This window comes from Methylocaldum sp. MU1018 (assembly GCF_053646775.1).
This window is the reverse complement of sequence record NZ_CM132195.1, coordinates 954,971-1,185,133: the sequence shown is the minus strand read 5'-3', so window position 1 is coordinate 1,185,133 and position 230,163 is coordinate 954,971. Positions and strand designations below refer to the sequence as shown.

Genomic DNA, 230,163 nt, shown 5'->3' with positions numbered 1-230,163 from the left:
GCCGACCGCGGCCTCCAATGCATCATCGCCGGCGCCGGCGGCGCGGCGCATCTGCCCGGCATGATGGCGGCCAAAACCCACTTGCCGGTGCTGGGCGTTCCGGTCCCCTCGAAATACCTGAAAGGCCAGGATTCCCTATACTCCATCGTTCAGATGCCGAAAGGCGTGCCGGTCGCGACCTTCGCCATCGGCGAAGCGGGTGCCGTGAACGCCGGTTTGTTCGCGGTCGCGCTGCTCGCCGTCCACGATTCCGACTTGGCCGCCAAGCTTCAGGCCTATCGCCTTCGGCAGACGGAAACCGTGCTGGCGCTGACGCTGCCGGAAATTCAGTGATGCCGCCAGCGAATCGCCGATTTTCCGAAAAGACCGATCATCGGGCCGACCTGAAAAACGCAAGCTTCTCGTCCATCATTCTGCTTCCGTAAATTCCACATCAACCTATCGACGATGAAACACATTCTACCGAATGCCATGCTCGGCATCTTGGGCGGCGGCCAGTTGGGCCGCATGTTCACCATGGCGGCGCGGGCCACGGGTTATCGCGTGACCGTGCTGGATCCCGATGCCGACAGCCCGGCCGGCGGATTGGCCGACGTGCACATCCGGGCCGCCTACGACGATCGGGCGGCGCTCGACCGGCTGGCGGAGACCTGCGCCGCGGTCACCACCGAATTCGAGAACGTTCCGGCCGACAGCCTCGGCTACCTGGCACAGCGCGTGCGGGTCAGCCCTTCGGCCGAATGCGTTTCGATCGCCCAGGACCGGATCGCGGAGAAGCGTTACATTTCCGGCGCAGGACTTCAGGTAGCCCCGTTTCTTGCGATCGAGAGCGCCGCCGACCTGGACCGGGATCTGGAAGGCCATTTGCCCGGAATTCTGAAGCTGGCGCGGCTCGGCTACGACGGCAAGGGACAGGCTCGAGTGAAAACCGCCGATGAAGCGAGAGCCGCATTCGACCGGTTGGGCGGAAAGTCTTGCGTATTGGAACGGCAACTGCATCTCAAGGCCGAGATTTCGGTCATCATCGCCCGCTCTTCGCCGACCGAAGTGGCCTGTTTCCCGGCGGCGGAAAATCAGCACGAATCGGGCATTCTCGATGTCAGCATCGTGCCGGCGCGGGTGGCGCCGGCCGTCGCGGCGAAGGCGCAAGACATGGCGCTCCGGCTCGCGCAAGCGATGGACTACATCGGCGTCCTGGCGGTGGAATTCTTCGTGCTGGACGACGACGATCTGGTCATCAACGAGATCGCCCCGCGCCCTCACAACAGCGGGCACTATACGCTGGATGCCTGCGCCGCCAGCCAGTTCGAGCAACAGGTCCGCACCCTGTGCGGATTGCCGCCCACGGATACCCGCCTGCTGAGCCCGGTAGTGATGGTCAACCTTCTGGGCGATATCTGGCGCGACGACGAGCCGGCCTGGGACAAGCTGTTGAGCCAGCCCAACGTCAAGCTCCATCTCTACGGCAAGAAGGCCGCCCGCATCGGCCGCAAGATGGGGCATTTCAACGTGCTGGCCGAAAACCTGGACGCCGCCCTGGCCCAGGCGCTGGACCTGAAACAGATGCTTCGCGCTTGACCGAAACGGCGGCGTCTCAGGCCAACTGACGGATCATGCCGAAAGACCCCCTCCAGGTCTTGCGCAGCGTTTTCGGCTACGAGCGATTTCGCGGCCAGCAGCGCGCCGTCATCGATCACCTGACCGCCGGGGGCGACGCGCTGGTGCTGATGCCCACCGGCGGCGGCAAGTCGCTCTGCTATCAGATTCCGGCGCTGATCCGCCCGGGTACGGGCGTGGTCGTCTCGCCCCTGATCGCGCTGATGCAGGATCAGGTCGAAACCTTGCTGCAACTGGGCGTTCGAGCCGCGTTTCTGAATTCCACTCTGCCTTATGACGTTCAGCGCCAGGTCGAACAGAAACTTCTGGACGGCCAACTGGACTTACTCTACATCGCCCCCGAACGTCTATTGACCGAGCGCGTGCAGGCGCTCATCGAGCGAGCCCAGGTCAGCCTTTTCGCGATAGACGAGGCGCACTGCGTGTCTCAATGGGGCCACGACTTCCGGGCGGATTACTGGCAGCTTTCCTTGCTGCACGAACGTTTTCCCGGCATTCCCCGGATCGGCTTGACCGCGACCGCCGACGAAAGAACCCGGCAGGAGATCGTCGAACGGCTCGGGCTTCAGGACGCCAAAGTCTTCTGCAGCGGCTTCGACCGGCCCAACATACGCTACCGGATATCGCTCAAACAGGACGCGCGCCGGCAACTGGTTCAGTTTCTCCGAAACGAACATCCCGGAGATGCCGGCATCGTTTACTGCCTGTCACGAAAAAAGGTGGAATCGACCGCGGATTGGCTCCGCGCGCAAGGGTTTTCCGCCCTGCCCTATCATGCCGGGCTTTCCGCCGAGGAACGCCAGAAAAACCAGCGCCGCTTCCTGATGGAGGAAGGCATCGTCGTGGTGGCGACGATCGCCTTCGGCATGGGCATCGACAAGCCCAACGTTCGTTTCGTCGCTCACCTCGACTTGCCCAAGAGCCTGGAAGCTTATTATCAGGAAACCGGACGCGCGGGGCGCGACGGCTTATCGGCCGATGCCTGGATGGTCTACGGCCTGCAGGACGTGATCACCTTGCGGCAAATGGTGGAAGCCTCGGAGGCCGATGAATTGCACAAGCGGGTCGAGCGCCACAAACTCGATTCGATGCTCGGATTCTGCGAGCTGACCGGATGCCGGAGACAAGCCTTGCTCCGCTATTTCGGCGAAATCTCCGACAAGCCCTGCGGCAACTGCGACAATTGCCTCGACCCGCCGGACACCTGGGACGGCACCGACGCTGCCCGCAAGGCGCTATCCTGTGTCTACCGCACCGGCCAGCGTTTCGGCGCGCACCACATCATCGACGTGCTGCGCGGCAAGCTCAACGAGCGAACACAGCGACTGGGCCATGACAGACTCAGCACCTTCGGCATCGGCCAGGATCTGGACGAAAAGCAGTGGCTCTCGGTATTCCGCCAGATCATCGCCCAAGGCTATTTGACGGTGGATTGGGAAGCCCACGGCGCACTGCGCCTGACCGAGGAATGCCGGCCGGTGCTGCGCGGTGAAGCCGCTCTTCGGCTGAGAAAGGACAGCTACAAGGAAGTTGCGGGCGGCCGCCGCCAGACTGCCGCGCACTTCTCCAACCCGGACAACGAACGCCTGTGGCAGGCATTGCGCGCCTTGCGGCGCTCTCTGGCCGAGCAGCAGGACGTGCCCGCCTACGTGATTTTTCAGGACGCCGTCCTGATGGAAATGGTCCAGTCGAGACCCGCCAATCGAACCGAACTGAGCCGCCTGGCGGGCATCGGCGAGCGCAAGCTGGATCTTTACGGTGACGAATTTCTGTCCGTCATTCTGGAACACGGGAGCGGCGGCTCGGGCTCGACCGCCAGCGCGACGGCGAACGAGAGCCTGGCGCTGTTCCGGCTCGGCATGAATGCCGAACAGATCGCTTATCAGCGCGGATTGACGGTTTCCACCGTCTACGGCCATCTGGCCCGAGCGATCGAAAGCGGGGCCGCGGAACTCGGCGAGGTGGTGGGCTTGAGCGATGCCGAGACAGCCGAAATAGAAGCGGCCTGGCAAGCCCTGCCGGAAGACCGGCGGCGCGCCCTCAAGCCGCTGCATCAGGCCCTGGGCGGAAAATACAGCTATGAAGTGCTCCGTTGCGTGCGCGCCCATTACGACAGGCCGCGGAATTCACCGGAGTCCGGAACTTAGAGGGCGCGCAAATCGCGAGCGCCGTGGACGGTGCGAGTCAGCGGCCCCCGGCGAGTGCCCCGGTGCCGGGCTGCAATGCTCGGGAGCGCTCGAACGGGCGCTACACCAAATCAGAAAATGCTCTAGAATGCTCGCGGCGTCGCCATCGGAGGAAAGCGCTGATCGCCTTGTTCCGCCCGGTTCCTCAGAACATCCGCCCATCGGAGGAACAGGCATTCGTTTCGTAGGGCCGGGACAAATGTCCGCTCACCGCGCAGGAAATGATCGATAGCGGAAAATCATTAAAACGACCCCTCAAGCAACCGGCTTATCCCTGTGCATCTTTGCCCTCCGCAACAAAAGTCCTTCTCTCACCAGCGCCGACTCGAATTCCGGAAAATCCCGCAGTTCCCTCCTGGTTCCCGTCCAGATCGCCTGTAATCGAGCCAGCGCCGGCGCGTTTTCGATGGGCTCATCGGGCAGAAAATTCAGCGATTTGGCCGCGCCTATGGCCAGTTCGGACAGGTTCGGCGCCGCCCTGGACCAGACCCCGCGCAATTCCCGTAAAAAGATGTTGACCGTCGTAGGTCCTATACCTTTCGCCAGCGCGGTTAATTTTTGTTCGAGATCCTCGGCGGATTCGGCTTCTGCATACAGCCTGTCGAGGCTTCCCCGATAGCGCTCAAGCAAGGATCTGGACATGTCCAACAGCTTGGTGGCGGTCTTGAAGTCATAACGGACATAGCCGCCCGCATCCAGCACCGTCACCAGTCCGTTCCACCCGCACGCGACAATGGCTTCGGGTGTTGTCAGATCGTTTTCGGCAAAAATCCGGTAAGTGCGCGCCGCCAACCGTTCGGAGATGCGCGCTCCGAATAAAACGGCCGCGAGAAGCCATTTGAACCGTTCGCGATCATCGGTTCCGGCGACGTCGATACTCAATTCGCGCGAAAACCGGCCGCCGCGAGCGGCGATCAGTTCGGCGGGCGATGAATATCCGGTTTCCGTCCGGGCCATTAGGCCGCTCCTTGTAACTTCAGGATTCGCCGTTCGCGCAATCCAGCAACGCCGAATACAAACCCTGAACGACCGCGGCAAAGGCGCCGTAATGAAGCTTGTCGGGCAAATCGCCCGCCGTGTGATACCAGGGATTTCGATAAAACGCGGTATCCGTTGCCATGATGGCCGGATAGCCCTGCCGCCAGAAGGAAAAGTGATCGCTGAGCGCGACACCCGGCACGAAGAATGGCGCGGCGAGATGCTCGAGCGGAAATTTCGAGTGTCGGCGGAAGGCTCGCACGAGGCGTTGCAGGCTGGTCCGGGAAGATCGGTTGGACACCAATGCGATGAAATTGCCGCGGTCTGGATAGATGTATTTGAGCAGGATCGGGTATCGCTGACTGTTGGGCGTGTCGTAATAGCAGCCCAGCATTTCCAGCGAAACCATGAAACGGATCGGGTCGCCGCGCCGCTTGGCGGCTTTGGCGTAAATCAAACTGCCCATGTACCGTCCGCCGAAGAACGGCGGCTCCTCGTTCACGAATGCCACGAAACGGAGGGTCCTTTCCGGTTCGGCTTCGATGAATAAACGCGACAACTCCAGTAGCGCCGCCACGCCGCTGGCGTTATCGTCCGCGCCGGGGCTTCCGAATACGGTATCGTAGTGCGCGCCGATCAGAATAATGTCGTTCGGAAAGCGGCTTCCGGAGCGGGTTGCCTCAAGATTGGCGCACTCTATTCCTTTCACGCCGTACGGCAGCCGGTTTACCGAATAACCCTGATCTTCCCATTGCCGCGCAATATACCGTTCCGCTGTGTGCAAGGCCTCCGGCAACATCACGTTCCGCTCACCTACGCGATCGGCAAGGGCGTAAACGTGCCTTTTCAATCCATCGGACACATTTTCCATCGCTTGCGCTCTCGATCCGGACAGAAATCCCTTCGAATGCTTCTCCAATTTCGATCGGAAAGGCTCCAGGAAAGTTGCCGGACGACTTTCACATCGGGTTCGCCTACCGGCTTCCGCTCAAGGCGTGCGGAACGGCTTCCCGATCCATGCCCCGCGCGGTCAAAGTCCGAAACCGGGGAACACGGCCGGCATCTCGAAAAAAATAAGGCCGCTCACGCGGCCTTATTTCGAGTTGGGTGAGATCTTTTCAAGGCCGATCGTCAAGGGCGCCTTCTTTTTCCGGCAGAAGCAAATCCGCGCGGCTCACACCCAACGCCATCACTACAGGGCATGCCACCAATACGGAGGAATAGATGCCGAAAACGATGCCGATGGTCAAAGCCAAGGCAAAATTGTGCAGTACTTCGCCGCCGAAGAAAAACATCGCCAACACCATCAATTGGGTCATCGAATGGGTGATGACGGTGCGGGACATGGTGGTGGTGATAGCGTTGTCGATGACTTCCGGCACGCTCGCCCGACGCATTTTGCGGAAATTCTCCCGCACTCGGTCGAACACCACCACCGATTCGTTTACCGAATATCCCAGAATGGCCAGGACGCCGGCGAGAACGCTGAGGGTGAACTCCCATTGAAAAAAAGCAAACATGCCCAGAATGATGACGATGTCGTGCATGTTGGCGACGATCGCGGCCGCCGCAAAACGCCAGGTAAAACGCATGGCCAAGTAGAGCATGATGCCGGCAATCACCAGCATGAGCGCTAGTCCGCCGCTCTCATACAACTCCTTGCCCACCTGCGGTCCGACGAATTCGACTCGCCGTAACTCGGCCGTGCTGTCCTGCGCTTTCAGGGACGAAAATACCTGTTCGCTCAACTTGGTGCTGTTGGTTTCTCCTTTGAGCGGCACGCGGATCAAAACATCCCTGGAGGTGCCGAAACTTTGCACCGCGACCTCGGCCATTTCTTGCGTTTCCAGCGTTTTGCGTATCGCATCGAGGTTGGCTGGCTGCGGATAACTAACCTCTATCAGCATTCCGCCGGTGAAATCGATGCCCAGATTGAGCCCCTTGAACCCAAGGGAGAGAACGGCAAAGATGAACGTGATCAGGGAAATGGTAGTCGTCAACCTCCCGTATTTCATGAACGGGATGTCGCGCTTAATCTTGAAAAATTCCATGAATACTGCCCTCAGACTGCAAGCTTGGTCAGCTTCCGCCGCCGACCGTAAGTGAGGTTGACGAGCGCCCGCGATACCACGACGGCGCTGAACATAGACGTCAGAATGCCGATGCACAACACGGCCGCGAAACCGCGCACCGGCCCCGCGCCCAATATGAATAGCGAGATGCCGGCGACAAAGGTGGTGACGTTGGAATCGAGAATGGTGGCGAAAGCCCGGTCATAGCCGGCGTGGATGGCCGCTTGCGGCGTGACGCCAGCCCTGAGTTCTTCGCGGATGCGTTCATTGATAAGCACGTTGGCGTCGATGGCCATGCCCACCGTGAGGGCGATACCCGCCAACCCGGGAAGGGTCAGAGTTGCCTGCATGAGGGACAATACAGCCACCAGCAGCAGCACGTTGACGCTCAGGGCTATGATCGAAAAAAGCCCGAATACGCGATAATACACGACCATAAACAAGGCGATGGCGATAAATCCGTAAATGTTGGATTTGACGCCTCTCTCGATGTTCTGCTGGCCCAGGCTGGGACCGACGGTGCGTTCTTCAACGATGTCGACAGGCGCGGCCAAAGCGCCCGCGCGCAACAGCAAAGCCAGATTACGCGCTTCCTCGGTGCTGTCCAGGCCGGTAATCTGAAAGCGCTTGCTGAAACGGTCCCGGATGGTCGCGACATTGATGACTTCCTCGACCGTTTTCTTGCTGACCACTTTCCGGCCTTCGACTTCCTTGGTTTCCGTCTTGTTTTCGATATATACGACCGCCATCGGCTTGCCGATATTCTCGCGCGTGACGTCGGCCATTTTGCGCGCGCCTATGCCATTCAACGTCACGAATACGGCCGCCGAGCCGGACTGGGGATCGAGTCCCGAAGAAGCGTCCACGATTTGGTCGCCGGTTACGATGATCTTGCGCTGCAACAGGATGGGCCTGCCGCTTCGATCCTGGTAGAGCTTCGCGCCCAACGGCGTTTTGCCCTGTTCCAGGCCCTGGACGCTATGCTCGGTATCCACCAACCGGAATTCCAGCGTGGCCGTGGCACCAAGAATTTCCTTGGCGCGAGCGGTATCCTGAACGCCGGGAAGCTGCACCACGATGCGGTCTTCGCCCTGCTGCTGAATGACCGGTTCCGCAACGCCCAGTTCGTTGATGCGGTTATGCAAGGTCGTGATGTTCTGCGCCACCGCCAGACGGCGAATCTCCCTGCGTTCGGGCTCCGACAGCTTGGCCCGCACCACGCTTCCCTCCCGATTGAGTTCCAGGCCGCGCAGTTCTCGCCGCATGACCTCCATTGCCTGGGACAGCGTGTTCTCGTCCTGGAACTTCACTTCGATGACCTGATTGTTCTTATCGACGGACAGATAACGAATCTTGCTTTCCCGCAGCAGCGATCGGATATCCTCGGCATAACGCTCTTCCGCCTGACGGACGGCCGCGTCCATATCCACCTGCATCAAAAAGTGCACGCCGCCCCGAAGGTCCAATCCCAGATACATGGGTTGCGCATTGATCGCTCTCAGCCAGGCTGGCGTGGAAGGCGCCAGATTGAGCGCCACCGTGTAATTATTTCCCAAAGACCCGGTGAGCAGGTCGGCCGCTTTGAGTTGAGTCTCGGTTTCGGTGAAACGCACCAGAAGCCGCTTTTCCGACAATTCCAACGACTTCGGTTTCATCTCTGCATCGGCCAACAGTTTTTCGACCTGAACGCGAGTGGCTTCGTCCAGCTTGCTGCTTCGCAAAGGCGAAAGCTGCACGGATGGATCCTCGCCGAAAAAGTTGGGTAGCGAGTAAATCGTCGCCAGCACCAATACGGCGATAATCAGAAGGTTTTTCCAAAGTGGAAAGCGGTTTCGCATGATAGCTGCCTATGAGTCGCGATGCTCGATATATCGCATCCGGCGGTAAATGTATTGGGCACCTCGAAAAACCTGCCCCGTTCAGGCTTCGACAGGTTCGGCACGAACGGAACCGATATCCGGATTGGAACCGCTCGCACCGAACGGGTCGAATTGCACGGTTTTTCGAGGCGCCCTATTACTTAGCTTTTTATTTCTCGGCTCTTTTCTTAGCCTTATAGGTGCCTTTCGGCATCAGTGATGCAACGGCGTGGCGCTGAACGTAGACGTAAACATTGTCGGCGACTTCCAACTGAACGAAGCTATCGTCCAAGTCGGCTACCCTGCCCAGCAGTCCGCCATTGGTCACGACTTCGCTTCCCTTGGTCAACGACTGGATCATTTTTTTTTGCTCTTTAGCCCGGCGCTGCTGCGGGAGAACAAACAAGAAAAAGAAAATCACCAGAATGGCCAGCGGCAAGATGAGACCCGCCAGTCCCGGTTCTTGCTGGGCCGGCGCGGCTTGAGCGTACGCATCGGAAATAAAGAAATTCATATTTGGTCCTTGCTTATCTTTTTTTAAAACGCGGCATTATTACACAAAACATCGTCTTTTCGCCGCTGCTCATAAAAGCGGGCAACGAATTCATTCAGCGCCTTGTTCCTGATCGCCTCCCGAAGACCAGCCATAAGCTCCTGATAATAATGAAGATTATGGATCGTATTTAAGCGAGAGCCGAGAATTTCGCCGCACTTGTCCAGGTGCCGCAGATAGGACCGGCTGAAATTCCGACAGGTATAGCACCGGCATTCGTCATCGAGCGGACGGGTATCGTTCCGATAGCCGCTATTGCGGATACGAATCGCGCCGTGGCGCGTAAACAGATGGCCATTGCGGGCATTCCGCGTCGGCAGAACGCAGTCGAACATGTCGATGCCGAGCCGCACCGCTTCGACGATGTCTTCCGGCGTACCGACGCCCATCAGATAGCGGGGCTTGTCGAAAGGCATGTTCGGCAGCAGTGAGCCCAAGATGCGTGCCCGATCTTCTTTCGGCTCGCCCACGGAAAGGCCGCCGATGGCATATCCGTCGAACCCGATGCGTCTCAGTCCTTCCATCGATTCGAGCCGGAGTTCTTCGTAAACGCCGCCTTGCACGATGCCGAACAAAGCGGATGGATTATCGCCATGCGCTCGCTTGCTCCGTTCGGCCCAGCGCAGCGACAGGCGCATAGAATCGGCGGCTTGCCCGTAACTGACGGGATATGGCGTACACTCGTCGAAGATCATCACGATATCCGACCCCAAATCCCGTTGAACCGCCATCGATTCCTCGGGACCCAAAAACGTGACGCTACCGTCCACCGGGGAACGAAACTGCACCCCGGCCTCGGTGATCTTGCGCATGGCGCCCAGGCTGAACACCTGAAAACCGCCGGAATCGGTCAGAATCGGACGATTCCAATGCATGAAATCATGCAAATCGCCGTGACTGCGAATGACTTCGGTCCCGGGACGGAGCATCAAGTGAAATGTATTCCCCAGAATGATCTCTGCGCCGAGTTCCTCAAGTTCCTCGGGCGTCATCGTCTTGACCGTTCCGTAGGTGCCGACGGGCATGAATGCCGGGGTCTGTACCTTCCCACGCGAAAAGATAAGCTCGCCCCTTCGCGCCACGCCGTCGGTTCCGCTTACATTAAACTCCATCGGATTTTGGTGTGTCCAAAAACAAAAGCGGCCTGGCTATGTAACATAGGCAGGCCGTGTCGAATCAACATAATTGGTGCCGATGGTCGGACTTGAACCGACACGACTTGCGTCACCACCCCCTCAAGATGGCGTGTCTACCAATTCCACCACATCGGCTAAACAGGGTCTGACAAGGCTGGCTATTTCGTTTGCTCTGCAGGCCGAGACGTATCGGCATTCTCCGGCAAATCGGCCATGTCGTTTGCGGGCGCCTCTTCCACTACCGGAGGAAGGTCGCGTTTAGACTGGTCCACGCTTGGACCATCCATGATGTCAACCGGCTTATTATCCTGCTTATCTGCGAAGTATGCAAGACTCAAACTGGTCACAAAAAACAAAGTAGCGAGCACCGCGGTCGTGCGAGACAAGAACGAAGCCGCACCCCGCGCACCGAACAAGCTGTTCGACGCACCGCCAAAGCCGGCTCCGGCATCTGCGCCGCGGCCTTGTTGAAGAAGCACCAATCCGATGACCGCCAAGGCGACCACGACGTGAATAATTGTCAATGCCTGATACATAAAACTTCACCTAAACCGAATGGCATATCGAGAGAAAGGACTCGGCATCCAAGGACGCTTCACCGATTAACCCACCGTCCACGTCGGGCATGCCGAACAAAGTACGGGCATTTTCGGGCTTGACGCTGCCGCCATAGATAATCCGAACTGAAGCGGATATTTCCGGCGCCCGCTCCGAGATCTTTCGCCGCAGATACTCGTGTATCTCTTGTATTTGCTCAGTCGTCGCGGTTCGCCCGGTGCCCACGGCCCAAACCGGCTCGTACGCGATCACCGCGTTCGCCAGCGATTCGACGCCGGCCAAGTCGAACACCGCCGCCAACTGCTCGTCGATTACAGCAAACGTATCGCCCTGCTCGCGCTGCTCCAAAGTTTCACCTACGCACAAGATCGGCGTTAGACCATGATCGAGAGCTTTTTTGTAGCGCGCCGCCACCAACTGATTGGACTCTCCATATAACAACCGTCGCTCCGAATGCCCGACGATGGCCAGGTCACACCCGAACTCGCGCAACATCGGCGCGGAGACTTCCCCCGTGAAAGCACCTTCGTCCTCGTCCGCGACGTTCTGTGCGCCCAGCAGAACCGATCTATTTTCCAGCAATTCGGCTGCCTCGGGTATAAATACGAAAGGTGCGCATATTCCCACCTCCGCCGGGTCGGTTTCCGAGACGCCGGAAAGAATGTCCGCCAGCAATGATTTTCTACTGTCTCGTGTACCGTTCATCTTCCAGTTTCCGACGACCAGAGGACGACGAACCATTTAGCGCTCCTGATTGTAAAGCCATAGAAGCTTAATGATTCAGCGCCCTCTTTTCAAGCAGAAAGGAGCCTCAATACACCGCAATTCATCACTTCCGGATCGGAAGGCAGTTTGTCTGTCCGGCGAGAATTCTCGGAGCAAAACCCGGCCCGGATATTTCACCAGCCTCTTACCCGAATGACGAATGGGCGAAAGAGCTCGTTAGGGCGCTCGAACAGAGTCGGGCACCGTGGAAAGACCTGGCGTAAAGGATAGTGGTGCTGTCACAAGCGCGCGGAAAGCCATGAAGATCCCGAGATTCAGAAACCGGGGCAGAATTTCCTTTATAGAAAATCGTTATTCACTCGATAAAGCCTTCCGCCAGTTCTGTAAACCGAAAGCCTCAGGTAACATGCCGCGTATCTTGTCGCCCCATGGACATGACAAGAAATCCTCCTCCTTTTCTTTGAAATGCTTTCAGGCACGGTGTTGTAGCCTTTACCCCGCAAGGTGCGATCTTATGCTCAAGAATGCGACTGGATGGGAGCCGAGGCATGATCAATCCCGTTGGGCTACGTTACGATAGCGCGCCCGCCATCCTCATACGCGCCTGACTTGAACCACTGCTCAGTTGTATTCCAAAAGCAGAAGCAACCGGGAAACGTGCCGTGTCCAATTTGGGAAAACGTTTCTTCCGAATGACCGAAATTACCTTTCTTTTATTCGGCGCGTCAGATTACAGATGCCAAACCTGAGCCAATCCGCCAGAGCGCGCTCGCCGATGCGCTTCCCCGCCCCGAAAACCCAGCCACCTGCCGGCGGTGCGTCTAAAAACAAGCGTCTTCGCTTCGGCCACGAAAGAAGAGTCGTCAGAGGCCGCTCCAATCCAAGCACATCTTCCTTTCGCGTCGGCGACGGAGAAAATTCATGAATTCCGCAACCCTGGCCCCTTCTCAGTCGCGAGAGCACAAAAGCCTGGTGCTTGCCGCCCTGGGCGTCGTGTTCGGCGATATCGGCACCAGCCCGCTTTATACACTGAAAGAATGCTTTGGCGGAATTCATGCGGTGGAACCCACGCCGGAAAATATCTTGGGCGTCTTATCGCTCGTCTTCTGGGCTATCCTGATCATCATTTCGCTGAAGTACGTCATCTTCATCATGCGTGCGGACAACAGAGGCGAAGGCGGCATCATGGCGCTGATCTCTCTGATCCAGCAAAAGGCGGAAATCAGTACCCGGCTCCGATTTCTGCTGATCGGATTAGGATTGATCGGCGCCTCGCTATTTTATGGCGACGGCATGATCACGCCGGCCATCTCGGTCCTGAGCGCGGTCGAAGGGCTCAAAGTCCTGCGGCCGGAACTTCAGCCCTACGTCGTTCCTATCGCCCTTGCCGTACTCATGGCGCTTTTTGCTTTTCAGCGAAGAGGAACGGCCAACGTCGGCGCGTTGTTCGGGCCGATCATGGCAGTCTGGTTCGGCAGTCTCGCGGTCTTCGGTACGCTTAGCCTGATAAAGACGCCGGCGGTGCTGGCAGCGGTCAATCCGGCGCACGCCGTGCATTTCTTCGCAACCTACGGCTGGCCTTCCGTCCTGATCTTGGGGGCCGTGGTACTGGCCGTAACCGGCGGCGAGGCTTTGTATGCCGATATGGGCCATTTCGGCCGGGAACCCATCCGCAAAGCATGGTTTCTTTTCGTCCTGCCGTCGTTGATACTCAATTACTTCGGCCAGGGCGCCCTTCTCATCCAAAATCCGACAGCGGTTCAAAATCCGTTCTATCTCCTGGTTCCCGACGGCGCGCTGGCTTTCATGATCGGGTTAGCCACTCTAGCCACCGTTATCGCTTCCCAAGCGGTCATTTCAGGAGCCTTTTCCCTGACCTCCCAGGCCATTCAATTGAGTTTTTGCCCGAGGCTCGGCATCCAATATACCTCCGAAGAGGAAATGGGCCAGATTTACGTTCCTTGGGTCAATTGGACTTTAATGGTCGCCATCGTCGGGTTGATCCTCGGGTTTCAGTCTTCATCCAATTTGGCGGCCGCTTACGGCATTGCCGTTACCGGCACGATGGCCATCGACACGATTCTAGCCTTCGTAGTCGTGTACAGTTTATGGAAGTGGAATCCGATCGTGAGCGGTTTGGTCGCTCTCGTTTTCCTGACCATCGATTTGGCATTCTTAATCGCCAATGCGACCAAAATCTTTGAAGGCGGGTGGTTTCCACTGGTCATCGGGCTCATGGCCTTCACCCTTCTGACGACGTGGAAGCGCGGCCGCGACCTGCTTCTGGAGAGTCTGCGCGAGGACTCTGCACGGGTCGACCAATTTCTGGCTGAAATAACCGACAATCCGCCGCTGCGCGTAGCGGGAACCGCCGTGTTCATGACCAGCAGCCGGGAAGGTATTCCTCCGGCATTACTGCATAATCTGAAACACAATAAGGTATTGCACGAAACGGTCGTGTTGATGACGGTTACCACGGAAAACGTCCCCCGGGTAACTCCCGATAAACGCCGGGAAATCCGACGCCTCGGTGCCGGTTTCTTCAGAATCAATCTACACTATGGTTTTATGGAAGCCGCAAACATTCCCCGAGTCCTTAAATCGAGCAGTCGCGATTTTGAAATCGACATTTCCGACACCACGTTTTTCCTCAGCCGTGAAACCATCATTCCCAGCCCAACCCCGAAAATGCCCCTTTGGCGCCTGAAGTTATTCATCGGCATGGCCCGCAATACCAGTAGCGCCGTGGGTTTTTTCCGGATTCCGCCTGATCGCGTCGTTGAGCTGGGCGTGCAGCGCATGCTGTAATTGCCCTTTTAAACATCTTTCCCATTTTAGGATGCTTATGGACCTTCCCCTTTATTTGAAAGTCATCGTGCTCGGCATTTTGGAAGGAGCTACCGAATTTCTTCCGGTATCGAGCACCGGCCACTTGATCATTGCCAACGATTTGCTGTCTTTCACCGGGGAACGGGCCAAGACGTTCGACATCTTCATTCAACTCGGGGCCATTTGCGCGATCGTTTGGCATTACCGGCGACGTATCGGCCGGGTGTCCGGGTCGCTGCTTTCGGATCCCGCCGCTTTTCGTTTTGCGATCAATGTCTTGATCGGCTTCCTGCCGGCTGCTTTACTCGGTCTTCTCTTTCACAAAACCATCAAGACGCAACTCTTCAACCCGATCACCGTGGCCGGGGCGCTGATCGTGGGCGGTTTCATCATCCTGTTGATCGAGCGTCGGCGCAGAACTCATCGTGTCGAGAACGTCGATGATCTCACATGGCATCTGGCACTCAAAGTAGGTTTTGCCCAAAGTCTCGCCCTATTTCCCGGCGTATCCCGAGCGGGCGCGACGATCATGGGAGGATTGCTGAGCGGCATGTCCCGATCGGTTGCGACGGAATTCTCTTTCTTCCTCGCCATTCCGACGATGTTCGCCGCGACGTTCTACGATCTGTACAAAAATCTCGAGATCATGAGACCCGAGGACTTCGAGATACTGGCAATCGGCTTCGTTGCCGCTTTTTTCAGCGCCTGGCTGGTTATTCGAGCGCTCCTCGCCTTTGTCGCCCGGCACAGCTTCAAGGCGTTCGCCTGGTACCGAATCGTGCTCGGCTCCTTCGTATTGATCTATTTCCTGTCCAGTGCCGGGCTTACCGTCCCGCTCTAATCAAGGGCTTCTATAGAGGACCGCGCTACCGCATGCACCCCGAATTTCCCTTATCCGCGGACTTGATCTATTTGAACCATGCGGCCGTCGCGCCTTGGCCCTTGCGGACGGCCCGCGCGGTAAGACGGTTTGCCGAGGAAAACGTCCGATATGGCGCGTCTCGTTATTTGGAGTGGGCGAAGCAAGAAAATTTATTGCGGGAACAGTTACGAGAGCTGCTCGATGCGCCGTCCACGGATGACATCGCTTTAGTCAAGAACACGTCCGAAGCAATCTCATTCGTGGCTTTCGGTCTCGATTGGCAATCGGGCGACAATATCGTTTCCAGCCATGAGGAATTCCCGTCCAATCGAATTCCCTGGCAGGCATTGAGCGATCGTGGAGTCGAATTCAGAGAAGCCGACCTTAACGCGGCCGCCACACCCGAAGACGCCTTGTTCGGATTGGTCGACGCACGCACCAAGCTTATTGCCGTCAGCTCTGTCCAATTCGCTTCGGGTTTACGCCTGGATCTCGACACAATCGGCCTATTCTGCCGCAACCGAGGCATCTTATTTTGCGTCGACGCCATTCAGAGCTTGGGGGCGCTACGCTTCGACGTAAGAAAGTGCCAGCCCGATTTCGTCATGGCGGATGGACACAAATGGATGCTGGGGCCGGAAGGACTCGGGGTGTTCTACGCCTCGCCGCACGCAAGAGATTTATTGAAACTCACGCAGTACGGCTGGCGCATGGTCGAAAATGCCGGAGATTACGACGACAGGTCCTGGATGCCGGCCCGTACCGCCCGCCGCTTCGAATGCGGCAGCCCCAATATGCTGGGAATACACGCGCTTTCAGCCAGTCTCTCGCTCATACTCGAAACCGGTATAGAAACGATTGAAACTTTGCTGCTGGAACGGACCGCCCACTTGATCGAGGCCATTGCAAACCAGCCCGAACTGGAACTGCTCTCATCCAGCGTAGCGGAACGTCGTTCGGGCATCGTGTTGTTCCGCCACCGGTCCATCGAAAACGAGCGGCTTTATCGGCACCTGAAAAACAATGGCGTCGTCTGTGCATTACGAGGGGGAGGCATCCGTTTCTCGCCTCATTTCTACACTCATTCGGACTTGCTCGAACGAGCCGTCGATATTGCTTCGCGTGCTTAGGGCTAAGCGATCGAAAACAGTTCATGGAAATTGCCTGAACTAAGCTCTGCAACGCGCTCGAGAGAACCCCCCCGCAGATCTGCGATGCACTGAGCCACATGCCTCACGTAAAACGGATAATTGGACTTTCCGCGAAATGGAATCGGCGCCAAATAAGGCGAATCCGTTTCGATCAGAAAACGGTTTTCCGGAATCATTCTGGCGACCTCCCGTATCGATTCGGCATTCCGAAAAGTAACGATCCCCGAAAACGAGATGAAAAAACCCAAGTCCAAAACCCGCCGCGCTGTCTCCCAATCTTCGGTAAAGCAATGAAACACACCGCCGACTCGGTCCGCGCCCTCCTCCATAAGTATTTCGATTGTGTCGTCTTTTGCTTCACGAGTATGAATAATCAAAGGCTTGCCGGCGATCTTAGCGGCGCGGATATGCTTCCGTAAGCGCTCCCTCTGCCAATCCAGACTCCCCGAACTCCGGTAGTAATCCAATCCGGTCTCGCCGATAGCGACCACCTTATCGTTTCCTGCCAGTGCGACCAGTTCTTCGACGCTCGGCTCTCTTGAAGTTTGTTCGTTAGGATGAACGCCAACCGATACGGAAACGTTATCGTACCCTTCTACCAACCGGTACATTGCAGGGTAGCTTTCGAGATCAATGGAAACGCACAGCATGCGTTGAACCTGCTGCACTTCCGCTTCCCTCATGAATGAAGCGAATTCATTTCCGAACAGGGTTAAATCAAGGCGGTCAAGATGGCAATGGGAATCTATAAACATATGAAAAACTGTGCCCTTATAACACAAGTCGAGCGTTGCATCGCTGGAATTTAACTGTTTTCGACAGTTCCATACATCGAAAGCTCACCCAGACCACGCCCGCTTACACTCGGAACAAGGCGATTATCCGATTTCAGATGGGCACGATGGGGTCGTTCATCTCGCACCAGCCTGTCGATATTCGAAATTCCGAAAAACCTTGGGCTCATGGATTAGCAACCGATATGACATTAGAGTGCATGACCTTTGAGTAACCGAGCTTCAGATCCAATCGCACCGGTCATCTCCTGGCCTTTGGTTTATTTAAAACTTAACGGCTGCCATTTCGCGCCGGGGGATGTCAATGAAAAAGCCCTCCTTCGGTAGAAGGAGGGCTTTCGAGGCCGACCGTCGGTCGTGCATCCTCGGGGCGTCTAGCCGACGCCCCCACGGATTACATGAAGGACGGGATCAGCGGTGCGTCGATCTGAACGATCTGACGGGTGCCGGCATCGTCGAAGAAGAACAACAGACCGGCGAAACGGCTGTCCGGATCGTAGATGATGTCGGACAGACGATACACTTCCCACGCCGCGTCGCTGGCGGTGACGTCGACCGTGCGGGTCTCGCCCGGCTGCAGCGGGCTGTTGTCGCTCACTTCCAGACCGTCGTCAGCCAACAGATCTTCCGGATAGCCGGTGGTGTCTTTGTAGACGTCGGAATCCAGGAAGCGGACCGATGCAGTGTAGAACTCACCCAAACGCACGGCCTTGTCGCCATTGTTGGTGATGGTGAGCTTCATGCGCATCGCGCGGCCCGGCACCCGGTAGGTGGCGTCGTTCACTTTCACCGTGATCGTGGGCTTCGCCATATCGATCGGCTGCATGCCTCTCATGGTACCAGCCTGCAACGGAATGGTGATCGGGTACTTGCTGTTGGCGCTCGACATCGCGAAGATCACGATGAGGATGGTCGCCGCCGCGAAGCCCATGGCCACTTTCTTGTCGCCAGCCGAGACCAGCTCGTCCGCACGGCCGGCTTCCACCATCAGGTAGCGCGGCAGGAAGGCCGGACGGCGCACCCAGTATACGATCCAGGCCAAGCCGATGGCATACCAGAAGAAGTGCCAGAAGTAGGTGTTGCCCTCGTTGTAGGTCTCGAGGTCGATGGTCTGCCCGGTCAGGGTGGTGATCGGGTTCTTGAAGTCGCTCATCGAGCCGTCGATGGTGATCCATTTGCCGGGACCGATGATCGGACCGCCGCCTTCGACGTTCATCATGGTGTGGACGTGCCAGTCACCCGGACGGCGCGCCTTCAACACCACTCTGAACTCGTAGGTCTTGCCGATTTCCAGACGGACGGAACGCGGTACCAGTTGTCCCCCGATGTAGGATTCCTTGCGGATGAACACGGGGCCCGGAATACCGATGTTCAGGAACGCGGTATCCGGCTCGGCAACGGTCTCCGGCCAGCCTTCGAACACGTGGAATTTACCGGTGATCTCGACGGTGTCGTTGACTTTCACCTTCTCCTTCGACCAGTTCAGATCGTACCAGTGAATGGTACGCATACGCATGAACGCCGCCTGGGATTTCTCACCGTGGGCCGATGCGCTCGGCGCGTAGAAGCTGGTCGCGGCAAACGTGGCCAGCAAGCCGACCATGGACCATTTGGCGATCCTGTCTTTGAGTAGTTTCATAGGGTTCTTCCTCTCTCGAGTCTATTCTGTTGTACCCGCTCTCCAAGGCCTCCCCGAGGGAGCCGCTCAAAGAGCGCGGTGCGTTTTGCTTGTACTTCCGAAATGCCCGGTCCGATTAGGTCTGCTTCAAGAACCGTACGGTCGAGAACCAACGGCCGACGAAGTGCCACATGAAGTAGATCAGGATGGACATGAAGGCCGAGAAGAACGCCGACACCGGCGCTACGTCCTTACCGAAAGTTCTCAGGGTGCCTTTTTCAACCATGCGGATGTACTCGGGGGTACCGGTACGGACATAGTGGTAGCCCTGCAAGTCGGCAATCGACATGAGCATGCCGTTGTATTCCACCGGCACGTGCAGCGGTGCGATCATCGGCCAGTTGCCCGGATAGAAAATCAGGCCCCAAGCCATGCCGCCCACGATCGCCGTGAACAGGTAGCTGCCCGAAAGCATCAGGAAGGTGTCGAGCAAGATCGCACCCGGAACCAGAATGGCCGGGAATACGAAGTTGATCGGGAAGTAGGTCCAGCCCCAGAAGTTGAAGTAGCGGTTGACCCATTCGCCGAAGAGCAGCGCCAGAACGGCCATGGTTGCGCCCCACGGGTTGCGGAACCGTTCCCAGGTCCACGCCTGGATCGCCGCCGGGAACGTCACCAACACGATCGGGGTGACCGTGACCCACAGACGACGGTCTTTCCAGTCGGACCAGAAGTCCCAGTCACCCATGGTCAACATGCCATGGATGTGATACGAACCGGTCACCACCATAAAGAAGATGAAGAGTCCCAGGTAGTCGATGGTCCTGGAGACTTGCACTGCTTCGGCATGAGACCGAACCGCAGATTGAAGTGCGCTCATGAGTTACCTCCAAAAGTTCATTTATTGTCGTTCTGGATGACGTCCCTATCGGGCCGTCATCGTCACGTCCAAGCCGGTGCAGCGGCTGACTTCGTCCGGCTCGCCGTCGCTGCCGGCCGCCGCACCTCTTCCAATCGCAAACGTCGCTTTGGTCGCGACCTTCCAATCGCCAGACGGGCCTTACAGCGCCCCGCCCAAGCTTATTTCGCGATCAGACCTTGATCGACCGCTTCGCAAACCTGCTGGCCGATCAGGTTCGACACGCTCCCCATCACCTGCAGCAAGACGCCCATGATGGCCAGAGCCAGCCAGCCGAAGATCACGAAGCCGTAGTGCAGCGGTGCTACGAACAGCTCTTCCATGAACCAGAAGGTGTGACCCCACTCGTTCAAGCCGACGTTCGGCAGAATCATGAACGGACCGGTCCACAGGATCAGGTACGCCAGCGACAGGCCTTTCGTCGTCGTCTGGAAGTACGGCAGGCGGGTGTGTGCGTACAGGAACGCCGCGCCGCCGCTGATGATGTAGATCGGGTAGCTCAGGTAGAACTCGATGATGTGCGACGGCGTGAAGTCGGTGTCGCGCACGATCGTCTGGTGCCAGGTGCCGTCCTGCTCGGTGAAGAAGCTCGCGCCCCAGTAGATGGCCCACGCATAGGCGAACAGCCAGATCAGGTGGGTCAGGTTGCGGCGCAGTTCTTCGCGCGGGGTCAGAGCCGCCATGTTGCGGTCACGGGTCTTCCACAGGTAGCCCCACAGAACCGAGGCGGTGACCACTTCCAGTACGATTTCGGTGTACAGGAAGTTCATCCAGTACGTCTCGAATTCCGGTGCGAACGAGTCCAGACCGGCCGACCAGCCGTACAGACCTTCGTACCACCGAACCCACACGTAAAACACCAAGTAGATCATGAACGCGAAGGTCAGCCATTTCACGTCCAAAAGCGGCTTTTCTTGCGCTTCTACGCCACCAACCGTTGTTGCAGCCATAGTTACCTCCAAAGTTTAGTATCACTCGCGATGCGTCGCCGCATTGCAGCCTCGCCTCCCTGCCGTTTTCATCCTTGCCGCCCGGACCTGCGCCCCTGCGACAAAATGTCCCACTCCCAGGGTGCGTTGCAGTCTATCACTCATTCATGCCTTGTCAAGGAATAGTCTGTCTACGAAAAAGCACATATTCAATGTTCGCAAAAAATCTGATTTAGACTTCAACCCATTGTTATTAAATGAGTTTCATCACATCGCCACCCGACAGGGTGGACGCGCCCCTTCCCCCCTCGCGACGGCCCGAGCCGCACTCAAGAGGTCCGCTTTCGCTCATTGCAAAAGACGCCGGCCGATATCGTTCGAACACGATAAAAGTTAAGCCGCCCGTTTCAAAATGATTCGCAAACATGCTTCGGCAAGGTAGGCTAGCCTAACGTCACCGAAAAAAGAGACCAGACATGCGACTCGTTCGGATTCTACAAGCGTCGGCATGTGCCGCCGCTCTCGCAATTTCGATTCCGCAGGCTGCGTTCGGCGACGATCTCAAGCGCCCGGATGCCGCCAATATCGCTCTTGCTTGCGGCGGCTGCCATGGCGCATCCGGCCAAGGCATGGGATCGATTCCGGCCATCGCCGGGATCCCCGAATCCGAGTTCGTCCGCGCCATGCAAGAATTTCAATCCGGCTCCCGTTCGGCCACGGTCATGGACCGCATTGCCCGCGGCTATCGATATCAGGATTTTGTGGCGCTGGCTCGATTTTTCGAAAATCGCCGGGAGAAGCCATGACGCAAATCTCCCGGAGAAGCTTTATAAAGTGGGTTTCGGCGGTCGGGGCCGGCGGGGTCTTCGGCTGCTCAAGGCGCCCGAATTCCGGACCGTCGGGCGGAAACGCCAGGGTGGTGGTGATCGGCGGCGGATTTGCCGGGGCTTCCGCCGCGAAGTACCTCAAGCTGCTCGACCGGGAACTCGAAGTCACCTTAATCGAACGGCATGATTATTACTTGTCCTGCCCCGGATCGAACGAAGTCATCGCCGGTCTGAGACAACCCGACGAACTGCGTCGAGAATACGACATTCTCAAGAAAAATCAGGGAATTCAGATGGTGAAAGCCGAGGCTCGAGCCATTGATGCCGACCGGCGCATAGTGCGGTTGGCGGATGGTTCGACCGTATCTTACGATCGGCTGATCGTCGCACCGGGCGTCGATTTTCGCTGGGATGCCATCGAAGGATACGACGAGACCGCCAGCTTATCGGTGCCGCACGCCTGGAAAGCGGGCACGCAAACAACGCTTCTGTATCGGCAGTTGCGGGCCATGCCCGACGGCGGCGTGGTTCTGATCACAGCGCCCGCCAATCCTTATCGCTGCCCGCCGGGGCCGTACGAGCGCGCATCGCTCATCGCCCATTATCTAAAGCACCACAAACCGCGTTCCAAAGTACTCATTTTGGATGCGAAAACCCAATTCTCCAAACAATCGCTGTTCCTGCAAGGCTGGCGCGAGCTTTATCCGGGGATGGTGGAATGGATTTCGGCAGAAAAGGAAGGGCAGATCGAACGAGTGGATGCGGGGTCGCGTGTCGTCTACACCGAGTTCGACACGCATCGCGCGGATGTGCTGAACGTGATTCCGCCGCAAAAAGCCGGCAAGCTCGCGCATTTGGCAGGGCTGACCGACCCGTCGGGCTGGTGTCCGGTCGATCCCAAAACGTTCGCATCGACACGGGTCCCTAACGTGCACATCATCGGCGATGCGTGCACGGCAACGCCCATGCCCAAATCGGCGTTTGCCGCCAACTCCCAGGCCAAAGTCTGCGCTGCGGCCATAGTTGATCTGCTGCACGGCCGCGAGCCTGGTTTTCCAAGCCTCATCAATCACTGCTACAGTCTCTTGCAGCCGGATTACGCGATTTCGATTACCGGCGTGTACGAATATGCACAAGTCGAAAAACAGCTCAAGGCCGTGTCGACGGGGGAAACTCCCGCGAATGGCGACCGCCGGAAAGAAGCCGAGCATGCCAGAAACTGGCAAAAAGTGATCGCCGTTGACGCTTTCGGATAATCGCCGCCTGTCGCAATACGCGAACGGTGCGCCGCGTTCCGGCCTCGCGTCATGTCGCGTCCGAAGCCTTTGCGAGCAGCGCGCGGAGCGAGTCCGGAAATGCCAGATCCAAGGCCCGACTTCTTGCGGACCCGGACATCTTTTTCCAGGTTTTGCGGACGATTCCGATCAGCTTTTCTTCATGATGAGCCGTCGCGAATGCGGCAAAGTAATAATCGAGAAACACCAGGCAAGCGACATCCTCGATCATCTGAACATCGGGATCGTTTTTCAAGCCGCGCTTTTGAAGGATTTTTCTGACCCGCTCGATGTCGGCCGCATCATATCCTGCTTGCATCATCAACCGCGCAACATGATCGGCATGAAATCCATACATATAGCTGCGCCATTGCAAATAGCCCTCTCGCGTGTCGGGATAACTTTGCCGGGGCACTTCCCAGCGCCGGATATGCTGTCCGCGCGCGGCGATGCGCAGCACATCCGGCGCGTTCGGACAGAGACGGTCGAGCCACTCGCTCATGCGCATCCCGTAAAGCAATTCCCTGGGATAGGAAATACCCTGCCAGATTTCGCTGTCGGGGTCCTGCGCATTGACTTCGTCTATCGAGCCGATCACTCGATCCAGCCGTTCTTCGATCATCGAAATGGTCAATCCAAGTTGAAATGTCGTCGTGATTTCTTATCAAATCCTCATTTTATCGGCAATGCGCCTTTCAACTGCGGAGCATTGACCGAAAATAGGTCTAAAGAGCTATTATCAGCGGCATAACCGATTCGTTGGGAGAGAACCATGCTTGACGCGTGCGCCTTTACGATTTTTGGAGCTACCGGCCATCTTTCCCGCACCAAACTGCTACCCGCCTTATATCAACTGGACAAGGCCGGCCGCTTGCCCGAGGCGGCGGTCATACTGGGTATCGGCCGGCGCGACTGGGATAACGCCCACTGGCGAGCCGAGGTATCCAAATGGCTGGAAGACCGACTGGGCGGCGCACTCGATCGAGATGCGCTCGGCCGCTTCAACGATCGTCTGCACTTCTTCTCCGGGGACCTGCGCGATCCGGGCTCATCGCTACGGCTCAGGCAAATGCTGGACACCACGCCCGAATTTCCGGCCAATCATGTATATTACCTTTCGCTTCCGCCTTCGGAATATAAAGAGGCGGCAGACTATTTGGCCGTTAGCGGACTCAATCAGGAAATCTCCGGCTGGCGCCGCCTCGTGGTGGAAAAGCCGTTCGGCTATCACCTGGAGGACGCGCAAATTCTCGATCACTGCCTGCACCGCAATTTTGCCGAGCACCAGATTTTTCGGATCGATCACTATCTGGGCAAGGAAACGGTACAGAACATCTTCGTTTTCCGCTTCGCGAATCTCATGTGGGAGCCGCTCTGGAACCGCAACTTCATCGACCATGTGCAAATCACCCACAGCGAAACGATGGGAATCGAAGACCGGGCGACTTATTACGAAACCGCCGGCGCGTTGCGCGACATGATCCAGAGCCATCTGATGCAAATGTTGACCTTGGTGGCCATGGAACCTCCGGCGACCATGGATGCCGAATCCATACGGGACGAAAAGGTCAAGGTGCTGAAATCCATTCGCCCCATCCCTAAGGCCGCCGTCCATGCTCACGCCTTCCGCGCCCAATACGCTCGCGGCCACATCGCGGACCGGGAGGTGCCCGGATATCTGGACGAAAAGCTGGTGGACAAGCAAAGCACCACCGAAACCTACGCCGCTCTGAAGCTTTACATCGACAACTGGCGCTGGCGCAATGTATCGTTCTATTTGCGGACCGGAAAACGACTGGCGCGAAACAGTTCCCTCATCGCCATCCGCTTCAAACATCCCCCGCAGCAATTGTTCCGCGAGACCCAAATCGAGGCGCTTCGCCCGAATTGGCTGTTGATGGGCATACAGCCGGAGCAATGTATTCGCGCCGAAGTTCAAGTCCGAGAACCCGGCCTCGGCATGCGCGCGAGGACCACACAATTGGATGCCAGCACCTGTTACCAGTCCGGCTACCAACTGGACGCCTACGAGACCCTTCTGCTCGACGTGATCGGCGGCGACCACTCGCAGTTCTTGCGCTCGGATGAAGTGGAATGGGCCTGGCGGGTCGTTGATCCCATCACGAGGGCATGGTCGGCGGAGCGGGAATTCATCCATACTTATCCCGCCGGCTCGTGGGGCCCCGAGGAGGCCGACCGCATCTTCGAGCGGGAGGATCAGGAGTGGCGGCATTCTTTCTCGCCTCCGAATTCGACTCGCTAAGCCCGGATCATCCCGTAAACCGCTTACCCCATCGTCGTTCGATACTTTCGGAAGAGACCGACTCGAGGCCCGTTTGCAATTGGAGACTCCTCAATGACCATTACCACCCGGACCATCGACTACAACCATAACGGCGTTCAGCTCGAGGGCTTTTTCGCCTACGACGATCGGCGTCCCCAGCCCCTGCCGGTCGTGCTGATCTCTCACGCATGGGCAGGTCGGGATGAATTCGTCTGCAACAAAGCCCGCAAGCTAGCCGAACTGGGTTATGCCGCCTTTGCGCTCGACATGTACGGCAAGGGCGTCATCGGCGGCGGTCCCGAAGAGAACACGCGCTTGATGAATCCGTTCATGAACGACCGCCGCCTGCTCCAGGACCGGATCACCGCTGCCCTGGAAACCGTCCGCAAGCTCCCTCAGGTCGATCCCGAACGGATCGCGGCGATGGGTTTTTGTTTCGGCGGCTTGTGCGTGCTGGATCTCGCCCGGACCGGCGCCGACCTCCGGGGCGTCGTCAGCTTCCACGGCTTGTTCGTGCCTCCGGGCAATACCCAGGGCAACAAAATCAAGGCCAAAGTGCTTGTGCTGCACGGCCACGACGACCCGATGGCGCCACCCGAACAGATGCTGAGCCTGGCCAAGGAACTGACCGAGGCCGAAGCCGATTGGCAAATCCACGTCTACGGAAATACCTTGCACGCCTTCACCAATCCGCTGGCAAACGACCACTCGTTCGGCACGGTTTACGATGAGACCGCAGACCGGCGCTCCTGGGAGAGTCTGCGGAATTTCCTTGCCGAGGTGTTAAACTAGGCATCTTCCGTACCCCTAAAATAACCGCAAATGGACCTGAAATTCCTAGACTTCGAACAACCCATTGCCGAACTCGAAGCTAAGATCGAAGAACTTAAACGAGTCGGATTCGACAATGAAATCAATATCAGCGAGGAGATCGCGAGGCTTGAGGAAAAAAACCGCAAGCTGACCGAATCGGTATTCTCCTCGCTGACGGCATGGCAGATATCGCAGATTTCCCGCCATCCCCAGCGGCCGTATACGCTGGACTACCTCGACCTGATGTTCGAGGAGTTCCACGAGCTTCACGGGGACCGAGGATTCGCCGACGATCCGGCGATCGTGGGCGGGCTCGCCAAACTCGACGACCAGCCGGTTTTGATCATCGGCCATCAAAAAGGCCGCGACACCAAGGAGAAAATCTACCGCAATTTCGGCATGCCGCGGCCCGAGGGCTACCGCAAGGCGCTACGGCTGATGCATCTCGCCGAGAGATTCCGCCTGCCCATCCTCTGCTTTATCGACACGCCCGGCGCCTATCCCGGCATCGGGGCAGAGGAACGGGGGCAAAGCGAAGCCATTGCCCGCAACCTGTTCGAAATGTCCAAGCTGCGCACGCCGATCATTTGCACCATCATCGGCGAAGGCGGCTCGGGAGGCGCATTGGCCGTCGGAGTGGGCGACCGCCTGCTGATGCTCCAATACAGCACGTATTCCGTCATTTCCCCGGAAGGCTGCGCCTCCATTCTCTGGAAAAGCGCGGACAAGGCCGAGCTTGCGGCCGAGGCCATGGGCATCACCTCGGACCGGCTGCAGGAATTGGATCTGATCGACGAGATCGTTCCCGAACCGCTGGGCGGCGCCCATCGCGATCGCAAGCAGACCGGCGACAATTTGAAAGCCGCTCTGAAACGGCATCTCGAAGAACTGCGCCGCGTGCCCGTCGAAGCTCTGTTGCAACAGCGTTACGAGCGATTGATGAGCTACGGCCTTTTCGAGGAATCCGCCGCCTAGCCCGGCTTCAACGAGGGGCGGACGACGGCCGCCCCTTTCATCGCGGCCTAGATGAATCTTTCCGCCGAAACGCTCGACCGAATTCTGGCCCGCCAATCGCCGGCACTCCGCTACTGGATCGGGTATAGCGGCGGACTCGATTCCCAGGTTCTGCTCCATCTCTGCGCCGGATTAAAAGCCCGGCATCCGGACTTCGAGTTTACCGCCGCGCACGTCCATCACGGTTTGCAAGCCTCCGCCGACGAATGGGCCGAGTTTTGCGAAGCGACTTGCAGAACGCTCGGGATACCGTTCCGCCTCTTATCCGTCGACGCCGCCGCGAAACCCGGCGAAAGCCCCGAGGAAGCCGCCCGAAACGCCCGCTACGATGCCTTGCGCGCACTCCTCTCCGAAAGCGAAGTGTTGTTGACCGCGCAGCACCGGGACGACCAGGCGGAAACGGTGCTGCTTCAACTGCTTCGCGGAGCCGGCATCGCCGGACTTGCCGCCATGCCGGAGCGCACCGCTCTGGGGCCGGGATTCCTGCTGCGGCCGCTGCTGTCTTTTTCCCGCCGCCAACTCCGCGAGTACGCGCAAGCGCACGGATTGACCTGGATCGAAGATCCCAGCAACCGCGATTTGAGCTACGACCGCAACTTCATTCGCCACGAAGTCCTTCCGCTGCTCGAAAAACGGTGGCCGGCAAGCCGGGACTCCCTGGCCCGAACCGCCCGGCATTGCGCCGAAGCGCAAGCCTTGCTGAACTCGCTTGCCGAGGACTTGCTGAAGTCAGTCATCCATCCCGAGCGAAACACTCTCATTCTGGATCGCCTGAGAGATTGTGCTGAGCCGGATCGCCGCCTGATTCTGCGCGAGTGGCTGCGAAGCGGCGGCTTCCGTATGCCGTCGACCCGCATTCTCGAACGCGCATCGAAAGAAACGCTGAACGCCCGGCCGGACCGGAATCCGACGATTCGGTGGAGCGAAGGCGAGATTCGGCGCTATCGCGGAGAACTCTTCCTGATGCCGGCCGCCCCGCCGTTCCATCCGCACGAAATCATTCCATGGGACGGCGCCGCGACGCTCCATCTGCCGGACGGAAACGGCGAACTCGGCGCCACGCCCGAAAAACGACAGGGAATCTCGCTCGCGGCGTGGCGGTCGGGGAAAATCACCGTCCGCTACCGACAAGGCGGCGAATCGCTCCGCCTGCCCGGACGCGAAGGTTCTCACGATCTCAAAAAACTGTTCCAGGAAGCCGGGATTCCGCCCTGGATTCGAGAGCGGACGCCGCTGATCTACATCGACGACGAGCTTGCGACCGTGGCGGGATGGTGGGTATCCGATGCTTGCGCCGGAAAACCGAAGGATTGCAACATGGTGATCCGGTGGCGCGCGCCGGAAGGCTTTTCCGGCGCGATGCTTTCGATCAAGGATTGATGCAGCGGTAAACGTTGAAGGACTGCTCGCCGTCGATCAAGGGACCGGTCGGCACGACGGTGTCGCCTCCCATATCCGCCGCGTTGTTGCGGGCGAGACGATAGACCTCCTCCTGCACGGTATCCTTGCTGCGGGCGAAGATGCCGATGGTCGCCGCCGTATTCGACGTGATACGCCCCAGATACTTGCAGCGCCCCACTTCGGGCGGGGTGAGCATGCGAATCTTTTCGCCCTGAGGCTTGAGCTCGACCCAAGTGCATCCCGAAACCATGGTCACTATCGCCACTCCAAAAACAACCGTGAACAGTCTCGCCCGGCTCATTTAGGATCTCCGTTCTTTAGTAATCGTTGCATTTTCGTCATGTCAGCGTGGTTCAATGTTCGATTGTAACCAACCCGGGCGGTGACTCCGATCTTCAGGTTGAGTAGAATATGCCGATATCCGTTGACATCAGACGCGACGACCGCCGGTTTCGGCGAGCGTTGCGCGGCCTAATCATCCCCATCGTCGAATGACCAAATATATCTTTATTACCGGCGGAGTCGTCTCGTCCCTGGGCAAAGGCATTGCCGCATCGTCGCTTGCCGCAATCCTGGAAGCCCGCGGGCTCAAGGTGACGCTCACCAAACTCGATCCGTATATCAACGTCGATCCGGGCACCATGAGCCCGTTTCAGCACGGCGAAGTTTTCGTTACCGAAGATGGCGCCGAAACCGATCTGGACCTCGGCCATTACGAGCGCTTCCTGAGCACTACGATGGGCAAGGTCAACAATTGTACCACCGGGCAGATTTACGAAAATGTCATCCGCAAGGAGCGGAAAGGCGAGTACCTCGGAGCGACGGTGCAGGTTATCCCTCATATCACGGACGAGATCAAGCGGGTGATCCGGCTCAGCGCGGAAGGATACGATGTGGCCCTGATCGAAATCGGAGGAACGGTCGGCGACATCGAATCCCTGCCCTTCCTGGAAGCCACCCGACAGATGCGGGTGGAACTGGGCGATGACAAGTGCCTGTTCATTCACCTCACCCTAGTCCCTTATATTGCGAGCGCCGGCGAACTCAAGACCAAGCCGACCCAACACTCGGTCAAAGAGCTCAGAACCATCGGCATACAGCCCGACATCCTAATTTGCCGCTCGGACCGGATGATTCCCAAATCCGAGAGAACCAAAATCGCCCTCTTCACCAACGTCGGGGAAAACGCCGTCATCTCCGCCGTCGACGCCGACACCATTTACCGAATTCCGCTGCTGCTGCACGAGCAGGGGCTGGACGACATCGTGGTGAAGAAACTCAAACTCGACGCCGGCGCCGTCGATCTCTCCGAATGGCAGAGAGTGATCGATGCCCTGGAACATCCCGAACGCGAAGTGACGATCGCCATGGTGGGCAAATACGTCAACCATTCCGATGCCTACAAATCCCTGACCGAAGCGCTCATCCACGCCGGCATTCAAACCAGGACCAGGGTCAACATCTGGTTCATCGAATCCGAGGAAATCGAGGACAAGGGTCCCGGTTCGCTGGAAGGCGTGGACGCCATTCTGGTGCCCGGCGGCTTCGGCGAGCGGGGTGTCGAAGGCAAGATCGCCACGGTCAAGTACGCCCGCGAGAAAAGGGTCCCCTATCTCGGCATTTGCCTCGGCATGCAGGTGGCGGTCATCGAATTCGCGCGCGACGTGGCAGGACTGGAGGGCGCTCACAGCACGGAGTTTTTGCCGAAAACGCCGCATCCGGTCATCGCCCTCATCACGGAATGGCAAGACGACTCCGGCACGATCGAGCATCGGGATGAACAGTCCGACCTCGGCGGCACCATGCGGCTCGGCGGACAAAAATGCCAACTGGTCAGCGGCAGCTTAGGTCACAGAGTCTACGGCAAGGACGTCATCAACGAGCGCCACCGCCACCGCTACGAGTTCAACAACCGCTATCTCAAGCCTCTTGAAGACGCCGGACTCAGGGTGTGCGGCAAGTCCCTGGACGGCCGCCTGGTGGAAATGATCGAGATTCCCGATCATCCGTGGTTCCTCGCCTGCCAGTTCCATCCGGAATTCACATCCACGCCGCGCGGCGGCCACCCTCTTTTCACGGGCTTCGTACGCGCCGCCGCCGAACATCATCAAAACAAGAAGGCGAACTGATGCAACTGTGCGGATTCGAAGCCGGCCTGGACCGGCCCTTTTTCCTCATTGCCGGCACCTGTGTCATCGAAGGCGAGCAACTCGCCTTGGATACCGCCGGAACGCTCAAGGAAATCACCTCGAGCCTGGACATCCCTTTCATCTACAAATCCTCGTTCGACAAAGCGAACCGCTCGTCGCACGAAAGCTTCCGCGGTCCCGGCCTCGAAGAAGGTCTCCGGGTTCTTGAAAAGGTCAGAAAAACCATCGGCGTCCCGGTATTGACCGACGTACACGAGGATACCCCCCTGAGCGAAGTCGCCGCCGTCGTGGACGTATTGCAGACGCCGGCGTTTCTCTGTCGGCAGACCAATTTCATTCGGGAGGTCTGCGCGCAAGGCAAGCCGGTCAATATCAAGAAAGGCCAGTTCATGGCCCCCTGGGACATGAAAAACGTGGCCAACAAGGCGAGAGCCGCCGGCAACGAACAGATCCTCGTCTGCGAGCGCGGCGTCTCGTTCGGTTACAACAATCTGGTATCCGACATGCGCTCTCTCGTCATCATGCGCGAGACCGGCTGCCCCGTGGTGTTCGACGCCACCCACTCGGTACAGTTGCCGGGCGGCCAGGGCACGGCCTCCGGAGGACAGCGCGAGTTCATACCGCCCCTGGCCAAGGCGGCCGTGGCGGTCGGCATCGCTGGCCTGTTCATGGAAACCCATCCCGAGCCGGACAAGGCGAAAAGCGACGGCCCCAATTCATGGCCCCTGGCTCGCATCAAGGAGCTTTTGGAGGTGCTTGTCGAAATAGACCGCATCGTCAAACAACGCGGAATGGTCTAGACGGATTATTACAACGACACCCCGATACCAGAGGAACGGAACCTATGAGCAAAATCACCGAAGTCCGGGCGCACGAGGTGCTCGACTCCCGAGGCAATCCCACCGTCGCCGTAGAGGTCGCGCTTGAATCGAGAGCGATCGGCTCCGCCATGGTGCCTTCCGGCGCGTCCACCGGTACGCGCGAAGCCATCGAACTCCGGGACGGCGATAAAACCCGCTATTCGGGCAAAGGCGTTCTGAAAGCCGTCGAGAACGTCAAAACAGCGATCCGGTCCGCCGTTTTGGGCCTGGACGCCGGCGATCAGGCAGCCGTCGACCGGAAAATGATCGAACTGGACGGCACCCCCAACAAGGCCCGCCTGGGAGCCAACGCCATTTTGGGCGTCTCCCTGGCCACCGCCCGCGCCGCGGCGAACGACGCCCGCAAGCCGCTCTATGCGTACCTCAACCTAAGCGGCGATTTCCTGTTGCCGGTGCCCATGATGAACATCATCAACGGCGGCGCCCATGCCGACAACAGCGTGGACATGCAGGAATTCATGATCCTTCCCGTCGGCGCGCCCAGTTTCCGGGAAGCCCTCCGCTATGGCGCGGAAGTCTTCCACGCGCTGAAAAAAGTTTTGGCCGAGCAGGGCTTGAGCACCGGCGTGGGCGACGAAGGCGGCTTCGCACCGAATCTTCCGTCCAACGAATCCGCCATCGGCGTCATTCTCGAAGCGATCGAGCGCGCGGGCTACAAAGCCGGAAAAGACATCTATCTCGGCCTGGACGTCGCCAGCTCCGAGTTTTATCGGGACGGCGTCTATACCTTGGAATCCGAAGGCAAACGCTTCAACTCGGACGAATTCGCCGACTACCTGGCGGCCTGGGTCGACAAATATCCCCTCATCACCATCGAAGACGGCATGGCCGAAAACGACTGGGACGGCTGGAGAGTGTTGACCGATCGGCTGGGCAAACGCATTCAATTGGTGGGCGACGATCTTTTCGTCACCAACCCGGCCATCCTGAAGCAGGGCATCGAAGCCGGGGTCGCCAACTCCGTCCTGATCAAGGTCAATCAGATCGGCACTTTGACGGAAACCCTGGAAGCCATAGCCATCGCACATCAGGCCGGTTATACGGCTGTCGTTTCGCACCGCTCCGGCGAAACCGAGGACACCACGATCGCGGATCTCGCCGTGGCCACCTGCGCGGGACAAATCAAGACCGGCTCTCTTAGCCGATCCGATAGAATCGCCAAATACAATCGGCTTCTCAAGATCGAGGAACAATTGGGCGACAAAGCCCGGTACGCCGGCCGCAACGCGTTCCGTCAAGCTCTCTGAGAAGCGAGACTTCGCCCGGCGACAGCGTGAAAAAGCTGACTGTCTTTCTGCTGGTGCTGATCGTCCTGCTCCAGTACCGGCTGTGGCTGGGCGACGGCGGCATCGCCGAATTGCAGGAGTTGCAGGATCGTATCGACACGCTCACCGAGGAGGGCGAAAAGCGGCGCGAGCGTAACGCGGCCCTGGAAGCCGATGTGAAGGACCTGAAAGAAGGCACGGATGCCATCGAAGAGCGGGCCCGACAAGAACTCGGCATGATCAAGCAGGGTGAGACCTTCGTCCAAGTTATCGAAATGCCCAAAAACAAAGCGCACGAACCCGGCCGACCGCCGCGGCCGACACCTTCGGCGGGCAAGGCCGCACCGCAAAAATCCGAAATATCCCGATAGCATCCGTCCATGGCCGACTCCTGCAAAAACGAGCGATTCTGGGCCGTCATCCCCGCGGCCGGGGTGGGCAAGCGCATGGGAGCCGACGTACCGAAGCAGTACCTTCAGGTTTCGGGCAAGCCGGTGTTACAGCATACTCTCGAGCGATTGCTCGCGGTCGACGTCTTCGCCGGCGTCGTCGTGGCGCTCGGGAGCGAGGACGCTTATTGGCCCGATCTGCCCTGCTCCCGCCACCCGAAAATCCGTACTGCGCCGGGCGGCAAGGAACGCGCCGATTCCGTCCTTTCCGCCTTGCTGAGCCTCGAAGGCACGGCCGAACCGGACGACTGGGTGCTGGTGCACGATGCCGCGCGACTCTGCATCACCCACGGCGATATCCGGAAACTGATCGATCGACTCGGGAACGACCCGGTCGGCGGCATACTGGCGCTGCCGATCACGGACACATTGAAGGGCGCGGAAACGGGCGAAATCGTCGAAACCATCGACCGAAGCCGGATTTGGCGCGCCTTGACGCCGCAAATGTTCCGCTACGGCAAGCTCAAGCACGCCCTGATCGACGCCGCCGAACGAAAACTGATCGTGACGGACGAAGCCAGCGCCCTCGAACTTCAAGGATTGCGTCCCAAGATCGTGGAAGGACGCCCGGACAATATCAAAATCACGCGGCCGGAGGACTTGCCTCTGGCGGCTTTTTACCTGGAGCGACAATGTTACGAATAGGTCAAGGTTACGATGCGCACCGCTTCAAAGAAGGCGGCCTGCTGGTCTTGGGCGGCGTGCCCGTCGATTATGAAAAAAGCCTCGCCGCCCACTCGGACGGCGACGTGGCCTTGCATGCCCTGTGCGATGCGCTGTTGGGCGCGGCGGCGCTGGGCGATATCGGCCGGCATTTTCCGGATTCCGACCCGAGCTTCAAAGGCATAGACAGCCGCGTCCTGCTCCGCGAGGTTCACGCCAAAATTGCGGAACGCGGCTATACCGTCGTCAACATCGATCTGACCATCGTCGCGCAAAAGCCGCGGCTCGCGCCCTATATCGAAAAAATGCGCGAAACCGTCGCGGACGATCTCGATATTTCGCACGAAGCCGTCAACGTCAAGGCGACCACGACCGAAGGCATGGGCTTCGAAGGCCGGGGCGAAGGCATCTCCGCCTACGCGGTAGCGCTCATCCGGAAAACATAACGCCATGGGGGATTCGACCGCCGCCCTGCCCTACGCCTTCGGCGGCCCGGCCGGGACCGGCATCATCAAAACCTCGCCGGAAGATTTCGTCGTCGAAGAATTGCTGGGTTTCGAACCATCGGACCAGGGCGAACACGTTTTTCTGCGTATCGAAAAGTGCGGCGAAAACACGGAATACGTCGCCCGCCAACTAGCCCGGTTTGCCGGCATCCCGGCACGGGACATCGGCTACGCCGGTCTCAAGGACCGCCACGGCAGAACCATTCAATGGTTCAGCGTATGGCTGCCGGGCAAGATCGAACCGGACTGGCGCCAACTCGAGTCGCCGTCGCTCAGCCTGCTCGAAGTCCGGCGCAATAACCGCAAACTGAAGAAAGGCACGGCGACTGGCAACCGGTTCGAGATTACCGTTCGCGAATTGCGGAGCGAGCCCGCACTATTGGAACAACGCCTGAAGCAGGTCGCCGAGAGAGGCGTTCCGAATTACTTCGGAACCCAGCGTTTCGGTCACGACGGGCAGAATCTCGCCAAAGCATCGGCTCTTTTCGCGGGAACCCTGGAGCGTACGGACGCGCACCGCCGCGGCCTCTACTTGTCGGCTGCCCGTTCCTATCTGTTCAACCGCATTCTCGCCAACCGGGTGGCCCAAAATATTTGGGACCGGGCTATCAGCGGCGATGCCTTCATGTTTCCGGATTCGCACAGCTTTTTTAAGCCCGAAACCATCAGCCCGGACATCGCGCAGCGGCTCGAGGCCAAGGAAATCCATCCGAGCGGCGCGCTTTGGGGCAAAGGAGCGCCTGTCGTCACCGATCGGGCATTGGCCATAGAAACGGCCGTAGCCGAGGAAGAGGCCGTGCTCTGCCGCGGGCTCGAACACTTCGGCGTCGACATGGCCCGCCGGCCGCTGCGGCTTTGTCCGAAAGACTTGCGCCGGGAATCTTGCGACCCGACCCGTTTGCGCTTGCGATTCGAGCTGCCCGCCGGGGCCTACGCGACTGCGGTTTTGCGGGAGTTGATCGACACTGATCGTTCGAACGATTAAAGAATCACCATGAACTGCCACCACGTTTATTATCTGGCTCTGCTGCAAGGGTTGACCGAGTTTTTGCCGATTTCGAGCGCGGCTCACCTGATCCTGATGCCGGTCATTTTCGGATGGCACGACCAGGGCCTGGCCTTCGACGTCGCCGTCCACCTCGGGACGCTCGCGGCGGTCGTCATCTATTACGCGGGCGCTCTGCGCGACATGGCGGGAGCCTGGTTTCGCTCGCTGTCCGGAAAGGGCATGAGCACCGATGCAAAACTGGCCTGGTACGTGATTTGGGGAACGATTCCGGCGGGTATCGCCGGACTGGCGGCCCACGATTACGTCGAGACCGTGTTACGGAGCCCTTTGATCATCGCGGCCAGCACGATCGTATTTGCCTTGGTGCTCTGGCTGGCGCAAAAAGTGAGCGCCGAACGGCGTACCGATGCCGACCTGACCTGGAAAGACGCTTTGATAGTCGGTCTTTTTCAAGCCGTGGCGCTGATTCCCGGCACATCCCGATCCGGTATCACGATAACCGGCGGCCTGTTCCTCGGCCTGGAGCGCAAAGCCGCCGCCCGCTTCTCCTTTCTGCTGTCGATACCGGTAACGGCGCTGGCGGGATTGCTCAAAATCTACGCATTATTCGAGTCGGACCAAGCCGTATCGTGGTGGAATCTGTTCCTCGGCGCGCTTCTGTCCGGCATCGTCGCCTACGTTACCATCGGCTGGTTCCTGAAGCTCCTCGACCGCATCGGTATGTTGCCTTTCGTCATCTACAGGCTGATTCTCGGCGGCGTACTGCTTTACGTCTTCCTGCCCCGCTAGAGCAATGCGCGGTTTTTCCTGCATCCGGCGGCACAAACGGGTAAAATGCGGATACTCCATCCATCAACAGCGTAAAGGACCACCATGTCTGTTGGACAATTTTGTAACCGCGATACGGTCATCGTGAGAAAAGAAGACTCGATCATCGACACGGCCAAGCTGATGCGCGAGTTTCACGTGGGCAGCGCCGTGGTCGTCGAGGATTCCGCAGGCGGAACGAAACCCGTCGGCATCATCACCGACCGCGATTTGGTGATTGAAATCGTCGCCACGGAACTCGATCCGAATTCGGTCGCCGTCGGCGATATCATGAGCTATGAGCTGATAACCGCCCGTGAAGACGACGGACTATGGGAAACCTTGCAGCGGATGCGCGTCAAGGGCGTGCGCCGCATCCCCGTCGTCGACCGGCAGGGCTTGTTGGCCGGCATTTTGACTTGCGACGATCTCCTCGAAATCCTCGCCGGCGAACTTGCCGAACTGGCGAAGATCATCGGCAAAGAGCAGGAACGGGAACAAAAAACCCGCGGAGGTCTCGGCTAAAGTGCCCGGCTTTTCGGATTCGGCAGACGGGCTTGGGCACATCGTGCCCGTCCGGCCCCTCTGCTTTACGGATACGATCGATATCGCCGGGCGGCGATAAAAGCGATCGTCCCGACGCGCCACAATCGACTTCGAGGGCTAAGACCATGACCATCACGATTTACCACAACCCCCGCTGCAGTAAATCCCGCGCGACGATTGAGCTTCTCAAAAGCAAAGATATCGAGCCCACGGTGATCGAATATCTGAAAACGCCGCCCAGCGCTTCCGAGCTGGAATCCATTCTGGCCAAGCTCGACATGGAGCCGCGCGATTTGATGCGCAAAGGCGAAGCGGTCTACAAGGAAGCCGGCTTGGATAATCCTGACCTGGACAGAAAAGCATTGATCGCCGCGATGGTGGAAAATCCGATCCTCATCGAGCGCCCCATCGTACTGGCGAACGGCAAGGCCGCCATCGGGCGTCCGCCGGAGAACGTATTGCAAATTCTTTGATGTCCGGTTTTGGCCGAATCTCGAATCTTTTGGCCGGGCCGCCTTATCCCCTATCCTTTACTTGAGCGCTTTTCTCCCTTTTGTTTTTTCATGGTTGAAGTTCTAATCGTCTACTATAGCCGCTGGGGTTCCACAGCCGAAATGGCCAATCTGATCGCCAGAGGCGTCGAAGAAGTCGCCGGCGCCGTCGCCAAGATCCGTACCGTCCCTGAAGTATCGCCGGTCTGCCAGGCCACCGAGGACACCATTCCCGAATCCGGTCCGCCTTTTGCAACGCTCGACGATCTGAAAAACTGCGACGCCTTGGCTCTGGGGAGTCCCACGCACTTCGGCAACATGGCAGCGCCCCTCAAATATTTCATCGACAGCACCAGCGCCTTGTGGTTTTCGGGCGCGCTGTCCGGAAAACCGGCCGGCGTCTTCACCGCCACCTCGTCCATGCATGCCGGCCAAGAGGCCACCCTAATCACCATGCTGCTGCCCTTGCTGCACCACGGCATGGTTCTGGTCGGCATTCCCAGCAGCGAAAGCGCGCTCCTCGAAACCACCAGCGGCGGCACGCCTTACGGCCCCAGCCGGCACACCGGCGGCGACAACGCCGTCAGCGACGAAGAACGGAGACTGTGCCGCGCGTTCGGATCCCGCCTGGCCCGCACGGCGCTGGCGCTAAAGAACGCCCAAGTCAAATAGCTCTCTTCCGGCGCGACCCTGATGGATTCTTGCAGCCTGTCGCTTCCCGGCGTGCCGCGAAACGTTGCGGCGGCCGCTTCTTCAGTCGAACATGACTAAGATCATGGCGGAGCAACTTCCCCTGCGCTTCGCCTTCAATCCCGAGCTGGGTTTTCGGCAATACCACGCGGGCGCCAACGCCGAAATCGTCGATCATCTGAAGCATGCCGCCGGCGGTCGCGGCGACACGTTGATCTTTTTATGGGGTGAACCTGGAACCGGCAAGAGCCACTTGCTCAATGCCTGCTGTCGGGAGTCCTGCCAAAACGACTTGTCGGTTTCCTACCTGCCGCTGGCGAGCCTCCGGGAGCACGGCCCCGGCGTACTCGACGGGCTGGAGCATCAGGACGTCGTTTGCCTCGACGATTTGGATGCGGTTGCCGGCGACGATATGTGGGAGCGGGCTTTGTTCAATCTGTTCAATCGATTGCGCGAGCTGGGCAACCGGTTGATCGTCTCGGCCCAGTCACCGCCCGCCGAGCTTCCCATCCGTCTTCCGGATCTCAAAACCCGCTTGGGCTGGGGCTTGACCTTGCGCCTACAACCCTTGAACGACGAGGATAAGCTGATCGTCCTCGGCGCCTACGCCCGTTCGCTCGGCCTGGATCTGCCACCGCAGGTCGGCCGCTTCCTGCTTTCTCATCACCGCCGGGATCTTTCCTCATTGAGACGCTTGCTGGACGAGCTGGATCACGCGACTCTGGCCGCGAAACGCAAGCTTACGATTCCTTTTCTCAAGAACTATTTGGGAGAAACGACATGAAGGTATTGGTCATAGGCTCCGGTGCCGTCGGCAGCTTTTACGGTTCGCTGCTCGCCAAGCTGGGCGCGGAAGTCTCGATGGCAGCCCGTTCCGATTATGCGCACGTGAAAGCCCACGGCATAGACATTACGAGCGACACCAATCTGGGCAACTATCATTTCCGGCCTCGACACGTCGTGCGTAGCGCAGCGGAACTGACTGAAAAGCCCGATTATGTTCTTCTGTGCATCAAAGTGGTCGAACATGCCGACCGGGTCGGGCTGCTGAAAGACGCCGTGGGCCCCGATACGTCCATCGCGCTCATTTCAAACGGCATCGGCATCGAAGACGAAATCGCGCAGGCCTTTCCCGACAACGAACTGATCAGCGGCCTGGCGTTTATCTGCGTCACCCGCACCGCGCCCGGCAAAATCTGGCATCAGGCCTACGGCCGGTTGGCCTTGGGCAATTATCCGCAAGGGCTTTCCGAAAAAAACCGGGCATTGTGCGGCGCGTTCGGACAGGCGGGCATCACTTGCGTCGCCTCCGAGGATATCGTCGCGGCCCGCTGGCAGAAATGCGTCTGGAACGCCCCCTTCAACCCGCTCTCGGTACTCTCCGCGGGTCTCAGCACGAACGACATACTTTCGACCCAGGAACCGTTCGTACGCGCCATCATGGAGGAGATTTGCCTGATCGCCAGCGCCGCGGGGCATCCTTTGCCTGCCGATATCGTCGACAAAAATATCGAGAGCACGTACAACATGCCGCCCTACAAGACCAGCATGCTGCTGGATTTCGAAGCCGGTCGGCCGATGGAGACGGAAGCCATACTGGGCAACGCCGTGCGGGCGGGACGGAACATGGGCGTGCCGATTCCCCATCTGGAATCGGTTTACGCCCTGATGAAGCTGAGAGAGTTAAAGCGCGCGAAAGAATGACAAAACCATCTGGCGCATTGTTTTGGGCGCGCTTTAACCTGCGCCTCGCGCCGTCGTTCAATACCGGTAACGGTCTTCCTCTTCATAATACCCGGGGAAGCCGACGGCCGACTTCAACGTCTCGAAATCCATGATATTCTCCGGCGTCCGACCCTGCTTGATGCGGCCCAAAGCTTCGCGCATGGCACGGATGCCGGCGTTCAGCAAGGTCAGAGGATATACGGCGATTTTATAGCCGATCGCCTCCAGTTGCTCTGGCGGCAGTACGGGAGTTTTGCCGTATTCGATCATATTAACCATCTTCGGCCCATCCACTTCGGCGCAGTAGCGGCGCATCTCCTCGATGCTTTCCGGCGCTTCCAGAAAAGTGATATCGGCTCCCAGTTCGCGGAATGATTTGCAGCGCGCGACAGCTTCCTCGATGCCCAGCGCCGCCCGCGCATCGGTTCGCGCCATGATGAGTATGTCGTCGCCGTCATTGCGCACGTCGACGGCCGCGCGAATCCGCATCGCGGCTTCGTCCCGGCTCACCACCGCCTTGCCCTGGGTGTGGCCGCAACGCTTGGGCGCCTGCTGATCTTCGATCATGATGCAGGCGAACCCGGCGCGGGCGTAACCCTGCACGGTGCGTTTCACGTTGAGCGCGTTGCCGAACCCCGTATCGCCGTCGCCGAACATGGGAATGGAAACGGCGGTGCAAATATTGCGCCCCTGCTCCAGCAGTTCTCCATAGGAAATCAACCCCATATCAGGCAGACCCAGGCGCGCCGCGGAGACCGCAAAACCGCTCATGAAGCCCATTTCGAAACCGGCTTCCTGGATCAACTTGGCGGACATGGCGTCGTGACAGCCCGGCATAAGGCGAATACCGGGACTGGCAAGAAGCTCTCTCAAACGATTGGCAGGGGAACTCATACGTTTTCTCCTCGGTGTTTAATCCATGACCGGAACGCCGGCCCGACCGAAAACCAAGATCATTGCGCCACCTTATCGGCACCCGGCTTAAGCCGCTGAGCTTCGTCCGGTTTCGGAAAATCCACGCCGAGGCTGATGACGAAACTCGAAGCTTCCTCGATGCTCATATCGGATGTCTTGACCCTCGATTCATGGACGATCACGGTGAAGCCGGAGGTCGGATTCGGCGATGTCGGAATATACAGCACCAGTTGATCATCGACCCGGTTGGTGACATAGGCCGGCACCCAGAGGCCGTCTTTGGGGTACTCGATGTAAACCACATCGCGGAGTTTCTGTTCCTCATCGCCCCGGAACAGATTCAGTATCTTCTTGGTAACTCGATATATCGTGCCCAGCAGAGGAATGCGGTTAAGGAGACCTTCCAGGTAATACCAGACATGAGCCTTGTCCTGCTTGAGCAAATAACCGAAATACGTCAGGACCAAAATAGCCGCCGTGAACAAGCCGATGGGAATGAAAAAATTCTCGTAGCGTCCGAAAATTCTCAATACAAAATCCCGAAGCAGCCCTTCGACGGAGATGACGATCTGAAAGATGATGACGATGGGCAACAAGCCCAATACGCCGATGAGGAAATAGCCAAAGAATTTCTGTAATGTTTTTTTCATTTTATTACCGGCAACTTTGGTGATTTGTCCGAAATCGAAAAAATCGGAATTACCGAGCGGTATCTCTGCCGGCCCGCCCCGACACATGATAAGCGCTGTCCGGGAGATAGGCCCCACGGGGTACAGTGTAATTGGGATCACGCCGGTTTTGGAACCTCGAAAACCGCAACGCGACTTCGAGTCCTGGATACCGGAAGCTTAGCAGAATCGTCGCACCGGAATATGACATGGTGTCCCGGCTCAAGCGCCGGTCGCCGCGATCCGACTTAAATTGGCAATCCACGCGGGGAAACGCCGGATTGATCGCTTTTTCCGAGGCCTATGAAAATCAGCCGGGAGATTTCCGGTGCCAAGATGATTCGGACCTTTCGGGCTGCGCGCATCAAATAAACGCGGAGAACCATTTCAAGACTTACTTTTCGACAGGCTCCACGGTTATGGCCACCGCCTCGGTGTAGGTCAGTTCGACTTCATCCCCCGCGCCCAGGGTTTCGATATATTTTTGAAGCTGGGGATTTCTCACTTCGACGGTGTGCACATGACCGCTCGGGCTCGAAATCGTTACTCTGTTCGCATGAGGGTCGACCGATATAATTTTCACCGTGGCTCTGACCGAACGCCCCACGGAGCCGGCCGGCCGCTCTCCGGATTGCGCGATCGAGCTCCCTTCTCCAACCTTGACGTCCTTGACGCCCTCGCCGGGATCCTTGATCTCCGCCGCAAGGGCCTCGTAATAACCTATGCTTACCTGATCGCCGACCTGCACTTTGGCGAGGTTTTCGACTTTCGGATCGATGTGCACGGAGAATCCCTCGCCGTTCGAACCCGTCAAAAAGACCCGACGATTCCACAAATCGACCTCTTTGACCCTGGCCGTGGTTTGTTTGGCGTTGGCATAAAGCTGTCTCGGTTCCTGGGTGGCGCATGCCGCAAAAGCGGCCAAAACGATACTGCCAAGTCCTCCCCGAGCAATCGAATACCAGATACTGTCCATAGCGAAGCTCCGTCCATGGTGATTCGACAAACTCCAACCTGAAGTCACGGCTTATTGACCCGGCCTATATATTTATAGGCCGGATTGATTCGGAGCGGGCGGCGAGCCGCGTCAGCCAAGGTCGGGCGTGTATCGACCTCGGCGTCGGCCCGAAATACCGGGGGGTATTTCGGGCGTGATTAATGATTAGACGTCAACGCTCCGATGCTCGATGACACCGGGCGCATCTCCCGTGCAAAGCCCATATCCAAGGTCATCGACTTCGCCCGTAACCCAGCGAAGCTTACTCATCTTGAAGAGCTTTCCCGCGTCATGGCAAATGATTAGACAGTACGATCAGCCGAAGCGGTTCCCCGTCAGCAAGACTCTTTAAACCCCAGCTTTTTTAATACGGCCTCCAAAGGGCAAATTTGGGTAAACCCGCTCTGAAGCAGGTTGGCTCCCACAAACGCCGTAAACCAGAGCCAGTTCTGGCTTACGAACAACGGGCTGGCTTCTACCCCAAGTGCCAGAGACAACAAAATGAAAAAACCGGCAAAAATACGAACCAGACGATGTGTGGTCATAACGGTCCTCGCATTAGATTTCTCTAATATATCAGAATCAATCTTGCGATGAAGCGTGAATTCCTTCATGGCCCATACCGGACGCATGACCGGAAACGATTTGTCGCGCCCGTTCGGAAAAAAACCATATTCATGAAAAAATTCGTCTTCTCCTTGGACTTTTTCAACGCGCGTTTATAGTGAACTCCGTTCCACAACATCAGGCGAAATACACTTCTATGGCTAAAGTGATCATGTACTGCACCGCTCTCTGCCCTTATTGCGTCATGGCGGAGCGCTTACTTTTGAAAAAAGGCGTCCAGCGTATCGATAAAATCAGAATCGATCTGGATTCGGAACGCCGCCAGGAAATGATGGAAAAGACGGGGCGCCGAACGGTACCCCAGATCTATATCGGGGAAATCCATGTCGGCGGCTTCGACGAACTCGCGGCCCTGGAACGCGCCGGTCAGTTGGATCGCCTGCTGGCCGAGGATTGAGCATCGGCATGGCTTGCCAGAACTGAATCTCCCGCACGAGGTCTAACTAAGGATCACAGTCGTCGAGCAGCGGTCGCGAGGCTCTCCGGTTGCAGGCTTCATCGGTTTGCGTTCAACACAAAACCCCGTGGATGTCGGTTCTACTGCCAGCCGGCAAATTCATGCGCATAAAAAGCAAATGCCGAACCACGCTTCAACCGAAACATTGTACATAACAGCCCGCTTATGTATATTTGCTTATTCCTTTAGCTCTTTCGCAGGCAAAAGGAAGTCGACAAGCTACGAGCCTTTTAGCAGGCTCGCCTCAACGATTTAAATACAAAAATCCGATAATCCACAAGTGAGGGAAGAGATATGCGTAAACTAATCTGCTTAAAAGAGTGCTTGCTCGCTCTGGGCCTGCTCGTTTCCGCCATGATCCCCGTATCGAGCTGGGCGCACGGAGGAGCTTCGGGCGTCGATTTGGATGCTTGCCGCATTCCGGTCGGTCCCCACTGGGTGCATTTTACCGCCTACCAACCGCAGCTAACTGGAACGACGGAATACTGCAATGCCATTCCTGAGGTCGGCTCAGCCACCTTGGTGTTCGACTACGAAGGAAAAGCATTGCGCAACATGACGGTCGAGTTCGAGATCACCAAAGAACCTCAAGGAACCCGCGTGTTCTATAAAGAGCCGTCAACCTATCCGACCGGAACGGCCAACACCACGATCAACTTCACCGAAGCGGGCGATTATCTGGCGCACGTGACGCTGGTCAATGAAGGGCAAAAGGTCGATGCCCACGTACCTTTTAGCGTCGGAAGCGCGGCCGGCGGACCTTCGACCAGCACCTTCGTTGTAATCGCAGTCATTTTGATTGCGGGCGGCTATATCTTTTATCTGTCCAATGCGTCTTTCAAAGGCGCGGTAGACCGGATGCTGAAGAAAAAATCTTAGGAACTTTCAAACGGGATTGCTTGACTAAGCGCCAGGCCAATCGCAAGCCTTGGTCAAGCCTTCGAAGATCTGTTCCCAACGGTACTCACAATGCAGACACGTTCCCTCGTATTCTTGTTTGGTTCCGCCTTGTCGGCCTTATCCACCGTCGCCGGGGCGGTTACTTCTCCGCCGTCCAGCGTCAAGGTTCCAGTCGGTGAAGCCGAGCCTTTCTGCAATAGCGGAGCCCCCAATGAATGGCGTAAAGCGCAAGTCGTAGAAGGGGTCGCCATTCAAGAATCGAGGGTCTGCAATCCGGACAATCCGGCCGATATCGCGGCGTTCGTAAAAGGAACCAACAACATATCCATGCAGACGCTCATGGATACGTCCAACCTAGCCGCGGACGCGATCACGAAAACCAACGACATGGACGGCGACGGCGACCCCGACCATATCATCATCAAGCTCGAAATCATGGAAGTGAACGGGCATTCGCCCGATTTCGCCGGCGTAGTGCCCACCTTCGACATCGCGCCCGGCATACAGCCCAGCTTCTGGGTCTTCGCGCCGAAAACCCGCGACATGTCGACACGGAGCTTTGCCAGCGTGGAAGCCAATCCCATGCTGCGCATGCCCTCCGCACCGATACGCGTCGAGCAGGGCGATGTAATCTGGCTGGTGGTTGAAAACACCCACTATTTCCCTCACTCGATACACCTTCACGGCGTCGATCATCCCTTCATGGATCATGGCGGCGAGGGCAACGACGGCGTCGGCCAAACCAGCCAAATGGATATCATGCCGGGCCAAAGCAAGACTTACGTGATTCGGCCACGACAGCCCGGCACCATGTATTACCACTGCCATGTCCAGCCCCATACCCATATTCCGATGGGGCTTGCGGGCATGTTTATCGTGGAAGAGAACAGACCGAACAACTGGGTTCAAACCTTCAACGTGGGTGCCGGCCAAGTCCGCCATCCTTCCGTAGCCGTACTGGAAAAATTCAATCAGGAATACGACCTGCATTACCAGTCCATCGACAAAGAACTGCACAGGCTGCCGCAGGAAGCCAACGATCCCCGCCTGATCGCGCGGGCGATGAACCAGGAATACGACATCACCGATGCAAAGGACGACTATTTCATCCTGAACGGCCGCTCTTTCCCCTACACGCTCCGGGAATCCCTGGTTACGGTCGATCCCAATGAGAAGATCAAGTTGCGCATTCTCAACGGTCATACCGAAACGCTTGCGCTTCATACGCACGGGCACAAGGCCACGGAAACCCACTACGATGGGGTCGAACAGAACCCCAGCGCCCAGATCACGCGCGACGTCTACATGATGGCTCCGGCGCAACGACTGGACCTGTCGATCGATACGACGGATGACGGCTTGCACAGCTTTGGGTCGGGCGTGTGGATGTTCCACGACCATGTCGAAAAGGCCTTTACCACCGACGGCATGGGCGAGGGCGGCAGCATAAGCCTCATCGTGTACAAATCCTATCTCGATGAGAACGGCACACCGAAGACCCACGGCATGGATCTGGCGCCGTATTTCACCAAGGAATACTGGCAGAGAAAAATACCGATATGGCAAGACTGGGCGGACGACTGGGGCAGCCTGGCCGAACCCGCGGGTACTCAAACAGCGGTTGCCGCAAACGTAACCGGAGTTAAATCCACACCAGACGCGACTGCGACCGATACGTCATCCAATCCGCTGGGCAGCCTTTTCAATGGACTGCTGTTCGGTATTGCTGGTTATCTGCTCTATCTGTACCGGGAACGCATGCTGTCCGTAATCAGCCAACTCACGTCCCAAGCCAAAGGCAAGCATTGAGGCAGTCGATCGTCATGTCAAAGTTTACGCATCTGGTTATTTTCAGCGCTTTTCTGGGCGCTTCGTCGGCCTATGCCGCGGAACAGCAGGAGATCGTAGAACATAAATTGCTGATGGATCACGGTGATGGCCACCTCATGGACATGGATGGCGGCATGGTGATGGGCCAAAACAAGGACAAACTGCCCGGAGGCTGCGATAAGATCAGCGAGGACGCGGAAATCACCGTACGAGCCGGGCACAAGTATTCAAAAACATTCCCCGGCACCATGTTCGCTTTCGACAAGCAGGAATGGCGCGTCAAACCCTGCACGCGCCTTACGGTGCACTTCATCAACGAGGACAATATTCGCCATCAATGGATGATGCATGGGCTGCCGAAGTACCTGTACGAGAAAGGCATGTTCCACTTGGAGGTGACCGGCCCCGGTAAAATTAGCGGCACCCTGATCCTGCCCAAGGAAGACAAGACCTACCTGGTACACTGCGATATCGCCCAGCACATGGAGAAGGGAATGAAAGGACAGTTGGTTGTGGGTAAAGGCGGCGGCACGTTCCCCAGCATTCCCGGCCTGACGGACTTCGCCATACCGGATAATTACGGCCCAACGCAGACGACGGTCGCTACGTCGCCACAACCGCTGGCTGCCGCCCAACCGGCGCCGGCATCACAGCCCACATCCCATACCGGCACATTTATCATCGGGATAGTCCTCGGCTTGTTCGCAACGCCGTTTTTGGTCGGCAATTTCAGGCAACGCTTCAAGGGCATGAGTTCCAAGGATGTCGTCATCTATGGGGCAAACCTCAGCAAGAGCCTGTTTGACCAAGTCGTCCTTTTAGTGACTTCCTTGTACCGAAATCTAAAGAAATAACTCGGCTCATTTCTTCCCGCCGATGTCCGTTGTGCGGCGCCGCCGGCCGACAGTGCGCCGCGCAAACGGAACTCTCTTCGTACGTTTCGTAGACTGAAACATCCGTTTCAGCTTTCCCCAGTCGATCCCGGCCTAAAAGCCGCCCGATATTATCGCCCCTTCCGGTATTTGCTTTTCGCACGATCTTTATACACCGGCTTGCAACATCGTAGAGTCGCGTACCGCGCTTGATCGCTACAACCTCGGAATATCTCCCGGCAAGCTTCCGAAGAATGGCTTGGGCCGCGCTCCCAAGCTGCCCGGCATCGATACCGCCGGCTGTCGACCGGTGACACGCAACGATCCGGCGTTTTTCACGCGACAAATTAGCGATACCGCCCGCCTATTCCGCCGATACACTTACGGGATTGGCTGCGCTACAGCGCCTTGGGCGGATGTCTTTTGTACGCTACAAAAAATTGTCAATTCGGCGGTTAATAAATAGCGGATTGCGTCTCGTATCTGTAAACTTCAAAAAACTGGGCCGGCGCGCTGTTCAGTACCTGAAATACACCAAAGCATCAAGACAGGCGATGAGATAGTCTTGATGAGCCCTAATTTTCGGCAGGCGTTTTTGTGCGACAGCCCGAAAACCGGCGCGCAAAAGACACGGTAAGGAGGTTTGGTTATGAAAAAGGCCGTAGTGGTTGGAGCAGGATTACTCGTACTCATCCTCTGGGGCGACGTGCTGCTGCATCTACTCATCACGGCAATCGAACTCGTGCTCGAAACCATAGAGCTCGTGACAGAGCATGTGCTGGAGGCGCTCCTGGAGGTCACCCCCTATGAGGCCCAGGCGATTACGGCATGGCTGGGTTTCGGACTGTTGATACTGTTTCTGGTTTTGGGGTTCAAAAAGCTGAACAAGATTGTTCAGCAGGCAAAATCGACCGTTCCCACCTGGTGGCAAGGGCAAAAAGAGCGCGTCCATTTGAACAGGACCGCTTTGGGATGGCAGATCGCACTAACGGGAATGGTACTGATGCTCCTGCTCCTCTATCTCTAATTGAAAACGCCCATCGGGCGGCATGCCTTCAGCGTCTCCGGCCGTCGGCGGAGATTTCGGATATTCCGCAAACGGCCGGGGCAGACATCATTAATCCCGGGCATCGCTTATCGCGAAATCAGGCTCCCGCTGCACGATTGGCTTTTTTGCGTTCGTGCTCCAAAAGCAGCTTTTTTCTAAGCCGAATGGACTTCGGCGTCACTTCCACCAACTCGTCATCATCGATGAACTCCAGAGCCTGCTCCAGGCTGAGCTTGATGGGCGGCGTCAGGAGGATGTTCTCGTCGCTGCCGGCGGCCCGGATATTGGTCAACTGCTTGGCCTTGGTCGGATTCACCACCAGATCGTTATCTCGGGAATGGATGCCGATGATCATGCCTTCGTAAACTTCCGTGCCATGCTCGATGAACAGGCGTCCGCGCTCCTGCAGGTTGAACAGCGCATAACCTAGAGCCTTGCCCTCCACCATGGAGATCATCACACCATTGATCCGCTGACCGATGTCGCCTTTTTTGACCGCGCCATAATGATCGAACACATGGTACAAAAGACCGGTGCCCGAGGTGGCGGTCATGAATTCGGTCTGGAATCCGATCAAACCGCGCGACGGTATCATATATTCCAAGCGTACGCGGCCCTGGCCATCCGGCATCATGTTCAGCAGGTCGCCCTTGCGCTCGCCCAGCTTCTCCATCACCGCCCCTTGATTCTCCTCCTCGACTTCGATGGTGACGAATTCGTAGGGCTCGCAGAGCTCGCCGTCGATTTCCTTGATGATGACCTCCGGACGCGACACGCCAAGCTCGTAGCCTTCGCGGCGCATGTTCTCGATCAGAATGGACAGATGCAGCTCGCCGCGTCCCGAGACCGTGAATTTGTCAGGATCGGCTGTGTCTTCCACGCGCAGGGCGACATTGTGCAGCAATTCCCGCTGCAGCCGTTCGCGAATTTGGCGCGAGGTGACGAACTTGCCTTCTCTGCCGGCAAAGGGCGAATTATTGACCTGGAAGGTCATGCTCACGGTGGGTTCGTCCACGGTCAAAGGCGGAAGCACCTCGACGCAGTCGGTCGCGCAAATGGTATCGGAAATTTCCAGAGTATCGATGCCGGTGAAGGCGATGATGTCGCCGGCGTTGGCCTCGGGCACTTCGACCCGCTCCAGCCCCTTGAATCCGAAAACCTGGAGGATGCGGGCGTTGCGCTGTTTGCCGTCGCGGCTCACCACTACCACGGGGGTATTGGTCTTGATACTGCCGCGCTGGATGCGGCCGATGCCGATGACACCTACGTAAGAGTTGTAATCCAGCTGACTGATCTGCATCTGGAAACCGCCCTCCTCGTCGACCTGGGGCGGATGCACCTTGTCGATGATGGTCTGGAACAGCGGGTCCATGCTGCCCTCGCGGATATCCGGATTGTCTCCGGCATAGCCGTTCAGGGCCGAAGCGTAAATGACCGGGAAGTCCAACTGCTCCTCGGTCGCTCCCAGCCGGTCGAACAAATCGAAAGTCTGATCCAATACCCAATGCGCGCGCGCTCCAGGGCGATCGATCTTGTTGATGACCACGATGGGCTTCAGCCCCAGGGCAAACGCCTTCTGGGTCACGAACCGGGTCTGCGGCATCGGACCGTCCACCGCATCCACCAGCAGCAGCACCGAATCCACCATCGACAGGACGCGCTCCACCTCGCCGCCGAAGTCGGCATGCCCGGGCGTATCGACGATGTTGATATGGTAGCCGTTCCAGTCGATGGCCGTGTTCTTGGCCAGGATGGTGATGCCCCGTTCTTTTTCCAGAGCGTTCGAGTCCATGACCCGTTCTTCCAGTTTTTCGTGGGCGGCGAAGGTGCCGGATTGCTGGAGCAGCTTGTCGACCAGAGTGGTTTTGCCGTGGTCTACGTGGGCGATGATGGCGATATTACGGAGTTTTTCGATCATAAATCGGGAAACGAATAGGTGATGGAGGCTCGAAACTGGGAAAACCGGCTATTCTACCAGATTCGAAAGCTTACTCGGACTTCGCCGGGCGGGCTGCTCTCGCCCTGATGGGAAGCGACCAGTAACCCCAGTCCAGCCTGCGCCGGCGGGGGCGGGAATCTGATCGCAATGAAGCAAACAGCGGACGACGGAGTGGAATGTCTTGCGGAACGCGCCTCGTTCCAAGCGCCGATGATCCGTTGCGCACACCGGCAAATCAGGCGCCCATGCGATCCGGTAGCCGGCGCGGCGCCCGGCACTACGTCTTTTGGCCTACGAAAAAAGCCTCGTTGCGGCAGCCCCGGGCCAAATCTCCGATTCGCCCCTCTTCGCGATAAAACACGAGCCTGAAACGGCTGCCGAATAGGCGCAGCAACTCGTTCGCACTGAGAAGATAAGCAGGATTCGTCGGCCCGGTCCCGGCCGCTTTTTCCCGCGTGTAGGTCTGATAGAACAGCAAGCCGTCCGGTTTCAGGGCATTGATGATGGCCGGGCCCAGGGAGCGCTCCAAAAAGCGGCTGACGACGACGACGTCGAACGATTCCGCCATCGGAGGAGCATCGACAACATCTCTGACCTCGGCGCGGAGGCTCAGACCGAGCCGTCGCGCGTAAACGTTAACCCGGCTGATCGCTTCCGGAGAAATGTCCCACGCATGGGTATCAAACCCGCGTTGCGCCAGATATAAAGCGTTTCCCCCGAGTCCGCAGGCCAAATCCAAGGCGATGCCCGAAGCCGGCAGGAGATGCGCATTATCCGCCAGAACCCTGGCGGGCTCCGGAATCGCGTCGCCGGCTTCGCGGTAGATCCGGTCCCACTTGTCTCGAATTTCGCCCTCGCCTTCCGTCATGCAACGCTTCCTCCGTCAGACCGCCGCCTCGGTAGCCTGAAAGATCTGTTCCACCATAGGGATGAGTTTCTTGTCGAGCAGGAACATGATGACGTGATCTCCCTCCTCGATTACCGTATCGTGGTGAACCTGAATCACTTCCTCGCCCCGCACCAGGGCTCCCATGACCACGCCCGGCGGAATTTCGATCTGGTCGATGGGTATCCCGACCACTTTCGAGCTGCCGCGCCGCCCGTGCGCGACCGCTTCGATCGCTTCCGAAGCGCCATGCCGAAGGGAGTGAACCTGAACGATGTCGCCGCGCCGCACGTAGCGCAGCAAGGCGCTGATGGTCGCCTGCTGCGGAGAGAGGACGAGATCCACCAGCGAGGTGCCGACGAGATCCGCATAGGCACTTTTGTTCACCAGGCTGATCACCCGGCGGGCTCCCAGGCGCTTCGCCAACATGGCGGACAAGATGTTGGCTTCGTCGTCATTGGTGATGGCGCAGAAAATATCGGTATTTTCGATGTTTTCGCTCAACAGGAGTTCTTTGTCCGAAGCATCGCCCGCCAGCACCACGGTATTGCTCAGATCGGCAGCGATTTTTTGGGCGCGCTTATAATCCTTTTCGATGAGCTTTACCTGATAGCGTCCCTCCAGCGCCTGGGCCACGCGCTTGCCGATATGCCCGCCGCCGGCGAACATCAGCCGCTTATAAGGCCGTTCGAGTTCTCTGAGTTCGCTCATGACCGCTTTGATTTCTTCGGATGATGCGACGAAAAACACCTCGTCGTCCGCCTGAATGATGGTTTTTCCGTTGGGAATGACTGGCTGACCGTTCCGAAAGATGGCCGTGATGCGCGCATGGACGTTGGGCATGTGCTGATGAAGCTCGCGGATTTCCCGCCCGACGAGCGGCCCGCCCTGATGAGCCTTGACCGATACCAGGCGAACGCGGCCTTCCGCAAAATCCAAAACCTGCGATGCGCCGGGATATTTGAGCAGCCGCTCGATGAATTGAGTGATGATCTGCTCCGGACTGATGACCACGTCGATCGGAATGGTTTCCGGCGAAAATATCCCCGGATAGCTGAAATATTCGATGGCGCGGACTCGGGCGATCTTTCGCGGAACCTTGAACAGGATGTCCGCCATCTGACAGGCCAGCATGTTGGTTTCGTCGTCGCTGGTCACGGCGATGAGCATATCGGCCTCATCCGCCCCGGCTCGCTTCAAGACCGTGGGATGCGCCGCATTGCCCTGAACCGTGCCGATATCGAACCGGTCCTGCAAATCCTTCAATAAGGCCGGCTGCGTATCGACCATGACGATATCGTTAGTCTCGCTCGCCAAGCTGGCGAGCACGCTACTTCCGACCTGTCCGGCGCCTAGGATGATTATTTTCATTATTGAAAGCTGAAGTTGAACGGACGAAGCTGGAGGATGGCAAAACCCGAAAGAGCCGAGCCGACGGCGCTAGCGCTTTTCTCTGAATTTTATCCCCAGCGAATTGAGCTTGCGGTACAGATGAGTACGTTCCAGGCCAATGGCATGCGAAAGACGGGCGACGCTGCCGCTGTACTTTTCCAGGTGATATTCGAGATAAGCTTTCTCGAATCGCTCGCGCGCCTCTTTGAGCGGCAGATCGTAAAAATCGGGCTGCCCCACGGCTACGCCGACCTCCCCCAAAGACTCGCCGAGCGCGGCCTTGACTTCATCCAGTTCCACCTCTTCCCCGCTGCCGAGGATCAACAGGCGCTGCACCAGATTTTTCAGTTCGCGAACATTGCCATGCCACGGATAATGCCGCAAAAAGTTCTGAACCGGCACGGGAAATTTGCGGAAGGGCAATTTCTCTCGGCTCACGAAATAATCGACGTAAAAACGGAGGAGTTCCGGCACGTCTTCGTTGTGCTCGCGCAACGCCGGAACCTTGAGCATGACGACATTCAGCAGATAATACAGCTCGCGCCGAAAACGGCCGGATCGGACTTCTTCCTCCAGCGATTTCCGGGTCGATGCGACGATACGCACATCCACGTTGATCAATTCGCTGCCGCCTACCCGCGAGAACGAGCTCGACTCCAGCGCGCTGAGAAGGCGCAACTGCGTTTCCTCTTCCATGTCGGCCACTTCGTCGAGAAACAGCGTTCCGCCGTGCGCCTGCTCCAGCAATCCGTAGTGAACCCGGCTGTCTTCGACCCGGCCGAAAAACTCCACCGCCGAGTACTGCGGCGCGATCGTGCCGACGCCCACGTCCACGAAAGGACCGTCGCGCCGCGCGCTGCTGGCGTGGAGATAACGCGCCAGGGTTTCTTTCCCTGAGCCGGGCTCGCCCACGAACAATACGCGGGCGTCGTGCTGCGCCAGGCGCTTGATCTGGTCGCGCAAACGCTCGATCGCGGCGCTCTTGCCGATAGGCTCCACCGGGATATCGACCCGTCGCTTCAAGCCGATGTTTTCCCGCTTGAGTCGGGCGTTTTCCAAGGCCCGCTCGACGGTGACCAGCAGTTTGGCCAGGGACAGGGGTTTTTCGAGAAAATCGTAAGCGCCCAGCCGCGTGGCCTCGACCGCGGTCTCGACCGTCGCGTGGCCGGACATCATGATCACGGGGCAAAGCTGATCGTCCCGGAGCCACTCTTTCAGCAAAGTGATGCCGTCCTCGTCCGGCATCCAGATATCCAGCAATATCAGGTCCGGCATCCGTTCCGTCCTGAGCTTGCGGGCTACGCTCGCGTTCTCGGCGACGGCAACCTGATATCCCTCGTCTTCAAGAATTTCCTGAAGCAAACGGCGGATGTCCGGTTCGTCGTCGACCACCAGAATATTCGCTTTGACCACTGTTTATACCTCCACCGCCAGCCCGCGCATCACAGTCGTTTCGGCTGCGGTCGGCACTCGTATGATAAAGCGCGCGCCTTCGCCGCGCCCCGAAACCAGCCGGATGCTTCCGCCGTGTTCCTCGACAATCTTCTTCACGATCGCCAGCCCCAATCCGGTACCTTTGGATTTAGTCGTCACGTAAGGCTCGAAAATTCGGTCGGCCTGTTCGGGAGGAATGCCAGGACCCGAATCGTGCAATTCGATCTCGACGTACTGGTGGCGATTTTCCTCGATCGACCGCGTTTTGATGTCCATTTTACCCGACATACCGGGCGCCATGGCTTCCTGAGCGTTCTTGATCATATTGTGCAAAACCTGCCGAATCCTGACCGGATCGGCGTAGATCGGAGGCAAGGCCGGCGCCAGATCGAGCGCGAACTCCAGGCCGGACTGAGGCGGATAAAGCGCCACCACTTCCTCGATCAGAACGTCGATGTCGATCCGCTGTAACTGAATGATGGACGGTTTGGCGTATTCCGAAAAGGCATTGACCATCGTCTTCATGGCCTCGACCTGCTGCACGATGGTTCGGGTGGCGCGATCCAGCACCTCGGCTTCGGCGGTCTCCAGACTCCTGGACAGTTTGTGCTTGAGGCGCTCGGCCGAAAGCTGGATCGGCGTGAGCGGATTCTTGATCTCGTGCGCCAGACGCTGAGCCACCTCGCTCCAAGCCGCCTGGCGCTGAGCCTGGATCAGCGCGGTCACGTCGTCGAATACCACGACGGCACCCTGCGATTCGCCGTCCGAGCCGAACAGCGGCGTCCCTCGGCACAGCAATTCCTGGCGTCCTTTAGGTCCGAGAAAGGGGATTTCTTCGCGCCAAACACTTTTCTCCTTTTCCAGCCGGCTTCCGACGATCTCCATCAAATCGGCCAAATGCGGCTGCGCTTCCGTCAGCTCGCCGATGGTGGCGCCGACGTTCCTGTCGAATTCGGCATGGAGAATGGCGTTCGCCGCCTGATTGGCGGTCAACAGACGCATCGATTCGTCGAAGCTCAACACGCCGGATGACAGGTTCGACAAAACGGTTTCGAGATAAGCGCGCTGGCGCTCGACTTCCTGCCGGGAGTGCTGCGCCTCGTCTCTGGCCTGGGCGATTTTCTGGGTCATGGCGTTGAACGATTCGACCAGAAAGCCCAGTTCGTCCTTGCGTTTCACCGGCAGGCGCTTCTCATAATTTCCTTCAGCCACGGCTCTCGTGCCGTGGGCCAGATACCGGACCGGCGCAACGATGCGGCGAATGCTCAAAAACGCGGACCACATGGCGGCCAACAAGCTCAGCAGGAGCACCAGGGACAGAGTCAGCGAAAACGTCAGCTTCAAAGAGCCGCGCAGAAAGGTAAGCTCCTTGTAGTGTACGTAAGCCGACTCGACGGTTTTCGCGAGATCGGCCAGGCGCAACGGAACCGGATAAATGCCTTGAAGATACTGCGCGTCATCGCCCGCGACGGAGACCACGGCTCTGATCTGCAAGCTATTCGCGCTATCGGAGTCGAGCCCCACGTACGATTTGCCCTGCTTGACCTGCAACAAAATTCCCGTCTCCGGAAAGTCCGGGATGATTCGCCCGGTTTGGCTCCCGATAAACGCGATGATGCGCCCCTGCTTCGAAAAAACCGTCAATTCGCCGTCTTCGGCATGTTCCCGCAGCTCTCCCAGGCGCATGGGAGCCATGGCTTCCGGCGAATCCGCCAGGCCCTCCGCGATTTGCTCGGTCTGCTTCAAAACGGCGCGCATGCGTTCGTCCAAAGCGGCCTGCCCCAGTTGCAGAGCGTCCTCCATGGCCTGGTCGATGCGAACGTCGAACCAGCTGTCGATGCTCTGCTGAAGGAACTGCATCGAGTAGTAAAACACGATGGACGCCGGAGCCAGGCTCAGCAGGGTGAACAGGAACACCATGCGAAGCGTAAGGTTGGAACCGGCCGCTTTCCGCTTCAACTGCCTGAACAGCCAGTAGACATTGACGCCGACCAACCCCAACAGCAATACCGATCCCAGCGAGTTGATCAACACCAGCCACGAATACATCTTTCCGAGCTGGGATGCATCCTGGGTCGCCGAGCTCATCAAATGAAGCGACGCCAAGAGCGCCGAAAACAGCGCCAGGATGGTCAGACTGAGTGGCGGTTTTAATCTGCGACGCGCCATCGGTACCAGGAACTCCCGAGATACCAGCCGGGAGAGACGTAGGCGATCGGACGCAAGGGAAGCGGCAGCGACTCGATGTCCAAGTCCACCGACAGACTCGCTTCGTAGCGGCCGCCCTTGACGATACGGTCGGTCGGCAATGCCGTCCAGCCCCGGATCGCGCCCATGGCATCCAGCAAGGCCGTCAAGCTGGCGAAGTTCTCCGTGCCTCCGCCCTCGCGGATGATCTGGAACGATCGGCCCAAAGGATGATAAAGAATCCGGAACTTGCGAAATTCGCTCGATATCGTCTCATCCAGCCAATAATTGCGCTGGCGCTTGACCTTGAAGCGGACGACCAAAGTCAGGGGAACCCCGTGTTTTAGAGCGTCGATGGCGGACTCGCTGAAGCGGTAATCGACATCCGCATTCAATACGTAACGGCTCCCGGAAGGCACGAGCTCGGCGCGCACGATCCGGAATCCGTAATCGGCACAAGCGGCATCGAAGGCCAGCAAAAGGCCGACGAGAAAACTCCATTGACGCGGACGGCGGAGCACTAGCAGGATTTCGCTATGAGGGCGTAATAAAACCCATCCATCCCCTGATCGCCGGTCAGTATTTGCCGGCCATGACTGACGGCTATCCCCCAAGTCGCCTCAATGGGTATTTCTCGCGCGTCGGGATGGTTCCCAAGGAATTCGGCGATGCTCGCTTCGTTTTCTTGCCGCAGGATCGAGCAGGTAGCGTAAAGCAGCAACCCGCCGGGCGTCAGCATGGGCCAGGCCGCATCCAAAATTCGCCGCTGCAACGCCAGCAATGCGGCGAGATCGCCGGGCTTGCGCAAGACCTTGATGTCCGGATGACGCCGTATAACCCCGGTAGCCGAACACGGCGCGTCCAGCAAAATTCGGTCGAAAGCCTGCCCGTCCCACCAGCTTTTCGGATCGGCGGCGTCGGCGGCCAATACTTTGGCATTCAGGCCGGCGCGCGCCAGATTTTCGTGAATCCTGGCGACCCGCTCGGGAGCAATATCGATCGCGACCACATCCTTCAACGCGGGACAGGTTTCAAGAATGTGTATCAGCTTGCCACCCGGAGCCGCGCACACGTCGAGTACCCGCAGGCCGGGCTTCAGCGCCAGAAGCGGCGCGGCCAGTTGCGCCGCGCCGTCCTGCACCGATATCCAGCCTTTCGCGAACCCTGGCAAGTTCTCCACCGGCATGGGATTTTCCAGGATGACGGCGCTATCGGAGACCGGGGAAGCATGGGCCGGGATGCCCGCTTGCGCCAGTTGCTCCAAATAGGCTACCGGCGAAATCGCCAGACGGTTGACCCGCAAAACCAGGGGGGGCGCGAGGTTGTTTTGCCGCAGAATCTCGGCATGACGATCCGGCCAGTCTCGCCTTATCTCCGAAGCCAGCCACTCCGGATGAGCTTCCGCGGCGGTCTCGTTCTCCTCGATCCGGGCCTCCAGCTCCGGCTGCTCCCGAAGATAGGTGCGCAAAATCCCGTTCAGGAGCGGCTTCGCCCAGGCTTTCCGCCGCGCCGCCGATACCGTCTCGGCCACGGCCGCATGCGGTTTGACCCGCATGTATTTGAGCTGATACAAGCCGAGCAGGGCCAGCATCCGGAGATCGAGATCCTTGATCGGTTTGCGCGTCAGCAATCCGAGCAGATAGTCCAGCCGCCAGTACCGGCGCATGACGCCGTAGCACAGGGCCTGCACGAAAGCACGGTCGTTTTCCCGGGGAATTTTCGGCAGCACGGATTCCAGCGCTTGCGTAAGCGTTTTCTGTTGCCCCACCACTTGAACGAGCACGTCCGCCGCCAGCGCGCGTGAATTCGACGCCATCAGGCAAAACGTTCCGATTTGACCGGATGAGCGTTCAAAAACGCCTGGGCCGGCATCCGCTTCCCGCCCGGAAGCTGAACTTCCAGCACGCGGAGCACTCCGCTGCCGGTAGCGACATCCAGGGTCTTTCCGCGCTCCAGGACCGTTCCCGGCTCGGCCGTGGCCGGCTCGTCCAAGCTTTCGGCCAGCCAAATTCGCAATATCTCCCCGCGGTAAAGCGTTTCGGCCACCGGCCAGGGATTGAACGCTCTCACCCGGCGCTCCAAATCGATGGCCGCCGAGGTCCAGTCCAAGCGCGCCTCGTGCTTTTCGAGCTTCGCCGCATAGGTAACCCGGGTTTCGTCCTGAATCTCGGGCCGCACCGTCCCGGCCTCGATTTCGGGCAATGCTTCCGCGAGCGCTTCCGCGCCGAACCGGGCCAGCCGGTCGTGCAGATCTCCGGCCGTTTCCAGGGGCGCGATCCTACAGATCTTCTTGTGCAGCATCGGGCCGGCATCCAGCCGCGGCTCCACCATCATGATGGTAATGCCGGTGACCTCGTCGCCGGCCAAAATGGCCCTTTGAATGGGCGCCGCGCCCCGCCACCGCGGCAGCAACGAAGCGTGAACGTTGATGCAACCGAGCCGGGGAATCTCCAGAACGCTTTTCGGCAGGATGAGCCCGTAAGCCACCACCACCATCAAGTCGGCCTCATGGGAGCGAAGCCGCTCCTGTTCTTCGGAATCTTTCAGCGTCGCCGGCTGAAAGACCGGAACGCCGCAAGTCTGCGCCAGTTGCTTCACCGGGCTGGGTTTGAGCTTCTGTCCACGCCCCGCCGGGCGATCGGGCTGGGTATAGACCGCGCAGACTTCATGCGGTCCATCCAAGAGCATTTGCAGGGTGGGAACGGCAAACTCCGGCGTACCGGCGAAAACGATCTTCATAAGCGAAAACGGCGAATGGCCACGGCGCAGCGGCGCGAGCACGCGCCGCCGCATAAACTAAAAGAAGGATTCGCTCCGCCCGGAGCGAATCCTTCTCCCTGAAATATCGGACGATTCGAAATCAGACGGCCGCCCGCGCCTTCTGCGGCTGTTGCGAGGACCGCTGCCGCTGATCCTTTTTCAGTTTCTTGCGGATCAGCTGGCGCTTCAACGGCGAGAGATAATCGACGAACAATTTCCCATCCAAATGATCCATCTCGTGCTGGATACAGACCGCGAGAAGGCCGCCGACTTCAAGCTCGAAAGGATCGCCATTGCGGTCCAGCGCGCGCACCTTGACCGTTTCGGCGCGGCTTACCTTTTCGAAAATGCCGGGAACGGACAGGCAGCCCTCATCCATTTCTTCGCTCCCGTTTTTCTCGACGATTTCCGGATTGATCAGGCAAACCGGGGCATTCTTTTCCTCGGACACATCGATGACCACGATGCGTTTTTGGACGTTGACCTGCGTTGCGGCCAGCCCTACGCCAGGAGCGGCGTACATCGTTTCGAACATATCGTCCACCAGGCGCTTGATCGATTCGTCAACCACGGGCACGGGAACCGCCTTTTTGCGAAGCCGGTCATCGGGAAATTCAAGAATGGTTAAGATGGCCATAACTTATATCGGGGACGCTAAATACCTGAGCCAATGGAATTCTAACGAAATTCAACTAGACTTTGAACGCCGATCATTAGGACCCGATTCCTTTTTGAAAGTTGCGCATGCGTTATCGCAAATACAGCCTTATACCGGGTCCGGCACACCCCCCCGACCGAACGGCGGCACCATGCGCGATGAGCAGGAGACAAGATGACGCTTCGAATTCTTATCGGCATTGGTGCGTGCTTGCTCGGCAGCGCCGCGTCGGCCGGCCACATCCAGTTGAATCCGGCTCATCCGGATCGGTACACCGTGGTCAAGGGGGATACCTTATGGGACATTTCCGGAAAATTTTTGAGCAAGCCCTGGCAGTGGCCGGAAATCTGGCAAAACAACCCCCAAATCCGCAATCCGCACCTTATTTATCCGGGTGATGTCATTGCCCTGAGCTACGCGGACGGCGAACCGCGCTTGCACCTCGAAACCGAGTCGGATATCCGCCTTAGCCCGGAAGTCAGGGTCAGCCCGCTGGCCCGCGCCATCCCGCTCATTCCGATGGACGCGATTCGCCAGTTCTTGACCAGACCGCGAGTCGTCAACGATCGCGAATTGCAGGAAGCGCCTTATGTCGTCGACTTTGCCGGCGAACATATCGTCGGCGGAATCGGCGATCGGGTTTATGTGCGCGCCATCGAGGACGGCACCGACCGGGCCTTTACCCTATTCCGGCCGGGACAGGCCTACAAGGATTTCGTCACCGACGGCGTTCTCGGCTACGAAGCGATTTATGTCGCCGACAGCCAGTTGGAACGCACCGGCGATCCGGCGACGCTGCTCTTGACCCGCGCCGAGCGCGAAGTCATCATCGGCGACCGGCTCCTGCCGGTCGAGCAAGAGAAAATCGAAATCCATTTCCAGCCGCACGCGCCCGCACAGAACATCGAAGGGCACATCATCAGCGTCCTGGACGGGGTTTCCCAGATCGGTCAATATCAGGTGGTGGCGATTGACAAAGGAACTGCCGACGGCATCGAAACCGGGCATGTTCTGGACATCTATCAGAGCGGACGCCCCACGCGCGACATCGTGAATCCAAGACCCGGCGAAACCGTGACCTTGCCCAGCGAACAGGCCGGCCTGCTGATGGTCTTCCGCCCCTTCGAACGCGTCAGTTACGCGGTGGTCATGAGCGCGACCCGCGCCATACACGTATCCGATACCGTTAAAACCCCTTGACGGCAGCCTCCTCGGAACATTCTGAAGAGCTGCGCTACTGGCTGGCTCTGCACCGGGCGCCGCTGATCGGAAGCCGGCGGTTCTGCGCCGTTCTCGCCCATTTCCGCAGTCCACGAGTACTTTTCGAAGCCAAGGCGGTCGACCTGGTCGCCTTGGGCCTTAAAGAAAAGACCATCGCTTATCTTCGCCGGCCGGACTGGCAAACGGTGGAAAGCGATTTGCGCTGGCTGAGCGCCGCAGGCCACGATTGCCTGACGCTGCACGATCCGCGATATCCGGCGCTATTGCGCGAAATACCCGATCCGCCGCCGCTGATCTTCGTCAAAGGGGACGTGAGCGCCCTTTCGTCCCGCCAGATCGCCATCGTCGGAAGCCGAAATCCCTCGCCATCGGGCCGGCGGATTGCGCGCGAGATCGCATCGGCCTTGGTTTCCGCCGGCTTTGCCGTCACTAGCGGGCTGGCTCTGGGAATCGATGCCGCCGGGCATTCCGGAGCGCTCGAACGGGGCGGCGTTACCGTGGCCGTTGCCGCCACGGGCCTGGATCGAGTGTATCCGCGCCAACATCAAAATTTGGCGGACGACATCGTCGCCCGAAACGGCGCCTTGGTCTCCGAATTTCCGCCCGGCACCGGCCCCAAGGCCGATCATTTCCCGCGCCGGAACCGCATCATCAGCGGCCTCTCCCTGGGCACACTGATAGTCGAAGCCGCGCCACGCTCGGGCTCTTTGATCACCGCACGGCTGGCGGCCGAACAGGGACGCGAAGTGTTCGCCGTTCCCGGCTCGATTTACAATCCGCTTTCCCGAGGATGCAACGAATTGATAAAAAACGGGGCAAAGCTGGTCCAAACGGTTGACGATATCGTCGAGGAATTCGAGACGCAGTTGCCCGTCCAATCCTACGAACCTTTGATTCAAACCATCCCGGAAGACGATCAACCTCATAAGGGCCTCTTGAAATATATTGCGTACGACCCGACCTCTGTGGATACTCTAGTAGCAGCCACAGGAAACACGCCGGAAGCCATCGCTTCGATGCTCTTGTTGTTGGAACTGCAAGGCCACGTTGCCTCTACACCCGGAGGATGCTACTTCCGGACCCGATGAATTTCCTAGCCGTTGCACCATCCCTTAGTTGAGACCGCTCAATGAAAGAAAATGTATTCGATGTCCTGATCTATCTTTTTGAAAACTATATGGATGATGATGTCGAGCTAACACCCGATCCCGACATGATTCGCGTCGAGCTCTTGGAGGCGGGATTTCCGCAAACCGAAGTCAACAAAGCCTTTGAATGGCTCGAATCATTGGCCGAACACAATGCGATCAAACCCGTTTCCTCACCGGCCTTCCGCATCTTTTCCGCCCAAGAAACCGCAAAGCTCGACGCCGAGTGCCGCGGCCTCCTGTTGTTTCTCGAGCAAAGCGGAATTCTCACACCGGCCAGCCGCGAACTGGTCATCGACCGTATCATGGCCTTCAACGAAGAAAGCATCTCCCTGGAAAACCTCAAATGGGTTGTGTTGATGGTGCTTTTCAGCCAACCTAATGAAGAAGTCGCCTTCGCGCGCATGGAAAATCTCGTTTACGAGAGTCTGCCCAACTATCTGCACTGATTTCATCCGTTTCTCCGGTTTCTTGCCGAAGAAACCGGAGAACCTTTCCTAAACGCAAACAGCTTGTCCCCCAGTAGAATCGATGAGTCAAAACCTGGTCATTGTTGAGTCACCGGCAAAAGCCAAAACTATTGAAAAATATCTCGGACGAGATTTTCAGGTTTATGCGTCTTATGGCCATGTCCGTGACCTCGTTCCCAAAGAAGGAGCCGTCGACCCCGATCACGATTTCGCGATGAAGTATGAGCTCATCGAGAAAAACGAGAGACACGTACAGACCATTGCCAAAGCCGCCCAGAAGGCGAACGCCTTGTTTCTCGCGACCGACCCGGACCGCGAAGGCGAAGCGATTTCCTGGCACATCTACGAAATCCTGAAAGCCCGCAAGGTACTCGACAACAAACCGGTGCACCGCGTCGTTTTTCATGAGATCACCAAACGCGCCATTACCGAGGCGATCCAAAACCCCAAAGCGCTCTCCACCGATCTGATCAACGCGCAGCAGGCGCGCCGCGCGCTGGACTATCTGGTCGGCTTCAAGCTGTCGCCCTTGCTGTGGAAGAAAATTCGGCGCGGCCTCTCCGCAGGGCGAGTGCAAAGCCCGGCCCTTAGAATGATCGTCGAGCGCGAGATCGAAATCGAAAAATTCGAGATTCGGGAATACTGGACTCTCGACGCCGACCTCAATGCGGACAGCCAAAAATTCCGCGCCCGGCTCATCAGCCTGAACGGCGCCAAGCTGGAACAATTCAGCCTCGTTACCGAGGAACAGGCGGACCAGACCAGGAGCGCGCTGCTTGCGGAAGCCGACGGTAAGCTGCAAGTCGTGAAGATCGAGGAAAAGGAGCGCAAAAGAAATCCCGCGGCACCTTTCACCACCTCCACATTGCAGCAGGAAGCGGCGCGCAAGCTGGGTTTCACCACCAAGCGCACCATGGCCATCGCCCAGCAGCTTTATGAAGGCATCGACCTGGGCGGCGAGACCACCGGGTTGATCACGTACATGCGTACCGATTCGGTCAATCTGGCCAATGAAGCGGTGCAGGAAATTCGCGAGCTGATCGGGTCCCGGTTCGGCAAAGAAAACCTGCCCAAGCAGCCGCCTCTTTACAAAACCAAGAGCAAAAACGCGCAGGAAGCCCACGAGGCCGTCCGGCCCACTTCGGCTTTTCGGCTGCCGGAACAGGTCAAACCCTTTCTCAGCCCCGATCAATATAAGCTTTACAACCTGATCTGGAAGCGGACCGTCGCCTGCCAGATGATCCACGCCACCATCAAAACCGTCTCCATCGACCTGTCCTGCGGCACGAAAGGAGTTTTTCGCGCGACCGGCTCGACCGTGGTGAATCCCGGCTTCATGAGCGTGTATCTCGAAGGCAAGGACGATGTGCCCAAGGAAGACGACGAAAGCTTCTTGCCGGCGCTCAAAGAAGGCCAATGGGTCGATTTGCTCGACATCGTTACCGCTCAGCACTTCACCGAACCGCCGCCGCGTTACACGGAAGCGAGCCTGGTCAAGGCCCTGGAGGAATACGGCATCGGCCGCCCTTCGACCTACGCGGCGATTATTTCGACCCTACAGCAGCGCCATTACGTCGTGCTGGAAAACAAGCGATTTCACCCCACGGACGTGGGGCGAATCGTCAATAAATTCTTGACGGAACATTTCACCCAATACGTCGATTACAACTTCACCGCCAATTTGGAGGACGATCTGGACGCCGTTTCGCGCGGCGAAAGAAATTGGATTCCTCTGATGCGGGACTTTTGGTATCCGTTCAAATCGCTGATCGACACCAAAGACGAAAGCTTGAAGCGCGCGGACGTCACTCACGAATCGCTCGACGAAGCCTGCCCCGAATGCGGCGGGCAGCTTTCCATACGTCTGGGGCGTAACGGCCGCTTCATCGGCTGCACCAATTATCCCGAGTGCAAATACACCCGCAACATCAACGGAGAGGCTGCGCCTGCCGCACCGGAAGTGGTGGAAGGAAAGCTCTGCCCGGCCTGCTCGTCGCCGCTGGTCATCAAGACCGGCCGATTCGGGAAATTCATCGGCTGCAGCAACTATCCCAAATGCAAGCATATCGAACCGCTCGAAAAACCCGAAGACACCGGAGTACGCTGCCCTGAATGCAACAAGGGACAGTTGATCAAGCGCAAGTCGCGCTTCGGAAAATTGTTCTTCTCCTGCAACACCTATCCGAGTTGCAGCTATGCGGTCTGGAATCCGCCCATCGCCGAACCCTGCCCCAACTGCGCCTGGCCGATCCTGACGCTGAAAGTGACCAAACGGCGGGGCACGGAAAAAGTCTGCCCCCGCAAGGAATGCGGCTATGCAGCGCCCTACGAAGGCGAACCGCTGGCCGAATCCGCGACATGACGCCGCCGGCGGGCCGGGGAACGCATGCTGTCGAAGTTTCGTCTGAGGCTCGCCGCATCCCGCCTGCGAGACGGAGGGATCATCGCTTACCCGACCGAGGGCGTGTACGGTCTCGGCTGCAACCCCCTAAACCGGCGGGCGGTGCTGCGCTTGCTGGCGCTCAAAGAACGACCTGCCGCGAAAGGGCTGGTTCTCATCGCGGCCAAATTCGACCAAATCGAACCGTATCTCGATATACCGACCGAATTCATGCGGAATAGAATCCTATCGACCTGGCCGGGACCGGTCACCTGGATCATTCCCGCAGCCGGCTGGGTGCCGGCCTGGCTGAGAGGGGCGCACGCGAGCGTGGCCGCCCGCGTCACGGCCCACCCGGAAGCGGCAGCGCTGTGCCGCGCATTCGGCGGCCCCATCGTTTCGACGAGCGCCAACAAAAGCGGTCAACCGCCAGCCCGTACGCCCGTCGCCGTTCGGAAGCATTTCTCGACCAACCACGTATTGCTCATCCCCGGTCGCCTCGGCGGGAGGCGCGGCCCGACCGCAATTTACGATGCCTCGACCGGCGCCCGACTGCGTTGAGCGGCACATTGAAACCTTTTTAGCTTGACACGCCGACCTCTCATCCATAGCATTCCAGCGTTTTGCAGGACACGGCCGCAGCGGGAGCGATTTCATCCTTAATGACCATATCGACTTCGTCACAGATCAACTCGACAGCTTCGCAAAATCCGAAAACGGATTTTACGGGTATTCGCCGTTTGGTAGAGGAAGAGACCTCGGCTGTCGACCGGCTCATTCTTCGCGAACTCAGTTCCGATGTGTTGCTCATCAATCAGATCGGTCAATACATCGTAAACAGCGGCGGCAAACGCCTGCGCCCGATGCTGTTGCTACTGGCCTCCAAAGCTCTTCGATATCACGGGCAGCAACACATCACCCTCGCGGCAGTCATCGAATTCATCCACACCGCTACCCTGCTCCACGACGACGTGGTCGACGAATCGACCCTGCGGCGCGGGCAGAATACCGTCAATGCGCTTTGGGGTAACTCGGCCAGCGTTCTGGTCGGCGATTATCTGTACTCGCGCTCGTTCGAATTGATGGTGAGCGTGCAGAACATCCGCGTCATGGAGATTCTCTCGCGGACGACCACCGCCATAGCCGAGGGCGAGGTGTTGCAGCTCCTCAACTGCAACAATCCCGCCACAACCGAACACAAGTACCTCGAAGTCATCTCTCGCAAGACAGCGATCCTGTTCAGCGCGGCAGCACAACTGGCCGCCGTTCTAGCGGGCGCTCCCGAATCGACCGAACTCGCGCTGAAGGATTACGGCCTCCACCTCGGCATTGCCTTTCAGTTGATCGACGATGCCCTGGACTACATGGCGAACCCCGCGGAACTCGGAAAAAATCTCGGCGACGACCTGGCGGAAGGCAAGCCGACGCTGCCCCTGATCTATGCCATCGAGCACGGTGACGCAGCGCAGGCCGCGGTGCTCCGGGGCGCCATCGAGAACGGCGACCGCGACGCGTTTCGCGAAGTTTACGAAATTGTTGAATCTACCGACGCAATCGCGTACACTGCGCGGCGCGCTAGGGAAGAAGCCACGAAAGCAGTTGAACTGCTCGAAGTACTGCCCGCATCGGAATATAAGGATGCCCTCATTCGATTAGCCCATCTATCGGTCGATCGAAGCTATTAAAAAATCACCATTCGGGGTGTAGCTCAGCCTGGTAGAGCACTGCTTTCGGGAGGCAGTGGCCGGAGGTTCGAATCCTCTCACCCCGACCAATTCAATCCCTAATATTCAACACGTTACAAAGTTGGATTTCGACAGCTTCACGGTCGATTTTCACAACGTGAACCCGTAACGTGAAACTCGTATCACTTTTCCTTTTCACGCCTCATCCAGCGGGGTTTAGTCGCGCCACGTTCGTGCGCTTTTCCGACCGCGAGGACAGCGAAGCCTGGTTGACCGGGCTGCGCGAGGCCTTCCGCTACTTCGGCGGCGTGCCGGCGGACGTGTCGTTCGACAATGCCGGCGCCATCATCACCGAGCGGGATGCCTACGGTGAAGGTCGGCACCGCCGGTGTTCAGCCGGCGGTGCGACGGGCCGTGGAACGGCTCGTCCTGCGGCCGCTGCCGGTTCAGGCGGTCAAAGGCACCCCCGCCCCCAGGCTGCGTCCCGGTCGCGTCCTGCCTCATGACAGCCTGCAGCATCCCCTGTCGGTGTACGACCAGTGGCTGGAGGTGACGGCATGACTCTGCAGCATGCCCGGATTACCGAACTCAGCCAGAGCTTGAAGCTCGAGCGGATCGGGTCGGACTGGCCCCATCTGGCCCAGCAGGCCGCCGATCGCGAGGAGAGCTTTGCCGATTTCCTCGAGAAACGGCTCATCGCCGAGGCCAAGGCTCGCGTTGAACGCACCCGGCAGACCTTGCTCCAGATGGCCACCTTGCCGGTGGTGAAGACCTTGGAGCAGTACGACTTTACTTTTTCCTCGGGAGCGCCCCGCGCCCAACTGCAGGAACTGGCGACCTTGAGCTTTATCGAGCGCACCGAGAACATCGTTCTGCTCGGCCCCAGCGGCGGGGTCGGTAAAACTCACCGCGCGATCGCCCTGGCCTACCGCGCGGTGATGGCCAGCCTCAAAACTCGCTTCGTCGCCGCTGCCGACCTGATGCTGCAACTCACCGCCGCACACCGCCCGGAACGGCTCAAGGACTACTTCAATCGGGTCGTGATCGCGCCGAGGCTGTTGGTCATCGACGAGATCGGCTGTCTGCCGCTCGGACGCGACGAGGCGAATCTCTTTGTCAACATCGTCGCCAAGCGCTACGAGCGCGGCAGCCTGATGCTCACCAGCAACCTGCCGTTCACCCAGCGGGCGGGCACCTTTGCCGATGATCAGACCCTGACGGCCGCGATGCTGGACCGGCTTCTGCATCACGCCCACATCGTGCAAATCACCGGTGAGAGTTACCGCTTGAAGGACAGGCGCAAGGCCGGAACAACCCCGCCGCTACTCCGGAACCAGGCCGATCACGGCACGGCTCTGACCCAGCCGTTGGCGGCGTGAGGTTGTCTGTCACGCTGGAAACTCGCTTTTCTGCCCTTATCAAATTTTCTCAGACAATGCCCGTGCAGTTCGGAGGAGTAGCCGATCGATCAGTTCGGAAATCAAGATTTCATCCTCCGGCGTTCCTTTGCGGGCTTCCTTCAATGCAAAGCATTCCTTCTTGAGAGTATTGACCAGGAAAGGCTGATAGAACTTGGGGATGGTGATCGAGGAGTCTTCCGCCTTGAGCAACCCATGAAGTCGCTCGGCCTGCACCTCGGATGTTCCCAGCTTCCCTGATTTCAAAAGCCTGGAGCCGTCAGGGAGATAGCTGTTGAGGTCTGCCAAAGAAGCGGTTTTCGGAGCAAGGGCCAGGAGACTTGCCGCTAGAGCCAAGTGAGTCCGCCTGTGGATGGCGCCCGCGAAAACCGATGCTTTTTCGACACTATTGAGGCGTTCGATAGTTTGAACAAGCTGACGAGCGTGCAATGTTGCCGTGTCACATTTGGGTTCCTCGTCCGCTAGCTTCGTCCCGAGGCGGACCGTAGCCAACTGCTCGAATTGCATAACCAACATGGAGGCCCCATCGGCTGTCGCGACTTTTTTTTCTCTCTCCCATGGTAGAGTCCACCCAAGTGGTGTAAATCCGGGAGGCTGCTGAGGCGGCCATCGGTGTATTCCGGTAAGGTTGTGTTTGCAAACGACATGACCAAGACGGAGGCAACACCGATGACCAAAGGCAGTATGAACTTGATCGATGCGGTCCGCCAATGCGGGGACCGGGATTTGTTGCGCCAGTTGATGGAAACGACGCTGGCGCAGTTGATGGAATTCGAGGTGGCGCAGCGGATCGGTGCCGAGCGGCACGAGCGCAGCGGCGAGCGGGCGGCTTACCGCAACGGCTACCGGGACAGGGCATTGGAGACCCGCCTGGGCACGCTCGAACTGGCCATTCCGAAGCTTCGGAGCGGCAGTTATTTCCCGTCATTTTTGGAACCCCGGCGATTGTCGGAGCGGGACTTGGCGGCGGTGATCCAGCAGGCCTGGGTGGCGGGGTGTCCACCCGCAAGATGGACGAACGGGTCAAGGCGATGGGCTGTGAGGGCGTCTCCAAGAGTCAGGTCTCCGAGCTGTGTCAGGCGTTGGACGAGCGGGTGGAGGACTTCCTCAACCGGCCCTTGGACGGGAACTGGCCGTACCTGTGGCTGGGCGCGACCTACCTCAAGGTACGTCAGGGTGGGCGAGTAATCTCGGTGGCGGCCATAATCGCTACGGGCGTTCATCCGGAGGGCAAACGCGAGATCCTGGGATTGGGCATCGGCCTATCGGAAGCCAAGGAATTCTGGATCGAGTTCTTGCGGTCTTTGGTGACGCGCGGCTTATCGGGTGTGCAGCTGGTCATCTCCGACAGTCATGTGGGCCTAAAGGCGGCGATTGCCCAAGTGCTCGGCGCCACCTGGCAGCGCTGTCGGGTGCATTTCACCCGTAACCTGCAAGCCTGTGTGCCGCGTACGTGTGCCGGCATGGTCACCGCCTGGCTGCGTCAGGTGTTCACCCAGCCCGACCTGGCGAGCGCCCGGGCTCACTGGCAGCAGGTGGCCGATCAACTGCGGTGCAAGTTTCCCAAAGCGGCGGCGCTGATGGACGAGGCCGAGGACGATGTCCTGGCGCATATGAGCTTCCCCATCGCGCACCGCACCAAGCTGCACTCCACCAACCCGTTGGAGCGCTTGAACAAAGAGCTGAAGCGACGCGCCGACGTGGTCGGCATCTTCCCCAACGAGGGCAGCATCCGGCGTTTGGTGGGGGCGTGCTGTTGGAACAGCACGATGAATGGATCCAAGGCAAACGTTACATGACGCTGGAGACTATGGCTGAAGTCAACGGGATATCCGAACTCACACCGCCAGCCTTACCCGCTTAACACGAACAACCCGACCGGAGTACGCTCGGCTATTTACACCATCTTGACGGACTCTATCCCGCCCCCCTCTCTCCTCCTCCCCCGTCCAAGAGCGGATTTTGTCTGTGTGCAGCGCATAAACATATCTGTTGCGTAATTAAGGAAGCTCTGAATAAGCCCTCTCCCGCTGGGAGAGGGTTGGGCGAGGGCCTGTTGGATCAATCAGTTGCACAGGTCGCTTCTCCCAATTTGGAAACTTAATCAGAGCTTCCTTAAACGAATACGTTATGGCTTCAGCGTGTTCAGCGGGGGATCATGAAATACAGCGAGCCTCGGCGGTGGTTGCAGAGGCAGGGTGCTGTGTCGCGCCAGCTAAAGGCAGCCACTGGAAAGTGACGCTGAACGGCAAGATGACGATATTCCCCGATCATGGGCCCAAGGAAATCCCTAAGCCCTTGATGGAGGCGATCAAGCGAGACCTTGGACTCAAGTAAGAGATGTCATGCCCAAGCGTTGCATTCGCTTCGACCGGATGCGCCAACCTCTTTCGCGGCGCCGGCCGTAGCGTACGCGCGAAGTGAAAATGCTACGGCGCGGTTCAGCTATGCCAAAATAGCCGTTGTACCGCAGAATGTTTGGAACCACGCAGACGCTAAGACCGATGAAGCATCTTTACGAAACGGTGGCGGCGGATATCGCCGCTCGTATCGAACAAGGCGTTTACCGTCCGGGCGACCGGCTGCCCGGCGTGCGTCGCTTGAGTCGACAGCTAAATGTGAGCGTATCGACGGCCCTGGAAGCCTACCGGCTGCTGGAGGATCAGGGGCGGATTCAGGCCCGGCTGCGTTCGGGCTACTATGTCAGCCGCTTCCATCGGCAAGCCGTCACCGAACCCGGCCTCTCCGATCCGCCGGCGATTCCTTCCCGGGTGACGGGGCAATCGCTGACTCGGCAAATACTCCGCGCCGCCAAGGATCCTCATCAGATCAACCTGGGCTCTTCGGTACCCCACGCCGACTTCCTGCCGACGCGGGCCTTGCAGCAAGCGACCAACACCGTCGTCCGCCTTTATGGCAAGCGCTGCTTCGACACCGACGAATTGCCGGGCAATCCGGAATTGCGCCGCCAGATCCTCAAGCGCATGGTGGAGCTGAACGGCGCCGCATCTCCGGACGACATCGTCATCACCTTCGGCGCGAGAGATGCCGTACGGCTGGCGCTGGAGGCGGTTTGCCAGCCGGGCGACATCGTCGCCATCGAATCGCCGACCTTCTACGGATTGCTGCAAGTGATCGAATCCTGCGGGATGCAAGCGCTGGAAATCCCCACGCTCCCGCGCGACGGCATTTCCCTGGAAGCCCTGCAACTGGCCATCGAGCAGTGGCCGATCAAAGCCTGCTTGCTCATCGCCAACTACAACAATCCGCTCGGCTCCTGCATGCCGGACGAACGCAAGCAAGCCCTGGTGGCGTTGCTGGAAAAACACGGCATTCCCCTGATCGAGGACGACGTTTACGGCGATCTGAGCTTCGGTTCGAAGCGCCCGTCCATCGCCAAATCCTGGAGCCGGCTGGGCGAGGTGCTGTATTGCTCGTCCTTCGCCAAAACCCTGTCGCCGGGACTGCGCGTCGGCTGGCTGGTGCCCGGCCGATACATGGAAAAGGTGGAAAATCTCAAATACATGCAGCATCAGGCCGCGCCCACGCTGAACCAGCTCATCGTGGCGCACCTGCTCGAACAGGGCGGTTACGACCGCTATCTGCGGCAAGCCCGGCAGGAATATGCCCGCAACGTCGCCCGCACGGCGAAGGCGGTGAGTCTGCTGTTTCCCGACGGAACTCGGGTAACCCAGCCGGAAGGCGGCTTCGCCTTGTGGATCGAACTGCCGGAGAACGTCGATGCTGTGGCCTTGCATCGGCGCGCCAGCCTGGAAAACATCATCATCGCCCCCGGCCCGCTGTTCTCCGTCACGCAAAAGAAATACGGCAATTTCATCCGGCTCAGTTGCGCCGTGCCCTGGTCCGACCGCCTGGAACGGGCGCTGAAAAAGCTGGGGGATATGGCCGGAGATTTGATGACGGAGCGGCCTAAGGTTCCCGGATAAACGATCCGGGATGACGAACGTTTGCCGGAAACCCGCCCGAATCGCCGCCCGACCGGAACGCGCCGCCTTGCGCCGGATCAGGCCGCGGCGCGCTTGGTTTTCAATCGATCGGCCACGACCCCGGCCAGGTACTCCGCGTCTTCCGAGACGCCCAAAAAGCGCCCCGAGCCCCAGGTATTGAGCCAGGGCAAGCCGATGAAATAAAGCCCTTCGACGCCGGTGACGCCGCGCCGGAATTGGGGATGGCCCCGGCCGTCGAAAGCCGGCAGTTCGATCCAACTGTAGTCCGGGCGGAAACCGATGGCCCACACGATGGCGGTAATGCCCGCCGCGTCGACATCCAAGCTCGCGGGGTCGCGCTCCGGCGCCCAGACTTTGCGGAACGGCGGCTCCACCGGCGCATCGATGCCGTTTTCGGCGATGTATCGATCGATGTCGTTGCGGATGCTCACGTAGACCTCGTCGGCGGCGTCGAGGTTTTGGGTCAGATCGGGCTTGAATTCGAGGACGGCGCCGCGGATATCGGCCAGGCTGCCGTAGAGGCGAACGCCCTCCAGGGCGAATTTGCGCAGGTCGATTTCGTGACCCCCATCGCGTCCGGTCATGTAGTGATTGGTCTTGTGACGAACGGCGTCGCCCAGCGGGTGCCGATCCACCGTCAGTCGGTAAAACCCCATATCGTACAGCCATTCGGTCGCCTCCCTGCCCCGATACATCCGCGGAGCGCGAGGCGCGGTGCCGACCGCCAGGTGCACTTTGCGTCCTGCCAGATGCAAATCTTCCATGATCTGTACGCCGGACTGGCCCGAGCCCACCACCAGCACCTCGCCGGGCGGCAGGGATTGCGGATTGCGGTAGTGCGCGGAATGAATCTGATCGATGTCGGCGGGCAGGCTTCTGGCATAGTCCGGAACGATGGGAATGTCGTAGCCGCCCGTCGCCACCACCAGATGATCGGCGGTGAATTCGCCGTCGCTGGTCGTCACTTCCAGCCGGCCCTGCCTGCCCCGACGCACGCGGGTCACGGCCACGCCTTCGCGCAGCGGAGCGTCGACTTTACGGGCGAAGGCCTCCACGTATTCGACAATCTCGTCCTTGAGCATGAAGCCTTGAGGATCGTCGCCCGAATACGGGAAATCCGGCAGCCGGCATTGCCAGTTCGGCGTCACCAGGCAAAAGCTGTCCCAGCGCTCGGTTCGCCAGGAATGACCCACCCGATTCTTTTCGAAAACGATGTGCTCGATATCCTGCTTTTTCAGGTAATGGCTCATCGACAATCCCGCCTGGCCGCCGCCGACGACGATGACGTCGTAGTGCGGACACTGATGGTTTTCTTGATGCAGGTTCATGCGGTCCTCCTTTTGGAACGTGTGGCGGTTGATCGGCCTGTGTCTACTCGATGAACGCTTCCACCAGAACCCTGGGGTTTTCGCTGTCCGCAAACCGCGAAGCGACGGCTTCGATTTCGGCCAGTTGCGCCGCGGCGGCGGTGCAGTAAAACCCGTATTTCTGACGCACCCGCTCGCTGGCGATGTTCAGAGCTTCGCGGCTGCGGGCGACAAAATCGGTCAGCTCGTAGCTCGCTCCGGGCGCGAAGAAATCCTTGACGACCAGCGACGGCGAATAACAAAGGGTTTCCGATTGATCGGGCCAGCGGACGCGAAAACGCATTTCAGGCATGGGCTAGAGCTCCTGTAGTGGTGAGCGAACGATAAATGTCCAGATGGGTGCGGGCCGAGTTTTCCCAGGAATATTCGGCGCTCAACCGCCGGGCGACGGTCGCAAGGCGATCCGTCGGAAAGGCGGTGACCGCTTGCAGCATGGCGGCGGCGATGGACGCGCAGTCTTCCGGGTCGACCCAGAGGCAGTCCCGCTCGCGCAGATATTCGGTAAACGGCGGCCGGCGGGAAACGATGGCCGGAGTTCCCGAGGCGAGGGCTTCCAGCACCACCAGGCCGAAACCTTCGGTCAAGGACGGAAACACCAGGGCGTCGGCCAGCCGAAACAGCCCCGGCATGGCATCGTCGGGCAAGGGTCCGGCGACGAACACGGGTTGGCCGAGGCCCCGGGCGAGGCCGCTGTCCGCCACGGCGGCGTCGAAGCGTTGCCGATAGCGGCCGTGATCCAGCAGGCTGGCGCCGCCGACGATGAGCAATTGCGCCTGGGGCAGCCGTTTCAGCACGTCGGCGAAGGCCGTGAAGATGCGCAAGGTGTTCTTGCGCGCCTCGACGCCGCCCACCGCCAGAAACACCGGGCCGCCGCGATCCAGGCCGAAGCGCCGGCGCAATGCGGCGTCGCCCGGCTGCGGCATGGGATCGAAGCGCCGGGTGTCGACGCCGTTGCCCACCTCGATGGCGGCAATCCCGTAATCCTCGGCCAGTTTTTCCCGCCAGCCGCGGCTGACGCACAACACCTGCCGCGCCGCCTGAAACGAGCGGGCTTGCCAGGCCGTCAGCGCGGGAGCGTCGAAGCGGTCGAGATGGTGAACGGTACGCACGAAGCCGTCGAGGATGCCGCGCTCCGTCAAGGCGGCCAGAGCGCAGCCGCTGATCGAATCCTGGGCGTGGTAAATGTCATAGCGCGGAGCGTGGCGCCGGGAAAAATGATCGATGTAGGCCCGGATGCGCCGCCCTACCCGCGCCGTCAAATCGCCGGACAGGGACGGCACTGGCACCAGCTCCGCCGGGCATCGGGTATCGCGGAAGAACGGCTTGCCGTCTTCGGCCGCCGCCGTCAGCGTGACGGACTGGCCCAAGGCGTGCAGGGCTTCGGCCAGCTCCAGGGCGTGCACCACGCCGCCGCGCGGGTTGGTGGAATGGGTCAGCAGGGCGATGCGCACGGGCCGCACGGCTAGGCGCCCGCCCTGAAATCCGCGCCGCAGCCGGTCAGCGGGGCGGCGCGCAAATCCCACAGCAGTTCCTCGCCGCCGCCGTCGGCCAGCCGCAGACGGCCGGAGTCGTCGGTTTCGCCGATGACCGCGCAGGCGATGCCGCGGCGGGAGAATCGTTCGACGATGGCGCCGGCTTGCGCATCCGCTGCGCTCAGCACGAAGCCATAGCTGGGAAAGCAGCAGAGCCAGCGTTCCAGTGGAACCTCGGGCGGACGCGGTATGGCCCCGACCTCGATCACTCCGCCCAGTCCGGAACACTCCAGCAGCATCAGCGCCGTGCCGGCCACGCCCGCCATGCTGATGTCCTTCGCGGCGGCGCACAGTTCGGCTTCGGCAAGCTGCGGCAACAATTCGAGATCCGCCCGCAAGCGCTCGGGCGGCGCCGTGGTGCTGGCGTCCCACCAGGCGTAAGGCTCGCGAAAACGGCCGCGCAGATCGATCGCCGCCAGCAGCTTTTGTCCGGGCCGAGCCGCGAAGCTGCTCAAGAGTTTCCCGGCCCGGCCCAGGATCGCCGCCGACAATTGCGCGCGGTCGCTGCGGAGGTTGCTATGCCCGCCGACGACGGGCACGCCATAAACCTCGGCGGCGGCGGCCAGCCCTTCCAGCACCGGGCCGGCCTGATCCTCGCCTGCGCTCCAAACCGCATCGACCACGGCCAGAGGACGCCCTCCCATCGCGTAGATGTCGCTGACGTTCACCATGACTCCGCAATAACCGGCGAACCACGGCTGCGCGGCGACGAATTCGTTCAGGAAGCCTTCCATCGCCAGCAGCAAAAATCCGTCGCCGTCCGGGATGGCGGCGCAGTCGTCGCCCAGAGCGACGGCGCCGCCCCGAAACGGGGCGCGCCCGGACAGGCGCTCGACCACGGCGGCGATGTCGCGCTTGTGCGCCAGGCCGATGCTATGCGCGACGGTTCGCGTCAGCCGGCTCAAATCGTTCATACCGCGATCCGGCTGGTGACGATAAAACCCGTCTTGCCGTCGGCATACGGCGGATACCGGTCCAGGTCGGCCTGCATCAGATGGTGGGGCCGGCCGTGCAGTTCGATTTCTTTCAGAGAGCGCCAGTGCAAACGGCGAAACAAAGGCACGTTGCGGCTTTGCACCTGGGCCAGGAAAGTCCGGCAGCCCTGCGCGTGGGCGGTGGTGACCGCCAGCCGGATCAGGGCCGCGCCCAGATGGCCCTGCCTGCGGTACTCCGCCGCGACTGCCAGCCTCGAGCCCCACCAGACGCCCGGCTCGGGCTGGTGTATGCGCACCGTGCCCACCACTTGATCGGGCAGCCCGCCGACGCAGGCGATGGCGACGATGGGCGTGGCGACGGAGTCGATCCGGTCCCGGTCGTCGCCCCGGAAAACGCCTTGTTCCTCGCAAAACACCGCCTGCCGCAACTGCCGCAACTGCCGCCGTTCCCAGTCTTCGGTCGCCCATTTGACGAGATATTCGACCGGGGAAAACGGCTTGACGGGAAGGTTCAGCATGTCATGCCTCGTAGCTGGAAAGAGCCGAACACGCGCCGCATTTGGCGCAGCCCGCCTTGAGGTCGGCCGAGCGCAACCCCGCCTGTTTCAGCATCGCGCCCAAAGGTTGCAGGATGTCCCGCATGAAGCCCGGATCGGGCGCCGGATGACGTTCGAGCGGCGTGCCGCCGATCGGGGTGAAGGGCGCGACGAAGGGATACACTCCCTTGCCGATCAGCCGTTCGCACATGGCCAGAATCACCTCGGGCGTATCGCCCAGGCCGGCCAGGATGTAAGTGCTGACCTCGCCGCGCCCGAACACCGCGACCGCCGCGTCGAACGCCTCCATGTAGCGCTCCAGCGGCACGCCGGCCTTGCCGGGCATGATGCGGGCGCGCACTTCCGGGGTGACGGCCTCCAGGTGCATCCCCAGGCTATCGATGCCGGCGGCCTTCATGCGCTCGAACCAAAGGTTTTCGTCCGGCGGTTCGCATTGCCCTTGAATCGGCAAATCGACGGCGGCTTTCACCGCCCGGGCGCTTTCGCACAGAATCGCCGCGCCCCGGTCGGTCAGATTGGGCGTGCCGGTAGTCATCACCATATGCTTGACGCCATCCAGCAGCACGGCGGCGCGGGCCACCTCGGCCAACTGCTGCGGGGTTTTACGCAGGATGGTGCGCCCCGCCGCCAGAGACTGCCCGATGGCGCAAAACTGGCAAGATTTTTTGCGGTTGGCGTAGCGGATGCAGGATTGCAGGACCGTGGTGGCCAGCACGTCCGCGCCGTGCAGCGTGGCGATATGGGAATACGGCACGCCGTCCAGGGTCTGCATGGCATAAAAGCGGGGCTGGCGCGGAAACGTGACGGTCGCGACGGGAATGCCTTCGCGGCGGACGACGCTGAAGCCCCGCGCATCGGGCGGGCCGGCGACGAAGGGCGAAACGGCCGCCGGGGCCGTGTCGACCGGCGCCATGATCGTCTTGCCCGCAAGCGTGACCGCCTTGTGATCGGAAGGGCCGGCGCCGCCGCGGCGGCCCGCGACGCCGTGCGCGGCGTCCTCCAGGCGTAGGCCCAGCGACAGCAATTCGGTAACGAGCCGTGGCGAAACGGGATCAGCGGGATTCATGGGCGGTTTGCTCGCTGGCTGGAGCGGCAGGGAAAAACTCCGTCGCCGGCCGTTCGGAAAAGGTCGGGGCGTCGATGAACATCGGCGCGGCCGGCCTGTCGTTCACCCTCAGGCTCAACAGTTCGGGCCGGGCGTAATGGCCGACGGAATCCATCATGCGTTTGCGCTTGGTGATGAGGGACAGATCGAGATCGGCGATCACCATGCCTTCGCCGGCGCGCAAGGGCTCCGCCAGATGCTGGCCTTCGGGGGACACAATCGCCGTGCAACAGCCGCCGCGCAGGGCTTTTTGCAAGCCGGGATCGGGCGTTATCGACTCGATCTGCTCGTCGCTCAACCAGCCGGTGGCGTTGACGACGAAACAGCCGGACTCCAGGGCGTGGTGCCGAATGGTGACCTCGATCTGATCGGCAAAAATCGGCCCGACCAGGGAGCCGGGAAACTGACTGCAATGGATTTCCTCGTGCTGCGCCATCAGCGCATAGCGGGCCAGCGGATTGTAGTGCTCCCAGCAAGCCAGGGCGCCGATGCGTCCGACGCCGGTTTCGACCACCTTGAGTCCGGCGGCGTCGCCCTGGCCCCAGATCATGCGCTCATGGAAGGTCGGGGTGATCTTGCGCCGTTTCAGCGCCAGCCGGCCCGCTTCGTCGAAAATCAACTGGGTGTTGTAGAGACTGCCGTGGTCGCGTTCGTTGACGCCCAGCACCACGACCACGCCCAGCGTGCGGGCCTGGGCGGCGACGGCCTCGGTGACCGATCCCGGCACGACCACGGCATGCTCGTACAGCTTCAGGTGCTCGCGGCCCGACGCGGCCGGGGGCAGCACGAAAGAAAAATAAGGGTAGTACGGCACGAAGGTTTCAGGGAACACCACCAGTTGCGCGCCTCGCGCGGCCGCATCGACGATGGCTTGACAAACCTTGGCGACGGTGCCGTCGGCGGAGTCGAATACCGGCGCGATCTGTACCGCGGCCGCCCTGACGATTTTCTGCGATGTCACGATCTGATCTCCTGTCGCGGGCCGCCGCGCACCCGACTGCAAGTCGCGGGCGACGGCCGGAAGAGTTTGTCACAAGGTCCAGGTATCCAGGATGAAGGCGTTCTCGCGGCGATGGATCAGCATCAGGTCGAGCACGTCGAGAGGGTTGATCGGACGGACGCCTTCGATGAGACTGGGCTCGCCGTGCCCGTACAGGGCTTGCAGCGCGAACCGGCAGGCATAAACCTTGCCGCCTTCCTCGATGAATTTGGCGATTTGATTGGCGTAGTTCTGGTGCCCGGGAAAAGCCTCGTCGCCCAACCGCGGAAAGCCGCGCTGTATGCCCAGGGTCACGCCCGGCCCGTACAACAGGATCGAGGTCTCGAAGCCCTTGCGCTGCAAGCGGGTCGCCTGCAACAGATTCACCAAGCCGACGGAACCCTCGAAAGCGACGGTGTGAAACTTCACCAAAGCCTTTTCGCCCGGTTGGGCCTTGACGTCCTCGAATACCTTTTCTTCGTAATCGACGAAAAAATCGCCCTTGGCGTGAGCCGGTTTTTGCACTGCTGGCATGGAGCACTCCTCGCTATGAGTGGAAAAAATCCCGCGTCCGCGCGAGCGATGCGGGAAAGCATCATCGTGGCCGATCGGAGATTCGACCGGCCGGGAATACTCTAAGGGCGAGGTAAATTCGATGACAGATTCAGAGCAGATAGAATTCATCGGATACAGAATCCGGTAAATCCCATCTGTTCCGCTCGATACACCGCATAACTGTTATGGACAAGGCGTGGACAAAATGTTTACGGCATTCCGTGCGGAAGGCTTGTGCCGTATGTCGTGGGGGGCGCCCCTACATCGCCCTTGCGTCCGTATCGAACGCGCTCCAGGATCATCCGGTCACGGCTTCCGGCCGGCGCAGTCGTTCTCCACAAGCCTCCAAAATCCCGGTATCCTCCTCCGCCGCTCGAAGAGCGTTTTATCAAGTTTGCGTCCGGCGTCATGCGGCCGTCGCTTACAATCCATTCTTCGGCGCGAGCCGCACTGACCCCAAACGATGTGGAAAACATGGAATCGAACGATTTGATCGGCCTGGCCGCGGGAACGTTGACGACGCTATCGTTTGTTCCCCAAGTCCTCAAAACCTGGAAATCCCGTTCCGCGAAAGACATTTCATTCGGGATGTTCCTGTTGTTCAGCCTGGGCGTCGGGCTCTGGCTGCTCTATGGGTTGGCGCTCCACTCCACCCCGATCATCGTGTCCAATCTGGTGACGCTGGTCCTGTCGCTGAGCATCATCCTGATGAAGCTCGCGTACAAGTAATCGGAAGGCGCCCGGAACCTCGCCTCCGGCGCTGCCGGGCAGGCGGCATGGACGCCGTTGAAATCCCTGGAACTTGCGGAGGCGCACGCCGTCCAATTGATGCCGCGCGGTTTGGCGCGGCGGCTATGCTCCCTGGGCTTTGCCCTTGGGCGAACTTCGTTCGTCCCCTTCGACAAGCTCAGGGCGAACGTTATTTTTGGCCAGCTAACAATCCTGCGCGTCGCCGCGCAGCGATTCGATTGCGAACAGACGCCACACCACTACCATGATCCATCCGTCTTTTTCGTCACGATTATCGCGATGGGCCCGAACGGCCGCGCGCCTTTATGTCGTCGGACAGTTTCTTAAAACCGTCTCCCGGCTGAGCGTCGGAACTCCGGTAGCGCGGGCTTTGGCGCTCGCGGAGATCGTCCGGATGCTCCGGAACAGGCGCCGCGGCTTGCCTTCCTCTTCCCTAAGAGCGACTGGAGAGAGGGATTGAATTCCTGTCGAGCTGAACCAGGCACCGGCCTTTTCAATGGGTTTTCCATGGAACGGCACCTCGCGCTCGATGAATGGGTGAGGATCGAAGAAACGCCATAACGGCTCGGCTTTGTCGCGCCTATCACGAATCGGACTGGCCGTTACAGGCGCGCAACGGTTTGTCCTTGCCGGAGTCCGGAGCAAGGGAAGGGCCGGCTCGGTATCCTAATCAGCCCTTCCATTCGAAACCTGTCAGGTCAGGGAGGCGGCCGCTTTGCGACGAGATTTCCCGATCAGGACAGCGAAACCTGAGGCCATTAGTGCGAGAGTCGCGGGCTCGGGCACGGGATTTGCGGCTGGGGTCGGTTGCGCGAAGATCTGCGCTTGGGCGTGGGAGATGATGATATCCCCGGTGAGGGAAAAGAATCCGGCCAGGAAACCGTTGAACGAGAGATGGATAGCGTTCACGGCCAAACCGAGGCTGCCGATGCCGTCCCCGGCAAGAATCTGTTCGTTGAGAATCAGGCTGACCCCGGCCAGGCCGAGCAGCGACAAGTCCACAGTGGTGTTAGGGGTCGGCAAAGCGTCGAGCGCGATGGAGATACCGGCGATACTGATGAATGCATTCGTCAGCGACGCGCCGCCGAAACCTCCTAATGCGCCGTAATCTCCGGAAACGCTGGCGGTGGATTGCAACACGCCAACGTTTAGGCTGACCCATCCAGCCAAGATATTGGCCGCCAAGCCTGTAATGGACGCGCTGGCGGATGCGAATTTGTCGCCATCCGAGCCATCGATGTCGGAAACGGCGTTGGCATTCAACACCGAGGCGCCGAGGCTCAAGGTGCGTTTTACCCCAGCCTGGAGGTTAAGGATTTGTTGCGAGTCATTATACGGCGTAGGCGCAGAACCGGCTGAAACCGGAGCGGGGCCGATGCCGGCCTGCAAAAGCGGAGTGCCAAGCAGAGTGGCGGTGATGTTGGCGCTGACATCGTAGGAAGAACTGCTGCCGCTGATGACCGTCGCGTGACCCGCGCCGGAAAACGCGAGCAAGGACAACCCCAAAATAAACGGAAAGCGCCGGCGCCAAACATCCGGCGAATGAGCGCATTGAATCAAAATGGCTGAAATTATCTTATACACAACAATGGTTCCGATCATGTTAGAGCGTGCGCGGGTGACCGTCACATTACGGAACACAGGCACGCCTGTTGGTTAACAACCTCTTGGTTCCCCACTGCTGACTAAGCATAATTAGTGCCACACTTATAAATTATTGATAGTGATGTATTAAATGCTACCAATGGGCGGGAGGGTGTAAAAAAACTTGACGATGCCTCTGATTCTTCACCCTCGGCTTCAGGACGCTACTTCCATTGACGAGGCATTCGACCCAAGCCGCCCGACGCTTCCCACGCACCCTCTAGAGCATTTTCGAACCCGGTGTACGGTGTTTCCGGATGGTCCCGATAATGGCGCGCTTCCGCGCGTCCAAATCGGCTCCCTGCCGATTGGTCTAGGGTTACTTTTCTTTGGACAAGCAAAGACAACCGTCGGGAACAAATTTGGACGGCGGAACGCTGGCCCGGAGGGCAAAACCCAGGGGCCGGTCTCGGCGCTCCCGAGTCCGGCGGGTGTCCACGGAAGGGCACCCCGGACTTGCGGGCGAAGCAGGAAGCGCAGCCTCGCCAGGGTTTTGCAGCGTAACTCGCGGCGGGGCGAGACCCGCTTCAAACGCGCCTGCCCTCGAAGGCAGCTTCCTTTCCGACTATAAAGCCGCGATGAAAACGCTCTAACCGGATCGCTTCACCGATCGGGTCGATTTTCGGCGACGGCCGCGCGCGCTTCGCGCAGCGTTCTCGCCGCTTCGACCATATGAGCCAGGGCTTGCTCCACTTCCGGCCATCCCCGCGTCTTGAGCCCGCAATCGGGATTGACCCAGAGCCGTTCCGGCGCGATGGCCTCGCAGGCTTTTTCGAGAAGGCGCAGCATCTCTGCTTTGTCCGGCACGCGGGGAGAATGGATGTCGTAGATGCCTGGACCGATATCGTTGGGATAGCGGAATTCGCGGAAGGCGGCCAGCAAATCCATGTCGGAACGGGAGGTTTCGATGGTGATCGCGTCCGCGTCCAGAGCGGCGATGGCCGGCAGAATGTCGCCGAACTCCGAGTAGCACATGTGGGTATGGATCTGGGTATCGTCCGCCGCGCCGGACGAGGCCAGACGAAAGGCTTTCACCGCCCAGTCGAGATACTCGTCCCAGTTCCGCCGCTTGAGCGGCAAGCCTTCCCGGATGGCCGGCTCGTCGATCTGTATGGCGGCGATGCCGGCTTGCTCCAGGTCGCCGACTTCGTCGCGGATGGCCAGGGCGATCTGCAAAGCGGTGATCGCCCGGGGCTGGTCGTCGCGCACGAAGGACCATTGCAACAGGGTCACGGGGCCGGTCAGCATGCCCTTGACCGGTTTCCGGGTCTGCCTTTGGGCGTAGGCGATCCATTCCACGGTCATGGGCTTGGGCCTCGATACGTCGCCGGCGATGATCGGCGGCTTGACGCAGCGGGAGCCGTAACTCTGCACCCAGCCGTGCCGGGTGAAGACGAAGCCCTCCAGTTGCTCGCCGAAATATTCCACCATGTCGTTGCGCTCGGCTTCGCCATGCACCAGGAGATCCAGACCGAGCGCTTCCTGTTTGCGGACAGCCTCGCGTATGGCTTTCCGCATGGCTTCCCGATAGAGCGCCTCGTTCAGATCTCCTTTGCGGTAATCGGCGCGGACTTTGCGGATTTCCGGCGTCTGCGGGAAAGAACCGATCGTGGTGGTGGGAAAGAGAGGCAGCCGCAGCCTTTCCCGTTGCAATGAGATCCGCTCGGGAAACGGCGAATGACGCCGGAAATCCGCTTCGGTCAGTTTTTCGAGGCGGGCCGCCACCGCCGGATCGTGAATCCGCGGCGACGTCGCCCGGCTTTGCAACGCCCGATCCTGGATTTCCAGCTCGCTCCGGATCGCCTCCGCGCCCAGCCGCAAGCCTTTGTCGACGACCGCCAGTTCCTCCAGCTTCTGCACGGCGAAGGCCAGCCAGCGCCTGATCTCGGGATCCAGTTCGGACTCCGGCTCCAGATCCACCGGCACGTGGAGCAGCGAACAGCTCGGCGCCAGCCACAGCCGCTCGCCCAGGCCGGCGCGGGCGGTCTCGGCCAGCGCCAGCGCGTGCCGCAGATCTGTGCGCCAGACGTTGCGGCCGTCGACGAGTCCCAGCGACAGAACCTTGTCCGAAGGATATCCGTCCAGAAAGACCGGCACCTGCTCCGGCGCTCTGACGGCATCGATGTGCAAGCCGGCCACCGGCAGGGCTTTCAGCAAATCCGCTTGATCCGCCGCCGAATCGAAATAGGTCGCGAGAAGAATTTTCGGCCCCGCCGCCGCCAGCGCCCGGTACGCTTCCCGATAACCCACGAGCCAATCCGCCGGCAGATCGAGCACCAGGGCCGGCTCGTCCATCTGCACCCAAGCGACGCCCTGATCCTCGAGCCTTCGAAGGATTTCCGCATAGACCGGAATCAGGCGGGGCAACAGTTCCAGCCGGTCGAATCCGTCCTTCTTCGTCTTGCCCAGAAACAGATAAGTCAGGGGGCCGATCAGCACGGGCTTGACGTTGAGCCCAAATGCCTTGGCCTCCCCCACTTCATCGAACAGCCATTCCGCGCCCGGCCGGAACACCGTGTCGCGATGGAATTCCGGAACGATGTAGTGATAGTTGGTATCGAACCATTTGGTCATTTCCATGGCCGGCTGATCCCTGTTGCCCCGGGCCAATTCGAAATAGTGGTCGAGATTCGGGGGCTCGCCGCCGAAACCGAAGCGCTCGGGAACGGCGCCGAGCAACGCCGTCATGCTCAGCATCTGATCGTAGTAAGCGAAATCGCCTACCGGCACCAGATCGATTCCGGCCCGGGCCTGGAGTTGCCAATGCCGTCGGCGCAACTGCCGGCCGGTTTCGTGCAAGTCCGAAAGGCCGGTCTTGCCGGTCCAGTAGGCTTCCAGAGCCGTCTTCAATTCGCGCTTGATCCCGATGCGGGGAAATCCCAGAGAATGCGTTACCGCCATGATATCTACTCCTCATTTTTATGAATCGATTCGGAACTGGCATGATCGGTTCCCGGAGATTATTATTCAAACTCAAGTTTTTAATGATATTCATCGATTTAATTCATGATTCAGTCGATTTTGGAACTGCGCCATCTGCAAACCCTGCTGGCCCTGGCGGAAACCGGCACCTTGTCCCGCGCCGCGACCCGGATCTATCTCACCCAGTCGGCGATCTCGCATCAGATCAAGCAGTTGGAGGATCACTACGGCGTCAGCCTGTTCGAGCGCAAAAGCCGGCCGCTGCGGCTATCGCCGGCGGGCCGGCGTCTGCATACGCTGGCGGAAACGGTCATGAAACTGGTCGGGGAGGCGGAACGGGACGTCGCGCGCATCGCCCAGGGCGAGGCCGGACAACTCCGCATCGCGGTGGAGTGCCACACCTGCTTCGATTGGCTGATGCCGGCCATGGATCGATTCCGCGAACACTGGCCGGAAATCGAGCTGGATCTGGTCTCGGGCTTCCACGCCGACCCGTTGGCCCTGCTGCTGGAAAATCGCGCGGAACTGGTGGTGGTTTCGGAGCCGCAGCCGCGCTCCGGCGTCGTTTTCCACCCGCTGTTCGGTTTCGAAATCGTCGGCCTGGTGTCGCGGCAGCATCCCTTCGCCGCCAACTCTTTCCTGAAGCCCGAGGATTTCGCCGAGGAAACGCTGATCAGCTACCCGGTGCCGGACGACATGCTGGACATCGTGCGCAAGGTGTTGAAGCCGGTCGGGATAGAACCCAAGCGGCGCACCGCCGAACTGACCGTGGCCATACTCCAGTTGGTGGCCAGCCGGCGGGGTATCGCGGCCCTGCCTAGCTGGACGGTGCAGAGCTATCTGGAACGGGATTACGTGCTGGCGAAACCGATCGGCAAGAAAGGACTGTGGAGCGCCCTGTACGCGGCGACCGCCGAATCGGCGACGGCATCGGCCTTCATCCCGGACTTTCTCGATACCGTGCGATCCAGCAGCTTCCGGAATTTGCGCGGTCTCCGGCCGCTCTCGTAATCCGGCGGAGGCGTATCGCGATCGATACGTAATTCTACGAGCTTACACGGCATGCCAAGAACGATTGAATAGAGCTTCCTTATTCTTTCGTCGAGTCTTATGTCCGATCCCGCCGATCACGATTCAGGCCCATCGCGCCATCGACCGCACCGGCCGGCCGCTCCGTTCCGCTCGATCGAATTCCCGGATCGATTCGCGTTTTAAGGGTATAATGGATACATCTTTAACAACCATGAATCCCCGATTGTCTCAATCCAGCGCCAAAATCCCCCTCGGTACGACGGTACTGTACAAACCCAAGAGGCCGGATTTTTTTAAGGACCCCTACCCCGGTCAGCTCGCCAAGATCACGCGCTATTCGCGCTTCAACAGCGGCGACTGTTTCATCGAACTTCCCTCCGGCGGCATCCTGCGGGTGCCGGAAAGCGACATCGAGCCCGTCATCGCATGACGACGCTTCGGCGGATTCCCTAGAAATCGAAGCCCGTGCCTGTCCCGATGGCATGACCGCGGGCTTCGGATTCGCCCGCGCGATGTGCCGTTCCTCCGCGAAAATCCGGAACCATCGTTTTCAGCGCGGCGACCGCAAGATAGACCCGAGCGCGTCCGCCAAAGCCCGGCACTGAGCGTCGGTGCCTATGGTGATGCGCATGAATTGCTCTATCCGAGGCTGCCTGAAATGGCGCACGACGATATGCCGCTCCCGCAGCGCCGCCGTCAGTTCCGCCGCGTCCCGAAAGGGATGCCGGACGAACACGAAGTTCGCGGCGGACGGCAAGACCTCGAAACCCAATCCGGACAGTTCCCGGACGAGCCGGTTCCGGCTGCGGACGACGGCTTGCCGGGTGCTCTCGAAATAATCTCGGTCCTCGAACGCCGCCACCGCGCCGGCGATGGCCAGGCGGTCCAGCGGATAGGAATTGAAGCTGCCTTTCACGCGCTCCAAAGCCTCGATCAAGCCGCCGCCGCCGACGGCGAAACCCACCCGCAGGCCCGCCAGCGACCGTGACTTGGACAAGGTTTGGATCACCAGCAGATTGGGGAAGCGTTCGACCAGCGCCACGGCGGTTTCGCCCCCGAAATCGATATAGGCTTCGTCGATCACGACGACCGATTCGGTGTTGTATTCGAGCAGCGCTTCGATCTCGGCGAGCGGCAGCAGGCAACCCGTAGGTGCGTTCGGATTCGGGAAGATGATTCCGCCGTTCGGGCGGCGATAATCGTCGATCCGGATCTCGAAGCTTTCGGTCAGCGGAACGCAGGCGTGTTCGATGCCGTAAAGTCCGCAGTAGACCGGATAGAAGCTGTAGGTGATATCGGGGAACAAAATGGGCGAGCCGTGCTTCAGCAGCGCTTGAAATGTGTGGGCCAGCACCTCGTCCGATCCGTTGCCGACGAAGACCTGTTTCTTCTCGACGCCGTAAAATCGGCCGATGGCTTCTTTCAAGCGATTGGCCTCGGGATCGGGATAAAGCCGGAGCGTTTCGCCCGTCTCGCCGCGCAAGGCTTCCAACACCCTGGGCGAAGGCGGATACGGGTTTTCGTTGGTGTTGAGCTTGATCAGATGGCTCAACTTGGGCTGTTCGCCGGGGGTGTAAGGGGTCAAATCCCGGACGGCCGGGCTCCAAAATTTATTCACGAATGGCCGACTCCAGCTTCATGGGTATACAGATCACGCCCGAAACGTCGATCGCTTCGGATTGCCTGACGAACCCGAATTTCTCGTATACGCCGACGGCATAGCGAGACGAATTCACGGTAAACACACCCGGATTCCCGGCACGGAGACGCGCGGCCTTGGCGACTTCCCAGAGCCTTCTCGCCAAGCCCCGGCCCTGGAAACGTTCGGACACGAACAGATGATACAGATGGCGATTGTCCCTGATCGCGATCACGCCGGCCAACTCGCCGTTTTCCTCGCGGGCATGATACCGATAACCCGACTCCAGATAACCCTCGATCGTCGCTTCGCTCATCGATTCGAGCAAGCGGCGGGCTCCCTGTTCGGAAAATTCGTGCGCGATGTACTTGCAGGTAAGACCGCGGACGAGAGCGCCGATGCGCGGCGCATCATCCGGCGTTGCGGTTCGAATGTCCATAGGCCGTTATCGTTCGCCGAAAACCTCGGAATCAAGGCATCAGTTCCAAGCGAAGTCAAGAGACGTGCTCCGAGGCTCGCTTCTCGCCGATCCTGCTAGGGCCTTGCGGCAAATCCGGCTTAGCCTTGCTTTTCGTTCTTTTTCCGGAATCTTTTCTTTCGAGCCGGCGGCTGGCGCGCAGATCGCCCGGCAAAGGCTGCAAAATCCGCGAGAAACGGCCGCACATTTTACCCGGAAGCGCCTTTTTGTCCTCGCTCTGCCGGGGACGAGCCGGCCTCAGTAGCGGTAGATCGCGGCCACCCCGGTTTCGGTGGGCATCCGTTCAGAGGGGACGACGACGACCTGGCCGCCGGTCTTCATGACCCACTCCGCCAGATCGTCGAGCAGATCGTCGACCTCGGGGTGCACCAGATCGTCGAAGCTGACCCGGCCGGTGACGGAATCGATTCGGCCGGGAATCTCGCTATCGGCATCGATCAGCAAGGTCGCAACCTGCCCGGCCACAGCCGCCTCGGCGACCCGGACCGGATCGTCGGCGCCCATCCCCTTGGCTCTGGCCGCACCGAATGCCTCCACCAGTTCGGCCAGCCGCGCCAGATAATAAGGTTCGACCGTCCGCCAGGCGCGCTCGCGCAGTTCGTCGGCGGACACCGCGTCGGGATGGACATCGATGCCTTGCGCCAGCAGGAACGGGTTGTGGCTCACCTGGCGAAAAAGGTGATGGTGTTCCGGCAGCGCCGCCAGCAGCAGGGGCAGGCCCGAAGGCCGCGAATGGTGCTCCAGCACGGCGCGATCGACGACGCGAAAGAACCGCTCCGCGTCGATATCCAGTTCGTCCTTTTTGCCGCCCAGGCCGTGATATGTCGCCGGACCCGCGGGACCGGAGCCGGAGACGCCCAGATGCGGCTCGGTCAGTTCCTCGCCCAGCGCCTCGGTGATGGTTCGCGGAACCTCCTCGGCCAGTTCGATTGGGTCCAAGGCGTCTCGGTTTCCTTCGAACAGCTTGATTTCCTTCCGGCTCAGGCCGAGAACCTGGTAGCGGTCGGCCGACTGGAGAATGCGCAGCAGAGGTTTGGTGTGAAAGCTGTCGGCCGCCACCGCCAATTCGGGGACCGGCCGCAAGAGCCGGTAGACTTGAAACAGGCCGGGCGCGGCCAGCACGGCCAGTCCGTCCAGCGTGCGGTTCCAGAAATCGCGATCGGCGGCCAGGGCCAGAAACGGCTCGATGAGCGGTCGAATCTTCTCTTCCGGATAGGTCTGCCGCAGCGAGTCTTCCAGCGTTTTCACGAGATTCCGAAACCGGATCGGGTCCTGCCGGTTATCCGGGTGAGACCGGTGAGTCGGCTGGTACAGCGAGAGGCACGGGGGCTCTTGAACGCGAAAGAAGAGCCCGACGGGATAATAATCATTGGCCGTTGAATCCATAAAGCCTCCGGAGCCGGGCCGGCTCCCGATAAATACGCCACATCCGTAAATATCTAAGGACCAGGAACGTTCGCCGTTCGTTCCCTCCGGCGCGCCCATCGTTGCGGTTTCGGCTCGACCTCTACAAAGACCGCCAGACCAGCCAGAGTCCCAAGCCGAACGAGCCGAGGACGAGCCCGGCGGCAGCGAGCCGGCGGCCGTGCAGCCGGGTCCACAGGAGCACGCCGGTCAGGCTGAGCAAGACGATTCCGCCGGCCAGCGTATCCGCCAACAATATCCAGCCGGCGCCCAAACCGACGCCCCGGTGCACGTTGTTGAGCAGGGCGAAGAAATTCGTTTCGCCGCGCTTGACAGTGACGAAGGCGTTGCCTTCCCAATATTCCGCTTGCACGAAGCGTTGCGGCGTGCGCGCGGACACCTGCCAGCGCGCCGGCTGGCGTACTTCCGCGCCGTTCCAGGCGACGGTCTTGGCGGGCTCCTGCGTAATCTTCGTTTTTCCGGACGTAAATTTCAGCGTCTGCCCGAGCCATTCGGCCAGCGCCTCGGCATCGGCGGGGCGCGGTTCGGGCAGCGGCAGTTGAATCTCCTTCTGCTCCAGCCGGGCGGCCGGAATTTTCATGATTTCGCGGTGATTGAGCAGGATCCCCGTGGTCCCGAACAAGAATCCCAGCACCGCGCCCCATAAACCGATCCAGGCGTGGGTGCGGCGCAGCCACTTGAGGAACGCCCCGCGCGCCAGCCGTTTGGGCAGGAACAAATATCCTCCCGAAGGTTTGGCGCGCGGCGGAGGAACCGGAAGGGCGGACCGGGCGGGCGTCATCAGAATCTCACCTGCAATGAGGCGATGGCGGCAATCGGCGAGCCCGGCGTGATGTTGTTGTTGTTGTGCGCCGTGGAGATATATTCCTTGTCGAACAGGTTTTCGACGTTCACTTGCACCTGGACGTTGTCGTTGAGCGTGTAGTACACCGCCCCGTCGAAACGGAGGAATCCCGGCAGAGTGACGAGATTGTCGGTGGCCGCGTACATTTCGCTCCGGTATACCGCGCCGAGACCCACGCCCCAATGCGAGGTAAAGTCGTAGCGGTTCCACAGCGAGAACGTGTGTTCCGGTACCAGCGCCGCCCTGTTGCCTTTCGGAGCGCTGGCCGACAGGCTCTCGGTGATCTTGGCATCCTGGTAGGCGTAGCCGCCGATGATGCGCCACTGGTCGGTGATGTTGCCGCTCAGTCCCAGCTCAATGCCCCGGGTGCGCTGGCCGTCGACCAGGAACGACACCGCCGAGTTGTTGGGATCGGTGGCGAGAGCATTGAGCCGATCGAGCTGGTAGAAGGCCAGAGTCGCCGACAGATCGGGACGGATGTCCCACTTGGCGCCTACTTCGTAGTTCTTGTACTCCTCCGGTTGCAGCGATTCATTGGTCAGAGTCAGCGAGGCCAACTGGTCGCCCGCTCGCGGCACATAGGCAATGCTGTAGCTGGCGTATAGAGAGAGCTCGTCGATCGGCTTGAAGATCAGGCCCCCGCGCGGCGATAACAGATCGTCGTTGGTGTAAAAGGTCTGGCCGTTGCGGTTGTTGCGAAAATCGACCTTGAAGCTGTCGTAGCGTACTCCCGCGACGAGCTGCCAATGCTTGGTGAGCTCGATCTGATCCTGAAAATAGCCCGCGGCGATGGTCGCCAACCCGTGATTGTCCGCATCCGTGGCGCTCTGGCGGAAAGTCACCGGGCCGGTATATCTCGGGTCCGCCAGAGAAACCTTGACCGATGTCGCATTGGGGCCGACCGCCGTGAAATAGCCGGTGTTGCGGAAGTTGTCGGTTTCCTGGTGGCCGAACTCGGCGCCGGTCAACAGGGTGTGTTTGAACGGCCCGGTTTCCAGCTTGAACGTCAGATCGGTCTGGTTGAAGAAATTCTCGCGATGGGTCGCGTTATTGTAAGCCGAAATCGACACCTGATCGCCGGCGGCATTGACCGCGCCCGGGTAGATGTTCTGGTAGAACTTGTCGTAGATGGCGTAGCGGGTACGGTTGCGGAACGTGATGCCGTTCCCGAAATCGTGATCGATCAGGGCGTTGAAGGCGTCGACTTTCGAACCGTTAGGGCTGCGCCTGGGGTCGCCGAAGAACGTGGACACGTCGGTATCGACCGGGCGGCCCGAGAACGAAGGTATGCCGCGGTCGCTGATGCCGTCGTCCTCGTAATGCTCGTAGCCGAGAGTCACATGGGTCCGATCGTCCAGACGCCAGGATACGGTCGGGTTGACGCCCCAACGCTCGTCGTGGACGCCCTCGCGATAGCTGCGGGAGCTCTCCCATAGACTGGTGAGACGAACCGCGAAGTTTTCGTTGATGGCTTGATCGAAGTCTCCGGTCAGGCGGAACTTGTCCCAGGAGCCGATCTGAAAGTTCGCCTCGCGCCGGCTGTCCCAGTCCGCCTGCTTGGTCACCCGATTGATCAGGCCGCCGGCGCCGCCGCGGCCGAAAATCATCGCGTTCGGACCTTTCACAACCTCCACCCGGTCGACGTTGTAAAGATCGCGGTAATACTGGACGTCGTCGCGTATGCCGTCGACGTACATGTCGCCGGTCGAATTGTTGCCGCGGAAAATCACCTGGTCCCGGTTTCCTTCGCCTTGCGACATGCCGACGCCGGGCACGTAGCGGACCGAGTCGGCGATGCTCTTCATACTCTGGTCCTTGATCAGATCCTGTGTGATCACGGTGATCGACTGCGGGACGTCGATCAGGGGCGTGTCGGTCTTGGTCGCCGTCGAGGTGCGCTTGGCGACATAACCCCTAGTATCGCCGCCCGAGTCTGCGGCCTCGCCGATCACTTTGACCTGATCGAGCGTGACGACGCCCTCATCGGCGGCGACGGCGGCATCGCACGCGCACGCCAAGGCCAGCGCGAGCGGCGTTCCGGCGACCGGAATCAGCTTGCGGCCGTATTTGTTCTTTTCAGTCACGAATATCTCCCCGTATGTCACTGGAAAGGGACCAAAACGGCTGGCTGCCGGCCGGGAAGCTCTCGAAAAACGACCGCATTCGCCCTGTTCCGAAAATTCGAACGCAACTGCGCACCCTGTCGGCGCGAGCCGGCCGAAGGCCGGCATCAATCGCCGGGTTCTTCTCTTTCCGTCCTTGTTCACGCAGCAGCGGAGCCAGCCCCCTTTCTTTAAAATGATAGTCGTTCTCATTTCCATTGGCAACCGTTAATCCCTCCCGAGAACGGCCATCAGCCTTGACCGAGGCCGCGGAGAAAAGCCCGGCGTCTTTTCGGGCAGGCACCGCGCGGCCGGGTCGTCGGAGCGCGGGAATCTTTGCGCGGCAAAACCGGTCTTATCAGGAAAGAAGCCAAGAAGATCCGCCGCCGCTGGGGTATCCAACATGACGACCGAAAATGTCGGCCCCATAAGGACCGATGGATTCGAATTCATCGAATACGCCGCCGAGGACACGCGATCCCTGGCCGGACTTTTCGAGCAGATGGGATTCAGGGCCGTGGCCCGCCACCGGTCCAAGGACGTGGTGCTGTATCGTCAGGGCGAAATCAATTTCGTCGTCAACCACGAACCGGGGAGTTTCGCGCAACGCTTCGCCGAGCGGCACGGACCCTCGATCTGCGCCTTCGCGATCCGGGTCGAAAATGCCGCCTGGGCCTTCCGGCGTGCGCTCGAACTGGGCGCCAGGCCGTCCGCCAGCGAAGCCGGTCCCATGGAACTCAATATCCCGGCCATCCGCGGCATCGGCGGGAGTCTGATTTACCTCGTCGACCGTTACGGAGACCGCTCGATCTACGATGTGGACTTCGTCCCCATCGAGACCGAACCGGCGGAGCCTTTCGGGGTCGGCCTCACTCGCGTCGACCATTTGACCCACAACGTGCGTAGGGGCCACATGGACGAATGGGCCGATTTCTACGAGCGCATCTTCGGTTTCCGGGAAATCCGCTATTTCGACATTCACGGCAAGGCGACCGGGCTGAAATCGCGCGCGATGGCGAGCCCGTGCGGCAAGATCCGCATTCCCATCAACGAGCCTTCCGATCCCAAGTCGCAGATTCAGGAATACCTCGATCTTTATCGCGGCGAGGGCATCCAGCACATTGCTCTGGCCGCGGACGACATCTACGCCACCGTCGAACGGCTCCGCGCAAACGGCGTCCGCTTCATGGACGTGCCCGACAGCTATTACGCGCGGGTGGACTCCCGCGTTCCGGACCACGGAGAGAACATCGAACGGCTGCGGCGCAATCGAATCCTCATCGACGGACTGCCGGGCAAGGCCGTGGGGCTGCTCCTGCAAATCTTCACCGAGACCGTGATCGGGCCGATCTTCTTCGAGATCATCCAGCGCAAGGGCAACGAGGGCTTCGGCGAGGGCAATTTCCAGGCGCTGTTCGAGGCGATCGAAGACGATCAGATGAAACGGGGGGTCATCTGATGTTCCGCTGGATTGCACTGCCGAGGGTGGAGGGCGTCGCCGCCCGCCAGGCTCACGCCGATCTGCCCGAGGGCACTTTCGAACGGGAATTGGGACGGGAAGGTTTTTACGGCCCGTCCACGCAAATGCTCCATCGCCATCCGCCGACCGGATGGGTCAGCGTGGAAGGTTATCTGAGGCCGCGCGCCTTCGACACCAACCAACTCACCGGAACCAGCGTTTCGCCGTGGGACGCCACGCCGATGCTGGGCAATCTGAGCGTCAAGATCCGGATCTGGCATACCTATTCCGCCATGGATCATCTGGTTAGGAACGGCGACGGCGACGAATTGCTGTTCGTCCACGAGGGTGCCGGGCATCTTTATTGCGACTACGGCCATCTCACTTTTTCCGAAGGCGATTATCTGGTGATTCCGCGGGGTACCCTGTGGCGTATCGAAACCTCCGGAATGGGCGTGTTTCTGCTGATCGAGGCGACCAACGGCGCCTATCGGCTCCCCGACAAAGGCCTCGTCGGGGCTCACGCGGTGTTCGATCCGGCGATATTGGACACGCCCAAGATCGACGATGCGTTTCTCGCCCAGCAGTCGGAGCGGACCTGGCGAGTGCTGGTCAAACGCCGGGATCGGCTCAGCGCCGTGACCTACCCATTCAATCCGCTCGACGCCGTCGGCTGGCAGGGTACGCTGATGCCGGTCCGGCTCAACTGGCGCGACATCCGGCCGCTGATGAGCCACCGCTATCATCTTCCGCCCTCCGCCCATACCACTTTCGCCAGCGAACGCTTCGTCGTGTGTACGTTCTGCCCGCGCCCGCTGGAGAGCGATCCGGGCGTGCTCCGGGTGCCCTTCTATCACAACAACGACGACTACGACGAAGTGATTTTCTATCACCGCGGCCATTTCTTCTCTCGCGACAACATCCATCCGGGCATGATGACCCTACACCCCAGCGGGATCACCCACGGCCCCCACCCCAAGGCTTTGGCGGCGGCGAAGACCCGGTCGCGCACCGAAACCGACGAGGTGGCGGTGATGATCGACGCCCGCGACGCGCTCGAAGTGGCCGACCTGCCGCGCGGGGTCGAGTGGGAAGGCTACGTGGATTCCTGGAAATCGATATGAAACTCGTCTCGCTGAAATCCGGAAGCCGCGACGGAACCCTGGCGATCGTCGACCGGGTGCTGAAAACGGCGTTCCCCGCCTTGGAATCCGGTTTCGCCACACTGCAATCGGTGCTGGAAAACTGGGCCGACGCCGCTCCCGCGCTGGAAACCGCCTACCGCGCCCTCAATCAGCGCGAGCTCGATGCTTTTCCCCTGAAACCCGACGAGCTGGCAGCGCCCCTGCCCCGCGCCTATCAGTGGCTGGACGGCAGCGCCTATCTGTCCCACGTCGAACGGGTGCGGAAGGCGCGCGGCGCGCCGATGCCGCCGAGCCTGTACACCGATCCCCTGATGTATCAGGGCGGATCGGCGGCTTTCCTCGGACCGAGAGACCCGATCCGGCTCGCCGACGAAAGCTGGGGACTCGATTTCGAGGCGGAAGTCGCGGCGATCACCGATGACGTGCCCATGGGAACAACGGCCGAGGAAGCGGCGTCGCACATCAAGCTGCTGATGCTGGTCAACGACATTTCGCTGCGCAACCTGATCCCCCAGGAACTCGCCAAAGGCTTCGGGTTTCTGCACGGCAAGCCGGGCCCGGCCTTCTCCCCGGCCGCGGTGACGCCGGACGAACTGGGAGACGCCTGGGACGGCGGCAAAATCCGCCTTCCGCTGCTGACTTATCGAAACGGAACCCTAGTCGGCAAGCCCGACGCCGGCCAGGGCATGCAATTCGACTTCCCCGCGCTGATCGCGCACGCCGCCAAGACCCGCCCCCTCCCCGCCGGCACCATCATCGGTTCGGGCACGGTCAGTAACGCGGACGCGAGCCGGGGTTATTCCTGCATCGCCGAAAAACGCGTCCTCGAACAGATCGAATCCGGCGCAACCCGGACGCCCTATCTCCGGCATGGCGAAACGGTACGGATCGAAATGCTCGACCGGGACGGACGCTCCGTCTTCGGCGCCATCGAACAGGACGTAATACCGTGATGGGCCTGGAGCTGTATACCTACTTCCGCAGCTCCGCCGCCTACCGCGTCCGCATCGCCCTGAATCTCAAGAAGCTGTCTTACCGACCCCGGTTCGTGCATCTCGCGAAGGGCGAGCAGCACCAGCGCGAATATCGCGAGATCAATCCGCAGGGACTGGTGCCGGCGCTGGCCGACAGGGGATCGGTGTTCACCCAGTCCCTGGCGATCATAGAATATCTGAACGACACCTATCCCGAGCCGCCGCTGCTGCCGCGGCGCCGCGACGAGCGGGCTCATGTCCGCGCTCTCGCCCATATCATCGCCTGCGACATTCATCCCCTGAACAATCTCAGGGTTCTTCGCTACCTCGCGGACGCGCTGAGCCAGGACGAACCGGCCCGGATCGCCTGGATCCGACACTGGACCGAGGCGGGCTTCGAAGCTTTCGAGGCGCAACTTGCCCGCCACGGGAGCAGCGGCCGATTCTGCTTCGGCGATGCGCCGACCCTCGCGGATATCTGCCTGGCGCCGCAGGTGTTCAACGCCCGGCGCTTCGGTTGCGACTTGAGCGGATTTCCCAGGATTCGCGCGATCGACGAAAACTGCCTGGCGCTCCCCGCATTCCGCGACGCGGCGCCGGAGCAGCAGCCGGATACCTCTTGAACCCGAGAGAATGAAGGAACGAATCCGCGAGTCCAAAAAGCGATTTTCCCTTTTGCGCTACAGGAGGTTTCATGATGGCCGCCGCCAATTCCACATTCGAGCGTTACGCCGAGGAACATCATCTCTCGGGCCTGACCGCCCCGACGCTGGAAGCGCTCGCGACGAACCGGACCGGCTATTCGGTCGACAAAGCGCAACGCTTTCTCGCCTTTCAGCGGCGCATCGACACCGAAATGCTGAAACACCGGATCATCACCGACAACCGCTATACCGCCTGGTTCGAACAGGGCGAGCAGAGTTTCGAGCAGGTACGGGCGTTCGTCGTCCAGTTCTCGGTGTTCTCGAACCAGTTCCTGGTGGCCCAACTGCAAAAGATGATCAATGCCGATTCGCTCGAAGGCATGCGGGCTTCCAAGGAAATTCTCGCCAACGAAATCGGCGTCGTCTTCAATCCCGGGCGGAAAAAATCCGCCACGCCCGATCCCGGCCGCGAGGTCGATCCCGAACTGGTCTCCACCGAGGGCACGGTGGAAGGCGGCGTCTTCCATTTCCGCGCGGCGCATTTCGAGTGGCTGCTGCGGATCGCCGGCGAACTCGGTCTCGGATTTCAGGATCTCGGCCACCGCAGGCACGGCACCCCATCCACCTTCCATTTTTGCGACGAACTGATCCGGCTCTACGGCAATGAGAACTACGCCATTACCCAGGCCGCGAGCTATGCCGTGGAAAACTGGGCGGCGGCCGGCTTCTGGCGGGAGCTGATCGACGGCTTGATCCGCTACAACGCGCGCACCGGCTCGAATCTGCCGCTCGCCTTCTTCACCTGGCACGACCGGCTCGAAGCCCAGCACGCCCAGCATACCCAGGAAGAGCTGGAAGAACTCTATTTCACCCGAGATATCGACGAGGACGACTTCATCCGCTACGGCAACGAGATGCTTGACGGCGTGGCGGTCTTCTGGGACGGCCTGGACGAACAACGACGGGAATTGGCGTAGGCCGAATCCTACGGCGACGGGAATGCAATCATTCGGAGCTCCCCCTTTTGAACCAAACGCTTTGGCAGCCGGACCGTTCGCGCATCGAGAGCACGAATCTCTTCCGATTCATGCACCTGCTGCGCGAGCGATGGGATGTCGACGTGGAGGGCTACGCCGCGCTTCACCGATTCTCGGTGGAGGACATGGAGAAGTTCTGGCTGAGCCTGTGGGAGTACGCCGGCGTCGTCGCGGAAACCCGCGGCGAACGGATCCTGATCGGCGGCGGCCGGATGCCCGGCGCGCGGTTCTTTCCCGATGCGCGGCTCAATTTCGCCGAGAATTTGCTCAAACGCCGGGATGACGGAGACGCCATCGTTTTCTGGGGCGAAACCCGGGTCCGCCGGCGGCTGAGCTGGCGCGAGCTTTACGAACGAGTCAGCCGTCTGGCGCAGGCTCTTAAGGCCGACGGTATCGCGCCGGGCGATCGCATCGCCGCCTTCATGCCGAATCTCCCGGAAACCGTGATCGCCATGCTCGCCGCCGCGTCGGTCGGAGCGATATTCACCTCCTGCTCGCCGGATTTCGGTGTGCAGGGCGTATTGGACCGGTTCGGGCAAGTGAGCCCCAAGGCGCTGATCGCCGCCGACGGGTGCTTCTACAACGGCAAGGTCCATTCCGCGTTCGACAAGCTCCGCCCGATCGCGGCCGAACTGCCCGGACTCGAACGCATCGTCGTCATTCCCCATATTGCCGAGCGGCTTGACGTCGAAGCGCTGGACGCGCGGGCGATCCCGTTCGACGATTACCTCGCGCCGTTCCCGGCCCGCGACATTCCTTTCGTCCGGCTGCCGTTCAACGCGCCGCTCTATATCCTCTATTCCTCCGGCACCACCGGCATCCCGAAGTGCATCGTGCACGGCGCCGGCGGCACGCTGCTCAAGCACTTGGAGGAGCACTCGCTCCAATGCGACGTGCGGCCGAACGATCGGGTGTTCTACTTCACCACCTGCGGTTGGATGATGTGGAATTGGCTGGCATCAAGCCTCGCCTGCGGCGCCACGCTGCTCCTTTACGACGGTTCGCCCTTTCACCCCTCGGGCAACGTACTGTTCGATCTGGCCGATGCCGAAGGCATGACTCATTTCGGCACCTCGGCCAAATACATCGACGCTTTGGCCAAGGCCGGGCTGGAACCGAAACGCACACACCGGCTGACGGCGCTCAGGACGGTTCTTTCGACCGGTTCGCCCTTGGCGCCGAGCCGCTTCGATTACGTTTATGAAAAACTGAAATCCGACGTCTGCCTGTCCTCGATCTCGGGCGGGGCCGATCTGATCGGCTGCTTCGTGGGCGGCAATCCGACGGGGCCGGTCCGACGGGGCGAGATCCAGGCCAAGGTCCTCGGCATGGCAGTCGAAATCTTCGACGAAAACGGCCGGCCCATCGTAGGCCGCAAAGGCGAACTGGTCTGCACCAAACCCTTCCCGTCGATGCCGCTAGGCTTCTGGAACGATCCGGACGGAACCAAGTACCGTGCGACGTATTTCTCCAGATATCCCGGCGTCTGGCGGCACGGCGACTGGGCCGAGATCGCGCCGCACGGCGGCATCGTCATTCACGGCCGCTCCGACGCGGTATTGAATCCCGGCGGCGTCCGCATCGGCACGGCCGAAATCTACCGGCAGGTCGAGCGGCTCGACGAGATCGTCGAAAGCCTGGTGGTCGGGCAGGACTGGGACGACGACGTTCGTATCGTGTTGTTCGTGCGCTTACGACAAGGATCGACGCTGGACCAGACGCTGACCGAGAAAATCCGGAAACAGATCCGGGACAACGCGAGCCCGCGCCATGTTCCGGCGAAGATCGTGCAGGTCGCCGACCTTCCCCGCACGTTCTCCGGCAAGATCGTCGAACTCGCGGTACGCGAGATCATTCACGGCCGCCCGGTGAAGAACCGCGACGCGCTCGCCAACCCCGAGGCGCTGGAACTCTTCAGGAATTTGCCGGAGCTCGCGAGCTGAGGCGGCCGCGCCCGATGCCCCGCCCGAACGGTGTCGGCTTCCGTTTCACGCGAGGGCGGTATGTTCGAGTCGTTTTTCGTAACGATAATTCGGTAACATCGGGCTGGCCGTGACGCACGCCCTGTGGGAGAAAGCCCGCTCCCGCAAGCATCTATCCATCGAGTCATGCACCGCACGCGCGTAGCGGCGACACGACCGTCTGAATCGAGCCGTACATCCATGACCGATTTCTCCGCCAGCGAACCCACACCATTCAAGCCCCGGCAGGGAGCTCTCACCCGTCCGCTGATGCGCGCCCTCCCCGAACTGCGCGAACTCCTGATGCTTGCGGAGCACGTGGTGAATGCGGACTGGGACTGGGCACGGGTCGACGTTTTGACAGAACTGCATCACGGCCGCGAATCGTTTCCGCTGCTGGCTTTTCGCTTCGGTCCGTCCGATCCGGCCTCGCCTGCGCTGGCGCTGGTCGGCGGGGTCCACGGACTCGAACGCATCGGCACGCAGGTCGTGACTTCGTACCTCCGGACCCTGGTGGAAATGGCGCGCTGGGACCGCGTGACCCGAGACATGCTCTCCACGACTCGCCTGCTGATCATGCCGCTGGTCAATCCGGTCGGCATGTATCTCAAACGGCGATCCAACGGCAACCGGGTCGATCTCATGCGAAACGCGCCGGTGCGGGCGGAGGGCTTGCCCCGCTGGCATTTGTTCGGCGGCCACCGGATTTCTCCGCGGTTGCCCTGGTATCAAGGGAAAGAAGACGCCGCCCTGGAAACCGAGGCGCAAGCTCTTTGCGACTGGGTGCGCCGCGAGATATTCCCCGCTCGAACGGCGCTTAGCATCGATGTGCATTCCGGCTACGGCAAGGTCGACCGCCTGTGGTTTCCTTTCGCCAGAACCCGCGAGCCTTTCCCGGCGCTGGCGGAAGCCGTTGCCCTGAAACACCTGCTCGACCGGACTCATCCCAATCACGTCTATTGCATCGAACCGCAATCGCGCCAGTACCTCGCCCACGGGGACTTATGGGATTACCTCTACGACGAATACAGAACCGTCCGGCCCGACGGCCGCTACATTCCCTTCACCCTGGAACTGGGTTCGTGGCTTTGGGTGAAGAAGAACTGGTCGCAGGCCTTCTCGGCCTTAGGCGTCTTCAACCCACGACTTCCCCATCGTGTGCGGCGAACCCTGAGGCGCCATCTGTTGCTGTTCGATCTGTTCTACCGCGCCGTCCGGTCGCCCGAGCCCTGGACCGAGCTCGACGAAGCCGAGCGAGAGCGGTTGAGGCGGCAGGGATTAGCGTGGTGGTATGCGAATGGCTGAATAAGGAGCCGCTGGCGCGGCGGGTTAGTTTGGCTGCGGGTTTCGCCCCGCTGGCGAGTTTCGCTGCAAACTCCATCCCTGGAGTTTGCCCTTCGGGCCAGCGTTCCGCTGTTCAAATTCGCTCCCGTCGAAAGCTCCGGTGCTCGGCGCGGCAAACGGGAAAAATCACTCGCCGTTTCTTCGTGAATATCGGATATTCCCCCGTATGGCGACCCCGAGCATCGGAGCCTCGGACCGGAACAGCCCGAAGGGGCACGCAATGGATTGCGTGCGGCGACAGAGGGCCAAGGACGGCCCTTCTGTCGCCCCCGGTCCGAGGCGAGAAGCGCAGGATTAGAGCGGTTCTCAGGTCAGTGTAGGGCATAACCACAATGGGTGAACCAGTTTCGAGCCTCGAGAGGGGTAATGGTTGCCAGAGCGACGGCGAGAGCCTCATCCAAGGCTTCGCGGGTGCGGGCCTTGGCGGCGCGCAAGGCGGTCTTGATTTTCGACCAACAGGGCTCGATCGGCGAGAAATCGGGCGAGTAGGGCGAGAGGTAGAAGACCTTGGCCCCCTTCGCTTCGATGGCCTCGCGGACCCCCGCCACCTTGTGGGCGCTGAGATTGTCCATGACCACGACATCCCCCTCGGCCAAGGTCGGGGCCAGCACCTGCCGGACATAGGCGAGGAACACGGGCCCGTCGGTCGCGCCTTCAATGCTCATGACGGCCCCGATGCCCCGGCAGGACAAGGCACCGATGACACTCACATTAGGGCCGGGGTTGAACGGCACCGCATCTTCCACCCGGATCCCGGGAGCAGCTCGGCCGTAGCGCCGGGTCAGCCCGAGGTTAATGCCGGATTCGTCGATGAAATGCAGGCAGCCCACGGGCAACGCGGCGACTTCGGCGCGGTAGTCCTGGCGGGCCTGCTTCACCCGGTCCGTCTCACGCTCAGTCGCGTGGAGAGTCTTTTTTTTCGAGGCAGATTCAGGCGTTGCACCCCCCGGCCCAGCGTTGCCCGGCTGACCGATTTGCCGTTCTGCCGGGCCAAGGCCTCGCGGAGTTCGTCCAAGGTAAGGTCGGGCTGTTGTCCCAGGCACTGGCGAATCAGTCGCTCGTCGGCCTCGTCCAGGCGGCGCGGAGGCCCGCCGGCATGGGGCCGTGGCGCCAGCGTCCCGGTCGTACGCTGCCGCTGCAACAGGCGTTCGACAAAGGAGAGGCTGACACCGAACAAGTCGGCTACGGTGCGTTGGGAGCCCACGCCCCGCTCGAGGGCGGCGATGATTTTCTGCCGCAAATCTAAGGAATAGGGAGTCATCTCCTTCTGATTCCACCCATCTGGGCAAGTTCCCGCTACCCATCCGAGAATTGCTCTAAGGGCGCCATCCGGGCGTCCTTTCTTTTGGTTCCTTTGGATTTGCGCCTGTCCTGGCGCAAACCCTTCGGGCACTCTTCGCGCGTCCAAATTTGTTCCCGACAAATTTGTCTTTGGGCAAGCAAAGACAAACCCGCCGGGAGCGAGTTTGGACCGCCAAAGGCGGGTCCGAAGGACAAAACCCAGGGACGGGTTTTGCAAAAGGAACTCGTCTGCGGGGCGAAACCCGCAGCCAAACCCGCCGCGTCAGCGGCTCCTTTCATGCTTCCGAGCGTCGACCACTGCGCCCCAAAAAAGACTCCGAGCCAAAACGGACCGCCTGCGGCGCTTGTCATCATTTCGTCACCCAACCGCAATATTTGCGTCATACCGCCTCCGTAAAGTGCCTTTCCATCGAAGCACAGACGGAAGGCTTACATGTCAGCACAAGACGCCCTCTCTCTCTCGTCCCGCCCTCGCCGTTACGCCGCCGAAGTCGCCCGCGACCCGGCGACCGTCCGCGCCACTCAGGCTCTGCGCTACCGCGTCTTCGCCGAAGAGATGGGCGCGCGCCTGCATTCCCGGATCGAAGGTCTCGATTACGACGAAATCGACGACTACTGCGATCATCTCCTGGTGCGCGATACCCAAACCGGCCGGATCGTCGCCTGCACCCGGTTGTTGAGCGACGTCCAGGCGGCGCGCCTGGGGCGGTTCTATTCCGAAGGCGAGTTCCACCTCGACGAGGTTCTGGCCTTGCCCGGACGGTTCCTGGAGATCGGGCGTACCTGCGTCGATCCGGCTCACCGCGGCAGCGTGGTTCTCGGAACCTTGTGGAACGGACTGGCGGAATACGTCTACAACGGCCGCTTCAACTATTTGATGGGCTGCGCCAGCATTCCGCCGGGACCTAGCGGCTTCGCGGTCGACGCGGTCTACAGCCGGATCGAGCCGCACCAGTTCGGCCCTCCGGAACTCTCCGTGAATCCCAAAATTCCGGTTCCCGCGCAGAAACGCTGCGTTCGGGACGAGAGCGGCATCCCGCCTTTATTGCAGGCGTATCTGCGGCTGGGCTGCTGGGTTTGCGGCGATCCTTTCTGGGATGAGGACTTCGACGTGATGGACGTCTTCATTCTGCTGGATCTTTCCCGCATGCAGTCCCGCTACGAGAAGCGCTTCATCGCCGGCAAACAGGGAGACCCGCGTGCGGCGCTGCCGGCAATGGTTTAAGGCTCTGTCGGTCGCCGGCATGTTTCTGATCGGCCTCGTCGCCGTGAGCGCGGTGATGCCGCCGCTGCGGCGGCTGCTCGGAAGACGGTCGACGGCCTTGAACGACGCCATCGTAGTGAGCTGGAACCGTGCCGTGTGCCGGATTCTCGATCTGCACCTCCACATCCACGGCCGGCCGGACCCGAACGCCCGGTTGATCGTCGCCAACCACATTTCCTGGCTGGACATCATCGCTCTCGGCTCGCAAGGCCCGTGCCTGTTCGTCGCCAAACGGGAAGTCGCCGACTGGCCGGTCATGGGCTATCTGGCCAGAGGGATAGGCACGCTTTTCATCGAGCGGGGCGATGCCGCGCAAACCGCCGCCGTGGCCGAATCGATGGCCTGGCAACTGCGCCAGGGCAAACGCCTCGCGCTGTTTCCGGAAGGCACCACGACCGCCGGCGACCGGGTGCTGCGCTTTCACGGCAGACTGTTTCACCCGGCGCAACGGGCGGGAGCGCGCGTCCAGGCGGTCGCCCTGCGTTATCGGGGCGCGGCGAAGCGGTACGCTCCGTTCGTCGGCGAGGACGAATTTCTGCCGCACCTGATCGGGATTCTCGGACTCGAACGGATCGATCTGCACCTGCACTATTGCCCGGCCGTCCCCCCGGGAGCGAGCCGGGACGAACTGGCCCAGACCACCCGCAAGCAGATCGTGGCCGCGCTCGATCCGGCGGTCTCCTCGCGCCGCCGGCTTGCCGGCGACAGGGCCGTCATGAATTCGTAACCGATTCGTCACGGCGCTTTAAGAATCGGCCCTTAACGTCTTTATCGGTTTCAACCGTACCCAGGACCCATCCATGAAACTGAACTACCGTACCGTCTGGATTTCCGACGTGCATCTCGGAACGAGAGGTTGCAAGGACGAGTACCTGCTCGATTTTCTGCGGCACATCGAATGCGAACGCCTTTATCTGGTAGGCGACATCGTCGATTTCTGGAAGCTCAAAGGCGGGCTTTACTGGCCGCGCCTGCACAACGAAATCGTGCGCGCAGTCATGGCGATGGCGGCCCGGGGCACCCGGGTGATCTACATTCCGGGCAATCACGACGAAATCTTCCGGGGCTATATCGGGACAGTGTTCAACGGCATCGAGATCCAGTCCCGGGCGATCCACGAGGCGCCCGGCGGGCGCCGGTTCCTGGTGCTGCACGGCGACGAGTTCGACGGCGTGGTCTGCTCCAGCCGCTGGCTGGCGGTCCTAGGCAGCGGCGCTTACGACTTCCTGATCGAGGTCAACCGCTGGTTCAATCATGTCCGCCGCATCCTCGGCTTTCCCTATTGGTCGATGTCGGCCTACATCAAGCACAGGGTGAAGAACGCCGTGAACTTCATCTTCGATTTCGAGCGGGCGCTGATTCACGAAGCTCGCGAGCAGAAACTGGACGGCGTGGTGTGCGGCCATATTCACCATGCGACCATCCGAACGGCCGATCACGGCATTCTGTACGCCAATTGCGGCGATTGGGTGGAAAGCTGCACCGCCCTGGCGGAAAGCCACGCCGGCGCCCTTTCGGTCATCCGCTGGCTGGAACAGAGCGCCCAACTTCTGGAGGACTCCACGCTTGAAACTCGCGCTGATCACGGACGCCTGGCACCCACAAATTAACGGCGTCGTCACCACGCTTCGCACCATCTGCGAGCAGCTTCGCGCCCTCGGACACACGGTCGAAACCTTCACGCCGGACCGGTTTCGCAACTGGCCCTGTCCGAGCTATCCCGAAATCCGGCTGGCGCTGGGCTGCGGGCCGAAGCTCCGCGCTCGGCTGGACGAATTTCGGCCCGACGCGATCCACATCGCGACCGAAGGTCCGCTCGGGCTGGCCGCCCGGCGTTATTGCAAGCGCCGCGGGCTGCCGTACACGAGTTCGTTCCACACCCGCTTCGCCGAATACGTTCATCTCCGCACCGGTCTCCCGCTCGCCGTGGGCTATGCCTTTCTGCGCTGGTTTCACGACGGGAGCGAGCGGCTGATGACCGCAACGCCCGCGCTGCTGGAAGAACTCAAGGCGCGGGGCTTCAAAAATCCGGTACTGTGGTCGCGCGGGGTGGACACGGAGCTGTTCCGCCCCCGAAGCAAGGATTTTCTGCCGGGGTCCCGCCCCGTGCTGCTCTACGCCGGCCGGGTGGCGATCGAGAAAAACATCGAAGCCTTCCTCGAGCTCGACCTGCCGGGCGCCAAGTACGTGGTCGGCGACGGCCCGCAAAGGGAGGAACTGGAAAGCAAGTATCCCGACACCCGCTTCGTCGGCTACAAAAAGGGCGAGGAACTGGCCCGATATCTTGCCGCCGCCGACGTGTTCGTGTTTCCCAGCCGGACCGACACCTTCGGCCTGGTGATGCTGGAAGCGCTGGCCGCGGGCGTTCCGGTCGCGGCGTTTCCGGTGGAAGGCCCCAAGGACGTGATTCTGAGCGACCGGGTCGGCTGCCTGGACGCAGACCTCAAAAAGGCCGTCACGGAGGCGCTGAAACTCGATCCCGGCGACTGCCGCGCGTACGCCCTCGGCTATTCCTGGCGCGATTGCGCCCTTCTCTTCGAAAGCTATCTGGCGCCGATTTCGAAAACCGATCCGCGACCGGCGGCCTGGTGGCAGCGGTATTCGTGATTTCCGCGCCCGCCCCATAGGTGTCTGCACCAGTCGTCGCCCTGGCAGAGTTCGCGAACGATGTGCTTCACTTCGTTCGGCACATCCTACGAGATGGACCGGCCAGAGCCTTATCGGCAAAGGATCGCCGACCTATTGCCGGCGCCCATTCACAAAAAACCGCCGTGTCCGGCGGCCTGGCGGCAGCGGTATTCGTGATTTCCGAGCGCCGTCATCATTTCTTCATTTTTCCGCCACGGAGCCGTCATCTGTCCCGGTTAAGGTTTACCCATGACCATAGGAAATCAGCGTGCCATGAAATTCATGCAGACGATCCAAACCTACGACATCAATCTGTTTCTCTGGGTGACGCAGCGGAAATCCCGGGACGCGCTGGCTCGCGGCGCGCGATTCGTCTCCAAGACCGGCGACGGGCACTTGTATCTGATCCTCGGCCTGGCGCTGGCCTGGTTCCGGCAACCCTCGGAATCGGCCCTGCTGACTTGCCTGCTATCGGGTTTCGCGGTCGAGCGCCCGGCCTATTTCATCCTCAAGAATCTGTGCCGGCGCGACCGGCCCCAGGCCGCGCTGAACATTCCGAGCTTCATCATCCCGTCCGACCGCTTCAGCTTCCCGTCCGGGCATACCTCCGCGGCGTTCCTGGTGGCCACGCTGCTGAGCTTCTTTCACCCCGCCCTCGCTCCCCTGCTGATCGCCTGGGCGGTACTGGTCGGAATGGCGCGGGTGGTGCTCGGCGTTCACTTCCCCACCGATACCTTGATCGGCGCGCTGATGGGAACCCTTTCGGCCCTTCTGAGTTTGGAGATCCGGTTGACGTGAAAGTATTTTACGGCGTCCAGGCGACCGGCAACGGTCACATCACCCGGGCCCGCGCCATCGCGCCCAAGCTCAAGCGGGCCGGAGCCGAGGTCACGTACCTGTTCACCGGCCGCCCTTGGGAAAAGCTGTTCGAAATGGATGTTTTCGGCGACTACCAATGGCGCGCCGGCCTCACCTTCGAAACCCGGGCCGGCAAGGTGCGTTATCTCAAGACCGCATTCCGCAACAACCTTGCGGCCTTCTTCCGCGACGTCAAAACCCTGGACTTGAGCCAATACGACATCGTCATCAGCGATTTCGAACCGGTCACCGCCTGGGCGGCGCGGCTGCAAGGCATCAAAACGGTCGGCATCGGCCATCAGTACGCCTTCGGCTACGACATCCCCAAGGCGAAAGCCGATGTCATGGGAAGCCGGGTGCTCAAGTATTTCGCGCCGGTCGCGGTGGGGCTGGGCGTGCATTGGCACCATTTCCACCACCCGATCCTCCCGCCGATCATCGAAACCGACCTCGCGCCGGCGGCGGTCCAGCAGGATAAAGTTATCGTCTACCTGCCCTTCGAGGACGTGAACCACGTCATTCACCTGCTCAAACAGTTTCGGCATCATCAATTCCACATCTACAGCGCGACCCTGCCGGATGACGGGCACCCGCGGCCCGAGCACATCCATGTCAAACAACTTTCCAGAAAGGGATTTCAGCGGGATTTCGCCGATTCCGCCGGCGTGATTTGCAACTCCGGATTCGAACTGACCAGCGAAGCGCTTCATCTCGGCAAGAAACTCCTGGTCAAGCCGCTGCACGGGCAGATCGAGCAACTCTCCAACGCGCTCGCCCTGGAAGTCTTGCAACTCGGTCAAGTGATGCAAAGCCTGGACGGCCCCACCGTCGATGCCTGGCTCCGGCAGAGCCGGGCCTGCCGGGTCAGTTACCCCGACGTCGCCCAGGCCGTCGCCGACTGGCTGATGCAAGGCGATCTGACGCTGGACAAATCTTGGGTGGACGGTCTCTGGAGCCGGGTTCGCCGGATCGATGCGTGACGTCGGGACGGCCTTCCGCCCTAAATCGGGTGAAAACGAAAAATGCGCCGGGGTTTCCCGATGCCGGCCACCGCTCTACCGAAACGAAAACGCTTCAATCATCCCCTGAAACTTAGCTTCAACTCGCTTATGGCAGGTCAAAATCTCACCGGCTGGGCCCGCATTCGTGCGGCTTTTTTCAATTCCGTGAAGGGCTTCGAGGCCGTTTGGCTGAGCGAGGAGGCTTTTCGCCAGGAAGTGTATCTGCTGGCGGTGACCGGCCCCCTGGGATTCTGGCTCGGACAAACCGGTTTCGAAAAGGCGTTGCTGGTGGGCAGCATTGTCCTGGTCATGATCGTGGAATTGCTCAACACCGGCATCGAAATCGTGGTCGACCGGATCAGCTTCGAGCGCCACGAGCTATCCGGCCGCGCGAAGGATGTGGGTTCCGCGGCGGTATTCTTGTCGCTGGCGTTGGCCGGGATCGTTTGGTTGTTCGTGCTGCTGCCGAGAATCGGCTGATGGCGAAGCCTCCTAAAACGCCTTGATCCCCGCGATCACGAAGGCCGCCACGGCGGCGATCGATATGGCCCGGCCGGCGGCGCTTTGCCGTCTCAGCACGAATTCCGCGCCATAGAGCACCACCGCCGACTGAATCGCCAGCTTGGCGTAATTCACGTCGCCGAAGACCGGCAGGTTGGCGGCGGCCAGCAGGATGAACGCGACCAGATAGTCGGACGGGGTGACGGCAAAATGACGGCGTTCCGAAAAACGCACGCCCACGGCGATGACGACCGCCAGGATCACGAAAAAATATTGCAGCGCGGCTTGCCATAGGGGCCGCCCGATCGCGCCGGAAATCTCGATCGAATAAATCACCAGGATGACGCCGGAATAAATCACGAACCGCTCGATCCATTTGGCGGCGGGCAGCCGAAACAAACGGAAGATCAGCCACGCCGTCAGGCTCGCCGCCACGAAATAGCGGATGTCGGGCGTCGGCTTCCGGGCCGCCGCGCTTCCCGCGACCAGAAATCCGCTGATCAGCAGGCCGAGGAGCCGGTTCGGAGTTCGATCCAGCCTGGCCCGGTCGCGTACCTGCTTGAGAAAGCCGGTTATCGGCGAAGCGCCGCCGTGCAGCCGCCAACCGAAAGCGCGGGCGAGCGGATAAAACAGGGCGACCGCCGCGCTCAAGACCAGATAAAAGATCGCGATCAGCCAATACGACTCGTACCGGAGCAGATAGGCGGACGCCACGAACAAGGATTGCACGGCGTAAATCGCCAGCACCGCCTCGTACTGGTCGAACCCCAGGGTCAGAAGCTTGTGGTGGCAATGCTTTTTGTCCGGTTTGAACGGAGACCGGCCCTCGGCCATCCGCTGCCCCATTACCACCAGGGTATCGATGACCGGCAGCCCCATGATGGGCAGCGCGAGTCCCGGCGTCACCGCCGTATTCACCCGCTCGGTCAGCATCAGCGTCAGCACGCCCAGGCTGAACCCGAGGAACTGGCTGCCGGTATCGCCCATGAACACCACGGCCGGATGGGTATTGTAGCGGAGAAAGCCCAGCGTCGCGCCGATGATGGCGAGGGCCGTGAAGACCAGTTCGTCGCCTTCCGCGAGATCGGCCAGGGACGCGATGCAAACCAGGCTCAGAAGGCTCAAGCCGGCGGCCAGCCCGTCGAGACCGTCCGACAGATTGGTGGCGTTGGTGGTCCCGAGGAGAAAAAAGACGGTCAAGGGATACGAAACGAACCACGGAATGTCCCTGCTCTCGAATCCGGGCAGCCTTTCGATCAATACGCCCCCGAACCAGACCACCACCGAAACCGCCAAGACCTGTCCGGCGAATTTGATCCGGTAATCGAGGTCGGCGCGGTCGTCCCACAAGCCGAAGACCGTGATCACGCCGATGCCGGCGAGAAACATCTCGCCGCTTCGGCTCAAATCGACCCAGGCCAGAACCGATACGACCACGCCCAAGACCATCCCGATTCCGCCGGTCCGCGGGATTGCCGTTCCGTGGATCTTGCGGCCGTCCGGCACATCGACGAACTTCAGGCGGGGCGCCAGCCGCATGAATGCCGCGACCAACACCATCGCGACGAACAAGGCGGTGAGAAAAACGCAGAAGTGAACCATAAATCGAGGTGGCCCCAGGCATCCTTTGCGGTGATATCGGCGGCGTTCGGCCGGAATCAGTCGGCGATGTAACGATTCAGGCGCGGTATCAGCGAAGCGAGAAACCCGCCGAGGCGTCCCTCCGCCCGGGCGAGATTCTCGCCCTCCGGCGCCGGCGTCGTAAGGCGCACCAGGGCGCCGTCGCTACGGTTTCGCGTCAGCGCATCCCAGAACAGATACCATTTGACCAGATACTCGTTCGTCAGCGCCCTGCCGCGCTGCTGAAACCAGTAATAGACCAACTGCCGCTCGTCGCCTCTCTGGATCAGAACCCGATTGACCCTGAGTTCGCCGCCGTACAGCCGGACGCCGGGAACCGGCACCGTTTGCAAGGACTTGATCTGCCATCCGCCGCCCGGGATGCAGGAACGCGGCGAATGCACCGACTCGCCCTTGCGCTGCGACGCGTAATAGGCCGAATAGAAATTCACCGGCGGCGCTCCGTCCCGGCTGAAATCGGCCAGAATGTAATCGTCGAACTTGAGCACGTCGACATACTGCCGCTCCATGATCTCGCGCCGCCCCCGCCAGGCGTCGATCATCATCGGAAACTCCGCGAACGCCGCGCGCGGCGGAATCAATTCCTGCCGTTTTCCGGCGGACGACGACAACACGGCCGCCGCCATCAACAGCCCTCCGACGACCCAAAATTGCCGCGGCAAGCGCCGCTCCCAAAACGGCGTGTCCGCCGGCAGCGGCTCCGGGAACGCGATGCCGAACACTTCGCGCAACGGCCGATCGTCCTTGCCGATCCGGGCCAGCAGCCAAATCTCGCCGATCAAAATGGCGGTGCACGCCATGAAAACGGCCCAGCCCTCGAAATCGTGCAGAAAGCCCTCCGCCATCGACGGCCCGCGATATTCCACGAGAACGCCGATCACGCCCACGCGGACGCTGTTCATGAATACGGCGACGGGAAGGCTCGACAGGAACACGACCGCCCGCTTCCAAAACGCCGCCTTGAAGAAAAAAGCGCAGATGAACGCCAGACTCATGAGCGGAAACAGATATCGAAGCCCGCTGCACGCTTCCACGACCTGTAGCTTGTACGCGCCGAGGTCGATCACGTTTCCCTCGAGATAGACGCTGATATCGCAGAGACGGATCAGGGAAACGCCGAGCTGCGACGAAATCAGTTGCAATTTCGTGGAGAGCCCTTGATATAAAAAATTCGGCAACGGAATCGCGAAAGCCAGCAGAAACAGGGCGGTCCCGATTTCCCTGAACGCCCGCGGCCCCGTCGTCGCCAGAGCCGCTCCGCACAGCACCGTCAGAAAGGCGTATTCGGTGATGACGTAAAGCGTGGCCAATTCGCCGGCGAAATAAAGCGCCAGCCCCAGCGCCGCGACGGCGACCCCGGCCCACGATCCGGTAAAGGGCATTTCGGCGATCGCGTTCTTTTTCTGCCAAATCAGAAAAGCGGTGACGAAAGGGATCAGGATGCCATGACTATATTCCTCGCTGCCGATCCAGGTTCCGATCAGCATTCCGATTTCCTCGAAAAAAACGAGGATCAAAAGGCCGGCCAAACCGGCAAGTCCGATCCGAAATCCCGGAGCGGTTTTCCAGGCCGGCGCCGCCGCATTCGCCGCAACCATGCGTTTCATCCTTTCGGCAGACATTCGCTATCCGTCGACTCGTTCCAATGGATGACGCTTGCGCATGGCGATCGGGCCGGCATTCAAATCCGCTCTTCGGCTGAAGCAGCGGCGCGGTTCTCGGCTTCGTCCGGCGCCAGGGAGCCGAGCAGGGCGCGCCATGCCTGCATCGCGTGGCGCTTGTCGAAGCTCCGCTCGAACGCGGCCCGGGCTCGCTGGCCCATCGCGCGGACGCCGTCCGGATCCTTCGACCACTCGTCGACGGCCGTCGCGAGGCTCGCACCGTCGCCCGGCTCGATCGCGCGGCCGCACCCGATGCCGCGGATGATGCGCGGGATGTCGCCTTCCGGATCGCCCACGTAAAGCGTGGCCCGTCCCGCGGCGCAGACGCCGTAAAACTTGCTGGGGACGATCAGGCCCTCGAGTTCCGGCCGAAGAGAAACCAGGTGGATATCCGCGGCGCTCAGACTGTAGGCCAACCGCTCCGCCGGCTGATACGGGCGGAACGACACGTTGGACAGATTCCGCTCGCGCACGAATCGCTCGATTTCGGCCCGCTGCGCCCCGCCGCCGATGAAAAGAAAGCGTATCCCGGGTCGATCGCGCAAGCGCCCGATCGCGTCGAGAACGGTCCCGAACTCGTGCGCGCGTCCCAGATTGCCCGAATATCCGACCACGAACGCATCCCCGAGCCCCCATTCCGCGCGCAGCGGATTGTTCTCCGGCGCGATCGGCCTCAGCGACTCGCCGTCGGCCCAGTTGGCGATCGGACGGATGCGCGAAGGCGCCACACCCTCGGCCTGCAAGCGTTCCCGCATGCGTTCGCCCAGCACGACGTTCGCCGCGGCCCGCCGCAGCGACCAGTTCCTGAGCCGCCGCAGCAACGGGGCGCTCCGCTTCATTCCCCGAATCTCGAGCGCCCGGGCGGCTTCCGGAAACAAATCTTGAATCCAATTGACGACGGCACACCCGCGCAGCGCCGCGACGGCGGCCGCCACCACCGAAATCAGGGGAGGATCGGTCTTGGCGACGATGAGATCGCCCGGACGGGCGATGCGAACCAGGGCGGCCGCCGCCCCGAGATGGAAGGTGAAATAATCCAGCGCCCGCCCGGCCAGGCGATGGCGTCCGAATGCCGAGGCGCGGACTCTCCGCACGGTGACGCCCGAGACCGTTTCCCGGAGCGGCAAGGCCGCTTTCGGATTCTCGTAAAGCTGCCGGCCGGCGACGACCCAGACCGAGCGATCCTTCGCCAGATCGAAAACCAGCCCGGACAACATCTGGCTGGTGGCCGAATGATCCGGATAAAAAAACCGATTGACGAAGACGATCCGGCGTTTTTCATTCCCGGACGATCCGGCGCCTGATCCGCTTCGCGGGATTTCCGCCATAGATTCCATCAGCTTCCGCCTCCTTGCTCAAAACGCTGCCGGCCGTCAGTACGGAATTGCGCCGGCACCTGGCCCCGGGAGCTACGAGACAGCGTGCCCCGATCCATACGCCGTCATCAATATGTATTTCCCCCAGCATCAGCCCGAACCTTCTGTCCTTATAGTCATGATTGCCGGTCAGCAGCAGGGCGCCCTGGGAAATGCAGACGTTCGATCCGATGCGGACCGGCGCGAGATTGTCGATCCAGACGCCCTCGCCGATCCAGACATGGTCGCCGACCGCGAGATTCCAGGGATACTTGATGTTGACCCGCGGCTTGACCACCAATCCGGTCCCGATTTCGGCGCCGAAACATCTCAGCATGAAGGCTTTCGGCGAAGAAAACGGACACAGCCAGGAATCGAACAGAACGGCGTTCAAGACATACCAGGCGGCGCGCTTGCCGAACCCGGCAGAAGAAACATACTGCCCCGGCCGATAATCGGCCAATGACGGCGCCTGCGGCGAAGCATCCGTTTTCATCGGAACACCTTGTTGGTTTGAAACCTTCCCCTTCAGGGAAACAAGTTCGAAGGGAGCGAACTCGGGCCGCCGGCAGGCGGGTCCCGAAGGGACGGACGCCAGGGAGGAAGCCCGCAAGGGCCGAATCCGGACGGCGCTGCGGCGCAGCGTTATCCTTCCGGTCACCGTCCCGTTCGCGAGGAGGGCCGACCCGCCGGCGGGTTCTCGTCCGGCGAATGAGGCCGGGCGCGTAAAGCCGCGATGAAAACGCCCTAGCGCCGATGCCTCGCAAAATTCTTGGTCGTCTGCCACCAGCCCGCGGATTCGGCCCAGGGCGTCTGCCACCCCCCCCAGAGCACGGCCCCGTCGGCCAGCCGCTCCACCGTTTCCAGTTCCAGGCGCCAATAGTTCCCCGGAACGAATCGTCCCTTCAGCTTGGCATTGGAGTCATGGAACTGCGGCCAAAGAAAGGCATAAACGGGTTTGCCCCTGGCCAGGCGGCGGGCCTCCCTGATGTTCGCCTCCGCGTATTTCTGCCAGCCGTTTCGGTCCTCATAGAACGTATAAAGGGACGGAAACAGGATATCCACCTCGTTTGCCAGTGCCTGGTAGCGATCGTTGTCGGCCTGCCATTTCCGATAGGCCGGGTCGTTTTCGCCCTTGATGGCGCGCCAATAATCGCGGATCGGCGGAATGCCGTAATATCCGACTTTGAGCGAGGGCGCGCATTTGCGAAACATTCTCAACACGGTCATCAGCTTTTGCCGCGTGTCGTTCATGACCTCATCGCTTCCCGTGGTCGGCCAAAGCTCGACGTCGAGCACCGTGACCAGGTTTTTCTTTCGAGCCTCGGCGGCCACCGAACAAATCTGGTCCGCGACCTGTTTCGAACGAAGATCCTTGCCCTTGGTCCACAGATCGCCTCCGATGAGATAAATGGGGTCTATGCCGTAAGGCTTCAGATCGGGCCTGTTCTTGAACAGCAGCCAGTCGTACAGCTTGAACTCCTTGTGCGCAGGCGCGCAGGATGCGATGGCGAACAGGACGCTCACGCAAATTCCCGAGATCAGGGTCCGCAAACGCTTCCGACCGCTCATGAAAAGCCTCCGAATCGCCGATAGGCGTCCACCGCTTTGTCCGCCGCCGCCGGCCAGGTGTAGCACCGCTCGACCAGTCGCCGGCCGGCGCTGCCCGCGGAACGGCGCTTTTCGGCGTCGCTCAGCAAGGCGGCCAGTCCGTCGGCCAGAGCGCCGCCGTCCAGCGGCACGACGATGCCGGCCCCGGCGCTCGCGACTTCCGGAAAATAGCACTGTTCGCTGATCACCGCCGGAACCCGGCAGGCCAGCGCCTCGATCACCGCAACGCTGAAACCTTCGCTGCGGCTCGGAAGACAGAAGCACTCGGCGTTTTTCAAGACCGCCAGTTTCCGGGAGCCGTACAGCGGGCCCGGCAGGTGAACCCGCTCCTTCAGCCGGAGTTCGCCGATCATCCGTTCGATCCCGGCTCGCTCTCCGAAATCGGGGCCGGCGATCACCAGGTCGACGGCGTCGTGCCGTTCCGCCAGGCGGCGGAAGGCGGAAACCAGCAAGTCCAAACCTTTTTTACGGTGCAGACGCCCGAGAAAAAGGATGTAGCGATGTCCCCGGAGCGTCGGCAATATTTCTCGGATGTCGGGCGTCTCCCGATGATCCATCTCGTCCGGATCGACCCCGTTCGGGATCGTCGCAAGCCGGACATCGCGGACGATTTTCCCGACCTGGCGGCCTTCGTTCTCGGTCAATACGTGGACGAAGGCGGCACGATTCAAGACATCTCCGATCCCCAGACGCAAGGCGATCGCTTTCTTGAGGCGTTTCTGCCCAAGGCACCAGGGGTCCAGCATGCCGTGCGGGGCGATGCCGTAGGCTCCGCCCAGCCCGAGCACGACCTGCGCGGCGGATTTGATCAGGGGATCCCATACGCCGTGCAAGTGAACGAAGGCCTGCCGGTCCAACAGTTTTTTCAGCAGGGCCGCGCCCGGCCCCCATCCGGCGAATTCCTTCAAGGGCAGATTCGGACAACCGAACAGGCCGACCCGATCGAAGCCCGGTATCCGTTCCCGCAGGGTTTCGATTCGGCCCCGCGCCGGCTCGGTGGCGACGATACCGACCTGGTGCCCGCACCGGGCCTGCTCCGCCGCAAGGCGGGTCGCCACCACCGGCGGACCGCCCGAATCGAGGTCGAGGCTGTGAATGACGTGCAGAATCCTCATGACTTCCCTGTTTGCCGCCCATCCGCCGCGCGCCGTCCCGATTGCGGCAGTTCGCGAACGCCGCTCTCGGAGCGGAGCATGGACTCGAATTTGGCGAGGAGTATCGAATAAAGGAAAAATTCGTTCGATCCCAGCAAGTTGCCCTGCTTGAAGGTCAGAAAGAACGAGAACAGCCACAACGCCGTCAGGCAGCCGAACAGACTCCTGAGCCGGTCGTCGTCCCTCACCATCCGGTAAGATCTGAAACCCGAGCGAATGGTGCCGGAGAGAATCAGGACGTACAGAACGAATCCTACGATACCCTCCTCGCCCAAAATCTCCATCGGCACGATATGGATATAGCCTCCGAGAATTTTCGGATCGTAGCTGGCCGAATTGCCCAATCCGAACAGCACGGTTTCGGGCGAGGAAAACCAATGCCTCAACAAGGCTCCGGCCATTTCCAGCCGTCCCAGGGCGGCGGCGGCGATCGCCTGCTGCTTGAACCGGATGTCTTCCGCCCAGTACCAGTCCATGCTCCATTTGACCAGTATCAGGATCAGGCCGAGACCGAACAGGAGGGCGAAGGCCCTGGGAACGCTTCGTACCCGGCGGGCGATGCCCCAGCAGATGGCGATGACGCCCAAGGTGCCCAGCAATTGGCCGCGGGAGCCGGAGCGAACGATGAGCACGATCGCGATCGCCAAAACGCCCCACTTGGCGCAATGCCATAGCATCGCCCTCTTGCGGAAGCGCAGGAACAGTACCAGAAAAGCCACGTAGCCCGCTATTTGGGCCACCGCCAGCGGATTTCCCCCCATCACGTCCCCATACGCGTCGGAGGCGATGATCACCTGCCGCAGTCCCCAGCGCACGGTAAACAGCAGCAGAATGCAAAGAGGCGTGCCCAACACGATCATGCCCGTGCAGAAGGTTTCGACATCCTTGGTTTTCCACACCAACAGCGGCGCCAGGAAAATGATGGTGCCGATGTAGGGGAACGCGATTTGCCAAGCTTCGGCGCTGGTTTCGAACGACGGCGCCCACAGGGCCGAGCCAAAGGCGTACAGGAAGAGCAGCAAGGTCAGCCATCCGACTTTCGGATAGATATCCGGCCTGATCGATCCCCGCAGCAAGGCGCAGACGACCCCCAGCACCACCAGCGCTCCCGCCACCATATTGGTGAGCGTGCCGTGTTTCGCGAAAAAGGCGCTCGAGGCCTGGGTCCACTGCTCCAGGGCGAACATGCAGGCCGCCAACACCAAAGCGATGACCGGATTCCTGAGCGTTCCGATCAGTACCGCGGCGATAATTCCGAAGTAAACGGCGAAGATCATTTCTCCAGGCGCTCCATGCCCAGCTTGGGTTTAAAACCCGGCCACGACTGCCGTACCAAACCGCCCACGGTTTCCCGAAACGATCCGGGCAGGCACAGATAAATCATGGCCAGATAAGTCGCGGCAAAGACGCCGCCCGTCAAAACGATTTCCGCCCATTCCGGAAGACCGGCCGCCGCTCCGGTCAGGCTCGCGGCCATGACGGCGACGCCGCCGGACAAGGCCGAAGGAATGTAAAACGTCGCGACGTCCTTCACGCCCAGTCCGATGTCCATTCCGGCGTTCCATAAATAAAGGGGCGAGGCCAAGACATAGAACGCGGCGACGGCCGAGGCGACCGTAAGCGCATCGCCGTACTTCGCGGCGAACCCGACCGCCGTCAGGAAGGCGGCCGTCCAGACGACGGCGTTCCGCAGCAACTTTCCGAACAGCCCGAGAGACTGCAACAAGGGCACCGCCGGCTCGGCGACGGCATGCCACGCCATGGCAAAACTCAGCACCTGGATCAGGGGGATCGCGGCCAGCCACTTGTCCGCGAAGAACAGCCTCACCAGGGGACCGGCCAGCACGATTTGCAGCATGCCGAGCGGCACGGCGATCATGGAAACCGCGGCCAGCGTCCGGCGAAAGGCCCGTCCGAGACGCGCCTTGTCCTGTCTGATCGAACTGAAGGTCGGAAACAGGATGTTCGCCACGGTCCCCCACAGAAGCTTCGAAGTCTGGGTCGAAAAACCGAAGGCGAAAAAATAAATGCCGACCACTTCGGTGGCATGGAAATAGCCGAGCAGCATATAGTCGCCCTGGCTGACCAGGGTAAAACACAAGCCGGTCGCCACGACCTTGAGACTCGTCCCGGCAAAAAACCGCCAGGTGCGGCATTTGAGATGCCAGCGCACCCGGGGCCGGACCGCCAAGACGAGAAAGATCGCGATCAGCGTCTCGACGATCAGCGAAGGCAGCACGAAGGAATAGGCCTCGAATCCCGTCAGCGCGAACGCAATCGACAGCAGGGCGCCGGCCACCGACGAAAACAGACCGATTCCCGACAAGGCCCGGAAATTCATGCGCCGCTGCAAATCCGCCAGCAACACGGCGTTGAGCGCGGAGACCGGCTGAACCGGCGCGATCACCAGCAACAGGCCGGCGATCCGGGGTTCTTCGTACAACGCCGCCGCGACGGGCGCCGCTGCGGCCAGCAGCACGCCGCCCAGCGTCCCCAGACCGAGGGAGAACCACAAGGTCTGCTCCAGCCACAGATCGCCCCGCCGGCGCCGCACCAGAAACTCGCGGACGCCGAACTGGCGCAGCAGAGACACCAAGGCGCTGACGCTGTAGGCCAGGCCGACCGCTCCGAAATCCTCGGGTCGAAGAAGCCAGGACAGCACGAATTGCAACAGGGCGGACGACAGCTTGGTCGCGGCGGCCTGGCTGCCGAGATAGGCGAATCCTTTCAGCGCTATGGCGCTCAATCCCTGTTCCATGACCAACGATGAATGCTCAGTGATCCGTTATCGACCATTTGCATTTCATATAAGCCGCCAGTACCGGAAAACCGATCAGATATTTCATGCGCCTCCCTGCGAGTTGCTGTCCGAAAACTTTGCGGTAAACGGCGAAAGCCAGATCCGGACGGCCCTGTCGAGCCAGCTTTACGCTAAAAGCCCGAGCCACGTACGCAATCAGCCGCCATCGCGCGATTCTCCCTTCGGAGCCGCCGGGATATTCCCCCCTCGCCTCCCGGTCGATGACGGAAGCGATACCCCTGAAATTGCTTTCGCTATCGGCCGACAGGGAATCGCGGGTTTTGCGGACGAAAACGGCGGGCGGCGCGCGCATGAAAACGAATCCGGCCGCGGCCGACAATCGCAGAACGATGTCGGTATCTTCGCAGTTGACCCGCCGCTCCGTGAAACCGCCCGCCGCCAGCAAGGCTTCCCTGCGCGCCACCAGGGTTCCGGCGCCGTGCATCATCGGTTCGTTTTCCGTCAGAAAGGCTTGCAGGCTGCGGCCGACCGCCGCCTCCAGCGGCGCTCCCGCGGGCAAAACGGGAATCTCGTCGACGAACGGAAGAGGTCGGCCGATCAGCAGCGACGGTCGGCCGAAGCGCTCGATGCAGGCCGCGTAATTTTCGAGGGTATGGGGAAACCAGAGATCGTCGCTATCTAAGAAGGCGACATATTCCCCGCTTGCCACCCGGATCCCCGCGTTGCGCGCCGCCCCGGCTCCCCGGTTCCGCTGCCGGATCAGACGCAGCCCGGCGCCGTAGCCTTCCGCGATCTCGGCCGTACCGTCCTCGGAGCCGTCGTCCACCACGACAATCTCGAAATCCCGGCAGCGCTGCGCCAGCACCGAATCGAGACAAGCCCGGATGGTCGCGGCGCGGTTATGAGCGGGTATGACGATCGAAAAAAGCGTGTTCATGGCCGTTTCCCTTCCATCAGCCGCCTTCCCTGATTGCGATTTCTTTCGCTTCGCCCCCGGTTGCCGGCCGGCGATGCCGGGGCGCCCGAAGGGACGAGAACGTGCAGCGGACGCTACACCCAATCAAACGCTAACCCGGCGACCGCTTGCCCAATCCCATCAACAACAGGACCGGCAATCCCAAAACATATTTCCATCGCCCGGCCCGGATCTGGCGCAAAACCAGCCGCCGGTAAATATTCCAGGCAAACCGCAAATACCGTTTCTCCGCGTATTTTCGGCTTAACGCTCTGGCCAGGAAAAGAATGAGCGCCCAGCGGGCTCCCTCTCCCTGTTTGCCGCCCGGATAGGCTCCGCCGAGTTCGCTGTCGACGATGTCCATGATGCCTTTGTAGCCTTCTTCCAGATCCCTGACAAAAGTCCCCGCGCGGCGGTTGACCGCCAATGCGGGAGGCGAATCGAGCGTGGCGAAACCCGGCGATACCGCCAGCCGCAGAACCAGATCGTTGTCTTCGCAAAACACTTTCTTTTCGGTAAACCCGGAAACCCGCTTCAACGCCTCGGTTTTCGCCACGAAAGTCCCGGCAAAGAAACAGGTCGCTCCGTTTTTTCCGATGAAAGACAGCACGTCCCGGTAATACCCGGATTTGATCGGCTCGCGGTTGTCGGTCAAGGCCGGCATGTCGCCGGTAAAACGGATGAAGCTGCCGATGATGAACGAGGGACGGCCATAATTCCGTATCACCTCCGCATAGTTTTCCAGCGTATGCGGAAACCACAGATCGTCGCTGTCCAGAAATGCCACATACTCCCCGTTCGCGGCTCGGATTCCGGTATTTCTCGCCGCTCCGGGTCCCCGGTTTTCCTGCCGAATGAGCCGTACCCTGTTACCGTAAGACTTCACCACCCGCGCCGTGTCGTCGATCGAACCGTCGTCCACCACGATGATCTCGAAATCCTGCCGGCGCTGAGCCAATACCGAGTCGAGACAGCCCGGAATCTCGCGGGCGCGGTTGAATGCCGGTATGACTACGGAAAAAAGCGGTTTCATGGCCGTGACGACGATTCCTTTCAATCTAAATCCGGCGGTTGGAAACGACCTGAAAAAGCCCTAAGCCCTCTCCCCGGCTCTCTCTCAAAGGGAGAGGGCGTTTTGAAGGCCGGGCGAAGGACGTTTGGCCCCTCGCCCTCCGGGAGCGGGGTTGGGGCGAGGGCATGCGATCGAGGGCGATCCGGCCGGGTTCAACGGAACGGCGCCATGTCGTCCAAAACCTCGCCCACCAGTTTTCTGACGGCCGACCGGAAAGCTTCCCGGGAAAAACGAGCGCGTACGACGGCCCTGCCGTTTTGCGCCATCCGCGCCGCCAGCGCCGGATTTTTGAGCAGCCGGCAACAGGCCTCCGCCATGTCGCGCTCGTTCTTCGCCAGGCTGACGCTGATTCCGTTTTCGAGGGCGTTTTCGAACCCGCGCAGACTGAAGGCCGTTCCGACACAGGTCCTGTTATATGAAAGAGATTCCAGGATCTTGATGTTGGTTCCCCCGCCGGACAAGATCGGGGCTACCGAAAACGCGGCATCCCGATAGACGTCCCCGACGTTTTCCACCTCTCCGCGGACCTCCACGCCCTGGTTCCGGTTCCAGCGCCGCCGGTCGACATCCCGGAGTCCCGCGCCCACGATCCGGAAAACGGCCTCGGGCACTTCCCGCCGTATCTCCGGCCATACCTTGTCGATGAAGAAATCGACCGCTTCGATGTTGCAGGCCCAGCGCAAGCCGCCGACGAAAACCATCGTCTTGCCGGCCGCGGGCGGCAAGGGATCGCCCGGGCATTCGCCTTCCGCGTACGGAATATTGGCAAGCAGCGCCGACCGGGTCCCGCGAACCCTGTCCAGATCGGCTTCCTTGGTCACGAAAACGCCGCCGCATTGACCCAACAATCGGGTTTCGACCTTTTTATAGGCCTCGGCATAGTGCCCAAGAACCGCGCGTTTCCAGGGGGACAGGCCGGGCGCCCGGCTTTTCGACTCGCGCAATTCCGAATCGAAATCGTCCACGTCCACGATGCTCGATGCAAAATCCAGGACTCCCGAAATCGCGGCGTTTCTCAGATATCGGGCAACGATCAAGTCGTACCGGCGCTTCCCGGTGATGGCGTGCAACACCGCCGACAGCCTGGCGTCGGCGCGGAACAGGGATGCCCGGGTACGCAGGCCGTGGGCGAGTTTCTGAACGAATGGCGGATTCATGGGCGATAAATGCCGCCATATTCCGGTTTGGCCGGCCGGCGGAGGCGGCTCCAGCGCCGCGATCAGGCGGTAGGACGCCGGCGCCCGGGCCAAGTCGCCGGAAATATCCCGCGGCTGGGTAAACACGATCAGGGTGTCCACCTCGCCGCAGAAGGTCAACGCCTCGTGCAGCAAGGCGCTGCGCTGGCGCGCCCCGGTGACGGGAGGAACGAAAAGATCGAAATCGACGAACAATATTCGTGTCACGCTGCCTTCCTGTTTTCTGCCGGGCTTACGAAAACCCGGAGCCGATCGTCCCGCGGAAAGGCCGGCGCACGGGCTTTCACGGCCTTCCGCTCCGCTTTCTTTCGAGGCATCTCGCGTACGCTTCGGCCAGCGCTTGCGCCGACCGTTCCCAAGTCAGATTGGCGGACAAAAATTCGCGGAATTGCGCGTTCCTGGGTTTTTCCCAGGCGGTCCGCACGGCGTTGCGGATTTGTTCGACGCTGCCGGGATCGACATATTCCGCGTGCGGGCCGAAATAATCCGGAGGACCGCCGTTTCGGGTGATGACCACGTTCGCACCGTGGGCCGCCGCCTCCAGCGCGACCAATCCGGTGCCTTCGTGCCGGCTGGGCAGGCAGAACACGCGGCAGCCGGCATAAAGCCCGTGGAGGCTGTCGCGATCCAGAAAGCCCAACACGCGAATGTTGCCGAACTTCCGGGCCAGCGCCAGCAAGGATTCGAGCGTCCGCCCCGGCTGGGCGAAACCGGCGATGACCAGCGGATAGCCCAGCGGACCGACCGCCTCGGCCAGACGAACCGCGTTCTTGCGCTCCTGGGTGTAGGCGCCGACGTGCAAGACGTATTCTTCCGGAAGGTTCAGGCGGCGGCGCACCGCCTCGGCCTGCCGCCGGTCGGAACGCTCCGGCTCGGCGCCGTTCAACACCACTTCGACCTTGCCGGCGGAAACGCCCAGGCCCTTGATCACGCGCTCGCGCTCGAAGGTCGAACGGCAAATCACGACATCGCTGCTCAGGGCCTGCCGGCGCAGTTCGCCCGGAATGCTGAAGATCTTGGGATGGAGATTTCCCGCCGCGGCGGCGAGCCGATAGAGCAAGTTGGGCGCGTTCGAATCGATGATGGGCGCGAACGCCAAGATTCCCCCGGCCACGGAGCGGCTCAGATTCTCCACCGTGTACAGTCCGAATCCGCCGATGAAGAACTGCACCACGTCGAACCCGGCGGGATCTTGCCATTCCCAGGGATTGAGCCTCGCCACTTCATGGCCGAGAGCCTCCAGCGCCTCGGCTTGAAATCTCGCCTGGGCCGCCACGCCGTTCGCCGGGTTGCCGACCGCGAACATCGATGGGACCAGAAATCCGATCTTCATGATTTGCCTTCCCTATGGCCGCTTGCCTCGCCGCACTATCGCGTCCGCGCCCGGCATGGAGCCTTTTGACCGCCGCCGCGAAACGTTCCGCCATGCGATCGATGGCGTAATCGTCCTCCACTCTCCGTACCGCCGCCCGCGACAGTTCGCGGCGCAACGCCGGGTCGTCCAGAATCCGGGACACTTTCGCCACGAAATCGTCGATGTCTCCCGCCCGGTAGGTCAGGCCGTTGACGCCGTTCTGCAAAATCTCGAATTCCGCCGTCTGGGTCAGAGGATCGTCGTCGGTGACGACCGGGACGCCGTAAGCCATGGCATGATGGATGCTCAAGCCGACGCAGGTCGCCATCGCGAAAACGTCGGCGCTTTTGTACCAGAGGGACAACGCCGCCTCGTCGTACAGCGGCCCGACGAACCGCACCCGGTCACGAATGCCGAGATCCTCCGCCAGGCGGCGCATTTCGCCTTCCAGCGGGCCTCCGCCGATCAGAACCAGAAGCGTGTCCGGACGGCGCGCCGCCAGAACGGCATAAGCCCTGAGCAGAAAGTCCGTGCGCTTGATGGCCGTCATCCGCACCACTTGCAGCAACAGACGTTTTCCGTCCAGGTTCTCGGCGCTTTTGAAGGCGGCAAGGTCGGCATCCCGAATCCGGTCCCGTCCCGCCTTGATCGGCCCTTCGTCGATGCAGTTGTGCAGCACGGTTATTTTTTCCGCGGCGACGCCCAGTTCCCGCAACTCCCGGAAGCCTCGCTCCCCGTAGCTCAACAGCAGGTCGGCGCTGCGCCCCATGTACCGGGTCAGCAGCGTCGTTATCCGGCGCCGCCGGCCGATCCGGTAAAACATGGACCAGACTGCGAACGGGATGCCGGCTTTCCGGCAATACGACATCGCCGACAACTGGCTTAAATCCCTGGGATTGCCCTTGAGGACGACCACGTCCGGCTGTAGCCGGCGCAAAAATCCGAACAAGCCCGGCCTGAACCTGAAAGCGCCGATTTTTTTCTCGGCGAGGTGCGCGGCGCGAAACCGCTGGACGCGCGCGTCATACTGGTTGAGCTGATCCTTCGTTTCCAGGTCGGCCAGAACGGTGAGATCGAATTCCGGCACGGCGGCCAGCCGCTCGAACAGCGGCGCCCGGTATTTCGGAATGACGGGTTCGACGATGACCAGCCTCAGCTTTTCCATGACGTTTCCGGAGCGGCGACGTGCCGGCGGAACCAGCCGTAGGTCCTGACGATGCCCTCGCGGAGCGGCATCCGCGCCTGCCAGCCCAAGGCCTCAAGCCGGGATACGTCGAGCAGCTTCCTGGGCGTTCCGTCCGGCTTGCGGCTGTCGAACGCCAGATCTCCCCCGAAACCGACGATGTCTTTCACCAGTTCCGCCAGCTCCCGAATGCTGATGTCCCGGCCCGCGCCCACGTTGATGATCCGCTCGTCCGAGTAGCGCTCCAGCAGGAACACGACGGCTTCCGCCAGATCGTCGACGTACAGGAATTCCCGCCGCGGCGTGCCGGTGCCCCAAACCGTGACCGACGGCGAACCTTGCGCCTTGGCTTGGTGAAACTTGCGGATCAGGGCCGGCAGCACATGGGAGCCGTCCGGATCGAAGTTGTCGCCCGGTCCGTAAAGATTGGTCGGCATCAGCGAAATGGCGTCGAATCCGTATTGCCGGCGGTAGGCCCGGCACATCTCGATGCCGGCGATCTTGGCCACCGCGTACGCCTCGTTGGTCGGTTCCAGAGAGCCCTTGAGCAGGCAGTCCTCCTTGATGGGCTGCGGCGCGTATTTGGGGTAGATGCAGGAAGAGCCCAGAAAAACGAACTTGCGCGCGCCGTGGCGCCAGGCGCCGTCGATCAGATGGGTCTGGATCAGCAGATTGTCGCGTATGAAATCCGCCGGATAAGTGTCATTGGCATGAATGCCGCCGACCCGCGCCGCGGCGTCGATGACGATATCCGGCCGCTCGGCCTCGAACCAGGCTTCGACCTCCGGCCTCTCGGTAAGATCGAGTTCCGCGCGGGAACGGGTGACGATGCGGCGATAGCCGTGGCGTTCCAGGCACCGGACGACGGCGGACCCGACCAGCCCGCGATGGCCCGCGACGAAAATCTTGGCCGATTTAGTCATGGCGATCGGATACTCTGTAGCCTTCCCGCCGGCAGAGCGCGTCGCGCTCGGCCGCCCTGAGATCCTCGCGCACCATCTCCGCGACCAGCCGCTCGAACGGAATCTTCGGGGCCCACCCGAGTTTATCCCGGGCCTTGGCGGGATCGCCGAGCAAGGTGTCGACCTCGGCGGGACGGAAATAACGGGGATCGACTTCCACCACGGCGCGCCCGGTCCTCAGATCGATGCCCCGCTCCTCGATGCCTTCGCCCTGCCAGCGGATGGCCATGCCCAGTTCCTTGGCCGCCGCCTCGACGAACTGCCGCACCGTGTATTGAACGCCGGTGGCGATGACGTAATCGTCGGGCTCGTCCTGTTGCAGCATCAGCCACTGCATTTCCACGTAATCCCTGGCGTGCCCCCAGTCGCGCCCGGCGTCGAGATTGCCGAGGTACAACCTGTCCTGCAAGCCGAGCTTGATTCGCGTCAGCGCGCGGGTGATCTTCCGGGAAACGAAGGTCTCGCCGCGAAGCGGCGACTCGTGGTTGAACAGGATGCCGTTGCAGGCGTACATGCCGTACGCCTCGCGATAGTTCACCGCAATCCAGTAGGCGTAGAGCTTGGCCACGGCGTAGGGCGAACGCGGGTAAAACGGGGTGGTTTCCTTTTGCGGCGTTTCGGCGGCTTTGCCGAACAGTTCCGAGGTCGACGCCTGATAGAACCGGGTCTTTCCCTGCAAGCCGAGAATACGGATCGCCTCCAGCAAGCGGAGGGTGCCGAGCGCGTCGGTATCGGCCGTGTATTCGGGCGTCTCGAACGACACCTGAACATGGCTTTGCGCGGCCAGGTTGTAGACCTCGTCCGGCCGGACCTGCTGCATGACGCGGATGAGGTTGGTCGCATCGGTCAGATCGCCGTAATGAAGAATGAAACGGCGATCCGCGCTGTGCGGGTCTTGATAGAGATGATCGATACGGTCGGTATTGAACTGGGAAGCCCGTCGTTTGATGCCGTGAACGACGTACCCCTTGGCCAGCAGGAACTCCGCCAGATAGGCGCCGTCCTGCCCGGTGATGCCGGTGATCAAAGCGACTTTCCGGCGCGCTTGCCCGCGCCTCCATTTCTCGCGCATCCTGCGTCCCTCTCGTTCCTTCGACGGGATCCGGGGCATGCCGGCACGCCCCGCCGATACCGCCCTATGCCGTCATGGGCTCACCCCTCGCGAAGCATGGCGTCGGCCAATACCTTCAAAATCCTTTCCGAGGCGTTTCCGTCCCAAAGCTCCGGCTTCCTGTAAGCCGCACCGGCTCCGTTCAGCACCTTTTGCGCTTCCGCCACGATCCGGGCCGGATCGGAACCGACGATCACGTTCGTGCCCTCTTCCACCGTGATCGGCCGTTCCGTGTTCTCGCGCAGGGTGATGCAGGGGACGCCGAGCGCCGTAGTTTCCTCCTGAATGCCGCCGCTGTCCGTCAGCACCATCGCGGCGTCCTTGAACAGGTTCAGAAACGCCATGTACGACAACGGCTTGGTCGTCACGATGGAATCGGGAACGGCGAGCCCGAATCGCTCGATATTCGCCTGCGTCCGCGGATGGATCGGAAACAGCAAGGGCAGGCGCGCGCTCACTTCCGTCAAGGCTTCGAGGATACCGGACAAGACTTCCGGATCGTCCACGTTCGAAGGCCGATGCAGCGTGACCACGCCGTACGACGGATAGCGTTGCTTGAAGATCGTGGTCTCGAACGAAGTCTCCGGCAGCCGTTTCAGCTTTTCCACCTGATGGAACAGGTTGTCGATCATCACGTGGCCGACGAAGTGGATGCTGTCCCTGGACTTGCCTTCTCGCAACAAGTGGCTTACGCCGCTTTTCTCGGTCACGAAAAAATAGTCGGAGATCGAATCGGTCACGATGCGGTTGACCTCCTCCGGCATCGTCATGTCTCCGCTCCGAAGTCCCGCCTCGACGTGAGCCACCGCGATGCCCAGCTTCTTGGCCACGATCGAGCAGGCCAGCGTCGAATTCACATCGCCCACGACCAGCACCAGGTCGGGCCGGTCCTTCAGGCAGATGTCCTCGAAACGGACCATCACTTTCGCGGTCTGCTCGGCATGAGAGCCGCTGCCCACGTCCAGATGGTGATCCGGCGCCGGGATCTCCAATTCTTCGAAGAACACGTCGCTCATCTCTTTATCGTAGTGCTGCCCGGTATGGACGAGCCTGTATTCGAACGGATACGAACCGCGCCGAAGCTCCCGAATGATCGGGGCGATTTTCATGAAATTGGGCCGGGCGCCGGCGACGATGAACATTTTCCAAGTCTGGGCGATCGTATTCAAAGCATCGTCTCTCTTCGGTTTTTCAGGTGGGCAACGGCATCGAACGGTCGCTCGCATCAAACCGATTTCGCGCCGCTTGCCTCGATAACCGAGCAATCGCCGGGCGACACGGAAAGTTTACGAGCGGGGAGGCCGGGAAGTTTATACGTAAGACCGCTTAACGCGCACCCCGGCATTCCGCCGGGACGGAATCCCGAAATCGAGCGGGAGGGGTTCGCTCCTCGCGCTCGATCGGCCGTTACGGCCGCGGCGACTCAACATCTAAAACAACCCGGTAATCCGGCCTTTTTCATCGATATCGATGACCTCGGCCGCCGGCGCCTTGGGCAGTCCCGGCATGGTCATCATGCTGCCGCAGACGGCCACCACGAACTCGGCGCCGTGGGCGGGCCGCACCTCGCGGATGGAGAGCACATGCCCGGACGGCGCGCCCTTGAGATTCGGATCGTTGGAGAACGAGTACTGGGTCTTGGCGATGCACACCGGGAAATGGCTGTATTCCTCGCTCAGCCGCTGAAGCTGCTGGCGAGCCTTGATGTCCGCGGCAATGTCGGCGGCGCCGTACAGCCTGGTGGCGATCGCTTTGATCTTGTCCCAGAGCGGCGCATGCTCGTCGTAAAGGAATTTGAAATTCGATGAGTCGGAATCAATCATTTGGACGACTTCCCGCGCCAGGTCTTCCGCGCCCTTACCGCCCTCGGCCCAGTGCCGGCAGACGATGACCTTGGAGCCCATGTCCTCGACCTTGCGCTTGAGCAGCGCGATTTCGGCGTCGGTATCCGAGGTGAAATGGTTGATGGCGACGATGCAGGGTAGGCCGAACTGCTGCTGCACGTTGTCGAGATGCCGCGCCAGATTGACGAATCCGGCGTCCAGGGCTTCCAGGTTCTCCTTTTGCAGTTCCTTGACCGGCACGCCGCCGTGCGATTTGAGCGCCCGCACGGTCGCCACCAGCACCACGCCATCCGGCCGTATGCCGGCCTTGCGGCATTTGATGTCGATGAATTTCTCCGCGCCTAGGTCGGCGCCGAAGCCCGCCTCGGTCACCACGTAATCGGCCAGCTTCAAGGCCGTCTTGGTGGCGATCGCCGAGTTGCAGCCGTGGGCGATGTTGGCGAAGGGGCCGCCGTGGACGAATACCGGGTTGTTTTCCAGAGTCTGGACCAGATTCGGCCGCAGCGCCTCCTTCAGCAGCGCGGCCATCGCGCCGTGGGCGTTGAGGTCGCGGGCGAAAACCGGCTTGTTGTCGAAGCGGGTATACCCTACCAGGATATTCCCGAGCCGCTCTTTCAGCTCCTTGAGCGAGCCGGACAGGCACAGAATGGCCATCACCTCGGAAGCGGCGATGATGTCGAAGCCGTCTTCGCGCGGGAAACCGTTGGCCGTCCCGCCCAGGCCGACGACGATGTCGCGCAGGGCGCGGTCGTTCATGTCGATGACGCGCTTCCAGCCGATCTGGCGCGGATCGAGATTCAGCCGGTTGTCGTGGTGAATATGGTTGTCGATCATCGCCGACAGCAGGTTGTGGGCGACGCCGATGGCGTGGAAATCGCCCGTGAAATGGAGGTTGATGTCCTCCATCGGCACGACCTGCGCGTGACCGCCGCCGGCCGCTCCGCCCTTGACGCCGAAGCACGGTCCGAGCGCCGGCTCCCTGAGACAGATCATGGTTTTTTTGCCGAGCCGGTTCAGCGCGTCGCCGAGGCCCACCGTGGTGGTGGTTTTTCCTTCCCCCGCCGGCGTCGGACTGATGGCCGTGACCAGGATCAGCTTGCCGTCGGGGCGGTCTTTGAGACTATCGATATAGTCCAGCGACAGCTTGGCCTTGTAATGGCCGTAAGGGTCGAGATGTTCGGGAGCGATGCCCAGCCGGTCTTGGGCCAGATCGACGATCGGCCGCATTGTGGCTTTTTGAGCGATTTCGATGTCGGACATGAATACACCTTAAATTTCTGTCTCGGTCGTAAATAGGGAATCGGCCATAAAACTAAAAACCGCCGTCGAATCGCCGAAATGGCCGCAAAGCCACGTCAGCCGCCGCAGGCCCTCCTCCCCCCGCCCTTCGCCCTCCGGGAGAAGGGCGGGAGGAGGGTTTAGGGCGTTTCAGGTCGTTTCCAACGGCCGGATTCAGGATAAAACAGGGCATCGAGCACAAGCCGTCAAACGCCGTAACCGAACCCTCGAAGCCGGCAGATATTAACAAGTTGCCGGAAGCAACGCAGCAAGGAGGCCGAATTCTTGGCTACACTATCGCTGCAGGTTTTGTCTCGGGGCGGCGACACATCCTCATTTCACAGTGGTTTAGCGGCGAGCATTGGAAATGCGTAGGACGCTGGCCTGGCTCGAGAATTGCTTCAAAGCTCAAGCGCATAACAATTATTTTGATCAACGAGAGGCATCCATGTCGGCGACGAAAACGTCACCTGAATTCGACCCGTCCAGTCCATCCTTTTTCATCGCCGCTTTTTTGCTGGCGTTCGCTCTGGCCTTTCCGCAGGGTGCGTACAGCGATCCGCCCGACTGGGCTCCGGCCCACGGCTATCGGAACAAACACAAACATTACGACGATCGCTATCACGAACGCCGCGAGATCCATGACCATTACTACGACGCGGATCGCGATTACGGCGTGAGGTCGGGACGCTGCGACCGGACCACGGTCGGCAAGGTGTTGGGCGGGGTGGCGGGCGGCGCCCTCGGCGGCGTCATCGGATCCAGGGTCGGAGAAGGCGGCGCTACGCCGACGATCATAGGCGCCGTCGCCGGAACCGTGATCGGCGCGATCATCGGCGACCAGATCGCCCGCCGCATGGATGAAAGCGACATGTTCTGCACCGGACGGGCGCTCGATTTCGCCGGCGACCGCCGCAGCGTTCATTGGATGAATCCCCAAAACCAGGTGGACTATCTGGTCACGCCGTTGCGGACCTTCAACGACAACGGAAAGCGTTGCCGCGAGTTTTCCACGCGCATGACCTACGGCAAGCAGCGCGACTCGGTCAACAACATCGCCTGCCGCCAGCCGGACGGGAACTGGCTGATCCGCGATTGAGAACGCCTGGAGCGGTCCGGGCCGGCTGCGGGGGGCGCTCTCCCGCGCGCTATGGGTTGTCGCCGTCGGTCTGCGCCGCCAATAAACGCTCCACGGCCTCCAACTGCTCCGGATTTCCGAGCAGGCCGATGCGGTCTCCGGGAAGAAATACGGTCTCGGTGGACGGGTTCACCAGCAGTTCGTTCTTGCGCTTGATGGCCACCAGGGTGGCGCCGGTCCGGGTGCGCAAGGCCGCCTCGCCCAGCATTTTGCCGGCCAGGGGACTATTGGCGGACACTTTTCGCCAGGCGATATCGATCAACTCGGAGGCGTCGAGCAGTTCCCGGAGCAAGGCGTGCTCGCCCTGCGCCTTGACCAGGGCATTGTAGTTCTCGCGGCGCACGGTGTCCGCGTAATGCCGGACTTCTTGCAGGGGAAAGCCCAGTTGTAGCAGCGTGTGCCGGAGCACCTGCAGGCCGCCTTCCAATTCCGGATGAATCACCAGTTGCGCGCCCAGATCCGATAGCCGCTTGACCCCGTCCCGGGTGGCGGCCCGCGCGATGATGGGAAGGTTCGGAGCGATGTCCCGGGCCGCCGCGACGGTGAGTTCGGTGGCGGCCTCCTCGGGCAGGGTGACCACGAGCAGACGGGCGCGATGCAGGGCGGCGTGGGTCAGGATGTCGGAATTGGCCGTGTCGCCCAAAAGGGTGGGGACGCCCTGTTTCGCCAGCCTTTCGATGCGGCTGATGCGGAAATCGATGACCAGATAGGGAATGCCCAGCCCGCCCATCACGTCGACGATGTGCGAACCGACTCGCCCGTAGCCGACCACCACCACATGATCGGTCACGGAGTCCTCCACCGGGATCTGCGTCGAGCCGTGCCGGTCCAGCCATCGCCACAGCGGCCGGATCGTCCGCAGGCCGCGCCGCAGCGGATCGACCGCGTGCAGCATGAACGGATTCAGGACGATGGACAGCATGGCGGCCGCCAATATCAGCGAGTGTTGCCCTTTGTCCAAAAGTCCGAGATTCAATCCGGCCTGATCCAGAATGAATGAGAACTCGCCGATTTGGCAGGAGCCGGCCGCCACCACCAGGGCGGTGCTGGCCGGACGCGGAAACGGCAGGACCCAGAGGCCGGAGACGATGAACTTCCCGAGCACCACCAGACTGGTGAGGATCAGGACCGGTTCGATGTACTCCAGCAAAAAGGCCGGGTCCAGCATCATGCCGACCGAGACGAAAAACAGCACGGAAAAGGCTTCCCGGAACGGCAGCAGGTCGGAGCCGATGCGGTGGCTGAGGGGCGACTCGCTGACCACCGCACCGGCGACGAAAGCGCCCAGCGCCAGGGAAACGCCGAACAATTGCGACGCGCCCAGGGCGATGCCCAGCGAGATCGCCAGGATGGCCAGAATGAACAGCTCGCGCGAGCGGGTATGGGCCACCCGCAGCAGCAGCCAGGGAATGAATCGCTTGCCGGCGAACAGCATGAACACGAGAAAGCCCAGCGCGGACAGCAGAGCCAGGCCGAGAGCGCGCCAGTCCATGGGTTTTCCGGTATCGGCCAGATTGGGCATGATCATGATCATCAGGACGGTGGCGATGTCTTCCATGACGCGCCAACCGACCGCGACTTGTCCGTCCGGGGTATTGAGCCAGCCGCGATCCATGAAGCCGCGCAGCATGACGATGGTGCTGGCGATCGACAGCACCAGCCCCAGCACCAGCCCGGACCTGGGCGCCCAGCCCCAGTATTGGCTCAGCCCGAAACCCAGGGCCAGCATGGTCAGCATTTGCCCGAGGGTGCCGATGATGGCGACATCGCGCACCTTCCACAGGTCCGAGAAGGAAAAATGCAGCCCGACGCCGAACATCAGGAAGATGATGCCCAGTTCGGCCAGTTGGTTGATGGTTCCGGCATCGGCCAAATAGCCGGGCGTAAAAGGGCCGATGACGACGCCCGCCAGCAAATAGCCCACGATGGTCGGCAAGCCTATGCGCTGAACGATCAGCCCTCCCACAAACGCTATGCTCAGCGTAACGGCGATGTTTTGCAGTAAACCCAGATTGTGCATACGGTGTATAAAAATCGTCATGCCGGCAGTTCGCCCGCCGGTTTGTTATTAGAGTGCGTCAAGGAATATCCGAAGAAATTCGCCTTCCTTTGGAAGACGCCGGCCGGAGCCTTTTCGATCAATCGGTTACCCGAGCGAATTCCCCGAATTCGAGACTTGATCAAAGCGTTCTTAGGACCGATCCGCTCGATGGCTCCCCGACCGGCCCGTCCTTATTCATCAGGTCCGTCAATACCCGCCCGGCATTTCGGGCCGGCCTTGGCCGACGCGGCTCGTCGCCGCGCCGGCGACCCGAAAAGCTTAGCCCGCCTTGCGATCGGCCACCAGCAGATCGCAACCGGACAGCGCAAGCACCTGCTTGGTCACGCTGCCCAGAAGCGACTCCTCCACCATGCCATAGCCGTGCTTGCCGATGACGATGAGATCGCAGCCCTGCTCCTGCGCCTGTTCCAGAATACGGTTTGTCGGCTGGCCGTGCAGCACGATGCGCTGCGCCGCTTCGCCGGAAAGGCCGGTTTGCACGATCAGTTCGTTCATTCGGTTCATGGCGTCCTGTTTGACGGCCGCAAGCAACTCGGTCATTTCGAGATCGTCTATCCCCGCATACTTCAATTTGCCTTCGAAGGGCGCTTCGAAGGCGTTGAGCAACATCAGGTCGGCGCCGGACGCGAACCTGCGGGCGAGTTCGAGGGCGTTTACGGAACGGGCGGAAAAGTCCACCGGCACCAATACCCGGCGGTAGGTTTCGTCGGACATTCGCTTGACCACCAGCAGCGGGCGAGCGGTCCGTCTCAGAACGCGCTCGGTCGTGGATCCAAGAAGCACTTCCCGCACGAAACCGGCTCCGCGGGCTCCCATGACCAGCAGGTCGGCATCGAGACTATCGGCATGGCCGAGGATTTCCTGCAACACCGAACCCGTGACCACGCGCACGTCGGCCGTCACGCCGTAGCGCGCTTCGATCTCCGCCGCAAGCCGCTCCAGTTCGTCCACGGCATCGTCCACGAGCCGCTTTTCCATTTCCCCGCCGGATTGGCCGAGGAATCGAAGCAGGGCCTCCATCAAACTCACATTCACGACGTGGATCAGGGCCAAACGCGCGCCGGTTTCGGAAGCGAGCATCGCGGCCCGCATTACGGCATGGCGGGCGGGCGTGGACAAGTCGGTGGCGGCTAGAAGGGTTTGCGTTCGACTCATGACGTCTTCTCCTCTCTTTGGAACTTCGCGGCGAATGAGCCGCGGCACGATCGGCAATGCCGAATAGATAGATCATATCCCGAACTTTCGGTAGTCGCGGGCGCCGCAGCGGATCGGAAAACGCTCTAAATGCACCCCGGCGGCTTGGGCAGCCCGGCGATCAGGCAGGCATATTTGAGAGGACTTTCCGGAAACAGCCGATGCAGATAGCGGGAATTGCCTTTTTCTTCGCCGAGTTCCTTCTGCACCGCCTTGACGAACATGCGGGTGTTGGGAAGGTGATGGAACTTGAGATAGTAGCTTCGGATGAAGCGCACGATCTCCCAGTGCGCTTCGGTCAACTCGATCGATACGCTCGCCGCCAGAACGGCGGCGACGCGCTCGTTCCAGGCGTTCGCATCGGTCAGGAAGCCGCTTTCGGTCGTTTCCGGAATTTCGCCGTTCACTTCGATCATGTCTCAAAACCACGACTGGACGAGCCGGTATTCGACGGTCAACTCGACGAACCCGCCGTAATCGACGATGCGAACAGGCTCGGCGATTTCGGAGAATTCCACCCCGCGGGCTTCGAGGTCCGGACCCAGGACATAAAACGCCGCCCCCTGCCCGGACGGCGCCGTGGCCGCGCCTTTCCGCGCGGCATAAACCGCGTCTTCGATCAGCAATACCGCGTCGCCCTTGCCCACCCGGGCGAGGCAGCATTCCAGGGCACGGCTTTCCGCCGGCGAGCGGTTGACCAGATGCAGCGTGGCCATCAGCACGAGATCACGACATCGTGATCCGCCGTCAGCCCGGCGATATTCGCCCGCTCCACGACGCGCACCGGGACGACGAGATCTTCGGCCGCCAAATGCCGCTCCCGTAACGACTCTCGCTCAACCCAAACATCCTCCACGTCGTACAGCGCCAGAGCCTCGAACAGCGGCGCAACGGGTTTCAGCCCGCCCGCATCGGGCCTTTGGCCGCGCTTGAGCAGGAACACGCCATCGTCCAGCATCAGGAGCCGCACGGCTTGATCGAAGGCGGCGGCGGTCATGATCATGTCCAGGGACTCCCCTATCCTCGCGCCGGCACGAGGGATGCGGCGCATCACGAATAAAAACCGCTTTTGCATCGGATCAGTCGCCGAACACCAGAACGCGGTCGGCCTTCAAGCAGGCATCCATCCATTGCCCCAAACCGCCGATGCGGAAGCCGTCCGTTCCGGACGTCGGCATACCGCGCCGCTGCGCGGCCGAAACGCACAACACCAGTTCGATCCCGTGCCGGCCGGCGAGTTCGGACCAGGGCGGGACCGACCGCCGGTCTTCGGCGGATAGACCGGATTGCAAACCGTTATAAACGCCGTCGTGATAAAAAAATACGCTCACGATTTCATAGCCTTTATCCAGCGCGGCTTTGATAAACTGATACGCCGTATGTGCCGCTTGAGAGCCAAAAGGCCCGGCATTGATCTGGATGGCATATTTCATTGCCGCAACACGCTTCCGGAAAAACGGTTCGAGTAACCGCATCTCATGGACTTATCCGCCATCGCGCCGGATATGGCGCAGAAAACATCATGAAATTCAACAAACTGCTCGCATCTCTGCTGATTTTCGGCCAGGCCTCGCTGGTGCCGCACCCTGCCCGCGCGCAGAGCAACATCGAGTTGCCCGAAATCGGCGACCCGACCGGCACGCTGATGACGCCGCAGCAGGAAAAGGAGCTCGGCGAAGCGTTCTACCGCAAACTGCACGCTCAACTCGAGATCAGCCAGGACCCGGAAGTCAACGATTACATCCAATCCATCGGACAGAAACTGGCCGGATCGAGCGACAACCCGGCACAGAGCTTTCATTTCTTCGTGGTCAGAGAACCCTCGATCAACGCTTTCGCCGGACCCGGCGGGTACATCGGCGTTCACTCCGGGCTGATCCTGACCTCCGAAGCCGAAAGCGAACTCGCTTCGGTGCTGGCCCACGAAATCGCGCACGTTACCCAGCGGCACCTCTATCAGACGTTTCAGGCCGCCGGCCGCCTGGCGTTGCCCACCGCCGCCGCCATGCTCGCCGCCGTTCTGCTGGGCGCGAAATCCCCGCAACTGGGGCAAGCCGCCCTGATGGCCGCGCAAGCCGCCAATCTTCAGTACCAAATCAATTTTACCCGCGACAACGAAGCGGAAGCCGACCGCGTCGGCATGCAGATTTTATCCAAGTCCGACTTCGACCCGCGCGCGATGCCGACGTTCTTCGAACGGATGCAGCAATCCACCCGCTTTGCCGGCCGCGAATTGCCGGAGTTCCTGCTGACTCACCCGGTAACGGTATCCCGTATTTCGGATACGCGGGGACGCGCGGAACAGTTTCCGTATCGGCAATATCCCGATTCTTTGACCTATCAGCTCGTTCGCGCCAAGCTGCGGGTGCAGACCGCCGCCAATCCGCGCGACGCGCTGGGTTATTTCAAGGCGGTCAGCGGCCAGGGCACCAAGCTGCAACAGGACGTCTCCGCCTACGGCTTGGCTCTGGCTCTCATCGCCGACGCGCGCGCCGGGGAGGCCAAACCGATCCTGCAACGGCTCATAGCGCTCTATCCCGATCAATCCCATTTCGTCAACGCGCTGGCCGGCGCCGAGCTGGAAACCAAGGACTATCCCCGCGCAATCCGGATTTACGAATCGGCACTGCAACGCTTTCCGGAAAACCGGGCACTGACGCTCAACTATGCCCGCGCCCTGCTCACCACCGGCAAGGCGCAACAGGCGCGCAAACTGCTTCACGACTACACCCGTATTCACCTTCCCACACCGGAAGTCCATGAGCTCATGGCGCAAGCCTATAGCCAGCTCGGCAACGACGCCGAATCGCATCGCTATGTCGCCGAAGCCTATTACGCCGCGGGACAGAACCGCGCCGCCATCCTGCAACTTCGGCTGGCCAAGAAAATGGCCGGCGATAATTTTTACCTCAACTCCGTCATCGACGAACGCTTGAAACAGTTGCGCGCGGAGGAGGAAGAGCGGCGCAAACAATGAGGCTATAAAGACCGCCGCTATCGGAGGATTCGGTGGGTTTCAGCCGAGATCCCGCACCCCGCGCTCGATTTCGCCGTGTTTCCGAAGCTGGCGCTTGAGGATCTTGCCCGCGCCGTTTTTCGGCAGCTCCGGGAGAAAGAGGATTTTACGGGGAACCTGATGGCGTCCGAGGCGCTCCCGGCAAAAAGCACGGATTTCGGCTTCGGCGACGGGCTTCGATTCATCGATCGCGACATACGCGACCGGGATTTCGCCGTGCAGGTCGTGCGGCTCTCCGACTACCGCCGCTTCGCGGATCGACGGAAAACGGTAAAGCACTTCTTCGATCATGCGCGGGTAAACGTTCATGCCGTTGACGATGATCAGATCCTTCTTGCGGTCGACGATGCTGAAATAGCCGTCTTCGTCCCTCGTACCGAGATCGCCAGTCAGAAACCATTCCCCGCGGAACACCTCGGAAGTCGCTTCGGGTTGCTTCCAGTATCCCTTCATCACGCTGGCGGCGCGCACGGCAATTTCGCCGACCTCGCCGCGCGGCAATTCGCGCCCGTCCTCATCGACGATTTTCATGTCCACGCCCGGCACCGGCAGTCCCACCGTTCCCGGCTTGATGAGGCCGTCGATCGGGTTGACGCAGGTGACCGGCGAGCATTCGGTGGGCCCGTCGCCCTCGTAGATCCGGATGGCGAACTTTTCCTCGAAGCGCCGCATCACCTCGACCGGGAGTGCGGCGCCGCCGGAAACGCAATAGCGTATCGAGGAAAAGAGCGCCGCGCGCTCGTCCTTGAGACGCAACAAAACGGAGTACATGCTGGGCACGCCCAGAAAAATCGTGGCTCGACTGGCGTGGACGGCGTCGACGACCTGATCGGGCTCGAATCGCGGCAGCGGAACGAAGGCGCAGCCGTTGGTCAGAGGCGTCAGCATGCCGACCGTGGCCGCGAACGCGTGGAACATCGGCAGGACCAGCAGCACGACATCCCGGCCCGGGCGCCAATGCATGGCCTCGCGGACGCTTCGGGTGTTGGCGACCAGGTTGGCATGGGTCAGCATGGCGCCCTTGGGATGCCCTGTGGTGCCGGAAGTATAGAGAATGACGACCAGGTCCTCTTGCGGATCGCAGTCGATCTCGGGCGTCGGGGCGTCCGAATCCAGGAAAGCCTCCCAAGTCGCGGCGCCCTCGAACTCGCCGCCGACGGATACGAGAAATTCCATTTCCGGCGCCGCCCGACGCACGGATTCCACCTGTTTCGAAAAGGCTTGATGAAAGATCAACCCCTTGGCCCCGGAGTCTTTCAGAATGTAGCCGATTTCTTCCGTATTCAGCAGCAGATTGATCGGAACGACGGTCGCTCCGGCTTTTACGATGCCGGTGTAGGCGATAGCGAATTCCGCCGAATTGGGGCAATAAAGAGCGATCCGGTCCCCTTTGGTCACGCCTCGGGCCGCCAGGGCCGCCGCCACGCGGTCCGACCGCAGGCCCACGGTGGCATGATCGATGACCTGAGAACCCAGAATTACGGCTGGCCGGTCGGGATATAGTCGGGCGCTTTCCCGGAGAGCATGGATCAATGACGTCATCGCGGCACCTTCTCGGATGGAGTCACGCCTTTATCCTAAAAACCGCCGTCGAATCGCCGAAATGACCGCAAGGCCACGTCAGCCGCCGCAGGCTCTCACCCCCAACTCTTCTCCCGGAGGGCGAGGGACCAAGCTCCCTTCTCCCGACCTTCAAAACGCCCTCTCCTTTTGGGAGAGGGCCGGGAGAGGGTTTAGGGCTTTTCAGGTCGTTTCCAACGGCCGGATTTAGGTTGATCGGCAAACGCAAAAAACAATCCCGCCGGCGCCAAGCATAACGGCGGGATGCATTTAGACCGTGGGCTTGCTAATTGACGACTCTGTGCCCCCGATTGCGAAGGCAGTTGATGTAAGCCCGTTTGTATTGATCGTCGCCCGAAACGCCGCTGTAGCCCGCTCCGCCGAGGCCGCCCGCGGCCGCACCGATCGCCGCGCCGCCGCCGGGATTGCCGGCCACCGCGCCGACCGCGGCACCCGTCGCGGCGCCGAGCAAGGCGCCCGCCGCAGTGCCCTTCGCCGTTTCCGTCCCGGTACTGCCCGCCTGGCGCGCGAGCATCTTGCACTCCGCCAAATCCTGCTGTAGCCGGTAGGCGTTCGGATCGTTATAGGTGTCCACCACCGGCTCCCATCCGGTGTAGGTCGCGCAGCCGCTCAAAGCCAGTGCGGCGCCAAGAGATACGGATAACTTTTTGAGCATAAGTCGTTTCACTCGCATAGGGAGGTTGATCGATATGTCGGCGATGAAGTCAGAGACATGGGCACCGAGCATCGCCGCCGCTACTATAGCAAATCCGTTGCGCCCGAATCGAAGGAATGGGGTCGCGAGCCATTCCGGATCTCCCCCGTTCAACCTAGGATCGCCTCTCCGCGCGCCAGATTCGGAAGCTCGCCGCCCAAACCCATCGCATATCGCATGGCCAGCTTTTTGGCCGGCGTCACCCGCTCCGCCAGGCCCAGCCCCAGATTCCGGATGAATCGCAGCGGACGGTTCGCGTTTCCGAATACGCGATAGAACAGGTCCATCGTCGTCATCATCACCAGGTTATTGCCGCGGCGCATACTTTCGTAGGCTTGCAGCACGCGGGCCGCGCCGATGTCCCGGCCGTTTTTATGGGCGCCGACCAGAACCTCCGCCAGCGCAGCGGCGTCCAGAAGACCGATGTTGACGCCCTGCCCCGCCAGAGGATGAATCATATGGGCCGCATCGCCGATCAGCGCCACGCCTTCTTTGATGTAGCTCAGGGCATGCTGGCGCTTGAGCGGGAAACTGCCTTTCGCCGCGATCCGCTCGATTTCGCCCAGAACCGGCGGAAATGCGGCGACGAGCTCCCGCAGAAGCGTCTCGTCCGGCAAGGCTTTCAGTCGTTTGATTTCCTCCGGCGTCTCGTACCAGACCAGCGACGCGTGAGGCCCGTCCAGCGGCAAGAAAGCCTGGGGTCCCTTCGGGGTGAAGCGCTGCCAGGTGATGTCCTGCTGGCCGTACGCGGTTTCCACCGTCAGCACCAGAGCGTGCTGCTCGTAATCCCAGCCGCTCACGCCCATGCCCGCCACTTGCCGCACCCGGGAATAACCGCCGTCCGCGGCAACCAAGAGACGCGCCGATAAGGTACGGCCGTCCTCCAATTCGACGGCCGAACCTTGCGGTCCGTAATCGATCCTTTTGGTTTTGGCGGGACAAAGGAAATCGATGTTGGGAAACTCGACCAGGCGGTCGAGCAAGGCCAATTGGGTCACCCGATTCTCGACGATATAGCCCAGAACCGGCTCGTCGATGTCCTCGCTGCGAAATTCGACATCGCCCGACGACTCCCACACCCGCATCCTCCGGAACGGACAGAAGCGGCGCGAAGCGATGCCCTTCCAGGCTCCCACCGTTTTGAGAATGCTGGCGGATGCGATGCTGATTGCGGACACTCGCAGATCGTGAGGCTGCTCCGGCGCGAAAGCCGGCGGCAGGGCGTCCTCGATCACGGCCACGCGTAGACGGCTTCCTCCGAGGCCGCAGCCCAAAGCGGCTCCGACCATGCCGCCGCCCACGATGATCACGTCATATTTTTCGGTCATTGCTCATTCCCCATGCTTGGCGCGCACGCTTCACCGCATGCGAAACCGCCGTAATTTAACGGCATAAAGTAAAGGCAACCGGGTTCGGCAAGCAATACCGACCTTTTCCGGCCGCCTCCGGGGGCGGGACGGTTGCGCGGCGAGCCGATTCATTCTCCATCGGAACCATTCGTTTCGCCCCATTCGAAATGAAGCGCGGGCGGACCCGTTGCAAAGAAAAACCTGATTCTGTATATTTCCTGCCCCATTTTTATAAATGGACGGCCTCGCAGGCCAATCCGGGTACTTCAAAACCCGACTGCGAACACGGATTCTTGGCTGTCGCGGCATCCCTCCCGGAGCCGCAATATTCTCTGTAAGCCGCGAACAGGCAAGCGACGGACCACACCCCCTGACAGAGGTACACCATGAGTTTCAACGCCATGCCCGCCAAGCAGGGTCTATACGACCCGCGCCATGAACATGACGCTTGCGGCGTAGGTTTCATCGCTCACATCAAAGGTCACAAGAGCCGCGACATCGTCCGCAACGGACTGGAAATTCTCAAAAACCTGACTCACCGCGGAGCGGTCGGCGCCGACCCGCTGGCAGGCGACGGTGCCGGCATTCTCATCCAAATGCCGGATGCCTTTCTCCGCGACAAATGCGCCGCGCTCGGGACCGCGCTTCCGGATTACGGCCGCTACGGCGTCGGCATGCTGTTTTTGCCGCGCAATCCGGAACACCGCGCGGTCTGCGAAAAGATCGTCGAAGACGTCGTCCGCGCCGAAGGCCAGAGCGTTCTCGGCTGGCGCGACGTTCCGGTCGACGATTCGACGCTCGGCGAATCGGTCAGGGCGATCGAACCCGTGATCCGTCAGGTTTTCGTCGGAAAGGCGGAAAGCTGCAAAGATCAGGACGCCTTCGAGCGCAAGCTGTTCGTCGTCCGCAAGCAGATCGACAAGAAGATTCGCGCGTTGAACCTCGAGCAAGGCAAGATGTTCTACATTCCTTCCTTCTCGTCCCGCACCCTGGTTTACAAGGGCATGCTGCTGGCCGATCAGGTCGGCGTGTTTTACCGCGACCTCGGCGACGAGAAGATGGTGTCGGCGCTCGCCCTGGTGCATCAACGCTTCTCCACCAACACCTTCCCGACCTGGGACCTGGCTCATCCCTTCCGCATGATCGCCCACAACGGCGAAATCAACACTTTGCGCGGCAACGTCAACTGGATGGCCGCCCGGCGCCATTCGATGTCGTCCGAAATCCTGGGCGAGGATCTCGACAAGATCTGGCCGCTGATCGCCGAAGGCAAATCCGACTCGGCCAGCTTCGACAACGCGCTGGAGCTTCTGGTCATGGGCGGCTATTCGCTGGTCCACGCCATGATGCTGCTGATTCCGGAAGCCTGGGCGGGCCATCGCCTGATGGACGAGAAACTCCGCGCCTTCTACGAATATCATTCCGCCCTGATGGAACCGTGGGACGGCCCGGCCGCCGTGGCCTTCACCGACGGACGGCAAATCGGCGCCACCCTCGACCGCAACGGACTGCGTCCGGCGCGCTATCTCGTCACCGACGACGACATCGTGGTAATGGCCTCGGAAATGGGGGTACTGACCATTCCGGAGCACAAGATCGTCAGGAAATGGCGCCTGCAGCCCGGAAAAATGCTCCTGATCGACCTCGAACAAGGCCGCATCATCGACGACGCCGAGATCAAATCGGAACTGGCCGGTCGCGAGCCCTATCAACAGTGGCTCAACGATACCCAGATTCAACTGGAGAAGTTGCCGGCCGAAATCGCCGCCATGCCGCCCGATCCGCAGACCCTGCTCGACCGCCAGCAGGCGTTCGGCTACACCCAGGAGGACATCAAGTTTTCCTTGACGCCCATCGCCTTGAGCGGCCAGGAACCGGTCGGATCGATGGGCACCGACGCGGCGCTCGCGGTTCTGTCCAAGCGTTCGCGATTGCTCTACGACTACTTCAAGCAGGGCTTCGCCCAAGTCACCAATCCCGCCATCGACCCGATCCGCGAGGAACTGGTCATGTCGCTGGTATCCCACATCGGCCCGCGGCCGAATTTGTTGGAGCTTCACAATGGCGGCAGCCATAAGCGGCTGGAGGTGCATCAACCGATCCTGACCAATCAGGACCTGGAGAAAATCCGCCGCATCGAAGCCCGCACCGGCGGCGCCTTCAAGACCAAGACCGTAAGCTTCTGCTACCCGGCCGACACCGGCGCCGGCGGCATGGAGCCGGCACTGAAAGCCCTGCGCGCGCGGGCCGAACAGGCCGTGCACGAAGGCAACAACATCCTGGTGCTGTCCGATCGGGATATCGATGCGGAGCACATCGCCATCCCAGCCCTCCTAGCCACCTCGGCGGTTCATTACCACCTGATCCGTACCGGCCTCCGCACCAAGGTCGGCCTGGTCGTGGAAACCGGCGAAGCGCGCGAAGTGCACCATATCGCGCTGCTGGCGGGCTACGGCGCCGAGGCGATCAATCCGTATCTGGCTTTCGACACGCTGTCCGACCTGCGCGCGAAGCTGCCGGAACGGCTGTCCGAAGACGAGGTGCACAAACGCTATATCAAGGCTATCGGGAAAGCCCTGCTCAAGATCATGTCGAAAATGGGCATATCGACCTACCAGTCGTATTGCGGCGCCCAAATCTTCAACGCGGTCGGGCTGAGCGACGAATTCCTGAACGAATATTTCGCCGGCACCGCCTGCACCATCGGCGGCGCGGGACTTCGAGAGATCGCCGAGGAAACCGTGCGCCGGCATCGCCTGGCTTTCGGCGACGCCCCCTTGTATCGGAATGCCCTGGACGTGGGCGGCGAATACGCCTACCGCGTCCGCGGCGAAGATCATGCGTGGACTCCGGAAACCATTTCCAAGCTGCAACACGCCACCCGCACCAACAGTTGGGAAACCTATCTGGACTACACCCGATCGATCAACGAGCAGAACGAGCGTTTGCTCACGCTGCGCGGCTTGATGGATTTCAAGTTCGGCGAGCGCGACCCCGTGCCGCTGGACGAAGTGGAACCGGCCACCGAAATCGTCAAGCGTTTCGCCACCGGCGCCATGTCGTTCGGTTCGATTTCCTACGAAGCGCACACCACGCTGGCGATCGCCATGAACCGCATCGGCGGCAAGTCCAATACCGGCGAGGGCGGCGAATTGCCGGAACGCTTCAAGCCACTGCCCAACGGCGATTCCATGCGCTCGGCCATCAAACAGGTGGCGTCGGGCCGCTTCGGCGTGACCACCGAATACCTGGTCAATGCCGACGACCTGCAAATCAAGATTTCGCAGGGTGCCAAGCCCGGCGAAGGCGGCCAGCTGCCCGGCCACAAGGTGGACGCCGTCATCGCCAAGGTACGCCACTCCACACCGGGGGTCGGTCTCATTTCGCCTCCGCCGCACCACGACATCTATTCCATCGAGGATTTGGCGCAGCTCATTCACGATCTCAAGAACGTCAATCCAACTGCGCGCATCAGCGTCAAGCTGGTATCCGAAGTGGGGGTCGGCACGGTTGCCGCGGGTGTCGCCAAAGCGCATGCCGACCATGTCACCATCGCCGGCTACGACGGCGGCACCGGCGCCAGTCCGATCACCTCGATCAAGCACGCGGGTCTGCCTTGGGAAATCGGCTTGGCCGAGACCCACCAAACGCTGGTCCTGAACAAGCTGCGCGGGCGTATCTGCGTACAGGCGGACGGCGGCATACGCACCGGGCGCGACGTCGTGATCGCCGCGCTCCTGGGTGCGGACGAGTTCGGCTTCGCCACGGCGCCCTTGATCGTCGAAGGCTGCATCATGATGCGCAAATGCCATCTGAACACCTGTCCCGTCGGCGTCGCGACTCAAGATCCGGAGCTTCGCAAACGCTTTACCGGGCAACCGGAACATGTCGTCAATTTCTTCTTCTTCATCGCCGAGGAAACGCGCCGGCTGATGGCCAAGCTCGGCTTCCGCCGGTTCGAGGAGATGACCGGGCGTTCCGAGATGCTCGACATGCGCAAGGCCATAGCCCACTGGAAGGCCGCCAAGGTCGACCTGTCCAGGATTCTGTATCGGCCGGAGACGAGTCCGGACGTCGCCATCTCCCATTGCGAGCCGCAGGATCACGGACTGGACAAGGCGCTGGATCGCAAGCTGATCGAATTGGCCCGCCCCGCCCTCGACGAACGCAAGCCGGTCCGCATCGAAACGGGCGTCCGCAACTACAACCGCACGGTCGGCGCCATGCTGTCCGGCGAACTGGCCAAGCGTTACGGTCATGCCGGCCTGCCCGAGGACACCGTCTACATCCGGATGAAAGGCACGGCCGGGCAGAGCTTCGGCGCCTTCCTTGCAGCCGGCGTCACGCTGGAGCTCGAGGGTGAAGCCAACGACTACGTCGGGAAAGGGCTGTCGGGCGGCCGCATCGCCATCTATCCCTCTCCGGAATCGCGGGTCGTGCCCGAGGAAAACATCATCGTCGGCAATACCGTGCTGTACGGCGCCATCAGCGGCGAATGCTATATCCGCGGCGTCGCGGGCGAGCGCTTCGCGGTACGGAATTCCGGAGCCATCGCCGTCGTCGAAGGCGTCGGCTGTCACGGCTGCGAATACATGACCGGCGGCATCGTCGTGGTGCTTGGCTCGACCGGGCGCAACTTCGCCGCGGGGATGTCGGGCGGCGTCGCCTACGTGCTCGACGAGACCGGCGATTTCGAGCAAAGGTGCAACTTGGCCATGGTCGAACTGGAACCGATTTTGGCCGAGGACATTGCCCTCGAAAATCTGGATCACCAGGGCGGCGATCTGGAAACCCACGGCATGGTGGACATCATGCACGACATGACCCGCCACGACGTTCAGCGCCTCCGCGCCCTGATCGAAAAGCACCGCCGTTACACCGGCAGCGGACGAGCGAAGCAGATTCTCGACAACTGGTCCGCTTACGCGCCGCGTTTCGTCAAGGTCATGCCGGTCGATTACCGCCAGGCGCTCGAAAAAATGCAGAAGACCAAAACCCAAACCGAAGTTCACCACTAGATGTAGCGGGCGCGGCATGGACGCGCCCCTCGCCGACCGGGAACTCACGATCGAAAAGATGGAAAGCATTTCCGTGACCAGACTCGAGGTCCGGGGCTTTCTCGTGCAACAAGGCACAGCAACGAGGTAGAAACAGAATGGGAAAGCCCACGGGATTCATGGAAATCTCACGTCAAGACAGACGCTACAAGCTGGTCGCGGACCGGCTTCAGCATTATCAGGAATTCGTCGTCCCGCTGACCGAAGAGGAAGTCAGCCGCCAAGGGGCGCGCTGCATGGACTGCGGCATCCCCTATTGTCACCAGGGCTGCCCGGTCAACAACATCATCCCGGACTGGAACGACCTCGTTTACCAGGGGAACTGGCGCGAAGCCGTCGAGGTGCTGCACAGCACCAACAACTTTCCCGAGTTCACCGGCCGCATCTGCCCGGCGCCGTGCGAAGCGGCCTGTACCCTGAACCTGAACGACGAACCGGTCACAATCAAGACCATCGAGTGCTCGATCGTCGACAAGGCTTGGGAAATGGGCTGGATCAAACCGCAGATCCCCCTGCATCGCACCGGCAAAAAGGTGGCGGTGGTGGGATCGGGACCGGCGGGACTGGCCTGCGCGCAACAACTGGCCCGCGCCGGCCACGGCGTCGTGGTCTACGAAAAGGCCGACCGCATCGGCGGACTGCTGCGTTACGGCATTCCCGATTTCAAGATGGAAAAACACCTGATCGACCGCCGCATCGCCCAGATGCAGGCCGAAGGCGTGGTGTTCCGCCCCAATAGCCATATCGGCCGGGACATTCCGGTGAAAAAACTGCTCGACGACTACGACGCCGTGGTATTGGCCGGCGGTGCGGAAAAGCCGCGCGATCTGAACGTGCCGGGCCGCGAGCTCGAGGGTGTTCACTTCGCGATGGAATTTCTGCCGCAGCAGAACCGCCGCGTGGCCGGCGACACGCTTCCCGAGGACGCCGGCATCTGGGCGACGGACAAGCACGTCGTCGTCATCGGCGGCGGCGATACCGGTTCCGACTGCATCGGCACCTCGGCCCGGCACGGCGCGGCGTCCATTACCCAGTTGGAAATCCTGCCGAAACCTCCGGAAAAAGAGAAAAAAGAGATCACCTGGCCCGACTGGCCCAACAAGCTGCGCACCTCCAGTTCGCACGAAGAAGGCTGCGAACGCTTTTGGAGCGTCGCCACCAAATCGATCGAAGGGGAAGACGGTCGCGTTACCCACATCCGTTGCGTCAAACTCGACTGGAAACAGGAAGGCGGACGCTGGGTCATGAACGAAATCCCCGGCAGCGAATTCACCTTGAAAGCCGACCTGGTGCTCCTGGCCATGGGTTTCGTCCATCCGGTGCGCGAAGGCATGCTCGAAGACCTCGGCGTGAGCCTCGACGAACGCGGCAACGTGAAAGCCAATACTTGGGACTATCGCAGCTCGATCGATAAAGTGTTCACCGCCGGCGACATGCGCCGCGGCCAATCGCTGGTGGTCTGGGCCATCCGCGAAGGGCGCCAGTGCGCAAGAGCCGTCGACGAATACCTGATGGGACACTCGGAACTCCCGCGCTGATCCGTCCTGGCGCCGGCCCGCCGTGAGAGGGCCGGCCGCCCATGTTCCCGCGAGGACTCCGCCATGCAAGACGCTCTGCCGCAAACGCCGGCTCCGCAAGACGGATCGAGCGGAACCGGTCCGAACCGGCGGCCGTCCAATCTACCGAGGACTGCTCTCATAGCCGACGCCTACCGCTCAAAACGCTTCGGGTGCATGTGTTGCTTAAAGCGATGTCCGCCCCGGACCGCGAAGCCCGAGCGTGAAACCCGGCCGCCCCGAACGCTCCGGTCCGCAACACGCCTGTCCGGGACCGGAATTGTCCTGGCACTCATCGGAAGCGACCGGATAAACCCAAAACCTGGAGCGCGTCATGGCAAAAGCATCGTTAACGGCGGCGGAACTGGAACAGCTTCGCCGGGCCTATCGATACCTCGAACACCCCTCCTTTGCCGCCCGGCTGAGCAATGTCATCGGCACTCCGATCGAACAAACGCTCAAGCTGCTCCCCAGGCGCTGGCATCGGCACTTGAACAAAGCCGCCGAATTCAGCATCCGTCAGGCCATGCATGCGGCCGTAAAGACGCTGGATACGCACGCCGCGCCGGCCGCGCATGATGCCCACCACAAGCTTGCAGCCTTTGCGGTCGGGGCGGTCGGCGGCTTCTTCGGTCCGATCGCTCTGGCGGCCGAATTGCCGGTCATCACGTTGCTGATGCTGCGTTCGATTGCCGATATCGCCCGCAGCGAAGGCGAGGATCTGGCCACGTTCAATGCCCGCCTGGCTTGCGTGGCGGTATTCGCCCTGGGCGGGCGCTCGAATGACGACGACGCCACCGACATCGGCTACTACGGATTACGCTCGACGCTGAGCTTCCATTTTGCCAGCATCGCCGATTACGGCGGGGCGTCGAGCCTGAGCGTTCCGGCCGGCGTCGAATTGATTCGCGGAATCGCCGCGCGTTTCGGCGTCGTCGTTTCCGACGAGGCCGCCGTGCAGATGGTGCCGGTGGCGGGCGCCGTCAGCGGCGCCTTGATCAACCTCGTGTTCATGCAACATTTTCAGGATGTGGCGCGCGGCCATTTCACCCTGCGCCGCCTGGAACGGAAATACGACCCCGATACCGTGCGCAAGGAATATCAGCGGATCCAAAAAGAAGAAATCAAATCGATAAAAGGGTTCAGCCCCCTGGAAGGATGGTGACTCCCATCGGGTGGGGCCGCGCCCCGGGCATCGCACGGCGCGCATGCCGGGTCCGCCCCGAAAGCCGTCGGGCAAAACCGGTTCCGGATCCGGATCGGACGAAGCCGTCCGGCGGCAAAAATACGCGCGGTTCTTCGAGGCGCTGCAAGCGTCGGACATCGGTTTTACCGAAAAAAAACACTTCGGCGCCGGCCGGAAACGACCGCTCGATTGCGAAGATCGCGACAAACGATCGCCCGAAAACGCCCTGTGTGACATTCCCTGAGTATTTGTGACAGAATTGCAAGTTTAATTCACCACGGAGCCCTGACATGCGCGTGATCCTTCTCGGAAGCCCCGGATCCGGAAAAGGCACTCAAGCCAAATCCATAACGGAAAAATTCGATATCCCGCAAATTTCGACGGGCGACATGCTGCGCGCCGCCGTGCGGGAAGGCACGCCCCTGGGCATCGAGGCGAAGAAGGTCATGGATTCCGGCGCCTTGGTTTCGGATGAAATCATCCTCGGATTGATCAAAGAGCGCATCGCCCGAGAAGACTGCAAAAACGGCTTTTTGCTCGACGGATTTCCGCGAACCATCGCCCAGGCGGAAGGACTTGCGGAAATGGGCGTCTCCATCGATCACGTCATCGAAATCGCGGTGGACGACGAGGAGATCGTCAAACGCCTGAGCGGCCGGCGCGTACATCCCGCTTCCGGGCGCACCTATCATGTCGTCTTCAACCCGCCCAAGATCGAAGGTCGGGACGACGTGACCGGCGAACCCTTGATCCAACGGGATGACGACAAGGAAGACACCGTACGCAAGCGTTTGCAGGTTTATCACGAACAAACCAAGCCCTTGGTAGGCTATTACCAGCAAAAAGCCGAACGGGGCACCGTCAAATTCGCCAGCATCGACGGCGTCGGCAACGTTGAAACCATTCGCGACAAACTTTTTTCGCTGCTGCAATGACTTCGGTTCGTCGAAAAGAACCGACCGAAGCTTCCCGGGAAGCTGCCCGAGCATTCAGCGGGAGCGCAGCCTTCCTCGTATAAAACTCGCCATCCATAAGAGCCCATGCCCGCCAAAACCCTTTACGACAAACTGTGGGACGATCACGTGGTTTACGCCGAACCGGACGGATCGACCCTCATCTACATCGATCGCCATTTGATTCACGAGGTAACCTCGCCGCAAGCCTTCGAGGGACTGAGACTGGCGGGCCGGAAACCCTGGCGCGTCGCCGCCAATTTGGCGACCGCCGACCACAACGTGCCGACGGCGGGGCGCGAGCACGGCATCAGCGACCCGGTGTCGCGGCTGCAGGTCGAAACGCTGGATCGGAACTGCGCCAACTTCGGCATTACCGAATTCGGCATGAACGACGACCGCCAAGGCATCGTTCACGTGATCGGCCCCGAACAGGGCGCGACCCTGCCCGGCACGACCATCGTCTGCGGCGACTCCCACACCTCGACGCACGGCGCTTTCGGCGCCCTCGCCTTCGGCATCGGCACGTCCGAAGTGGAGCACGTTCTGGCCACCCAATGCCTGGTCCAGAAAAAAGCCAGGAACATGCTGATCGAGGTCGACGGAAAACTCGGCCGAGGCGTCACCGCCAAGGACATCGTCCTGGCCGTGATCGGCCGGATCGGCACCGCCGGCGGCACCGGCTACACCATCGAATTCGCCGGATCGGCGATCCGCGGCTTGTCGATGGAAGGCCGCATGACCCTGTGCAACATGGCGATCGAGGCCGGAGCCCGAGCCGGACTGGTGGCCGTCGACGAGGTGACGATCGATTATCTGAAAGACCGGCCCTATGCCCCGAAGGGAGAACTGTGGGACAAGGCCGCGGCGACCTGGCGGCAACTGCGCAGCGACCCGGACGCCGTCTTCGACAAGACGCTCGAGATCGACGCCGCCGACATCAAACCTCAGGTCACCTGGGGCACTTCGCCGGAATTGGTGGCGCCGATCGATGCCGCGATTCCCGATCCCGAAAAGGAAACGGATCCGGTGAAACGCGAAAGCATGAAACGCGCGCTGCAATACATGGATTTAAAACCCGGCACGCCCGTCACCGACATTCGCGTGGACAAAATCTTCATCGGTTCGTGCACCAATGCCCGCATCGAGGACTTGCGCGCCGCCGCCGAAGTGGTCCGGGGCCGCAAGCTCGCGGGCACCGTCAAGCAGGCCCTGGTGGTTCCGGGATCGGGACTGGTGAAACGCCAGGCCGAACAAGAAGGCCTGGATCGAATTTTCCGGGAAGCCGGCTTCGAATGGCGCGATCCCGGATGCTCCATGTGCCTCGCGATGAATGCCGATCGCCTGGAACCGGGCGAACGCTGCGCATCCACGTCGAACCGCAACTTCGAGGGACGCCAAGGCTATGGCGGCCGCACCCATCTGGTGAGTCCGGCCATGGCGGCGGCGGCGGGTATCTACGGCCATTTCGTCGACATCCGCCAACTATCGGCGATGCCGTCTCCGGTAAGCGAGCCGGAAAAAGCGCCGGTCCCCAAAGCGCCAGCCCAAAAAGTGCCGTCGAAATCGGCCGCCGCACCGAAGACGAAACCCGCGGCCGCTCCGAAAAAACCCACATCCGCGCCTGCCAAAAACCAATCCGTGCGCAAGAGGAAATCCGAGCAATGAAACCGTTTCGCCGTGTTACGTCCAGAGTCGTGCCACTGGACCGCGCCAACGTCGATACCGACGCGATCATCCCCAAGCAGTTCCTGAAATCCATTCGCCGCAGCGGTTTCGGCCCCTATCTGTTCGACGAATGGCGCTACCTGGACCGGGGCGAGCCCGACATGGATTGCTCGCACCGACCCTTGAATCCGGATTTCGTGCTCAACCGGCCGTGCTACTACGGCGCGCGCATTCTGCTGGCGCGCGAAAATTTCGGCTGCGGTTCGTCCCGCGAGCATGCGCCCTGGGCTTTGGAAGATTATGGTTTCCGCGTCATCATCGCGCCGAGCTTCGCCGATATTTTCTACAACAACTGCTTCAAGAACGGCCTTCTGCCCATCGTGCTCGATACCGAAGCCGTCGACGGACTGTTCGGCCAGACGGGTCCCGGCTTCGATCTCACCGTCGATCTGCAAGCCCAAACGATCACCACACCGTATGGCGACAAAATCCGCTTCGAAATCGATCCCTCCCGGAAACACCGCCTGCTCAACGGTCTGGACGACATCGGCCTGACCCTCCAGCACACCGACAAGATTCGGGCTTACGAAACGAGCCGGCGCCAGAGCGCGCCCTGGCTGTTCCCGGAATACGCCTAGCTTTCAAAAATAAAGAGAGAACCATCAATCGCATGACCAAGAAGATCGCAGTACTGCCGGGCGACGGCATTGGCCCCGAAATCGTCGCCGAGGCATTGAAAGTTCTCGACTGCCTGAGACAGGAATTCGGACTCGAAGTCGAAACGGAAGAAGCGCTGATCGGCGGCGCCGCCTACGACGCCAAAGGTACGCCGCTTCCGGAAGAAACGCTGACCTTGGCGAAGGCGGCCGACTCCGTGCTCCTGGGCGCCGTCGGCGGCCCGAAATGGGAACCGCTGGATTATTCGGTGCGGCCGGAACGCGGCCTGTTGGGAATTCGCGCCGAGCTAGAACTGTTCGCGAATCTCCGCCCGGCGATTCTCTATCCGCAATTGGTCGCGGCTTCGACCCTGAAACCGGAAGTGGTCTCGGGACTCGACATCATGATCATCCGCGAGCTGACCGGCGGCATCTATTTCGGCAAGCCGCGGGGCCGCCGCATCAACGAGAAAGGCGAGCGCGAAGGCTTCAACACCTTGATTTACAGCGAGTCGGAAATCCGCCGCATCGCCCACATCGCGTTCCAGATCGCGCAAAAGCGCAACAAGAAGCTGTGCTCCGTCGACAAAGCCAACGTGCTGGAGTGCACAGAACTGTGGCGCGAGATCGTGATCGAAGTCGGCCGCGAGTACCCCGACATCCAGCTCAGCCACATGTACGTCGACAATGCCTCGATGCAGTTGGTGCGCGCGCCCAAGCAGTTCGACGTGATGCTGACCGACAATATGTTCGGCGACATTCTTTCGGACTGCGCCGCCATGCTGACCGGCTCCATCGGCATGCTGCCCTCGGCCTCGCTCGACAAAAACGGCAAGGGCATGTACGAACCCATTCACGGTTCGGCGCCCGACATCGCCGGCAAGGGCATCGCGAACCCGATCGCCACGGTACTGTCGCTGGCCATGATGCTGCGCTACAGTTTCAGCGATGCCGCCTCCGCCGACCGGATCGAAAAAGCAGTGACGGCCGCCTTGGACGCCGGTTACCGGACTGCCGACATCCATTCGGACGGCATGAAGAAAGTCGGGACCGCCGAAATGGGCGACGCCATCGTATCCGCTCTGCGATCATTCAACCGCTAATCCCGAACGAGTTTCCCCATGAGCAAGACATACGACATTGCAGTATTAGGGGCCACCGGCGCGGTGGGCGAGACCATGCTGTCTATCCTGGAGGAGCGCGACTTCCCGGTCGGGGAAGTGTACGCCCTGGCCAGCGCCCGCTCCGCCGGCCAGCGCGTGGCCTTCAAAGGCAGCTATCTCACCGTGCAGGACGTGGCCGAGTTCGATTTTTCCAAGGCGCAGATCGGCCTGTTTTCGGCAGGAGCATCGGTTTCCGCCGTCTACGCCCCGAAAGCCGCGGCAGCCGGCTGCGTGGTGGTGGACAACACCTCCTGCTTCCGCTATGAGGCCGATATCCCCTTGGTCGTGCCGGAAGTCAATCCGGAAGCCATCGCGCAATACACGACGCGGGGCATCATCGCCAATCCGAACTGCTCCACGATCCAGATGCTGGTCGCCTTGAAGCCGATCCACGACGCCGTCGGCATCGAGCGTATCAATGTCTGCACCTATCAGGCGGTATCCGGAACCGGAAAAAAGGCGATCGAGGAACTCGGCCATCAGACCGCTCTATTGCTCAACGGCAAGCCGATCAAACCCGAAGTCTATCCGAAGCAGATCGCGTTCAACGCCCTCCCCCAGATCGACGTCTTCATGGACAACGGCTACACCAAGGAAGAAATGAAGATGGTCTGGGAAACCCGCAAAATCATGGGCGACGACAGCATTCGGGTAAACCCGACCACGGTGCGGGTGCCCGTGTTCTACGGCCATTCCGAAGCGGTCCATATCGAAACGCGGGAAAAAATCACCGCCGAGCATGCCCGCGAACTGCTCGGCCGCGCGCCGGGAGTGACGGTGATCGACGAGCGCAAGCCCGGCGGCTATCCGACCGCGGTCACCGAAGCGGCCGGACACGATGCCGTTTACGTCGGACGCATCCGCGAAGACATCTCTCATCCGCGGGGTCTGGACCTTTGGGTCGTGGCCGACAACGTGCGAAAGGGGGCCGCGCTCAACAGCGTCCAAATCGCGGAAGTTCTGGCAAAAACATACATCTAGGCTAAGCTTTCCTTCAACAATCTCGGCAGTTCCCGCCATGCGATCCTTGGCGGGAACGATTGGACAAAGGAGCGGCAATCAGTGCGTAAGCTATCTAGAACCTTGGCGATGATGAGTCTGTTGGCCCCGATGGGCGCAAGCGCGCTGGGCATCGGAGACATCAAGCTACGTTCCGCCCTGAACCAGTCGCTCGACGCCGAGATCCCGCTCGTCCTCTCCGGCGGAGATTCCCTGGCGGATGTCAAAATCGCTTTGGCTTCCCCCGAAGCCTTTGTCAAGGCGGGCCTGGAGCGGCATTTTTTTCTCACCAAATTGCGGTTTGCCGCGGTTCAGAAACCTGACGGCAATTACGCCATCGAGGTCAGTTCGAACGACGTCATTCGTGAGCCGTTCGTGAGTTTTTTGATGGAAGTCAACTGGCCTCACGGCCGCGTAATCCGCGAATACACCGTATTGCTGGATCCGCCGCCCACATTCTCCGATCGAGCGCTTGCCGAAACCGACTCGCCATCGATATCCGGACAATCGAAATCCCGCCGCTCCGAGCAAGCTTTCGAGCAAACTCCGGGCAAGCCGTCAGTGGCGGGCGAATTCCGTGTCCGACATTCGACCGAAAGCGCTCTGGCCGAATCCGGAAGCCTCTTTAACGGTTCCGAATACGGCCCGGTCAAAAAAGATAGTACGCTGTGGGAAGTCGCCAGGCTCGTGAACCGCGACCCCGACGTCACCCAGGAACAAATGGTGATAGCCCTCTACCGGCACAACCCGCAGGCGTTTTATGGAAATAGCCCGGATACCCTGAAAGCCGGGGAAACTCTGAAGATTCCCGATCGCGAATTCATTCTCCAATTCACGAGAGCGCAGGCTCGAAACGAGCTTAACAAACAGAGCGGCCGCCAAACCGGGAAACTCGCAAGCCGCAACACCAAGAAACAGAATTCGGAAATCCCGGCGCAGTCGGCGCAAAGTCAGCTCAAACTGTTGGCCCCGTCCGATACCAAGGCCAAGGACGAGGAAGCGGTGGCAGGGAGCACCGACGGCGCCGGAAAATCCAAGGGTGAAATAGCCCTGGAGGTGGCGGAGACCCTCAAGCAGGAAAACGAGGACCTCCGTTCCCGTCTGACGCAGCTCGAGCAACAGTTGAACGAGATGCACCGCCTCCTGACGCTCAAGAGCGAACAAATCGCGACGCTTCAAGCCGTTCAGACACAACAGCCTTCGCCAGCCTCCCCGGAGAAAGCGCCGCCTCCTCCCGATCAGGAGCCGTTGGCCGCTCAAACGGCGCCAGTTCAGGAAGCGCAAAAGCCGGCGGAGACGCCCGCCCACCCCGAAAGCGCTGAGCCCTCCCAGGAGGCAGCCGGTCCAGAAACGGCTCAAACGCCCCAGGCCGCCGTTACCCCAGAAGAGAAACCGGCGGCGGTCGCGCCGCCCAAGCCCGTCCCGGCGCCTCTGCCGCCCGAGGGACCCGGTTTCTTGAACCAACTGTTCGAGCAACCGTCGTATCTCAGCGCCGCCGGAGGTCTGCTGCTACTGCTGGCGCTTACGCCGTGGCTGATCGCCCGGCGCCGTGCGGCCATGATAGAAGAAACCGAGAGCATCCTGCTTGCGACCGAAAAGGAGAATCTACAAAAGTCGAAAGCCGCGGAATCCAGCTTCGACTCCACCCTCTCGGAACCGGCGGCCGCTGCAAAAAGCTCTTTTTTGAGCGAATTCACGCCGAGCGATTTCGATGCCTTGGGCGCCGAGGCCGATGAAGTCGATCCCATTTCGGAAGCCGACGTTTATCTCGCTTATGGCCGCTACAAGCAAGCGGAGGATTTGATCCGGAGCGCCATAGAACAGCACCCCGAGCGAGACGAGTGCAAGCTCAAGCTGCTGGAAATCCATTACGCGACCGAAAATCGAGAGGCTTTCCTGCGCTTTGCCCAGGAACTCAAAGCGCAAAGCAAGGACAGCAATCCAGATTTCTGGGAAAACGTGGTCGAAATGGGCAAGGAGTTGTGCCCCGGCAATTCGCTGTTCGCCGTGCCGTCTTCCGGTTCGGCGCCGGATTTTGACTCGAATCCCGCAAATATGCTGAGCTCCCTCGATCTCACCGATGAATTGATCGAGGATTTGAAGCGCTTCGACAACGAGATGGCGGAAACCTCCTCATCCGTCGAGGAAAAGCTCGTACCGTTGGATTTCAATCTCGATGCGAAACAATCGAGCGAACCGCTGACGACGGCTGCCGACCACCCGGCAGTGGAGTTTGCTATCGATTCCGTACGGAGTGAGGACACCCTCGCCGCCGAAGCCGAAACCGAGCAACCGGAACTCGATAATCTCATCGCCTTTGATGTCGGTGAATCGGACGATCATTCTCGCGGCGAACGCCTGCCGCAAGGCTCTGACAGCCGCATAGACGATATTTTGCGCGAGCTGGCGGAAAATGCGCAGAACAACCGGCAGGGTACGGCATCCGACGACGCTGCATCGTCCAGCAACCAGGTATTCGATTTCGATCTCGAATCTTTCTCGCTTGATGATGTCCGGCCGAATGCAGCGGAACCCGAAAGCGAATTGCCGGATCTCGGAAATCTGATTGCTTTCGATACGAACAAGGCAAACTCTCTCGCCGAACCCGAACATCAGGAAAAAGCCGCTCAATCGATAGACGATATTTTGCGCGAGCTGAGCAGAAGCAATGTACAACAGGACGGGGATTCGGACCCAGGTCGAATCGCGTCGGCTCCGAACATCGAACATCCGGATTTCGAATTCGACTTGGCTTCGCTTGCCGAAAACGAAGCATTGAACGCGGATCTTTCGGATGAAGACGAGAACGATGAGCAGTACGCCCCGCTAACCGATATGGACGAGTTCGAAACCAAGCTGGATTTGGCCAAAGCTTACGCGGACATGGGGGATGAACATTCGGCGCTGGAGATGCTCAAGGAAGTTCTGGAAATGGGCAATGAGCAACAAAAAGCAGAGGCAAAGGCCCTGACGGACACATTGAGCGTACAAGACGTGCAGCCGGAGCCGCCCGTCATTATCAGACGGCGGCCGAATCTAAAATAAACGTCGAAACCAGGTGTCGGCGCCGTCCGCCGGAATCGGCTGCTGACCGCATGAAGAGAATTCGGCCGGTGCCGAACCTGCGATAAACGGATAGCGGACGGCGCCGGGGCAATTCTCGTCCGAACGCAAGCCGGTCATACGATCGATCCAAACCCATTCGATGTTTTCCGGCGGCTCCAATTCAAGCGGCTCCCTGCTTACTTTTTGCATGGTAGACGCCCAAACCGGCAACGCTCCCTGAGCGCCGGTCAGCTTGGCCGGCTTGTTATCGTCCCGTCCGACCCACACCACGCCTAAATAGTCTCCGGTGAATCCTGCGAACCAGCTATCTCTAAGGTCGTTCGTCGTTCCCGTTTTCCCCGCGGTATCGAAATGAGCGGGCAAATAGGCATAAGCGGGTTTCCCGGTACCTTCCCGCATGACCTCCTGTAAGATCGTATCGACCAAATAAACCGCGGCCGAATCTATCGATTGTTTGACGCTGAGGCCGTAGCGCTGCAAGGTTTTTCCCTCCTGAGAAACAACCGCCTGAATGGCCCGCAGCGGGACGACAAAGCCGTCGCCGGCAAGGGTTTGGTACATTTGGGCCACTTCGATCGGCGTTAACGCAGCGGTTCCCAACAGAAGCGACGGAACCAGTTCCACCGGCTTTTCAACCCCCAGTTTGCGCAAAGTTTCCGCGGTACTGGGCACTCCTACATCCATGCCTAAATTAACCGTCGCCAGGTTGAAGGAATGAGCCAGCGCCTTATGCAAAGGAACTATACCGTGCTCCCGATTATCGTAATTTTTCGGTGCCCAAGGCCCTCCCCCCGGATTTTTGATGCGCACCTCGCTGTCCTGCAGCGGCGATATCAGCGTATATCGCTGCGGATTGGCCAACGCCGTCAGATAAACCACCGGTTTGTACAGCGAGCCTATCTGTCGCCCCGCATCCAGCGCGCGATTAAACCCCGAATCCTGCGGATCTCTAGACCCCATCAGCGCGGCGACTTCCCCGGTAGCCCGGCGGGTAATCACGGCGGCGGTTTCCAACTGGGTCGTCCGGGTCTGCTTATCGAGCTTCCTCAGCGTCGCCTCGACCGCGGATTCAAGGGAATGTTGCGCAAAAACGTCCAGCGTCGTGAAGAGCTGGAGTCCTTCCGAAGTCAGGTCCTCGGGACGATATTCCTGCTGCAACTGACGTTTGACCAAATCCAGGAACGCAGGGTAACGGCTGATCGCTTGATGCGGATTTTTGACGACGTCCAGAGGCTTGGCTTTAGATCTGTCGGCCTGATCCCTCGGAATTTGTCCTTGCTCGACCATTTCGTCCAACACCAGATCGCGGCGCTTTTTTGCCTTGGCCGGCCATCTGAACGGATCGTAATAAGAAGGCCCTCGTACCAGAGAAACCAAGAGAGCCACGTGATGCAACTCCAGTTCTTCCAGGGATCGGCTGAAATAATACTGGCTGGCCAGGCCGAACCCGTGTATCGCCCGGGCTCCGTCCTGGCCGAGGTAAATTTCGTTCAGATAGGCTTCGAGAATCTCGTCCTTCGAATAGCGCGCCTCCAGCACCAGCGCCATGACCAGTTCGTTGAGCTTGCGCCACAACGTACGTTCGGAACTTAGAAAAAAATTTTTCACGAGCTGCTGCGTCAAGGTACTGCCGCCTTGCACGATTGCCCCGGCGCGAAGGTTTACCCACATGGCGCGAACGATACCCCGGACCGATACGCCGAAATGCTCGTAAAAATCCCTGTCCTCCACAGAAAATAAAGCCTTTAAGAGAAGCTCGGGCGCTTGATTGAGCTTGATCAGAATACGATCTTCTTTCAGGGCGGGGTAAAAAGTGCCGATCTGGACCGGATCCAGCCGAAGCAGCGCCAGAGGCTTCGCATCCTCGGAGTCGCTGACCGAACTTATCTGCCTGCCATCGAATCGCACCCGTATGCGACGCGCGCTTTCCAACTTATCCCAAAATCGAAAATCGCGAGTCTTCAGAACAAATTCGTTACCGCTCCTGATATACGTCCCTTGCGATGACAAGCCCGGGTCGTTTCTGTATTTCAACTGTTCCAGCAACCATTCGAGCCGGTCGGCGCCCAATTCGTAGCCGGCGAACAATTCGACCGGACTGGCGTAGACGCGGGCCGGCAACGACCAGCGCTTTCCTTCGAATTGCTGGCGGACAATGTGGTCTTCATAAGCCAGATAGCCGACGACGGCAGCGATGAAGAACGGAGACAGATACAGCACGATGCGCCGGACCGACGCGCCGAGGAAAGACAAAACGGAGGGGCGTTTTTTGCGTGGCGTCTTGCCGCGTCTGATGTTTTGCATGGGATAAAGGAATAATGCCCGTCGGGGCTTGAGCAACAGACCGGAAATTGAAATGGCGGATTCGACTAGGCGACTTGGGTCGGCTGTGCAGAACTGGCGATATCGTCGATGGAGATCGCTGTTTTATCGAGCAGATGGGATTCCGGCTTGCCGATCAGATAGCCTTGGGCATAATCAACACCGAGCGTTTTCAAAAGAGAAAGAACCTTGGGACTTTCGACGTATTCGGCGATGGTCTTTTTCCCTAGCTTGCGGGCAATGTCGATCATCGCCTTGACAAGCACCTGGTCCGTTTCGTCGTGAAGTAGATTTTTTATGAATTGTCCGTCGATCTTCAAATAATCCACCGGAAATTTCTTGATGTAATCGAACGAACTAAAGCCCGCACCGAAATCATCCAGGGCAAAATGGCACCCCAACGCTCTGATGCGCGCGATCATTTCCCGCGTCTGCTGATAGTTCGCGACGGTTGCGGTCTCGGTAATCTCGAAAGCGAGCCGCGACGCGGATATCCATGTCATTTCCAGTTTTTGCTTGATCAGCGGCAATAGAGATTGATCTTGAAATGCTACGCCCGACAAATTTATGGTCAGGCTGATATGTGACTGATGTTCCGGCAGAGAAGCCAGGAAATCTATCGATTTATCGACCACCCAAAGATCGATATGGTGGATCAGCCCCATCCGTTCGGCGACCGGAATGAATTCTCCCGGCGAGAATATGTCCGAACGCTTGCCCCTCATTCGGATCAAGACTTCGTAGTGCGTGATGGCACCGTCCTTAACCCTGACGACCGGCTGAAAAACCAGAAAAAACCGGTTCTCCGTCAGAGCCTCCCGAATCAGCGGAATCCATAAGATGTCGCTCCGTCGCGTACAGGCTTCCGTATCTTTGCCGTCGTACAATTGCACCATATTGCGCCCGGCCGCTTTCGCGGCATAACAAGCCTGATGCGCTTCGGCAATCAACACGCTCGGATGGCTGGCCAGCCGTCGCGATTCCAATAGAGCGACGCCGATACTGGCCGAGATATGATAACTGTCCTGCCCGGTGACGAAGTGGAAGCCATCCAAGGCCCGGCGGAGCCTTTCGGCAATGGACAACGCCTCCTGCCGTTTTACGTTTTCCAAAAAAATACAAAACTCGTCGGCCCCAATCCGGGCAGCGATGTGGTCCACATCGAGCGTGCCGTGCAATAGACTGACTGCGGCCACTAACAGACGATCGCCGGTCTCGTGCCCCTCGAGGTCGTTGATCATATTGAACCGATCCAGATCCAGATACAGCAGCGCGCCTCCCTGATCGAAGCTGCGGCATCGGTGTATGGCCAATTGAAGCTTCTTTTCCAAGCTGCGGCGGTTCGCGAGGCCGGTCAGCTCATCATGAGCCACGAGGTATTTCAATCGGGCTTCCATGACTTTGCGTTCAGCGAGTTCGTTTAATAACTGCTCCTCTTGGCTGCGCCTCAGATAACGCTCGTTTCTAAGCGTCAGACTCATGTTGACCAGGGGAATGAAATCACGTCCGCGGATAGGCTTGGCAATCAGGCTGACGCCTTGCCGGCCCAATTGAGCCAGACGGAACATCTGCTTATCGTCCAATTCGGCCGATACTTCGGTAAAAACGATGACGGGGATGCCGGCTCCCTCGTCCGTCGAGGAAAAAGACAAACAAAATTCGTCGACCTGGCATTCGGGCAAGTGGCCATTCAGGATGATGAGACCGATGTCCTCCGGGCTTCGCTGGAGTCTTCTCAACTGATCGAGGAGTTCTATTCCGCTAGAGGCGGCCAGGAAATTCGCGAAGCCGGCTTCGGACAGAATCAATTCGATTTGAGCACGATGAGATTCGTTATGCTCACCGATGATAATTAGCTTTTCACCGAACTGATTGGCTGGCGTCATAGCATCCGATACAAGCCCGAAGCTTAGTTATGATGAAAGATTCAAGTGGAGTTCACGCCTCATATAAAGTCTTCCTTGAACTAAGATAAACATAGATGCCACTTATCCACGTAACAGTCAAATTAAATTAGGGCCGAATGGCGTTTGGTATATACACCGACGGCTAAAACCATGTCATACGAATCCAACGCACTCAGCATCCAGGTAATCCTGACCGGGAACGTGCAGTTAGCCTCCCCTCCCGAATTGTTCTTGAAACTCAGCAACGTGCTTGAGAATCCGAGAACGAATTTGCGCGAAGCCGGAGCGCTGATTGAAAACGATCCAGGCCTCTCCGCAAGACTGCTGCGCATCGTCAACAGCGCCTTTTATGGCATTCCGGACAAGATCGCATCCATTCACGATGCCTTGCACATCATCGGCATCCAGGAAATTCGGGGGCTGGTGTTGAGTACCCTGGTCATCGATAAGTTTTCGGCCTTGACCAATAGCTTAATGACCATGAGGGAATTTTGGACCATGAGCGTGCGCTGCGCGCTCATGGCCAGATGCCTTGCAAATCGGCATCCGTGCGGTGAACATCTGCAAGCCATATTCTTGTGCGGGCTATTACATGAAATCGGGCGACTGGTCGTTTATCACCGGCTTCCGGAATTAGCCCATGCCGCATCGATCCTGGCACAATCCGAGAATATCGCTTATCACGAAGGAGAACGGCGAATCATAGGCTTCGACCATTATCAGGTCGGAGCCGAACTGGCTCGGTTATGGCGATTGCCGGAGATCGTCGTCTCGACGATCGAACACCATGACACTCCGGAAAACGCGGCCATATTCAGCCGCGAAGCCACGCTGGTCGCCCGGGTGCAATCCTTTGTCTATTCACATTACTCCGGCAGCCGTATATCAGATCATGCGACAGTAAACGACAGCGACATTGTCGTATTGGACGAACTCGTCCCGAAAGTCGACGAACAATTCGACGAAATTTTCAAGCTCGTTTATATGAATTGAGCAACCGTCTTTACTCAAGATGTCTGGTTATCAAATCGGCCAGAACGCGAGCATGCTCCGGGCTATCGTTGAGCGCGGGGATCAACCGATACTCGCTGCCCCCCGCGGCCTTAAAGATCTCCTTGTTGGCAATCCCGATCTCTTCCAGGGTTTCCAGGCAATCGACGGCAAATCCCGGGCAAACCACGTCAAGCTTTCGAACGCCCCTTTGCGGCAACGCCTTTAGGACATCGACGCAATAGGGCTGCAACCAGCGCCCCGGACCAAAACGGGATTGGAAAACTAATTGCCAGGCGCTCTCCGGAAGGTCCAACTCATTCGCAATCAGTTTGGCGGTGGTATGGCACTGTTCATAGTAGGGATCGCCCAGGGAGCGGCTGCGCTCCGGTAAACCGTGGAATGAAAACAGCAGAAATTCAGTTCGCCCATTTTCGCGCCAGAAACGTTCGATTCGTTTCGCCACAGCCCGAATGTAGGCCGGATAGTCATGATAATCGCTAACGAATCGTATCTCCGGGACGTATCGCCAATCCTTCAAAGTCGAGGCTACCGCATCGAATACGGTCCCTGTGCTCGGCGACGAATACTGGGGATACAGCGGCAAAATCAGAATTCCATCGACTCCGGCGCTCTTCAACGCCTCCAATTTCTCACGAATTCCGGGCTTTCCGTAACGCATCGCGAGTTCGACGACCGCCGGCCCTCCCGGTCTCGCCGAAACCTCGGCTTGCACGGCACGGGTCAAATCCGTGCTGAATACCAATAACGGGGAACCTCTGTCGGTCCAAATCGAGCGATAGGCGCGCGCCGATTTCGGTGGACGCACCCACAGGATCACGCCGTGAAGGATCATCCACCAAATCGGCCTCGGTATTTCCACTACCCGAGAATCCTGGAGAAACTCTCTCAAATAACGCCTGACCGCAGCCGTAGTCGGAGCTTCGGGCGTACCGAGATTTACCAGAAGCACGCCCCAGCGGCGGGGTTTTCCCGTTTCTGCCACAACAGAAAATCCCTGCTTTATTTCCGATTAATGAGATCCAGAAATTCCGAGCGCGTACTGATTTGTTTACGGAACAAACCCAGCATCGACGAGGTGGTCATGACCGAGTTTTGCTTCTCCACGCCTCTCATCATCATGCACAGATGCTTGGCCTCGATCACCACGGCAACTCCCGCTGGATTAATCGCCGTTTGAAGGGCGTCCGCGATTTGCTTGGTCAAGCGCTCCTGGATCTGAAGTCGGCGGGCATACATCTCTACGATGCGCGCGATCTTGGAAAGCCCGATGACTTTTCCTTTGGGCAGATAGGCTACATGGCACTTGCCGATGAAAGGCAGCAGATGGTGTTCGCACAGCGAATACAATTCGATATCTTTCACGATCACCATGTCCTCGGTATCCGCCTCGAAAATGGCGTTATTGAGAACGCGTTCGAGACGCTGGCTGTAGCCGCTATTGAGAAAACGGAAAGCCGCCGCCGCCCGCTTGGGCGTATCCACCAAGCCCTCCCGGGTAACGTCTTCGCCCACGGACTGGATGATTTGGGAAAAATAATGCTCCATTACGTTTTGCATGATTAATGTCACCAATAGTAATCGGTAAGTATATCCCGCAGGGACACGCCATGTCTTTTTCGATTAGGCGCGTATCGAGGGCTCGCAATAGCGGACGGCATCCAGAAGTACATCGGCTCCGGCAGCCGATTTTCCCGCATGTTCACTAAGATGCCTACGCCAGGCCCGCCCGCCCGGCATGCCGTGATACAAACCCAAAATATGCCGGGTGATGGCATGCAAGCGCACGCCCTGCGCTAATTCCGCCTCCAGATACGGCAATAGCGCCTCGACGACCTGACGCCGAGAGCGAACGGGGCGGTCATCGCCGAAAAATCGCCGGTCGGCTTCCGCCAGCAGATACGGCCGATGATAGGCCGCTCGCCCGATCATCACGCCGTCCAGTCGATCAAGGTGCAACTCCGCCTGGTCCAAATCGAGAATGCCGCCGTTTACGATAATTTCAAGCGCCGGGTAATCCTTTTTGATGCGATCGACCACATCGTATCTCAACGGCGGGATTTCCCGGTTTTCCTTGGGCGACAGGCCTTTAAGCCAGGCTTTTCTGGCGTGGATGATAAAGGTGCGGCAACCGCTTGACGACACAACCTCGATGAAGCGCGCAAGATCTTCGTAAGAGTCTTTCTCGTCGATACCGATCCGGGTTTTGATCGTTACCGGAAGCGACGTGGCGCCGGCCATAGCCGCCACACATCCGGAAACCAGTTCGGGCTCGGCCATCAAGCAAGCCCCGAATCGGCCATTCTGAACCCGGTCGCTCGGGCATCCCACATTGAGATTGACCTCGTTAAACCCATAAGCCTCGGCAATCCGCGCACACTCCGCAAGAGCGGCGGGATCGCTGCCGCCCAGTTGGAGAGCCAAGGGCTTTTCATCAGGGTGAAATTTCAGCAAATGGTCGCGATTTCCGTGCAAAATCGCAGCGGTCGTAACCATTTCGGTATAGAGCAGCACCTGCCGGGAAATCAGACGCGCAAAATAACGGAAATGACGGTCCGTCCAATCCATCATGGGAGCAATGCTCAAAATTCTTTGCATACGGATAATCGTCTTGGCTGGCGGGAGTTGCGTTATTGCCGAAAACCGCAGTTGCCGGCCATGAAGCTTGGGACTGGCGCAAACCTGGTCCCGCCCTCGTTTATCGATAGCGCTGCGCCTCGATACCGACAGCGTTTTGGGAGCGCTTTAGAAAATTCGATACGAAAAGCTTCGAAAAAAGCAGGATCGAAGCAGAAAACCTTGAACGAAGGAACCCCGGAAAGCCTTGGCGCCTCGTGCGATTAATATTTTGGAAGCGGCATCAATCGCCGGAGTCTCTGCCCGGCATCTTTGCCAGCATGGGAACGGCGGCAATTTCCGAATGAAGGCGGAATGTGCGACTCCTCTGCCGCAACCAGTAACCGCTGATCAGTACGGTAGTCGCGGCGAGACTGGCGGCGCAAAAATAGAGCAGATTCTTTACCCGCAAAACCTCGTCCATAAGCGCTTCGTTACGGACCATCCCCGAACCGGGCGTTTGTTGGAAGCGGGCATGCTCGAGCAGAGCGCCATCGAGCCCGTTAGCGCCGCTACGCTCGGCATAGTCCTCCAAGAGCGTCAGATCGTTTTTCAACTGCTCAAAGGCCGCGATATCCGACGCGCTGACTTTTCCCATCTCGATGCTTCTCTGAAGGGTCTTGAGTCTCATTTCGACCGACTCCGCCAGCAAAACGCCGAATTTGCCTTGCAGCGCTTCCATTTGTTGATTGATTGCCATGATTCTGGCGCGCCCTTCCGGTGGGACTGTCATGGCGGCTTCGAGACGATCCGAAGCATTGAACAGAACGAAAGCAAACGAAAGGAGACATACCGCGCACGACATGATGAGTATTCGCATCCCCCACTGTCGAGCGACGGGCATCGGATACCGGGCCGTCGTTCCGGCACTCAATGCAGGCACAGTCGTTGATTCGCTCTGATACCTCTCGTACACGCCCCATCTCCTCCGCTACGATGCCCAGCCGTCGCAAACTGTCGTTACGTCAGGCCCCCAGCCATTCGATTCAATAGCTTTTCAACTATGGCAGAATAAACCTCAAGGGTCAATTGATAAGCGAGCGGCCGCCATCAGCCGCTTCATGTCGCTCACGGCTTGCGCCAAACCGGCGAAAAGCGCCCGGGCCACGATGGAATGGCCGATATTCAGTTCCTCGACCTGAGGAATACGGCATATTTCCGCGACATTGTGATAATGCAACCCGTGCCCGGCATTGACTTTAAGACCGCTCAAGGCGGCGTGCTCCGCCGCTCGCTCCAGGCGGCGAAGCTCATTTTTCCTATCTTCGTCCGAGACCGCGTCGGCATAGTGGCCGGTATGCAATTCGATCACCGGAGCACCGGTTTTCGCAGCCGCTTCGATCTGTCGCACATCGGCATCGATGAATAAGGAGACCTCCACGCCGGCTTCTCCCAATATCTCGCAGGCGCTACGAATCCGTTCGAAATTCGCGGTCACGTCAAGACCGCCTTCCGTCGTCAATTCTTCGCGTCTTTCGGGAACCAGGCAGCACGCTTGAGGCCGCACCGTTTTTGCGATCCCGACCATCTCATCGGTCACCGCCATTTCCAAATTGAGGCGAGTCTCGATGATCTCTCGCAGCAGTCTGATGTCGCGGTCCTGTATATGTCTGCGATCCTCGCGAAGATGGGCGGTGATGCCGTCAGCGCCCGCCTGCTCCGCGACCAGGGCCGCCTGGATCACTTCCGGATATCGGGTATGCCTGGCCTCGCGGATGGTGGCGATATGATCGATGTTCACGCCGAGCAAGACGGGACAAGAAGTCTTCATGATGGTCTGTTTTTTGTGATTTGTTTGAAAAAATCGCGGCTTTTAAGCGCTTTTCCATCGAGATGATAGTTGATGATTCGCCGCATCAGATGCTTCGCCTCCTGGAGTTCGTCCGGATCGTTCAGCGTCTTTCGCTGCAATGCAAGCAAGGTGGCGCCTCTGATCGAGTCCGCAACGCCGACGTCCGTCTCCACCGGGCCTTGTTCGATCTCGTAGACATACGTTTTAGCCGGATCGACCGGTTGCCCGAACGAGGTTTCGCGGTCAAACGACAGGCCGTATCCCATCTCGTCCAACAGAGAAATTTCAAACAGCCGCAGAATCCGTTCCACACCGTCATCCGAGGCGAGTTGGTCCAGGGCGTTTCGATACAGACGGAATACTTCCGGATGAGGGTCGCGGGAAGGAAGAAAATTGAGAAGCAGTTCGTTCATGTAGAATCCGCAGAACAGCTTGACCCCGCCCAACTCGGTGCTCGCCGTCATGGATTCGGCGGCCGTCAAGACCGGCAGTTCTCCCCTTCCCGCCCAAGAAAGGCGCAACTGAACGAACGGTTGCAATAACGAATGCAATCCCTTCTTGCTTTTGCGCGCTCCCTTCGCCAACAGGCGGAGGCGGCCGAAATCCGCCGTGAATACGTCGAGCAGAAGGCTTGATTCGCGATAGGCTCTGCGGTGGAGAATAAAACCGTTCTGTAACGAGACGCGGCCATGGAAATCGGACGATGCGTTCTCGCTCGGATCATTCGACATAGCCGAGGCTGTGCAAAGCACGCTCGTCATCCGACCAGCCTTTTTTGACCTTGACCCAAAGTTCCAGGTAAACCTTGCACTCGAGCAGGCGCTCCAGTTCGTGGCGGGCCCGCTCGCCGACCTTTTTGAGCACTTCCCCGCTACGGCCGATGATGATCGCCTTCTGCCCTTCGCGCTCGACCCAGATCACCGCGCTGATTCGCGTCAGCCCTCCCTCGAGCTTGAATTGCTCGATCTCCACCGTCAGCGCATGAGGCACCTCCTGCGACAGAGAGCGAAGCAACTTTTCCCGAATGACCTCAGCGGCAAAAAAGCGCTCCGGCTTGTCGGTGATTTGATCTTCGGGATAGATCGGCTCGCCTTCCGGCAAGAGTTCGATGATTTTCCGCTCCAGAACGTCCAGATTGATGCCCTTCAAGGCGGATACCGGAACCAAATCGGCAAACGCGTGGCGAGCCGCCGCTTCTTCCAGAAAAGGCAGCAGAACGGCCTTGTCCTCGAATCTGTCGACCTTGTTGATCGCCAAGATCACGGGCACCGCCGCAGACTTGATTCTTTCCAGCACCACCTCATCTTCGGGAAGCCACGCCGGTTTGTCGATGAGCCAGACAATCACATCCACGTCGAGCAGAGCCGAAATCGCCGCGCGGTTGAGGTAGCGGTTCATCGCCCGCTTTTGGCTGGCATGGATTCCGGGAGTATCGACAAAGACAATCTGACCATCCTCGGTGGTTTTGATGCCGCAAATACGATGGCGCGTCGTCTGCGGCCGCCGGGAGGTAATACTGATCTTCTGACCGACCAGATGATTGAGGAGTGTGGATTTACCCACGTTGGGGCGCCCCACCAGCGCGACAAAACCCGCTTTCATGGTTTAAGCCTCAATTCTTCGGCCAGCACGGCCAGCATCTTTTCCGCGGCCTGCTGTTCGGCCTTCTTCCGGGACGAACCCACGCCCTCGCAAGATCCCGGAATCAGGGAAACGCGGCACTCCACGCAAAAGCTCTGGTCGTGCGGCTGACCGCTGACCGTTTTAAGCGTATAAGTAGGCAATTCGAGTCCTCGCGCCTGCATCAATTCCTGCAAGCGTGTCTTGGGATCTTTTTTCCAATCCCGCAATGAAAGACGATCTATCGGCTCGGCAAAGAGCTGTAAAATCCATGCCCGGCAGGCGTCCATGCCTTGGTCGATAAGCAAAGCGCCGATCACGGCCTCCAACGCATCGGACAGGATCGAGTCGCGCCGATAGCCGCCGCTTTTCAGCTCGCCCGACCCCAATACCAGATAATCCCCCAGGTTTAATTTACGCGCCAACTCCGCCAAGGACGTTTGGTTCACCAGCGTGGCGCGAAGCCGGCTGAGCACGCCTTCGTCGGCCTCCGTGAATTTGTCATAAAGCCTCTCCGCGATCACAAACCCGAGCACGGAGTCGCCCAAAAATTCGAGCCGCTCATTGTTCTCGCTCTCGGCGCTCCGATGGGTCAGGGCTCTTCTGACCAAAGCCGGATTCTTGAAGTTCAAGCCCAACTTTTTTGCAATTTTTTCTGGTTCTGATATCACAAATTCACCGGAATACGAGTTGAGCGCACGGCGCCGCATCCCGCCCCATGACTGCTCGGGGAAACGGCCGATCGATACGGATTCGTCTCGCATGGAGCATACGATAAGGGCGCGGCAAGCAAACCATCGGCATGTCTCTCGATCAATTCGATCCGATCTCGAGCAGATCGTTGAAATGCAGCAAAGCATCCACGTTTCCAAAAAGATGCTCGGCTACGTCATAGGCGATTTGAACTTTGAGGTAAGACCCCTGCTTGGTAATCGTCACATCTTTGGTCGTTACCCGTTCGACCATATTGATCTCCCAGCGTTTCTGCAGGAGGCTCAAAATTTCTTCTCTGGATTTCAAGGCGATATCGCTATCTTTCTTGAGCGATTCGAGCGATGACGCAACCTTGTAATGCTCCAGATAAACGGGCCCGATTTTCAGAACGAGTAACGAGAAGAAACCGATCAAAAATAGATTGAATAGAAAGCCGGTCGCCGTCAGACCTTTCTGCCGGGAAGGGAAATCAGCCATTTTCGCGTACTCCAGGAGTTTTCGACAGTTTCGGAACTAAATCGCTAATTCAATATAGTACCGAGACGATCAAATGCGATGCCGCCGTTCTCCCAGTCCCAGCTCATCCAGATGAAAAAAGCTTTTCCGACCAAATGGCTTTCCGGCACGGTCCCCCAGTAACGGCTGTCGTTGCTGTTGTCCCGATTGTCGCCCATGACGAAATACTGCCCCTCGGGCACCGTAAATTCGCCCTGCACCGAAGGCTGCCCATCCCGAATCAGAATGTCATGGCTGACCCCTTTCAAGTCCTCGCTCAAAAGGCGTGCGCCGGTCATGACGCTACCCTGTCCCACGCCTTGATACTCGGCGATATCGGTTTGCCTGATGGCCTCGCCGTTCACGTAAATCTGCTTGTTGTAATAGGCGATGCGATCGCCCGGCAAGCCGATGACGCGCTTGATGTAATCCACCGTCGGGTCTTTTGGAAATCGAAAAACCACGATATCGCCCCGTTTGGGCTCACCGATATCGATGATTTTTTTATTCAGAACGGGAAGACGGATACCGTAGGTGTACTTGTTGACGAGAATGAAATCGCCGATAAGAAGCGTCGGCATCATGGAACCCGAGGGGATGCGGAACGGCTCCACCAAAAACGACCGCAGCAAGAGCACGATGAGCACGATCGGGAAGAACGAGCGAGCATATTCCACGATGGCCGGCTCTTTCGCCGTCGCCACGGCCTCGGAGGGCCGTAAGCGCCGTTGTAACAGGTAGCCGCCCCAAACGATCCCGGTCGCAGCGGTTGCCATGACCAAAAAAAACGAAAAATCGAAATCCATAAGCTGGGTCTTTTGTTGTTTTTCCGCACTAGGAATCTTTGTTCACGCGCAAGACCGCCAAAAATGCCTCCTGCGGAATATCGATCTTGCCCACCTGCTTCATCCTTTTCTTGCCGGCTTTCTGCTTTTCCAACAGTTTCTTCTTGCGCGTGATATCGCCGCCGTAACACTTGGCCAGGACGTTTTTGCGCATCGCTTTTACCGAAGATCGAGCGATGATCTTCGAGCCGATCGCGGCCTGGATGGCCACTTCGAACATTTGCCTCGGAATCAGATCCTTCATTCGCTCGACGAGATCCCGGCCGCGGGTTTGACTGATATCCCGATGCACGATCAGGGACAGCGCATCCACCCGTTCGCCGTTGATGAGGATATCCAGTTTGACCAGCGGCGCCGCCTGGAAGCGTCTGAACTCGTAATCGAACGAAGCGAAACCGCGGCTGACCGATTTAAGCCGGTCGAAAAAGTCCAATACGATCTCGCTCAAAGGCAGTTCGAAACTGAGCGATACTTGTCCGCCCATGTACTGCATCTTTTTTTGTATGCCGCGCTTTTCGACGCAAAGCGTCATCACCGCGCCCAAATAATCCTGCGGCACCAGAATATTGGCTTCGATGATCGGTTCGCGGATTTCGACGATCTCGTTGGGCGGAGGCAGCTTGGACGGATTGTCGATCAGAATCGTCTCGTCGTCCGTTTTGAGCACCTCATACACGACGGTGGGCGCGGTCGTGATCAGATCGAGATCGTATTCCCGCTCCAGCCGCTCCTGGATGATTTCCATGTGCAGCATGCCGAGAAACCCGCACCGGAAACCGAAGCCCAAAGCCTGCGACGTTTCCGGCTCGTACTGGAGCGCGGCATCGTTGAGATGCAGTTTGTTCAAGGCTTCCCGGAGATTCTCGTAATCGTCGGATTCGACGGGATACAGCCCGGCGAACACCCGCGGCTGAACTTGTTGAAACCCCGGCAGCGGCGCCTGGCAAGGGCGGTCGGCCGCCGTGATCGTGTCGCCCACCGGCGCGCCGAAAATATCCTTGATGCCGGCCACGACAAAACCCACTTCTCCGGTCCGGAGAGTTTCTTTGTCCAAGGATTTCGGCGTGAAAACGCCCAGTTTTTCCACCAGATGGCTTTTCCCGGTGGACATGATGACGATCTTCTGCTTGCGGGAGATGGAACCGTTGACCACTCGCACCAGCGAAACGACTCCCAGATAGTTGTCGAACCAGGAGTCGATGATCAGCGCTTGCAAAGGCGCATCGGGATCGCCCTTTGGGGGCGGCACCTTGCTCACCAACTGTTCGAGAAGATCGTTGACGCCGAGACCGGTTTTGGCGCTGATTTTCAGGGACTCGTCGGCCGGCACCCCGATGATCTCCTCGATCTCTTTGCAAACCCGATCCGGTTCCGCCGACGGCAGGTCGATCTTATTCAGCACCGGAATCACTTCCAAGCCCTGCTCGATCGCCGTATAGCAGTTCGCCACGCTTTGCGCCTCCACGCCCTGCGCCGCATCGACCACCAGCAAAGCGCCTTCGCAGGCCGCCAGCGATCTCGATACTTCATAGGAGAAATCCACGTGGCCGGGCGTGTCGATCAGATTGAGCTGATAGGTCTCGCCGTTTTTAGCCGCATAGTTGAGCGTTACGCTTTGAGCCTTGATGGTGATGCCGCGCTCACGCTCGATATCCATCGAGTCAAGCACTTGGTTCAGCATCTCGCGATCGCTCAGCCCGCCGCAAATTTGAATGAAGCGGTCCGCCAGGGTCGATTTGCCATGATCGATATGAGCGATGATGGAAAAATTACGAATGTGTTGCTGATCGGTCACGGTCTCAATCCTTGAGCTTCATGGCCAGGAACAGCGAACCGCCGCGCCGCTGCACCAATATCGCAATCGACTTGTTTTTCGGCAATCCTCTTACAACCTCGTTGAAATGGTTCACGTCTTTAATGATTTGATCCTGAATACGAAGAATCACGTCGCCGCGGCGTATGCCCGAATCGTAGGCGGGGCCGGGATTGACCGCCTGCACCAGCACGCCATGATGCGGGACTTCCAACTGCTCCCGTTGCTCCACCGTCAAATTGGATACGCTAAGCCCTATACGGTCGAACGTCTGAGCCCCGGGAACTTCTTCGGCGCCCAAGAGAGTGCCTTCGTCCTCCGGCAATGAGCCTATCTTGATCTTTACATCGCGAGCGGAACCTTGACGGATAATCTTGACCGATGCCGTTTCGCCCACCTTGGTCATGCCCACCATGGGCGGCAGCGAAGACGAGCCAACCACTTCCTGCCCGTTGAATTCGGTAATGACGTCGCCGACCTGAATGCCTCCGGCCTCCGCAGGGCTCTTGGGCAAAACTCTCGATACCAGGGCGCCTTGCGGCTTTTTCATCCCGAAGGATTCGGCCAGTTCGCGCGTGACGTCCTGCACTTGCACGCCCAGCCAGCCTCGCGACACATGGCCCTGCGATTTCAACTGATCGACCACCTGCATGGCGACTTCGATCGGAATGGCGAATGACAGCCCCATGAAGCCTCCGGTGCGGCTGTAAATCTGAGAGTTCACCCCGACCACTTCGCCGTCCAGATTGAACAAGGGTCCCCCGGAATTGCCCGGATTGATCGCCACGTCGGTTTGAATGAAAGGTACGTAATTATCGCTCGGCAGGCTGCGGCCTTTGGCGCTGACGATGCCTGCCGTCACCGAATGATCGAAACCGAAAGGCGAGCCGATGGCCAATACCCATTCGCCGACCTTGAGCTTGTCGGCCGAGCCCATTTTCACGACCGGCAAATGATCCGCCTCTATCTTCAGTAGCGCGATATCGCTGCGCTTATCCGACCCCACCACTTTGGCCACCAGTTCCCGGCGGTCCTGGAGTCGTACGACGATCTCGTCGGCGTCCTTGACCACGTGATGGTTGGTCATGACATACCCGTCCTGAGAGACGACGAATCCTGACCCCAGGGATTTTACCTCGCTCGGCTGGCCGCCTCCCTCCCCGAAGAAGTGCCGAAAGAAATCGTCGAACGGAGTCCCTTCCGGGATTTCGATGCCCTCCGGCAACTGAGGTTCGGTAGCAGTCACCTTTTGCGAGGTACTGATGTTGACAACCGCCGCGCTGTTTTTCTCGACCAAGCCCGTGAAGTCGGGAAGCTGCGCGAGAGCCCCCCGCGACGAAAGCCCCATGAGGGAAAAACAAAGCACGAGGGCTAACCACCTGGTCTTAAGCATAAGAAACTCCCAAGTCTTCACGGACCTAAGCACGAATATAAAAGCGGATTTGACGTCAGCTAAGTTTACGGAGAACCACGGGGTGCAATTTGTCGCGGGACAGTACCCCGGTGGATTTCAAAAAGACAAAGGACAAAATCAGGCCCGTCGCGCCTCCGAACGCGCTGGCTCCATCACTCGAGATGGCGGATATCAGCGATGATGCGACGATGTCTCCCAATACCGCACCGAAAAACAAACCCAACAACGGGATCACGTACACCCGGAAGGATCCCTTTACGACCGCGTCAGCCTGAATTCCAAGCATAACGCGATCGCCGACACGAACTTCAATCGGCGAAAATACCTGCAAGCGAATTATCGGCGTTCCAAGATACCGGTCCACCGCAGCGGAGGCGCATGGCCGGGAACATCCCCCACAGGCGGATTTCCTCGGTTTTTCGACCCAAACTTTCCCGGCCTCCGTACGCGAGACGACAGCCTCTTCCTCAATCATGGAATGCGCTTGCCTGGAGATGTACGCCGCCAGCAATGGCCTGTACGGTTCTGACCGGCACTTCGCCCATTACCGTAACCAGATAGCGATCGATCTTGCGAGACTGAGCGTTTATGGCGCCTACCTTCCTCTGGTAATCCCCGATCGCATCACCGCCCGATTCATCGATGTAAATTGAAACAGAAGAAAAACCGTCGCTCAATAAGATATGCTCTATCGGGGATTCCGTCGGCGCACGAATCAGTCGCGTATAAGAAATCATCTGGAATCCATCGGGCACGCTTTTAAGCGCCCACTTCAACGACTCGAGCGGCATCGCCTCGCGTTGCTTGATTTGCCAGGTAAAAGCATCCACCCTGGTGGACACGTCCAGATCGGATTGCGGAATCAACTCTTCTATGCTCAGCGACGTGAACATCATCTGCTCGACGACCTGACCGTTCTCGCTTATAAGCTCGAATTTGAGCGGTAATTTGGATTCCAGATCCACCCAAATCCGGCGTGCGTATCGAAACTCGTCGCGAGGCTCAATACTGATCATCTGCGCCAACCGCTGGGCGACATATTCTTGCTCTCGAAGCTTGAAACCGTACTGCTTCGAGAGTTGTTTCAAATCCTCCGGCAATTCCAGCAAAACCGAGCGTCTTGACGGTTTGTTTTCGACAAAGACCGTTTTGGTATCGGGAAAATAGCAAGCCACTTTCTCCGCATTCCGCACGACTTCGCGGAGCGGACTGTTCATCGATACCAAACGCTCTTGCTCCGCGCCCCCGGCAAAGGCATGAAACAACTGAAAGCTCTCGACGTGCTCGTCTTTGAGATAAGCCACTATCCCCCGGTAATTCAAATGAATCACCGCTTGGCGCATGTCCGCCAGCCACCGAACGGCATCGCTCCGGGAAGGCTCCGCGCTTCCGCCAAAAGCCTCGGCAGCAAACACTATCAGGCAAAATTGCCATGCCAAAACGCGGCGTATGCGGAGCATATCCACAGAGAGATTGAAAAACGAGACCATTAATCCGAACTTAGCGTGAAGAGTCGTAGGCCACTAGGCGAGCATAAGGCAACATACCGGGAGCCCCTGCCAAATAAGCCGTTTCGTTGTGCGTAACGAGATAATCCTGGAATCGCGGATCGATCGACGGACGGGCGACGCCGGGGCCGACCAGCTCGGTTTGAGCCAACAATTCCGAACCTCGCACCGGAGAATATTCGGATATGGATTTTCCGACCAAAACCGCCACGACCGCCAAAGAAGCCGCCAATGCCGCCGTAACCGCGTTTTCGCGATAACGACGTTTTTCCGGTCTTGGGGCAAGAATCGCGGGTTCGCTGGCGAGCGCATCCCGGACCCGATCCACAAAATAGCCGTCGACGGGCACGATTTTCGCCGACCGCATCGCCTCGCTCACCAACCGGTAGCGATGCCACCGGTTGCGCAGATCGGCATCCTTCTCGATACAAGACAGCAAGGCCAACGAGTCGCTCTTGCTCAATTCTCCGTCAAGCAACAATGACAGCTGTTGTTTCAGATCATCATCCGACATGAACGCGCCCCCTATCCGAGTATAAATTTTAATTTCTTATCGATGGCTTCGCGCGCGCGAAAAATACGCGAACGCACGGTTCCCACCGGACAATTCATCACCTGAGCGATTTCGTCATAACTCAAACCGTCGAACTCTCGCAAACTTATCGCGGTGCGGAGTTCTTCGGGTAGTTCGTCCAGCGCAAACTGAATAACCTGAGCAAGTTCCTCGCTTAATACTACACCCTCAGGCGTTTCCTGGTCTTTTAGACGTACGGCGGACTCGAATTGTTCCGCCTCCTCGATCTCGATTTCGTCTTCGGAGGGGCGGCGTGCCCGCATCGCGATATGATTCTTCGCGGTATTGATCGCGATCCGGTACAACCACGTATAGAAAGCGCTTTCGCCGCGAAAGCTCGGCAACGCCCGATATGCTTTTATGAAGGATTCCTGAGCGACGTCCAAGGCTTCATGGGGATCCTTGATGTAGCGGTTGATCAGTTGCGCGATTTTGTACTGGTACTTTCGGACGAGAATGTCGAACGCCGTTTTATCGCCTCGCTGCACCCTCCGGACCAGTTCCTCGTCGAGTTGCTCTCCCATCGCGGGAACCCTTTCCCTATTTAACAGGGCACACGCGCAACCCAAAGGCCGCTTTTGTTCGAATACAACGAGCGGATGAAAAACACGGCTTATTAAAGAGTTTCATTAAGAGTGAGACGCGTGGCTTTGACGGAAAATGCTGCCAGGGACTGATGCACAACTGCATTGGCTTGATTCTGCAAGGAGAATTATCGTAGTTTCACAAGCACCGTTCAATGCGTATTTCGCCGTATCCTTCGAGAACTCCGCTTTCGGCCTCCATCGATATTCGGCTCATTATACGCCGCGAGCGTCGGAGTTTTCTCGCTGTTCGATTTATCATGCCGCCTGTTTTAGACGGCACGGTTTTACAGTACGATGACGGACCTGTCACAATGTCCTTCATTCATGTCATTCTCCACTCATGATGTTTTGATCGTCGGCAGCGGCGCGGCCGGTTTAAGCCTGGCGCTACGCATTGCGGACCATGCGCGCGTCGCGGTTTTGTCCAAGACGGCCCTGACCGAAACCAACACGCTTTATGCCCAGGGCGGCATATCCGCAGTGCTGGATGCCGATGACTCGATCGAATCGCACATACAAGACACGCTGAATGCCGGAGCCGGCCTTTGCGATCCGGACATCGTCCGATTGGTCGTTTCGCAGGGCCGGGAATGTATCGATTGGCTGCTGGCGCGAGGCGTTCCGTTCACCGAAGTGGACGCGGAAAACGGTCTTCACCAGCTTCACCTCACCCGGGAAGGCGGCCACACCCATCGCCGCGTCGTCCATGCGGCCGATGCCACCGGACGGGCCGTAGAAACCTCGCTGGCGCAACATGTCCGCGCCCATCCCAATATCGACTTGTTCGAGTTCCACAATGCGATCGATCTGATAACCGCCCCAAAGATCGGCTGCGGCGAGAATCGCGTATTGGGCGCCTATGTCCTCGACACCCACGCCAATGCCGTAAAGACATTCCGGGCGCGAGTCGTCGTTCTGGCCACCGGCGGCGCCAGCAAAGTCTATCTGTATACCAGCAACCCCGACATCGCGACCGGAGACGGCATCGCCATGGCCTGGCGGGCCGGCGCCCCCATTGCCAACATGGAATTCATTCAATTCCACCCGACCTGCCTCTATCATCCGCACGCCCGCTCGTTCTTGATTTCGGAAGCCGTGCGCGGGGAAGGCGGAAAACTGCTGTTGCCGGACGGCTCGCCCTTCATGCATCGGTTCGATCCCCGCGAGGAACTGGCTCCGCGCGATATCGTGGCGCGCGCCATCGATCACGAAATGAAGCGCCTGGGCATCGACTGCGTCTATCTGGACATCAGCCACAAACCCGCCGATTTCATCACAAGCCACTTTCCGACCATTTACGCGCGATGTCTGGAACTCAACATCGACATGACATCGCAACCGATACCGGTTGTACCGGCCGCTCACTACACCTGCGGCGGCGTTCGGACCGACCGCCGCGCGCGTACCGACGTACCGGGGCTTTACGCCATCGGAGAAACGGCCTGCACCGGTCTTCACGGCGCCAACCGCATGGCCAGCAATTCGCTGCTGGAGTGCCTGGCGTTTGCCAAACAGGCCGCCGAAGACATCATCGAGACGCTACCCGAAATCCCTCCCCCGCCCTACTTGCCGGGATGGGATGAATCCAAGGTGACCGACTCCGACGAAGAGGTCGTCGTCGCCCATAACTGGGATGAGATCCGGCGGTTCATGTGGGATTACGTGGGCATCGTCAGGACCGACAAGCGTTTGCAGCGGGCGCTGCGCCGCGTCGAACTGTTAAAGCAGGAAATCGCCGAGTACTACGGCAATTTTCGGGTCACCAGCGATTTGCTGGAACTGCGGAACCTGGTCATCGTGGCCGAACTGATCATCCGCTCGGCCCTGTTGCGCAAGGAGAGCCGAGGGCTTCATTTCACGCTGGATTATCCGGGCCCGAACGATCGGGAGCCGCCCCGGAACACCGTCATCTACCCTTGATCCGCCGGACGCGAGAGGCGGTCTCGCTTGCGGCGATGTGCAGCCCTCCAGGACCGGCACCGCATCGGGCGATCCCGCTTCAACGATGCGCGCCCGCCCGCCGGTACATGCTGACCGGAACGCGCCGGGCGCCCCAATCTCCGGGCTTTTCCTCGAATACCCCGGCGCAAGGCGTATGGCATGCGTTGCAAGCGCCTTGCGGCGTCAAATTCCATTCCGACAGTTCATACCAATCCCGCCCGATGAGCAATTGCCCGCACTGGTGGCAATAAGTGCTGTTGCCGGATTTGCTGTGAACGTTTCCCACATAGACGTACCTGAGACCGTTCTTCATGGCGATACGCCGGGCCCGAACCAGGGTATCCGGCGGGGTGGATGGCTTGTCCATCATCTTCCAGTCGGGATGAAAGGCGGAAAAATGGAGAGGGACCTCCGGCCCCAGTTTCTCGATCACCCATTGCGTCAAGATCTCCAACTCTTGATCCGAGTCGTTTTCGCCGGGAATCAGCAAGGTCGTCATTTCCAGCCACACGGACGTTTCATGCTTGATGTATTGCAAGGTTTCCAACACCGGCTGCAAACGGCCGCCGCAAATCTTGCGGTAAAACTCGTCGGTGAACGCTTTCAGGTCGATGTTCGCGGCGTCCATCGCATCATAAAACTCGACCCGCGGTTCGGCGCACAAATAACCGGCCGAGACGGCGACCGATTTGATGCCGCGTTTTCGGCATTCCTTGGCAACGTCCACGGCATATTCATGAAAAACCACCGGGTCGTTGTAGGTGTAAGCCACGCTACGGCAGCCCAGGTCTTTCGCCGCCAGGGCAATGGCCTCGGGGGAAGCCCGATCCATCAGGGAATCCATCTCCCGCGACTTGCTGATGTCCCAGTTTTGGCAGAACTTGCACGCCAGGTTGCATCCGGCCGTGCCGAACGAGAGCACCGGCGTACCGGGAAGAAAGTGATTCAGCGGCTTTTTTTCGATCGGATCGATACAGAACCCGCTCGACCGTCCGTAAGACAACAAAACAATCTTGCCGCCGACATTGCCGCGGACGAAACACAGCCCTCGCTGTCCGGCGTGCAGCTTGCAAAATCGGGGACACATCGTGCATTCCACACGGCCGTCGTCCAGCGTACGCCAGTAGCGAGTAGGAAAGCCCGCTTCCGTTTCGATGATCCGGTTCATGACTCCCACCACACTCGTCGAATAAACCCGATTTGTAAAATGTGGCCCACTCGGTGCCGGTCGATAGTGAGCGGTTGGCCGGCGTCTCTCCATCCATAGAGAACATTGCGATGAAGAACATGCGCCACCCCGCCGTCGCCGGACTTTATCCACCCGGCCGACGAACATCGGCTTCGCGCTATGGTTCGGAATTTTCTACGGGATGCGAACACGGCCGGGCAACCGCCGAAGGCCATCGTCCCGAACCGGTCGCCGCCAACGCCCATGCCCTGCCGGAACAAGACCGGAATGCCGCTCGCCGCGTGCTTTTGATGGGCCATTCTCGCACGCTCGGCTTTCGGAGGCATCGCGGACGGTTACGCCGCTCCTCTGGGCAATACCCCTATAGACTGCGCCGCTATCGAAAAGATTCTCGATTTGCCGTTCGTCAAAAACTTGGATGAGGCGCGTCCGTCCCAACATAGCCTCGAAGTTCGCCCGACTTTCCTGCAGGCGGTTCAGAACAGGATTCCCTTGGCCGCGGAGTTTGCCGCACCATTCGGGATCGGCGCGATGCTCGAACGGCTTGGGGACGGCCCGATATTGAAAGATGGGCTCAGGCGGGAGACTTTTCTGCCGGCAGTCCGGGAATCGCTGCCCGATCCCAAGACGTTTTTGCGGCATCCGAAATTGAAAGCCGGTCTCTCCGAGGATTGCCGGTCCGAATCGAAATCACCGATCGGATTCGACATGGAATTTTTCGCCCCAGCCAAGCCGTCGAGCCATAGACCCGGAGAGTGAAATCGCGGGTTACGTATTTTGGAGGCCGGGCGGCGTCCGGCCTCCAAAAACAAGATCAATAACCTTCTTTTTCAATAAGGTATCGTTGTACCGCCGATTCGTACACTTCGGTCGAGATTTTCGGCCCGTACACCACCGTCTGACAATGCTCCTCGACGATGATGCTCAGCAATCTAAAGGCATTCCGCGGCGTCAACTGGCGCACGATGAATTGGGCCTTGCTTTCTCCCTCGTCCTCGAAAAGGTCCGCCAGCTTGATCGGCGCGCTTCCCGGTTTCCGGGAAACGTTCATGCGCTTTTCGATCAGCCGAATCATATTGTCGGCGGACCAGTTGATGGAGGAGATCGTCTTGATGCGATCGCTTCGATAATACTTCTTGAGGTCGTGCAATTCGTACGGCAGGAACAGGATGATGCCGAGGTGATCGATCTGGAACAGCTGATCGTCCAGAATGGGCGTCACCAGCTCGCGCATCTTTTCCGGATCGCCCTTGATGCTGGTGGGCTCGTCCACTCGATCGACCAGTAGATAAACGCCGGACAGTCCGAAATACCTGACCAGGTCCATGTAGCTTTTGAGCAGCGTGAACCGGTTCTCCGTCATCCTTGGAATGCCGTGGAACTCGAACAGTCCCGGCCCGATTTCCTGGATGATTTTGAACATGTTTTCGACCGAAACCGGAACACCGCGGATATTCCGATAAATCTCTCCGGCCAGGAGCTTCGCCTGCTTGTTGGAGAAAAAGCTGTTCCGCTTCTTGTAACCCGCGATGCCGATCAGCTTTCGAAGCGCGGTGATCTTGCTCGAAAGATCGTTGGGAGAAAAATAAAGCGCCGTAAGCAATATGAATTTCTCGGCGAACTCCCGATCGTCCTTGAGCATGTCCTCCTTTTGAGCTTCGGTGATGTTGCGGTACAACTCCTCGATGCCCAGCTTGAGGATATAATCCAGATGGTCGTCCAGGGTGATTTTGCTCTCCCGGATGAGCACCTCCTCCTTTCTTCGCCGAAACATCTTCGCCAGCCCGGGCCTTCTTGGAGAATATTCGGCCGGAAGCTTCCTGACCTTGGTGACTTCGCTGAGCAGTTCGTTGAATTCCACGTACTTGACGACGAGCACCCTGTCCTGAAACTGGCTGAGATAGCGCTCGGTATCGATCCGCATGGAGGATTTTCCGGCTCCGCGGATAGCGAAAATAACGTATGGGCTGGGCTTGTCCAAATGGAGCAAAGCCGATCGCAGCGACGTGTTTTCCACCATCGCCGCCTGCAGATAGGGATCGCGGTCTGCGTCGAAGATTACGAAGGGATGATGCTCAAACTGCCATACATGCAGCCATTCTTTAATTTCCATCAGGCTCTCGATGAGTTCTTATTCGTCGGATTCTGTCGGATAGTCCGCTATCGCCCCGATGCATGCCCCGAAATCAGGAAGGCTCTGAGCTCCGCTATTCCAGGCTAACCGCACCCTGTGGCTGCCGAACTATAGCACAGTTCAGATCGATTCCGGTCGCCTCATGTACTCGGAGCGGCCGCTTTACACTCGACCGCCGGGCGCCCTCGGCAAGCGGAGCATCAAGCCGCGGGCCGCATCCTTCTCCGCCCGACGGGCCTCCCCCCACGCTTGAACGGCAGGTGAAACGAAGCTACCCTTGGGCGCATCTTCACGACTACCCGTAAAACATGAGTGACGCAACAGACAAACCAAACTCGGGCTTAGAAAATTCCGAGACCGACACCGAACTCAAGCCCGGCTGGAAACCCCTGCTCTGGTTCGGAATCAGCCTGGTCATAGCGGTCGTCGCCGCGGAATTGATACTGGAATTCTCATTCCAAATCCTCGAACTGCTCGGAAGCGCCATCTTCTTCATCGTGGAGGGCAGCGAAGAGATCTTCATCGAAGACAAGCTGGAGGACTGGTTCGACCTTTCGCCACGCCATGCGGAACTCATTACCGCCTGGACAATGACTCCGCTCAAAATATTGCTCGGCATCCTCGTTTTAAGATGGTTCTGGCGGTATAGCCGAACCAGGCTCGTTCCGGCCCTCGCGAGATGGATAAAAAAACAGCTCAGGATTCTGAACCTGTCCTGGTCTGCTCTTTGGTGGCCGTGGAAAGGTCTGATCGTAAGCATGCTGATAGGCAGTCTATTTGTCTTGATCTAACCCGGCGCGGGCCGAACCGGCCGCATCCGCGATCGAGCTCCCGCCGAACTCCAACACAGAAAAAACGAAAGTGCTTTTCCCGGAGCGGCGGATTCGCGCCCCGGGAAGAAGCGCTTGAAGGAACCGAAGCGACTTATGCGGTCTTACGGCCCGGAAAAGCGCCGCGATCATTTCCCGTCGGCGTGCCTCCAGCCCATGCGCGGCGCCGGCGTACGCCAAAGGCGCTCCGCATCGCTCGGGCGCTGCCATTAACACAACCGCTCGGATAAGATACGATTAACTTGAAGCCGAACGCTCAAGCGCCCGTAGCTGATCGTTTTCGGAGTGTTTGAAAGTATTCTTGGTAGCGAGCGACTCAGAGATTTGTTATGTCCGATAATTTACAGCCCATCACAGTCCTGGCCAGCCGAAGCGAGCTCGGCGTGCAAGAGCCGTCCGCTTTCTTCCTCGGTGACCGGCGCATAGAAGTCGTGGAGGTGATAGATCGTTGGCTCGCCTCCGATTATGGATATTTCAAACTGCTGACCACGGACGGCATTTACATTCTCCGCCACGACAGCGATCAGAACCGCTGGGCACTCACCCTGTACAAACAGTCTGAATTCCTGCCGGTCTTGGACGTCGGCAAAAAACCGAGAATTCACTGACGTTTTTCCCGGTCACGAACTGCGGCGGGCATGGGAATCCGAAATTCGTTCATCGAGATGTTGCCCGCCGACATTCTTAAAGCCCAACTCGCCCCCCCCTCGAGACTCTTCGACAGGCTCGACAAACCCCGGATAGACTCCGCCGCCGTCGCGTCTCGATAAAAATCCGGCGCACGGCGCGACACCGGCAGAGGCCATAGAGAAACAACCGCCCGGGCGGTTCAACGGAATCTCATTTCCGCCGGTTTCGGAAACCTTTGTCGCCCGTACGCCGACGCCCGGCGCGCCGGTCCGCAGCCGGCTTTTCCGTTTCCAACTCCACGGAGCGCATCAACCCGGCGACATCTTCGGGGGGAAGCTCGTACGACGCCCCCGCCCTCAACCGGGGCGGCAGGGCGATTCCGGCAAACCGCGTGCGAATCAATCGGCTTACCGTGATCCCCTGGGATTCCCAAAGTCTCCGGACGATACGATTGCGCCCTTCTCTCAAGGTGACATGAAACCATCGGTTGGCGCCCTCGCCGCCCGCCGGCTCGATCGTCTCGAACCGGGCCGGCCCGTCTTCCAGGGCGATGCCGTTCGACAGCCGGGTCAACATCTCGTCGCTGATCGGCCCGAGGACCCGAACCGCATATTCCCGCTCGATCTCCCGCGACGGGTGCATGAGGCGGTTGGCCAGTTCGCCGTTATTGGTGACCAGCAGCAGGCCCTGCGTATTGATGTCGAGACGTCCGACGGCAATCCAGCGGCCGGTCGACGGTTTGGGCAAGCGGGTAAAGATCACCGGCCGCCCTTCGGGATCGCGGCGGCTGACCACTTCTCCGGTCGGCTTGTGATAGATGAGCACCCGGGTCGGCACTTCGGATCTTCTTGGCGATATCGACCGGGCGGCCGTTGATCGTGACGTGATCGCCGCTACGGTATCGATCTCCCAGTTCGGCCGGCTTGCCGTTGATCGATATCCGGCCGGCCCTGATCCATTCCTCGATTTCCCGGCGCGAGCCCAGCCCGACCTGAGCGAGAACTTTCTGAATCCGCTCGCCGGCTCGGTCCGACGGCGGGCGTGTGCTCAAGGGCGCTTTGATCTTACTCGGTCGATTCGGCATTCGCATTTTCGGTCACTGGATTGTCTGGCGGCGCCGCTTGCAGCGCCAAGTCGTCTATGAATTCCTGGAGCGGCGGCAGCTCGCCGAGGTTCTTCAGATTGAAATAGTCCAGGAACTCCTTGGTCGTGGCGAGCAGCGCCGGTCGTCCCGGAACCTCTTTGTGCCCGACCACCTGTATCCACCCCCGCTCCTGAAGCGTCCGAACGATGCCCGAGCTGACGGCGACGCCGCGAATATCCTCGATTTCGCCGCGGGTAACCGGCTGGCGGTAAGCAATGATGGCAAGGGTTTCCAGGAAGGCGCGCGAATATCGGCCGGGCCGCTCCTCGAACAGCCGCGAAACCCAGGGGGAAAACGACTCCCGCACCTGGAGCCGATATCCGCTCGCCACCTGTCTCAATTCGACCGGCCGGCTGCGGCAATCTTCGGCCAACGCCGCCAAGGCGGCTTGCAGTTCCGCGGGCTCGGGCCGCTCGTTTTCGGCGAACAGATTTTCCAGCGCGGCAAAGGATAAAGGCCGGCCCGCGGCCAGCAGCGCTGCCTCGAGGATTTGCTTCAGTTCCACGTCAATCGACATCGGACGCCACCAGCGGCTTGACTCGCAATTCGCCCAGCGGTTCTTCCTGAATGATCTCGATCAAGCGTTCCTTGCTCAGTTCGAGGATGGCCAGCAACGATACGACCGCGCCGTGCCGCCCTTCCCTGCGTTCGAACAGGCTGGAGAACGGGATCAGCAACTGGGTCTGCAGTCGGGCCAGTATGCTCGACATGCGCTCGCGCACCGACAGCGGCTCGCGCCGGATATGATGGTGCGTCAACCGCTCGGCGCGCCGCAGCACCTCTTGGAAAGCCAGGAGCACTTCTTTCAAGTCCACTTCGGGATAAACCTTTTTGACCTTGATCGCGCCGGTGTCCGTCGACGTTTCGAAAACGTCGCGCTCGCACCGCGGCAAGGCATCGAGTCGTTGGGCCGCGTACTTGTAGCGTTCGTATTCCTGAAGACGGCGCGCCAGTTCGGCGCGCGGGTCTTCCTCTTCCTGCTCCGGGCCCGCCGGCCGCGGCAGCAGCATGCGCGATTTGATCTCGGCGAGAATCGCCGCCATCAGCAAATACTCGGCGGCAAGCTCGATGCGAAGCTCGCTCATCATCTCGATGTAAGCGATGTACTGGCGCGTGATGTCGGCGATCGGGATATCCACCACGGACAGATTCTGCCGGCGAATCAAATAGAGCAGAAGATCGAGCGGGCCTTCAAAGGTTTCCAGGAATACTTCCAGCGCATCCGGAGGAATGTAGAGGTCTTCCGGCAATTCGGTGAGCGGCGTACCGTTGACGAGAGCCAGCGGCGCGACGCCTGCCGTGCCCTCGCCGGCAGGCTGTAAATCGGCCTGCCGCATTTCCCGCTCCTGCCCCGATCCGCTCGCAACGGTTTTGTCACGATTCGCCGGCTCGATCATCTACAGGCCGGCAAACCCGAAAAGCAACCGTTGCATAAAATGAATCGGGAAACCCAGAATCATGGACAATCCTCCGGTAGCGATCAGCGCCAGCAGGATAAAGAAGCCGTAGGGCTCGATCTGGCTGAACTTGATGGCGAGCCTGGGCGGCAGAAGGCTCGCCGCAATGCGCCCTCCGTCGAGCGGCGGAATCGGCAGCAGGTTCAAAAGCATCAGGATGATATTGATCACGATGCCGGCGATGGCCATGAGTCCCAGCGGCACCGATACGTAATCGAAGTCCATCGCGCTGGACAAGCGGGCAATGAGCGCCCAGGCGATCGCCATCAACAAATTCGCGGCGGGCCCGGCCACCGCGACCAGCGCCATGTCCCGCTTGGGGTTGCGCAGCTTGCCGAAATCCACCGGCACGGGCTTGGCCCAGCCGAAGATGAAACCGCCCAGCGCCAGCAGCACGCCGGGGACCAGCAAGGTGCCCACCGGATCGATATGGTGCAGCGGATTCAAGGAAAGCCGGCCGAGCCGTGCCGCCGTGTTGTCGCCCAGCATCCTGGCGACCCAGCCGTGGGCCACCTCGTGCAAGGTGATGGCGAACAGAAGCGGGAGAATCCAGACGGCGAAACGTTGAGCGAAAGTAAGTTCTTCCATTGGTGCAATCTTTGAAGGAATGAACGGGGTTATTGAAGCGAACCGACGACACCCGATCCTTGCCGGATGATTTCCGGCGTATCTTCGATAAAGCCGATGATGGTGGTCGGCGCGTAAGCGACATTTCCCGCGTCGATGATCAAATCCGCCTCTTTCCCGAGGCGGTCGCGAATATCTTCAGGGTCGGTCATGGCGTCATCTTCGCCCGGCAGAATCAGCGTCGAACTGAACAAAGGCTCGTTCAACTCCGCCACCAGCGCCAGGGTGATCGGGTTGTCCGGCAAGCGGATGCCGATGGTCTTGCGCTTCGCGTGTTGCAGGCGCCGCGGCGTTTCGCGGGTCGCTTTGAGAATGAAGGTGAACGGACCCGGCGTCAGCGATTTGATCAGCCGGAACGCTTCGTTATTGATCTTCGCGAAAGTCGAAATCTGCGACAGATCCCGGCATACCAAGGTGAAGTTGTGATCTTCTGACAACTGCCGAATGCGCCGAATGCGCTCCAGCCCGGTTTTGTTGTCCATTCGGCAACCGAGCGCATAGGACGAATCGGTCGGAAAAACGATCACGCCCCCTTCGCGAACGATCTCGATGCTCCGGCGCACGAGCCGGAGCTGCGGATTCTCCGGGTGAATCTGAAAATATTGAGCCATTCGGATAGTTTACTATAGCGAGCCCCTTCCCAGAGACTTTTCCCTTGCGCCGCTTCGCCGCATCGGGCCCGGCGGCACAGCAATCAGCCGGACGGCGTCCGGGATGCCGGCTTCTTCGCCACGTTGTCGCGCAGATAGACCGGCAGCGCCTGTTCCGGCGCCACGAACAGCCCTTTGAGAAATGCGTCGGCGCCGAGACGGGCGATCATGGCCGCCCGCGGAAAGCGATCCGACAAGATCCTTCTCGCGTTGCCGCCCAGACGCTCGGCGAGAACCGGGCCGTAAGTTCCCCATCCACTGCCGATGCCGGCGCCCTCGGCGTGCTCGGGAAACGAAACCCGCTCGGCCGGCAGCACCGATTCTTCGCCGAGCAGCTCGGCCAACCCGAACGCTCCCCTTTGGTGGACGCCCCAATAGACTTCGCCCATGCGGGCATCGATACACGGAAACGCGACTGTTTCTCCGGTCTCGAACAAGGCGTCCTGCGCCAGGGCGGCCAGGGTCGAAACCGGGACCACCGGCAGATCGGCGCCGAAAGCGATGCCCTGAGTCACGCCGGCCGCGATGCGGACGCCGGTGAACGAGCCGGGCCCGCGCCCGAACGCCAGGGCATCGATTTGCGAAATTCCGATTCCGGCTTCGGCCAGCAAGGATTCGATCATGGGCAGAATCAGCCGATTGTGCTGCTGCGGCGCCACTTGGTAACGTTCGACGACGGCATCGTCGACCAGCAAGGCGGCCGAACAGGCTTCCGTCGCGGTTTCGATGGCCAGAATTTTCATACCGCAGTCTCTTTTTCGAATTCGCTGGAGAAAAACCGCTGCACGTCCGAAAGCGAGCGCGTCCGCGGCGTATCCGGCAGGCTGTCGAGAAACACCTTTCCGTAGGAGCGGGACAAAATCCGCGGATCGCACAGCATGAGCACGCCGCGGTCCGCCTGATCCCGGATCAGGCGACCCACGCCTTGCTTGAGGGCGATGGTCGCGGCCGGAAGCTGATAAGTGGCGAACGGATTCAGCCCATTGCGGCGGAGGGTTTCGAGCCGGGCGTTGAGCACCGGGTCGCTGGGCGAAGCGAACGGCAATTTATCGATGATGACGCAGGACAGCGCCGGTCCCGGAACGTCGACCCCTTCCCAAAAACTTCCGGTACCGAGCAGGATGCCGTTGCCGGCCCGCTTGAACGCTTCCAGGAGCACCGCTTTCGGCCGGCTGCCCTGAACGAACAACGGATAATCGAGATGCTGCGCGATCAGAGCGGCGGCTTCCGAGAGAGCCTGATGCGAGGTGAACAACATGAACGCTCTGCCCCGGCTGGCCGCCAAAACCGGCAGCGCGGACCGCACCACGGCCTGCGTGAACCCGTCGGACGCCGGGTCCGGGAGCCCCGGAGGCAAAAACAGCAGGCACCGCGTCCGGTAATCGAACGGGCTGTCCCAGGCCCGGCATTCGGCGGCTCCGAGACCCAGTTGTCCGACGAAATGATCGAACCGGCCGCTCACCGTGAGCGTCGCCGATGCGAAAATCCAGGCGGCTTGGCTGTGCTTCCGAAAGCGCGCGAATTCCCCGGCGATGGCCAAAGGGGTCCGGTTCAGGGAAAAACTGTGCTTATGCACCTCGAACCAGCGCACGGCCGCGCCGCCTTCGTCCTTGTCGAAGGTCTCCAGGCGCGCGATCAATTCCGTGCAGCGTTTCCAGCACGATTCCAGACCTTTGCTGCGAACCGCCGCCGCTTTCAGGATTTCTTCGAGATCGTGCAGATGCCGGCGCAGCTCGGCCAGTTTTCCGGCGACCGCCGAATCGCCCGCCACCCGGTGCCACGCCTCCCGCCGCGACGGATCGCCCAAGGCCTGCCGCAACTCCGCCGTCAATTGCTCCAGCAGTTCCGCCTCTTCGAGCAACTGCGGCATATCCTTCGCGTTTTTGAGCCGCTCGACGAGGATGTCGTCCGCTAGCCCCTGTATCTGACGGGAGCTGATGTTCAAGCCGAGAAACTGGATCGCCGATTCGACGAATTGATGGGCCTCGTCCACCACGATCGCCTCGCAGTCGGGCAAAAGCTCGCCGAAGCCGTCGTTTTTCAAGGTCCAGTCGGCCCACAGGAGATGATGATTGATCACCAGAATATCGGCGTCCTGGGCGCTGCGGCGCGCCTTCACCAAAAAACAGTCTTCGTAGTGCGGACATTCCTGGCCCAGGCAGTTATCGCCGGTTGATGTCACCGAAGGCCAGAGCACCGAGGATTCGGGCACATTGGCCACCTCGGCGACGTCGCCGGTGCGGGTGGTCTTGCTCCAGCGCCGGATGGATTCGAGGGCGTGCGCCTCGCGCGGGCCGTAACCCGCCTTGAATCCTAAGACATTTTCCAGGCGGTACAGGCACAAATAATTGGCGCGCCCTTTCAGCAGCACCGCCTTGAACGGCACCGCCAGGGCCTGCCGGACCAGAGGCAAGTCCTTACGGAAAAGCTGATCCTGGAGAGTCTTGGTGGCGGTCGAGACGATCACCTTCTTGCCCGACAGAGCCGCGGGGGCCAGATAGGCCAAAGTCTTGCCGGTGCCGGTCCCCGCTTCGGCGACCAGACAGCTTTTGCCGTCGATCGCCCGCTTGACGGCTTGCGCCATCTCCGCCTGCGCCTCTCGCGGGCGGAATCCCGGCAGGCATCGGGCGAACGGCCCGTCCTCTCCCAAAATCCGCAACAGATCCTGCAACTCAGTTCCCGGCTTGCTGCTCGGCCTGCGCCGCGCCGGCCGGATCGCCTTTCGCGTGGCGCGCTTGAGCGATGATGGACCAGTTCTTTTGAGTCAGCGGCTGGCTTCCCTTGGCAAGCTGATTCGATTTTTTCGCCAGATCCTCGGCCAGGCCGGGCTGGTGCTGCTGAAGCCGAATCTCGGCCAACTGATGCCACAGCAGAGGATTGCGCGGCTGTATGCGTATCCCCCGCTCCAGCGCGGAGGCGGCATTGTCCAGTTGCCCGCTTTTGCGGTTATCCGCCGCCTCGCTCAACAAGGCCAGAACGGCCGGCGACGACGCCACCGGCTCGCTTCTGACCGACGGCCTCGCTCTCGCCGGCGGCGCCGGAACTTCTCTGATCGCAGCCGGAGGGAGCGCCGGCTGCCGCTGAGCGGTGGATTCGCCCGGTATTTGGCCGGGCTCGGGAATCCCGCGTGGCTGGTTCGATACGCTGACGCAGGCGGCTTGCAAAAGCAGCCCCGCGACAAGAATGGGACGATAGGCTTTGGTCATGTTGAAATGATGATTCATAGACAAGGCGCAAGAAATCAAGAGTCGATGTGTCATTCGCCGGACGGTCCGCCCGGGACGCCCTCGCAAGAACGGGGAGAATACAGGACATCGCCATCGGGCTCCATCCTTTGCTGGATTGGACCGATCATCCGGCGAAATTGCTGAAAACTACCCGAATTCGCGCCGAAACGGGATTTCCGGCCGCGACCGCGGTGTTAGAATTCGGCGATCATCCTTGAGAAAACGGTCATGTCCCTCATCCGCCCTTTCGCCGCTCTCCGCCCCGCAACCGGCCGCGCCGCGGAGGTTATCGCCCCGCCTTACGACGTGCTCGATACCGAGGAAGCCAGAATGCTGGCGGCGGGCCGTCCCTGGAGTTTCCTGCACATTTCCAAGCCGGAAATCGATTTGCCGCCGGGAACCGACGTTCATGCTCCGGAAGTTTATGCCAAGGCCGCGGAAAACCTGAAGCGGATGCTGGACTCCGGCGTGCTAAAACGGGACGACCGGCCGCTCTATTACGCCTATCGTCTGGTCATGGGCGATCATACCCAACTGGGTCTGGTCGCGACGGCCAGCGTAGCCGCCTACGACGCCAACCGCATCCGCAAACACGAGTTCACCCGCCCCGACAAGGAGGACGACCGGGTACGCCAGATCATCGCGCTGAACGCCCAGACCGGCCCGGTACTGCTGGCCTACCCCAATGCGCCCGAGGTCGGCCGATTGCTGGCGGAAACCGCCGAACAAGCGCCCGAAGCCGATGCCGTGGCGGAGTCCGGCGTGCGGCATACGCTCTGGATCATTCGCGACGAACGCGACATCGCCCGGCTCACCGAACTATTCGAGGCGATGCCGGCGCTTTACATCGCCGACGGACATCACCGCTCCGCCGCGGCCTCGCGGGTTGCGGCTTCGCGCCGGCAATCCGCTTCCGGCCGTGCCGGGAACGCGAGCTACGACTACTTTCTGGCGGTGATGTTTCCCCACGGCCAGATGCGCATCATGGATTACAACCGGCTGATCAAGGATTTGAACGGCTTGGACGAAGCCGAGTTTCTGCGCCGGGTGTCCGAACGCTTCGCCATCGCGAAAGCCGACGGTCCGGTGAAGCCGAACAATCCCGGCGAGTTCGGCCTATATCTGACCGGATGCTGGCGCAGGCTGACCGCAAACCCCGATTCGATCCCCGCCGACCCGGTGGCGCGGCTCGACGTCAGCCTTCTGCAAGACCGCCTCATTGCGCCCGTTCTGGGCATTGCCGACCCTCGCCGCGACCGGCGGATCGATTTCGTCGGAGGCATCCGGGGATTGAGCGAGTTGGAGCGCCGGGTGGATTCCGGCGAGATGGCCCTGGCGTTTTCGCTGCGCCCCACCCGCATGGAAGACCTGATGGCCGTGGCCGACGCAGGAAAAGTCATGCCGCCGAAATCGACCTGGTTCGAACCCAAGCTGGCCGACGGGTTGGCCTCTCACGTGCTGGATTAGGCCAAGCGATGAAGAAGGGCCGAAGCCGCGACGCCTTTGGCTCGATATCGGTCAATCCGCTTCTTTCGTTTGCGGACTTTCATTCCGATCCGGCGCCGTCCGGTTCAGGAAATCCCGAAACCATCTGGGATTGATCAGGAGGACATACATCAGGAACAGCTCGCTGAGCGGCAGAAAGAGAAGAAAGTAATGAGTGAGCAGCAGCGCAAGGCAAACAAGCAAGCGGCTCAGCAATCCGAAACGGGACATCCTTCTCCTCCGTCGGCCATCGGCCGCTCGATTTGCCGGCGCTTGTCCTAGAGAATCGCCTGCTTTTGGCCGCTTCGCAGCGCCGTCCGGCAGCCCGCAAGCTCGGCAACCTGCATTGGCTTTCTTCCGGCCGCTGCGCCGCCGGCCATTCGTCTCGCGCTTACAGACTCGTCGGCGTCGGTGGGAGGAACCTATGGGCGTGCTCGTACCGCTCTTGGCAGTCGTGGCATCTCGGAGCGGCGGGATTGGCCTTCAGCCGCGGATAGCCGATCGCCTCCTCGCAATCGATACAGATGCCATACTCGTTGTTGCCGATTCTGAGCAGAGCGGCGTCGATGGCCTGAAGCTCGCGAATGTGCCGGTCGATGATGGCCAGATTGAGGTCCACCAGCAAGTCCGCGACGGATTCCTCCTCCATGTCGTGGACCTGTCCGGCGAGATCGATGTATTGCTCGTCGTCCGAAGCCAGGAGTTCCTGCCGGATTTCCTCCCTGAGTTCCCGAAAGCGGCTCTTGAGCGCCTGTTTCAGTTCGTTGATCTGGAAATCCGAGAGTATTGCATTCATGGTCGTTCTCCATCCGAATCCGTTGGTTCGGCACGCATGTGCCTGGTGAGCGGCACGAAGGCCACGTCCAAAATGCTGCGGGTTTCGAGCCGCTCCTGTTCGTCTTTCTTCACCAGCATCAGTTCCTGATGGCAATAGGGCAGCCCGATCGGGATCACCATGCGGCCTCCGGCCTTGAGTTGCGCCAGCAAGGGTTCCGGAAGATACGGGGCGGCCGCCGTGACGATGATGCCGTCGTAAGGCGCATGTTCCGGCCAGCCGTGATAACCGTCGCCGGCGCAAGCCTCGACGTTGGCGTATCCGAGGCGCCTCAGCCGTTCCTTCGCCTGCTCGGCCAGTTCCGGAATGATTTCCATCGTATAAACCCGTTTCACCAGCCGCGACAGCACCGCGGCCTGATAACAGGAACCGGTGCCGATCTCCAGAACGATATCGTCCGGTTCGGGATCGATAAGATCGGTCATCAGAGCCACCATGTACGGTTGGGAGATGGTTTGGCCGTAACCGATCGGCACCGGTTCGTTCGCGTAGGCATAAACCTTGGACTCGGAAGGCACGAAACGATCCCGGGGGACTTTTCGCATCGCGTCCAGCACCCGCGGATTCAGCCTGTCCTTGCCGATGAGATACCGGGTGAGCGTGACTTCCCGTTCGATCTCGCGCACCATTTGGGACAATTTCGTCATAAGAACCTCGCCTGGTCCGAGCGGCGGAATAGGCTTATCTTACGCCCTATCGAACGATAGGGATCAAACATGATCACCCGATTTGTCTGCGCCGGGAGTTTGAACGTGGATCTCACGTTTCCGGTCGAGCGCCTGCCGGAAGAACACGAGAAGCTGCGCTGCCGGGAAAGCGCGCTGGACTACGGCGGCTCGGCCGCCAACGCGGCCTACTGGCTGGCGCGACTCGGACAGCCGGTGCGGATGCTCGGGTGCGTGGGCGACGATCCTTTCGGCGCTCTCGCCGTCGCCGCGCTCGCCGACGCCGGCGTGGAAACCGGCCTGATTCAGCGAACCGGCCGGAGCCTGACGGGCATCGCCGCCATTTTTGCGAACCCGGACAGCAAGCGCATGGTCACTTCGGGCGGGGCGAACGCCTACTTCAACCCTGCGGAGACCGACAGCCGGATTTTCGGCCCCGGCGTTCATTTGCACGTGGCAACGCCGCTGAGCGGGATCGCCTTGCCGTTGATCCGCATGGCCAAAGAAAAGGGTTCGACCGTCTCCTGCGATCTGGACGAAGGTCCCACGGAGGACATGATCCCCTGGCTGGATTGGGTCTTCATGAATCACTCCGAATTGCGCCGCTGGGCCGGCTCCAGCGACCCGCGCGAAGCGCGGAAGCGTCTCTCACCTTCAACCGTTCTGATCGTTACCCAGGGAGCCCGCGGAGCGGTGGCATCGGGGCCGACCGGCGAGTACGCCCATCCCGCGTTCCCGACGGCCGTGGTCGACCGGACCGGCGGCGGCGACACTTTCGACGCCGGGTTTCTATACGGACTCGCCCAAGGCGCCGCTCCCGAATCCTGCCTGCGCCTCGGCTTGCTTCTCGCTGCCCGGGTGATCGCGCACGAGGGGAGCCGTCCCCGTGCGGTCGATGCGGCACAAGTCCTCGGATCTGCCTGGAGGTCGCCCTGAATGCCAGGCCTTGCGCTTACGGCATGGCCTTTCCCGACATTCGAAAGGATGCAGCGGTGACGGCCCCGGAAATCCAATGGGCGGATTTCTTGCAATGGGCCCTACCGCGCCTGGAGCTGCGCTGGCCGGGATTCCGCAAAGTCCGGCGCCAGGTGATCAAGCGCATCGCCCGGCGCATCGAGGAATTGCAGTTGGGTGATGTCGGAGGCTACCGCCGCTATCTTGAAGTTCGCGCGGACGAATGGTCGCGGCTCGACGGTTTCTGCCGGATCACGATCTCCCGCTTTTACCGCGACCGCCGGATCTTCGATATCCTCGCCTGTAATGGATTGCCGGAGTTGATCCGCCTATGCCGGGCCCGCGGCGAACGCCGGCTCCTCTGCTGGAGCGCGGGCTGCGGCGCGGGCGAGGAAGCCTACACGCTGGTTCTGATCTGGGCGCTCAGGATCGCGCCGCAAGTTTCGGATATCTCGTTCGAACCGATCGCCACGGATGCCGATCCGGATCAGATCGCGCGAGCCCGGCGCGGCTGTTACCCGCCGAGCAGCCTCAAGGAATTGCCTTCGCTTTGGCGCGGCCTCGCCTTTACGGAGGAGCAGGGACGGTATTGCATCAAGCCGGAATATCGCCGACCGGTGAACTGGGCCGTGCAGGATCTGCGCAAGACCATGCCGGACGGTCCCTTTGATCTCATCCTCTGCCGGAACCTGGCGTTCACCTACTTCTCGGCCGCCTTGCAGCGGGAAACCCTGCGCCGTCTCGACGCGCGCCTCACGCCGGGGGGCCTGCTCGTTATCGGCGCGCACGAATCGCTGCCCGAAGTCCCGCCCGGCTGGAGTCCTTGGTCGCCGGGGCTGCCCATCTACGGCAAAGGTCGGTAATCCGGATCGCTTTCGAGCATCGGGCCGCCGTTCCGGATGGAAAAATTTCTTCTGATGCGCGCCGGATCGATCGGAGGGCTTTCCCGCCCGATCGACGATCGGGCGATGGATTTCCGCTTTAAACTTCTCGCCGCTTTGCAAACCTAAAGAATGGACGGAGTCGATTTCGATTCGACTTGCCTCCGGCCCGAAACGATCCCGACGATATTCGGGCTTCTGGCCGATAGAACGAAATCTCGGCATATGACGACGAGGTCGCAGTGATGAATTCCGAAGCGGATCCCATTGTCGGCAACTGGTATCGACATCTGGACAAGGGTCAAGTCTTTCAGGTCATTGTCGTGGACGAAGAAGCGGATTCGGTGGAAATCCAGCATTTCGACGGCGACGTGGAAGAGATGGATTTCGAGGCGTGGTATCGTCTCGAAATCCAGCCGATCGAGGTGCCGGAAAATTGGAGCGGGCCGCTGGACGTCGCGGAAATGGACGATCTCACCGGCACCGAAGTCTCCGATACGCCGCCCGAGGACTGGAGCGAGCCTCTGGAAGAAATCGAGAAGCCCCAGGAGCGGCCTGCCGAAGAAAGCTCCAAAGAAGCGGAAAACCACTGGGGCGAAGGCTTCCCGGAGGAAGAACCGTTGCAGCAGGAACCCGCTGCGGAAACGCCGGAAGAACCCGGCGAGGAAAAGCCGAGGCGAGAGAGCGGCGAACCCTGGTTGCCGGATTGAGCGCGCTTTTCCGGAAGTTCGGCCACAAGGACTTACGCCGGAGATCGCCGTCTGGACGGCAAATGACCGGGCCGCCGCGCCGGCCGATCCGATGGCGTTCGCCGCATCGCACCCAAAAAATGTGGCATTTCTGCTCGACTCATTCAAAAATGAATCGCGGGCGACGCTTCGAACGGGACGCGGTTCGGCTCGCCCCGTCAAAGCTTCGCGACCCAAAAACTGCACCACGAGGAGGCGCCGGGATGACGGCTGTGCCCTACCGAAAATGGATCGACTATGCTATAGGCTTTTCAAGCCTCGCCGCCTGGATCGCGCTGTTCGGCTCAGGGCTCCTGATTTCGTCGCGCCCTTATCGCGACCGGCTCGAAACGTCGTTCAACTGGCTCGATTTCGTCGCCGCCGCCGCCCTGTACACCTACACCAACGTCGCCGTTCTGACCTGTCTGGCGGGCGTGATAGGCGGCGTATCGAGCCGGTTGACGTTTCAAGGATATCAAGTGAACGCCGAAATTCCGGGCGAACCCGAGGCACTGGACAAGCAGGCGGTTTCCGTAAGCCTGGCCTATCGGGTCGAATCGCCGCTGGCCAGCATGTGCCGCAGCTTTTTGGTATATCTGCTGTACATCGCGGGCCTGGCCATCGGAATTCCCGGCGGAGCCGTGGACGCCCTCGGCGACACCACTGCCGCGCAGTACCTGAGAATGGCGGGGCTATTATCCCTGCTGGGATTTGCCGTCGGCTACGATCCCACCTTGTTCCAAGCATTCCTAGCCAACATACCCTCGCCGATCAAAAAGAAGACGGGCGAATAAGCGCGCGCCGTTCTCAGAAGAAAATCTGTTCCGAATCCTTGCGCAGCCCTCCCCAGAGAGCGCCCGGAGGCAAGTCGAACAGCGAATAGGCCCTGTGCCTCAAACCGGGCAGAGCCCGCGCCGCCGCCAGCATCATTTGGGCGCTCAGAGCGGCCTCGGAAAGGCGGGCCTCGAACATCAGATACTGATGCTTGGCTTGGCCGGCCAAGCCGTGGCGCTCCACGAGCACGCCGTGCTCGTCCTCGAGAGCTGCCAGACTTTCGACCTGAAACACGGCGGCGCCATCGCCGCCGAACAGCGGGTCGGCGGCGATGGCGGCTTTCACTTCATCCAGTCTCACCCCTTCCGCCAGTTCCACGTATACATAGCGCTCCATCCGCCCCTCGGCATTCCGGTGTTCGGTGGAGAGCGCGCCGCGCACGCCCGGCACCGAACCGGCCAACACGGTATGGTGCAGACTGATGCCGGGCCGGTGGCTAACGTCGGTGTGGCCTTTCGGCGTGAGCAGGGCGAACAGATCCCGCAGCAGAGACAGCGCGCCGGGGTCCCAGCCGGCGCCCACGACGGCGGGCCGTTCGAAGCGGATCGCCCAGCGGTCGATGGCCCGCTTGTGCTCAAGGGCCGCCTCGCCGTGGAATCTCGCGCACTCGACGACCGGCAGGCCGTGCTGCAGCAAATCGTGCACGCACCCTCCCACCCACTCCGCCGGAACGCATACCAGCACCGCGTCGAGGCCGGACAATTCGCCGACATGGGAAACGACCCGAACCCGATCGAAAGGCGGCGGCAGGATTTGCGCCGATTCCGGCCGGCGCACGACGCCGGCCAGGACGATCTGATCGTCGTTTCGCGCCGCTTCGGCGCAAGCCAGACCGAGCCGGCCGAAGCCGATGATGGCGATTCGCAAGCGTCGCATGATTCACTCCCTGACATTGCTCGACATCTTCCGCCGAAACGGCGGCATTCCGGGCGCGGCGATCGTTCAGCGAGGCTTTCCGATCGGCACCAGGTATAGGATTTTCTCCGCCTCGGGCAGTTCCAGGATTTCTGCCGAGCGCTCGCTATCGAAGGCGCCGACCGGCGTTCCGCCCAGCCCCAGGGCCACCGCCTGGAGCAATGCGTTCTGCGCCGCGTGCCCCGCTTCCATCTGGATATAACCGAGGCCGCGGGAGCCGTACTTTGCCGTCGTCCGCTCCTCCGCGGCAGCAAAGACCAGGATTGCCGCGCTGTCTTTCAGCCAGTCCTGATGCTGCGCCGCGGCGGCGAGATCGGCCCGGAAGTCGCCGCGGTGTATCCCTTCGGCGCGATGCCGCTGAGGGATGTACCGGTAAATGCCTGCCGGCAGATCGAGCACGTTGCCGGCGACCAGGTAAAGCTCGAGCGGATAAAGCGCGCCGGCCGAAGGCGCGGTTCTGCGGTCATCGGGGCGGGTGATGCCCTGGGCAGCCCACAAGAGCTGGGACACATCCGCCAGCGAAATCGGCGTTTCGAGAAAATCCCTCACCGACGCGCGTCGCTGCAAGGCTTCTTCCAGGGACGCCGGCCCCGCGGTTCGCGGCGGGGGCAGTAGGATGATTTCGGGGGATATCACTCGATGCCTCCCTGTATCGAACGCCTGGCCGGCGGGAGGGGACGCATAAGCCGCAAGGGCGCCCGCCAAAGCCCATCGCAGTATGAGAAACCGCGGCATGCAGAATCCGCAGACAGCCTTCCGCATCGTCTACCTCCGTCGTTCGGGCAATCATCGGTCGTTTGACGAAGCGCCAGTCGTCCGAGCAGATCGCAGGCAACTCGAAAACCGTGCTCGAACACCGAGGCGCCACTCCGGTCGTGCATACCGGCTCCCGTAAGGATACGCCTTTCGATATTTCATAGACCATCCCGGACGGCCGGCGTTTTGCCGAAAACCTCATCCGCTCGCCGGACTCTTCGCCAGGCCGCCCCGTCGCCCGTTCCCGGCGGAGCCCGGAGGAACCCGGCCGCGGCCGATGCGATCGAATGTTTAGACGAGGCCGGCGGAGCGCATGCGTCCAGCCTTTTGTGCCGGCCGGTCGCTTTCGGCGCGACGCCCGGGATCGGATAGCGGGGAATCCCATGAAAAAACTTTCTGCTTTGTTGATGGTTTCGGTTTTCGTCCTGAGCGCATGGGGACCGCCGGGAGCCGCGGAACCGCCGGCCGGCGAAGGTCCGGCGCGATCCGCGGACAGCGCGCATAGCGGCGAGACGTGCGAAAAAAGACCACGGATGCACGAAAGCTATGGCGACGTGGTGCTCCGCCATATGGACGATCTCAAGCTCAGCGACGAACAGATCGGCAAGATCGCGCGGATTCACCAAAACAACCAGCAAAAAATCCGAGACATCGGCAAAAAGCTTCGCGAAACCCGAACATCGGCCTACAGGCTGTTCCTGAATCCGGCGAGCGACGAAGCGGCCATCCGGAACGCGGCCAAGGATCACACGGCCGCATTCGACGCTTTGGTGGAAACGGCCCTGAAGTCTCGCGCGGCCATCGATGCCGTGCTGACCCAGGAACAGTTGAATCGGCTGAAATCGCTCAAGGCCGAGCCGTAACATCGATCCCGATGCTCAAAAATCCGCGCATCCGCAGACGGGTATCCCTGGGTTTATTGGCAACGGGAGGCGTGCTGTTCCTGCTCGCCCCGGAAAACGCCTGGATCGGCCTGATCTTCGCAGGACTCGGCGTGCTGCTCGAAGTTCTCGGAATCGCGCTGAGGCACGCCGGTCGATCTTGAGCGGATTCTTCGGGCGGCCCTGCGTCCGTCACGGCAATCTCTCGGCATATCGGCTTGATCCGGAACGGAAGATCGCTCCGGGGACGCGGGTGTTGCGCACCTCTCCGCAAACGCGCTCGCATATGGACAGGGAGACCGTCCGTGGTCCGGTTCGGCGCAATGCTCGATGCGCCAATTTCCTTGGCTCATATCTTCCAGGACCATTGTTTCCGAACGATGACAATCCGCGAAATGAATTCCCGCATCGCTTTCGTCCCGATCTTTTGGAAACGGCCCCGAGGATCGGAAACGCGGGCTGCCCCGAACGAAGACCGTTCCGCTCGTCGGGTCCTTGTCCGATTCGCACCGCGATCGTACATCCAGTCACCAACTGTCGCATAAACGTGACACTCCGGCCGACACCCCTTTTCAGACCGTTGCACCGGCATCCATCACTCCGAAAAAGATAGACCACATGCGCTTCGCATCGAAGAAACCTCGAGTTCTGCCACGTTCGCGCCTCGCATACGGCCTCGCCGCCAATGTCGTCTTGCAGCGACTCCGCCGTTTCGAAATACGCCCAATCGGGCCGAATCCGTCTCCAGAATGCTCCGTTTTTTGATCCCATGCCTTAATCGGGACGTCACTCCGCCGCGAAATCCGCCTCTTTGATTCGGCGGCAGTCTCTCGAAAAGACCTGCGATTTACCCTGAATCCCGCGGTTCGCGCCTACGTTCTCAAAAAAACGTTCTCTGCCGTGCCGAGCAAATCGATTACTGGCCCAGGTTTTGCTTTATGGGAATTCGTGAAAGGACATCGAATGGTGCAAGGCAAATATTTCGACCTTGGCGAATATCTGGGAAACGGGATCGACACTCAATGGTTTTACGGAGAATCATGGACAAAAAGGTTTGGTTGAGATCGCTGCCTCTCGGCGCGTCCGCGCTTCTGGCCATGCTGAGCGGGTGCGACACCCGGCCCGCATCCGAAAAAGCGACTCAAATCGTGGCGAGGGTCAACGGGGATGAAATTTCCGCGGAGCAACTCGATGTTCTCGCTGCGCGTTCGGGCCAGGATGCCGACGGCCGCCCCCAAACCGCCAGGGCGAAAACCATCGACAATCTCATAGATCAACAAATTCTCTTACAACAAGCGCTCGAAAAGCATCTCGACCGCGATCCGCAAGTCGCTCTTGCGATAGAGATGGCCAAACGCCAAATTCTTGCCCAAGCCTACCTCGATCATGTCGGCCGGACGGTTTCCAAACCCGCGCCCAGCGAAATCAGCGCTTTTTACGACGCCCATCCGCCGTTGTTCGAAAAGCGCAAAATCTACAAGTTCGATGAAATATCGATTCCCCTGACATCGCAAAACCGCAATGCCGTCGAATCCTATCTCATGCAGCCCGTCAGATTCGATGCCTTGTCGAAATGGCTGCAAGAACAAAACATTTCCCATACTTCCCAAACCGTCATCCGTGCCGCCGAACAACTGCCTTTCGATCGGCTCGAAGAATTCGATCGCTTGAAGAAAGGCGAAATCGCGCTGTCGAGAGAAGACGAAAAACTCGTCGTCCTGCAATTATTTTCCGTCACGGAGGCTCCTTTCGACTCCGATAAGGCAGCCCCCCTGATCGAGGCATTCCTGACGAATCAAAACCGCAAGTCGCTGATCGAGCGCGAGCTGACGAGGCTCCGACAAGCGGCAACCGTCGAGTATCCCGGCAACGCCACAAAACCCGGCGCTATCTCGCAAAATGCATCGGGACCTAGCGATTCGATACCGGATGTATTGGAAAAAAGCGCAAAAATAAAATACTAGAATGAAGAGCATGGGATTGGCCCCGATCGAGCGTCAATCGATTTCACAAATCTGCAAAAAAACAACGATAAGATGGTGAAATAACAACTACTCGTCCGCATCGATATCGATTCTCAGTAAACAGGAATATCAAGTCCGTTTTTTCGTCACATAACAGTGAGGTTATATATGAAGAATGAAACTCTCAGAACGATCTTTTTAAAAACGGCTTTCGCTCTTCTGTTTGCCGGTTTCGGCGAAACCTTTGCGGCCGCCATGAATGACGATGCCGCGGCTTTCGGAACCCACCTCAACCGCAATACGATCAAGAAATCATCCGTCGACGGCTCTAATCTCGGCATACCGCCGGCCCGGGGCGTTTCGTTTTCGGATATGGCATATAACACCCCCCGAAATCACTTATCCATCATCGACGAAAACACATTTGAAACCGAGGTTTCCGGTCCTTCGTATTTTACCGGCGGGAGCCGTGAACAGGACATAACGCTGCGCTTTTCTCCGAAAGCCGACAAGACCGAAAAGCATATTAACGGCTATTCTTATAACGGTTATTCCTCCTCGTCGCCCGAAATAGAAACTTGGCTCATGATTTTGGCCGGAATTACGTTGATCGGATTGCAGATCGTGCGCGGCAGCAAAAAGTCGGAACCTATCTATTCCTCGCCTCAGTGATCGTGGCCGCCGTAGGGCGGCCCGCTTCGACACGGTATTTTCGCGCGATCATCGAAAGAATTAACGTGTATTGATTGCCGGCATGGAATAACTGTTGGCGGCCGCCCTATTGCGAAGCGGTTTTTAAAAAAACTCGGCCGGAATAAAAAACAACAATGGAGGAAAAAAATTGCAAGCAATCGACAGGCCATCGGTACTATTAGTCAGAAGTCTTCTAAATCCGATCGTCATCGTCGCTTGTTTTATCGCGACGATTCATTTTTATGGATTAAAGATCGAAAGGCATTATTTTTTACTATTAGTCATAACCTTTTTGATCGCCTCTCTGATTTTTGACGAAATCGATCTTGAACTCGGTTTCAAATCGGGTCTGTTGCGCTCCTTCGGCAGTATTTTCGCTCGCTGGACCTTTTTATTCGGGTTTCTGGCGATACTGGGGTTTGCGGCGAAAATGTCGGACGAGTTTTCGAGAAAGCTCCTGCTCACATGGTTTTTGGTCACGCCGCTGGCGATCGCCGCTTTTCAGTCATTGGCCCGGCGGGCGTTGCAGTCGACGGTATCGCAGGAAGACACCCAACGCAGAGCGATCATCGTCGGAGTAAACGAACTCGGCCTCAAACTGGCGAATCAGTTCGAATCCGCGCCTTATTTGGGAATCAGCTTTGTCGGTTTTTTCGACGACAGAAGTCCCGAACGCCTGGGCGTGAGCCACATCAACCTGCTGGGAAAGATGAACGCGGTCGCGGAATTCGTCCGGACCAAATCCATTCACCTCATTTACATCGCATTGCCGATGATGGCCCAGCCGCGAATCTTCGATCTTCTCGACAAGCTCAGAGACACTACGGCTTCCATTTATTTCGTCCCCGACATTTTCGTCTTCGATCTGATTCAGGCGAGGTTCGGGAATATAAACGGCATTCCCGTCGTGGCCGTGTGCGAATCTCCGTTCCACGGCGTAAATCGGGTCACGAAACGTATCGTGGATATCATCTTGTCGTCGATCATCTTGATTTTGATTTCGCCGCTCATGCTGGCGATAGCCATCGGCGTCAAACTGAGTTCGCCTGGCCCGGTCATTTTCAAACAACGCCGCTACGGTCTCGATGGAGAAGAAATAAAGGTCTACAAATTTCGGACGATGACGGTTTGCGAGGACGGCAATGCCGTCCGGCAAGCAAGGAAAAACGATAATCGGATTACCGGTTTCGGGCGGTTTCTTCGCAAAACCTCATTGGACGAACTTCCGCAATTCATCAACGTATTACAGGGGCGCATGAGCATCGTCGGGCCGCGTCCCCATGCCGTTGCCCATAACGAACTGTACCGAACGCAGATCAAGGGTTACATGATCCGCCACAAAGTAAAACCGGGTATCACCGGCTGGGCGCAGGTCAATGGCCTTCGGGGAGAAACCGACACGCTACAGAAAATGAAAGCGCGGATTGAATTCGATCTCGATTATTTGCGGAATTGGTCGCTGTCTCTGGACCTGTGGATCATTTTGAGGACTGCCGGCGTTTTCCTTAAACAAGATACCGCTTATTAACCGAGCCAGAGCCGATATTTTGTCGTTTCGCCCGTTCAATTCAGTTTCGCTCTCGGACGTTATTCACTAAAACATGCCCAAATCATTCGGATTTTGCCTGCAATTTATTTTCGGCTTGATCGCCTTGTTAAACCTCTCGCTATCGAGAGCCGATTATTTGCTCGGTCCTAACGACGTGATCCGTATTACGGTTTACGGCAGCGATGACCTCACCACCGAAACCCGGGTTTCGGACAGCGGAAAAATCACTTTTCCGCTGCTGGGAGAAATCGAAGTGGGCGGATTATCCGTCGGAGAAGCGGAAACCCGTATCGGGAATCTGCTGTCGGGACAAGGCTACGTCCGCAACCCTCAGGTAAACGTCAGGGTACAGGAATACCGCAGCCACGAGGTGGCGGTGCTGGGGTTCGTGAACAAGCCCGGACGCTATGCCCTGGATGCGGCCAGCACCGTGACCCAGTTGATCGCCCTGGCGGGAGGCGTGAATCCGCAAGGAGACGACCGGACCATCGTGACACGGACGCGCGACGGGCAAACCGTGCGTGAAGAGCTGAATCTCAAGGAAATGCTCGAAGAAGGGAAAGCATCGGAGGACATCTATGCCGAAGACGGCGATGTCATATTCGTGCCGCGCGCTCCGGTTTTTTACATCCACGGCGAGGTACAGCGTCCCGGCGCCTACCGCCTGGAACGGAACATGTCCGTCGCCCAGGCGATTTCGTTGGGCGGAGGCGTAACTCCCCGCGGCAGCCTGCGCAGCATCACGATCAAGCGGAGAACGCCCGAAGACCGGCTGACGACTCTCGACGCGGAACTGGATGAACTGGTCGAAAAGGACGATGTGATCTATGTGGACGAACGATGGTTTTAGCCGCTTTCCCGACGAGGACGGACAGGCCCCGGTCCGCGCCGGGAAACTCAACGAACGGGATCGTCTGAAATGTTTCAATCCGCGCCCGGCCTCATCCGCCAAACGAAAACCCGCCGGCGGACGGAGACCGGCGGATCGGCCTTCCCCATGAACGGAGAAGTGACCGGAAGGATAACGCTGCGCCGCAGCGTCGTCCGGATTCGGCCATTGCGGATTCCCTTCCTGGCGCCTGTCTCTTCGGGACCCGCCTGCCGGCGGTCCAGGTTCGTTCCCTTCGAACTCGGACCCCTGAAGGGGAGGTTTCACCACGGCTCTTCGAGCCGGACCGACAAGGTACTCTGATGAATTTATACCAGTTCCTGCAAATTCTACGGGCCCGGCTGTGGGTGCTCGTCGCCACGCCGTCGGCGGCCGTCCTGATCGCGCTTGCGGTCAGTCTGGCGCTACCCAAGACATACACGGCCACGACCTCCCTGGTCGTCGATTACAAGGGCGTCGACCCCATCACCGGCATCGCGGTGCCGGCGCAGCTGATGCCGGGCTACATGGCGACCCAGGTGAACGTCATCGGCAGCCACAACGTGGCGTTCAAGGTCGTGGAGCGGCTCCGCCTGGCCGATTTGCCGGAAATACGGGAACGCTTCGAGCGGGAAACGAAAGGAACGGGAGACATCCGGGACTGGCTGGCCGATGCCCTGTTGAAAAAACTCGAAGTTCAACCGTCGCGGGAAAGCAGCGTCATCCAAGTGAACTACTCGGACGTCGACCCGGCATTTGCCGCCGCGCTGTCCAACGCATTCGCGGAAAGCTATATCGCCACCAACCTGGAGCTCAGAACCGAACCGGCGCGCCAGAACGCCGCCTGGTTCGAGCAGCAAATCAAGGGATTGCGGGAAAATTTGGAGAAGACCCAGGCGAGCTTGTCGAGATATCAGCAGGAAAAGGGCATCGTCGCCCTGGAACGGCATCTGGATGTCGAAAACAGTCGGCTGGAAGAGCTTTCCAAGCAACTGGTATCCGCGCAATCGCACACCTACGATCTGATGTCCCGGCGCAATCAATTGGAGGCGGCCGGCAAATCCTCCCTGCCGGAGACCTTGCCGGACGTGATCGCCAATTCCGTGGTCCAGGACTTGAAGGCGAAGCTGGCGCTGGCCGAAACCAGGCTGGCCGAAATCGGAGAAAAATACGACACCAACCATCCGCTCCGCCAGCAAGCCGCGGCCGAAACCGACAGTCTCAAACGCAAGCTGGCAGCCGAGATAAAAACGGTCCTTCGCAGCCTGAACACCGCGGTGGAAATTGCGCGCGCGCGCGAAAACGAGCTCGGGACGGCGCTCGGCGAACAAAAGGCCAAAATACTGGAGCTCAATAAACAGCGGGACGAACTTTCGGTACTGACCCAGGAAGTCGAACACGCCCGGCTGTCCTACACCTCCGCTTTGCAGCGGTTCAACCAGACGCGCCTCGAAAGCGAGGCCAGCCAGACCAATATCGCGGTCCTGAACCCCGCCAAGCCGCCGTTGCGGCCGTCGCGGCCGAGGTTGCTGCTGAACGTTGCCGTAGCGGGTTTTCTCGGCGTGGTTTTGGCGGTCAGCCTGGCCCTGCTGCTGGAATTGTTCGACCGTCGCGTGCGCTCGCCGGAAGATTTGAGCATTGCGCTCGGGCTTCCCGTCATGGGGGTGCTGACCGATGCGGAGTTGCGCCGCCGGAGGTGGCGGGCGGCTTTTTCCAAGACCCCGGCCTGAAGCGATCATGGCACGACCGGCTTCCGAATCGTCAGGCGCGCGCGCGGCTTTCCCGCCGATGTCGCGGCGGCGCGGCCCGGAACTTCCGTTTCTCACTTTCCAACGAGATGTTTTATGAAGCAAACGCAGGCGCTCAGGATCAAACCGGAATCCGTCAGCACCGACCGCCCTATCGGGCAAATCCTGCGGGAATCGGGCAGGCTCTCCCCGCTCGATGCGGAACGGGTACTGCATCTTCAGAGAGAGACGGGCCTGCGCTTCGGCGAGGCGGCCGTACGCCTGGGGTTGATCTCGGAAGAAGACATCAGCCGGGCGATTTCGGAGCAGTTCGATTATCACTATTTGAAGCCGGGACAGGGCAACTTCAGCGCCCGGCTGATTGCCGCCTATCAGCCGTTCAGCCCTCAGATGGAGGTGTTCCGCGCCATACGCAGCCAGTTGATGCTGCGCTGGCGCGGCGACGGGAGCAAAACCTTGGCCGTGACGAGTCCACGCCGCGGCGAAGGGCGCAGTTATGCCGTGTCCAACCTGGCCGTCGTGTTTTCCCAGTTGGGCCAGCGGACGCTGCTGATCGACGCGGACCTGCGCCATCCGGTCCAGCACGAAATCTTCGCCTTGGGCCGCAACGGTTTGGGATTGTCCGATCTCCTGGCGGGCCGGGGCAACGCCGAATGCGTCCGCCGCATCGAGGAATTCGTCAATCTGTCGGTGCTCCCGGCCGGCACGCGGCCTCCCAATCCCCTGGAATTGCTCAGCCGCGGCGCATTCGATGCGCTGCTGAGGGATTTCGCGCCGGCCTACGACATCGTCCTGCTGGATACCCCCGCCGGCAACACCAGCAGCGATGCGCAAACGGTCGCCGCCCGCGCCGGCACGTCCTTGCTGATCGCGAGAAAGAACGCAACGCCCTTCTCCGAAGCCGATTTTCTCCGGCAAATGCTAACGGCGGTCGGATGCCGGATCGTGGGTGCGGTGCTCAATGAGTTTTGAAAACCTTTTTCGCCAAACGCCGGACGAAGCTTTCGAACATGGCCTTTAGACGCCTATTTCTTCTCGCGCAACTGGTGTTGGTCATCAACATGGAGCGATTGCTCAGCATGGCCAATGCCAATCCCGTCGAGAAACTGTTTCTCATCCTGGCGGCCTTGCTCTTCGCTTTTACCCGCCCGCGCATTCGGGCCAACTTCGTGCTGCTGGGCTTCATCATCCTGGTCACCTTCGTCTGCGGTCTTCTCAGCGAGTTCGACGCCTTCACTTGGAACCGATACCTGCGAAGCCTGGTGAGCCTGTGCGCTTTTCTGCTTTTTTTCACGGCTGTTCCGGAAGACCGGGACCGGGATTTCATGCTCCTGATCGCGGCATTTATTCCGCTCGTCTCGGTATTGCTGGGAACGGTCTACGAGGCATTGGGCATCAGCCGCCTGTGGATAACGGATTATCTCGGCACCCGGCGACTCGCCGGCGACATGGGGCCGGCATTTCTCGGGGGAGCCGGCTTTACCGGCGCGGTGGCGGCCAGCTATCTCACCCTGCAGAAGCGGCCGCGCTATCTTCTGCTCGCGCTCGTCAACGCGGGAATCACCATGCTCACGGCTTCCCGCATGCCGTCGGCCCTCGCGCTCGGCGTCACCGGAGCGATGCTGTTCATGGAAAGCCGGTCGGCGGTGTTCAGAGTATTGATGATTCTTTACGGCAGCGTCGTGGTGGCCGGACTTTTCTATCTCATGGGGGACCAGTTGATGACCCGCATGTCGTCCGACGCCATGAGCGGACGCGACCTCATCTGGAACGAGTTGCACGGCTACGTTCACCGTTTTCCCTATTTGGGGGTCGGCTTGGGGCACCAGATGGACCTCTTGTCCGCCCGAGTCTCCGCCACGACGCACACCGTCGCCGCGCACAACGAATATCTCCGCTTCACCGTGGAGGTCGGCTATGTCGGCGTATCGCTCATGGGCGGCCTCTTCATGGCCATGCTGGTGAACCTGCTGCGTCATCCGCAGCTCACGAAAAAGTGGGCCTTTCTCATGGTTTGCGCGGCTTTCTTCGTTTATTCGGCAACCGACAACACGTTCAGCGTCCCTCAATGCTTCATGGCGCTGGTGGTCGCCTTCATCGGTTCCTGCGACGGTCGCGCGCCGGTTTCGCTCTCCCGCCGGCCACAGGGGCCTCGGCTCTTTCCGGCCACGGAGCCCGTCATCGACCGGCCGCACCCGGTCTGACGCAAGGTTTCGCTCCAAACAACACGCACATAAGGAGAAACGGTAAAGATGAATCTCGGCAAGCTCAGATGGGCCCGGCGTTGCCTGGTCGAATTGAAACGCCTTTGGCTGGTGAAGGTATTCCGCATGGATATCCATCCGTCCAGCCAGTTTTCGCTGTCCACCAAATTCGATCTGACCAATCCCAAAGGAATCCACGTGGGCGCGGAGTCTTACATCGCTTTCGACGTCGCCATCCTCGCCCACGACCTGACGCGCGGCTTTCATTCCCACACCCGCATCGGACGCCGGTGTTTCGTGGGCGCGAGGAGCATCATTCTGCCCGGGATCACGATCGGGGACGAGAGCATCGTCGGAGCCGGCTCGGTGGTGACGCGCGACGTGCCGCCCCGGACGGTGGTGGCGGGCAATCCGGCCCGCGTCATCAAAACCGATATCGTGGTGGCGGGTCCCTACGGCCGGCTGGAAGGAGCCGACGAGAGGCAGGACCGCATGATGGCGGAAAACGATTTCGCTTAACGACCGCAAATGAAGATCGCATTCGAGAGGAATGAAAAATGAGCATTCACGGGGGGTTTAAATGCCAAGTTGCCTGATGATTATCGAAAATCTTCCGCTGCCGCTGGATCGGCGGTCGTGGCAGGAGGCGATCGCGCTGCGCGATGCCGGTTGGGAGGTTACGGTGATCTGCCCGGCCACGGAAAGACACCCCGAACGGGAAATCGTGATCGACGGCATCCGGATCTACCGCCATCCCCTGCCCCTCGAAGCCAGCGGCGCATTGGGCTTTTTGTTGGAATACGGCGCGGCGCTGTTCCACGAAACGCGGTTGGCCTTCAAAGCGTTTCGGCGCCACGGCTTCGATGTCATCCACATCGCCAATCCGCCCGATCTCCTGTTCCTGGTCGCCCTGCCCTACAAGGCGCTCGGGCGGCCGCTGATCTTCGATCATCACGACATCTGCCCGGAACTCTACGAATCCAAGTTCAAGAAACGCGGTCCGATGCACGCCCTGCTGCGGCTGTTCGAAAAGCTCACGTTCCGGTTCTCGGACGTGGTCATCTCGGCCAACGAGACGTTCGGGGAACTGGCTAAAACACGGGGCGGCAAGCACCCGGACGATGTTTTCACCGTGTACGGCGTTCCCGACCTCGCCAAGTTCAAACGGGTGCCGAGAATCGCAGCGGGAGACGCGATCACCGTCGGGTACGTCGGCGTCATGGGCGCCCAGGATGGCGTGGACAACCTGATTCGCGCCGTTGCGGCGCTGCGCAAGGAATCCGGGCTGCCGCGATTCGTGTGCAAATTCGTCGGCGCCGGTCCCGAACTCGCCTCGCTGAAAGCCCTGGCCCGGTCGTTGGGCGTAGCCGATATTTGCGAATTTACCGGCTTCCTGTCGGGCGACACGCTGCTGGCTGCTCTGTCCAGCTTCGACATCGGCGTCATTCCCGATCCTTACGACATCTACAACGACAAAATCAGCATGTGCAAGGTGTTCGAATACGCGACCTTGGGATTACCCATCATCGCGTTCGAACTGGGAGAGACCAAGCGCCTCCTCGGCGATGCGGCCCATTACGCGCCCGACCACACGCCCGAGGGACTAGCATCCGCCCTGGCCGCCCTCCTGAAAGACGAGCCCTCGCGCCGGAGCTATGCCGAGCGCGCCTTGCAGCGGGCCCGAACGCACTTTCGCTGGCCCGATCAGGTCGCCAATCTTCTGGCGGCCTACGATAAAGCGCTGGCGCGCCGCGCGGGTCGGCGCGCTTCTGCCGATGAAACGAGCCCCACTCGGAGCGAACGTTCATGAATGCCATTCCTGCGATCGAACACGGCCGCTATGCGGAAGTGGACGCCCTGCTGTTCACTACCAACGACAGCGCAGGCGGACGCAGCGACGAACTGGAGCGGATGGTCCGGAGCGTCGAGCGGGCGATGGCGCGATCCGGCCTCCGCGTCGTTCAGTATTTGCTGTTGCAGCGGCACGGTCCCGACCGACCGCTGCCCGAACTGCCCGGCTATATCCGGGTAACGGCCATCCCGGAGAGAGTATCGCTCTCCAAGGCGCGCAATCTTCTTTTGGACCTGGCGCACAAGGACGGTCTGTTCGAGCGCTCGCTGATGGTCGCTTTCCCCGACGACGACGCCTGGTACCCAGAGGGCACGCTGGAAGGCATGCTGGCGCTGTTCGCCGGCGACGACGCGCTCGATCTCGCCATCTGCCGCTATTCGTCCAAGCCTTGGGCTCTCTCCGCGCTGCCGCAGGGCTTGAGCGCCGCGCGGCCGGTGAGCGCCGGCAAGTTCGTCGCCAATGCCTCGTCGAACACGATGTTCTTCCGAGCCGCTCGCGCCGCGCAAACCGGGTATTTCGACGAATCCCTGGGAGTCGGCGCGCCCATCAACGGCGGAGAAGATCTCGATTACGCCCTGCGCGCCTACGTCGCCTCCGGAGAAAAAGCCGTCTGGATCGACGCCCCGTTGGTCGGGCACCGCGACCCTCACCGCTGGCTGATCGGACATTATTACGTCGGCAGCCTGTACGCGCTGTCCCGAAGCGCGGCCGCCAACCGGGCGGTGGCGCTGCAGGCGGTGCGCAAAGTGCTGGTGGGCGTCTATCTCCTGCTTCGTCGCGAACTGGCCTGGACCGAATTCTTGCGGGCCTTGAGGCTGACCCGGGAGGCCCGGCGCAACGAACCGGCGCGCTCGTGAGGAAGGCCATGAGAAAACGGCTCGAAGCGAGCGTGGCGGAAAGCGTATCCGGCGGCGACCGGCTCGGCCTGGGCCGCGCGACTCCGGCTTCACGGCGGACCGGATACGGCGCCGCGCTGCGCCGGCGCTGGTGGGTTCCGGCCGGGGCGGCGCTGGCGCTGGCGGGATCGATCGGCTGGGAAGGCTTCGGCTTCAAGCCGAGAGAACCCTTGCCGGCAATGACGCCGATCCCGGTCGAAACCCGCTCGATCACCGAATTTTCGAAGCTCGGAACCGCGGACGATACGGCGTCGCCGCTGGTCTTTCGCGGTGGCCTGGCGATCGAATCCGCCTCGCCGCATTTCGGCGGCATTTCCGGCCTGAGGATGACCGATCGGGGCCGCGGTTTCGTCGCCGTCACCGATGCCGGCTACTGGGCGCAAGGCCGTCTGCTCTACGACGGCGGCCGTCCGAGCGGGCTTGCCGATGTCGTCATGGCCCCGCTCCTGGAATCGGAAGGAGAACCGTTCCGCCAGAACGGCAAGGGCGACACCGAGTCGCTCGAGCTGACCGACGAGGCCGCTTATGTGGGGTTCGAAGGATTTCGCAACGGCGTGGGCGTTTTCCGGCCGGCATCCGAACTGCTCCGGCGTCCCGGCCGACTCCTGCCGGTTCCGCCGGAGATCGTGGCGCTGCCGAAAGGCCGCGGCCTGGAAGCGCTTGCCGCGATCCCTGCCGGACAGGCCTTCGGCGGCGCGCTCCTTGCCGTTGCCGAGCGGGACCGGGCCGGCCGCGGCATGGCTCCGGCCTGGATTCTGAAAGACGGGGCGGCGTCCGAACTCAAGGTTCGCCTGAAGGACGGCTACGACATCAGCGACGCCGCGTTTCTCCCGCAAGGCGATTTGCTGTTGCTCGAACGCAAGCTGTCGCTGCTCGGCGGCTTCAAGATGCGGTTTCGCCGCGTCCCGGCGGTCGATATCCGTCCCGGAGCCGTTCTGGACGGCCCGACGCTGCTGGAAGCGAACCGGCTGTTTCACGAAATCGACAATATGGAAGGCGTCGCGGCCCATCTGGACGAACGCGGAGCGACCGTCGTCACCGCCGTTTCCGACGACAACTTCCTGCCCGTCCAACGCAAGCTGCTGCTGCAATGGGAACTGAAATGAGCGCGCCACACACCGATCGCTCCCGTCCGGTCGCGGTTTTTCTGTGCGAGGATTTGCCGGTTCCGGGCCTGAACGGCTACTCCACCTACAACCACGCTTTCGTGAAATACCTCGAGGCGAGGGGCTTCGAGGCGCATCTGGTGATCAGCGGGCCGCGTCTGCCGGCGCCGCTGTTCCGCCCCCGGCACCGATTGAACTGTACAAAGCTCCATATCCACGTGCCGGGCACGGTTCGGCTGGGAGAGTGGCGCCTCGCCGCGAACCTGCGGGCGCTGGTCCGCTCGGTCTACCGCTGGCTGCTCGACAGCGCAGGCGGCGCCTGGGCCCGCCGGCTGGCGAGCTGGCGCGGCAGATCGCAGGGCAAAACCGCCTTTGTCGGCCGCTACCTGAGCGAGCCGGACCTGCGCAGACTGGCGCCGCTCTTCGCCCGGCTCGCTCCCGATTATGTCTTCGTCGACACCATCTTCCGTGCGCGGATCGTGGAATCGTTGCCGAGCCGCACCCGCAAATTGCTGATCGCCCACGACGTGTTCCACAAGCGCTGCGAGTCCCTGGCGGCCCGCGGCATGGCCGCCGTGCCCCCGGTGAACCGGGAGCAGGAGCAAGCCGCTCTCGGCCGCTTCGACGTGCTGCTCGCGATCACCGACGAGGACGCCCGCGACCTCCGGGATCTGGCGCCGGACGCGGAGATCGTCGCGCTGCCGGCGCCGGTCGAATCGCGCCCGATAACGCGCCGGGCCGTCCCGGAGCCACGCATTCTGTATCTGGGCAGTCATGCGCCCCATAACGTGGACGGGCTCCGCTGGTTTCTGGAAAAGGTCTGGCCGCTGGTGCGGGAGGTACGCGACGATTTGATCCTGGACGTGGCGGGCGAGGCGGGCCTCGCCTTGAATCCCGATATTCCGGGAGTGGTTCTTCACGGCCGCGTTCAGGATCTGTCGGAACTGGCCGGCGCGGCGCTTTTCGCCATCAATCCGGTGCGCGCCGGAAGCGGCATGAAGATCAAGATGCTGGATTATTTCGCGTGCGGTCTGCCCTGCATCACGACCGGCGTGGGAGCGGCGGGGTTTCCGTCTGCCGAAGACAGTCCCCTGAGTGTCTGCGACGACCCGGTCGATTTCGCGGTGACGCTTCTGCAATGGGGCGGCGACGAGGAATTGCGCGAGCGTCTTCGCGAAAACGCCCGCCGCTACGTGGAACGCTTTTCCGGCGAAGCGTTTTTCGCACGCCTGGATGCCACCCTGGGCCGATAGGCGGAAAGCATGAGCAGTACGACTTCGTCGCTGGGCAGCCAGGTTCTGTCGGGATTGATCTGGTCGGCCGTCCGCAGTTGGGGCGGACGGCTGGCCGGCATCGTCGTCTTTTTCCTGCTGGCCCGGATTCTGTCGCCCGAGGAATTCGGCGTGTTCGCCGCCGCGGCCGCCGTGCTCGCCTTCATCGAGATCTTCGCCGAACAAGGACTCGGCGACGCCATCGTGCAACAGCCGACCATCGGCCCGCGGGAATTGAATACGGCCTTTCTGGCCAATTTCATCCTGGCGGCGCTTTTGGTGGCGGCGATCTGGTGGGGCGCGCCGCTCATCGCTTCGGCGATGGGTATCGAACGCTTGACCGACATTCTGCGCATCGCCTGCCTCGGAATTCTGATCAACGCTCTCGGCTTCTGTCAGCAGGCCTTGTTCCGGCGGAATTTTCAGTATCGCTGGCTGGCCGTCAGGACGCTGGTCGCGACCGTTCTGAGCGGAGCGGCGGGCGTTTGGCTGGCCTTGGCCGGATTCGGCGTGTGGAGCCTGGTCGGACAGTTCCTCGTCAATGCCGTGGTCAATCTGGCGTTGCTCTGGCTCAAGCCGATCTGGAAGCCGGGATTGGGGCTCAGTAGCGCCGGCTTCGGACGGCTGTTCCGCTACGGCAGCAATATCCTCGGCATGCGCTTGCTGGATTTCGCCAACACCCGGGTCATCGAACTGGCCATAGGCGCCTGGCTGGGAGCCGCCACGCTCGGGCTCTACTCGGTCGGCTCCCGCATCTACGCCATCTCGATGCAGCTCCTCAGCTCGGTAGTGCTGGATGTGGCCCACGCCGGCTTCTCCCGCATCGCCGGCGAGCGCGAGCGGCTGGCCGAGGCGTATTACCGGGCGATCACCGCTACCGCGGCTCTCGCGGTTCCCGGTCTGGTCCTCATTTCGGCCGTGGCTCCCGAGCTTTGCGTGACGGTGTTCGGAGCCGTCTGGGCCGGCAGCGCCGACATTTTGAGGCCCTTGGCCCTGCTCGGCGCGGTGCAGGCGATGCAGTACTACAACGGCACCGGGCTCAATGCCGTCGGCAAGCCCGGCATATCCCTGCTGATCGTCGTCACCAGGGCCGCGGTCACGACCGGCGTGCTGGTCGCGACGCGCGGGTGCCCGCTGCCGGTGATCGTGGAAACCTACGTGCTCGGCCAGCTTCTGACCACGCCGGTCAGCTTCTGTTTCGGGCGGAAATATCTCGGGGTGTCGATCCGGCGGATAGTCCGCCTGGTCTCCCCGTTTGTCGCCGCGAGCGCGGCCCTTTTTCTCGCCGTGACGGAGTGTCGGCCGTGGATCGAAGAAACAGTCGCCGCGCCGATGTTCAGGCTGCCGCTGCTCGTCCTGGCCGGCGGCGTCGCCTATGGGGCTTTCGTGCTGGTCTTGGGACGCAGGCCGCTGATGGATGCCATCGGCGGATTCAAAGGCCGGCGTCGACAACATCCAATTCAAAAGCGATCGACATGATGCTTCAATCCGCGCCCGGCCTCATCCGCCGGACGAGAACCCGCCGGCAAATGGAGGCCGGCGGATCGACCCTCCCCGTGAACGGGGGAGATTAAAGGAAGGATAACGGTGCGCCGCATCGTCGTCCGGATTCGGCAATTCCCCCTGAAGGGCACTTCGAAAAACCGTGCACTTCGACCCGCTCGGTGCGAACGGTTCCGTTCGTGCCGAGCCTGTCGAAGCCTGAACGGAGCAGGTTTTTCGAGGCGCCCTGAAAGGGAAGGTTTCAAACCAGCAAGGTGTTCTGATGTATTTAAGGCTTGCTCTCAAAAATATCCGGTCCCAGATGCGCGAATCGGTCCGCGTCCCCCTGCTCTATCGCGAATGGCGCCAGGAGCGCAAACGGCTGGAGCGAACGCCGTCGGCCCGGCAAAACCACGACATCCGATCCATACTCATCGCCCCCGCGGATGTCATCTCGCTGACCGGCTCGAAGGGGGACGAAGCCATGATCGCCGCGCTGGTGGAAGGCGTCCGGCGCCACATCCCCGACTGCCGCTTCGGCATTTTCTCGGTCGACGAGGAGGATGCTCATTCCTGCAGCGAGCCCGGCGTGCGCTCCGAAGCCGTCTGGGCCAACCCGTGGTCCTTGCGCAAACTGACGGATACCGTCGCGCGCTACGACGCCGTGGCTTTGGTGGGAGGAGACATCATGGACGGCTATTACAACGCCATCACCTCGCTGCGCATGTGGGTCCTGGCGGATTTGGCCGCCCGCATGGGCAAACCGACGGTCATACTCGGATTCTCCTTCAACGCCAGCCCGTCTCCCAAGCTGGCCAAATGCCTGAATGCCTTGGACCCGGCGGTCAACATATGCGTTCGTGACGCCTTCTCGCTGGAACGCTTCAACCGCTTTTCCAAGGCCACCGGCCGGCTGGTGGCGGATTCGGCATTCCTGCTCCGGCCGCGGACGGACGGCCCCGAAGCCGCCCGGGTGCGGGCCTGGGCGGAACAACAGCGGGCCCAGGGGAAAATGGTGTGCGGCTTCAACCTCCACCCGATGCTGGTCAAGAACGGCGACCCCACCCGGATCGGAGCCCTGGTCGATTCCGCGGTGGCCACCCTGTCCGATCTCGGCGCCCGGCGTCCCGTGAGCTTCCTGTTGATTCCGCACGATTTCCGGGGCGGAACCTTGGGCGACGGCGCCATGCTGTCGCCGATCTACGAACGGGTTCGACCAGTCCTCGGCGACCGTGTCATTTATCCCTCGAATCCGCTGCATGCCGCCGAATTGAAAGCCTTGGCGGGCTCCGCCGATCTGACGGTGACCGGCCGCATGCACCTGGCGGTGGGCTCGCTCAGCCAGGGCGTGCCGGTGGCGGCGATCACCTATCAGGACAAGTTTCAGGGGCTGTTCCGGCACTTCGGCCTGCCCGAATCCCTGATGCTGCCGCCCGACCGCACCCGCGATCCGGCGGCATTCGCCAGAATGGTGGAAACGGCCATCGACCGCAGGCGGGAACTTGCCGAGCAGGTGGCCGCGAAACTGCCCGAGGTGGTCCGGCTGGCCGAAATCAACCTTTCGCCCTTCCTGGGGAATGCGCATGCCGGGTAATCGCTTGTCTCCCCTCGCGGCTCGGCGCCCGATCATTCCGATCGCCGGATCAGAAATTCGCAGGCCGGCAAGCCCTTGCCGACGCACCGGATCGGCAAGGGGCTTTGTCGACAAAGGGTTGTCGACCTACCGTAGCTTGGGGCGCTGCATCAGTTCGGAAGATGCTCTAGCGCGCCGGGCCGGAATCCAGCGGTTTGAAGCCGACGCGGAAAACGGCGCCGGTTCCGGTCGTCTCGACGTAGAGGCCGTGCCGGGTATAAGGCGCCATCGAATCCGGCACGGTTCCGATGAATACCCGCTGTTCCCGCTCGCCTTGCACGCTCACGGCAAAGCGCCGTCCCCGGCAATCCAGCGTGGCCGTCCAGCGCTCGGGCAACCGGTAAGCCGCCCAGTTCTTCCAGTGCCGGAAGGGCTGGGTGTCGGGCAGGCGCAAATCCGGAGAAGCGGCCGCGCCGGGCGCGGATACGACACAGTCGGTGTTCAGCACGAAACCGAGCGCCTTGGGAGAGCGGTCCTTGCGAGTCATCCTGATTTCGTCCACGAATTCGTCCCGGTCGACCGCGAGCTTCCGCGACGCCGTCACCTTGCGGCGGTATTCCGGATGGGAAACCGCTACGCCCGCCCCGTCCGGATCGAACAGGTCCACTTGCCCGGCAGAAGGCCACGGCTCCTGGCCGTCGCCCCCCACCAGCGGCACGTTGTGGGCGACGGCGCGGCGGAAATATTCGCGGTGAAGCGGCGATCCGTAGCCGACCGTGCCGGCGTCGCGCAGCAGCCAGGTGTCTTTGTACCGGAGTTCATAGGTCAAGGATTCCTGCTGCGCGTGATAGCGGGCGCCTTGCCCGTAGCGGAGGAATGCCTGCCAGTCGCCCTTGTGCATCAGCACGCCGTAGAGACCTGGCACCTGATGGGAAACCACCGGCGGGAGATCGGGCCGGTCCGGCGCCGGTTCGGGCGGGTCGAGCAGATTGTCCCAGCCGAGCTTTCCCTGCGCCTCGATCAAGCCGACCGATGTCGGAAATACTCGCCGCGACGCCCGCCAGCGCTCGCGGTTCGGCGTTTTTCGTCCCGGCGGGGAATCGTTGAGGGTGGGCGCGTCGCCGCCGGAAAAACGAATGAGGACGGGCGACAGCATCAGGTTCTGGGCGATCCACAGCTCCCGCTTGAAATCGCCGAGCTTGCCCCGCAGCGACACGCCGGTGAATAGCTGACAGAGCGCCTCGACCACATAGTCCTGATACGAAAGCGACATCTCGTGCCAGAAATAATCGGGAGAAACCGCCCGCGAGAGGAGTTTCGAAATGCCCATCTCATCTCGCTTGCCGAAATCGGCCAGTTCCGGCGAGCCGAATTCGAGGCCGATCAGGGTCATCGCGACGGCATGCCACAGCGCGATATTGTGATCACCCGACGACGACTGGCGAAGATTGCCGGCCATCGGCAGGAAAAGCCGATCCCGCCAATGCGCCAGGCGCTCGGCCGAAACGCCGTCCCGCAGCAGTCGCACCGCTTCGAGCAGGATCAGGCCGCGCTTGGCCTCGTCCAGGCTCTGGGTCATCAGTCGGGAGCGGCCGTTCCAGGTTTGCAGCGGAAAGCCCGCGTAGGCGTCGGCATAGAAATCCAACTGCGAAGCGGCCCAGTCGCGGTAGCGACCGGACTCCGTGAGGCGGAACAGCCGCGCCGCATCGAGCACGCGGTCGATGTTGTAAATGCGGCTGTAGGCGATCCAGGCAGCGCGAAACCGTTCGTGTCCGCCGTCCGCGCCGGGCTCCGGGTCGCTGGGCGACCATTTGAGCAATCGCCCGGTTTTCGCATCCACATAATCGTGCACCCAACCGGCCACCCGGTCCGCCTTGTCCCTGGGCGTTCCCATCCACGTCTCCAGCATCTGAATCTGCTGCTTGGCCCAGGACTTCCACCGGGAATCGGTATCGATCAGCCGCCTGGCCCGGGCCCAGTCCTCGCGCGCCTCGCGGGCCGGGGCGAACGCCCCGCGGCCTGCCTTGAGGCCGGCGAAAGCTTTCTTGATCTCATCGTCGCTCAACGACTCGACGGTCTCGCGTCCGTAAGCCGATGACTCGATCGCCATCGCACTTGCCGCGGCAAATATCGCCAGAACAAAAACGGTATTTCGTAACATGGTTATACCCTTTCATGCCGGATCAAATGGAGTATTCGAAACAATATTACCATTCTATTTCAGACTGGCGTTCGATGTCGTATAAAGTCATAAACATTTTCCCTCTCGCCTTTTTAACCTGGGCGCAAGCGTCTTTCGGTGCTGCCAATCCCGCCAATCCGACCGATCCTGCCGATAATTTTCAGCCCTATATTTCGGAAACTTTGATTTATGACGACAACTTCTTTCGTCTCTCGGATAAAGTCGATTCAAAAGCGAGAACCGGAAAATCAGGTCGATGGGAGCTTAATAACCGGATTACTGCCGGCGCCAAAATTTATCTGCCGATAAGCCGGCAGGAATTTACGTTTGAAGGCAACGTCAGCGACAATCACTTCGCCAACAACGATCAACTGAACTATGTCTCGACGGCGGATAAAGGAAGCTGGAAATGGCAAGCCGGAAAATCGCTCAGCGGAATAATGAGTTACGGTTACCGGCAATACATGGGAGGATTCACAAATACCGATTTTTTCGGGAAAGACGTGATTACAGACAATACCGCCCTGTTCAATATCAATTATCGGTTCAATCCTGGCTGGAGATTGAACGGACAATACCAGTGGCTGGACAGCCAACATGGCGCTTCCGAGCGCAAATTCCTGGATTTCGCCAGCAACACCGGCATTATAGGCATGCACTATCAATCTCCCGCCCAAAATACGATAGGCCTGCAATACAGGCGAACGGATGCACAGTTGCCGAATCGGGAGCTGGTACTATCGACTATGGTCGACAACCAGTATACGGAACAGGAATTCAGCGCGGTCTATAACTGGCGAATAACGGGAAAATCCTTGCTGGGCGGACGCGCCGGTTATCTCATGCGCAATCACCGGCAGTTTTCCCAGCGGGATTTCGAAGGCGAAGTCTGGCAGTTGAATTACCAGTGGACGCCCACCGGAAAAACGTCGTTTGCGCTGTCCGCCTGGAGAGATCTGCTGACCGGCACCCAGGACCTCACCGCCAGCTATATCGTCGCCAAAGGATTCAGCATCAGCCCGATGTGGGCCGCTACCTCGAAGATCTCCTTGCAAGCGAAATTCATCTGGGAAGAGCGGGAATACGCCGGCGACCCGGGCGTACTGGCCGGCGTGAAAACCCGCGTGGACACGATCCTGACCGGGCAGGTGTCGGCTTCCTACGACTTTTCCGACCACGGCCAACTGAATATCGTCTACCGCAAAGAAAACCGGGAATCCAACCGGTTGTTTTCCGATTACCAATACAACACGGTCTTTGCCAACGCCATCTTGAAGTTTTAGAGCATTTTCGAACCCGGTTTACGTGTTTCCGAATGGTCCCGATACGGCGCACCGAGGCCGGCGGGTGCCCAGGGAAGAACGCCCGGACCGGCGGGCGAAGCAGGACGCGCAACCCCGCCAGGTTTTTGCAGCGTAACTCGCCGGCGGGGCGAGACCCGCTTCAAACGCGCCTGCCGCCGAGGGCGGGCTTTCTTTTCGACCATAAAGCAGTAAGCAGCTCGGATGGAGCTTTGCGATTTATGAGTGAGATTTGAAATCTTTATTGATGTATCGACCGGAATCGCGCCCCGCCCTCCGATGCCGGGGAATGTCTTCGAGTTGCGGCTCCGTGCCGCCAGGCCGGACCGTCGGCGAGCGCTTTCCCGCTCGAGCGGAAACGCCCGCCGCGCCGACTATTACGTACTATTTTACTGTGTTATTATCGGATTTATTACACTAGCGTTAGCGTCAAATCATGTCTGCATCCGCCCTTGCCATACAGCAATTTGCCCTATTGGATGACGCCGAGTGCGAGGAACGAATCGTCGCCGCGAAGCGAAAGCTCAGCGACCATTGCGTGATTCTGGGTCATCACTACCAGCGCGACGAGGTGTTCCGCCACGCCGACCTGACCGGCGATTCGCTCAAGCTGTCGCGCGAAGCCGCCAAGTCCGATGCCCAGTACATCGTGTTCTGCGGCGTGCATTTCATGGCGGAGGTGGCGGACATCCTGTCGCGCCCCGAACAAATCTCGATTCTGCCCGACCTCGCGGCCGGCTGCTCGATGGCCGACATGGCCAACTTGGCCGCCGTCGAACGGTGCTGGAGCGAACTCGGCCAGTTGTTCGACCCCGACGAGATCGTGACGCCGGTCACTTACATCAACTCGGCGGCCGATCTGAAAGCCTTCTGCGGGCGACACCACGGCATCGTCTGCACCTCTTCCAATGCCCAAAAGATTCTCGACTGGAGCTTCGCGCAACGGCAAAAGGTGCTGTTCTTCCCCGATCAGCATCTCGGGCGCAACACCGGCTATCGCATGGGCATTCCGCTCGACGAGATGCTGACCTGGGATTTCGCCAAGCCCTTGGGCGGCCTGACCGAGGACGACATCCGCCGAGCCCGGATCATTCTCTGGAAAGGCTTCTGCTCGGTGCATCAGATGTTCCGCCCCGAGCACATCGACCGCTTTTTGGAACGTTACCCGGACACTCGGGTGATCGCCCATCCCGAGTGCTCCTTCGAAGTCTGCCGGAAAGCCCAGTACATCGGCTCGACCGAATACATCCTGAAAACGATTCGCGAGGCGGAGCCGAACACCCGCTGGCTGGTGGGCACCGAGCTCAACCTGGTCAACCGTTTGGCCGAGGAGGTCAAGCCGCAGGGCAAGGAGGTTCACTTCCTATCGCCGACCGTGTGCATGTGCTCGACGATGTTCCGAACCGATCCGCAACACCTGCTCTGGGTGCTGGAAAACCTGGTGGAAGGGCACGTCGTCAACCGCATCAAGGTACCCGATGGCGACGCGCGATGGGCCAAGCTGGCTTTGAACAAAATGCTGCAACTGGCCTGATTCGCGACGCGCTCCGGAGCGGGCGCGTTTCTTTTTCTTTCCGACACCGCCTTTATCGCGGTCGGTAAACTCGGCCGGTTGCCTTATAATCCGCTTTTTCTACCCCACACCGTCACATGCAGATTCATTTGCTGGCCGTCGGCAACCGCATGCCGGTTTGGGTGACGGAGGCTTATTCGGAATATGCCAAACGCCTGCCCAGGGAGTGCGAACTAGTGCTGAAGGAAATCGCGCCGGCGAAACGGGGAAAAAACGCCGACGTCGTCCGGTCGACCGAGGATGAAGGAGAACGGATGCTGGCGGCCTTGCCGCGCGATGCGCATGTGGTCGCGCTCGATGTGGCCGGAAAGGAATGGAGCACGGAGGAATTGGCCGAAGCCTTGACCCGCTGGCTGGAAAGCGGACGCGACGTGGCGCTCTTGGTGGGAGGCCCCGACGGACTCTCCCCGGCGTGCCTGAAGCGCGCGAATCAACGATGGAGTTTGTCGAAGTTGACTTTTCCTCACCCGGTGGTTCGCATCATCGTCGCCGAGCAAATCTACCGGGCCTGGAGCATTCTGCAGCATCACCCTTACCATCGATAGCATGGACAACCGGAGCCCGCAGATTATTTTGGCATCGGCCTCGCCCCGCCGCCGCGAGTTGCTCGACCAACTCGGCGTCGCCTACGACGTGCTGCCGGCCGATATTCACGAGCAACCGCGGCCAGACGAATTCCCCGAAACCTACGTCCGCCGCGTGGCGGCGGAAAAATCGCTGGAAACCTGGCGGAGCAGCGGCGGCAGACTGCCGGTGCTGGCCGCGGACACCGAAGTCGTACTGGATGGAGAAGTCCTGGGCAAGCCCCGGGATTTCGGGCACGCCTCGCGCATGCTGTCGCGGTTGGCCGATCGGGAACATCGGGTCTTGAGCGCCGTTTCGCTGCGAAAAGGCGACGAGCATTGGGAAGCTCTGAACGTCAGCAGCGTGACGTTTCGCCCGATAAGCCGAGAAGAAATCGAAGCCTACTGGGCCACCGGCGAACCCCGCGACAAAGCCGGCGCCTATGCCATTCAGGGCAAAGGCGCGGTCTTTATCCGGCATCTGTCCGGCAGCTATTCCGGGGTCATGGGTCTGCCGCTTTTCGAAACGGCGGAACTGCTGAAATGCGTCGGGATCTCGGTCCTCGACGGTTCTGCCACCTAGCCGGCGCATGAGCGACGAAATCCTCATCAACGTCACGCCGCGGGAAACCCGCGTAGCCATCGTCGAAAACGGCGTCCTGCAGGAAGTCCTGATCGAGCGGACCCGGCGCCGCGGACTGGTCGGCAACATCTACAAGGGACGGATCTGCCGGGTGCTGCCCGGCATGCAGGCGGTTTTCGTCGATATCGGACTGGAACGCGCGGCATTTCTGCACATATCCGATTTAGGCGCCGTCGACCGGGAAAAAACGCCGACCGATCAGATCGAGCTGATTTTTCACGAGGGACAGGAACTGGTCGTGCAAGTCGTCAAGGACCCCATCGGGGCCAAGGGCGCGCGGCTCACCACCGAAATCGCCATTCCGTCGGTGTATCAGGTCTACATGCCCTACACTCGGCCCTGCGGCGTGTCACAGCGCATCGAGTGCGACAAGGAACGGGCGCGGCTGCGCAACGTGATCGAAATCTTTCAGAAAGAGCACGCCACCGGCGGCTTCATCGCCCGCACCGCCGCCGAGGGAATCGAAGAGTCGGCGCTTCGCACCGACATGCTGTTCCTGCTCAAGTTGTGGAACTCCATCGCGCAGCGGATCAAAACCGTCAAGCCGAAGACCTTGCTGCACGAAGACTTGCCGCTCGGCATGCGGGCCTTGCGCGATCTGCACCGGGCCAGAATCGAGAAAATCCGGGTCGACTCCCGCGAAACTTACGCGCGCCTGGTCAAATTCGCCAAGGAATTCGTTCCGGAATTGGCCCCTCTTATCGAACACTATGCCGGCGAACGCCCCCTGTTCGATCTCTACGGCGTCGAGGACGAGATTCAGAGGGCTCTGGAGCGCCGGGTCACGCTCAAGTCCGGCGGCCATCTGGTATTCGACCAAACCGAGGCGATGACGACCATCGACGTCAACACCGGCGCCTTCGTCGGCGGCCGCAGCCTGGAAGAAACCATCTTCAAGACCAATCTGGAGGCGGCCCAGGCCATTGCGCGCCAATTGCGGCTGCGCAACCTCGGCGGCATCATCATCATCGATTTCATCGACATGCGGGACGAGGACCACAAGCAGCAGGTCCTGCACGCGCTGGAAAAAAGCCTGGAAAAGGACCATGCCAAGAACACCATCAGCGAGGTGTCCTCGCTCGGACTGGTGGAAATGACGCGCAAGCGCACCCGCGAAAGCCTGGAACACATCCTGTGCGAGCCCTGCCCCGCATGCGGCGGACGCGGCGTGCTGAAAACGCCGGAAACGGTGTGCATGGAAATTTTCCGCGAAGTCATTCGCGAAGTGCGCCAATACAACGTTCAGGAACTCCTCGTGCTGGCGTCCAACGAAGTCGTCGAGCGATTGCTGGACGAGGAGGCCGACACCCTGTCGGAGCTGGAGACGTTTCTGGGGGTTCGCATCAAGTTCCGCGCCGAAGCGCAATATACTCAGGAACAATACGATGTCGTCCTGCTGTAGTGCCCTCTCTTGAAACGCGTCATTCGCTACGCTCATCGAACGGCGCTGTACTCCGGCCTCTGCGCCGTCATCGTTCTGGCGCTGGCACTGACGGCCGCGCGTTTCTGGCTGTTCCCCGAGGCGGCCAACTATCGACATAAGCTGGAAACCCAAATCGGCTCGCTGCTCCGCGAGCGCATCCGCATCGAAGGTCTGTCCGCCCGTCTGCACGGGTTCCATCCCGAACTTTCTCTGAACGGCTTTCAGATCCTCGATGCTCGAGACAATCCGGCCATCCGGTTCGCCGCGATCCGCGTCGACATCGATCCGCTCCGCACCCTGCTGACGGGTCAACTCAGATTCGACCGGATCAAGATCGTCGGGGCCGGACTCTCGATCCGGCGCAAGCAAGACGGCACGATCGGCATCTCGGGTCTTCAGGTGCGCGACCAGCCGCCGGCCTGGCTCATGGCCGACGGCCGCTTCGAACTGTTGGACTGTGACCTGGACTGGCAGGATTTACAGAAGGATCAGCCGCCTCTGAAGCTGGGACAGGCGAATATCCGGCTCGTCAACCGGGACGGAAAGCACAAGCTCGATATCGGCGTCGCCTTGTCCGACGGTCTGGGCAAAACGTTTCGGCTCGTCATGGACGCCGAAGGCGATCTGTTTCGGGCCGGCGGCTGGACGGGAAAGCTTTATCTCGAAGGGAAACGCATCGATACCGCCCGAATCGCCGAAGCTCTGCCCGGATCGTATCTCGCAATCGAATCCGGCCTGGCGGATTTCAGACTCTGGGGAAGCTGGGCAGGCGCGCTCGATTCGGCGGCGGGAGACATCGCGCTCGCAAAACCGGTATTCGCGCTCCATCGAGACGCGCATACCGAAAACCGGCTGACATTGGCTTCCCTGGAGAGCCGGTTTCTGTGGCAACGGGAAAACGAGGGCTGGCGTTTGGATTTCAGCCGATTCAAACCGGCGCTCGGCCGGACTTGGCCGGAGACCCGCCTGGCTTTCGCCCTCGCCCGCCGCGCCGACGGAACTCCCGCCATCGTCCGCGCCGCGGCGTCTTATTTGGACCTGGGGGACGTCAATACCGCCCTGCACGCGCTCCCATTGCTCGACGAAAATGCCGGCGAAATCCTGCGCGAATTGGGACCGCGCGGCACCCTTCGGAACGTCGGCTTTTTTTTCGCGCCCGAAAGGCCGCTGGGCGAGCGCATGGCCCTGTGCGGAACATTCCACGATCTCGGCGCGAACGTCTGGCGGTCGCTTCCGGCGGTTTCCGGCTTGAGCGGAAAACTGTGCGGCAACGATCGAACCGGCCGGATCTCGGTGTCTGTCGAAAACGGAGACATTCAGCCGGCCGCGCTGGGACTGAAGAGCCCGATTCGCTTGAATAAAGCCGCGGCCGATCTGTCCTGGCGACAAACCGATGCGGACTGGTCGATTTCAGCCCGTTCGCTTTCGGCCGAGAATGCGGATCTGGCCGTGCGCGCTCGGTTCAGCCTGGTCCTGCCAAAAGCCGAAGACGCCTCGCCGTTCCTCGATCTTCGAGCACGGCTCGGCGAAATGAACGCGGCCGTCGTCAAGAATTATCTGCCCTTCGCCGTCGTTCCGCGCACTTCGCACTGGTTGGAGCAGGCACTGGTCGGCGGGCAAATCCGAAACGTCCATCTCCTGTTTCACGGCGCGACCGCCGATTTCCCGTTTCATCGGAACGAGGGCGTATTCGAATCCGCGATCGATGCGCAAAACGTCGAGCTTCGCTTTCACCCCGCCTGGCCGCCGCTGACGCAAGCCGATGTCCGAGCGCAATTCCGCGGCCCCGGCCTGGAAATCGCCGCGACCAAAGGACGTATCGGCCAGGGCCAAATCGTGGAAGCACACGCCGCAACCCGGAACCTGAAATTTTCGCCCTGGCTCGAACTGACCGGAAGCGTCCGGGCGACGGTGCCGGACACCCTGGATTTCCTGGCGCATTCCCCTCTTCGGAACATTCCCGCGAGACTCGGCAAGTTCGCGACGACCGCCGGCGAGGCGGATATTTCTCTGAACCTGGCCATTCCGCTGAACAAGGCGCTGGGCGAGCCGGCCGTCGACGGCAAGGCCGAATTCAAAGATGCCGCGCTCCGCATCGAGGAGGCCGGACTGGAACTGAGCCGCATCAACGGCCCCCTGCGTTTTACGCGGACCGGTTTGGCTGCCGACGCCATTCGCGCGTCGGCGTTCGATCATCCTGCCGTCATCCGCATCTCGCGCGAGAAATCCGACACTCTGGTCGAAATCAAAGGACGCGCCGGCGTTTCCGACCTGCAAGCCCGGTTCCCCGGCAGCCTTTGGCATGTGGCGCGAGGAGCCGCGGATTATCGGCTCGATGTCCGGATTCCGGAATCGCTCGATAGCGAAGGCGACCCGCTGGCTCTGTCGCTGTCGTCCGGGCTGATGGGGCTGGAGCTGGATCTGCCGGCGCCGTTCGGAAAACGCGAAAAGGCGAGAAAAGAGTTGATCATCGAAACGGCGATCCGCGCCGGGAGCAAGATTCCGCTGCGGCTGACCTATGGGCACGATGTCGCGGCGCGGCTCAGATTCTCGGAACCGGACGCCGGCATCAGGCTGGAAGGCGGCAATATCGCCATCGGAAGACCGCTTCCGCCGGCCGCCCCGGCGGAAGCGGGACTGGCGATTTTCGCCCGCCTGGACGAACTCGAGGCCGACAAGTGGCGGCGATTGCTGCCCGACTCACCGGACGAACCGCGCAACGGCGACCCCTTGCGAAAGCTGGACCTGAGCGTCGGGACGCTGTACTGGAACGGGGACGCCTTGGGCCCCCTGTCCCTGGTCGCGAAACGGGAAGACCGGCACTGGCACGGCCGCCTCGACAGCGCTTACGGCAAAGGGACCTTCAAGGCCACGGCAGACTCGGTCGCGCTTGATCTCGACCACATCAAGCTGCCGAAACTGCGCGCCCGGAAAGCCGAACCGGCGAATTCCGAGCCGATCGATCCGACCGTGGCGCCGAATCTGACGCTCAAGGCCAAGCGGCTGCTTTGGCAGGGCGCCGACCTCGGACCGCTCGAACTCCAGGCCGAACGCCGCGCTCACGGCATGATCATCAAGACGCTCAAGGGCGAAACCCGAAACCACCGCTTCGAGATCCGCGGCAGTTGGACGCGGTCGGCGGATCAAACCGTGTCCACGCGCCTCGAAGGAAAACTCCGCATCGAAAATATGGGCGATTTGCTGACCGCCATCGGTTACGGCGGCGAAGTCAGGGATACGCCCTCGGACATCGACTTCGCTCTATCCTGGCCGGGAGCGCCGCAACAATTTTCCCGCGCCGGCGTCGCGGGCGACATCCGGATGAAGCTGGACAAGGGTGCGATTCTCAAACTCGAACCGGGGCTGGGCCGGATGATCGGTATGTTAAACTTAGGCACGTTATGGCGCAGGCTGACCTTCGATTTCAGCGATCTGCTCGGCGAGGGTCTGGCCTACGACAGCATCCAGGGAACCTTTCGGCTAGGCCACGGTCAAGCCGTAACGAAGGACTTTCTCATCGATGCGGTTTCCGCCAAGATCGTCATCGACGGCCGCGCCGGATTGGTGGCGAGAGATTTGGATCAAATCGTCACCGTCATACCCCACACCAGCGTCGCCCTGCCCATCGCGGGCGCCTTGGCCGGCGGCCCCGCGGTCGGCGCGGCCGTGCTTCTGGCACAGCAACTGGTCGGCGAGGAAGTGGACAGCATCACCGCGACTCAGTATGCCGTCAAGGGCAGTTGGGACGAACCGCAAATCACCACGATCAGCCGCAGCCTGCCGCTCGATCTTCTCGACCGGGCCTGGAGCGGCGTGAAAGATTTATCAGGCTTTGGCACCGAAAACGGAGAAAAAAACAAATGACGAAAACGGTTCTCGCCGCTATCCAGATGGCTTCCAGCCCCAATGTCAGCGCCAACCTCATCGAGGCCGGGCGGCTGGTCGAGAAAGCCGCCTCGCAAGGCGCCGCCCTGATCGTGCTCCCGGAAAATTTCGCCATCATGGGTCAGTCCGAAACCGATAAACTGGCCGTCGCCGAAACCGACGGTTCCGGGCCGATCCAGGATTTTCTCGCCAAAACGGCGGAGCGGCTCAAGGTCTGGCTGGTGGGCGGCACCCTGCCGATCCGCGCCGGCAACGACAAAGTTCGCGCCGCCTGCCTCGTCTATAACGACAAGGGCAAGCGGGTGGGACGCTACGACAAGATTCATTTGTTCGACGTCAACGTGCCCGGCACCAACGAGCAGTATCACGAGTCCAAGACCATAGACGCCGGCGACGAGGCGCTGGCCCTGGATACCCCGTTCGGCCGGCTCGGCCTGTCGATTTGCTACGATCTTCGCTTCCCCGAACTGTTCCGGCAGATGGTGGAAGGCGGCATGGACATCCTCGCGGTTCCGTCGGCCTTTACCGCGCAGACCGGCGCCGCTCACTGGGAAATCCTGGTGCGCGCCCGGTCGATCGAAAACCTGTGCTACACGATCGCCGCCAACCAGGGCGGATTTCATATCAATGGCCGCGAAACTTTCGGCCATAGCATGATCGTGGACCCTTGGGGCCAGGTGCTCGGCAGTCTTTCTCAGGGAGCCGGGGTGGTGACCGCGGAATTCGACCGCGACCGGCTGCAAAAAGTCAGAGGCGCCTTTCCGGCCCTGACGCACCGGAAGCTGCGTTGCCGCTGAACGCCGCAGCGCGTAGGCTAGTTTTCATCATCAGCTTGATTCTTACATCTCATTATGAGTCATGATCCTCTTGTAATCGCCCGGCAAACGCTGTTGGAGCCGGCGGGTCTCGCCGGCAGCGACATCGATCGCGTCATGGGACAGCTTTTGAGCGCATCGGTGGATACCGCCGACGTCTATCTTCAATCCACCCGGTTCGAATCCTGGATGCTGGAAGACGGCATCGTGAAGGAAGGCAGCCACAGCATCGAGCAGGGCGCCGGCATACGCGCCGTTTCCGGCGAAAAAACCGGATTCGCCTACAGCGACGAGATCGCGCTGCCGACCCTGCTGGAAGCCGCCAAGAACGCGCGAGCCATCGCGAGAGAAGGCAGCCAGGGCAAGCGGGACATTTCCGGAATCCTTCGCCCGCCGCAGCTTTATCTGCCGATCGATCCGCTTCAGTCGCTCCCGGAAGAAGAGAAAATCGCCCTCCTCAAGCGTCTGGACGAGGAATGCCGGAAACTCGATCCTCGCGTCGAGCAGGTCATGGTGAGTCTCGCCGGCAGCCACGAAGTCGTTCTGGTCATCGGCCAGGATGGCGCGCTCCACGGCGACGTGCGTCCCCTGGTGCGGCTCAACGTCAGCGTGATCGTCGAGGACAACGGGCGCCGCGAGCAAGGCAGTTGCGGCGGCGGCGGCCGCACCGATTACCGCTTCTTCCTGGAGGAAGACCGGGCGATCGAATACGCGCGGGAAGCCGTGCGCCAGGCGCTGGTGAACCTGGAAGCGGTCGACGCTCCCGCGGGAACCATGACCGTGGTCCTGGGGCCGGGCTGGCCGGGCGTCTTGCTGCACGAAGCGATCGGTCACGGACTGGAAGGCGATTTCAACCGCAAAGGCACCTCGGCCTTCGCCGGACGGATCGGCGAGCGCGTGGCCTCGCCGCTCTGCACGGTGGTCGACGACGGCACCCTGCCTGGCCGCCGCGGTTCGCTCACCATCGACGACGAAGGCGTGCCGACGCAGTGTACGGTGTTGATCGAAAACGGCATCCTGAAAGGCTACATGCAGGACAAGCTCAACGCCCGGCTCATGGGCGTGGCGCCGACCGGCAACGGCCGCCGCGAGTCCTATGCCCACCTGCCCATGCCCCGCATGACCAACACCTACATGCTGGCGGGTTCCCACGACCCGCAGGAAATCATCGGTTCGGTGAAAAAAGGTCTGTTCGCCAAGAACTTCGGCGGCGGCCAGGTCGACATCACCTCGGGCAAATTCGTGTTCTCCGCCAGCGAAGCCTATCTGATCGAAGACGGAAAAATCACCCGCCCGGTCAAGGGCGCGACACTGATCGGCAACGGCCCCGACGTGCTGACCCGCGTCAGCATGGTCGGCAACGATTTGCAGCTCGACACCGGCGTCGGCACCTGCGGAAAGGACGGCCAAAGCGTGCCCGTGGGCGTCGGCCAGCCGACACTGAAAGTGGACGGGCTGACCGTGGGCGGGACTCGGGTTTAAGACTGTCCCCCGTTCATATATCCGATCGATTCAATGACCAGTAAGGAGCCATCCGTGCAGAAACCGATCGCTTTCGCACGTGAACAAGAACAACTCGAACAACTGAAATCGCTGGTGGCCGACTGCCTGGCCGAAGCCCGGCGACAGGGCGCCACCTCGGCCGATGCCGGGGTCAGCGTGGAACACGGCCTTTCCGTCACCGCCCGGCTGGGCGAAGTGGAAACCGTCGAGCACCATCGCAGCCGGGGGCTCGGCGTCACGGTTTACCTGGGCCGGCGCAAAGGTTCGGCCAGCACCACCGACCTCGGCGTGGAAGCGATGCGGGAAACCGTGCGGGCCGCTTGCCGGATCGCCCAGTACACGGCGGAAGACGAATATGCGGGACTCCCCGATCGGGACATGCTGGCCACCGAGTTTCCCGATCTCGATGTTTACCATCCCTGGGACTTGGATGCGGAAACCGCCATAAACCTGGCCATAAACTGCGAAAATGCCGCACGCGAGTTTCATCCCGAAATCGTCAATTCCGAAGGCGCGAGTCTCAACACCTTCCAGGGCTTGCGAGTTCTGGGCAATTCGCTGGGATTCCTGCACGGCTATGCCTCCAGCCGCCACAGTCTGAGCTGTTCGGTCATCGGCCAGCGGGGCGACAGCATGCAACGGGACGACTGGTGGACCGTGGCGCGAGATGCCCGAGACATGGAAGCGGCCGAACGGGTGGGCCGAAAGGCCGCCGAGCGCACGGTAAAGCGGCTCGGGGCCCGCTCGCTGAGCACCCGGCAATGCCCGGTCGTCTTCGCGGCGGATATCGCGTCCAGCCTGCTCGGCCACTTCATCGGCGCCATTCGCGGCGGCAACCTCTACCGGAAATCCTCCTTCCTGCTGGATCACCTGGGAAAACAGGTCTTCCCGGCCTTCGTACAAATTCGCGAGGAACCGCACATCAAGAAGGCATTGGGCAGCGCGCCTTATGATGCCGAAGGCGTCCGGACCCGACCTCATCACATCGTCAAGGACGGCATACTCGAATCCTACGTGCTGAGCACCTACTCGGCCCGCAAGCTCGGCATGAAAACCACCGGTAATGCCGGCGGCGTGCACAACCTCATCATCGAACCCGGCGAACTCGATTTAGAGGGCTTGCTGAAACGCATGAATACGGGACTTCTCGTCACCGAACTGATGGGCCAGGGCGTCAACCCGGTCA

The 230,163-nt window shown here is 60.3% G+C and carries 208 protein-coding genes, 2 tRNA genes and 3 pseudogenes (2 of these 213 only partly in view); 106 read left to right on the top strand and 107 right to left on the bottom strand.

Annotated features, from left to right (window positions below):
* From purE to recQ, 3 genes are all read left to right on the top strand, one after another.
* A protein-coding gene (gene purE, locus ACWJKU_RS05550; protein WP_454146578.1) for a 5-(carboxyamino)imidazole ribonucleotide mutase crosses the window boundary here: on the top strand, positions 1–333 show its 3' portion. Its footprint begins 156 nt before the window's first position; only the last 333 of its 489 coding nucleotides appear in the window; its start codon lies beyond the left edge, outside the window; it ends in the stop codon at positions 331–333.
* A gap of 114 nt (positions 334–447) precedes the next feature.
* Positions 448–1,578: a 5-(carboxyamino)imidazole ribonucleotide synthase gene (locus ACWJKU_RS05545; RefSeq protein ID WP_454146576.1), complete on the top strand. Its 1,131-nt coding sequence runs from the start codon at positions 448–450 to the stop codon at positions 1,576–1,578.
* A 35-nt stretch (positions 1,579–1,613) separates the two neighbouring features.
* Positions 1,614–3,764, top strand: a complete 2,151-nt coding sequence (gene recQ, locus ACWJKU_RS05540; RefSeq protein ID WP_454146574.1) for a DNA helicase RecQ — start codon at positions 1,614–1,616, stop codon at positions 3,762–3,764.
* A 294-nt stretch (positions 3,765–4,058) separates the two neighbouring features.
* Here recQ and ACWJKU_RS05535 read toward each other — a convergent pair whose 3' ends face one another.
* From ACWJKU_RS05535 to tpiA, 9 genes are all read right to left on the bottom strand, one after another.
* Positions 4,059–4,760, bottom strand: a complete 702-nt coding sequence (locus tag ACWJKU_RS05535; protein WP_454146572.1) for a hypothetical protein — start codon at positions 4,758–4,760, stop codon at positions 4,059–4,061.
* A 19-nt stretch (positions 4,761–4,779) separates the two neighbouring features.
* Positions 4,780–5,580 (bottom strand): M28 family peptidase, encoded by an 801-nt coding sequence (locus ACWJKU_RS05530; protein WP_454148046.1) that lies wholly within the window; start codon positions 5,578–5,580, stop codon positions 4,780–4,782.
* A gap of 319 nt (positions 5,581–5,899) precedes the next feature.
* Positions 5,900–6,832, bottom strand: coding sequence for a protein translocase subunit SecF (secF, locus tag ACWJKU_RS05525; RefSeq protein WP_454146570.1), 933 nt, complete (start codon positions 6,830–6,832; stop codon positions 5,900–5,902).
* An 11-nt stretch (positions 6,833–6,843) separates the two neighbouring features.
* Positions 6,844–8,691 (bottom strand): protein translocase subunit SecD, encoded by a 1,848-nt coding sequence (gene secD / locus ACWJKU_RS05520; protein ID WP_454146568.1) that lies wholly within the window; start codon positions 8,689–8,691, stop codon positions 6,844–6,846.
* A gap of 190 nt (positions 8,692–8,881) precedes the next feature.
* On the bottom strand, positions 8,882–9,226 hold the full coding sequence (yajC, locus tag ACWJKU_RS05515; RefSeq protein ID WP_454146566.1) for a preprotein translocase subunit YajC: 345 nt from the start codon (positions 9,224–9,226) through the stop codon (positions 8,882–8,884).
* A gap of 23 nt (positions 9,227–9,249) precedes the next feature.
* Entirely contained in the window at positions 9,250–10,377 is a 1,128-nt protein-coding gene (gene tgt, locus ACWJKU_RS05510) for a tRNA guanosine(34) transglycosylase Tgt (RefSeq protein WP_454146564.1), read from the bottom strand.
* Between the two features lie 74 nt (positions 10,378–10,451).
* Positions 10,452–10,536, bottom strand: a tRNA-Leu gene (locus tag ACWJKU_RS05505).
* Between the two features lie 23 nt (positions 10,537–10,559).
* Entirely contained in the window at positions 10,560–10,937 is a 378-nt protein-coding gene (gene secG / locus ACWJKU_RS05500; protein WP_454146561.1) for a preprotein translocase subunit SecG, read from the bottom strand.
* A 10-nt stretch (positions 10,938–10,947) separates the two neighbouring features.
* Positions 10,948–11,700 (bottom strand): triose-phosphate isomerase, encoded by a 753-nt coding sequence (gene tpiA / locus ACWJKU_RS05495; RefSeq protein ID WP_454146559.1) that lies wholly within the window; start codon positions 11,698–11,700, stop codon positions 10,948–10,950.
* 906 nt (positions 11,701–12,606) lie between these two features.
* On the opposite strand from tpiA, the gene ACWJKU_RS05490 reads away from it, so the two are divergent.
* Genes ACWJKU_RS05490 through ACWJKU_RS05480 form a run of 3 tightly spaced genes read left to right on the top strand, consistent with a single transcriptional unit; the run spans position 12,607 to position 16,506 of the window.
* The gene (locus ACWJKU_RS05490) at positions 12,607–14,493 is read left to right on the top strand and encodes a potassium transporter Kup (RefSeq protein ID WP_454146557.1); all 1,887 of its coding nucleotides are present in this window, start codon (positions 12,607–12,609) and stop codon (positions 14,491–14,493) included.
* 37 nt (positions 14,494–14,530) lie between these two features.
* The gene (locus ACWJKU_RS05485) at positions 14,531–15,355 is read left to right on the top strand and encodes an undecaprenyl-diphosphate phosphatase (RefSeq protein ID WP_454146555.1); all 825 of its coding nucleotides are present in this window, start codon (positions 14,531–14,533) and stop codon (positions 15,353–15,355) included.
* Between the two features lie 32 nt (positions 15,356–15,387).
* Positions 15,388–16,506 carry an aminotransferase class V-fold PLP-dependent enzyme gene (locus ACWJKU_RS05480; protein ID WP_454146553.1) on the top strand — a complete coding sequence of 373 codons (1,119 nt, stop codon included), beginning with the start codon at positions 15,388–15,390 and terminating at the stop codon, positions 16,504–16,506.
* A gap of 2 nt (positions 16,507–16,508) precedes the next feature.
* Here ACWJKU_RS05480 and ACWJKU_RS05475 read toward each other — a convergent pair whose 3' ends face one another.
* The 4 genes from ACWJKU_RS05475 to amoC form a co-directional block, all read right to left on the bottom strand.
* Positions 16,509–17,282 carry a TatD family hydrolase gene (locus ACWJKU_RS05475; protein ID WP_454146551.1) on the bottom strand — a complete coding sequence of 258 codons (774 nt, stop codon included), beginning with the start codon at positions 17,280–17,282 and terminating at the stop codon, positions 16,509–16,511.
* A 433-nt stretch (positions 17,283–17,715) separates the two neighbouring features.
* A complete protein-coding gene (gene amoB, locus ACWJKU_RS05470) occupies positions 17,716–18,960 on the bottom strand; it encodes a bacterial ammonia monooxygenase, subunit AmoB (RefSeq protein WP_454145067.1) in 1,245 nt (414 codons plus the stop codon).
* Positions 18,961–19,075: 115 nt separating this feature from the next.
* A complete protein-coding gene (gene amoA, locus ACWJKU_RS05465; protein WP_454145065.1) occupies positions 19,076–19,819 on the bottom strand; it encodes a bacterial ammonia monooxygenase, subunit AmoA in 744 nt (247 codons plus the stop codon).
* Between the two features lie 200 nt (positions 19,820–20,019).
* Positions 20,020–20,808, bottom strand: coding sequence for a bacterial ammonia monooxygenase, subunit AmoC (gene amoC, locus ACWJKU_RS05460; RefSeq protein WP_454145063.1), 789 nt, complete (start codon positions 20,806–20,808; stop codon positions 20,020–20,022).
* Positions 20,809–21,263: 455 nt separating this feature from the next.
* Here amoC and ACWJKU_RS05455 point away from each other — a divergent pair, with 455 nt between their 5' ends.
* On the top strand, positions 21,264–21,593 hold the full coding sequence (locus ACWJKU_RS05455; protein WP_454146549.1) for a c-type cytochrome: 330 nt from the start codon (positions 21,264–21,266) through the stop codon (positions 21,591–21,593).
* On the top strand, positions 21,590–22,870 hold the full coding sequence (locus ACWJKU_RS05450) for an FAD-dependent oxidoreductase (protein ID WP_454146547.1): 1,281 nt from the start codon (positions 21,590–21,592) through the stop codon (positions 22,868–22,870). The genes ACWJKU_RS05455 and ACWJKU_RS05450 overlap by 4 nt, the downstream gene beginning before the upstream one ends.
* A 49-nt stretch (positions 22,871–22,919) precedes the next feature.
* Here the strand turns inward: ACWJKU_RS05450 and ACWJKU_RS05445 are convergent, their stop codons facing one another.
* Positions 22,920–23,510 (bottom strand): DUF4202 domain-containing protein, encoded by a 591-nt coding sequence (locus ACWJKU_RS05445; protein WP_454146545.1) that lies wholly within the window; start codon positions 23,508–23,510, stop codon positions 22,920–22,922.
* Between the two features lie 150 nt (positions 23,511–23,660).
* Between ACWJKU_RS05445 and zwf the strand changes: the two genes are divergently transcribed.
* From zwf to tilS, 4 genes are all read left to right on the top strand, one after another.
* Complete coding sequence (zwf, locus tag ACWJKU_RS05440; protein ID WP_454146543.1) at positions 23,661–25,151, top strand: glucose-6-phosphate dehydrogenase; 1,491 nt, start codon at positions 23,661–23,663, stop codon at positions 25,149–25,151.
* Between the two features lie 93 nt (positions 25,152–25,244).
* On the top strand, positions 25,245–25,964 hold the full coding sequence (locus ACWJKU_RS05435) for a dienelactone hydrolase family protein (protein WP_454146541.1): 720 nt from the start codon (positions 25,245–25,247) through the stop codon (positions 25,962–25,964).
* Positions 25,965–25,994: 30 nt separating this feature from the next.
* Complete coding sequence (gene accA / locus ACWJKU_RS05430) at positions 25,995–26,960, top strand: acetyl-CoA carboxylase carboxyl transferase subunit alpha (RefSeq protein ID WP_454146539.1); 966 nt, start codon at positions 25,995–25,997, stop codon at positions 26,958–26,960.
* Between the two features lie 51 nt (positions 26,961–27,011).
* Positions 27,012–28,379: a tRNA lysidine(34) synthetase TilS gene (tilS, locus tag ACWJKU_RS05425; protein ID WP_454146537.1), complete on the top strand. Its 1,368-nt coding sequence runs from the start codon at positions 27,012–27,014 to the stop codon at positions 28,377–28,379.
* Here tilS and ACWJKU_RS05420 read toward each other — a convergent pair.
* Positions 28,369–28,701, bottom strand: a complete 333-nt coding sequence (locus ACWJKU_RS05420) for a DUF4156 domain-containing protein (protein WP_454146535.1) — start codon at positions 28,699–28,701, stop codon at positions 28,369–28,371. The two genes, tilS and ACWJKU_RS05420, sit on opposite strands and share 11 nt — an antisense overlap.
* Before the next feature lie 190 nt (positions 28,702–28,891).
* On the opposite strand from ACWJKU_RS05420, the gene ACWJKU_RS05415 reads away from it, so the two are divergent.
* The 13 genes from ACWJKU_RS05415 to ACWJKU_RS05355 all read left to right on the top strand — a co-directional run bounded on the left by ACWJKU_RS05415 (position 28,892) and on the right by ACWJKU_RS05355 (position 39,561).
* Complete coding sequence (locus ACWJKU_RS05415; protein ID WP_454146533.1) at positions 28,892–30,529, top strand: CTP synthase; 1,638 nt, start codon at positions 28,892–28,894, stop codon at positions 30,527–30,529.
* Positions 30,529–31,350 carry a 3-deoxy-8-phosphooctulonate synthase gene (gene kdsA, locus ACWJKU_RS05410; protein ID WP_454146531.1) on the top strand — a complete coding sequence of 274 codons (822 nt, stop codon included), beginning with the start codon at positions 30,529–30,531 and terminating at the stop codon, positions 31,348–31,350. Before ACWJKU_RS05415 ends, kdsA begins: the two co-directional genes overlap by 1 nt.
* Positions 31,351–31,394: 44 nt before the next feature.
* Positions 31,395–32,678, top strand: coding sequence for a phosphopyruvate hydratase (eno, locus tag ACWJKU_RS05405; RefSeq protein ID WP_454146529.1), 1,284 nt, complete (start codon positions 31,395–31,397; stop codon positions 32,676–32,678).
* Between the two features lie 26 nt (positions 32,679–32,704).
* On the top strand, positions 32,705–33,067 hold the full coding sequence (ftsB, locus tag ACWJKU_RS05400) for a cell division protein FtsB (protein WP_454146527.1): 363 nt from the start codon (positions 32,705–32,707) through the stop codon (positions 33,065–33,067).
* 9 nt (positions 33,068–33,076) lie between these two features.
* Positions 33,077–33,790 carry a 2-C-methyl-D-erythritol 4-phosphate cytidylyltransferase gene (gene ispD / locus ACWJKU_RS05395; RefSeq protein ID WP_454146525.1) on the top strand — a complete coding sequence of 238 codons (714 nt, stop codon included), beginning with the start codon at positions 33,077–33,079 and terminating at the stop codon, positions 33,788–33,790.
* Positions 33,778–34,254, top strand: a complete 477-nt coding sequence (gene ispF / locus ACWJKU_RS05390; RefSeq protein WP_454146523.1) for a 2-C-methyl-D-erythritol 2,4-cyclodiphosphate synthase — start codon at positions 33,778–33,780, stop codon at positions 34,252–34,254. The genes ispD and ispF overlap by 13 nt, the downstream gene beginning before the upstream one ends.
* Positions 34,255–34,258: 4 nt before the next feature.
* Complete coding sequence (gene truD, locus ACWJKU_RS05385; protein WP_454146521.1) at positions 34,259–35,299, top strand: tRNA pseudouridine(13) synthase TruD; 1,041 nt, start codon at positions 34,259–34,261, stop codon at positions 35,297–35,299.
* Between the two features lie 9 nt (positions 35,300–35,308).
* The gene (locus ACWJKU_RS05380; RefSeq protein WP_454146519.1) at positions 35,309–36,112 is read left to right on the top strand and encodes an undecaprenyl-diphosphate phosphatase; all 804 of its coding nucleotides are present in this window, start codon (positions 35,309–35,311) and stop codon (positions 36,110–36,112) included.
* A gap of 84 nt (positions 36,113–36,196) precedes the next feature.
* A complete protein-coding gene (locus tag ACWJKU_RS05375) occupies positions 36,197–36,655 on the top strand; it encodes a CBS domain-containing protein (RefSeq protein ID WP_454146517.1) in 459 nt (152 codons plus the stop codon).
* Positions 36,656–36,801: 146 nt separating this feature from the next.
* The gene (arsC, locus tag ACWJKU_RS05370) at positions 36,802–37,149 is read left to right on the top strand and encodes an arsenate reductase (glutaredoxin) (RefSeq protein ID WP_454146515.1); all 348 of its coding nucleotides are present in this window, start codon (positions 36,802–36,804) and stop codon (positions 37,147–37,149) included.
* Between the two features lie 90 nt (positions 37,150–37,239).
* A complete protein-coding gene (gene wrbA / locus ACWJKU_RS05365) occupies positions 37,240–37,839 on the top strand; it encodes an NAD(P)H:quinone oxidoreductase (RefSeq protein WP_454146513.1) in 600 nt (199 codons plus the stop codon).
* A gap of 91 nt (positions 37,840–37,930) precedes the next feature.
* Positions 37,931–38,641: a DnaA regulatory inactivator Hda gene (gene hda, locus ACWJKU_RS05360; protein WP_454146511.1), complete on the top strand. Its 711-nt coding sequence runs from the start codon at positions 37,931–37,933 to the stop codon at positions 38,639–38,641.
* On the top strand, positions 38,638–39,561 hold the full coding sequence (locus tag ACWJKU_RS05355; RefSeq protein WP_454146509.1) for a ketopantoate reductase family protein: 924 nt from the start codon (positions 38,638–38,640) through the stop codon (positions 39,559–39,561). Before hda ends, ACWJKU_RS05355 begins: the two co-directional genes overlap by 4 nt.
* Positions 39,562–39,618: 57 nt before the next feature.
* On the opposite strand, the gene ACWJKU_RS05350 is transcribed toward ACWJKU_RS05355, so the two are convergent.
* The 4 genes from ACWJKU_RS05350 to ACWJKU_RS05335 form a co-directional block, all read right to left on the bottom strand.
* Complete coding sequence (locus ACWJKU_RS05350; RefSeq protein WP_454146507.1) at positions 39,619–40,476, bottom strand: isocitrate lyase/PEP mutase family protein; 858 nt, start codon at positions 40,474–40,476, stop codon at positions 39,619–39,621.
* Positions 40,477–40,535: 59 nt separating this feature from the next.
* Positions 40,536–41,147: a DUF502 domain-containing protein gene (locus ACWJKU_RS05345; protein WP_454146505.1), complete on the bottom strand. Its 612-nt coding sequence runs from the start codon at positions 41,145–41,147 to the stop codon at positions 40,536–40,538.
* Between the two features lie 412 nt (positions 41,148–41,559).
* Positions 41,560–42,141, bottom strand: a complete 582-nt coding sequence (locus ACWJKU_RS05340) for a hypothetical protein (RefSeq protein WP_454146503.1) — start codon at positions 42,139–42,141, stop codon at positions 41,560–41,562.
* 356 nt (positions 42,142–42,497) lie between these two features.
* Positions 42,498–42,776 (bottom strand): YgaP family membrane protein, encoded by a 279-nt coding sequence (locus ACWJKU_RS05335; RefSeq protein ID WP_454146501.1) that lies wholly within the window; start codon positions 42,774–42,776, stop codon positions 42,498–42,500.
* Between the two features lie 149 nt (positions 42,777–42,925).
* Between ACWJKU_RS05335 and grxC the strand changes: the two genes are divergently transcribed.
* The 5 genes from grxC (at position 42,926) to ACWJKU_RS05310 (ending at position 47,875) form a co-directional block, all read left to right on the top strand.
* Positions 42,926–43,186, top strand: coding sequence for a glutaredoxin 3 (gene grxC, locus ACWJKU_RS05330; RefSeq protein WP_454146499.1), 261 nt, complete (start codon positions 42,926–42,928; stop codon positions 43,184–43,186).
* Between the two features lie 354 nt (positions 43,187–43,540).
* Positions 43,541–44,125, top strand: coding sequence for a hypothetical protein (locus ACWJKU_RS05325; RefSeq protein WP_454146497.1), 585 nt, complete (start codon positions 43,541–43,543; stop codon positions 44,123–44,125).
* 90 nt (positions 44,126–44,215) lie between these two features.
* Positions 44,216–45,955 (top strand): multicopper oxidase domain-containing protein, encoded by a 1,740-nt coding sequence (locus ACWJKU_RS05320; RefSeq protein ID WP_454146495.1) that lies wholly within the window; start codon positions 44,216–44,218, stop codon positions 45,953–45,955.
* 14 nt (positions 45,956–45,969) lie between these two features.
* Positions 45,970–46,830, top strand: a complete 861-nt coding sequence (locus ACWJKU_RS05315) for a cupredoxin domain-containing protein (RefSeq protein ID WP_454146493.1) — start codon at positions 45,970–45,972, stop codon at positions 46,828–46,830.
* 667 nt (positions 46,831–47,497) lie between these two features.
* Positions 47,498–47,875, top strand: coding sequence for a hypothetical protein (locus ACWJKU_RS05310; protein WP_454146491.1), 378 nt, complete (start codon positions 47,498–47,500; stop codon positions 47,873–47,875).
* A gap of 118 nt (positions 47,876–47,993) precedes the next feature.
* Here the strand turns inward: ACWJKU_RS05310 and typA are convergent, their stop codons facing one another.
* From typA to def, 9 genes are all read right to left on the bottom strand, one after another.
* Positions 47,994–49,814 (bottom strand): translational GTPase TypA, encoded by a 1,821-nt coding sequence (gene typA, locus ACWJKU_RS05305; RefSeq protein ID WP_454146489.1) that lies wholly within the window; start codon positions 49,812–49,814, stop codon positions 47,994–47,996.
* A gap of 298 nt (positions 49,815–50,112) precedes the next feature.
* Complete coding sequence (locus ACWJKU_RS05300; protein WP_454146487.1) at positions 50,113–50,703, bottom strand: class I SAM-dependent methyltransferase; 591 nt, start codon at positions 50,701–50,703, stop codon at positions 50,113–50,115.
* 15 nt (positions 50,704–50,718) lie between these two features.
* Positions 50,719–52,092 carry a Trk system potassium transporter TrkA gene (gene trkA, locus ACWJKU_RS05295; RefSeq protein WP_454146485.1) on the bottom strand — a complete coding sequence of 458 codons (1,374 nt, stop codon included), beginning with the start codon at positions 52,090–52,092 and terminating at the stop codon, positions 50,719–50,721.
* A gap of 69 nt (positions 52,093–52,161) precedes the next feature.
* Positions 52,162–53,526, bottom strand: a complete 1,365-nt coding sequence (locus ACWJKU_RS05290) for a sigma-54-dependent transcriptional regulator (RefSeq protein ID WP_454146483.1) — start codon at positions 53,524–53,526, stop codon at positions 52,162–52,164.
* A gap of 3 nt (positions 53,527–53,529) precedes the next feature.
* Positions 53,530–55,716 carry an ATP-binding protein gene (locus ACWJKU_RS05285; RefSeq protein WP_454146481.1) on the bottom strand — a complete coding sequence of 729 codons (2,187 nt, stop codon included), beginning with the start codon at positions 55,714–55,716 and terminating at the stop codon, positions 53,530–53,532.
* A complete protein-coding gene (locus ACWJKU_RS05280; protein ID WP_454146479.1) occupies positions 55,698–56,255 on the bottom strand; it encodes a DUF4390 domain-containing protein in 558 nt (185 codons plus the stop codon). The genes ACWJKU_RS05285 and ACWJKU_RS05280 overlap by 19 nt, the downstream gene beginning before the upstream one ends.
* Positions 56,255–57,550, bottom strand: coding sequence for a 16S rRNA (cytosine(967)-C(5))-methyltransferase RsmB (gene rsmB, locus ACWJKU_RS05275; RefSeq protein WP_454146477.1), 1,296 nt, complete (start codon positions 57,548–57,550; stop codon positions 56,255–56,257). Before rsmB ends, ACWJKU_RS05280 begins: the two co-directional genes overlap by 1 nt.
* The gene (gene fmt / locus ACWJKU_RS05270; RefSeq protein ID WP_454146475.1) at positions 57,550–58,473 is read right to left on the bottom strand and encodes a methionyl-tRNA formyltransferase; all 924 of its coding nucleotides are present in this window, start codon (positions 58,471–58,473) and stop codon (positions 57,550–57,552) included. The genes rsmB and fmt overlap by 1 nt, the downstream gene beginning before the upstream one ends.
* 121 nt (positions 58,474–58,594) lie before the next feature.
* The gene (gene def, locus ACWJKU_RS05265; RefSeq protein WP_454146473.1) at positions 58,595–59,131 is read right to left on the bottom strand and encodes a peptide deformylase; all 537 of its coding nucleotides are present in this window, start codon (positions 59,129–59,131) and stop codon (positions 58,595–58,597) included.
* 195 nt (positions 59,132–59,326) lie between these two features.
* Here def and ACWJKU_RS05260 point away from each other — a divergent pair, with 195 nt between their 5' ends.
* The 9 genes and pseudogenes from ACWJKU_RS05260 (at position 59,327) to istB (ending at position 67,435) form a co-directional block, all read left to right on the top strand.
* Positions 59,327–60,352 carry a LysM peptidoglycan-binding domain-containing protein gene (locus ACWJKU_RS05260; protein ID WP_454146471.1) on the top strand — a complete coding sequence of 342 codons (1,026 nt, stop codon included), beginning with the start codon at positions 59,327–59,329 and terminating at the stop codon, positions 60,350–60,352.
* Positions 60,349–61,461, top strand: coding sequence for a DNA-processing protein DprA (gene dprA, locus ACWJKU_RS05255; protein ID WP_454146469.1), 1,113 nt, complete (start codon positions 60,349–60,351; stop codon positions 61,459–61,461). The genes ACWJKU_RS05260 and dprA overlap by 4 nt, the downstream gene beginning before the upstream one ends.
* Before the next feature lie 41 nt (positions 61,462–61,502).
* On the top strand, positions 61,503–61,970 hold the full coding sequence (locus ACWJKU_RS05250; RefSeq protein ID WP_454146467.1) for a DUF494 family protein: 468 nt from the start codon (positions 61,503–61,505) through the stop codon (positions 61,968–61,970).
* A gap of 82 nt (positions 61,971–62,052) precedes the next feature.
* On the top strand, positions 62,053–64,353 hold the full coding sequence (topA, locus tag ACWJKU_RS05245) for a type I DNA topoisomerase (RefSeq protein WP_454146465.1): 2,301 nt from the start codon (positions 62,053–62,055) through the stop codon (positions 64,351–64,353).
* A 24-nt stretch (positions 64,354–64,377) separates the two neighbouring features.
* On the top strand, positions 64,378–64,932 hold the full coding sequence (locus ACWJKU_RS05240; RefSeq protein ID WP_454146463.1) for a Sua5/YciO/YrdC/YwlC family protein: 555 nt from the start codon (positions 64,378–64,380) through the stop codon (positions 64,930–64,932).
* Positions 64,933–65,033: 101 nt separating this feature from the next.
* Positions 65,034–66,056 (top strand): octaprenyl diphosphate synthase, encoded by a 1,023-nt coding sequence (gene ispB / locus ACWJKU_RS05235; RefSeq protein WP_454146461.1) that lies wholly within the window; start codon positions 65,034–65,036, stop codon positions 66,054–66,056.
* A gap of 12 nt (positions 66,057–66,068) precedes the next feature.
* Positions 66,069–66,145, top strand: a tRNA-Pro gene (locus ACWJKU_RS05230).
* Positions 66,146–66,268: 123 nt separating this feature from the next.
* Positions 66,269–66,617, top strand: a pseudogene (locus tag ACWJKU_RS05225) (IS21 family transposase); the annotation flags it as partial.
* Positions 66,614–67,435 (top strand): IS21-like element helper ATPase IstB, encoded by an 822-nt coding sequence (gene istB, locus ACWJKU_RS05220; RefSeq protein ID WP_454146459.1) that lies wholly within the window; start codon positions 66,614–66,616, stop codon positions 67,433–67,435. The pseudogene ACWJKU_RS05225 and the gene istB, both read left to right, overlap by 4 nt.
* Before the next feature lie 39 nt (positions 67,436–67,474).
* Here istB and ACWJKU_RS05215 read toward each other — a convergent pair whose 3' ends face one another.
* Complete coding sequence (locus tag ACWJKU_RS05215) at positions 67,475–67,990, bottom strand: hypothetical protein (protein ID WP_454146457.1); 516 nt, start codon at positions 67,988–67,990, stop codon at positions 67,475–67,477.
* Positions 67,991–68,143: 153 nt separating this feature from the next.
* Here ACWJKU_RS05215 and ACWJKU_RS05210 point away from each other — a divergent pair.
* The 3 genes and pseudogenes from ACWJKU_RS05210 (at position 68,144) to ACWJKU_RS05200 (ending at position 71,421) form a co-directional block, all read left to right on the top strand.
* Positions 68,144–69,338, top strand: a pseudogene (locus ACWJKU_RS05210) (IS256 family transposase).
* A 266-nt stretch (positions 69,339–69,604) separates the two neighbouring features.
* Complete coding sequence (locus tag ACWJKU_RS05205) at positions 69,605–69,811, top strand: type II toxin-antitoxin system HicA family toxin (RefSeq protein WP_454146455.1); 207 nt, start codon at positions 69,605–69,607, stop codon at positions 69,809–69,811.
* 167 nt (positions 69,812–69,978) lie between these two features.
* Positions 69,979–71,421 (top strand): aminotransferase-like domain-containing protein, encoded by a 1,443-nt coding sequence (locus tag ACWJKU_RS05200; RefSeq protein ID WP_454146453.1) that lies wholly within the window; start codon positions 69,979–69,981, stop codon positions 71,419–71,421.
* Positions 71,422–71,498: 77 nt separating this feature from the next.
* On the opposite strand, the gene ACWJKU_RS05195 is transcribed toward ACWJKU_RS05200, so the two are convergent.
* The 8 genes from ACWJKU_RS05195 to ACWJKU_RS05160 form a co-directional block, all read right to left on the bottom strand.
* A complete protein-coding gene (locus tag ACWJKU_RS05195) occupies positions 71,499–72,770 on the bottom strand; it encodes an MSMEG_0569 family flavin-dependent oxidoreductase (RefSeq protein ID WP_454146451.1) in 1,272 nt (423 codons plus the stop codon).
* A gap of 43 nt (positions 72,771–72,813) precedes the next feature.
* Positions 72,814–73,101, bottom strand: coding sequence for an MSMEG_0570 family nitrogen starvation response protein (locus tag ACWJKU_RS05190; protein WP_454146449.1), 288 nt, complete (start codon positions 73,099–73,101; stop codon positions 72,814–72,816).
* Positions 73,094–74,260 carry an MSMEG_0565 family glycosyltransferase gene (locus ACWJKU_RS05185; RefSeq protein WP_454146447.1) on the bottom strand — a complete coding sequence of 389 codons (1,167 nt, stop codon included), beginning with the start codon at positions 74,258–74,260 and terminating at the stop codon, positions 73,094–73,096. The genes ACWJKU_RS05190 and ACWJKU_RS05185 overlap by 8 nt, the downstream gene beginning before the upstream one ends.
* Before the next feature lie 11 nt (positions 74,261–74,271).
* A complete protein-coding gene (locus ACWJKU_RS05180; RefSeq protein ID WP_454146445.1) occupies positions 74,272–75,255 on the bottom strand; it encodes a sll0787 family AIR synthase-like protein in 984 nt (327 codons plus the stop codon).
* The gene (locus ACWJKU_RS05175) at positions 75,252–75,794 is read right to left on the bottom strand and encodes an MSMEG_0567/Sll0786 family nitrogen starvation N-acetyltransferase (RefSeq protein WP_454146443.1); all 543 of its coding nucleotides are present in this window, start codon (positions 75,792–75,794) and stop codon (positions 75,252–75,254) included. The genes ACWJKU_RS05180 and ACWJKU_RS05175 overlap by 4 nt, the downstream gene beginning before the upstream one ends.
* Position 75,795: 1 nt before the next feature.
* Complete coding sequence (locus tag ACWJKU_RS05170; protein ID WP_454146441.1) at positions 75,796–76,899, bottom strand: MSMEG_0568 family radical SAM protein; 1,104 nt, start codon at positions 76,897–76,899, stop codon at positions 75,796–75,798.
* Positions 76,886–77,899 (bottom strand): Nit6803 family nitrilase, encoded by a 1,014-nt coding sequence (locus tag ACWJKU_RS05165; RefSeq protein ID WP_454146439.1) that lies wholly within the window; start codon positions 77,897–77,899, stop codon positions 76,886–76,888. Before ACWJKU_RS05165 ends, ACWJKU_RS05170 begins: the two co-directional genes overlap by 14 nt.
* Before the next feature lie 69 nt (positions 77,900–77,968).
* Positions 77,969–78,451: an MSMEG_0572/Sll0783 family nitrogen starvation response protein gene (locus tag ACWJKU_RS05160; protein ID WP_454146437.1), complete on the bottom strand. Its 483-nt coding sequence runs from the start codon at positions 78,449–78,451 to the stop codon at positions 77,969–77,971.
* A 495-nt stretch (positions 78,452–78,946) separates the two neighbouring features.
* Between ACWJKU_RS05160 and ACWJKU_RS05155 the strand changes: the two genes are divergently transcribed.
* Together ACWJKU_RS05155 and ACWJKU_RS05150 are read left to right on the top strand one after the other, a co-directional pair.
* Positions 78,947–79,201, top strand: coding sequence for a SemiSWEET transporter (locus ACWJKU_RS05155; protein ID WP_454146435.1), 255 nt, complete (start codon positions 78,947–78,949; stop codon positions 79,199–79,201).
* 57 nt (positions 79,202–79,258) lie between these two features.
* Positions 79,259–79,549, top strand: coding sequence for a hypothetical protein (locus tag ACWJKU_RS05150; protein ID WP_454146433.1), 291 nt, complete (start codon positions 79,259–79,261; stop codon positions 79,547–79,549).
* Positions 79,550–79,915: 366 nt separating this feature from the next.
* On the opposite strand, the gene ACWJKU_RS05145 is transcribed toward ACWJKU_RS05150, so the two are convergent.
* Positions 79,916–80,824 (bottom strand): PEP-CTERM sorting domain-containing protein, encoded by a 909-nt coding sequence (locus tag ACWJKU_RS05145; RefSeq protein WP_454146431.1) that lies wholly within the window; start codon positions 80,822–80,824, stop codon positions 79,916–79,918.
* Between the two features lie 645 nt (positions 80,825–81,469).
* Positions 81,470–83,767 (bottom strand): 5-methyltetrahydropteroyltriglutamate--homocysteine S-methyltransferase, encoded by a 2,298-nt coding sequence (gene metE, locus ACWJKU_RS05140; protein WP_454146429.1) that lies wholly within the window; start codon positions 83,765–83,767, stop codon positions 81,470–81,472.
* 105 nt (positions 83,768–83,872) lie between these two features.
* On the opposite strand from metE, the gene ACWJKU_RS05135 reads away from it, so the two are divergent.
* A complete protein-coding gene (locus ACWJKU_RS05135; RefSeq protein WP_454146427.1) occupies positions 83,873–84,799 on the top strand; it encodes a LysR family transcriptional regulator in 927 nt (308 codons plus the stop codon).
* A gap of 232 nt (positions 84,800–85,031) precedes the next feature.
* Positions 85,032–85,250 (top strand): hypothetical protein, encoded by a 219-nt coding sequence (locus ACWJKU_RS05130; protein ID WP_454146425.1) that lies wholly within the window; start codon positions 85,032–85,034, stop codon positions 85,248–85,250.
* 120 nt (positions 85,251–85,370) lie between these two features.
* Here the strand turns inward: ACWJKU_RS05130 and hisC are convergent, their stop codons facing one another.
* From hisC to ACWJKU_RS05105, 5 genes are all read right to left on the bottom strand, one after another.
* Positions 85,371–86,438 carry a histidinol-phosphate transaminase gene (hisC, locus tag ACWJKU_RS05125; RefSeq protein WP_454146423.1) on the bottom strand — a complete coding sequence of 356 codons (1,068 nt, stop codon included), beginning with the start codon at positions 86,436–86,438 and terminating at the stop codon, positions 85,371–85,373.
* The gene (locus tag ACWJKU_RS05120) at positions 86,431–86,898 is read right to left on the bottom strand and encodes a GNAT family N-acetyltransferase (protein WP_454146421.1); all 468 of its coding nucleotides are present in this window, start codon (positions 86,896–86,898) and stop codon (positions 86,431–86,433) included. Before ACWJKU_RS05120 ends, hisC begins: the two co-directional genes overlap by 8 nt.
* Before the next feature lie 276 nt (positions 86,899–87,174).
* The gene (locus tag ACWJKU_RS05115) at positions 87,175–88,323 is read right to left on the bottom strand and encodes a baeRF3 domain-containing protein (RefSeq protein ID WP_454146419.1); all 1,149 of its coding nucleotides are present in this window, start codon (positions 88,321–88,323) and stop codon (positions 87,175–87,177) included.
* A gap of 121 nt (positions 88,324–88,444) precedes the next feature.
* Positions 88,445–89,143: a PepSY-associated TM helix domain-containing protein gene (locus tag ACWJKU_RS05110; RefSeq protein ID WP_454146417.1), complete on the bottom strand. Its 699-nt coding sequence runs from the start codon at positions 89,141–89,143 to the stop codon at positions 88,445–88,447.
* Positions 89,143–91,290, bottom strand: a complete 2,148-nt coding sequence (locus tag ACWJKU_RS05105; protein ID WP_454146415.1) for a TonB-dependent receptor — start codon at positions 91,288–91,290, stop codon at positions 89,143–89,145. Before ACWJKU_RS05105 ends, ACWJKU_RS05110 begins: the two co-directional genes overlap by 1 nt.
* 421 nt (positions 91,291–91,711) lie before the next feature.
* On the opposite strand from ACWJKU_RS05105, the gene hppD reads away from it, so the two are divergent.
* From hppD to ACWJKU_RS05070, 7 genes are all read left to right on the top strand, one after another.
* The gene (hppD, locus tag ACWJKU_RS05100) at positions 91,712–92,767 is read left to right on the top strand and encodes a 4-hydroxyphenylpyruvate dioxygenase (protein ID WP_454146413.1); all 1,056 of its coding nucleotides are present in this window, start codon (positions 91,712–91,714) and stop codon (positions 92,765–92,767) included.
* Entirely contained in the window at positions 92,767–93,891 is a 1,125-nt protein-coding gene (locus ACWJKU_RS05095) for a homogentisate 1,2-dioxygenase (RefSeq protein ID WP_454146411.1), read from the top strand. The genes hppD and ACWJKU_RS05095 overlap by 1 nt, the downstream gene beginning before the upstream one ends.
* Positions 93,888–94,865 carry a fumarylacetoacetate hydrolase family protein gene (locus tag ACWJKU_RS05090; RefSeq protein ID WP_454146409.1) on the top strand — a complete coding sequence of 326 codons (978 nt, stop codon included), beginning with the start codon at positions 93,888–93,890 and terminating at the stop codon, positions 94,863–94,865. The genes ACWJKU_RS05095 and ACWJKU_RS05090 overlap by 4 nt, the downstream gene beginning before the upstream one ends.
* Positions 94,865–95,509, top strand: coding sequence for a maleylacetoacetate isomerase (gene maiA, locus ACWJKU_RS05085; RefSeq protein WP_454148044.1), 645 nt, complete (start codon positions 94,865–94,867; stop codon positions 95,507–95,509). The genes ACWJKU_RS05090 and maiA overlap by 1 nt, the downstream gene beginning before the upstream one ends.
* Positions 95,510–95,580: 71 nt before the next feature.
* Positions 95,581–96,507, top strand: a complete 927-nt coding sequence (locus tag ACWJKU_RS05080) for a hypothetical protein (RefSeq protein WP_454146407.1) — start codon at positions 95,581–95,583, stop codon at positions 96,505–96,507.
* A 47-nt stretch (positions 96,508–96,554) separates the two neighbouring features.
* Positions 96,555–98,510 (top strand): acetoacetate--CoA ligase, encoded by a 1,956-nt coding sequence (locus tag ACWJKU_RS05075; RefSeq protein ID WP_454146405.1) that lies wholly within the window; start codon positions 96,555–96,557, stop codon positions 98,508–98,510.
* Between the two features lie 219 nt (positions 98,511–98,729).
* On the top strand, positions 98,730–99,833 hold the full coding sequence (locus ACWJKU_RS05070; protein ID WP_454146403.1) for a M14 family zinc carboxypeptidase: 1,104 nt from the start codon (positions 98,730–98,732) through the stop codon (positions 99,831–99,833).
* Between the two features lie 350 nt (positions 99,834–100,183).
* On the opposite strand, the gene ACWJKU_RS05065 is transcribed toward ACWJKU_RS05070, so the two are convergent.
* Positions 100,184–100,750, bottom strand: coding sequence for an IS630 family transposase (locus ACWJKU_RS05065; RefSeq protein ID WP_454146401.1), 567 nt, complete (start codon positions 100,748–100,750; stop codon positions 100,184–100,186).
* Positions 100,747–101,133, bottom strand: coding sequence for a helix-turn-helix domain-containing protein (locus ACWJKU_RS05060; protein WP_454146399.1), 387 nt, complete (start codon positions 101,131–101,133; stop codon positions 100,747–100,749). The genes ACWJKU_RS05065 and ACWJKU_RS05060 overlap by 4 nt, the downstream gene beginning before the upstream one ends.
* Before the next feature lie 474 nt (positions 101,134–101,607).
* Between ACWJKU_RS05060 and ACWJKU_RS05055 the strand changes: the two genes are divergently transcribed.
* From ACWJKU_RS05055 to ACWJKU_RS05025, 7 genes are all read left to right on the top strand, one after another.
* Positions 101,608–102,399 (top strand): GNAT family N-acetyltransferase, encoded by a 792-nt coding sequence (locus ACWJKU_RS05055; protein WP_454146397.1) that lies wholly within the window; start codon positions 101,608–101,610, stop codon positions 102,397–102,399.
* Between the two features lie 19 nt (positions 102,400–102,418).
* Positions 102,419–103,165, top strand: a complete 747-nt coding sequence (locus tag ACWJKU_RS05050; RefSeq protein WP_454146395.1) for a lysophospholipid acyltransferase family protein — start codon at positions 102,419–102,421, stop codon at positions 103,163–103,165.
* A 73-nt stretch (positions 103,166–103,238) separates the two neighbouring features.
* Entirely contained in the window at positions 103,239–104,048 is an 810-nt protein-coding gene (locus tag ACWJKU_RS05045; RefSeq protein WP_454146393.1) for a UDP-2,3-diacylglucosamine diphosphatase, read from the top strand.
* A complete protein-coding gene (locus tag ACWJKU_RS05040; RefSeq protein WP_454146391.1) occupies positions 104,005–105,045 on the top strand; it encodes a glycosyltransferase family 4 protein in 1,041 nt (346 codons plus the stop codon). The genes ACWJKU_RS05045 and ACWJKU_RS05040 overlap by 44 nt, the downstream gene beginning before the upstream one ends.
* A 270-nt stretch (positions 105,046–105,315) precedes the next feature.
* Positions 105,316–105,864 carry a phosphatase PAP2 family protein gene (locus ACWJKU_RS05035; protein ID WP_454146389.1) on the top strand — a complete coding sequence of 183 codons (549 nt, stop codon included), beginning with the start codon at positions 105,316–105,318 and terminating at the stop codon, positions 105,862–105,864.
* Entirely contained in the window at positions 105,861–106,904 is a 1,044-nt protein-coding gene (locus tag ACWJKU_RS05030; RefSeq protein ID WP_454146387.1) for an MJ1255/VC2487 family glycosyltransferase, read from the top strand. The genes ACWJKU_RS05035 and ACWJKU_RS05030 overlap by 4 nt, the downstream gene beginning before the upstream one ends.
* A gap of 129 nt (positions 106,905–107,033) precedes the next feature.
* The gene (locus tag ACWJKU_RS05025) at positions 107,034–107,405 is read left to right on the top strand and encodes a diacylglycerol kinase (protein ID WP_454146385.1); all 372 of its coding nucleotides are present in this window, start codon (positions 107,034–107,036) and stop codon (positions 107,403–107,405) included.
* A 12-nt stretch (positions 107,406–107,417) separates the two neighbouring features.
* On the opposite strand, the gene ACWJKU_RS05020 is transcribed toward ACWJKU_RS05025, so the two are convergent.
* From ACWJKU_RS05020 to ACWJKU_RS04940, 17 genes are all read right to left on the bottom strand, one after another.
* Positions 107,418–109,028 carry a glycosyltransferase family 4 protein gene (locus ACWJKU_RS05020; protein ID WP_454146383.1) on the bottom strand — a complete coding sequence of 537 codons (1,611 nt, stop codon included), beginning with the start codon at positions 109,026–109,028 and terminating at the stop codon, positions 107,418–107,420.
* A 56-nt stretch (positions 109,029–109,084) separates the two neighbouring features.
* Positions 109,085–110,689: a VPLPA-CTERM-specific exosortase XrtD gene (gene xrtD / locus ACWJKU_RS05015; protein WP_454146381.1), complete on the bottom strand. Its 1,605-nt coding sequence runs from the start codon at positions 110,687–110,689 to the stop codon at positions 109,085–109,087.
* A gap of 59 nt (positions 110,690–110,748) precedes the next feature.
* Complete coding sequence (locus tag ACWJKU_RS05010; protein ID WP_454146380.1) at positions 110,749–112,065, bottom strand: glycosyltransferase family 4 protein; 1,317 nt, start codon at positions 112,063–112,065, stop codon at positions 110,749–110,751.
* Positions 112,007–112,579 carry a WcaF family extracellular polysaccharide biosynthesis acetyltransferase gene (locus ACWJKU_RS05005; protein ID WP_454146379.1) on the bottom strand — a complete coding sequence of 191 codons (573 nt, stop codon included), beginning with the start codon at positions 112,577–112,579 and terminating at the stop codon, positions 112,007–112,009. Before ACWJKU_RS05005 ends, ACWJKU_RS05010 begins: the two co-directional genes overlap by 59 nt.
* Positions 112,580–112,830: 251 nt before the next feature.
* Positions 112,831–113,655 (bottom strand): hypothetical protein, encoded by an 825-nt coding sequence (locus ACWJKU_RS05000; protein ID WP_454146377.1) that lies wholly within the window; start codon positions 113,653–113,655, stop codon positions 112,831–112,833.
* A complete protein-coding gene (locus tag ACWJKU_RS04995) occupies positions 113,652–114,809 on the bottom strand; it encodes a glycosyltransferase (RefSeq protein ID WP_454146375.1) in 1,158 nt (385 codons plus the stop codon). Before ACWJKU_RS04995 ends, ACWJKU_RS05000 begins: the two co-directional genes overlap by 4 nt.
* Positions 114,806–116,125 carry an O-antigen ligase family protein gene (locus ACWJKU_RS04990; RefSeq protein ID WP_454146373.1) on the bottom strand — a complete coding sequence of 440 codons (1,320 nt, stop codon included), beginning with the start codon at positions 116,123–116,125 and terminating at the stop codon, positions 114,806–114,808. Before ACWJKU_RS04990 ends, ACWJKU_RS04995 begins: the two co-directional genes overlap by 4 nt.
* Positions 116,122–117,606 carry an oligosaccharide flippase family protein gene (locus ACWJKU_RS04985; protein WP_454146371.1) on the bottom strand — a complete coding sequence of 495 codons (1,485 nt, stop codon included), beginning with the start codon at positions 117,604–117,606 and terminating at the stop codon, positions 116,122–116,124. Before ACWJKU_RS04985 ends, ACWJKU_RS04990 begins: the two co-directional genes overlap by 4 nt.
* Positions 117,607–117,622: 16 nt before the next feature.
* Positions 117,623–118,546, bottom strand: coding sequence for a glycosyltransferase family 2 protein (locus ACWJKU_RS04980; protein WP_454146369.1), 924 nt, complete (start codon positions 118,544–118,546; stop codon positions 117,623–117,625).
* 130 nt (positions 118,547–118,676) lie between these two features.
* Entirely contained in the window at positions 118,677–119,597 is a 921-nt protein-coding gene (locus tag ACWJKU_RS04975; protein WP_454146367.1) for a glycosyltransferase family 2 protein, read from the bottom strand.
* Between the two features lie 191 nt (positions 119,598–119,788).
* Entirely contained in the window at positions 119,789–121,039 is a 1,251-nt protein-coding gene (locus ACWJKU_RS04970) for a glycosyltransferase (RefSeq protein ID WP_454146365.1), read from the bottom strand.
* Positions 121,040–121,115: 76 nt separating this feature from the next.
* A complete protein-coding gene (locus ACWJKU_RS04965; protein ID WP_454146363.1) occupies positions 121,116–122,165 on the bottom strand; it encodes a glycosyltransferase in 1,050 nt (349 codons plus the stop codon).
* Positions 122,056–123,351, bottom strand: a complete 1,296-nt coding sequence (locus ACWJKU_RS04960; RefSeq protein WP_454146361.1) for a glycosyltransferase family 4 protein — start codon at positions 123,349–123,351, stop codon at positions 122,056–122,058. Before ACWJKU_RS04960 ends, ACWJKU_RS04965 begins: the two co-directional genes overlap by 110 nt.
* A complete protein-coding gene (locus tag ACWJKU_RS04955) occupies positions 123,339–124,292 on the bottom strand; it encodes a GDP-L-fucose synthase family protein (protein WP_454146359.1) in 954 nt (317 codons plus the stop codon). Before ACWJKU_RS04955 ends, ACWJKU_RS04960 begins: the two co-directional genes overlap by 13 nt.
* The gene (gene gmd / locus ACWJKU_RS04950) at positions 124,285–125,403 is read right to left on the bottom strand and encodes a GDP-mannose 4,6-dehydratase (RefSeq protein ID WP_454146357.1); all 1,119 of its coding nucleotides are present in this window, start codon (positions 125,401–125,403) and stop codon (positions 124,285–124,287) included. The genes ACWJKU_RS04955 and gmd overlap by 8 nt, the downstream gene beginning before the upstream one ends.
* Positions 125,404–125,483: 80 nt before the next feature.
* The gene (gene wecB, locus ACWJKU_RS04945) at positions 125,484–126,611 is read right to left on the bottom strand and encodes a non-hydrolyzing UDP-N-acetylglucosamine 2-epimerase (protein WP_454146355.1); all 1,128 of its coding nucleotides are present in this window, start codon (positions 126,609–126,611) and stop codon (positions 125,484–125,486) included.
* A 261-nt stretch (positions 126,612–126,872) separates the two neighbouring features.
* Complete coding sequence (locus tag ACWJKU_RS04940) at positions 126,873–128,546, bottom strand: formate--tetrahydrofolate ligase (protein WP_454146353.1); 1,674 nt, start codon at positions 128,544–128,546, stop codon at positions 126,873–126,875.
* Between the two features lie 466 nt (positions 128,547–129,012).
* On the opposite strand from ACWJKU_RS04940, the gene ACWJKU_RS04935 reads away from it, so the two are divergent.
* A complete protein-coding gene (locus ACWJKU_RS04935) occupies positions 129,013–129,663 on the top strand; it encodes an RT0821/Lpp0805 family surface protein (protein ID WP_454146351.1) in 651 nt (216 codons plus the stop codon).
* Positions 129,664–129,712: 49 nt separating this feature from the next.
* On the opposite strand, the gene ACWJKU_RS04930 is transcribed toward ACWJKU_RS04935, so the two are convergent.
* From ACWJKU_RS04930 to tusD, 6 genes are all read right to left on the bottom strand, one after another.
* The gene (locus ACWJKU_RS04930) at positions 129,713–131,743 is read right to left on the bottom strand and encodes a cation:proton antiporter domain-containing protein (RefSeq protein ID WP_454146349.1); all 2,031 of its coding nucleotides are present in this window, start codon (positions 131,741–131,743) and stop codon (positions 129,713–129,715) included.
* A gap of 279 nt (positions 131,744–132,022) precedes the next feature.
* Entirely contained in the window at positions 132,023–132,919 is an 897-nt protein-coding gene (locus ACWJKU_RS04925) for a universal stress protein (protein ID WP_454146347.1), read from the bottom strand.
* Between the two features lie 125 nt (positions 132,920–133,044).
* The gene (locus ACWJKU_RS04920; RefSeq protein WP_454146345.1) at positions 133,045–133,374 is read right to left on the bottom strand and encodes a TusE/DsrC/DsvC family sulfur relay protein; all 330 of its coding nucleotides are present in this window, start codon (positions 133,372–133,374) and stop codon (positions 133,045–133,047) included.
* Between the two features lie 3 nt (positions 133,375–133,377).
* Entirely contained in the window at positions 133,378–133,674 is a 297-nt protein-coding gene (tusB, locus tag ACWJKU_RS04915) for a sulfurtransferase complex subunit TusB (RefSeq protein ID WP_454146343.1), read from the bottom strand.
* A complete protein-coding gene (gene tusC / locus ACWJKU_RS04910) occupies positions 133,674–134,033 on the bottom strand; it encodes a sulfurtransferase complex subunit TusC (RefSeq protein WP_454146341.1) in 360 nt (119 codons plus the stop codon). The genes tusB and tusC overlap by 1 nt, the downstream gene beginning before the upstream one ends.
* Before the next feature lie 4 nt (positions 134,034–134,037).
* A complete protein-coding gene (gene tusD, locus ACWJKU_RS04905) occupies positions 134,038–134,391 on the bottom strand; it encodes a sulfurtransferase complex subunit TusD (protein WP_454146339.1) in 354 nt (117 codons plus the stop codon).
* 89 nt (positions 134,392–134,480) lie between these two features.
* On the opposite strand from tusD, the gene ACWJKU_RS04900 reads away from it, so the two are divergent.
* Complete coding sequence (locus ACWJKU_RS04900; protein WP_454146337.1) at positions 134,481–135,935, top strand: beta-barrel assembly-enhancing protease; 1,455 nt, start codon at positions 134,481–134,483, stop codon at positions 135,933–135,935.
* Positions 135,936–135,974: 39 nt separating this feature from the next.
* On the opposite strand, the gene ACWJKU_RS04895 is transcribed toward ACWJKU_RS04900, so the two are convergent.
* From ACWJKU_RS04895 to ACWJKU_RS04885, 3 genes are all read right to left on the bottom strand, one after another.
* Complete coding sequence (locus ACWJKU_RS04895; protein WP_454146335.1) at positions 135,975–137,516, bottom strand: long-chain-fatty-acid--CoA ligase; 1,542 nt, start codon at positions 137,514–137,516, stop codon at positions 135,975–135,977.
* Between the two features lie 304 nt (positions 137,517–137,820).
* The gene (locus ACWJKU_RS04890) at positions 137,821–138,210 is read right to left on the bottom strand and encodes a glycine zipper family protein (protein WP_454146333.1); all 390 of its coding nucleotides are present in this window, start codon (positions 138,208–138,210) and stop codon (positions 137,821–137,823) included.
* Positions 138,211–138,359: 149 nt separating this feature from the next.
* Complete coding sequence (locus ACWJKU_RS04885) at positions 138,360–139,577, bottom strand: UbiH/UbiF/VisC/COQ6 family ubiquinone biosynthesis hydroxylase (protein WP_454146331.1); 1,218 nt, start codon at positions 139,575–139,577, stop codon at positions 138,360–138,362.
* A gap of 407 nt (positions 139,578–139,984) precedes the next feature.
* On the opposite strand from ACWJKU_RS04885, the gene gltB reads away from it, so the two are divergent.
* The 9 genes from gltB to ACWJKU_RS04840 all read left to right on the top strand — a co-directional run bounded on the left by gltB (position 139,985) and on the right by ACWJKU_RS04840 (position 155,881).
* Positions 139,985–144,616, top strand: coding sequence for a glutamate synthase large subunit (gltB, locus tag ACWJKU_RS04880; RefSeq protein WP_454146329.1), 4,632 nt, complete (start codon positions 139,985–139,987; stop codon positions 144,614–144,616).
* 137 nt (positions 144,617–144,753) lie between these two features.
* Complete coding sequence (locus tag ACWJKU_RS04875; RefSeq protein ID WP_454146327.1) at positions 144,754–146,193, top strand: glutamate synthase subunit beta; 1,440 nt, start codon at positions 144,754–144,756, stop codon at positions 146,191–146,193.
* Positions 146,194–146,545: 352 nt separating this feature from the next.
* Positions 146,546–147,376 carry an EcsC family protein gene (locus ACWJKU_RS04870; RefSeq protein ID WP_454146325.1) on the top strand — a complete coding sequence of 277 codons (831 nt, stop codon included), beginning with the start codon at positions 146,546–146,548 and terminating at the stop codon, positions 147,374–147,376.
* 311 nt (positions 147,377–147,687) lie between these two features.
* Positions 147,688–148,332 (top strand): adenylate kinase, encoded by a 645-nt coding sequence (adk, locus tag ACWJKU_RS04865; RefSeq protein ID WP_454146323.1) that lies wholly within the window; start codon positions 147,688–147,690, stop codon positions 148,330–148,332.
* A 105-nt stretch (positions 148,333–148,437) separates the two neighbouring features.
* Positions 148,438–150,018, top strand: a complete 1,581-nt coding sequence (gene leuC, locus ACWJKU_RS04860) for a 3-isopropylmalate dehydratase large subunit (protein WP_454146321.1) — start codon at positions 148,438–148,440, stop codon at positions 150,016–150,018.
* Positions 150,015–150,656 carry a 3-isopropylmalate dehydratase small subunit gene (leuD, locus tag ACWJKU_RS04855; protein WP_454146319.1) on the top strand — a complete coding sequence of 214 codons (642 nt, stop codon included), beginning with the start codon at positions 150,015–150,017 and terminating at the stop codon, positions 150,654–150,656. Before leuC ends, leuD begins: the two co-directional genes overlap by 4 nt.
* 32 nt (positions 150,657–150,688) lie before the next feature.
* Positions 150,689–151,777: a 3-isopropylmalate dehydrogenase gene (gene leuB / locus ACWJKU_RS04850; protein WP_454146316.1), complete on the top strand. Its 1,089-nt coding sequence runs from the start codon at positions 150,689–150,691 to the stop codon at positions 151,775–151,777.
* Between the two features lie 18 nt (positions 151,778–151,795).
* Positions 151,796–152,818, top strand: a complete 1,023-nt coding sequence (locus ACWJKU_RS04845; RefSeq protein ID WP_454146314.1) for an aspartate-semialdehyde dehydrogenase — start codon at positions 151,796–151,798, stop codon at positions 152,816–152,818.
* An 81-nt stretch (positions 152,819–152,899) separates the two neighbouring features.
* Positions 152,900–155,881, top strand: coding sequence for a FimV/HubP family polar landmark protein (locus ACWJKU_RS04840; RefSeq protein WP_454146312.1), 2,982 nt, complete (start codon positions 152,900–152,902; stop codon positions 155,879–155,881).
* Here the strand turns inward: ACWJKU_RS04840 and mrcB are convergent.
* Together mrcB and ACWJKU_RS04830 are read right to left on the bottom strand one after the other, a co-directional pair.
* Positions 155,873–158,206 (bottom strand): penicillin-binding protein 1B, encoded by a 2,334-nt coding sequence (gene mrcB / locus ACWJKU_RS04835; protein WP_454146310.1) that lies wholly within the window; start codon positions 158,204–158,206, stop codon positions 155,873–155,875. The genes ACWJKU_RS04840 and mrcB overlap by 9 nt on opposite strands.
* 65 nt (positions 158,207–158,271) lie before the next feature.
* A complete protein-coding gene (locus ACWJKU_RS04830; protein WP_454146308.1) occupies positions 158,272–160,110 on the bottom strand; it encodes a putative bifunctional diguanylate cyclase/phosphodiesterase in 1,839 nt (612 codons plus the stop codon).
* A 171-nt stretch (positions 160,111–160,281) separates the two neighbouring features.
* Between ACWJKU_RS04830 and ACWJKU_RS04825 the strand changes: the two genes are divergently transcribed.
* Positions 160,282–161,124, top strand: a complete 843-nt coding sequence (locus ACWJKU_RS04825) for an HDOD domain-containing protein (RefSeq protein WP_454146306.1) — start codon at positions 160,282–160,284, stop codon at positions 161,122–161,124.
* A gap of 10 nt (positions 161,125–161,134) precedes the next feature.
* On the opposite strand, the gene hemH is transcribed toward ACWJKU_RS04825, so the two are convergent.
* From hemH to ACWJKU_RS04755, 14 genes are all read right to left on the bottom strand, one after another.
* A complete protein-coding gene (gene hemH, locus ACWJKU_RS04820) occupies positions 161,135–162,127 on the bottom strand; it encodes a ferrochelatase (RefSeq protein WP_454146304.1) in 993 nt (330 codons plus the stop codon).
* A gap of 17 nt (positions 162,128–162,144) precedes the next feature.
* The gene (gene folE / locus ACWJKU_RS04815) at positions 162,145–162,702 is read right to left on the bottom strand and encodes a GTP cyclohydrolase I FolE (RefSeq protein ID WP_454146302.1); all 558 of its coding nucleotides are present in this window, start codon (positions 162,700–162,702) and stop codon (positions 162,145–162,147) included.
* 63 nt (positions 162,703–162,765) lie between these two features.
* Complete coding sequence (gene dusA / locus ACWJKU_RS04810) at positions 162,766–163,740, bottom strand: tRNA dihydrouridine(20/20a) synthase DusA (protein ID WP_454146300.1); 975 nt, start codon at positions 163,738–163,740, stop codon at positions 162,766–162,768.
* Positions 163,741–164,002: 262 nt separating this feature from the next.
* Entirely contained in the window at positions 164,003–164,491 is a 489-nt protein-coding gene (locus tag ACWJKU_RS04805; protein WP_454146298.1) for a hypothetical protein, read from the bottom strand.
* Positions 164,492–164,776: 285 nt separating this feature from the next.
* Complete coding sequence (pdxJ, locus tag ACWJKU_RS04800; RefSeq protein WP_454146296.1) at positions 164,777–165,529, bottom strand: pyridoxine 5'-phosphate synthase; 753 nt, start codon at positions 165,527–165,529, stop codon at positions 164,777–164,779.
* Positions 165,526–166,281 (bottom strand): DNA repair protein RecO, encoded by a 756-nt coding sequence (gene recO, locus ACWJKU_RS04795; RefSeq protein WP_454146294.1) that lies wholly within the window; start codon positions 166,279–166,281, stop codon positions 165,526–165,528. Before recO ends, pdxJ begins: the two co-directional genes overlap by 4 nt.
* Entirely contained in the window at positions 166,271–167,152 is an 882-nt protein-coding gene (gene era, locus ACWJKU_RS04790; RefSeq protein WP_454146292.1) for a GTPase Era, read from the bottom strand. Before era ends, recO begins: the two co-directional genes overlap by 11 nt.
* Entirely contained in the window at positions 167,149–167,880 is a 732-nt protein-coding gene (gene rnc, locus ACWJKU_RS04785) for a ribonuclease III (protein ID WP_454148042.1), read from the bottom strand. Before rnc ends, era begins: the two co-directional genes overlap by 4 nt.
* Positions 167,881–167,983: 103 nt before the next feature.
* On the bottom strand, positions 167,984–168,361 hold the full coding sequence (locus ACWJKU_RS04780) for a DUF4845 domain-containing protein (protein WP_454146290.1): 378 nt from the start codon (positions 168,359–168,361) through the stop codon (positions 167,984–167,986).
* A gap of 44 nt (positions 168,362–168,405) precedes the next feature.
* On the bottom strand, positions 168,406–169,185 hold the full coding sequence (gene lepB, locus ACWJKU_RS04775; RefSeq protein ID WP_454146288.1) for a signal peptidase I: 780 nt from the start codon (positions 169,183–169,185) through the stop codon (positions 168,406–168,408).
* A gap of 28 nt (positions 169,186–169,213) precedes the next feature.
* Positions 169,214–171,019 carry a translation elongation factor 4 gene (gene lepA, locus ACWJKU_RS04770; protein ID WP_454146286.1) on the bottom strand — a complete coding sequence of 602 codons (1,806 nt, stop codon included), beginning with the start codon at positions 171,017–171,019 and terminating at the stop codon, positions 169,214–169,216.
* A gap of 4 nt (positions 171,020–171,023) precedes the next feature.
* Entirely contained in the window at positions 171,024–172,430 is a 1,407-nt protein-coding gene (locus ACWJKU_RS04765) for a DegQ family serine endoprotease (protein WP_454146284.1), read from the bottom strand.
* A 55-nt stretch (positions 172,431–172,485) separates the two neighbouring features.
* On the bottom strand, positions 172,486–172,926 hold the full coding sequence (locus ACWJKU_RS04760; protein ID WP_454146282.1) for a SoxR reducing system RseC family protein: 441 nt from the start codon (positions 172,924–172,926) through the stop codon (positions 172,486–172,488).
* Positions 172,919–173,794 carry a MucB/RseB C-terminal domain-containing protein gene (locus ACWJKU_RS04755; RefSeq protein WP_454146280.1) on the bottom strand — a complete coding sequence of 292 codons (876 nt, stop codon included), beginning with the start codon at positions 173,792–173,794 and terminating at the stop codon, positions 172,919–172,921. Before ACWJKU_RS04755 ends, ACWJKU_RS04760 begins: the two co-directional genes overlap by 8 nt.
* Here ACWJKU_RS04755 and ACWJKU_RS04750 point away from each other — a divergent pair.
* Entirely contained in the window at positions 173,708–173,944 is a 237-nt protein-coding gene (locus ACWJKU_RS04750) for a hypothetical protein (RefSeq protein ID WP_454148208.1), read from the top strand. The genes ACWJKU_RS04755 and ACWJKU_RS04750 overlap by 87 nt on opposite strands.
* A 7-nt stretch (positions 173,945–173,951) precedes the next feature.
* Here the strand turns inward: ACWJKU_RS04750 and ACWJKU_RS04745 are convergent, their stop codons facing one another.
* Together ACWJKU_RS04745 and rpoE are read right to left on the bottom strand one after the other, a co-directional pair.
* On the bottom strand, positions 173,952–174,473 hold the full coding sequence (locus ACWJKU_RS04745) for a sigma-E factor negative regulatory protein (protein WP_454146278.1): 522 nt from the start codon (positions 174,471–174,473) through the stop codon (positions 173,952–173,954).
* 11 nt (positions 174,474–174,484) lie between these two features.
* Complete coding sequence (gene rpoE, locus ACWJKU_RS04740) at positions 174,485–175,057, bottom strand: RNA polymerase sigma factor RpoE (protein ID WP_454146276.1); 573 nt, start codon at positions 175,055–175,057, stop codon at positions 174,485–174,487.
* A gap of 387 nt (positions 175,058–175,444) precedes the next feature.
* Here rpoE and nadB point away from each other — a divergent pair, with 387 nt between their 5' ends.
* The gene (gene nadB, locus ACWJKU_RS04735) at positions 175,445–177,040 is read left to right on the top strand and encodes an L-aspartate oxidase (RefSeq protein ID WP_454146274.1); all 1,596 of its coding nucleotides are present in this window, start codon (positions 175,445–175,447) and stop codon (positions 177,038–177,040) included.
* A gap of 79 nt (positions 177,041–177,119) precedes the next feature.
* On the opposite strand, the gene amrS is transcribed toward nadB, so the two are convergent.
* The gene (gene amrS, locus ACWJKU_RS04730) at positions 177,120–178,229 is read right to left on the bottom strand and encodes an AmmeMemoRadiSam system radical SAM enzyme (RefSeq protein WP_454146272.1); all 1,110 of its coding nucleotides are present in this window, start codon (positions 178,227–178,229) and stop codon (positions 177,120–177,122) included.
* 835 nt (positions 178,230–179,064) lie between these two features.
* On the bottom strand, positions 179,065–180,363 hold the full coding sequence (locus tag ACWJKU_RS04725) for a hypothetical protein (protein ID WP_454146270.1): 1,299 nt from the start codon (positions 180,361–180,363) through the stop codon (positions 179,065–179,067).
* A gap of 329 nt (positions 180,364–180,692) precedes the next feature.
* Here ACWJKU_RS04725 and ACWJKU_RS04720 point away from each other — a divergent pair, with 329 nt between their 5' ends.
* A complete protein-coding gene (locus ACWJKU_RS04720; RefSeq protein WP_454146268.1) occupies positions 180,693–181,175 on the top strand; it encodes a hypothetical protein in 483 nt (160 codons plus the stop codon).
* 368 nt (positions 181,176–181,543) lie between these two features.
* The gene (locus tag ACWJKU_RS04715; RefSeq protein ID WP_454146266.1) at positions 181,544–181,822 is read left to right on the top strand and encodes a hypothetical protein; all 279 of its coding nucleotides are present in this window, start codon (positions 181,544–181,546) and stop codon (positions 181,820–181,822) included.
* 232 nt (positions 181,823–182,054) lie between these two features.
* On the opposite strand, the gene ACWJKU_RS04710 is transcribed toward ACWJKU_RS04715, so the two are convergent.
* From ACWJKU_RS04710 to ACWJKU_RS04670, 9 genes and pseudogenes are all read right to left on the bottom strand, one after another.
* Entirely contained in the window at positions 182,055–182,681 is a 627-nt protein-coding gene (locus ACWJKU_RS04710; RefSeq protein ID WP_454146264.1) for a pseudouridine synthase, read from the bottom strand.
* A gap of 103 nt (positions 182,682–182,784) precedes the next feature.
* A pseudogene (locus tag ACWJKU_RS04705) lies at positions 182,785–182,928 on the bottom strand (S4 domain-containing protein); the annotation flags it as partial.
* Positions 182,909–183,505 (bottom strand): SMC-Scp complex subunit ScpB, encoded by a 597-nt coding sequence (gene scpB, locus ACWJKU_RS04700; RefSeq protein WP_454146262.1) that lies wholly within the window; start codon positions 183,503–183,505, stop codon positions 182,909–182,911. The gene scpB and the pseudogene ACWJKU_RS04705, both read right to left, overlap by 20 nt.
* Positions 183,495–184,325: a segregation and condensation protein A gene (locus ACWJKU_RS04695; RefSeq protein ID WP_454146260.1), complete on the bottom strand. Its 831-nt coding sequence runs from the start codon at positions 184,323–184,325 to the stop codon at positions 183,495–183,497. The genes scpB and ACWJKU_RS04695 overlap by 11 nt, the downstream gene beginning before the upstream one ends.
* A 60-nt stretch (positions 184,326–184,385) precedes the next feature.
* Positions 184,386–185,033 (bottom strand): site-2 protease family protein, encoded by a 648-nt coding sequence (locus ACWJKU_RS04690; RefSeq protein ID WP_454146258.1) that lies wholly within the window; start codon positions 185,031–185,033, stop codon positions 184,386–184,388.
* A 29-nt stretch (positions 185,034–185,062) separates the two neighbouring features.
* On the bottom strand, positions 185,063–185,683 hold the full coding sequence (locus tag ACWJKU_RS04685; RefSeq protein WP_454146256.1) for an L-threonylcarbamoyladenylate synthase: 621 nt from the start codon (positions 185,681–185,683) through the stop codon (positions 185,063–185,065).
* A gap of 83 nt (positions 185,684–185,766) precedes the next feature.
* On the bottom strand, positions 185,767–186,465 hold the full coding sequence (gene tsaB, locus ACWJKU_RS04680) for a tRNA (adenosine(37)-N6)-threonylcarbamoyltransferase complex dimerization subunit type 1 TsaB (RefSeq protein WP_454146254.1): 699 nt from the start codon (positions 186,463–186,465) through the stop codon (positions 185,767–185,769).
* Positions 186,462–188,393, bottom strand: a complete 1,932-nt coding sequence (locus tag ACWJKU_RS04675) for an ATP-dependent DNA helicase (RefSeq protein ID WP_454146252.1) — start codon at positions 188,391–188,393, stop codon at positions 186,462–186,464. The genes tsaB and ACWJKU_RS04675 overlap by 4 nt, the downstream gene beginning before the upstream one ends.
* Position 188,394: 1 nt before the next feature.
* Entirely contained in the window at positions 188,395–188,946 is a 552-nt protein-coding gene (locus tag ACWJKU_RS04670; RefSeq protein WP_454146250.1) for a hypothetical protein, read from the bottom strand.
* 231 nt (positions 188,947–189,177) lie between these two features.
* Here ACWJKU_RS04670 and ACWJKU_RS04665 point away from each other — a divergent pair, with 231 nt between their 5' ends.
* On the top strand, positions 189,178–190,416 hold the full coding sequence (locus ACWJKU_RS04665; RefSeq protein WP_454146248.1) for a DUF1015 domain-containing protein: 1,239 nt from the start codon (positions 189,178–189,180) through the stop codon (positions 190,414–190,416).
* Positions 190,417–190,467: 51 nt separating this feature from the next.
* Here ACWJKU_RS04665 and ACWJKU_RS04660 read toward each other — a convergent pair whose 3' ends face one another.
* The 3 genes from ACWJKU_RS04660 to ACWJKU_RS04650 all read right to left on the bottom strand — a co-directional run bounded on the left by ACWJKU_RS04660 (position 190,468) and on the right by ACWJKU_RS04650 (position 191,916).
* The gene (locus ACWJKU_RS04660; protein ID WP_454146246.1) at positions 190,468–190,665 is read right to left on the bottom strand and encodes a hypothetical protein; all 198 of its coding nucleotides are present in this window, start codon (positions 190,663–190,665) and stop codon (positions 190,468–190,470) included.
* A 160-nt stretch (positions 190,666–190,825) separates the two neighbouring features.
* Positions 190,826–191,230 (bottom strand): TraR/DksA family transcriptional regulator, encoded by a 405-nt coding sequence (locus tag ACWJKU_RS04655; RefSeq protein ID WP_454146244.1) that lies wholly within the window; start codon positions 191,228–191,230, stop codon positions 190,826–190,828.
* Positions 191,227–191,916 carry a protein-L-isoaspartate(D-aspartate) O-methyltransferase gene (locus tag ACWJKU_RS04650; protein ID WP_454146242.1) on the bottom strand — a complete coding sequence of 230 codons (690 nt, stop codon included), beginning with the start codon at positions 191,914–191,916 and terminating at the stop codon, positions 191,227–191,229. The genes ACWJKU_RS04655 and ACWJKU_RS04650 overlap by 4 nt, the downstream gene beginning before the upstream one ends.
* A 69-nt stretch (positions 191,917–191,985) precedes the next feature.
* Between ACWJKU_RS04650 and ACWJKU_RS04645 the strand changes: the two genes are divergently transcribed.
* From ACWJKU_RS04645 to ACWJKU_RS04630, 4 genes are all read left to right on the top strand, one after another.
* Complete coding sequence (locus ACWJKU_RS04645; protein ID WP_454146240.1) at positions 191,986–192,870, top strand: carbohydrate kinase family protein; 885 nt, start codon at positions 191,986–191,988, stop codon at positions 192,868–192,870.
* 56 nt (positions 192,871–192,926) lie between these two features.
* The gene (locus tag ACWJKU_RS04640; RefSeq protein WP_454146238.1) at positions 192,927–193,751 is read left to right on the top strand and encodes a CheR family methyltransferase; all 825 of its coding nucleotides are present in this window, start codon (positions 192,927–192,929) and stop codon (positions 193,749–193,751) included.
* 263 nt (positions 193,752–194,014) lie between these two features.
* Positions 194,015–194,479 carry a DUF6763 family protein gene (locus tag ACWJKU_RS04635; RefSeq protein ID WP_454146236.1) on the top strand — a complete coding sequence of 155 codons (465 nt, stop codon included), beginning with the start codon at positions 194,015–194,017 and terminating at the stop codon, positions 194,477–194,479.
* 242 nt (positions 194,480–194,721) lie between these two features.
* Positions 194,722–195,291, top strand: a complete 570-nt coding sequence (locus tag ACWJKU_RS04630; protein WP_454146234.1) for a hypothetical protein — start codon at positions 194,722–194,724, stop codon at positions 195,289–195,291.
* Positions 195,292–195,304: 13 nt separating this feature from the next.
* On the opposite strand, the gene ACWJKU_RS04625 is transcribed toward ACWJKU_RS04630, so the two are convergent.
* Positions 195,305–196,207, bottom strand: a complete 903-nt coding sequence (locus ACWJKU_RS04625; protein ID WP_454146232.1) for an NAD(P)-binding domain-containing protein — start codon at positions 196,205–196,207, stop codon at positions 195,305–195,307.
* 66 nt (positions 196,208–196,273) lie between these two features.
* Positions 196,274–196,882: a SagB/ThcOx family dehydrogenase gene (locus ACWJKU_RS04620; RefSeq protein WP_454146230.1), complete on the bottom strand. Its 609-nt coding sequence runs from the start codon at positions 196,880–196,882 to the stop codon at positions 196,274–196,276.
* A gap of 503 nt (positions 196,883–197,385) precedes the next feature.
* Here ACWJKU_RS04620 and ACWJKU_RS04615 point away from each other — a divergent pair.
* The 16 genes from ACWJKU_RS04615 (at position 197,386) to ACWJKU_RS04540 (ending at position 215,110) form a co-directional block, all read left to right on the top strand.
* Entirely contained in the window at positions 197,386–197,865 is a 480-nt protein-coding gene (locus ACWJKU_RS04615) for a Spy/CpxP family protein refolding chaperone (protein WP_454146228.1), read from the top strand.
* Between the two features lie 11 nt (positions 197,866–197,876).
* Positions 197,877–198,047, top strand: a complete 171-nt coding sequence (locus ACWJKU_RS04610; protein WP_454146226.1) for a hypothetical protein — start codon at positions 197,877–197,879, stop codon at positions 198,045–198,047.
* An 876-nt stretch (positions 198,048–198,923) separates the two neighbouring features.
* On the top strand, positions 198,924–199,847 hold the full coding sequence (locus ACWJKU_RS04605) for an EpsD family peptidyl-prolyl cis-trans isomerase (RefSeq protein WP_454146224.1): 924 nt from the start codon (positions 198,924–198,926) through the stop codon (positions 199,845–199,847).
* Between the two features lie 255 nt (positions 199,848–200,102).
* Positions 200,103–200,519: a hypothetical protein gene (locus tag ACWJKU_RS04600; RefSeq protein WP_454146222.1), complete on the top strand. Its 417-nt coding sequence runs from the start codon at positions 200,103–200,105 to the stop codon at positions 200,517–200,519.
* A gap of 169 nt (positions 200,520–200,688) precedes the next feature.
* Positions 200,689–202,068 (top strand): undecaprenyl-phosphate glucose phosphotransferase, encoded by a 1,380-nt coding sequence (locus ACWJKU_RS04595; protein WP_454146220.1) that lies wholly within the window; start codon positions 200,689–200,691, stop codon positions 202,066–202,068.
* Positions 202,069–202,141: 73 nt separating this feature from the next.
* Entirely contained in the window at positions 202,142–202,939 is a 798-nt protein-coding gene (gene epsE, locus ACWJKU_RS04590) for a polysaccharide export protein EpsE (protein ID WP_454146218.1), read from the top strand.
* A 341-nt stretch (positions 202,940–203,280) separates the two neighbouring features.
* Positions 203,281–204,687, top strand: coding sequence for a chain length determinant protein EpsF (gene epsF / locus ACWJKU_RS04585; protein WP_454146216.1), 1,407 nt, complete (start codon positions 203,281–203,283; stop codon positions 204,685–204,687).
* Positions 204,688–204,801: 114 nt separating this feature from the next.
* Positions 204,802–205,677 (top strand): chain length determinant protein tyrosine kinase EpsG, encoded by an 876-nt coding sequence (epsG, locus tag ACWJKU_RS04580; protein ID WP_454146214.1) that lies wholly within the window; start codon positions 204,802–204,804, stop codon positions 205,675–205,677.
* Between the two features lie 38 nt (positions 205,678–205,715).
* Positions 205,716–206,909 carry an O-antigen ligase family protein gene (locus ACWJKU_RS04575; RefSeq protein ID WP_454146212.1) on the top strand — a complete coding sequence of 398 codons (1,194 nt, stop codon included), beginning with the start codon at positions 205,716–205,718 and terminating at the stop codon, positions 206,907–206,909.
* Positions 206,910–206,957: 48 nt separating this feature from the next.
* Positions 206,958–207,428, top strand: coding sequence for an acyltransferase (locus tag ACWJKU_RS04570; protein WP_454146210.1), 471 nt, complete (start codon positions 206,958–206,960; stop codon positions 207,426–207,428).
* A 76-nt stretch (positions 207,429–207,504) separates the two neighbouring features.
* Positions 207,505–208,719, top strand: a complete 1,215-nt coding sequence (locus ACWJKU_RS04565; protein ID WP_454146208.1) for a glycosyltransferase family 4 protein — start codon at positions 207,505–207,507, stop codon at positions 208,717–208,719.
* Complete coding sequence (locus ACWJKU_RS04560; protein WP_454146206.1) at positions 208,716–209,618, top strand: glycosyltransferase family 2 protein; 903 nt, start codon at positions 208,716–208,718, stop codon at positions 209,616–209,618. Before ACWJKU_RS04565 ends, ACWJKU_RS04560 begins: the two co-directional genes overlap by 4 nt.
* Before the next feature lie 8 nt (positions 209,619–209,626).
* A complete protein-coding gene (locus tag ACWJKU_RS04555) occupies positions 209,627–210,763 on the top strand; it encodes an esterase-like activity of phytase family protein (protein WP_454146204.1) in 1,137 nt (378 codons plus the stop codon).
* Complete coding sequence (locus tag ACWJKU_RS04550) at positions 210,760–212,016, top strand: glycosyltransferase (RefSeq protein ID WP_454146202.1); 1,257 nt, start codon at positions 210,760–210,762, stop codon at positions 212,014–212,016. Before ACWJKU_RS04555 ends, ACWJKU_RS04550 begins: the two co-directional genes overlap by 4 nt.
* Before the next feature lie 9 nt (positions 212,017–212,025).
* The gene (locus tag ACWJKU_RS04545; RefSeq protein ID WP_454146200.1) at positions 212,026–213,513 is read left to right on the top strand and encodes a lipopolysaccharide biosynthesis protein; all 1,488 of its coding nucleotides are present in this window, start codon (positions 212,026–212,028) and stop codon (positions 213,511–213,513) included.
* A 286-nt stretch (positions 213,514–213,799) separates the two neighbouring features.
* Positions 213,800–215,110: a polysaccharide pyruvyl transferase family protein gene (locus ACWJKU_RS04540; RefSeq protein ID WP_454146198.1), complete on the top strand. Its 1,311-nt coding sequence runs from the start codon at positions 213,800–213,802 to the stop codon at positions 215,108–215,110.
* 166 nt (positions 215,111–215,276) lie between these two features.
* Here the strand turns inward: ACWJKU_RS04540 and ACWJKU_RS04535 are convergent, their stop codons facing one another.
* Entirely contained in the window at positions 215,277–217,199 is a 1,923-nt protein-coding gene (locus ACWJKU_RS04535) for a heparinase II/III domain-containing protein (protein WP_454146196.1), read from the bottom strand.
* 125 nt (positions 217,200–217,324) lie between these two features.
* Between ACWJKU_RS04535 and epsL the strand changes: the two genes are divergently transcribed.
* From epsL to pmbA, 9 genes are all read left to right on the top strand, one after another.
* A complete protein-coding gene (gene epsL, locus ACWJKU_RS04530; protein ID WP_454146194.1) occupies positions 217,325–218,554 on the top strand; it encodes an XrtB/PEP-CTERM-associated polysaccharide biosynthesis outer membrane protein EpsL in 1,230 nt (409 codons plus the stop codon).
* Between the two features lie 454 nt (positions 218,555–219,008).
* Entirely contained in the window at positions 219,009–220,106 is a 1,098-nt protein-coding gene (gene nadA, locus ACWJKU_RS04525; RefSeq protein ID WP_454146192.1) for a quinolinate synthase NadA, read from the top strand.
* 116 nt (positions 220,107–220,222) lie between these two features.
* The gene (gene rlmH / locus ACWJKU_RS04520) at positions 220,223–220,690 is read left to right on the top strand and encodes a 23S rRNA (pseudouridine(1915)-N(3))-methyltransferase RlmH (RefSeq protein ID WP_454146190.1); all 468 of its coding nucleotides are present in this window, start codon (positions 220,223–220,225) and stop codon (positions 220,688–220,690) included.
* A gap of 1 nt (position 220,691) precedes the next feature.
* Positions 220,692–221,291 (top strand): Maf family protein, encoded by a 600-nt coding sequence (locus ACWJKU_RS04515; protein WP_454146188.1) that lies wholly within the window; start codon positions 220,692–220,694, stop codon positions 221,289–221,291.
* 7 nt (positions 221,292–221,298) lie between these two features.
* Positions 221,299–222,753 (top strand): ribonuclease G, encoded by a 1,455-nt coding sequence (gene rng, locus ACWJKU_RS04510; protein WP_454146186.1) that lies wholly within the window; start codon positions 221,299–221,301, stop codon positions 222,751–222,753.
* A 9-nt stretch (positions 222,754–222,762) separates the two neighbouring features.
* Complete coding sequence (locus tag ACWJKU_RS04505; protein ID WP_454146184.1) at positions 222,763–226,638, top strand: YhdP family protein; 3,876 nt, start codon at positions 222,763–222,765, stop codon at positions 226,636–226,638.
* Positions 226,635–227,456 carry a carbon-nitrogen hydrolase family protein gene (locus ACWJKU_RS04500; RefSeq protein ID WP_454146182.1) on the top strand — a complete coding sequence of 274 codons (822 nt, stop codon included), beginning with the start codon at positions 226,635–226,637 and terminating at the stop codon, positions 227,454–227,456. The genes ACWJKU_RS04505 and ACWJKU_RS04500 overlap by 4 nt, the downstream gene beginning before the upstream one ends.
* A 54-nt stretch (positions 227,457–227,510) precedes the next feature.
* The gene (gene tldD / locus ACWJKU_RS04495) at positions 227,511–228,956 is read left to right on the top strand and encodes a metalloprotease TldD (RefSeq protein WP_454146180.1); all 1,446 of its coding nucleotides are present in this window, start codon (positions 227,511–227,513) and stop codon (positions 228,954–228,956) included.
* A gap of 54 nt (positions 228,957–229,010) precedes the next feature.
* A protein-coding gene (pmbA, locus tag ACWJKU_RS04490; RefSeq protein WP_454146178.1) for a metalloprotease PmbA crosses the window boundary here: on the top strand, positions 229,011–230,163 show its 5' portion. Its footprint extends 200 nt past the window's final position; only the first 1,153 of its 1,353 coding nucleotides appear in the window; its start codon is at positions 229,011–229,013; the stop codon falls past the right edge of the window.

Bases quoted from the DNA above. Each gene is read 5' to 3' on its own strand.
- ACWJKU_RS05545 (WP_454146576.1), top strand. From the start codon at position 448: ATGAAACACATTCTACCGAATGCCATGCTCGGCATCTTGGGCGGCGGC.
- recQ (WP_454146574.1), top strand. From the start codon at position 1,614: ATGCCGAAAGACCCCCTCCAGGTCTTGCGCAGCGTTTTCGGCTACGAG.
- ACWJKU_RS05535 (WP_454146572.1), bottom strand. From the start codon at position 4,760: ATGGCCCGGACGGAAACCGGATATTCATCGCCCGCCGAACTGATCGCC.
- ACWJKU_RS05530 (WP_454148046.1), bottom strand. From the start codon at position 5,580: ATGTTGCCGGAGGCCTTGCACACAGCGGAACGGTATATTGCGCGGCAA.
- secF (WP_454146570.1), bottom strand. From the start codon at position 6,832: ATGGAATTTTTCAAGATTAAGCGCGACATCCCGTTCATGAAATACGGG.
- secD (WP_454146568.1), bottom strand. From the start codon at position 8,691: ATGCGAAACCGCTTTCCACTTTGGAAAAACCTTCTGATTATCGCCGTA.
- yajC (WP_454146566.1), bottom strand. From the start codon at position 9,226: ATGAATTTCTTTATTTCCGATGCGTACGCTCAAGCCGCGCCGGCCCAG.
- tgt (WP_454146564.1), bottom strand. From the start codon at position 10,377: ATGGAGTTTAATGTAAGCGGAACCGACGGCGTGGCGCGAAGGGGCGAG.
- secG (WP_454146561.1), bottom strand. From the start codon at position 10,937: ATGTATCAGGCATTGACAATTATTCACGTCGTGGTCGCCTTGGCGGTC.
- tpiA (WP_454146559.1), bottom strand. From the start codon at position 11,700: ATGGTTCGTCGTCCTCTGGTCGTCGGAAACTGGAAGATGAACGGTACA.
- ACWJKU_RS05490 (WP_454146557.1), top strand. From the start codon at position 12,607: ATGAATTCCGCAACCCTGGCCCCTTCTCAGTCGCGAGAGCACAAAAGC.
- ACWJKU_RS05485 (WP_454146555.1), top strand. From the start codon at position 14,531: ATGGACCTTCCCCTTTATTTGAAAGTCATCGTGCTCGGCATTTTGGAA.
- ACWJKU_RS05480 (WP_454146553.1), top strand. From the start codon at position 15,388: ATGCACCCCGAATTTCCCTTATCCGCGGACTTGATCTATTTGAACCAT.
- ACWJKU_RS05475 (WP_454146551.1), bottom strand. From the start codon at position 17,282: ATGTTTATAGATTCCCATTGCCATCTTGACCGCCTTGATTTAACCCTG.
- amoB (WP_454145067.1), bottom strand. From the start codon at position 18,960: ATGAAACTACTCAAAGACAGGATCGCCAAATGGTCCATGGTCGGCTTG.
- amoA (WP_454145065.1), bottom strand. From the start codon at position 19,819: ATGAGCGCACTTCAATCTGCGGTTCGGTCTCATGCCGAAGCAGTGCAA.
- amoC (WP_454145063.1), bottom strand. From the start codon at position 20,808: ATGGCTGCAACAACGGTTGGTGGCGTAGAAGCGCAAGAAAAGCCGCTT.
- ACWJKU_RS05455 (WP_454146549.1), top strand. From the start codon at position 21,264: ATGCGACTCGTTCGGATTCTACAAGCGTCGGCATGTGCCGCCGCTCTC.
- ACWJKU_RS05450 (WP_454146547.1), top strand. From the start codon at position 21,590: ATGACGCAAATCTCCCGGAGAAGCTTTATAAAGTGGGTTTCGGCGGTC.
- ACWJKU_RS05445 (WP_454146545.1), bottom strand. From the start codon at position 23,510: ATGATCGAAGAACGGCTGGATCGAGTGATCGGCTCGATAGACGAAGTC.
- zwf (WP_454146543.1), top strand. From the start codon at position 23,661: ATGCTTGACGCGTGCGCCTTTACGATTTTTGGAGCTACCGGCCATCTT.
- ACWJKU_RS05435 (WP_454146541.1), top strand. From the start codon at position 25,245: ATGACCATTACCACCCGGACCATCGACTACAACCATAACGGCGTTCAG.
- accA (WP_454146539.1), top strand. From the start codon at position 25,995: ATGGACCTGAAATTCCTAGACTTCGAACAACCCATTGCCGAACTCGAA.
- tilS (WP_454146537.1), top strand. From the start codon at position 27,012: ATGAATCTTTCCGCCGAAACGCTCGACCGAATTCTGGCCCGCCAATCG.
- ACWJKU_RS05420 (WP_454146535.1), bottom strand. From the start codon at position 28,701: ATGAGCCGGGCGAGACTGTTCACGGTTGTTTTTGGAGTGGCGATAGTG.
- ACWJKU_RS05415 (WP_454146533.1), top strand. From the start codon at position 28,892: ATGACCAAATATATCTTTATTACCGGCGGAGTCGTCTCGTCCCTGGGC.
- kdsA (WP_454146531.1), top strand. From the start codon at position 30,529: ATGCAACTGTGCGGATTCGAAGCCGGCCTGGACCGGCCCTTTTTCCTC.
- eno (WP_454146529.1), top strand. From the start codon at position 31,395: ATGAGCAAAATCACCGAAGTCCGGGCGCACGAGGTGCTCGACTCCCGA.
- ispD (WP_454146525.1), top strand. From the start codon at position 33,077: ATGGCCGACTCCTGCAAAAACGAGCGATTCTGGGCCGTCATCCCCGCG.
- ispF (WP_454146523.1), top strand. From the start codon at position 33,778: ATGTTACGAATAGGTCAAGGTTACGATGCGCACCGCTTCAAAGAAGGC.
- truD (WP_454146521.1), top strand. From the start codon at position 34,259: ATGGGGGATTCGACCGCCGCCCTGCCCTACGCCTTCGGCGGCCCGGCC.
- ACWJKU_RS05380 (WP_454146519.1), top strand. From the start codon at position 35,309: ATGAACTGCCACCACGTTTATTATCTGGCTCTGCTGCAAGGGTTGACC.
- ACWJKU_RS05375 (WP_454146517.1), top strand. From the start codon at position 36,197: ATGTCTGTTGGACAATTTTGTAACCGCGATACGGTCATCGTGAGAAAA.
- arsC (WP_454146515.1), top strand. From the start codon at position 36,802: ATGACCATCACGATTTACCACAACCCCCGCTGCAGTAAATCCCGCGCG.
- wrbA (WP_454146513.1), top strand. From the start codon at position 37,240: ATGGTTGAAGTTCTAATCGTCTACTATAGCCGCTGGGGTTCCACAGCC.
- hda (WP_454146511.1), top strand. From the start codon at position 37,931: ATGACTAAGATCATGGCGGAGCAACTTCCCCTGCGCTTCGCCTTCAAT.
- ACWJKU_RS05355 (WP_454146509.1), top strand. From the start codon at position 38,638: ATGAAGGTATTGGTCATAGGCTCCGGTGCCGTCGGCAGCTTTTACGGT.
- ACWJKU_RS05350 (WP_454146507.1), bottom strand. From the start codon at position 40,476: ATGAGTTCCCCTGCCAATCGTTTGAGAGAGCTTCTTGCCAGTCCCGGT.
- ACWJKU_RS05345 (WP_454146505.1), bottom strand. From the start codon at position 41,147: ATGAAAAAAACATTACAGAAATTCTTTGGCTATTTCCTCATCGGCGTA.
- ACWJKU_RS05340 (WP_454146503.1), bottom strand. From the start codon at position 42,141: ATGGACAGTATCTGGTATTCGATTGCTCGGGGAGGACTTGGCAGTATC.
- ACWJKU_RS05335 (WP_454146501.1), bottom strand. From the start codon at position 42,776: ATGAAGGAATTCACGCTTCATCGCAAGATTGATTCTGATATATTAGAG.
- grxC (WP_454146499.1), top strand. From the start codon at position 42,926: ATGGCTAAAGTGATCATGTACTGCACCGCTCTCTGCCCTTATTGCGTC.
- ACWJKU_RS05325 (WP_454146497.1), top strand. From the start codon at position 43,541: ATGCGTAAACTAATCTGCTTAAAAGAGTGCTTGCTCGCTCTGGGCCTG.
- ACWJKU_RS05320 (WP_454146495.1), top strand. From the start codon at position 44,216: ATGCAGACACGTTCCCTCGTATTCTTGTTTGGTTCCGCCTTGTCGGCC.
- ACWJKU_RS05315 (WP_454146493.1), top strand. From the start codon at position 45,970: ATGTCAAAGTTTACGCATCTGGTTATTTTCAGCGCTTTTCTGGGCGCT.
- ACWJKU_RS05310 (WP_454146491.1), top strand. From the start codon at position 47,498: ATGAAAAAGGCCGTAGTGGTTGGAGCAGGATTACTCGTACTCATCCTC.
- typA (WP_454146489.1), bottom strand. From the start codon at position 49,814: ATGATCGAAAAACTCCGTAATATCGCCATCATCGCCCACGTAGACCAC.
- ACWJKU_RS05300 (WP_454146487.1), bottom strand. From the start codon at position 50,703: ATGACGGAAGGCGAGGGCGAAATTCGAGACAAGTGGGACCGGATCTAC.
- trkA (WP_454146485.1), bottom strand. From the start codon at position 52,092: ATGAAAATAATCATCCTAGGCGCCGGACAGGTCGGAAGTAGCGTGCTC.
- ACWJKU_RS05285 (WP_454146481.1), bottom strand. From the start codon at position 55,716: ATGGCGCGTCGCAGATTAAAACCGCCACTCAGTCTGACCATCCTGGCG.
- rsmB (WP_454146477.1), bottom strand. From the start codon at position 57,550: ATGGCGTCGAATTCACGCGCGCTGGCGGCGGACGTGCTCGTTCAAGTG.
- fmt (WP_454146475.1), bottom strand. From the start codon at position 58,473: ATGAAGATCGTTTTCGCCGGTACGCCGGAGTTTGCCGTTCCCACCCTG.
- def (WP_454146473.1), bottom strand. From the start codon at position 59,131: ATGGCCATCTTAACCATTCTTGAATTTCCCGATGACCGGCTTCGCAAA.
- ACWJKU_RS05260 (WP_454146471.1), top strand. From the start codon at position 59,327: ATGACGCTTCGAATTCTTATCGGCATTGGTGCGTGCTTGCTCGGCAGC.
- ACWJKU_RS05250 (WP_454146467.1), top strand. From the start codon at position 61,503: ATGAAAGAAAATGTATTCGATGTCCTGATCTATCTTTTTGAAAACTAT.
- topA (WP_454146465.1), top strand. From the start codon at position 62,053: ATGAGTCAAAACCTGGTCATTGTTGAGTCACCGGCAAAAGCCAAAACT.
- ACWJKU_RS05240 (WP_454146463.1), top strand. From the start codon at position 64,378: ATGCTGTCGAAGTTTCGTCTGAGGCTCGCCGCATCCCGCCTGCGAGAC.
- ispB (WP_454146461.1), top strand. From the start codon at position 65,034: ATGACCATATCGACTTCGTCACAGATCAACTCGACAGCTTCGCAAAAT.
- istB (WP_454146459.1), top strand. From the start codon at position 66,614: ATGACTCTGCAGCATGCCCGGATTACCGAACTCAGCCAGAGCTTGAAG.
- ACWJKU_RS05215 (WP_454146457.1), bottom strand. From the start codon at position 67,990: ATGTTGGTTATGCAATTCGAGCAGTTGGCTACGGTCCGCCTCGGGACG.
- ACWJKU_RS05205 (WP_454146455.1), top strand. From the start codon at position 69,605: ATGGCTTCAGCGTGTTCAGCGGGGGATCATGAAATACAGCGAGCCTCG.
- ACWJKU_RS05200 (WP_454146453.1), top strand. From the start codon at position 69,979: ATGAAGCATCTTTACGAAACGGTGGCGGCGGATATCGCCGCTCGTATC.
- ACWJKU_RS05195 (WP_454146451.1), bottom strand. From the start codon at position 72,770: ATGAACCTGCATCAAGAAAACCATCAGTGTCCGCACTACGACGTCATC.
- ACWJKU_RS05190 (WP_454146449.1), bottom strand. From the start codon at position 73,101: ATGCCTGAAATGCGTTTTCGCGTCCGCTGGCCCGATCAATCGGAAACC.
- ACWJKU_RS05180 (WP_454146445.1), bottom strand. From the start codon at position 75,255: ATGAACGATTTGAGCCGGCTGACGCGAACCGTCGCGCATAGCATCGGC.
- ACWJKU_RS05175 (WP_454146443.1), bottom strand. From the start codon at position 75,794: ATGCTGAACCTTCCCGTCAAGCCGTTTTCCCCGGTCGAATATCTCGTC.
- ACWJKU_RS05170 (WP_454146441.1), bottom strand. From the start codon at position 76,899: ATGAATCCCGCTGATCCCGTTTCGCCACGGCTCGTTACCGAATTGCTG.
- ACWJKU_RS05160 (WP_454146437.1), bottom strand. From the start codon at position 78,451: ATGCCAGCAGTGCAAAAACCGGCTCACGCCAAGGGCGATTTTTTCGTC.
- ACWJKU_RS05155 (WP_454146435.1), top strand. From the start codon at position 78,947: ATGGAATCGAACGATTTGATCGGCCTGGCCGCGGGAACGTTGACGACG.
- ACWJKU_RS05145 (WP_454146431.1), bottom strand. From the start codon at position 80,824: ATGATCGGAACCATTGTTGTGTATAAGATAATTTCAGCCATTTTGATT.
- metE (WP_454146429.1), bottom strand. From the start codon at position 83,767: ATGGCGGTAACGCATTCTCTGGGATTTCCCCGCATCGGGATCAAGCGC.
- ACWJKU_RS05135 (WP_454146427.1), top strand. From the start codon at position 83,873: ATGATTCAGTCGATTTTGGAACTGCGCCATCTGCAAACCCTGCTGGCC.
- ACWJKU_RS05130 (WP_454146425.1), top strand. From the start codon at position 85,032: ATGAATCCCCGATTGTCTCAATCCAGCGCCAAAATCCCCCTCGGTACG.
- ACWJKU_RS05120 (WP_454146421.1), bottom strand. From the start codon at position 86,898: ATGGACATTCGAACCGCAACGCCGGATGATGCGCCGCGCATCGGCGCT.
- ACWJKU_RS05115 (WP_454146419.1), bottom strand. From the start codon at position 88,323: ATGGATTCAACGGCCAATGATTATTATCCCGTCGGGCTCTTCTTTCGC.
- ACWJKU_RS05110 (WP_454146417.1), bottom strand. From the start codon at position 89,143: ATGACGCCCGCCCGGTCCGCCCTTCCGGTTCCTCCGCCGCGCGCCAAA.
- hppD (WP_454146413.1), top strand. From the start codon at position 91,712: ATGACGACCGAAAATGTCGGCCCCATAAGGACCGATGGATTCGAATTC.
- ACWJKU_RS05095 (WP_454146411.1), top strand. From the start codon at position 92,767: ATGTTCCGCTGGATTGCACTGCCGAGGGTGGAGGGCGTCGCCGCCCGC.
- ACWJKU_RS05090 (WP_454146409.1), top strand. From the start codon at position 93,888: ATGAAACTCGTCTCGCTGAAATCCGGAAGCCGCGACGGAACCCTGGCG.
- maiA (WP_454148044.1), top strand. From the start codon at position 94,865: ATGGGCCTGGAGCTGTATACCTACTTCCGCAGCTCCGCCGCCTACCGC.
- ACWJKU_RS05080 (WP_454146407.1), top strand. From the start codon at position 95,581: ATGATGGCCGCCGCCAATTCCACATTCGAGCGTTACGCCGAGGAACAT.
- ACWJKU_RS05070 (WP_454146403.1), top strand. From the start codon at position 98,730: ATGACCGATTTCTCCGCCAGCGAACCCACACCATTCAAGCCCCGGCAG.
- ACWJKU_RS05060 (WP_454146399.1), bottom strand. From the start codon at position 101,133: ATGACTCCCTATTCCTTAGATTTGCGGCAGAAAATCATCGCCGCCCTC.
- ACWJKU_RS05055 (WP_454146397.1), top strand. From the start codon at position 101,608: ATGTCAGCACAAGACGCCCTCTCTCTCTCGTCCCGCCCTCGCCGTTAC.
- ACWJKU_RS05050 (WP_454146395.1), top strand. From the start codon at position 102,419: ATGTTTCTGATCGGCCTCGTCGCCGTGAGCGCGGTGATGCCGCCGCTG.
- ACWJKU_RS05045 (WP_454146393.1), top strand. From the start codon at position 103,239: ATGAAACTGAACTACCGTACCGTCTGGATTTCCGACGTGCATCTCGGA.
- ACWJKU_RS05035 (WP_454146389.1), top strand. From the start codon at position 105,316: ATGACCATAGGAAATCAGCGTGCCATGAAATTCATGCAGACGATCCAA.
- ACWJKU_RS05025 (WP_454146385.1), top strand. From the start codon at position 107,034: ATGGCAGGTCAAAATCTCACCGGCTGGGCCCGCATTCGTGCGGCTTTT.
- ACWJKU_RS05020 (WP_454146383.1), bottom strand. From the start codon at position 109,028: ATGGTTCACTTCTGCGTTTTTCTCACCGCCTTGTTCGTCGCGATGGTG.
- xrtD (WP_454146381.1), bottom strand. From the start codon at position 110,689: ATGTCTGCCGAAAGGATGAAACGCATGGTTGCGGCGAATGCGGCGGCG.
- ACWJKU_RS05010 (WP_454146380.1), bottom strand. From the start codon at position 112,065: ATGGAATCTATGGCGGAAATCCCGCGAAGCGGATCAGGCGCCGGATCG.
- ACWJKU_RS05005 (WP_454146379.1), bottom strand. From the start codon at position 112,579: ATGAAAACGGATGCTTCGCCGCAGGCGCCGTCATTGGCCGATTATCGG.
- ACWJKU_RS05000 (WP_454146377.1), bottom strand. From the start codon at position 113,655: ATGAGCGGTCGGAAGCGTTTGCGGACCCTGATCTCGGGAATTTGCGTG.
- ACWJKU_RS04995 (WP_454146375.1), bottom strand. From the start codon at position 114,809: ATGAGGATTCTGCACGTCATTCACAGCCTCGACCTCGATTCGGGCGGT.
- ACWJKU_RS04990 (WP_454146373.1), bottom strand. From the start codon at position 116,125: ATGATCTTCGCCGTTTACTTCGGAATTATCGCCGCGGTACTGATCGGA.
- ACWJKU_RS04985 (WP_454146371.1), bottom strand. From the start codon at position 117,606: ATGGAACAGGGATTGAGCGCCATAGCGCTGAAAGGATTCGCCTATCTC.
- ACWJKU_RS04980 (WP_454146369.1), bottom strand. From the start codon at position 118,546: ATGAACACGCTTTTTTCGATCGTCATACCCGCTCATAACCGCGCCGCG.
- ACWJKU_RS04975 (WP_454146367.1), bottom strand. From the start codon at position 119,597: ATGAAACCGCTTTTTTCCGTAGTCATACCGGCATTCAACCGCGCCCGC.
- ACWJKU_RS04965 (WP_454146363.1), bottom strand. From the start codon at position 122,165: ATGAAGATCGGATTTCTGGTCCCATCGATGTTCGCGGTCGGCAACCCG.
- ACWJKU_RS04960 (WP_454146361.1), bottom strand. From the start codon at position 123,351: ATGGAAAAGCTGAGGCTGGTCATCGTCGAACCCGTCATTCCGAAATAC.
- ACWJKU_RS04955 (WP_454146359.1), bottom strand. From the start codon at position 124,292: ATGACTAAATCGGCCAAGATTTTCGTCGCGGGCCATCGCGGGCTGGTC.
- gmd (WP_454146357.1), bottom strand. From the start codon at position 125,403: ATGCGCGAGAAATGGAGGCGCGGGCAAGCGCGCCGGAAAGTCGCTTTG.
- ACWJKU_RS04940 (WP_454146353.1), bottom strand. From the start codon at position 128,546: ATGTCCGACATCGAAATCGCTCAAAAAGCCACAATGCGGCCGATCGTC.
- ACWJKU_RS04935 (WP_454146351.1), top strand. From the start codon at position 129,013: ATGTCGGCGACGAAAACGTCACCTGAATTCGACCCGTCCAGTCCATCC.
- ACWJKU_RS04930 (WP_454146349.1), bottom strand. From the start codon at position 131,743: ATGACGATTTTTATACACCGTATGCACAATCTGGGTTTACTGCAAAAC.
- ACWJKU_RS04925 (WP_454146347.1), bottom strand. From the start codon at position 132,919: ATGAGTCGAACGCAAACCCTTCTAGCCGCCACCGACTTGTCCACGCCC.
- ACWJKU_RS04920 (WP_454146345.1), bottom strand. From the start codon at position 133,374: ATGATCGAAGTGAACGGCGAAATTCCGGAAACGACCGAAAGCGGCTTC.
- tusB (WP_454146343.1), bottom strand. From the start codon at position 133,674: ATGGCCACGCTGCATCTGGTCAACCGCTCGCCGGCGGAAAGCCGTGCC.
- tusC (WP_454146341.1), bottom strand. From the start codon at position 134,033: ATGCAAAAGCGGTTTTTATTCGTGATGCGCCGCATCCCTCGTGCCGGC.
- tusD (WP_454146339.1), bottom strand. From the start codon at position 134,391: ATGAAATATGCCATCCAGATCAATGCCGGGCCTTTTGGCTCTCAAGCG.
- ACWJKU_RS04900 (WP_454146337.1), top strand. From the start codon at position 134,481: ATGAAATTCAACAAACTGCTCGCATCTCTGCTGATTTTCGGCCAGGCC.
- ACWJKU_RS04895 (WP_454146335.1), bottom strand. From the start codon at position 137,516: ATGACGTCATTGATCCATGCTCTCCGGGAAAGCGCCCGACTATATCCC.
- ACWJKU_RS04890 (WP_454146333.1), bottom strand. From the start codon at position 138,210: ATGCTCAAAAAGTTATCCGTATCTCTTGGCGCCGCACTGGCTTTGAGC.
- ACWJKU_RS04885 (WP_454146331.1), bottom strand. From the start codon at position 139,577: ATGACCGAAAAATATGACGTGATCATCGTGGGCGGCGGCATGGTCGGA.
- gltB (WP_454146329.1), top strand. From the start codon at position 139,985: ATGAGTTTCAACGCCATGCCCGCCAAGCAGGGTCTATACGACCCGCGC.
- ACWJKU_RS04875 (WP_454146327.1), top strand. From the start codon at position 144,754: ATGGGAAAGCCCACGGGATTCATGGAAATCTCACGTCAAGACAGACGC.
- ACWJKU_RS04870 (WP_454146325.1), top strand. From the start codon at position 146,546: ATGGCAAAAGCATCGTTAACGGCGGCGGAACTGGAACAGCTTCGCCGG.
- adk (WP_454146323.1), top strand. From the start codon at position 147,688: ATGCGCGTGATCCTTCTCGGAAGCCCCGGATCCGGAAAAGGCACTCAA.
- leuC (WP_454146321.1), top strand. From the start codon at position 148,438: ATGCCCGCCAAAACCCTTTACGACAAACTGTGGGACGATCACGTGGTT.
- leuD (WP_454146319.1), top strand. From the start codon at position 150,015: ATGAAACCGTTTCGCCGTGTTACGTCCAGAGTCGTGCCACTGGACCGC.
- leuB (WP_454146316.1), top strand. From the start codon at position 150,689: ATGACCAAGAAGATCGCAGTACTGCCGGGCGACGGCATTGGCCCCGAA.
- ACWJKU_RS04845 (WP_454146314.1), top strand. From the start codon at position 151,796: ATGAGCAAGACATACGACATTGCAGTATTAGGGGCCACCGGCGCGGTG.
- mrcB (WP_454146310.1), bottom strand. From the start codon at position 158,206: ATGCAAAACATCAGACGCGGCAAGACGCCACGCAAAAAACGCCCCTCC.
- ACWJKU_RS04830 (WP_454146308.1), bottom strand. From the start codon at position 160,110: ATGACGCCAGCCAATCAGTTCGGTGAAAAGCTAATTATCATCGGTGAG.
- ACWJKU_RS04825 (WP_454146306.1), top strand. From the start codon at position 160,282: ATGTCATACGAATCCAACGCACTCAGCATCCAGGTAATCCTGACCGGG.
- folE (WP_454146302.1), bottom strand. From the start codon at position 162,702: ATGCAAAACGTAATGGAGCATTATTTTTCCCAAATCATCCAGTCCGTG.
- dusA (WP_454146300.1), bottom strand. From the start codon at position 163,740: ATGCAAAGAATTTTGAGCATTGCTCCCATGATGGATTGGACGGACCGT.
- ACWJKU_RS04805 (WP_454146298.1), bottom strand. From the start codon at position 164,491: ATGACAGTCCCACCGGAAGGGCGCGCCAGAATCATGGCAATCAATCAA.
- pdxJ (WP_454146296.1), bottom strand. From the start codon at position 165,529: ATGAAGACTTCTTGTCCCGTCTTGCTCGGCGTGAACATCGATCATATC.
- recO (WP_454146294.1), bottom strand. From the start codon at position 166,281: ATGTCGAATGATCCGAGCGAGAACGCATCGTCCGATTTCCATGGCCGC.
- era (WP_454146292.1), bottom strand. From the start codon at position 167,152: ATGAAAGCGGGTTTTGTCGCGCTGGTGGGGCGCCCCAACGTGGGTAAA.
- rnc (WP_454148042.1), bottom strand. From the start codon at position 167,880: ATGCGGCGCCGTGCGCTCAACTCGTATTCCGGTGAATTTGTGATATCA.
- ACWJKU_RS04780 (WP_454146290.1), bottom strand. From the start codon at position 168,361: ATGGCTGATTTCCCTTCCCGGCAGAAAGGTCTGACGGCGACCGGCTTT.
- lepB (WP_454146288.1), bottom strand. From the start codon at position 169,185: ATGGATTTCGATTTTTCGTTTTTTTTGGTCATGGCAACCGCTGCGACC.
- ACWJKU_RS04765 (WP_454146284.1), bottom strand. From the start codon at position 172,430: ATGCTTAAGACCAGGTGGTTAGCCCTCGTGCTTTGTTTTTCCCTCATG.
- ACWJKU_RS04760 (WP_454146282.1), bottom strand. From the start codon at position 172,926: ATGATTGAGGAAGAGGCTGTCGTCTCGCGTACGGAGGCCGGGAAAGTT.
- ACWJKU_RS04750 (WP_454148208.1), top strand. From the start codon at position 173,708: ATGAAACAACTGAAAGCTCTCGACGTGCTCGTCTTTGAGATAAGCCAC.
- ACWJKU_RS04755 (WP_454146280.1), bottom strand. From the start codon at position 173,794: ATGCGCCAAGCGGTGATTCATTTGAATTACCGGGGGATAGTGGCTTAT.
- ACWJKU_RS04745 (WP_454146278.1), bottom strand. From the start codon at position 174,473: ATGTCGGATGATGATCTGAAACAACAGCTGTCATTGTTGCTTGACGGA.
- rpoE (WP_454146276.1), bottom strand. From the start codon at position 175,057: ATGGGAGAGCAACTCGACGAGGAACTGGTCCGGAGGGTGCAGCGAGGC.
- nadB (WP_454146274.1), top strand. From the start codon at position 175,445: ATGTCATTCTCCACTCATGATGTTTTGATCGTCGGCAGCGGCGCGGCC.
- amrS (WP_454146272.1), bottom strand. From the start codon at position 178,229: ATGAACCGGATCATCGAAACGGAAGCGGGCTTTCCTACTCGCTACTGG.
- ACWJKU_RS04725 (WP_454146270.1), bottom strand. From the start codon at position 180,363: ATGGAAATTAAAGAATGGCTGCATGTATGGCAGTTTGAGCATCATCCC.
- ACWJKU_RS04720 (WP_454146268.1), top strand. From the start codon at position 180,693: ATGAGTGACGCAACAGACAAACCAAACTCGGGCTTAGAAAATTCCGAG.
- ACWJKU_RS04715 (WP_454146266.1), top strand. From the start codon at position 181,544: ATGTCCGATAATTTACAGCCCATCACAGTCCTGGCCAGCCGAAGCGAG.
- scpB (WP_454146262.1), bottom strand. From the start codon at position 183,505: ATGTCGATTGACGTGGAACTGAAGCAAATCCTCGAGGCAGCGCTGCTG.
- ACWJKU_RS04695 (WP_454146260.1), bottom strand. From the start codon at position 184,325: ATGCGGCAGGCCGATTTACAGCCTGCCGGCGAGGGCACGGCAGGCGTC.
- ACWJKU_RS04690 (WP_454146258.1), bottom strand. From the start codon at position 185,033: ATGGAAGAACTTACTTTCGCTCAACGTTTCGCCGTCTGGATTCTCCCG.
- ACWJKU_RS04685 (WP_454146256.1), bottom strand. From the start codon at position 185,683: ATGGCTCAATATTTTCAGATTCACCCGGAGAATCCGCAGCTCCGGCTC.
- tsaB (WP_454146254.1), bottom strand. From the start codon at position 186,465: ATGAAAATTCTGGCCATCGAAACCGCGACGGAAGCCTGTTCGGCCGCC.
- ACWJKU_RS04670 (WP_454146250.1), bottom strand. From the start codon at position 188,946: ATGAATCATCATTTCAACATGACCAAAGCCTATCGTCCCATTCTTGTC.
- ACWJKU_RS04665 (WP_454146248.1), top strand. From the start codon at position 189,178: ATGTCCCTCATCCGCCCTTTCGCCGCTCTCCGCCCCGCAACCGGCCGC.
- ACWJKU_RS04660 (WP_454146246.1), bottom strand. From the start codon at position 190,665: ATGTCCCGTTTCGGATTGCTGAGCCGCTTGCTTGTTTGCCTTGCGCTG.
- ACWJKU_RS04655 (WP_454146244.1), bottom strand. From the start codon at position 191,230: ATGAATGCAATACTCTCGGATTTCCAGATCAACGAACTGAAACAGGCG.
- ACWJKU_RS04650 (WP_454146242.1), bottom strand. From the start codon at position 191,916: ATGACGAAATTGTCCCAAATGGTGCGCGAGATCGAACGGGAAGTCACG.
- ACWJKU_RS04645 (WP_454146240.1), top strand. From the start codon at position 191,986: ATGATCACCCGATTTGTCTGCGCCGGGAGTTTGAACGTGGATCTCACG.
- ACWJKU_RS04635 (WP_454146236.1), top strand. From the start codon at position 194,015: ATGAATTCCGAAGCGGATCCCATTGTCGGCAACTGGTATCGACATCTG.
- ACWJKU_RS04630 (WP_454146234.1), top strand. From the start codon at position 194,722: ATGACGGCTGTGCCCTACCGAAAATGGATCGACTATGCTATAGGCTTT.
- ACWJKU_RS04625 (WP_454146232.1), bottom strand. From the start codon at position 196,207: ATGCGACGCTTGCGAATCGCCATCATCGGCTTCGGCCGGCTCGGTCTG.
- ACWJKU_RS04615 (WP_454146228.1), top strand. From the start codon at position 197,386: ATGAAAAAACTTTCTGCTTTGTTGATGGTTTCGGTTTTCGTCCTGAGC.
- ACWJKU_RS04610 (WP_454146226.1), top strand. From the start codon at position 197,877: ATGCTCAAAAATCCGCGCATCCGCAGACGGGTATCCCTGGGTTTATTG.
- ACWJKU_RS04605 (WP_454146224.1), top strand. From the start codon at position 198,924: ATGGACAAAAAGGTTTGGTTGAGATCGCTGCCTCTCGGCGCGTCCGCG.
- ACWJKU_RS04600 (WP_454146222.1), top strand. From the start codon at position 200,103: ATGAATGACGATGCCGCGGCTTTCGGAACCCACCTCAACCGCAATACG.
- epsE (WP_454146218.1), top strand. From the start codon at position 202,142: ATGCCCAAATCATTCGGATTTTGCCTGCAATTTATTTTCGGCTTGATC.
- epsF (WP_454146216.1), top strand. From the start codon at position 203,281: ATGAATTTATACCAGTTCCTGCAAATTCTACGGGCCCGGCTGTGGGTG.
- epsG (WP_454146214.1), top strand. From the start codon at position 204,802: ATGAAGCAAACGCAGGCGCTCAGGATCAAACCGGAATCCGTCAGCACC.
- ACWJKU_RS04575 (WP_454146212.1), top strand. From the start codon at position 205,716: ATGGCCTTTAGACGCCTATTTCTTCTCGCGCAACTGGTGTTGGTCATC.
- ACWJKU_RS04570 (WP_454146210.1), top strand. From the start codon at position 206,958: ATGAATCTCGGCAAGCTCAGATGGGCCCGGCGTTGCCTGGTCGAATTG.
- ACWJKU_RS04565 (WP_454146208.1), top strand. From the start codon at position 207,505: ATGATTATCGAAAATCTTCCGCTGCCGCTGGATCGGCGGTCGTGGCAG.
- ACWJKU_RS04560 (WP_454146206.1), top strand. From the start codon at position 208,716: ATGAATGCCATTCCTGCGATCGAACACGGCCGCTATGCGGAAGTGGAC.
- ACWJKU_RS04555 (WP_454146204.1), top strand. From the start codon at position 209,627: ATGAGAAAACGGCTCGAAGCGAGCGTGGCGGAAAGCGTATCCGGCGGC.
- ACWJKU_RS04550 (WP_454146202.1), top strand. From the start codon at position 210,760: ATGAGCGCGCCACACACCGATCGCTCCCGTCCGGTCGCGGTTTTTCTG.
- ACWJKU_RS04545 (WP_454146200.1), top strand. From the start codon at position 212,026: ATGAGCAGTACGACTTCGTCGCTGGGCAGCCAGGTTCTGTCGGGATTG.
- ACWJKU_RS04540 (WP_454146198.1), top strand. From the start codon at position 213,800: ATGTATTTAAGGCTTGCTCTCAAAAATATCCGGTCCCAGATGCGCGAA.
- ACWJKU_RS04535 (WP_454146196.1), bottom strand. From the start codon at position 217,199: ATGGCGATCGAGTCATCGGCTTACGGACGCGAGACCGTCGAGTCGTTG.
- epsL (WP_454146194.1), top strand. From the start codon at position 217,325: ATGTCGTATAAAGTCATAAACATTTTCCCTCTCGCCTTTTTAACCTGG.
- nadA (WP_454146192.1), top strand. From the start codon at position 219,009: ATGTCTGCATCCGCCCTTGCCATACAGCAATTTGCCCTATTGGATGAC.
- rlmH (WP_454146190.1), top strand. From the start codon at position 220,223: ATGCAGATTCATTTGCTGGCCGTCGGCAACCGCATGCCGGTTTGGGTG.
- ACWJKU_RS04515 (WP_454146188.1), top strand. From the start codon at position 220,692: ATGGACAACCGGAGCCCGCAGATTATTTTGGCATCGGCCTCGCCCCGC.
- rng (WP_454146186.1), top strand. From the start codon at position 221,299: ATGAGCGACGAAATCCTCATCAACGTCACGCCGCGGGAAACCCGCGTA.
- ACWJKU_RS04500 (WP_454146182.1), top strand. From the start codon at position 226,635: ATGACGAAAACGGTTCTCGCCGCTATCCAGATGGCTTCCAGCCCCAAT.
- tldD (WP_454146180.1), top strand. From the start codon at position 227,511: ATGAGTCATGATCCTCTTGTAATCGCCCGGCAAACGCTGTTGGAGCCG.